202 protein-coding genes and 3 riboswitches are annotated in these 230,686 nt (G+C 58.8%); of the genes, 82 read left to right on the top strand and 120 right to left on the bottom strand.

The window, feature by feature from the left end:
• Nucleotides 1-114 precede the first annotated feature (114 nt).
• The 3 genes from DXT96_RS16010 to acnA all read right to left on the bottom strand — a co-directional run bounded on the left by DXT96_RS16010 (nucleotide 115) and on the right by acnA (nucleotide 4,537).
• Entirely contained in the window at nucleotides 115-507 is a 393-nt protein-coding gene (locus DXT96_RS16010; RefSeq protein WP_149900482.1) for a DUF2794 domain-containing protein, read from the bottom strand.
• Nucleotides 508-906: 399 nt separating this feature from the next.
• Nucleotides 907-1,647: a thioredoxin family protein gene (locus tag DXT96_RS16005; RefSeq protein WP_153515505.1), complete on the bottom strand. Its 741-nt coding sequence runs from the start codon at nucleotides 1,645-1,647 to the stop codon at nucleotides 907-909.
• A 196-nt stretch (nucleotides 1,648-1,843) separates the two neighbouring features.
• Entirely contained in the window at nucleotides 1,844-4,537 is a 2,694-nt protein-coding gene (gene acnA, locus DXT96_RS16000; protein ID WP_371418889.1) for an aconitate hydratase AcnA, read from the bottom strand.
• Between the two features lie 270 nt (nucleotides 4,538-4,807).
• On the opposite strand from acnA, the gene ccmA reads away from it, so the two are divergent.
• From ccmA to DXT96_RS15975, 5 genes are all read left to right on the top strand, one after another.
• Nucleotides 4,808-5,449 (top strand): heme ABC exporter ATP-binding protein CcmA, encoded by a 642-nt coding sequence (gene ccmA, locus DXT96_RS15995; protein WP_149900479.1) that lies wholly within the window; start codon nucleotides 4,808-4,810, stop codon nucleotides 5,447-5,449.
• Between the two features lie 202 nt (nucleotides 5,450-5,651).
• On the top strand, nucleotides 5,652-6,311 hold the full coding sequence (gene ccmB / locus DXT96_RS15990; RefSeq protein ID WP_149900477.1) for a heme exporter protein CcmB: 660 nt from the start codon (nucleotides 5,652-5,654) through the stop codon (nucleotides 6,309-6,311).
• A gap of 74 nt (nucleotides 6,312-6,385) precedes the next feature.
• Nucleotides 6,386-7,147 (top strand): heme ABC transporter permease, encoded by a 762-nt coding sequence (locus tag DXT96_RS15985; RefSeq protein WP_153515504.1) that lies wholly within the window; start codon nucleotides 6,386-6,388, stop codon nucleotides 7,145-7,147.
• 3 nt (nucleotides 7,148-7,150) lie between these two features.
• Nucleotides 7,151-7,324, top strand: coding sequence for a heme exporter protein CcmD (gene ccmD, locus DXT96_RS15980; RefSeq protein WP_153515503.1), 174 nt, complete (start codon nucleotides 7,151-7,153; stop codon nucleotides 7,322-7,324).
• A complete protein-coding gene (locus DXT96_RS15975; protein ID WP_149900474.1) occupies nucleotides 7,321-7,926 on the top strand; it encodes a DsbE family thiol:disulfide interchange protein in 606 nt (201 codons plus the stop codon). Before ccmD ends, DXT96_RS15975 begins: the two co-directional genes overlap by 4 nt.
• A gap of 17 nt (nucleotides 7,927-7,943) precedes the next feature.
• Here DXT96_RS15975 and DXT96_RS15970 read toward each other — a convergent pair whose 3' ends face one another.
• The 7 genes from DXT96_RS15970 to DXT96_RS15940 form a co-directional block, all read right to left on the bottom strand.
• On the bottom strand, nucleotides 7,944-9,125 hold the full coding sequence (locus DXT96_RS15970) for a diguanylate cyclase (protein WP_194287651.1): 1,182 nt from the start codon (nucleotides 9,123-9,125) through the stop codon (nucleotides 7,944-7,946).
• Nucleotides 9,126-9,216: 91 nt separating this feature from the next.
• Entirely contained in the window at nucleotides 9,217-9,813 is a 597-nt protein-coding gene (locus DXT96_RS15965) for a DUF2585 domain-containing protein (RefSeq protein WP_153515502.1), read from the bottom strand.
• Entirely contained in the window at nucleotides 9,810-10,460 is a 651-nt protein-coding gene (locus tag DXT96_RS15960) for a septation protein A (protein ID WP_153515501.1), read from the bottom strand. Before DXT96_RS15960 ends, DXT96_RS15965 begins: the two co-directional genes overlap by 4 nt.
• A gap of 2 nt (nucleotides 10,461-10,462) precedes the next feature.
• Nucleotides 10,463-11,899, bottom strand: coding sequence for a signal recognition particle-docking protein FtsY (gene ftsY, locus DXT96_RS15955; RefSeq protein ID WP_153515500.1), 1,437 nt, complete (start codon nucleotides 11,897-11,899; stop codon nucleotides 10,463-10,465).
• Nucleotides 11,900-11,931: 32 nt separating this feature from the next.
• Nucleotides 11,932-13,206: a tRNA (N(6)-L-threonylcarbamoyladenosine(37)-C(2))-methylthiotransferase MtaB gene (mtaB, locus tag DXT96_RS15950; RefSeq protein WP_153515499.1), complete on the bottom strand. Its 1,275-nt coding sequence runs from the start codon at nucleotides 13,204-13,206 to the stop codon at nucleotides 11,932-11,934.
• Nucleotides 13,203-14,105: a diaminopimelate epimerase gene (gene dapF / locus DXT96_RS15945; protein ID WP_153515498.1), complete on the bottom strand. Its 903-nt coding sequence runs from the start codon at nucleotides 14,103-14,105 to the stop codon at nucleotides 13,203-13,205. Before dapF ends, mtaB begins: the two co-directional genes overlap by 4 nt.
• A 121-nt stretch (nucleotides 14,106-14,226) precedes the next feature.
• Nucleotides 14,227-15,300 (bottom strand): MBL fold metallo-hydrolase, encoded by a 1,074-nt coding sequence (locus tag DXT96_RS15940; RefSeq protein WP_153515497.1) that lies wholly within the window; start codon nucleotides 15,298-15,300, stop codon nucleotides 14,227-14,229.
• Between the two features lie 327 nt (nucleotides 15,301-15,627).
• Here DXT96_RS15940 and ffh point away from each other — a divergent pair, with 327 nt between their 5' ends.
• The 5 genes from ffh to trmD all read left to right on the top strand — a co-directional run bounded on the left by ffh (nucleotide 15,628) and on the right by trmD (nucleotide 19,325).
• On the top strand, nucleotides 15,628-17,196 hold the full coding sequence (gene ffh / locus DXT96_RS15935) for a signal recognition particle protein (protein ID WP_153515496.1): 1,569 nt from the start codon (nucleotides 15,628-15,630) through the stop codon (nucleotides 17,194-17,196).
• A gap of 10 nt (nucleotides 17,197-17,206) precedes the next feature.
• Nucleotides 17,207-17,524, top strand: coding sequence for a chorismate mutase (locus DXT96_RS15930; protein WP_149900466.1), 318 nt, complete (start codon nucleotides 17,207-17,209; stop codon nucleotides 17,522-17,524).
• A 33-nt stretch (nucleotides 17,525-17,557) separates the two neighbouring features.
• The gene (rpsP, locus tag DXT96_RS15925) at nucleotides 17,558-17,935 is read left to right on the top strand and encodes a 30S ribosomal protein S16 (protein ID WP_149900465.1); all 378 of its coding nucleotides are present in this window, start codon (nucleotides 17,558-17,560) and stop codon (nucleotides 17,933-17,935) included.
• A 120-nt stretch (nucleotides 17,936-18,055) separates the two neighbouring features.
• Entirely contained in the window at nucleotides 18,056-18,622 is a 567-nt protein-coding gene (rimM, locus tag DXT96_RS15920) for a ribosome maturation factor RimM (protein WP_153515494.1), read from the top strand.
• Nucleotides 18,623-18,626: 4 nt separating this feature from the next.
• Nucleotides 18,627-19,325: a tRNA (guanosine(37)-N1)-methyltransferase TrmD gene (trmD, locus tag DXT96_RS15915; RefSeq protein ID WP_153515493.1), complete on the top strand. Its 699-nt coding sequence runs from the start codon at nucleotides 18,627-18,629 to the stop codon at nucleotides 19,323-19,325.
• Here the strand turns inward: trmD and DXT96_RS15910 are convergent.
• Nucleotides 19,307-20,053 (bottom strand): sulfite exporter TauE/SafE family protein, encoded by a 747-nt coding sequence (locus DXT96_RS15910; protein WP_149900462.1) that lies wholly within the window; start codon nucleotides 20,051-20,053, stop codon nucleotides 19,307-19,309. The two genes, trmD and DXT96_RS15910, sit on opposite strands and share 19 nt — an antisense overlap.
• Before the next feature lie 267 nt (nucleotides 20,054-20,320).
• Here DXT96_RS15910 and rplS point away from each other — a divergent pair, with 267 nt between their 5' ends.
• The 3 genes from rplS (at nucleotide 20,321) to DXT96_RS15895 (ending at nucleotide 22,612) form a co-directional block, all read left to right on the top strand.
• Nucleotides 20,321-20,860: a 50S ribosomal protein L19 gene (gene rplS, locus DXT96_RS15905; RefSeq protein ID WP_153515492.1), complete on the top strand. Its 540-nt coding sequence runs from the start codon at nucleotides 20,321-20,323 to the stop codon at nucleotides 20,858-20,860.
• A 124-nt stretch (nucleotides 20,861-20,984) separates the two neighbouring features.
• Nucleotides 20,985-21,782, top strand: coding sequence for a transporter substrate-binding domain-containing protein (locus tag DXT96_RS15900; RefSeq protein ID WP_153515491.1), 798 nt, complete (start codon nucleotides 20,985-20,987; stop codon nucleotides 21,780-21,782).
• Nucleotides 21,779-22,612 (top strand): amino acid ABC transporter permease, encoded by an 834-nt coding sequence (locus tag DXT96_RS15895; RefSeq protein WP_371418888.1) that lies wholly within the window; start codon nucleotides 21,779-21,781, stop codon nucleotides 22,610-22,612. Before DXT96_RS15900 ends, DXT96_RS15895 begins: the two co-directional genes overlap by 4 nt.
• A gap of 48 nt (nucleotides 22,613-22,660) precedes the next feature.
• Here DXT96_RS15895 and DXT96_RS15890 read toward each other — a convergent pair whose 3' ends face one another.
• Entirely contained in the window at nucleotides 22,661-23,938 is a 1,278-nt protein-coding gene (locus DXT96_RS15890) for an MFS transporter (RefSeq protein WP_153515490.1), read from the bottom strand.
• Between the two features lie 417 nt (nucleotides 23,939-24,355).
• On the opposite strand from DXT96_RS15890, the gene leuC reads away from it, so the two are divergent.
• Entirely contained in the window at nucleotides 24,356-25,765 is a 1,410-nt protein-coding gene (gene leuC / locus DXT96_RS15880) for a 3-isopropylmalate dehydratase large subunit (protein WP_149900458.1), read from the top strand.
• A 59-nt stretch (nucleotides 25,766-25,824) separates the two neighbouring features.
• Here the strand turns inward: leuC and DXT96_RS15875 are convergent, their stop codons facing one another.
• A complete protein-coding gene (locus DXT96_RS15875) occupies nucleotides 25,825-26,334 on the bottom strand; it encodes a DinB family protein (protein WP_153515489.1) in 510 nt (169 codons plus the stop codon).
• 97 nt (nucleotides 26,335-26,431) lie between these two features.
• Between DXT96_RS15875 and DXT96_RS15870 the strand changes: the two genes are divergently transcribed.
• Nucleotides 26,432-27,028, top strand: a complete 597-nt coding sequence (locus DXT96_RS15870; protein ID WP_153515597.1) for a TetR/AcrR family transcriptional regulator — start codon at nucleotides 26,432-26,434, stop codon at nucleotides 27,026-27,028.
• Between the two features lie 4 nt (nucleotides 27,029-27,032).
• Here the strand turns inward: DXT96_RS15870 and DXT96_RS15865 are convergent, their stop codons facing one another.
• From DXT96_RS15865 to DXT96_RS15830, 7 genes are all read right to left on the bottom strand, one after another.
• Entirely contained in the window at nucleotides 27,033-28,493 is a 1,461-nt protein-coding gene (locus DXT96_RS15865; protein WP_236776626.1) for a M48 family metalloprotease, read from the bottom strand.
• Between the two features lie 307 nt (nucleotides 28,494-28,800).
• Nucleotides 28,801-29,517 carry an ATP-binding cassette domain-containing protein gene (locus tag DXT96_RS15855; RefSeq protein WP_153515487.1) on the bottom strand — a complete coding sequence of 239 codons (717 nt, stop codon included), beginning with the start codon at nucleotides 29,515-29,517 and terminating at the stop codon, nucleotides 28,801-28,803.
• On the bottom strand, nucleotides 29,514-31,133 hold the full coding sequence (gene thiP, locus DXT96_RS15850) for a thiamine/thiamine pyrophosphate ABC transporter permease ThiP (protein WP_153515486.1): 1,620 nt from the start codon (nucleotides 31,131-31,133) through the stop codon (nucleotides 29,514-29,516). The genes DXT96_RS15855 and thiP overlap by 4 nt, the downstream gene beginning before the upstream one ends.
• 19 nt (nucleotides 31,134-31,152) lie before the next feature.
• Nucleotides 31,153-32,166, bottom strand: a complete 1,014-nt coding sequence (thiB, locus tag DXT96_RS15845; protein WP_371418887.1) for a thiamine ABC transporter substrate binding subunit — start codon at nucleotides 32,164-32,166, stop codon at nucleotides 31,153-31,155.
• Between the two features lie 37 nt (nucleotides 32,167-32,203).
• Nucleotides 32,204-32,314, bottom strand: a riboswitch (TPP riboswitch).
• Between the two features lie 45 nt (nucleotides 32,315-32,359).
• On the bottom strand, nucleotides 32,360-32,752 hold the full coding sequence (locus DXT96_RS15840; protein ID WP_153515485.1) for a VOC family protein: 393 nt from the start codon (nucleotides 32,750-32,752) through the stop codon (nucleotides 32,360-32,362).
• A gap of 91 nt (nucleotides 32,753-32,843) precedes the next feature.
• Nucleotides 32,844-34,670, bottom strand: coding sequence for an ABC-F family ATP-binding cassette domain-containing protein (locus tag DXT96_RS15835; RefSeq protein ID WP_153515484.1), 1,827 nt, complete (start codon nucleotides 34,668-34,670; stop codon nucleotides 32,844-32,846).
• 4 nt (nucleotides 34,671-34,674) lie between these two features.
• On the bottom strand, nucleotides 34,675-35,328 hold the full coding sequence (locus DXT96_RS15830; protein ID WP_153515483.1) for a thiamine diphosphokinase: 654 nt from the start codon (nucleotides 35,326-35,328) through the stop codon (nucleotides 34,675-34,677).
• 89 nt (nucleotides 35,329-35,417) lie between these two features.
• Nucleotides 35,418-35,494, top strand: a riboswitch (SAM riboswitch).
• Nucleotides 35,495-35,576: 82 nt separating this feature from the next.
• Between DXT96_RS15830 and metA the strand changes: the two genes are divergently transcribed.
• Nucleotides 35,577-36,503, top strand: a complete 927-nt coding sequence (gene metA / locus DXT96_RS15825; RefSeq protein WP_153515482.1) for a homoserine O-succinyltransferase — start codon at nucleotides 35,577-35,579, stop codon at nucleotides 36,501-36,503.
• A 155-nt stretch (nucleotides 36,504-36,658) separates the two neighbouring features.
• Entirely contained in the window at nucleotides 36,659-37,678 is a 1,020-nt protein-coding gene (locus DXT96_RS15820) for an aldose epimerase family protein (RefSeq protein WP_153515481.1), read from the top strand.
• A 16-nt stretch (nucleotides 37,679-37,694) separates the two neighbouring features.
• On the opposite strand, the gene mtgA is transcribed toward DXT96_RS15820, so the two are convergent.
• Nucleotides 37,695-38,342, bottom strand: coding sequence for a monofunctional biosynthetic peptidoglycan transglycosylase (gene mtgA, locus DXT96_RS15815; protein ID WP_246670580.1), 648 nt, complete (start codon nucleotides 38,340-38,342; stop codon nucleotides 37,695-37,697).
• Nucleotides 38,343-38,576: 234 nt separating this feature from the next.
• Here mtgA and DXT96_RS15810 point away from each other — a divergent pair, with 234 nt between their 5' ends.
• Nucleotides 38,577-39,491, top strand: a complete 915-nt coding sequence (locus tag DXT96_RS15810) for a polyprenyl synthetase family protein (RefSeq protein WP_153515479.1) — start codon at nucleotides 38,577-38,579, stop codon at nucleotides 39,489-39,491.
• Between the two features lie 32 nt (nucleotides 39,492-39,523).
• Here the strand turns inward: DXT96_RS15810 and DXT96_RS15805 are convergent, their stop codons facing one another.
• From DXT96_RS15805 to DXT96_RS15780, 6 genes are all read right to left on the bottom strand, one after another.
• Nucleotides 39,524-40,186 carry an OmpA family protein gene (locus tag DXT96_RS15805; RefSeq protein ID WP_149900444.1) on the bottom strand — a complete coding sequence of 221 codons (663 nt, stop codon included), beginning with the start codon at nucleotides 40,184-40,186 and terminating at the stop codon, nucleotides 39,524-39,526.
• A gap of 66 nt (nucleotides 40,187-40,252) precedes the next feature.
• The gene (gene ispG, locus DXT96_RS15800; protein WP_153515478.1) at nucleotides 40,253-41,503 is read right to left on the bottom strand and encodes a flavodoxin-dependent (E)-4-hydroxy-3-methylbut-2-enyl-diphosphate synthase; all 1,251 of its coding nucleotides are present in this window, start codon (nucleotides 41,501-41,503) and stop codon (nucleotides 40,253-40,255) included.
• Between the two features lie 120 nt (nucleotides 41,504-41,623).
• Nucleotides 41,624-42,814, bottom strand: coding sequence for an MFS transporter (locus DXT96_RS15795; protein ID WP_153515477.1), 1,191 nt, complete (start codon nucleotides 42,812-42,814; stop codon nucleotides 41,624-41,626).
• Between the two features lie 12 nt (nucleotides 42,815-42,826).
• Nucleotides 42,827-43,627, bottom strand: a complete 801-nt coding sequence (locus DXT96_RS15790) for a DeoR/GlpR family DNA-binding transcription regulator (protein ID WP_153515476.1) — start codon at nucleotides 43,625-43,627, stop codon at nucleotides 42,827-42,829.
• A gap of 126 nt (nucleotides 43,628-43,753) precedes the next feature.
• Complete coding sequence (gene pyc / locus DXT96_RS15785) at nucleotides 43,754-47,215, bottom strand: pyruvate carboxylase (RefSeq protein ID WP_153515475.1); 3,462 nt, start codon at nucleotides 47,213-47,215, stop codon at nucleotides 43,754-43,756.
• Between the two features lie 106 nt (nucleotides 47,216-47,321).
• Nucleotides 47,322-48,059 carry a LuxR family transcriptional regulator gene (locus DXT96_RS15780; RefSeq protein WP_153515474.1) on the bottom strand — a complete coding sequence of 246 codons (738 nt, stop codon included), beginning with the start codon at nucleotides 48,057-48,059 and terminating at the stop codon, nucleotides 47,322-47,324.
• 339 nt (nucleotides 48,060-48,398) lie between these two features.
• Between DXT96_RS15780 and DXT96_RS15775 the strand changes: the two genes are divergently transcribed.
• On the top strand, nucleotides 48,399-50,162 hold the full coding sequence (locus DXT96_RS15775) for a glucan ABC transporter ATP-binding protein/ permease (protein WP_153515473.1): 1,764 nt from the start codon (nucleotides 48,399-48,401) through the stop codon (nucleotides 50,160-50,162).
• An 80-nt stretch (nucleotides 50,163-50,242) separates the two neighbouring features.
• Here the strand turns inward: DXT96_RS15775 and DXT96_RS15770 are convergent, their stop codons facing one another.
• Together DXT96_RS15770 and DXT96_RS15765 are read right to left on the bottom strand one after the other, a co-directional pair.
• Nucleotides 50,243-50,488 (bottom strand): hypothetical protein, encoded by a 246-nt coding sequence (locus DXT96_RS15770; RefSeq protein ID WP_153515472.1) that lies wholly within the window; start codon nucleotides 50,486-50,488, stop codon nucleotides 50,243-50,245.
• Nucleotides 50,489-50,861: 373 nt separating this feature from the next.
• Entirely contained in the window at nucleotides 50,862-59,357 is an 8,496-nt protein-coding gene (locus DXT96_RS15765) for a GH36-type glycosyl hydrolase domain-containing protein (RefSeq protein ID WP_153515471.1), read from the bottom strand.
• Between the two features lie 575 nt (nucleotides 59,358-59,932).
• Between DXT96_RS15765 and DXT96_RS15760 the strand changes: the two genes are divergently transcribed.
• On the top strand, nucleotides 59,933-61,111 hold the full coding sequence (locus tag DXT96_RS15760) for a M20 aminoacylase family protein (protein ID WP_194287650.1): 1,179 nt from the start codon (nucleotides 59,933-59,935) through the stop codon (nucleotides 61,109-61,111).
• A 448-nt stretch (nucleotides 61,112-61,559) separates the two neighbouring features.
• Nucleotides 61,560-62,663: an NAD(P)/FAD-dependent oxidoreductase gene (locus DXT96_RS15750; protein WP_153515470.1), complete on the top strand. Its 1,104-nt coding sequence runs from the start codon at nucleotides 61,560-61,562 to the stop codon at nucleotides 62,661-62,663.
• A 15-nt stretch (nucleotides 62,664-62,678) separates the two neighbouring features.
• Here the strand turns inward: DXT96_RS15750 and DXT96_RS15745 are convergent, their stop codons facing one another.
• The 4 genes from DXT96_RS15745 to denD form a co-directional block, all read right to left on the bottom strand.
• On the bottom strand, nucleotides 62,679-63,653 hold the full coding sequence (locus tag DXT96_RS15745; protein WP_153515469.1) for a threonine/serine dehydratase: 975 nt from the start codon (nucleotides 63,651-63,653) through the stop codon (nucleotides 62,679-62,681).
• Nucleotides 63,654-63,777: 124 nt separating this feature from the next.
• On the bottom strand, nucleotides 63,778-65,562 hold the full coding sequence (locus DXT96_RS15740) for an IlvD/Edd family dehydratase (protein ID WP_149900433.1): 1,785 nt from the start codon (nucleotides 65,560-65,562) through the stop codon (nucleotides 63,778-63,780).
• Nucleotides 65,563-65,571: 9 nt separating this feature from the next.
• Nucleotides 65,572-66,474 carry an NAD(P)-dependent oxidoreductase gene (locus tag DXT96_RS15735; protein ID WP_153515468.1) on the bottom strand — a complete coding sequence of 301 codons (903 nt, stop codon included), beginning with the start codon at nucleotides 66,472-66,474 and terminating at the stop codon, nucleotides 65,572-65,574.
• Nucleotides 66,471-67,457 carry a D-erythronate dehydrogenase gene (gene denD / locus DXT96_RS15730; protein WP_153515467.1) on the bottom strand — a complete coding sequence of 329 codons (987 nt, stop codon included), beginning with the start codon at nucleotides 67,455-67,457 and terminating at the stop codon, nucleotides 66,471-66,473. Before denD ends, DXT96_RS15735 begins: the two co-directional genes overlap by 4 nt.
• Before the next feature lie 217 nt (nucleotides 67,458-67,674).
• On the opposite strand from denD, the gene DXT96_RS15725 reads away from it, so the two are divergent.
• The 6 genes from DXT96_RS15725 to DXT96_RS15700 all read left to right on the top strand — a co-directional run bounded on the left by DXT96_RS15725 (nucleotide 67,675) and on the right by DXT96_RS15700 (nucleotide 74,289).
• The gene (locus DXT96_RS15725; RefSeq protein ID WP_153515466.1) at nucleotides 67,675-69,120 is read left to right on the top strand and encodes an FAD-binding oxidoreductase; all 1,446 of its coding nucleotides are present in this window, start codon (nucleotides 67,675-67,677) and stop codon (nucleotides 69,118-69,120) included.
• 118 nt (nucleotides 69,121-69,238) lie between these two features.
• Nucleotides 69,239-69,955: a FadR/GntR family transcriptional regulator gene (locus DXT96_RS15720; RefSeq protein WP_153515465.1), complete on the top strand. Its 717-nt coding sequence runs from the start codon at nucleotides 69,239-69,241 to the stop codon at nucleotides 69,953-69,955.
• 209 nt (nucleotides 69,956-70,164) lie between these two features.
• Nucleotides 70,165-71,325: a fumarylacetoacetate hydrolase family protein gene (locus DXT96_RS15715; protein WP_153515464.1), complete on the top strand. Its 1,161-nt coding sequence runs from the start codon at nucleotides 70,165-70,167 to the stop codon at nucleotides 71,323-71,325.
• Nucleotides 71,326-71,429: 104 nt separating this feature from the next.
• On the top strand, nucleotides 71,430-71,960 hold the full coding sequence (locus tag DXT96_RS15710; RefSeq protein ID WP_149900428.1) for a TRAP transporter small permease: 531 nt from the start codon (nucleotides 71,430-71,432) through the stop codon (nucleotides 71,958-71,960).
• A 4-nt stretch (nucleotides 71,961-71,964) separates the two neighbouring features.
• A complete protein-coding gene (locus DXT96_RS15705) occupies nucleotides 71,965-73,242 on the top strand; it encodes a TRAP transporter large permease (protein WP_149900427.1) in 1,278 nt (425 codons plus the stop codon).
• A gap of 39 nt (nucleotides 73,243-73,281) precedes the next feature.
• Complete coding sequence (locus DXT96_RS15700; protein ID WP_149900426.1) at nucleotides 73,282-74,289, top strand: TRAP transporter substrate-binding protein; 1,008 nt, start codon at nucleotides 73,282-73,284, stop codon at nucleotides 74,287-74,289.
• Between the two features lie 96 nt (nucleotides 74,290-74,385).
• Here the strand turns inward: DXT96_RS15700 and acs are convergent, their stop codons facing one another.
• Entirely contained in the window at nucleotides 74,386-76,341 is a 1,956-nt protein-coding gene (gene acs / locus DXT96_RS15695; protein WP_153515463.1) for an acetate--CoA ligase, read from the bottom strand.
• A 234-nt stretch (nucleotides 76,342-76,575) separates the two neighbouring features.
• Between acs and DXT96_RS15690 the strand changes: the two genes are divergently transcribed.
• Nucleotides 76,576-77,277: a DUF1013 domain-containing protein gene (locus DXT96_RS15690; RefSeq protein ID WP_194287649.1), complete on the top strand. Its 702-nt coding sequence runs from the start codon at nucleotides 76,576-76,578 to the stop codon at nucleotides 77,275-77,277.
• 60 nt (nucleotides 77,278-77,337) lie between these two features.
• Here the strand turns inward: DXT96_RS15690 and DXT96_RS15685 are convergent, their stop codons facing one another.
• A complete protein-coding gene (locus DXT96_RS15685; RefSeq protein ID WP_153515461.1) occupies nucleotides 77,338-77,997 on the bottom strand; it encodes a YggS family pyridoxal phosphate-dependent enzyme in 660 nt (219 codons plus the stop codon).
• Between the two features lie 192 nt (nucleotides 77,998-78,189).
• On the opposite strand from DXT96_RS15685, the gene leuS reads away from it, so the two are divergent.
• Genes leuS through holA form a run of 3 tightly spaced genes read left to right on the top strand, consistent with a single transcriptional unit; the run spans nucleotide 78,190 to nucleotide 82,407 of the window.
• Nucleotides 78,190-80,820 carry a leucine--tRNA ligase gene (gene leuS, locus DXT96_RS15680; RefSeq protein WP_153515460.1) on the top strand — a complete coding sequence of 877 codons (2,631 nt, stop codon included), beginning with the start codon at nucleotides 78,190-78,192 and terminating at the stop codon, nucleotides 80,818-80,820.
• The gene (gene lptE, locus DXT96_RS15675; RefSeq protein WP_052818700.1) at nucleotides 80,813-81,358 is read left to right on the top strand and encodes an LPS assembly lipoprotein LptE; all 546 of its coding nucleotides are present in this window, start codon (nucleotides 80,813-80,815) and stop codon (nucleotides 81,356-81,358) included. The genes leuS and lptE overlap by 8 nt, the downstream gene beginning before the upstream one ends.
• An 11-nt stretch (nucleotides 81,359-81,369) precedes the next feature.
• Entirely contained in the window at nucleotides 81,370-82,407 is a 1,038-nt protein-coding gene (holA, locus tag DXT96_RS15670) for a DNA polymerase III subunit delta (RefSeq protein ID WP_149900422.1), read from the top strand.
• 86 nt (nucleotides 82,408-82,493) lie between these two features.
• Here the strand turns inward: holA and fdxA are convergent, their stop codons facing one another.
• The 4 genes from fdxA to DXT96_RS15650 form a co-directional block, all read right to left on the bottom strand.
• Nucleotides 82,494-82,832 carry a ferredoxin FdxA gene (gene fdxA, locus DXT96_RS15665; protein WP_149900421.1) on the bottom strand — a complete coding sequence of 113 codons (339 nt, stop codon included), beginning with the start codon at nucleotides 82,830-82,832 and terminating at the stop codon, nucleotides 82,494-82,496.
• A 157-nt stretch (nucleotides 82,833-82,989) separates the two neighbouring features.
• Entirely contained in the window at nucleotides 82,990-83,406 is a 417-nt protein-coding gene (locus DXT96_RS15660) for an RNA-binding S4 domain-containing protein (RefSeq protein ID WP_153515458.1), read from the bottom strand.
• 4 nt (nucleotides 83,407-83,410) lie between these two features.
• The gene (locus DXT96_RS15655) at nucleotides 83,411-86,527 is read right to left on the bottom strand and encodes a helicase-related protein (RefSeq protein WP_153515594.1); all 3,117 of its coding nucleotides are present in this window, start codon (nucleotides 86,525-86,527) and stop codon (nucleotides 83,411-83,413) included.
• A gap of 460 nt (nucleotides 86,528-86,987) precedes the next feature.
• The gene (locus tag DXT96_RS15650; protein ID WP_153515593.1) at nucleotides 86,988-88,232 is read right to left on the bottom strand and encodes a ubiquinone biosynthesis hydroxylase; all 1,245 of its coding nucleotides are present in this window, start codon (nucleotides 88,230-88,232) and stop codon (nucleotides 86,988-86,990) included.
• A gap of 56 nt (nucleotides 88,233-88,288) precedes the next feature.
• Here DXT96_RS15650 and tesB point away from each other — a divergent pair, with 56 nt between their 5' ends.
• The 6 genes from tesB (at nucleotide 88,289) to DXT96_RS15620 (ending at nucleotide 95,819) form a co-directional block, all read left to right on the top strand.
• A complete protein-coding gene (gene tesB / locus DXT96_RS15645; protein WP_153515457.1) occupies nucleotides 88,289-89,173 on the top strand; it encodes an acyl-CoA thioesterase II in 885 nt (294 codons plus the stop codon).
• A 213-nt stretch (nucleotides 89,174-89,386) separates the two neighbouring features.
• Complete coding sequence (locus DXT96_RS15640) at nucleotides 89,387-89,737, top strand: P-II family nitrogen regulator (RefSeq protein WP_019565993.1); 351 nt, start codon at nucleotides 89,387-89,389, stop codon at nucleotides 89,735-89,737.
• Between the two features lie 29 nt (nucleotides 89,738-89,766).
• Nucleotides 89,767-91,116, top strand: a complete 1,350-nt coding sequence (locus tag DXT96_RS15635; RefSeq protein ID WP_149900417.1) for an ammonium transporter — start codon at nucleotides 89,767-89,769, stop codon at nucleotides 91,114-91,116.
• 217 nt (nucleotides 91,117-91,333) lie between these two features.
• Nucleotides 91,334-94,009 (top strand): DNA translocase FtsK, encoded by a 2,676-nt coding sequence (locus DXT96_RS15630; RefSeq protein WP_174374316.1) that lies wholly within the window; start codon nucleotides 91,334-91,336, stop codon nucleotides 94,007-94,009.
• Between the two features lie 117 nt (nucleotides 94,010-94,126).
• The gene (locus DXT96_RS15625; RefSeq protein WP_174374317.1) at nucleotides 94,127-94,852 is read left to right on the top strand and encodes an outer membrane lipoprotein carrier protein LolA; all 726 of its coding nucleotides are present in this window, start codon (nucleotides 94,127-94,129) and stop codon (nucleotides 94,850-94,852) included.
• A gap of 163 nt (nucleotides 94,853-95,015) precedes the next feature.
• Nucleotides 95,016-95,819 carry an exodeoxyribonuclease III gene (locus tag DXT96_RS15620; protein ID WP_052818693.1) on the top strand — a complete coding sequence of 268 codons (804 nt, stop codon included), beginning with the start codon at nucleotides 95,016-95,018 and terminating at the stop codon, nucleotides 95,817-95,819.
• A 21-nt stretch (nucleotides 95,820-95,840) separates the two neighbouring features.
• Here DXT96_RS15620 and DXT96_RS15615 read toward each other — a convergent pair whose 3' ends face one another.
• The gene (locus DXT96_RS15615; RefSeq protein WP_046799641.1) at nucleotides 95,841-96,296 is read right to left on the bottom strand and encodes a cyclic nucleotide-binding domain-containing protein; all 456 of its coding nucleotides are present in this window, start codon (nucleotides 96,294-96,296) and stop codon (nucleotides 95,841-95,843) included.
• Between the two features lie 135 nt (nucleotides 96,297-96,431).
• Nucleotides 96,432-97,115: a response regulator transcription factor gene (locus tag DXT96_RS15610; RefSeq protein WP_003492637.1), complete on the bottom strand. Its 684-nt coding sequence runs from the start codon at nucleotides 97,113-97,115 to the stop codon at nucleotides 96,432-96,434.
• 242 nt (nucleotides 97,116-97,357) lie between these two features.
• Here DXT96_RS15610 and DXT96_RS15605 point away from each other — a divergent pair, with 242 nt between their 5' ends.
• Complete coding sequence (locus DXT96_RS15605; RefSeq protein WP_153515455.1) at nucleotides 97,358-97,906, top strand: L,D-transpeptidase; 549 nt, start codon at nucleotides 97,358-97,360, stop codon at nucleotides 97,904-97,906.
• Between the two features lie 73 nt (nucleotides 97,907-97,979).
• On the opposite strand, the gene DXT96_RS15600 is transcribed toward DXT96_RS15605, so the two are convergent.
• On the bottom strand, nucleotides 97,980-98,549 hold the full coding sequence (locus tag DXT96_RS15600) for a CarD family transcriptional regulator (protein ID WP_004444078.1): 570 nt from the start codon (nucleotides 98,547-98,549) through the stop codon (nucleotides 97,980-97,982).
• Between the two features lie 541 nt (nucleotides 98,550-99,090).
• Between DXT96_RS15600 and DXT96_RS15595 the strand changes: the two genes are divergently transcribed.
• Together DXT96_RS15595 and DXT96_RS15590 are read left to right on the top strand one after the other, a co-directional pair.
• A complete protein-coding gene (locus DXT96_RS15595) occupies nucleotides 99,091-103,851 on the top strand; it encodes an NAD-glutamate dehydrogenase (protein WP_153515454.1) in 4,761 nt (1,586 codons plus the stop codon).
• Nucleotides 103,852-103,960: 109 nt separating this feature from the next.
• Nucleotides 103,961-105,337: an MFS transporter gene (locus DXT96_RS15590; RefSeq protein WP_153515453.1), complete on the top strand. Its 1,377-nt coding sequence runs from the start codon at nucleotides 103,961-103,963 to the stop codon at nucleotides 105,335-105,337.
• A 60-nt stretch (nucleotides 105,338-105,397) separates the two neighbouring features.
• On the opposite strand, the gene phaR is transcribed toward DXT96_RS15590, so the two are convergent.
• Nucleotides 105,398-105,973 carry a polyhydroxyalkanoate synthesis repressor PhaR gene (phaR, locus tag DXT96_RS15585; RefSeq protein ID WP_003520279.1) on the bottom strand — a complete coding sequence of 192 codons (576 nt, stop codon included), beginning with the start codon at nucleotides 105,971-105,973 and terminating at the stop codon, nucleotides 105,398-105,400.
• Between the two features lie 241 nt (nucleotides 105,974-106,214).
• Between phaR and DXT96_RS15580 the strand changes: the two genes are divergently transcribed.
• The 4 genes from DXT96_RS15580 to bfr all read left to right on the top strand — a co-directional run bounded on the left by DXT96_RS15580 (nucleotide 106,215) and on the right by bfr (nucleotide 109,278).
• Complete coding sequence (locus DXT96_RS15580; RefSeq protein ID WP_153515452.1) at nucleotides 106,215-107,396, top strand: acetyl-CoA C-acetyltransferase; 1,182 nt, start codon at nucleotides 106,215-106,217, stop codon at nucleotides 107,394-107,396.
• A 127-nt stretch (nucleotides 107,397-107,523) separates the two neighbouring features.
• On the top strand, nucleotides 107,524-108,249 hold the full coding sequence (phbB, locus tag DXT96_RS15575) for an acetoacetyl-CoA reductase (protein ID WP_153515451.1): 726 nt from the start codon (nucleotides 107,524-107,526) through the stop codon (nucleotides 108,247-108,249).
• Nucleotides 108,250-108,515: 266 nt separating this feature from the next.
• A complete protein-coding gene (locus tag DXT96_RS15570) occupies nucleotides 108,516-108,827 on the top strand; it encodes a bacterioferritin-associated ferredoxin (protein WP_080600126.1) in 312 nt (103 codons plus the stop codon).
• The gene (gene bfr / locus DXT96_RS15565) at nucleotides 108,793-109,278 is read left to right on the top strand and encodes a bacterioferritin (RefSeq protein ID WP_046799648.1); all 486 of its coding nucleotides are present in this window, start codon (nucleotides 108,793-108,795) and stop codon (nucleotides 109,276-109,278) included. Before DXT96_RS15570 ends, bfr begins: the two co-directional genes overlap by 35 nt.
• A 48-nt stretch (nucleotides 109,279-109,326) precedes the next feature.
• On the opposite strand, the gene DXT96_RS15560 is transcribed toward bfr, so the two are convergent.
• From DXT96_RS15560 to rplU, 14 genes are all read right to left on the bottom strand, one after another.
• Nucleotides 109,327-109,839: an RNA pyrophosphohydrolase gene (locus DXT96_RS15560; protein WP_153515450.1), complete on the bottom strand. Its 513-nt coding sequence runs from the start codon at nucleotides 109,837-109,839 to the stop codon at nucleotides 109,327-109,329.
• A gap of 56 nt (nucleotides 109,840-109,895) precedes the next feature.
• On the bottom strand, nucleotides 109,896-111,095 hold the full coding sequence (locus DXT96_RS15555) for a divergent polysaccharide deacetylase family protein (RefSeq protein ID WP_153515592.1): 1,200 nt from the start codon (nucleotides 111,093-111,095) through the stop codon (nucleotides 109,896-109,898).
• A gap of 165 nt (nucleotides 111,096-111,260) precedes the next feature.
• Nucleotides 111,261-112,589: a S41 family peptidase gene (locus tag DXT96_RS15550; RefSeq protein ID WP_153515449.1), complete on the bottom strand. Its 1,329-nt coding sequence runs from the start codon at nucleotides 112,587-112,589 to the stop codon at nucleotides 111,261-111,263.
• A complete protein-coding gene (locus tag DXT96_RS15545) occupies nucleotides 112,579-113,976 on the bottom strand; it encodes a murein hydrolase activator EnvC (RefSeq protein ID WP_149900404.1) in 1,398 nt (465 codons plus the stop codon). Before DXT96_RS15545 ends, DXT96_RS15550 begins: the two co-directional genes overlap by 11 nt.
• 159 nt (nucleotides 113,977-114,135) lie before the next feature.
• Entirely contained in the window at nucleotides 114,136-114,618 is a 483-nt protein-coding gene (gene rlmH / locus DXT96_RS15540) for a 23S rRNA (pseudouridine(1915)-N(3))-methyltransferase RlmH (protein WP_149900403.1), read from the bottom strand.
• Between the two features lie 157 nt (nucleotides 114,619-114,775).
• Nucleotides 114,776-115,222 carry a ribosome silencing factor gene (rsfS, locus tag DXT96_RS15535; RefSeq protein ID WP_174374386.1) on the bottom strand — a complete coding sequence of 149 codons (447 nt, stop codon included), beginning with the start codon at nucleotides 115,220-115,222 and terminating at the stop codon, nucleotides 114,776-114,778.
• A 93-nt stretch (nucleotides 115,223-115,315) separates the two neighbouring features.
• Complete coding sequence (locus DXT96_RS15530) at nucleotides 115,316-115,939, bottom strand: nicotinate-nucleotide adenylyltransferase (protein WP_174374324.1); 624 nt, start codon at nucleotides 115,937-115,939, stop codon at nucleotides 115,316-115,318.
• Nucleotides 115,940-115,941: 2 nt separating this feature from the next.
• Nucleotides 115,942-117,228: a glutamate-5-semialdehyde dehydrogenase gene (locus tag DXT96_RS15525; protein ID WP_174374325.1), complete on the bottom strand. Its 1,287-nt coding sequence runs from the start codon at nucleotides 117,226-117,228 to the stop codon at nucleotides 115,942-115,944.
• A complete protein-coding gene (gene proB, locus DXT96_RS15520; RefSeq protein WP_153515447.1) occupies nucleotides 117,221-118,390 on the bottom strand; it encodes a glutamate 5-kinase in 1,170 nt (389 codons plus the stop codon). The genes DXT96_RS15525 and proB overlap by 8 nt, the downstream gene beginning before the upstream one ends.
• Nucleotides 118,387-119,457, bottom strand: coding sequence for a GTPase ObgE (gene obgE / locus DXT96_RS15515; protein WP_149900400.1), 1,071 nt, complete (start codon nucleotides 119,455-119,457; stop codon nucleotides 118,387-118,389). Before obgE ends, proB begins: the two co-directional genes overlap by 4 nt.
• Nucleotides 119,458-119,657: 200 nt before the next feature.
• The gene (locus tag DXT96_RS15510; protein WP_149900399.1) at nucleotides 119,658-120,248 is read right to left on the bottom strand and encodes a GNAT family N-acetyltransferase; all 591 of its coding nucleotides are present in this window, start codon (nucleotides 120,246-120,248) and stop codon (nucleotides 119,658-119,660) included.
• A complete protein-coding gene (locus DXT96_RS15505) occupies nucleotides 120,245-120,877 on the bottom strand; it encodes a GNAT family N-acetyltransferase (RefSeq protein WP_153515446.1) in 633 nt (210 codons plus the stop codon). Before DXT96_RS15505 ends, DXT96_RS15510 begins: the two co-directional genes overlap by 4 nt.
• 131 nt (nucleotides 120,878-121,008) lie before the next feature.
• Nucleotides 121,009-121,278: a 50S ribosomal protein L27 gene (gene rpmA, locus DXT96_RS15500; RefSeq protein ID WP_149900397.1), complete on the bottom strand. Its 270-nt coding sequence runs from the start codon at nucleotides 121,276-121,278 to the stop codon at nucleotides 121,009-121,011.
• A gap of 40 nt (nucleotides 121,279-121,318) precedes the next feature.
• Nucleotides 121,319-121,633: a 50S ribosomal protein L21 gene (gene rplU, locus DXT96_RS15495; RefSeq protein ID WP_149900396.1), complete on the bottom strand. Its 315-nt coding sequence runs from the start codon at nucleotides 121,631-121,633 to the stop codon at nucleotides 121,319-121,321.
• A 331-nt stretch (nucleotides 121,634-121,964) separates the two neighbouring features.
• Here rplU and DXT96_RS15490 point away from each other — a divergent pair, with 331 nt between their 5' ends.
• Nucleotides 121,965-122,405: a metallopeptidase family protein gene (locus DXT96_RS15490; RefSeq protein WP_046799659.1), complete on the top strand. Its 441-nt coding sequence runs from the start codon at nucleotides 121,965-121,967 to the stop codon at nucleotides 122,403-122,405.
• Nucleotides 122,406-122,435: 30 nt separating this feature from the next.
• Here DXT96_RS15490 and DXT96_RS15485 read toward each other — a convergent pair whose 3' ends face one another.
• The gene (locus DXT96_RS15485) at nucleotides 122,436-122,642 is read right to left on the bottom strand and encodes a DUF1737 domain-containing protein (protein WP_149900395.1); all 207 of its coding nucleotides are present in this window, start codon (nucleotides 122,640-122,642) and stop codon (nucleotides 122,436-122,438) included.
• Complete coding sequence (locus DXT96_RS15480) at nucleotides 122,639-123,550, bottom strand: CoA ester lyase (protein WP_153515445.1); 912 nt, start codon at nucleotides 123,548-123,550, stop codon at nucleotides 122,639-122,641. Before DXT96_RS15480 ends, DXT96_RS15485 begins: the two co-directional genes overlap by 4 nt.
• Before the next feature lie 109 nt (nucleotides 123,551-123,659).
• Between DXT96_RS15480 and DXT96_RS15475 the strand changes: the two genes are divergently transcribed.
• The 3 genes from DXT96_RS15475 (at nucleotide 123,660) to leuB (ending at nucleotide 125,990) form a co-directional block, all read left to right on the top strand.
• Nucleotides 123,660-123,890 (top strand): hypothetical protein, encoded by a 231-nt coding sequence (locus tag DXT96_RS15475; protein ID WP_065114389.1) that lies wholly within the window; start codon nucleotides 123,660-123,662, stop codon nucleotides 123,888-123,890.
• 163 nt (nucleotides 123,891-124,053) lie between these two features.
• Nucleotides 124,054-124,659: a 3-isopropylmalate dehydratase small subunit gene (leuD, locus tag DXT96_RS15470; protein ID WP_149900394.1), complete on the top strand. Its 606-nt coding sequence runs from the start codon at nucleotides 124,054-124,056 to the stop codon at nucleotides 124,657-124,659.
• A gap of 218 nt (nucleotides 124,660-124,877) precedes the next feature.
• A complete protein-coding gene (leuB, locus tag DXT96_RS15465; RefSeq protein WP_153515444.1) occupies nucleotides 124,878-125,990 on the top strand; it encodes a 3-isopropylmalate dehydrogenase in 1,113 nt (370 codons plus the stop codon).
• On the opposite strand, the gene DXT96_RS15460 is transcribed toward leuB, so the two are convergent.
• The 3 genes from DXT96_RS15460 to cobA all read right to left on the bottom strand — a co-directional run bounded on the left by DXT96_RS15460 (nucleotide 125,971) and on the right by cobA (nucleotide 129,538).
• Nucleotides 125,971-127,221, bottom strand: coding sequence for a cytochrome-c peroxidase (locus DXT96_RS15460; protein WP_153515443.1), 1,251 nt, complete (start codon nucleotides 127,219-127,221; stop codon nucleotides 125,971-125,973). The genes leuB and DXT96_RS15460 overlap by 20 nt on opposite strands.
• Nucleotides 127,222-127,436: 215 nt before the next feature.
• Nucleotides 127,437-128,753: a cobyrinate a,c-diamide synthase gene (locus DXT96_RS15455; protein WP_153515442.1), complete on the bottom strand. Its 1,317-nt coding sequence runs from the start codon at nucleotides 128,751-128,753 to the stop codon at nucleotides 127,437-127,439.
• Nucleotides 128,750-129,538 (bottom strand): uroporphyrinogen-III C-methyltransferase, encoded by a 789-nt coding sequence (gene cobA / locus DXT96_RS15450; protein ID WP_153515441.1) that lies wholly within the window; start codon nucleotides 129,536-129,538, stop codon nucleotides 128,750-128,752. The genes DXT96_RS15455 and cobA overlap by 4 nt, the downstream gene beginning before the upstream one ends.
• A 57-nt stretch (nucleotides 129,539-129,595) precedes the next feature.
• Between cobA and DXT96_RS15445 the strand changes: the two genes are divergently transcribed.
• A complete protein-coding gene (locus DXT96_RS15445) occupies nucleotides 129,596-130,726 on the top strand; it encodes a cobalt-precorrin-5B (C(1))-methyltransferase (protein WP_153515440.1) in 1,131 nt (376 codons plus the stop codon).
• Here the strand turns inward: DXT96_RS15445 and cobM are convergent.
• The 3 genes from cobM to cbiE are packed head-to-tail and all read right to left on the bottom strand — an operon-like array spanning nucleotide 130,681 to nucleotide 133,141.
• The gene (cobM, locus tag DXT96_RS15440; protein WP_153515439.1) at nucleotides 130,681-131,454 is read right to left on the bottom strand and encodes a precorrin-4 C(11)-methyltransferase; all 774 of its coding nucleotides are present in this window, start codon (nucleotides 131,452-131,454) and stop codon (nucleotides 130,681-130,683) included. The two genes, DXT96_RS15445 and cobM, sit on opposite strands and share 46 nt — an antisense overlap.
• Nucleotides 131,451-131,870 carry a cobalamin biosynthesis protein gene (locus tag DXT96_RS15435; RefSeq protein ID WP_194287656.1) on the bottom strand — a complete coding sequence of 140 codons (420 nt, stop codon included), beginning with the start codon at nucleotides 131,868-131,870 and terminating at the stop codon, nucleotides 131,451-131,453. Before DXT96_RS15435 ends, cobM begins: the two co-directional genes overlap by 4 nt.
• Nucleotides 131,864-133,141, bottom strand: coding sequence for a precorrin-6y C5,15-methyltransferase (decarboxylating) subunit CbiE (gene cbiE / locus DXT96_RS15430; protein WP_153515437.1), 1,278 nt, complete (start codon nucleotides 133,139-133,141; stop codon nucleotides 131,864-131,866). The genes DXT96_RS15435 and cbiE overlap by 7 nt, the downstream gene beginning before the upstream one ends.
• Here cbiE and DXT96_RS15425 point away from each other — a divergent pair.
• Nucleotides 133,140-133,922, top strand: a complete 783-nt coding sequence (locus DXT96_RS15425) for a cobalt-precorrin-6A reductase (protein ID WP_153515436.1) — start codon at nucleotides 133,140-133,142, stop codon at nucleotides 133,920-133,922. The genes cbiE and DXT96_RS15425 overlap by 2 nt on opposite strands.
• Here the strand turns inward: DXT96_RS15425 and DXT96_RS15420 are convergent.
• The 7 genes from DXT96_RS15420 to DXT96_RS15390 are packed head-to-tail and all read right to left on the bottom strand — an operon-like array spanning nucleotide 133,889 to nucleotide 142,240.
• A complete protein-coding gene (locus DXT96_RS15420) occupies nucleotides 133,889-134,650 on the bottom strand; it encodes a precorrin-3B C(17)-methyltransferase (protein ID WP_153515435.1) in 762 nt (253 codons plus the stop codon). The two genes, DXT96_RS15425 and DXT96_RS15420, sit on opposite strands and share 34 nt — an antisense overlap.
• The gene (locus tag DXT96_RS15415; RefSeq protein WP_371418885.1) at nucleotides 134,647-135,414 is read right to left on the bottom strand and encodes a precorrin-2 C(20)-methyltransferase; all 768 of its coding nucleotides are present in this window, start codon (nucleotides 135,412-135,414) and stop codon (nucleotides 134,647-134,649) included. Before DXT96_RS15415 ends, DXT96_RS15420 begins: the two co-directional genes overlap by 4 nt.
• Entirely contained in the window at nucleotides 135,411-136,043 is a 633-nt protein-coding gene (locus tag DXT96_RS15410; RefSeq protein ID WP_153515434.1) for a precorrin-8X methylmutase, read from the bottom strand. Before DXT96_RS15410 ends, DXT96_RS15415 begins: the two co-directional genes overlap by 4 nt.
• A complete protein-coding gene (gene cobG, locus DXT96_RS15405; protein ID WP_153515589.1) occupies nucleotides 136,040-137,398 on the bottom strand; it encodes a precorrin-3B synthase in 1,359 nt (452 codons plus the stop codon). Before cobG ends, DXT96_RS15410 begins: the two co-directional genes overlap by 4 nt.
• Nucleotides 137,398-140,748, bottom strand: coding sequence for a cobaltochelatase subunit CobN (gene cobN / locus DXT96_RS15400; protein WP_153515433.1), 3,351 nt, complete (start codon nucleotides 140,746-140,748; stop codon nucleotides 137,398-137,400). Before cobN ends, cobG begins: the two co-directional genes overlap by 1 nt.
• A gap of 32 nt (nucleotides 140,749-140,780) precedes the next feature.
• Nucleotides 140,781-141,818, bottom strand: a complete 1,038-nt coding sequence (cobW, locus tag DXT96_RS15395) for a cobalamin biosynthesis protein CobW (RefSeq protein ID WP_153515432.1) — start codon at nucleotides 141,816-141,818, stop codon at nucleotides 140,781-140,783.
• Nucleotides 141,815-142,240 carry a DUF1636 family protein gene (locus DXT96_RS15390; protein ID WP_149900380.1) on the bottom strand — a complete coding sequence of 142 codons (426 nt, stop codon included), beginning with the start codon at nucleotides 142,238-142,240 and terminating at the stop codon, nucleotides 141,815-141,817. The genes cobW and DXT96_RS15390 overlap by 4 nt, the downstream gene beginning before the upstream one ends.
• A 119-nt stretch (nucleotides 142,241-142,359) precedes the next feature.
• A riboswitch (cobalamin riboswitch) is annotated at nucleotides 142,360-142,578 on the bottom strand.
• A 130-nt stretch (nucleotides 142,579-142,708) separates the two neighbouring features.
• Between DXT96_RS15390 and cobO the strand changes: the two genes are divergently transcribed.
• Nucleotides 142,709-143,326, top strand: coding sequence for a cob(I)yrinic acid a,c-diamide adenosyltransferase (gene cobO / locus DXT96_RS15385; RefSeq protein ID WP_153515431.1), 618 nt, complete (start codon nucleotides 142,709-142,711; stop codon nucleotides 143,324-143,326).
• Nucleotide 143,327: 1 nt separating this feature from the next.
• Nucleotides 143,328-144,785, top strand: a complete 1,458-nt coding sequence (locus DXT96_RS15380; protein WP_153515430.1) for a cobyric acid synthase — start codon at nucleotides 143,328-143,330, stop codon at nucleotides 144,783-144,785.
• Here the strand turns inward: DXT96_RS15380 and cbiB are convergent.
• A complete protein-coding gene (gene cbiB / locus DXT96_RS15375; protein ID WP_153515429.1) occupies nucleotides 144,772-145,737 on the bottom strand; it encodes an adenosylcobinamide-phosphate synthase CbiB in 966 nt (321 codons plus the stop codon). The two genes, DXT96_RS15380 and cbiB, sit on opposite strands and share 14 nt — an antisense overlap.
• Here cbiB and cobD point away from each other — a divergent pair.
• Nucleotides 145,736-146,782, top strand: a complete 1,047-nt coding sequence (gene cobD, locus DXT96_RS15370; protein ID WP_153515428.1) for a threonine-phosphate decarboxylase CobD — start codon at nucleotides 145,736-145,738, stop codon at nucleotides 146,780-146,782. The genes cbiB and cobD overlap by 2 nt on opposite strands.
• On the opposite strand, the gene DXT96_RS15365 is transcribed toward cobD, so the two are convergent.
• The 9 genes from DXT96_RS15365 to DXT96_RS15325 form a co-directional block, all read right to left on the bottom strand.
• Nucleotides 146,764-148,041: an L-fuconate dehydratase gene (locus DXT96_RS15365; RefSeq protein WP_153515427.1), complete on the bottom strand. Its 1,278-nt coding sequence runs from the start codon at nucleotides 148,039-148,041 to the stop codon at nucleotides 146,764-146,766. The two genes, cobD and DXT96_RS15365, sit on opposite strands and share 19 nt — an antisense overlap.
• Nucleotides 148,042-148,077: 36 nt before the next feature.
• Nucleotides 148,078-148,407, bottom strand: coding sequence for an L-rhamnose mutarotase (locus tag DXT96_RS15360; protein ID WP_153515426.1), 330 nt, complete (start codon nucleotides 148,405-148,407; stop codon nucleotides 148,078-148,080).
• A gap of 11 nt (nucleotides 148,408-148,418) precedes the next feature.
• A complete protein-coding gene (locus tag DXT96_RS15355; RefSeq protein ID WP_153515425.1) occupies nucleotides 148,419-149,552 on the bottom strand; it encodes a mannitol dehydrogenase family protein in 1,134 nt (377 codons plus the stop codon).
• Nucleotides 149,549-150,559 (bottom strand): zinc-binding alcohol dehydrogenase family protein, encoded by a 1,011-nt coding sequence (locus tag DXT96_RS15350; RefSeq protein WP_153515424.1) that lies wholly within the window; start codon nucleotides 150,557-150,559, stop codon nucleotides 149,549-149,551. Before DXT96_RS15350 ends, DXT96_RS15355 begins: the two co-directional genes overlap by 4 nt.
• Nucleotides 150,560-150,562: 3 nt before the next feature.
• The gene (locus DXT96_RS15345) at nucleotides 150,563-151,384 is read right to left on the bottom strand and encodes an amidohydrolase (RefSeq protein ID WP_153515423.1); all 822 of its coding nucleotides are present in this window, start codon (nucleotides 151,382-151,384) and stop codon (nucleotides 150,563-150,565) included.
• Nucleotides 151,385-151,388: 4 nt separating this feature from the next.
• Nucleotides 151,389-152,402 (bottom strand): aldo/keto reductase, encoded by a 1,014-nt coding sequence (locus DXT96_RS15340; protein ID WP_153515422.1) that lies wholly within the window; start codon nucleotides 152,400-152,402, stop codon nucleotides 151,389-151,391.
• A gap of 65 nt (nucleotides 152,403-152,467) precedes the next feature.
• Nucleotides 152,468-153,409, bottom strand: a complete 942-nt coding sequence (locus tag DXT96_RS15335) for an ABC transporter substrate-binding protein (protein ID WP_153515421.1) — start codon at nucleotides 153,407-153,409, stop codon at nucleotides 152,468-152,470.
• A gap of 76 nt (nucleotides 153,410-153,485) precedes the next feature.
• Nucleotides 153,486-154,508 carry an ABC transporter permease gene (locus DXT96_RS15330; RefSeq protein ID WP_149900368.1) on the bottom strand — a complete coding sequence of 341 codons (1,023 nt, stop codon included), beginning with the start codon at nucleotides 154,506-154,508 and terminating at the stop codon, nucleotides 153,486-153,488.
• Between the two features lie 8 nt (nucleotides 154,509-154,516).
• Complete coding sequence (locus tag DXT96_RS15325) at nucleotides 154,517-156,079, bottom strand: sugar ABC transporter ATP-binding protein (RefSeq protein ID WP_153515420.1); 1,563 nt, start codon at nucleotides 156,077-156,079, stop codon at nucleotides 154,517-154,519.
• 257 nt (nucleotides 156,080-156,336) lie between these two features.
• On the opposite strand from DXT96_RS15325, the gene DXT96_RS15320 reads away from it, so the two are divergent.
• Nucleotides 156,337-157,029, top strand: a complete 693-nt coding sequence (locus DXT96_RS15320) for a FadR/GntR family transcriptional regulator (RefSeq protein ID WP_153515419.1) — start codon at nucleotides 156,337-156,339, stop codon at nucleotides 157,027-157,029.
• Between the two features lie 42 nt (nucleotides 157,030-157,071).
• Nucleotides 157,072-158,604: an altronate dehydratase family protein gene (locus DXT96_RS15315; protein ID WP_174374349.1), complete on the top strand. Its 1,533-nt coding sequence runs from the start codon at nucleotides 157,072-157,074 to the stop codon at nucleotides 158,602-158,604.
• Between the two features lie 87 nt (nucleotides 158,605-158,691).
• On the opposite strand, the gene purH is transcribed toward DXT96_RS15315, so the two are convergent.
• The 4 genes from purH to htpX form a co-directional block, all read right to left on the bottom strand.
• Nucleotides 158,692-160,308: a bifunctional phosphoribosylaminoimidazolecarboxamide formyltransferase/IMP cyclohydrolase gene (gene purH, locus DXT96_RS15310; protein WP_153515418.1), complete on the bottom strand. Its 1,617-nt coding sequence runs from the start codon at nucleotides 160,306-160,308 to the stop codon at nucleotides 158,692-158,694.
• A 167-nt stretch (nucleotides 160,309-160,475) separates the two neighbouring features.
• The gene (locus DXT96_RS15305) at nucleotides 160,476-162,143 is read right to left on the bottom strand and encodes a heparinase II/III family protein (RefSeq protein WP_174374389.1); all 1,668 of its coding nucleotides are present in this window, start codon (nucleotides 162,141-162,143) and stop codon (nucleotides 160,476-160,478) included.
• Between the two features lie 124 nt (nucleotides 162,144-162,267).
• On the bottom strand, nucleotides 162,268-163,653 hold the full coding sequence (locus tag DXT96_RS15300; RefSeq protein WP_153515417.1) for an RsmB/NOP family class I SAM-dependent RNA methyltransferase: 1,386 nt from the start codon (nucleotides 163,651-163,653) through the stop codon (nucleotides 162,268-162,270).
• The gene (htpX, locus tag DXT96_RS15295; RefSeq protein WP_153515416.1) at nucleotides 163,650-164,609 is read right to left on the bottom strand and encodes a zinc metalloprotease HtpX; all 960 of its coding nucleotides are present in this window, start codon (nucleotides 164,607-164,609) and stop codon (nucleotides 163,650-163,652) included. Before htpX ends, DXT96_RS15300 begins: the two co-directional genes overlap by 4 nt.
• Nucleotides 164,610-164,727: 118 nt before the next feature.
• Between htpX and DXT96_RS15290 the strand changes: the two genes are divergently transcribed.
• Nucleotides 164,728-164,928 carry a DUF1674 domain-containing protein gene (locus tag DXT96_RS15290; protein WP_153515415.1) on the top strand — a complete coding sequence of 67 codons (201 nt, stop codon included), beginning with the start codon at nucleotides 164,728-164,730 and terminating at the stop codon, nucleotides 164,926-164,928.
• Nucleotides 164,929-164,990: 62 nt separating this feature from the next.
• Here DXT96_RS15290 and DXT96_RS15285 read toward each other — a convergent pair whose 3' ends face one another.
• The 8 genes from DXT96_RS15285 to hemE all read right to left on the bottom strand — a co-directional run bounded on the left by DXT96_RS15285 (nucleotide 164,991) and on the right by hemE (nucleotide 173,731).
• Nucleotides 164,991-165,872, bottom strand: a complete 882-nt coding sequence (locus DXT96_RS15285) for a ParB/RepB/Spo0J family partition protein (protein WP_149900361.1) — start codon at nucleotides 165,870-165,872, stop codon at nucleotides 164,991-164,993.
• Between the two features lie 30 nt (nucleotides 165,873-165,902).
• A complete protein-coding gene (locus tag DXT96_RS15280; protein ID WP_153515414.1) occupies nucleotides 165,903-166,694 on the bottom strand; it encodes a ParA family protein in 792 nt (263 codons plus the stop codon).
• 19 nt (nucleotides 166,695-166,713) lie between these two features.
• Nucleotides 166,714-167,331 carry a 16S rRNA (guanine(527)-N(7))-methyltransferase RsmG gene (rsmG, locus tag DXT96_RS15275; RefSeq protein WP_153515413.1) on the bottom strand — a complete coding sequence of 206 codons (618 nt, stop codon included), beginning with the start codon at nucleotides 167,329-167,331 and terminating at the stop codon, nucleotides 166,714-166,716.
• A gap of 11 nt (nucleotides 167,332-167,342) precedes the next feature.
• Nucleotides 167,343-169,226, bottom strand: a complete 1,884-nt coding sequence (gene mnmG, locus DXT96_RS15270) for a tRNA uridine-5-carboxymethylaminomethyl(34) synthesis enzyme MnmG (RefSeq protein ID WP_153515412.1) — start codon at nucleotides 169,224-169,226, stop codon at nucleotides 167,343-167,345.
• Nucleotides 169,227-169,288: 62 nt separating this feature from the next.
• A complete protein-coding gene (mnmE, locus tag DXT96_RS15265; RefSeq protein WP_153515411.1) occupies nucleotides 169,289-170,614 on the bottom strand; it encodes a tRNA uridine-5-carboxymethylaminomethyl(34) synthesis GTPase MnmE in 1,326 nt (441 codons plus the stop codon).
• Nucleotides 170,615-170,702: 88 nt separating this feature from the next.
• Nucleotides 170,703-171,968: a transcription termination factor Rho gene (gene rho, locus DXT96_RS15260; protein WP_149900356.1), complete on the bottom strand. Its 1,266-nt coding sequence runs from the start codon at nucleotides 171,966-171,968 to the stop codon at nucleotides 170,703-170,705.
• A gap of 186 nt (nucleotides 171,969-172,154) precedes the next feature.
• Nucleotides 172,155-172,700: a protoporphyrinogen oxidase HemJ gene (gene hemJ / locus DXT96_RS15255; protein WP_194287648.1), complete on the bottom strand. Its 546-nt coding sequence runs from the start codon at nucleotides 172,698-172,700 to the stop codon at nucleotides 172,155-172,157.
• Nucleotides 172,697-173,731 carry a uroporphyrinogen decarboxylase gene (hemE, locus tag DXT96_RS15250; protein WP_149900355.1) on the bottom strand — a complete coding sequence of 345 codons (1,035 nt, stop codon included), beginning with the start codon at nucleotides 173,729-173,731 and terminating at the stop codon, nucleotides 172,697-172,699. The genes hemJ and hemE overlap by 4 nt, the downstream gene beginning before the upstream one ends.
• 408 nt (nucleotides 173,732-174,139) lie before the next feature.
• On the opposite strand from hemE, the gene DXT96_RS15245 reads away from it, so the two are divergent.
• The 5 genes from DXT96_RS15245 to dnaQ are packed head-to-tail and all read left to right on the top strand — an operon-like array spanning nucleotide 174,140 to nucleotide 177,741.
• Entirely contained in the window at nucleotides 174,140-174,961 is an 822-nt protein-coding gene (locus DXT96_RS15245; protein ID WP_149900354.1) for a pyruvate, water dikinase regulatory protein, read from the top strand.
• Nucleotides 174,962-174,992: 31 nt separating this feature from the next.
• A complete protein-coding gene (locus DXT96_RS15240; protein ID WP_153515409.1) occupies nucleotides 174,993-175,592 on the top strand; it encodes a Maf-like protein in 600 nt (199 codons plus the stop codon).
• On the top strand, nucleotides 175,585-176,445 hold the full coding sequence (locus DXT96_RS15235) for a shikimate dehydrogenase (protein WP_153515408.1): 861 nt from the start codon (nucleotides 175,585-175,587) through the stop codon (nucleotides 176,443-176,445). The genes DXT96_RS15240 and DXT96_RS15235 overlap by 8 nt, the downstream gene beginning before the upstream one ends.
• Nucleotides 176,445-177,050, top strand: coding sequence for a dephospho-CoA kinase (coaE, locus tag DXT96_RS15230; protein ID WP_153515407.1), 606 nt, complete (start codon nucleotides 176,445-176,447; stop codon nucleotides 177,048-177,050). The genes DXT96_RS15235 and coaE overlap by 1 nt, the downstream gene beginning before the upstream one ends.
• Nucleotides 177,043-177,741 (top strand): DNA polymerase III subunit epsilon, encoded by a 699-nt coding sequence (dnaQ, locus tag DXT96_RS15225; RefSeq protein WP_153515406.1) that lies wholly within the window; start codon nucleotides 177,043-177,045, stop codon nucleotides 177,739-177,741. The genes coaE and dnaQ overlap by 8 nt, the downstream gene beginning before the upstream one ends.
• 107 nt (nucleotides 177,742-177,848) lie before the next feature.
• On the opposite strand, the gene secB is transcribed toward dnaQ, so the two are convergent.
• Together secB and DXT96_RS15215 are read right to left on the bottom strand one after the other, a co-directional pair.
• Complete coding sequence (gene secB / locus DXT96_RS15220) at nucleotides 177,849-178,331, bottom strand: protein-export chaperone SecB (RefSeq protein WP_149900350.1); 483 nt, start codon at nucleotides 178,329-178,331, stop codon at nucleotides 177,849-177,851.
• Nucleotides 178,332-178,433: 102 nt separating this feature from the next.
• Entirely contained in the window at nucleotides 178,434-178,994 is a 561-nt protein-coding gene (locus tag DXT96_RS15215) for an FxsA family protein (protein WP_153515405.1), read from the bottom strand.
• Between the two features lie 151 nt (nucleotides 178,995-179,145).
• On the opposite strand from DXT96_RS15215, the gene DXT96_RS15210 reads away from it, so the two are divergent.
• The 5 genes from DXT96_RS15210 (at nucleotide 179,146) to gyrB (ending at nucleotide 184,474) form a co-directional block, all read left to right on the top strand.
• Nucleotides 179,146-179,844: a Tim44/TimA family putative adaptor protein gene (locus DXT96_RS15210; RefSeq protein ID WP_149900348.1), complete on the top strand. Its 699-nt coding sequence runs from the start codon at nucleotides 179,146-179,148 to the stop codon at nucleotides 179,842-179,844.
• Nucleotides 179,841-180,953, top strand: coding sequence for a murein transglycosylase A (locus DXT96_RS15205; RefSeq protein WP_153515404.1), 1,113 nt, complete (start codon nucleotides 179,841-179,843; stop codon nucleotides 180,951-180,953). The genes DXT96_RS15210 and DXT96_RS15205 overlap by 4 nt, the downstream gene beginning before the upstream one ends.
• On the top strand, nucleotides 180,950-181,519 hold the full coding sequence (locus DXT96_RS15200) for a Smr/MutS family protein (RefSeq protein WP_153515403.1): 570 nt from the start codon (nucleotides 180,950-180,952) through the stop codon (nucleotides 181,517-181,519). The genes DXT96_RS15205 and DXT96_RS15200 overlap by 4 nt, the downstream gene beginning before the upstream one ends.
• Nucleotides 181,516-181,881, top strand: coding sequence for a helix-turn-helix domain-containing protein (locus tag DXT96_RS15195; protein ID WP_149900345.1), 366 nt, complete (start codon nucleotides 181,516-181,518; stop codon nucleotides 181,879-181,881). Before DXT96_RS15200 ends, DXT96_RS15195 begins: the two co-directional genes overlap by 4 nt.
• Before the next feature lie 157 nt (nucleotides 181,882-182,038).
• Nucleotides 182,039-184,474 (top strand): DNA topoisomerase (ATP-hydrolyzing) subunit B, encoded by a 2,436-nt coding sequence (gene gyrB / locus DXT96_RS15190; RefSeq protein WP_149900344.1) that lies wholly within the window; start codon nucleotides 182,039-182,041, stop codon nucleotides 184,472-184,474.
• A 102-nt stretch (nucleotides 184,475-184,576) separates the two neighbouring features.
• On the opposite strand, the gene DXT96_RS15185 is transcribed toward gyrB, so the two are convergent.
• Nucleotides 184,577-185,179: a nitroreductase family protein gene (locus DXT96_RS15185; RefSeq protein WP_149900343.1), complete on the bottom strand. Its 603-nt coding sequence runs from the start codon at nucleotides 185,177-185,179 to the stop codon at nucleotides 184,577-184,579.
• Nucleotides 185,180-185,307: 128 nt separating this feature from the next.
• Between DXT96_RS15185 and DXT96_RS15180 the strand changes: the two genes are divergently transcribed.
• The 8 genes from DXT96_RS15180 to DXT96_RS15145 all read left to right on the top strand — a co-directional run bounded on the left by DXT96_RS15180 (nucleotide 185,308) and on the right by DXT96_RS15145 (nucleotide 193,563).
• Complete coding sequence (locus tag DXT96_RS15180) at nucleotides 185,308-186,150, top strand: fumarylacetoacetate hydrolase family protein (protein WP_149900342.1); 843 nt, start codon at nucleotides 185,308-185,310, stop codon at nucleotides 186,148-186,150.
• Nucleotides 186,151-186,276: 126 nt separating this feature from the next.
• Nucleotides 186,277-187,509: a polyhydroxyalkanoate depolymerase gene (locus tag DXT96_RS15175; protein WP_371418883.1), complete on the top strand. Its 1,233-nt coding sequence runs from the start codon at nucleotides 186,277-186,279 to the stop codon at nucleotides 187,507-187,509.
• A gap of 68 nt (nucleotides 187,510-187,577) precedes the next feature.
• On the top strand, nucleotides 187,578-188,345 hold the full coding sequence (locus DXT96_RS15170) for a M48 family metallopeptidase (RefSeq protein ID WP_153515400.1): 768 nt from the start codon (nucleotides 187,578-187,580) through the stop codon (nucleotides 188,343-188,345).
• Between the two features lie 99 nt (nucleotides 188,346-188,444).
• A complete protein-coding gene (locus DXT96_RS15165; RefSeq protein WP_153515399.1) occupies nucleotides 188,445-189,107 on the top strand; it encodes a phosphoribosylanthranilate isomerase in 663 nt (220 codons plus the stop codon).
• 1 nt (nucleotide 189,108) lies between these two features.
• Nucleotides 189,109-190,329 (top strand): tryptophan synthase subunit beta, encoded by a 1,221-nt coding sequence (gene trpB, locus DXT96_RS15160; RefSeq protein ID WP_174374366.1) that lies wholly within the window; start codon nucleotides 189,109-189,111, stop codon nucleotides 190,327-190,329.
• Between the two features lie 4 nt (nucleotides 190,330-190,333).
• Nucleotides 190,334-191,173 carry a tryptophan synthase subunit alpha gene (trpA, locus tag DXT96_RS15155; RefSeq protein WP_153515397.1) on the top strand — a complete coding sequence of 280 codons (840 nt, stop codon included), beginning with the start codon at nucleotides 190,334-190,336 and terminating at the stop codon, nucleotides 191,171-191,173.
• A gap of 27 nt (nucleotides 191,174-191,200) precedes the next feature.
• The gene (accD, locus tag DXT96_RS15150; protein ID WP_153515396.1) at nucleotides 191,201-192,094 is read left to right on the top strand and encodes an acetyl-CoA carboxylase, carboxyltransferase subunit beta; all 894 of its coding nucleotides are present in this window, start codon (nucleotides 191,201-191,203) and stop codon (nucleotides 192,092-192,094) included.
• Nucleotides 192,095-192,183: 89 nt separating this feature from the next.
• Entirely contained in the window at nucleotides 192,184-193,563 is a 1,380-nt protein-coding gene (locus DXT96_RS15145; protein ID WP_174374368.1) for a folylpolyglutamate synthase/dihydrofolate synthase family protein, read from the top strand.
• Between the two features lie 48 nt (nucleotides 193,564-193,611).
• Here the strand turns inward: DXT96_RS15145 and trxA are convergent, their stop codons facing one another.
• From trxA to chvI, 12 genes are all read right to left on the bottom strand, one after another.
• On the bottom strand, nucleotides 193,612-193,932 hold the full coding sequence (gene trxA, locus DXT96_RS15140; protein ID WP_045019255.1) for a thioredoxin: 321 nt from the start codon (nucleotides 193,930-193,932) through the stop codon (nucleotides 193,612-193,614).
• A 76-nt stretch (nucleotides 193,933-194,008) separates the two neighbouring features.
• The gene (gene addA, locus DXT96_RS15135; RefSeq protein ID WP_153515395.1) at nucleotides 194,009-197,566 is read right to left on the bottom strand and encodes a double-strand break repair helicase AddA; all 3,558 of its coding nucleotides are present in this window, start codon (nucleotides 197,564-197,566) and stop codon (nucleotides 194,009-194,011) included.
• On the bottom strand, nucleotides 197,556-200,741 hold the full coding sequence (gene addB / locus DXT96_RS15130) for a double-strand break repair protein AddB (RefSeq protein WP_153515394.1): 3,186 nt from the start codon (nucleotides 200,739-200,741) through the stop codon (nucleotides 197,556-197,558). The genes addA and addB overlap by 11 nt, the downstream gene beginning before the upstream one ends.
• Nucleotides 200,738-201,475 (bottom strand): nucleotidyltransferase family protein, encoded by a 738-nt coding sequence (locus DXT96_RS15125; protein WP_153515393.1) that lies wholly within the window; start codon nucleotides 201,473-201,475, stop codon nucleotides 200,738-200,740. The genes addB and DXT96_RS15125 overlap by 4 nt, the downstream gene beginning before the upstream one ends.
• 16 nt (nucleotides 201,476-201,491) lie before the next feature.
• The gene (gene tsaE / locus DXT96_RS15120; protein WP_153515392.1) at nucleotides 201,492-203,003 is read right to left on the bottom strand and encodes a tRNA (adenosine(37)-N6)-threonylcarbamoyltransferase complex ATPase subunit type 1 TsaE; all 1,512 of its coding nucleotides are present in this window, start codon (nucleotides 203,001-203,003) and stop codon (nucleotides 201,492-201,494) included.
• On the bottom strand, nucleotides 203,000-205,585 hold the full coding sequence (locus DXT96_RS15115) for a PAS domain-containing sensor histidine kinase (RefSeq protein ID WP_153515391.1): 2,586 nt from the start codon (nucleotides 205,583-205,585) through the stop codon (nucleotides 203,000-203,002). Before DXT96_RS15115 ends, tsaE begins: the two co-directional genes overlap by 4 nt.
• A 208-nt stretch (nucleotides 205,586-205,793) precedes the next feature.
• Nucleotides 205,794-207,194, bottom strand: coding sequence for an adenosylhomocysteinase (gene ahcY / locus DXT96_RS15105; protein ID WP_149900329.1), 1,401 nt, complete (start codon nucleotides 207,192-207,194; stop codon nucleotides 205,794-205,796).
• 128 nt (nucleotides 207,195-207,322) lie between these two features.
• The gene (locus DXT96_RS15100) at nucleotides 207,323-207,598 is read right to left on the bottom strand and encodes an HPr family phosphocarrier protein (RefSeq protein ID WP_149900328.1); all 276 of its coding nucleotides are present in this window, start codon (nucleotides 207,596-207,598) and stop codon (nucleotides 207,323-207,325) included.
• 11 nt (nucleotides 207,599-207,609) lie between these two features.
• The gene (locus DXT96_RS15095; RefSeq protein ID WP_003505374.1) at nucleotides 207,610-208,011 is read right to left on the bottom strand and encodes a PTS sugar transporter subunit IIA; all 402 of its coding nucleotides are present in this window, start codon (nucleotides 208,009-208,011) and stop codon (nucleotides 207,610-207,612) included.
• Nucleotides 208,012-208,136: 125 nt separating this feature from the next.
• Nucleotides 208,137-208,601 (bottom strand): HPr kinase/phosphorylase, encoded by a 465-nt coding sequence (locus DXT96_RS15090; protein ID WP_149900327.1) that lies wholly within the window; start codon nucleotides 208,599-208,601, stop codon nucleotides 208,137-208,139.
• Nucleotides 208,591-210,381 (bottom strand): two-component system sensor histidine kinase ChvG, encoded by a 1,791-nt coding sequence (gene chvG / locus DXT96_RS15085; RefSeq protein WP_371418882.1) that lies wholly within the window; start codon nucleotides 210,379-210,381, stop codon nucleotides 208,591-208,593. The genes DXT96_RS15090 and chvG overlap by 11 nt, the downstream gene beginning before the upstream one ends.
• Nucleotides 210,382-210,437: 56 nt before the next feature.
• Complete coding sequence (gene chvI / locus DXT96_RS15080; RefSeq protein ID WP_149900603.1) at nucleotides 210,438-211,163, bottom strand: two-component system response regulator ChvI; 726 nt, start codon at nucleotides 211,161-211,163, stop codon at nucleotides 210,438-210,440.
• 339 nt (nucleotides 211,164-211,502) lie between these two features.
• Here chvI and DXT96_RS15075 point away from each other — a divergent pair, with 339 nt between their 5' ends.
• The 3 genes from DXT96_RS15075 (at nucleotide 211,503) to lysM (ending at nucleotide 214,196) form a co-directional block, all read left to right on the top strand.
• The gene (locus DXT96_RS15075) at nucleotides 211,503-213,113 is read left to right on the top strand and encodes a phosphoenolpyruvate carboxykinase (protein ID WP_153515389.1); all 1,611 of its coding nucleotides are present in this window, start codon (nucleotides 211,503-211,505) and stop codon (nucleotides 213,111-213,113) included.
• A gap of 112 nt (nucleotides 213,114-213,225) precedes the next feature.
• On the top strand, nucleotides 213,226-213,660 hold the full coding sequence (arfB, locus tag DXT96_RS15070; RefSeq protein WP_153515388.1) for an alternative ribosome rescue aminoacyl-tRNA hydrolase ArfB: 435 nt from the start codon (nucleotides 213,226-213,228) through the stop codon (nucleotides 213,658-213,660).
• Nucleotides 213,661-213,746: 86 nt separating this feature from the next.
• Entirely contained in the window at nucleotides 213,747-214,196 is a 450-nt protein-coding gene (lysM, locus tag DXT96_RS15065) for a peptidoglycan-binding protein LysM (protein WP_153515387.1), read from the top strand.
• Between the two features lie 44 nt (nucleotides 214,197-214,240).
• Here the strand turns inward: lysM and coaA are convergent, their stop codons facing one another.
• The 7 genes from coaA to hisB are packed head-to-tail and all read right to left on the bottom strand — an operon-like array spanning nucleotide 214,241 to nucleotide 218,861.
• Nucleotides 214,241-215,242: a type I pantothenate kinase gene (coaA, locus tag DXT96_RS15060; protein ID WP_194287647.1), complete on the bottom strand. Its 1,002-nt coding sequence runs from the start codon at nucleotides 215,240-215,242 to the stop codon at nucleotides 214,241-214,243.
• Nucleotides 215,239-215,562: a phosphoribosyl-ATP diphosphatase gene (locus tag DXT96_RS15055; protein ID WP_149900322.1), complete on the bottom strand. Its 324-nt coding sequence runs from the start codon at nucleotides 215,560-215,562 to the stop codon at nucleotides 215,239-215,241. Before DXT96_RS15055 ends, coaA begins: the two co-directional genes overlap by 4 nt.
• Before the next feature lie 15 nt (nucleotides 215,563-215,577).
• Complete coding sequence (gene hisF / locus DXT96_RS15050; RefSeq protein ID WP_149900321.1) at nucleotides 215,578-216,354, bottom strand: imidazole glycerol phosphate synthase subunit HisF; 777 nt, start codon at nucleotides 216,352-216,354, stop codon at nucleotides 215,578-215,580.
• Entirely contained in the window at nucleotides 216,351-217,094 is a 744-nt protein-coding gene (hisA, locus tag DXT96_RS15045; RefSeq protein WP_153515385.1) for a 1-(5-phosphoribosyl)-5-[(5-phosphoribosylamino)methylideneamino]imidazole-4-carboxamide isomerase, read from the bottom strand. The genes hisF and hisA overlap by 4 nt, the downstream gene beginning before the upstream one ends.
• A 1-nt stretch (nucleotide 217,095) precedes the next feature.
• Nucleotides 217,096-217,746 carry an imidazole glycerol phosphate synthase subunit HisH gene (hisH, locus tag DXT96_RS15040; RefSeq protein ID WP_153515384.1) on the bottom strand — a complete coding sequence of 217 codons (651 nt, stop codon included), beginning with the start codon at nucleotides 217,744-217,746 and terminating at the stop codon, nucleotides 217,096-217,098.
• 1 nt (nucleotide 217,747) lies between these two features.
• Nucleotides 217,748-218,242, bottom strand: a complete 495-nt coding sequence (locus DXT96_RS15035) for a DUF2628 domain-containing protein (RefSeq protein ID WP_153515383.1) — start codon at nucleotides 218,240-218,242, stop codon at nucleotides 217,748-217,750.
• A 22-nt stretch (nucleotides 218,243-218,264) separates the two neighbouring features.
• Nucleotides 218,265-218,861, bottom strand: coding sequence for an imidazoleglycerol-phosphate dehydratase HisB (hisB, locus tag DXT96_RS15030; RefSeq protein WP_153515382.1), 597 nt, complete (start codon nucleotides 218,859-218,861; stop codon nucleotides 218,265-218,267).
• Between the two features lie 200 nt (nucleotides 218,862-219,061).
• Between hisB and hslV the strand changes: the two genes are divergently transcribed.
• From hslV to DXT96_RS15010, 4 genes are all read left to right on the top strand, one after another.
• The gene (hslV, locus tag DXT96_RS15025; protein ID WP_003521197.1) at nucleotides 219,062-219,586 is read left to right on the top strand and encodes an ATP-dependent protease subunit HslV; all 525 of its coding nucleotides are present in this window, start codon (nucleotides 219,062-219,064) and stop codon (nucleotides 219,584-219,586) included.
• A gap of 87 nt (nucleotides 219,587-219,673) precedes the next feature.
• Complete coding sequence (gene hslU / locus DXT96_RS15020) at nucleotides 219,674-220,981, top strand: ATP-dependent protease ATPase subunit HslU (RefSeq protein ID WP_149900316.1); 1,308 nt, start codon at nucleotides 219,674-219,676, stop codon at nucleotides 220,979-220,981.
• 198 nt (nucleotides 220,982-221,179) lie between these two features.
• Nucleotides 221,180-222,145 (top strand): DUF1402 family protein, encoded by a 966-nt coding sequence (locus DXT96_RS15015; protein WP_371418881.1) that lies wholly within the window; start codon nucleotides 221,180-221,182, stop codon nucleotides 222,143-222,145.
• 120 nt (nucleotides 222,146-222,265) lie between these two features.
• On the top strand, nucleotides 222,266-224,434 hold the full coding sequence (locus tag DXT96_RS15010) for a malate synthase G (RefSeq protein WP_371418880.1): 2,169 nt from the start codon (nucleotides 222,266-222,268) through the stop codon (nucleotides 224,432-224,434).
• Nucleotides 224,435-224,513: 79 nt separating this feature from the next.
• Here the strand turns inward: DXT96_RS15010 and DXT96_RS15005 are convergent, their stop codons facing one another.
• A complete protein-coding gene (locus DXT96_RS15005; RefSeq protein WP_149900313.1) occupies nucleotides 224,514-225,215 on the bottom strand; it encodes a L,D-transpeptidase in 702 nt (233 codons plus the stop codon).
• A 183-nt stretch (nucleotides 225,216-225,398) separates the two neighbouring features.
• Between DXT96_RS15005 and DXT96_RS15000 the strand changes: the two genes are divergently transcribed.
• Nucleotides 225,399-225,884, top strand: coding sequence for an MmcB family DNA repair protein (locus tag DXT96_RS15000; protein ID WP_004444350.1), 486 nt, complete (start codon nucleotides 225,399-225,401; stop codon nucleotides 225,882-225,884).
• 5 nt (nucleotides 225,885-225,889) lie between these two features.
• On the opposite strand, the gene DXT96_RS14995 is transcribed toward DXT96_RS15000, so the two are convergent.
• The 3 genes from DXT96_RS14995 to hrpB all read right to left on the bottom strand — a co-directional run bounded on the left by DXT96_RS14995 (nucleotide 225,890) and on the right by hrpB (nucleotide 230,374).
• Nucleotides 225,890-226,477 (bottom strand): ActR/PrrA/RegA family redox response regulator transcription factor, encoded by a 588-nt coding sequence (locus tag DXT96_RS14995; protein WP_153515380.1) that lies wholly within the window; start codon nucleotides 226,475-226,477, stop codon nucleotides 225,890-225,892.
• A 73-nt stretch (nucleotides 226,478-226,550) separates the two neighbouring features.
• A complete protein-coding gene (gene actS / locus DXT96_RS14990) occupies nucleotides 226,551-227,858 on the bottom strand; it encodes a two-component system sensor histidine kinase ActS (RefSeq protein ID WP_207134935.1) in 1,308 nt (435 codons plus the stop codon).
• Nucleotides 227,859-227,887: 29 nt separating this feature from the next.
• On the bottom strand, nucleotides 227,888-230,374 hold the full coding sequence (gene hrpB, locus DXT96_RS14985) for an ATP-dependent helicase HrpB (protein WP_153515378.1): 2,487 nt from the start codon (nucleotides 230,372-230,374) through the stop codon (nucleotides 227,888-227,890).
• Nucleotides 230,375-230,686 lie beyond the last annotated feature (312 nt).

The raw sequence follows: 230,686 nt of genomic DNA, 5'->3' as shown, positions 1-230,686 counted from the left end.
ACAAATGAAAGGCGGCCCATCGGCCGCCTTTTTATTTATGAAGATTCGAAATCTGCCAGCCTGTCGACCCGCTTATCCGCATCGAGTGACAACAGGTAGCCGTCCGTCCGAAACTCACTCGATAAGCTTCAGAACCTTGTCGAAAACCTTGAGAACCTGCGGCAGCTCGTGCCCACGCTTGAGAATGCGGCCATCCGAATTCACCACACAATAAGCGCCCTGCTTCGCCGCCAGCCTGGGGTTCTTTTCAATCCGGTAAAGTGGCATTTCACCTGAGCGTTTGAAGACGGAAAACACCGCCTTTTCCTTCAGGTGGTCAATGGCGTAATCGCGCCACTCTCCCTCTCCCACCATGCGGCCATAGATGCGCAGGATCGCATCCAGCTCGCGCCGGTGAAAGGTGACCGGCAAAGGGTCTTTGTCTTTTCTGTATTCGCGGAGATCGACAACGGTGGAATTATCGCGTGAAGCGGTCTGCACCTGCTGCACATCCGGTTGATCGGTCATCCAATACCTCCGATTCCACCCAAGTCTTCCCACCAATGTGAGCCTGAGAAAACAAAATTGCAAGCCTTGCGAGACGCTTGCGCACCGGCGCAGAAATCGCGGCAGGGGCCAGAACGGCTTTCAGACGGCTATAAAACCGGGAGAAGGTGACATCAAAAACTGCCGCCAAACAACCCCAAAGACGCCGCCCGCAACAAAAGCAGGGGTAAAAAATGGTAACCATTTAGGCAGCCATTTTGGCATGGCCTGCCGTATTTCGGTCAAACCATGGCCCGAATTGGATGGAATAGTCCTATTGTCAATTGATGCCTAGGCACCAAGATGACCCGGTCCGGTGCATTGACCCTTTACCCCCAGCCCCCAATGCCCGGACCGGATCTTCAATCGCCTGACAGGCGATCAGGGGGTTTCATTTCCAAGCAAGATACTTGCGCCGACGATTGCCGCCGGATCACCGCTGGCATTGGCCGTCTGTAACAGTACGGCGCAGCCGCCCTTTTTCACTTTTGCCACGACGCTTGCCGGAAGCTTCACCGTCATCGGCGAACCATCCCACATGCCGACCGTCTGCACATCATAGACGCTGTGCCAGTAGGACATTTTTTTCCCCTGGTTCTCGCCCTTCTGCACATCCACCGTCTGTTCGCGGGTGAAATAGGCAACGACGACATCGGCCTTGCCATTACCGGCGCCAATATCGATCTCCACCTCATCGCCAGCGAATTTTGACGAGACCGGCACGCTCAGCCCCTGGCCTTCGCGCTTGAAAGCATCGAGCCTGTCATAGATGCCGCGAACATCCGCGCCCTTCACGTGGTCACGGCCGTTGAGAATGGCTTGGGGCGTATAGACCCCGTTGCGGCCGAGCGCCCGCATATATCCATATTGCCGTTCGGTATTTTCCTTGGACGCCAGCGAATCCGTCCAGCCGAGATAATTCCAGTAGTCGACGTGGTAGGAAAGACCGACGACATCACCCTTCTGGATCATCTTGCGCAGCGCTTCGTCCGCCGGCGGGCAGGATGAGCATCCCTGCGATGTGAACAATTCGACAACGCCCTTCACTGCCTCCTGCGCCTGCGCGGAGGTGACAAGGAACGTGCCGAGAAGACATATCGACAGGGGAAATTTCAGTGGCATTACAAAAACCTTTGTCCGGCAAGATATCCAGACGAATTGATGCGATCAATCCTGCCGGGATGCAAACCGGAAAATAACGTCTAATGCCCCTCAATAGAAAGTCACGAAGGGGTGAGCGGCAATCACAAAAAAAGAGATCAAGAAACGAAAGAGACGCCGGGATTTTTCCCGGCGTCTTTTGTTGGTTTAAGCTTTATCAGCCAGCCAGATCACGAAGAACGGTCTGCAGAATGCCGCCATTGTTCATGTAAATCACTTCGTCCAGCGTATCGATGCGGCAAAGAAGCGGAACTTCCTTCACCGAACCGTCGCTGTAAGTGATCTTGGCGACTTTCTTTTCGCGTGGCTTGATGTCGCCCTCGAGGCCGTCGATCTCGACGACTTCGTCACCCTTGAGGTCGAGGCTCGCCCAGGTCGTGCCCTCCTCGAAGACGAAAGGCACGACGCCCATGCCGACGAGGTTCGAACGGTGGATACGCTCGAAGGACTGCGCGATGACCGCCTTCACGCCAAGCAGGTTGGTGCCCTTTGCCGCCCAGTCGCGGGAAGAACCGTTGCCATATTCGACACCGGCGAAGATGACGAGCGGAACGCCCTCCGCCTTGTATTTCATGGCGGCGTCATAGATCGACATCTCTTCCTTGGACGGATAATGGATGGTGTAGCCCCCTTCCTTGCCGTTCGGGCCGAGCATGTGGTTGCGAATGCGGATATTGGCGAAGGTGCCACGCATCATCACCTCATGATTGCCGCGCCGCGTGCCATACTGGTTGAAGTCGATAACAGCAACGCCGTTTTCCGTCAGATAGGCGCCGGCTGGCGAGGCAGCCTTGATCGAACCGGCCGGGGAAATATGGTCGGTGGTGATCTTGTCGCCGAACAGGCCGAGGACGCGCGCGCCCTTGATGTTCTTGAGACCAGTGCCCTTCTTGCCCATGCCGACGAAATAAGGCGGGTTCTGCACATAGGTCGACTTGTCGTCCCAGGCATAGGTCTGGCCCGGCGGAACCTGAACGGCCTGCCAGTTTTCATCGCCCTTGAACACATCGGCATATTTCGATTCGTAGAGTTCGCGGGTGACGTATTTCAGGATGAATTCCTGGATTTCCTTAGAGGTCGGCCAGATATCCTTGAGATAGACCGGGTTGCCGTTCTGGTCGTCGCCGATCGGCTCCTTCGTCAGGTCTTTCTGGACCGTGCCGGCAAGGGCGTAGGCCACGACGAGCGGCGGTGAAGCGAGGTAGTTCGCCTGAACGTCTGGCGAAATACGGCCTTCGAAGTTACGGTTGCCCGAGAGAACACCGGCGGTGATGAGACCCTTGTCGTTGATCGTCTTGGAGATCGGCGCCGGCAGCGGGCCGGAATTGCCGATGCAGGTCGTGCAACCAAAGCCGACGAGATTGAAGCCGATCGCGTCCAGATCCTTCTGCAGGCCCGACTTGTCGAGATATTCGGCAACCACTTGGCTTCCCGGCGCCAGCGAGGTTTTCACCCACGGCTGGGACTTCAGCCCCCTGGCAACCGCATTACGGGCGAGAAGCCCGGCGGCGATGAGAACCGAAGGGTTGGAGGTGTTGGTGCAGGAGGTGATGGCCGCAATCGCCACATCACCGTGGCCGAGATCGAAGTCTTCGCCGTCAACCGCATAGCGGTTGGTGAGCTGGCCGGGCTTCTTGTAGTCGTTTTCGAGAGCCGTTGCGAAATTCGGCGCAATGGTTTCGAGCGGCAGGCGGCCTTCCGGACGCTTTGGACCAGCCATGGACGGCACCACGTCGCCGAGGTCGAGTTCCAGCGTGTCGGTGAAGACGAGGTCGGAACCGTCGCCGGTGCGCCACATGTCCTGCGCCTTCGAATAGGCTTCAACGAGCGCGATGCGGTCCTTGGCGCGGCCGGACATGGTCAGGTAATTGATGGTCTCGCCGTCAACCGGGAAGAAACCACAGGTCGCACCATATTCCGGACCCATATTGCCGATGGTCGCGCGGTCGGCAAGCGTCATCGAATCAAGGCCCGGGCCGAAGAATTCGACAAATTTGGAGACGACACCCTTCTTGCGCAGCATCTGCACGACGGTCAAAACGAGGTCGGTCGCGGTCACGCCTTCCTTCACCTTGCCGGTCAGTTTGAAGCCGATGACCTCAGGCAAAAGCATGGAAACCGGCTGGCCGAGCATCGCCGCTTCAGCCTCGATACCACCAACGCCCCAGCCGAGAACGCCAAGACCATTGATCATCGTCGTGTGCGAATCGGTGCCGACGCAGGTATCCGGGTACGCAACCGTCTCGCCATCCTCTTCCTTCGTCCAGACGGTCTGGCCGAGATATTCGAGGTTGACCTGGTGACAGATGCCGGTGCCAGGCGGAACCACACGGAAATTCTTGAACGCCTGCTGGCCCCACTTCAGGAAGCGGTAACGCTCGCCATTGCGCTCATATTCCAACTCGACGTTGCGGGCAAACGCGGTCGGCGTGCCGAATTCATCGACGATGACCGAGTGGTCGATGACGAGATCGACGGGAACGAGCGGATTGATCTTTTCCGGATCGCCACCGAGCGACACCATGGCGTCACGCATGGCGGCAAGATCGACCACGGCGGGAACGCCTGTAAAGTCCTGCATGAGAACGCGGGCTGGACGATAGGCGATTTCCGTTTCGGTGAGGCCCTTATTATCAAGCCATTCGGCGACGGCCAGAATGTGCTCCTTTGTGACGGACTGGCCGTCCTCGAAACGAAGCAGGTTCTCCAGAAGAACCTTCATGGAATAAGGCAGCTTGGAAACGCCTTTGAGACCGTTTGCCTCAGCCTTGGGAAGGCTGAAATAAACATAGTCCTTACCATCCACGGTAAGGACGGAACGACATTGGAAACTGTCGAGAGATTTGGCCACGGTTTAAAACCCCGCATAATCTGATTAGCCAACACGCGCGTGCGGACCCCTGTGCTCGCAAGCACATCAGGATGCGGGTACGACCATTTCCGCTGTCCGCACGTGAAAGTTACTCCTCGTAACATTCAGGTCCGGCGCAAGATGATGTTCACGCCGGCCGCTGGCGTGGTTGACACTCATATAGATAATTTCGGAGAAACGTGCCAGACCATTCAACGAAGCTAATCGATTTTTTTATCGAGACGACGAAATCTGAAACGGAACCGCAGCATGGATTTGACGGCGGAAAATCTTGGCGTGCGACGCGGCGAAGATTTCATATTCATGAATATTTCCTTCAAGTTAAGCGACGGCGAGGCACTGGTGCTGACCGGCCGAAACGGCTCGGGAAAATCCACTCTCCTGCGCACCTTGGCCGGCCTGCTACGCCCCGAACAGGGGTGGATAAAGATAGCCGGCGAAGAGATAGAAAAGGACATGCGTCCATCAGAAGCCTGTCATTATCTCGGCCATCGCAACGCGATGAAAATGGAACTGACCGTTTCGGAAAATCTGGGTTTCTGGAAAAATTTCCTCGGTGATTTTTCCGGTGGTACTGGCATCACAATCGATGAGGCGGCTGAGATCGTCGGTCTCGCAGGCATTACTCATCTGCCCTTCGGTTATCTCTCCGCTGGCCAGCAACGGCGTTTTGCCATGGCGAAACTTCTGATCGCCTGGCGGCCGGTATGGATTCTCGATGAGCCGACGGCAGCGCTTGATAAAGCTGCGGATGGCATGTTTACCGATCTCGTCAAAGGCCATTTATCGAAGGGCGGTATCGTCATTGCAGCAACTCATCAGCCGCTTGGGCTGGCGAATGCCCGGGAATTGCAGATGACGGGTTTTGCGGGTGTGGAGGCTTGGGCATGATCGGCGGAGCTTGTGGTTTCACCCCCCTCTCCCCTGCCGGGCATCTCCCCCACAAGGAGGGAGATCGACTCGCGGCTAGGCCTCGACAACCTCAACGCTCGAGAATGGAGTGGTGGAAGGGCATCCTGCTGATCTCCCCCCTTGAGGGGGAGATGCCCGGCAGGGCAGAGGGGGGTAAACCACACCCGCAGAGGCCTTTCCAATGACCGCCCTCCTCCTCCGCGACATCAAACTCTCCATCCGCGCCGGCGGCGGTGCCCTGATCGGCGTACTCTTCTTCATGACGGTCGTTGCCGTCATCCCCTTCGGTGTCGGCCCCGATCTCAACCTGCTCGCCCGCATCGGCCCCGCCATCGTCTGGATCGGCGCACTTCTGTCCGCCCTTCTCGGCCTCGACCGGCTGTTTCAGGCAGAGCGGGATGACGGGTCGCTGGACCTCATTCTCATGCAGGAAAACCCGCTGGTGCTCACCGTGCTCGTCAAATGCCTGGCGCATTGGGTCGGAACGGGCCTGCCGCTGGTGCTCGCCTCGCCGCTGCTCGGCCTGTTCATGAATATGGACGAAGTGGCGATCGGCGCTGTGATGCTCACGCTTTTCGTCGGCTCACCGGCCATCACCTTCATCGGCGCGGTAGGAGCAGCCGTCGCGGTCGCCCTGCCGCGAGGCGGGCTTCTGGTCTCCATCCTCGTGCTACCGCTCGCCATTCCGGTGCTGATTTTTGGCGTCAGCGCTTCTTATGCAGCGGTGCAGGATCCAGCGCCCTTTATGCCGCCATTCCTCATTCTCTGCGCGATCACGTTATTTTCAGCCGTGACCGGCCCTTTCTTTGCCGCTTTGGCCCTGCGCAATGTTATGGATTGATGAAGCCGCGATTGACGATCCCCTGTTGACAGGGATCAATTGCGGGGCGGCCATTCTCGGGTTACACAAGCGGCATGAACGAGCAGACCTTCACCATCACCAAATTCAGTGATCTCGCCAATCCCACGCGGTTTCTGGCGCTGGCAGCACGCATTCTGCCCTGGCTCGCTACACTTACCGCGCTGGTGCTGGCAGCTGGTCTTTATCTCTCCTTCACCACCGACGGCGATTACCAGCAGGGCTACACCGTGCGCATCATGTATGTGCATGTGCCCTCCGCCTGGCTTTCGATGATGTGCTATACTGTCATGGCGGTCTCGGCGATCGGCACGCTGGTCTGGCGTCACCCAATCGCAGATGTCAGCCACAAGGCCGCCGCCCCCATCGGTGCCGCCTTCACGCTCATCGCCCTCATTACCGGCTCGCTCTGGGGCAAACCCATGTGGGGAACCTGGTGGGTGTGGGATGCGCGACTGACTTCCGTATTCGTGCTTTTCCTGATGTATCTCGGCCTTATCGCGCTCAACCGTGCCATGGATGACCCCTCCAGAGCCGCCCGTGTCAGCGCCGTGCTGATCCTCGTTGGTTTCGTAAATATTCCGATCATCAAATTTTCGGTAGAATGGTGGAACACGCTGCACCAGCCGGCCAGCGTCATCCGCATGGGTGGTTCCGCCATCGATGCGGAATTTCTCTGGCCGCTTCTGACCATGGCGATCGGCTTCACACTGCTGTTCTTCACCTTGCACATTGCCGCCATGCGCAACGAAATCTGGCGCCGGCGCGTGGCCGCGCAGCGGCGGCTTGCCGCCCGCATGGCCAACCGGGAGGGCTGAGGCATGACGCACGCCTTTTATATCGGCATGTCTTACGCGGCCACCGGCCTTGTCGTTCTCTGTCTCATCGCCTGGGTCGTTGTGGACGGTCAGGCACGCAAACGGGAACTGAAGCAGCTGGAGGCATCCGGTGTGCGCCGCAGGGCAAGAGCCGGTTCCACAGGTGACGCGCAATGACGCAGGCCAGCCAGGATCAGGACACCAAAACCAAAACCACCGGCCGCGCACGTTACGGGCTGGCGCTGCTGCCACTGCTGCTCTTCGGCGGTTTTGCCTTCATCGCCGGCAAGATGCTCTATGATCAGGATGTCAACGGGCTGGATATCAGCGCCATTCCCTCCGCACTCATCGGCACCAAGGCGCCTTCCCTGTCGCTGCCGCCGCTGGAAGGCTCGAACCTGCCGGCGCTCACCGATGCCGCCATCAAAGGCAAACTGACACTGGTCAACGTCTTTGCCTCCTGGTGCATTCCCTGCCGGCAGGAGCATCCGCTATTGCAGGAACTGGCGAAAGACAGCCGCATCACCGTCGTCGGCATTAATTACAAGGATAAGCAGGACAATGCACTCCGCTTCCTTGGCGAACTTGGCAACCCCTTTGCCGCAATAGGCGTCGATCCGAACGGCAAAGCCGCGATCGACTGGGGCGTTTACGGCATTCCCGAAAGTTACCTTGTCGGCGCAGACGGCACGATCCTTTATAAAAAGGTTGGCCCCTTCGATGCTCGCAGCGTCGAGCGCGACCTGCTGCCGGCCATCACGGCCGCAGCCGGAAAATAGCTCCCGGGCGGGAAGGTTCAATTCTTCGAAATAACCCGGAGCGACGGGCCTTCGGCCGGCATACGTATACCTTCCAGCACGACCTGATCGCGACCGCCGCGCTTTGCAGCATAAAGGCTGTCATCGGCCCGCTTGATGGCATCATGGATGGAATGGTCTCCCCTCGCGACAGCCGAAACGCCAAAGCTTGCCGTAATTTGGGTGGTCACACCCCGGTTACGCCAATCGAGCGACAGGAGGTTTGAACGCATGCCATTGGCAAGCTGACCGGCAGCAGCAGCCGTGTGGCCGGGCAGGAAGACCACGAATTCCTCACCACCGAAACGCGCCACCAGCGCGTCTTCGGGCGCATTTCGCCTGAGAAGATCGGAAAGACCGATAAGCACGATATCTCCGGCAGCATGGCCGTAAACATCATTGATGCGCTTGAAATGGTCTATATCGCAGGTAATGACCGCACCATCAGGCGTGTCGTTGCGGAAATCGGGAACGCGACGGTCGAACCCGCGGCGGTTCAGCACATCCGTCAACGGATCCTGTTCCGCGGCATGCAGGTGCCGGTCGACGGTGACGGAAATCTGGCTCGCGAGCACGGAAAGCGCCAGCAGGAAGCCGAATATGCTCGCGGCAAGCTGCATATAGAAGGCATAATCCGACTCGAAAAATTCGCTGAGCTCGATCATCGAGCCGTTCGGCGTCATTACCAGCAGCATGCCGATACGCATCAGCGTTTCCAGCACCACAAGCGAAGCGATCGCCACCATCAGCCGATCGGCAAGGGCGACAGGCCGCTTTCGCACAAGCCAGACCGGAAAAGCGAGCAGCAGGGCGCAAACAAGATCGCCGATAACGAGTTCGCGCTTCAGATCGGGCGTGATGAAAACGTGAAATGAAACCAGCAAAACAGCGGCAAGCACGAGCGACAGGCGCGCCATCGTATGGCGCGGCCGCCCGAAATGGGTAAGCAGCGCATGGCCGTAGAGAAAAAATGCGGAGAAGAACAGCAGGTTCGAGACAATCGCCTGCACTTCGAAGGGCAGGCCACCGAGCACCAGAGGGGCGGCAAAACCAAAAGCCGCCGCAAGATAGCCGATACCCCAATACCGCGCCGAAACGTGACCTATCCTTTGCAGGAACAGGAACACGACGCCAAATGTCAGCATGATGAAGGGGAGAAGATAGGCGAAATTATCTTGCAATGTGTTCTGCCGGAACGAGAGACAAGCCTTTAAGCACCGAACATTACCGCAATGCCATTAAGAAACTGGCTTATATCGTCCGCCGGCTCGTTCACATTTGCGGGAGCGCGTTTTGCCATTCCTTGATCGCATCGAGCGGCCAGACCAGCATGACCACATTCAGCGTCAGATTATCGCGGATCAGCCAGCCCGTGAAAATTTCGAAGAAGATGGCGATTATCACCGTCAGCCACACCGGCACGCGGGCGGCAAAAAGGAAACCCAGCGCCATGAAAACCGTGTCCATGGCCGAGTTCAGGATGCTGTCGCCGGTGTAACCCAGCGCCATGGTCGCCGTGCGATAGCGATCGATAATGATAGGCGAGTTTTCGAGAAGCTCCCACGCCGCCTCGATCAGAACCGCGAAAGAAAGCCGCATGGAAAAAGGTTTGTCGCGGAACAGCAGCCAGGCGAACCAGTAGAATAGAAAGCCGTGAATAATATGCGACGGCGTATACCAATCAGCCAGATGCTGGGAATTGCCCGGCGTGTTCACGCCCGGCTCGAACAGCTTCACATAACCGCATTCGCAGATGGGAAGCCGGCCCATGGCGTAGAGAATGACGATCTGCAGGAGAAGCAGCCCGGCAGCCACGCCGAACCATTTGAGCGAACGCGAACGGGAAGCCGACATCTCCGCAACTGTCATTTTTCGTCCTTGCCGAGCGGTTCTACAGAATGGCGCATCACAAGCGGCATTTGCGCCATGGTGAAAATGATGGTGATCGGCATGGTGCCCCACACCTTGAAGGCCACCCATTGATCCGTCGTGAAACCACGCCAGACAACCTCGTTCAGCACCGCGAGAAACAGGAAAAACAAACCCCAGCGCAACGTCAGCTTACGCCAGCCTTCATCCGTCAGCTTGAAGGCGGAATTGAACACGTAACCCAGCAAAGACTGGCCGAAGAACAGGCCGCCCAGCAGGATGACGCCGAACAGCGTGTTGACGATGGTCGGCTTCATCTTGATGAATGTATCGTTCTGCAGCCACAGCGTCAGCGCGCCGAACACAAAAACCACGATGCCTGATATCAGCGGCATGATCGGAAGTTTGCGCGTCAAAATCCACGACACGGTCAGGGCGGCGGCGGTCGCGATCATGAACAGGCCGGTGGCGATGAAGATCGGCCCGCCGAACTCCGTCAAGACCGGAAAAGTGGATGCCAGCCATTCGCCGCGGGAATTGGCGAAGAAGAACACCATGAGCGGGCCAAGCTCGAGCACGAATTTCAGCAGCGGGCTGATTTCCGCCACCATTTTTTCGCTTTCCTTGGAATTGCTTTCAATATCCATACTCAAACTCCCGCAATGGCCTTGGCGAAATCTTCCGCCTCGAAGGGCTCCAGATCATCAACACCTTCACCCACGCCGATGAAATAGACCGGCAGCTTGTGTTTGGCAGCGATGGCGACGAGGATACCGCCCCGCGCCGTGCCATCCAATTTTGTCATAATCAGGCCCGAAACACCCGCAACGTTGCGGAATATCTCCACCTGGTTCAGGGCGTTCTGGCCGGTCGTTGCATCCAGTGTCTGCAGCACGGTGTGCGGCGCATCCGGATCGAGCTTGCCGAGCACCCGCACGATCTTTTCCAGTTCCGCCATCAGTTCCGTCTTGTTCTGCAGACGGCCGGCCGTATCGATGATGAGCACATCGCTTTTTTCCGCCCGCGCCTGCTCATAGGCATCGTAAGCCAGACCGGAGGCATCCGCGCCGAGCTTGGTGCCGATGAATTGCGAACCGGTGCGGTCGGCCCAGATCTTCAGCTGCTCGATGGCCGCCGCGCGGAAAGTATCACCGGCTGCAAGCATCACCTTGAGGCCTGAGCCGGAAAGCTTGGCAGCCAACTTGCCGATGGTCGTCGTCTTGCCGGTACCGTTCACACCCACGACAAGAATGACATGCGGCTTGTGCGAAAGATCGAGTTCCAGCGGCTTCGCCACAGGTTTCAGGACCTTGGTGATCTCGCCCGCCATAATGCGCGCCACATCCTCACCACTCACATCCTTGCCGTACCGCTCTGAAGACAAAGCGCCGGTGATACGCATGGCGGTCTCGACGCCCAGATCCGACTGGATGAGAAGGTCTTCCAGCTCGTCAAGCGTGTCCTCGTCCAGCTTGCGCTTGGTGAACAGCGCCGAAATCTGTGTGGTCAGCTGCGACGACGTGCGCGCAAGCCCGGCCCGCAGGCGCTGAAACCAGCTGAGCTTCGGCTCAGGCGCAGCGACAACAGGCTCTTCACGCTCGCTTGCCGATGAAAAGCCCTTCGGCAAAGCTTGCGGCACGACAGGGAGGTCGACGGCATCTACGGACTCCGCCTCATCGAGCAGCGCATCCATCGCATCCGCGTCGAGCACGGCATCAACAACCTCCGGCGAAGGTTCGGCCTGCTCTTCGGCAGCGGCTTCCGCCTGCAGCAGCGACAACGGCACCAACCCCATATCGCCGGAAAGCTCGGCACCGGGCAGAAGCGGAGCTTCTTCTTCGTCTTCTTCTTCCGAAGGTGTGGCATCCGCTGTCTCGTCCGGAGCGGGACCGCCGGCCGTCTCCATCTCCAGCTCGGAAACGGGATCCTCATCGACCGGGTTATGCGCTTCGGCCTCGCTCAGCGCCGCTTCGAAAGAGGCATTTTCGTTGCCGTGTTCAGACACAGCATCCTCTTGCGGCCGCTCATTCGTTTCGGCTTTGTCCTTGCCGAACGAAAAGACTTTTTTGATGAAGCCGAGGGCCATGGTCGTTCCCGTGTCTTTTCTCTTGAGCCGCTTCAGGCAGCGTTCGCCGCCAGAAGCTGCATGTTCAGATGTTTGCCGTTGTGGCCGGTAATCGCAACCTGCGCAAGAGTGCGCGGGGCAAGATCAGGCGCCGCCACCAGCGTGAAATTATCGGTATGGGCAAAACCGGTGTTTTCCACCAGGATCGTTTGCACCGAACCGACCATATCCTGCAACTGCACCACCTTAAGCGCTTCGCCGCGTTCGCGAAGCCTCCCCGCCCGGTCCTTCACCAGCGCGCGGTCCAGCTGTGGCATGCGGGCCGCCGGCGTACCGGCACGCGGGCTGTAGGGAAACACGTGCAGGCTGGAAATGCCGCATTCTTCCGCCAGCGTGGCGGCATTTTCGAACATCTCTTCCGTCTCGGTCGGGAACCCGGCGATCATATCAGCGCCGAAGGCGATGTCGGGCCTCAGCGACCGCACATCACGACAGAAGCGGATGGCATCGGCCCGTGAATGGCGGCGTTTCATGCGTTTCAGAATCATGTCATCGCCATGCTGGAGGGACAGGTGCAGATGCGGCATGAAACGCGGCTCACCACCAATCAGATCCATCAGATGGTGGTCCGCCTCGATACTGTCGATGGAGGAAAGGCGTAGGCGCAGAATGTCCGGCACCTGCTTCAGCAAAGTCTTGGCGAGGTAACCGAGGGAAGGCTCACCCGGCAGATCAGCCCCATAGCTGGTCGCATCCACTCCGGTCAGCACGATCTCGCAATAACCGCTCTCCGTCAGTCTGCGCGCCTGATCCACCACCGCACCCATTGGCACGGAGCGGGAATTGCCGCGCCCATAGGGAATGATGCAGAAGGTGCAGCGATGATCGCAGCCGTTCTGTACCTGAATGAAAGCGCGCACATGCCCGTCAATATGCTTGACCATCTGCGGCGCGGTCGCCTTGATGCTCATGATGTCGTTGACGCGCAGCTTCTCTTCCGCCGAGACGCCAAAATCCGGCAGCGCGCGGTAGGAGGCGCTTTTCAGCTTTTCCTCATTGCCCAGCACCGCATCCACCTCGGGCATTTCGGCAAAAGTCTGTTTTTCCGTCTGGGCAGCGCAACCGGTGACGATGATGCGCGCATGCGGATTGTCGCGCCGCGCCCGGCGGATGGCCTGGCGCGCCTGGCGCACCGCCTCGCCCGTCACGGCGCAGGTATTGACCAGTACGGCATTGTTCAGCCCGGCCTTTTCGGCCTCCGCCCGCATCACTTCCGATTCATAGGTGTTCAGACGACAGCCGAAGGTTATGACCTCGACGCCGCTCATACGGCCCCCTGCTCGGCCGCCGCATCCCGTGACCAGACACCCGTGACGGGATCGACGATGCCGGACCATTCCCATTCGGCCGGGCCTGTCATGATGACGTGGTTGTCCTCGCGCCACTCGATTGTCAGCGGCACCCGAATGGGGCTGGAAGCCACATCAATGGTGACCCTCTTAGCCGTGCGGCCGGTGCGGGCGGCGGAAACGGCGGCGGCGCAGGCGGCGGAACCACAGGCGAGCGTCAGCCCCGCGCCGCGCTCCCAGGTGCGGGTGCGAAGCGCGCTGTCGGAAATCACCTGTGCGAGCGTAATATTGGCCTTTTCCGGAAACATCGGATGGTTTTCGAGCAGCGGCCCGAACCGCTCAAGATCGAAATCCATCGGATCGCGATCCACCCAGAAAATCGCATGCGGGTTGCCCATCGACATGACGGCGGGCGAATGCAGGACCGGCGCATCGATCGGCCCGATCTGCAATTCGATGCGGCTGGTATCGTGGAATTCTTCCGAAAGCGGAATATCGCTCCAGCGGAAACGCGGCAGGCCCATATCGACTGATATCATGCCGTCTTCATGCTCGACGGCATTCAAAATGCCGGCCACCGTCTGGAAGGTGAAGCTGGTCTTGCCGGTTTCGGAAGACAGAGCCTGCACCACGCAGCGCGTACCATTGCCGCAGGCTTGCGCCTTCGTGCCATCGCAATTGAGAATATCGATAAAGGCATCCGTGCCACTGACACGCGGATCGTGGATGGCCATGATCTGGTCGAACTGGGTCGCGGGATCGGCATTGAGGGCGATGGCCGCCGCAGGCGTGACCATATCCTTGCGGCCGCGCATGTCGACAACGAGAATCTTGTTGCCAAGCCCGTTCATCTTCGCAAATTCAACCGTATCCGCCATCGCCTTGAACCTGAAAACTATCTGAAATCGGATTGCATACGGGATTTACCCCGCGCTTTCGCCCTATATGGCGGAAAGACCGGCAAATTACCAGACTGTTGCGGCGCAAACCGGGCAGCGCTCAGGCGGAGGGTACGTCGAAAACCTCACCAGGGCGCATGGGCCGAAAACGGCTTTCTTCCACACCCTGTCCCACAAGCGCTGTTTTCAGCGCCGCAAGTGGTGCATCGACGGCCTCGTCGGTGAGTTGCACCGTACCCCAATGGTGGCCGCAGACATGCGCGGCACCGCAAAGCTTCATGCCCTCAACGGCTTCCGCCGGGTTCTGGTGCTGGCCTTTCATGAACCAGCGCGGCTCGTAAGCGCCGAAGGGCAGGTTGGCAAGACGAAACTCGCCATGTTTCTTGCGCGCAGCGTGATAATTGACGCCTTCGTGAAAGCCGGTATCGCCGATGTGGTAGATTTTCCCACCCGGCCCCTCGATGACGAAGGCGGCCCACAATGCCATGCTGCGGTCGTTGAGCCCGCGGGCTGACCAATGGTGGCACGGTTCGAAATGAATTTTAACCGACGAACCGACCTCAACCACATCGCCCCAGTCGCCCACCTTGATGCGCGCTGCCTCCACGCCGGTGCGGATGATCGCGTCATTGCCGAGCGGCGTGATGAAAAGCGGCTTGTGCGCCACATGCAGCCGCTTCAGCGTTTCCATGTCCAGATGGTCGTAGTGATTATGCGTCACCAGCACCAGATCGATGGGAGGCAAATCCTCAAAACGGATGCCGGGCGGATTGACCCGTTTTGGACCGGCGAAGCTGAACGGGCTGGTGCGCTGCGACCAGACCGGATCGATAAGAATATTCAGCCCTGCCGTCTGAATGAGGAACGAGGCGTGGCCGACAAAGGTGACCCGGATGTCCTTGCCGCCGATCCGCATTTCCGGCTTTGCGAAAGGAAAAGGGCTCGGATAGTTTTCCGGCCATGTGGCGCGCTCGCCGTTGAAACGCCATTTCAACAGGCCCATGAAATTGCCGGGCGGCGAGCCGCCGGGATTAAAGAAGCGCACCCCGTCGAAATGATCGGAGATCGGGCCGCTATAATAGGCGCTGGCGTTCGAACGGCGGGCAAACAGCGCCCCACCCGCGACAGCGAGCAATCCAAGGGTTGAAAAACGAAAGAAGTTTCGACGGTTCATGCTAAAGGTATAGGGAGCGGAATGGTGCCGTTCAAGCCGCACCAATCGCGGCTTGCAGCCGATCACGCAAAGATGAAATGCATGGCCGCGCAGCTGAAAACTGCCGCCGCCTTGACTTTCCCGCCACTTTCCTGTTTATCCCCGCCAATCAGCTGGCAGTTTCACGACTCCAAGCCGCCGACCGGGACCCGCACAGGTATAAAGAGATCCCGGAGGTCAACACCCGACAGCGCGATGCGCCCTCGGGTGCTTTTTGGCTTTGCGTCTTGTTTTTGCCAGCGAAAGCACCGACGTTTCGGGAACCCCGGAACGAAGAAGGAAGAAACGATGTTTGAAAACCTCCAGGACCGCCTTGGTTCCATTCTGAATGGACTGACCGGCCGTGGCGCGCTGACGGAAGCCGATGTTGCCGCCGCCCTGCGCGAGGTTCGCCGTGCGCTTCTGGAAGCGGACGTGGCGCTGGAAGTCGTGCGCTCCTTCACCGACAGGGTGCGTGAAAAGGCTGTTGGTGCAGCCGTTCTCAAATCCATCAAGCCCGGCCAGATGGTCGTCAAGATCGTCCATGACGAGCTTGTCGAAATGCTCGGCACCGAAGGCGTCTCCATCGACCTGCATGCGGCCGCCCCCGTCGTCATCATGATGGTCGGCCTTCAGGGTTCGGGCAAGACAACCACGACCGGCAAGATCGCCAAGCGCCTGACCGACCGCGAGAAGAAGAAGGTGCTGATGGCATCTCTCGACACGCGTCGTCCGGCAGCACAGGAACAGCTTCGCCAGCTGGGCGTCCAGACCGGTGTCGACACGCTGCCGGTCATCGCCGGCCAGTCGCCGACAGATATCGCCGCGCGCGCCGTGCAGGCCGCAAAGCTCGGCGGCCATGACGTCGTCATCCTCGACACCGCCGGCCGCACCCATATCGATGAACCCTTGATGCTGGAAATGGCCGACATCAAGAAGAAGTCCAACCCGCACGAAATCCTGCTGGTCGCGGATTCGCTGACCGGTCAGGACGCCGTCAATCTGGCGCGCAACTTCGATGAGCGCGTCGGCATTACCGGCCTCGTGCTGACCCGCATGGATGGCGATGGTCGCGGTGGTGCGGCCCTCTCCATGCGCGCCGTCACCGGCAAGCCGATCAAGCTGATCGGTATCGGCGAGCGCATGAACGAACTCGACGAGTTCCATCCGCGCCGTATCGCCGACCGTATTCTCGGCATGGGCGACATTGTTTCGCTGGTCGAAAAGGCCGCCGAAAACATCGATGCGGAAAAAGCCCGCGCCATGGCCGAGAAGATGGCCAAGGGCAAGTTCGACCTCAACGATCTCGCCGATCAGCTTGGCCAGATGAAGAAGATGGGCGGCATGGGCGGCATCATGGGGCTGATGCCCGGCATGGCCGGCATGAAGGACAAGATGGCTTCGGCCGGCATGAACGACAAGATGTTCGACCGCCAGATAGCCATCATCTCCTCCATGACCAGAGCGGAACGCGCCAATCCGGATATTCTGAAGCACAGCCGCAAGAAGCGCATCGCCGCCGGTTCCGGCACCGATGCCGCCGAAATCAACAAGCTCCTGAAGATGCACCGCGGTATGGCTGACATGATGAAAGCCATGGGCGGCAAGGGCAAAGGCGGCATCATGAAGCAGATGATGGGCGGCCTTGCCGGCAAGATGGGTCTCGGTGGCCTCGGCGGCGGTATGCCTGATCTGTCGAACATCGATCCGAAGCAGCTCGAAGCACTCCAGAAGCAGGCTGAAGCTGCCGGTCTCGGCAAGCCGGGCGCAATGCCGGGTCTTGGTGGGATGCCGGGTGGATTGCCTGGTCTTGGTGGCGCAAAGCTGCCGGGTCTTGGCGGTATGCCGGGCCTGCCCGGCTTCCCGAAGAAGAAGTGAGGGGACGCCAGTGAGCAACATAGAAGTGAAAGCCCAGCTTTCCGAATATCGCCAGTCGATCGACAATATCGATGCCGCACTGGTTCACATTCTTGCCGAACGTTTCCGCTGTACCAAGGCGGTGGGCGTGCTGAAGGCAAAATACAATTTGCCGCCGGCAGACCCGGCGCGCGAGGAATACCAGATCGAACGCCTTCGCCATCTGGCCAAGGACGCCAATCTGGACCCGGATTTCGCTGAGAAGTTCTTGAACTTCATCATCAAGGAAGTCATCCGGCATCATGAAGCAATCGCCGCCGAACATGGCGGTAACGAAAAGACCGCCTGAACGGCGGACAAGCCATCCTAAGGAGTATATCACATGGCACTTAAAATTCGTCTCGCACGCGGTGGTTCCAAGAAGCGCCCGTATTACCAGATCGTTGTTGCAGACGCCCGTTCGCCCCGCGACGGCCGCTTCCTCGAAAAGGTCGGTTCCTGGAACCCGATGCTCGCCAAGGACAACCCGCAGCGCATCGAGCTGAAGGCTGACCTCATCAAGGAATGGATCGCCAAGGGCGCACAGCCGACCGACCGCGTTCTGCGCTTCCTCGCTGAAGCCGGCATCACCGAGCGCGAAGCTCGCAACAACCCGGAAAAGGCAAAGCCGGGCAAGCGCGCCCTGGAGCGCGTTGCTGAAAAGAAGCAGAAGGCTGAAGATGCAGCAGCTGCTGCAGCAGAAGCCACTGCCGCAGAATAATCTGCGCTGGATTTTCTAAAGAACGGGTGGCGTGGTTTTCCATGCCGCCCGTTTTTTGTTTATTTTGGCGTCAACAAACCTTAAAGCTGACGCAACCAACACCAGAAGACGGACGGCCCGATGGCAAAGCTGGAAAACCCGATACTCATGGCAAAAATCGGCGGCGCGCAGGGCCTGCGCGGCGAAGTTCGTGTCAGCACCTATACGGACGACCCGATGGCGCTCGGCGATTACGGCAATCTGGTCACAGCCGATGGCCGCGTCTTTGAAATTCTGGAGGTTCGCGAGGGCAAAAATGTCGTCGTCGTGCGTTTCCGGGGCATCAACGACCGCAATGCGGCCGAAACGCTGAACGGGCTGGAACTGTTCATCGAACGCGACAATCTTCCGGATGACGAGCTTGATGACGATGAGTTTTATTATGCCGATCTCGAAGGCCTGGAGGCCGTCGATGCTGAAGGCAAAAGTTATGGCGCGGTCAGCGCCGTTTACGATTTCGGCGCGGGCGATCTGCTGGAGTTGAAGGGCGCCGGCCGACGCCCTGCCCTCATTCCGTTTTCGGAGGCGGCCGTGCTCGAGATCGATCTCGAGGCCGGGCGTATTCTCATCGATCCGATGGCTGCCGGCCTGATCGACAATCCCGACGACAAGGACGAAACCGGCGTACCGCCTTTCGGCAAGAAATAAAGCCATGACTTTCAAGGCTACCGTTCTGACGCTCTACCCGGAAATGTTTCCGGGGCACTTGGGATATTCGCTGGCAGGCAAGGCGCTGGAGCGCGAGCAATGGTCGCTCGAGGCCGTACAAATCCGCGAATTCGCCACCGACAGACACAGAAGCGTCGACGACACGCCCGCGGGCGGCGGCGCCGGCATGGTGCTGAAACCCGACATTCTGGCCGCAGCCATCGACCATGTTTCGGATGGCGATACGCGGCCGCGCCTGCTGATGAGTCCGCGCGGCAAACCGCTATCGCAGAACCGCGTGCGCGAACTGGCGGCGGGTGAAGGCGCGATCATCGTCTGCGGTCGTTTCGAAGGTGTCGATCAGCGGGTGATCGAGGCCCGTGGGCTGGAGGAGGTGTCGATCGGCGATTACATCCTCTCCGGTGGCGAACCGGCCGCGTTGACGCTTCTGGACGCCATCGTCCGCATACTTCCTGGTGTCATGGGCAACGATCTGTCCGGCGTGCATGAAAGCTTCGAGGGCGGGCTGCTGGAACATCCGCATTACACCCGCCCGCAGGTTTGGGAAGGCAGGGAAATTCCCGCCGTTCTCACCTCCGGCAACCATGCCGCCATCGAAAAATGGCGGCGCGAACAGGCGCTGGCGTTGACCCACGGAAGACGCCCCGACCTTCTCAAAAAAGCTCAGGCCGAGACGAAATAATAAGCTGTCAGCACCAGCCCGACCGCAATCACCAGCCAGCGGATGATCCATTGCGGCACCCGCCTCGCGGTGTGAACGCCGACATAGCCGCCCAGTGCGGCTGCCGGAAACATGATGAGCGCAGCCCACCAGGACACGACCCCGCCGCTGACGAAGATGGTGATCGCAATGATGGCGATCACCACCGACAGCAGGTTTTTCAGCGCGTTCAGATGATGATAGCTGCCGCCCGAAGTTATGCCGAGGATGGCCAGCATCATGATGCCCATACCTGCTCCGAAAAAGCCGCCATAGATGGAGGCGAGCCCCTGAAAGACGAGGCTCGGCAGGTTGCCGGGTGAACGTTCCACACTCGTCTTGGGTCGGAGCCACGGGCCGGCCGCAAAAACGGCGGTGGCGGCCAGAAGCAGCCATGGCACCAGCTGGCGGAAAGAGGGGTTGTCGAGCGACAGCAGCAGTAGAGACCCGGCCAGCCCGCCGACGACGGACACGGCTGACAGCAGGATCGCCTCGCGCCAATGCGCGCGGATTTCCGGTCCGTAGGCGATAACGGAGGTAATATAGCCCGGAAACTGCACGATAGCCGATGTGGCATTGGCGACGATGGGCGGCAGGCCGGCAAGCGTCATCGCCCCGAAGGTCAGGAAGGTGCCGCCACCGGCAATCGCATTGACGACGCCAGACAGAAAACCGGTGGCAAACAGCATGATAATGATAAAGATGGACATGGCCCCTCCCAAGGTTCTCATGCCATATCCGGCAAGACGCCGCTTCGCAACTGCTGCAACGCGACGCAGAATTGATAAAATTTTGTCATGAAAGGGATGACAAATGGCGCCTGCTAGTATATGTGCGCGCTTGGAATTGGGGTTTCCCCCTTTAACCGCAAGCAAAGAATGGTGAACCCGCTCCTGCCGCAAGGCATGATCCCAAGGCTTTGACCGAAGGATGAACGTTGAGCGCTCTGGCTGTTTCAGAAGAAATCAGAGGTTAATATGACCAATATCATTCAGCAGCTGGAAGCCGAACAGGCTGCCAAGATCGAAGCAAAGCGTACTCTGCCTGACTTTTCTCCGGGCGACACCCTGCGCGTCAACGTTCGCGTGACGGAAGGTACCCGTACCCGTGTTCAGGCTTACGAAGGCGTTTGCATTGCCCGTTCCGGCGGTGGCCTTTCCGAGAGCTTCACCGTTCGCAAAATCTCCTACGGCGAAGGCGTCGAGCGCGTATTCCCGATCTACTCCCCGCTGGTCGAAGGCGTTGAAATCGTTCGCCGCGGTAAGGTTCGCCGTGCGAAGCTTTACTACCTGCGCGATCGTCGCGGCAAGGCTGCCCGTATCGTTGAAAACACCGGTACGCGCGCCCGCAAGCTGAACGAATCCGAACGCCAGGCAGCAGCCGAAGAAAAGGCACGTCTGGAAGCCGAAAAGGTAGCAGCAGCACAGGCTCTCGCCGCCGAAAAGGCAGCAGCCGAGGCAGCGGAAGCCAAGGCAGCGGAAGAAGCAGCAAAGGCTGCGGAAACTGCAGCGGAATAAGATTTCCATTTAGATGGATTTACGGGAAAGGCGGTCTTCGGATCGCCTTTTTTGTTGCGTCGACGTGACTTGCGCGCGTTACGGCAAGCGTGCATTTTCAAAAAAATCGTTGCCGGAGCCTCCCATGATCGCCAGACGCCCATTTATTGCCGCCCTTGCCGCGCTTGCCATCATACCCACCCTCGCCGCCGCCGCCGATCTGCCGGATCTGAAGGGACGCGCCGTCGTCGTGGTCACGGAAAACGCCTATCCCCCGCTGCAATTCGTTGATCCGAAATCCGGCGAGGCCATCGGCTGGGAATATGACGCGATGAAGGAAATCGCCAAAAGGCTGAATTTCAAGCTGGAATATCAGAACACCTCCTGGGATGCGATGATACAGGCCGTTTCCGCCGGGCAATACGACACCGGCATGACCGGTATCAGCATCAAGGAAGACCGCATGCAAAAGGTGGATTTCTCAGCACCCTATATGCGCTCGGAAATGTTCATGCTCGTGCGGGCCGACGAGACCCGCTTCACCGATGCGAAGAGTTTCGCCGCCTTCGAAAAAGGTCTCGTCGGCGCACAGGCCGGCACGACGCCCTTCTATACCGCCGTTTATGACGTTCTCGATGGTAACGAACAGAACCCGCGTCTGCGGCTGATGGAAACCTTCGGCGCCAGCGTTCAGGCTCTGAAGACCGGCGATGTCGATCTGGTGCTCACCGACGGCGTCGCCGGCAAGGGGTATGTCGATGCTTCCAACGGCGCTCTGAAGCTGGTTGGCGAGCCATTGGGAGGAGACGATTTCGGCTTCATCTTCAAGAAGGGCTCCGATCTCGTCGCCCCTGTCAACGCCGCTATTGCAGCCCTGAAGGCGGACGGCACCTTTGCCGCGCTCGATAAGAAATGGTTCCTCGACTACAAGCTCGGTGAATGATGCTCCACGACGCTCCCGCACGACGGACTGCGCCACACGGCAAGAGCGAAGATTTTCCCTGGTGGCTGGTGGCGATCGTTTTGATCGGCATAGCCCTTGCCGTGGTGATCGCCATCAACGGCATTTACGCTCAGGTTTTCAGCACCGTCGCCAAGGGTATCGGCATCACGGTCTCCGTCACTCTCGCCGCTTTCACGCTGGCGGCACTGTTCGGCCTTGCTCTCGCGCTGGTCGGCATGGCCGACAATATCGTGCTGCGGCAGGTTGCACGATTTTACATCGAGGTCGTTCGTGGCATCCCGATCATCGTCCTGCTATTCTACATCGCCTTCGTTGGCACGCCGGGGCTGGTGGCACTCTACAATTGGCTGACCTTGCCACTCGTCACCCATGGCTGGCTGGAGCCGTTGATGGTGCGGGACGTGTCTCTGACCTGGCGGGCGATCATCGCGCTGACGATCGGTTATGCCGCCTTCATCGCGGAAATTTTTCGCGCCGGCATACAGGCCGTTCCGGAAGGGCAGATCGAGGCGGCGAAGGCCTTGGGTTTTAGCCGTTACCGACGTTTCAGGCTGATTATCCTGCCACAGGCGATCCGGACGATCTTTCCGCCGCTTTCGAACGATTTCGTTTCGATGGTGAAAGACAGCTCGCTCGTCTCGGTGCTTGGCGTCACCGATATTACTCAAATGGGAAAAGTCTATGCGGCGGGTTCTTTCCGGTTTTTCGAGACCTATTCGATCGTCGCCTACATCTACCTGATCCTGACCATCGGCCTGTCGCTGATGTTGCGGCGGATCGAAAAGGCGATGCGCTCCAAACGCGGATAAGAAAAAGACGACAGCCGGCGGAACCGGCTGTCGTATTGATAAAGGAAATCAGGCCGCCTTGGCCTGATCACCCATTTTACGCGCGGCGATAATGACCAGCACACCAGCAAGCGCAAGGCAGAAGGCAAGGAAGAACATCGGCGCAATCGTGCTGCCGGTCTGATCCTTGATCCACGGCACCACATTCTGCGCCACGAAACCACCCAAATTACCGACCGAGTTGATGGCGGCAATGCCAGCAGCCGCACCAGCACCCTTGAGGAAGCGGCCTGGCAGGCTCCAGAACACCGGCTGGCCGGCAAAAATGCCGGCGGCGGCGATGCAGAGGAAGCTGAACTGCAACACCGGATCGCTGAGCAGCGCCGACATCAGCAGGCAAAACGCGCCGACGAAAGCAGGGCCGACGATGTAGGGCGTCTTGTTCTTCGCCTTGTCGGCAGCATTAGGCACGACAAACAGGGCGACGGCTACGATCACCCACGGGATGATGTTGATGAAACCGTTGGCGGTGTTGGAAACGCCGAAGCTCTTCACGATCGTTGGCAGCCAATAGCTGAGACCATAGGCCGCCAGCGGAAAACCGACATAACAAAGGGCCATGAACAGCACACGCGGATTGATCAGCGCCTTGAAGCCATCCTCCGCATGTTCTTCCATGCCCTTGTTTTCTTCAGCCAGCCGGTTCTTCAGCCAGTCTTTTTCGTCCTGCGTCAGAAACTTCGCCTTTTCCGGCGTATCATCCAGATAAAAGAAGGTAACGACGCCGGCAATGACGGCGGGAACGCCCGTCGCCAGGAACACCCATTCCCAGCCGGCATAACCGAGGAAACCATCGAGATCGAGCAGCATGCCGCCAAGCGGCGCGCCAATCGCATTGGCAAGCGCGCTGAAAATCATGAACAGGCCGATCATGCGGCCGCGATAATCACGCGGGAACCACAGCGTCATCAAAAACAGCACGCCGGGAAAGAAGCCAGCCTCGCAAAGCCCGAGCAGGAAGCGCAGGATGTAGAACATCGTCGCGTTCTGCGTATAGGCAAGCGCAATGGTGACTGCACCCCAGGAAACCAGAATGCGGGCAAACCATTTGCTGGCGCCGAAACGGTTGAGGAACAGGTTGCTCGGAACCTCAAAGAGAAAATAACCGATGAAAAACAGCGACGCACCAAGACCATAGGCATATTCGCTGAGGCTGAGCGCATCCACCATCTGCAGCTTGGCATAGCTGACATTCTGCCGGTCGATATAGGCGATGAGATAAAGAAGGCCTAGAAACGGCATCAGCCGCCAGGTGATCTTCGAGATAAGGGCTTTTTCGGATACCATATGCTTTTCCCTCCCTTCGATTGCTCGTCGAAATGCAAATGATAAGGGGACCCATCTATATGTGCAGCGCAAAATACGCAAGTTGCACCGCACCATAACCAGTGGGACATGCTTTAAGACAGGCTATCTACTCTTGACGCAGTGCATATGAATAACGCTGGCCAGATCCTCTGAACGGCAGCGCGCATTCATATTGCCGTAAAACCGTCGATCTGCTATTAAAGTTGCCATGGGATCTAAATTCGGATGTCTCGCTCAGAATGTTTATGTGCTGCAGGACCACAAGCGTCTGCCGGCACGTTTCTTTGCGCGCGTTTCCGGGGCGCTCACCAGCCGACTTAGGCTCGCCTGACAGCACCTGCTGTCCATCGCCTTATTGAACCCTGATTACCCTTTTCCATGACAAGGCATAGAGCCATGAGCGCACCCCGCACTTTGTATGATAAAATCTGGGACGACCACGTCGTCAATCGTGACCCGGACGGAACCTGTCTTCTCTATATCGATCGTCACCTGGTCCATGAGGTGACGAGCCCGCAGGCCTTCGAGGGGCTGCGCATCGCCGGTCGTCCGGTCCATTCTCCCACCCGCACGCTCGCCGTGGTCGACCATAACGTTCCCACCACCGCCGATCGGCTGGAAGGCATCAAGAACGAGGAAAGCCGTATTCAGGTGGAAACACTGGCGCAAAACGCCAGTGATTTCGGCGTTGAATATTATTCCGAGCGCGACAAACGTCAGGGCATCGTCCATATCGTTGGCCCCGAACAGGGATTCACCCTGCCGGGCATGACGATCGTCTGCGGCGATAGCCACACCTCCACCCACGGCGCTTTCGGCGCGCTCGCCCACGGCATCGGCACGTCGGAAGTGGAACATGTTCTGGCCACCCAGACACTGATCCAGAAAAAGGCCAAGAACATGCTGGTGCGTGTTGACGGCAAGGTTCCGGAGGGCGTGACTGCCAAGGATATCATCCTCGCCATCATCGGCGAGATCGGCACGGCCGGCGGCACCGGCCACGTTATCGAATTTGCCGGCGAGGCGATCCGGTCGCTTTCCATGGAAGGCCGCATGACGGTTTGCAACATGACGATCGAAGGCGGCGCCCGCGCCGGTCTGGTCGCACCTGATGAGACCACCTTCGATTACATCAAGGACAAGCCGCGTGCACCCAAGGGCGAGACGCTGGAACAGGCAATCGCCTATTGGAAGACGCTGAAATCCGACGAAGGCGCCCATTACGACAAGGTCGTGGTGCTGGACGCAGCCAATCTGCCGCCCATCGTCTCCTGGGGCTCATCACCTGAGGACGTGACCTCCGTTGAAGGCATTGTTCCCAATCCGGATGATATCGAGGAAGAAAACAAGCGCACGTCCAAGTGGCGTGCGCTGGAATATATGGGCCTGCAACCCGGCACCCGCATCACCGATATCGCCATCGACCGCGTCTTCATCGGCTCCTGCACCAATGGCCGCATCGAGGATTTGCGCGCAGCAGCAAAGATCGTCGATGGTCGCAAGGTAGCTTCGACCGTCTCTGCCATGATCGTGCCGGGCTCCGGTCTGGTCAAGGAACAGGCGGAACAGGAAGGTCTGGACAAGATTTTCCTCGACGCCGGTTTCGAATGGCGCGAACCGGGTTGTTCCATGTGCCTTGCCATGAACGACGACCGCCTGAAGCCCGGCGAACGCTGTGCCTCCACCTCGAACCGCAATTTCGAGGGCCGTCAGGGTTACAAGAGCCGCACCCACCTCGTCTCCCCCGCCATGGCGGCGGCGGCGGCCATCGCCGGTCATTTCGTTGATGTGCGCGAGTGGCAATAAGAGCCTGAAGCCACTCATCAGACAAGCCATCCGCCCCCCAAACCGGGGCGGGTGGCTTTTTATTGTGTGCCCTGCAAACGCCGTTGTGGCTGCGTTCCGTGCACGAACACGGCAAACGTATCCCACGGCGGCGTAATGGAGAGCTGGCTCAGGATGCGCGCGACCTCGCCTCGGTGAATGCCGGCATGCAGGACCACATGTGAGATCATTTCGGCACGGGACATGTAACCTCTGTCGCCATCGGTGAAGGTGAAGGCGACAAATTCGCCAAGCGATGCAGGCGATGTTTTCTCGATATAGTCGAGATACCAGCCGTCCAGAGCTGCGACATCCCTTGCAAGATCATTCAATTCTGGAGTTGCCTCGGTATTGTCAGAGACACAGCCATGCGCCGTTCCGGTGAGGTGGCCCGCAAAAATTCTCGCGACGACATGGTAGTGATTGATCAACCGAATTGCCGTGTGCTGTTCGGATATATTTTGCTCGGGGTCGAGCTGTTGCAGCTTCTCGAACAAATCCCTGTTCGCCCATGCGTGATAGCCGAGCAAACTCCTGAGCAGATCCCTCATGACAATATCCTTTACATCCTGAAAATGTGAGCACTATGTTTATATTTTCGTCATGGAGGATGACTTGTCTACTCGCATTGCAAAACGGAAGACCGCGATGCGCAAAGAGCCGCGCCAGGAGCGTTCAAAAGCCACCGTTGATGCCGTGGTCCACGCGGCTGCTCGCATTTTAAGCGATCATGGTTGGGCGGGTTTCACCACCAACAGGGTGGCGGAAACCGCGGGTGTCAGCATTGGCTCGCTGTATCAATATTTCCCGGACAAGATTTCGATTGTCGAAGCGGTGCGCCATCGCCACCTTGAAGATTGCCTCGCAGTCATGAAGAGCGTCACTCAGCAACGACAGCCGCTCCTCAAATTCGTTGAAGATCTGGTGGCCGGCATGATTGCTGTCCACAGCCTCCATCCCGGCCTTCATAAAGTCCTGCTGGATGACGCGCCGAGCCACGCGGGAACGAACGATCCCAACAGCGCTTTCGAAAAGGAATATCTCGGTCTTTATTCGGCAGCGATAACGGCCTACATGCCAGCCGGTTCAACGGCGGACTGCCGGACTGCCGCTCTGATCGTGTCCGACGCCATTGACGGCATCATTCACAATGCCGCCCGGCGCGGGGAATTGCAGTCACCCAGGATCAGGCGGGAAATGATCTCACTCGTTCACGCCTACCTGTGTGAGGTAACGGCCAGGTGAGACCTCATTCCGAAATGATCTTCACCCGCTGGCCTGGCTGAAGCGTGGCGGTGGCGCTCATCGCATTGATCATGCGGAACATGTCAAGCTTGCGCTCGGTTCCCATCATTCGCGCAGCGATCGTCGCCACGGTTTCGCCGGGCTTCACCGTCACCACCCGCACCCGCAGCGGCTTCAGTGCCGCGATCTCCGGCGGCGTCATCTTGCGGAAGCTCGTGCGCAGCACGTTTGCGATGGAATCAAGCTGGGCATTGCCCTTCGGCACCGCCGTCAGGAACCGGAATATCTGCTGGCCGACACGAATGACGGTCACGTCGAAATCCCATTTGTCGGCCGTCGCCCGGGCTGTGGCAGCCTCCAGACCGTTGATCTGCGTTTCCTTGACGGTTTCCGGCAGCAGACCGGCAACCCAGCCGCTGGTCAGGTAGTTCGCAAGGGTGGTCTGTTTCGGATCGGCTACACCGTCGAAACGGATCGCCACATCGCCTGGTCCCGTCGCCAGAACGGCTTCCACCTTGTTGTCGATGACAAAACCTTCCGGCACGTCGAAACGGATACCGAGCGTTCCATGCAGGAACGTCTGGCCCCGAACATATCCCTCCTGCGGGCTGTCGCCATAAAGCAGGCCGTCTATGCCATCCAGAAACCAGTCACGGCCACGATCTCCAACCTGACCATCCTGGCCGAAGGCGCGGGCGTGCCGGCGCGCAAGCTCGATGCGCTGCGGCGTGTTGGGATGGCTGGAAAGGAAGTCGAGGCTCTGGTCGTTTTCAGGGTCGGCCGAGGAAAACCGTGCATAGGCCGCCATGGAATCCAGAAAACGCGGCGATGCGAATGGGTCGTAACCGGCCTCGCCCAACATGCGCACTCCGATGACATCCGCCTGCAATTCCTGCTGGCGCGAGAAGGCGGCGAGCCGCAGCTTGCCGCGTGCCAGCGCCTGCTTGCCGGCCAGATCGCTCGATAGAACCTCGGCGACCACACGACTGGCGATAACCTCCGCCTCTTCGCGGCGCTGGCGCTCGATGCCGTGATTGGCGGTAACGTGGCCCATCTCATGCGAAAGCACGGCAGCCACTTCAGAGGCGTCATTGGCGAGCGCCAGAAGCCCGCGCGTCACGTAAAGATACCCGCCCGGCAACGCAAAGGCGTTGATGGCAGGCGAGTTCAAGATGGTGATGCGATAGGACTGCTGCGGATTTTCCGACACGGCCGTTAGTGCACCGGCGATGCGGGCAACAAGCCGTTCGGTCTTGGCATCGCGATATTCGCCGCCATAACTCGCCACGATGCGCGGATGTTCGCGCGCGCCCATCTGCGCACGGGGATCGTTCTTCTGCACCTCTTCCACGGTCTGCGGATTGTCTGATGGGCGCAATGTGGACTGGTAAGCCGGGCTGAACAGGGATTGGCACGACGACAGGAACACGGCGGACGCCGTCAGCAAGGACCAGGCAGCAGCCATCCTGCCCGAACGGCGAAGGCCTGAACGGGAGAAGAGCCTCCACTGTGCAGTCATGCTATTTCTCATTCTCTATGCCTGCCCCTAACGTTCCTGATCATCCGTTAATTGCAGACCAGAATAACAGATTCGCCCCAACGAGCCATGAATGCCGATACGGTAAAAACGATCCATCAAGTCCGGAATATTCCTGAAGAATGCAATAATTCCCGTCTTTTCTCGGGCAACAACTTGAAACTGGCAAGTGCAAATTAGCGCCATTGAAGTCATCTAAAGCGATTGCCAGCGGCACGCGTCGAAAATAAGGCGATCAGCCCTTCAGGAAACTGTCCACCGCCTTCACATTTTGTGTGGCAAAGAAATCCGTGGTCGGGCCGGTGTAGACAACGTGGCCGCGATCAAGAAAAACCACAAGCTGCGCCAGTTTTTTTATGTCGTCGGGATGGTGCGAGACAATAATCACCGTATTTTTTGTTTCAGCATGCAAGTCGAGAAGCAGGGAGGTCATGCCCGACCGCAGTCCCGGATCGAGCGCGGCGAAGGGCTCATCCAATAGCATGACCGTTTTTTTCCTCACCAGCGCACGCGCCAGCGCCGCCCTTTGTCTTTCTCCGCCGGAAAGCGTGCCCGGCAGGCGCTTGTCAAAACCCGCAAGACCAACACGCGCCAGCGCCATCTCGATGTTTTGCCGGTCTTCCGCTTGCAATTTCAGCCCCGGACTGACGCCGAGCGCGACGTTGGTAAAAATATCGAGATGGGCGAAAAGATTATTGTCCTGAAAGATCGATGAGACCGGTCTTTCGGAAGGATCGAGCGCCGTCATGTCCCGCCCGCCGATCACCACGCGGCCGGAATCCGGCATCTCGAAACCGGCGACCAGATTGAGAAGCGTCGACTTGCCCGAACCGGATGCGCCGACAACGGCGGTCACCTGGCCCTGCGGAAAGGTGCAATCCAGATCGAAATCCTGCGTTCCGAGCCGCAGCCTGACCTTGTCCAGTTGAACTGCGAAATCATCGCCAGTCATGTGCTTGCCTTTGCTGATTGCCGTGAAACGCCGCCCGCAGCAAGCAGCAGGCAGACGACACCGAGGATGAATGCATATCCGGCGGCGTCATTGGTGCGGTAACTGCCCATATTGCTGTAAACCAGCCATGGCAAGGTGATGAAATTTTCCGACCCGAACAGGGCAACCGCCCCGAGATCACCAAGCGACAGCGCCATGGCAAAGGAAAACGCCATAACCAAAGGCCGCCACAGAACCGGCAGATCGGCAAATCGTAGCCGCGTCAACCCCTGAAGCCCGAGACTGGCGGAGAGCCGGCCGGTGCGCAGAAAATGGCTGGTAAAGGCCGGCTCCAATACCCGCATGGCAAGCGGCAGCGCCATCAGCATATTGATGATCGCCACGAGAACCGGCGCATAAAAGCTGACGTCACCGAAGGGCCGCAACAACAGAAACCATCCGCTTCCGAGCACAACAGGCGGCACCAGCAGTACAAGCGAAGACCCCGCGCCGAGCGTGGAGGACAGAAAGCGCAAGGGCCGAGCCGCGTGCCGTCTTGAACCCACGGCCTGACGCGCACTGATGATCGCAAAACAGCAAAGCACGACGAGAGTTGCGGAGAGCGCGGCGATGGCAAGGCTGGTCGCCGCCGCGCGCAGGAAGATCGGCGCAGACAAAAGGCGCGGTAGATCGGCCCCAAAGCCTGAGACGGTTGTCGCGACCAACGGCAGTCCAATCAGCAAAACCGCAAGAATGATTGCCGCCCCATCCCAAATGCGTGCGCCAACCCCTCTGCCATCGAAGCGGTGAAGGGGCCGCCCAAGCGAGGCGATTTCCGCTTCCGGCGATGGCAGAAAGGCCATGAAGCCGAGCAAAACTCCGGTGAGAACAATCTGCAGGACCGAAAGCGCAATCGCCCGCTGCGGATCGAAATCGAACCGCAGCGCCTGATAGATCGCCACCTCCAGTGTCGTGGCCGCTGGGCCGCCACCAAGCAGCAGCACCAGCGTAAAGCTGGTGGCGCACAGCATGAAGACAAGTCCGGCAATACCGGGAGCAAGCCGTGAAATCGCCGGCCATTCGATGAAGCGGAAAGTCGAAATCGGTCCCATGCCAAGGCTCGCCGCCATGCGCCAATATTCGCCCGGAATACGTTCCAGCCCGGCCAGCATCAACCGCACGCAAAGCGGCAGATTGAAGAACACATGGGCAATAAGAATCCCGGAAAGGCCGTAAATGCTGAAGGGTTGTTCCGCGCCGGCAAAAACGAGAGCCGTATTCAAAACACCCTGCCTGCCCCAGATGGCAATGATGCCGAAGGCGCCGACAATCACCGGCAGCCCCATCGGCACCGCCATCAGCCGGATGATCCAAGTCCGCCCCGGAAAGTCGCGTCGCCGCGCAAGCGCCAGCGCTACCGGTATACCAAGAACAATAGAAAGAAGAGTGGAAAGCGTTGCCTGATAAAGCGTGAAACGCAGGATGCGCAGCGTATAGGCATCCATGATGCCCGCAACCGATGCACCGGCATCGAAAGACAAAAGAGCCGCAACGCCGAGCGCCATGAACAGGAAAACGGCGGCAAAGGCCGCCGTCCCGAAAATAATCGACCGTCGGTAATCGCGACGCAGCATCATGCGCGGGTGCGCCTCTTCCTCAATTCATGCTCATGGCCGCAAGCCATTCGTCGATCCACGCCTTGCGGTTCTTCGCCACCTCTTCCGGGTCCATCAGGAAGGTTTTGGCAGGCACGACGAGTTTGGAAAACGCCTCGGGCAACGGCTTGGACGTTGCCGCAACCGGCATCATCCAGTTGTTTTCCGGAATGGCGTCCTGAAAACCTGATGTGAGCGTGAAAGCAAGAAACTGCTTCGCCAACTCCTTGTGCGGCGCGTTTTTGAGCAGGCCGGACACTTCGATCTGGATGTAATGCCCCTCCGAGAAGGAGGCTGCCTGATAACGATCCGTCTTTTCCGCAACCATGTGATAAGCGGGCGAGGTGGTGTAGGAAAGCACCATCGGCACCTCACCCTTGGTGAAGAGACCATAGGATTCCGACCAGCCCGGCGTTACGGTGAGAATGCGTTTCCGGAGCTTAGCCCAAGCCTCCGGGGCCTTGTCGCCGTAAACGGATTTTACCCACAACAGCAGACCAAGGCCCGGCGTGGAGGTTCGCGGGTCCTGAATGGCGATCTTCTGCGAAGGGTCGCCTTCCACCAGTTCCTTCAGGCTCGTCGGCGGGTTTTTCACCGTCTGCGTGTCATAGATGACCGCGAAATGCCCGTAATCGTAAGGGACGAAAACATCATCCTTGTAACCGCCCGGCACCTTGGCCGCCGATGCATCGATGCCACTGACATCGAAAAGGCCGGTCTGCTTCGCTTCCGCGACAAGGTTGGTATCGAGACCAAGCACCACATCCGCCTTGGACCCCGCACCTTCCAGCCTCAGGCGGTTCAGCAGTGCCACGCCATCCGCCACACCGACGAAATTGACCGTGCAGTTGCAAACCTTCTCGAAGGCTTCTTTCACTTTGGGACCGGGACCCCATTCGGAAACGAAGCTTTCATAGGTATAGACGGTGAGTTCCTGTCGATCCTGCGCGGTGGCAAGAGCGGGCAGAAACAGCGAAACGGCAACGATGGAATTCAGGAAAAGACGACGGCGCACGGGTATCTCCTCAAAACAAAAAGGGAAATAGCCGCCTGCCTTGAAGCCGTCTAATCCCTCCGCCGGTATGAACCGGATCAGGTTCTTCGGGTTGGCAAGCCTCTCAGCCTTTTGCGCGCAAGCACAAAAGACACCCCGTTAGATCATGATGATGATGTAGTCCCGCCGTCAGCGATTGGCAAGATGGCTACGGTCAACCCTGCGCCGTCATATGCACCAGTTCCCAGACGTGACCGTCCGGATCCTGAAAACTGCCGGCATACATGAAGCCGTGATCCTGAACGGGTTTCCAGCTGCTGCCGCCGGAGGCGAGCGCGGTTGCGATCATCCGGTCGATTTCCTCGCGGCTTCCGGCGGAAAGACAGGTCAGCACTTCCGTACTCTGCTTCGCATCGGCAATGTCGCCATTGATGAAATCGCGAAAACGCTCTTCCTGAAGCAGCATCACGAAGATGTTTTCCTCCACGATCATGCAGAGCGTGCGATCGTCAGAATATTCCGGATTGAAGCTGAAACCGAGCGCCGTGAAGAAGTTTTTCGATGTCTCGATATTCTTGACGGGCAGGTTGACGAAGATCATGCGCATTTTTTGAACTCCTCCGAACCGACACAGGAAACGGCAATTTTGCCGTCCTGTCAAAGGCGGATGACGCCTCGTTCAAGAAACCCCGTCGCAATCAGCCTTCCATTTCCTCGCGCAGCATCTCCAGCTCCAGCCATTCCTCTTCCATGGTCTCCAGCTTTTCGCGCAGCTTGGTCATTTCCTGCGCCAGCGTGTTGAAAACGGCCGGGTCCTTGGCGAAGAGGTTGGGGTCGGCCATACGCTGCTCGCGTTTTGCGATTTCGCCCTGCGTCTTTTCCATCTCCTTCGGCAGATTTTCGAGCGCGAATTTCTGCTTGAAGGAGAGCTTGCCCTTGGCCTTCGACGTATCCTGCGTAGAGGAAGTGGAAGGTGTGGCCTTCGCCTTTTCCTGCCTCTCAGCCTTGCGTTTTTCTTCTGCAGCACCCTTGCGCTGCGCCATCATGTCCGAATAACCGCCGGCATATTCGATCCAGCGTCCGTCCGGCTGGTCCGGATTGGCGGGTGCGATGGTGGAGGTGACGGTGCGGTCGAGGAAATCGCGGTCATGGCTGACGAGGATGACAGTGCCGGAAAAACCCGCAACGATTTCCTGCAACAGATCGAGCGTTTCGATATCGAGATCGTTGGTCGGCTCGTCGAGGATCAGAAGGTTGGTCGGTCGCGCCAGAATGCGCGCCAGAATAAGCCGGGCGCGCTCGCCGCCGGAAAGGTTGCGGATCGGCGTGCGGGCCTGTTCCGGCTGGAACAGGAAATCCTTCATGTAGCCCGTCACATGCTTCACTTCGCCATTGACCAGCAGGTTGTCACCCCGGCCATCGGTCAGGTAATGCGCAAGCGTTTCGGTTGGATTGAGATCCTCGCGCTTCTGGTCAAGCGTCGCGATCTCCAGATTGGTACCGAGCTTCACCGTGCCGCTATCGGGCTGAAGCTCGCCGGTCAGCATCTTCAAAAGCGTGGTTTTTCCGGCGCCATTCGGGCCGACAAGGCCAATGCAATCGCCGCGATGCACCCGCAGAGAAAACGGCGCGATGATGACCCGCTCGCCATAAGACTTGGTGATGGCCTCCGCCTCGATGACCAGCTTGCCCGACTCGCGCCCTTCGGTGACGGTCGCCTGCACCGAGCCCTGCGGCCCCTTGTGGCCGCGATAATCCGCACGCATGGCCTGAAGCTCGCCGACGCGGCGCATATTGCGCTTGCGCCTTGCGGTCACGCCATAACGCATCCAATGCTCTTCGCGCTCGATAGCCTTGCCGAGCTTGTGCTGCTCCAGCTCTTCCTCTTCCAGAACCTTGTCGCGCCATTCCTCGAAATGCGCAAAACCGCGATTGAGGCGGCGGGACTGGCCGCGATCGAGCCACACGGTGGAGGTCGATACCTTCTCCAGAAAACGCCGGTCGTGCGAAATCAGCACCAGCGCACTACGCGTCTGCTGCAATTCGCTTTCGAGCCATTCGATGGTCGGCAGGTCCAGATGGTTGGTCGGTTCGTCCAGCATCAGAATATCGGGTTCCGGCGCCATGACGCGCGCGAGCGCCACACGTCGCGCTTCGCCGCCGGAAAGACTTGCCGGATTTTCCTGTCCCGTCAGCCCCAGATGCTCAAGCAGATAAGTCACACGATAGGGATCATCGCCGGGGCCAAGCCCCGCTTCGGCATAGGCCTGAACGGTATCGTAACCGGCAAAATCAGGCGACTGCTCCAGATAACGGATGGTAGCGGAAGGATGGCGGAAAACCTCGCCCGACTGCGCCTCGACCAGACCGGCAGCGATCTTCATCAGGGTCGACTTGCCCGAACCGTTGCGCCCGACAAGGCAGATACGGTCGCCCGGCTCCACCTGAAAATTCGCGCCGTCGAGCAGCGGGGTTACGCCGAAAGTCAGCTTGATGTCGTCGAGTTTCAAAATAGGGGGTGCCAAGGTGTCAGGCTCCGGTCAGATCATAAGGGCGGGCGAGCACGATGGCTTTGCCGCTTTTCAGCGAAAAATGCACAGGGCCGCCATTTGCGACATTGGAAATAGTGCGGGAGGAACCGAAAGCAAGCGCAAAATCCACGAGCGGATATCGCACATTGCCGATATCGAGCCCCGCAAGGGCAGTAAAACCGGCCACCGAAAACAGTGAAGCGGGTGGCAGATCGACATCCAGTGAACCGGGAAGCAGCGGCAGGGCCTCCTCTTCACCGGAGGTCAGCGTGACGTCGATACCCTGCTCAGAAAGCGCCAGAGCGTAAAGAAGGTGCTGAAGCGCGTGGTCGCTTCTTTCTCCCCCAAGTGCGCCAACCAGCAGCAGCGAACGGGCGCCGCGAGCTAAGGCCTCGGAGACCGCGATCTCGCCATCGGTCACGGCCTTTGCGGCCGGGTAAGGCTGTCGCTCTACATCGGGCCATGCGTCCAGCAGATCGTTGCTGGCGGAATCGAAATCCCCCACCCATAGTTCCGGCGTAAGGCCAAGCGGTTCTGCATGGCGCATGCCGCCGTCAGCCGCGATCACGCGGCTATCCGCAACCGCCAGCTTCAGGCGGTCGGTCACCGTGACATCGCCGCCAAGCAGAATGGTGAAGCGCTCTTTATCCATGCCCTGCCTTATCGCACCTCGGCCAAAAAGGGAAAGCCGAAACCCGATGAAATCAGCCTATATTGATTTTCGCCGGCTTCGGGATTATGAAACGCCTTAGTGGTGATTTGCCGACCGGCTTGCAGCCACTTTAAAGAAGTCGCTAAAGGGTCGAGGAAAAGGGCAATTTCCTGGGACCGGCCGCGATTTCGCTGCCGGTTTTTTTGTTTTCGCAACGTTCTTTACGTCATCCGAAAAGAGAGTTCGACATGCCGATCAAGATTCCCGATACGCTTCCCGCCTTTGAGACCCTCGTTCATGAGGGCGTGCGGGTCATGACTGAAACGGCGGCCATCCGGCAGGATATCCGCCCGCTCCAGATCGGGCTCCTCAATCTCATGCCGAACAAGATCAAAACGGAAGTGCAGATGGCCCGCCTCGTCGGCGCTTCGCCGTTGCAGGTGGAGTTTTCGCTGATACGCATCGGCGGCCATCGCGCCAAGAACACGCCGGAAGAACATCTTTTGTCCTTCTATGAGACGTGGGAAGAAGTGCGCCACCGCAAGTTCGACGGTTTCATCATCACCGGCGCGCCCATCGAAATGCTGGACTACGAAGATGTGACCTACTGGGCAGAGATGCAGAAGATTTTCGAATGGACGCAAACCAACGTCCATTCGACGCTGAATGTCTGCTGGGGCGCGATGGCTGCCATCTACCATTTCCACGGCGTGCCGAAATATGAGTTGAAGGAAAAGGCGTTCGGCGTCTACCGCCATCGCAATCTTTCCCCCTCATCGATCTATCTGAACGGGTTTTCGGATGATTTTCAGGTGCCCGTCTCGCGCTGGACGGAAGTGCGTCGTGCCGACATCGAAAAACATCCGCAACTCGAAATCCTGATGGAGTCAGAGGAAATGGGCGTGTGTCTGGTGCATGAGAAAGCCGGCAACCGGCTCTACATGTTCAACCATGTCGAATATGACTCGACCTCGCTTTCAGATGAATATTTCCGCGATGCGAATGCCGGCGTGCCCATCAAGCTGCCGCATGATTATTTTCCGCACAACGACCCGGAACTTGCCCCGCTCAACCGCTGGCGCAGCCATGCCCATCTGTTTTTCGGCAACTGGATCAATGAGATATACCAGACGACGCCTTATGATCCGCAAGCCATCGGCGAACTAGCCGCGTAAAGCGCTTCGCGCTTTCTTTTTTTGTTTTACGCATGTCTTTATCCCAAAACCGCGGCACACTTTTGGGAGACATGCTTTGAATTGCGGGATTGCGAATTGCCGGAAAATGACGCAACGTCCGCCCGGCAATTCATGGCAATCGGGAGAATGATGCAATGAGCGACGGTGCGGCACGGGAGAATTTCGGTTTCACGGCAACCGGCGAAAAGGTCGAACGCGTCACCATCTCGAAGGGCGGGTTGACGGCCAAGGTCATCACCTGGGGCGCAGTCATTCAGGATCTGCGCCTTGAGGGCCACCAGCCGCCGCTCGTTCTCGGCTTCGATAAATTCGAGGACTACAAATATTCCTCCTATTTCGGCGCCACCCCCGGCCGCAATGCCAACCGCATCGGTGACGGTAAATTCTCCATCGACGGGCATGAATACCAGCTTGAGCTGAACGAAAAGGGCGTAAGCCACCTGCATGGCGGCAGCGACGGCATGGGCAAACGCAACTGGATGTTGATGGAACACGGCGAAAGCCACGTCGTGCTGGAAATCGTCGATCCTGACGGCCGCGCCGGTTATCCCGGCAATTGCACGGTCACAGCCACCTATACCATCCTCGACGGCGGCGTGCTTTCGGTGGTCTATGAAACCGTGACCGACAAGCCGACCATCGCCAATATCTGCCAGCATTCCTATTTCAATCTCGATGGCGCGGATACCGCACTTGGGCATGAGATCAGCATCGCCGCCGACTTCTACCTGCCGACCAACGACAAACAGATACCGACCGGCGAAATCCGCTCCGTTGAAGGCACAGTCTTCGACCTGCGCCAACCGACGCCGATGCGGCGCAAGGAGGATGGTGAGCAGGTCCTCTACGACCACAATTTCTGCCTCTCGCCCGAGCGCCGCGCCAAGCGCAAGGTCGCCCGCGCCTATTCGCCTGCCTCCGATATTGCCCTTGAGGTTCACACCACCGAACCCGGTGTGCAGTTCTATTCGGCCTTCAAGCTGAACGTTCCGGTTCCCGGCCTCGATGGCCGCCACTATGGTCCCTTTGCCGGTTTCTGCCTGGAAACGCAGATTTGGCCTGATGCTGTCAATCACCCGGATTTTCCGCACGCGATCCTGCGGCCGGGCGAAACCCTGCGTCAGGAAACGGACTATATTTTCACGAAAGGCTGAGAGTGGGCAGGCTGGATCAGTCCAGCACGCAGCCGACATAGGCGCCCGAGCCACGGGCACGCCGCTCAATAAGGCCTGCCAGCCGTTGCAGGCCGCGGCCCGGTTTGCTGGCGACCCGATCAATCGGATTGGGCAGGGAAACGGCGAGCAGCGCCGCCTGACGGGAACTGAGCTTTGCCGCCGGCACCTTGAAATGATGCTGCGCGGCAGCCTCGATGCCATAAATACCCGGCCCCCATTCGGCAACGTTGAGATAAATCTCCATCATCCGCTTTTTGGACCAGACAAAATCCGCCGCGATTGCCAGCGGCAGTTCCAGCCCCTTGCGCAGGAACGAGCGGCCGTTCCATAAGAACAGGTTCTTGGCTGTCTGCATTGGAATGGTGCTGGCACCGCGGGTGGAGGCGCCATCGAGTGCATTGCTGACCACGGATTGCATCTGGTTCCAGTCCACGCCGCCATGGAAACAGAATTGCCCATCCTCAGACATCATCACTGATTGCACAAGACGCGGCGAAATATCCTCAAGCGGCACCCAGCGCCGGTCATAGCCCTGCAGGGTCACCAGATCGGCAAGCATCAAGGTCGAAACAGGCCGCATGAACGGCAGTGCGTAGACGGGAATCAGCAGATAGGGCAGGATCAGCAAAGCCAGCAAGGTCATGATAATGCGCTTTGCCAACGTGCGAAAATCCACCTTCGGACTGCTCCGGTCTTCCGCCAGCACGGCGTAATCTGCGTCGCTTTCAGGCGTACTGCTCAATATCCGTCTCAGCCCCGCGCCAATCGAAGCCTTTCATAGTCCATTGCCGTCTTCAAGGCGAGTCTGGTCAAACAGTTACGCCCGGGAATCACGAAAAGGTTGCCTGGCCCCGCGCGGCATGTCAAAGAGCGCGGCATGGACGCTCAGATGACGAATTTCGAAACGAGGCTGCGCGAAAACGCGGCAAAAACCGACGCCTTGCTTGGCCGCCTGCTTTCCGGTGAAGCGCGCGCAGACGAGATCACGCGTCCGCAAAACCTGCTCGACGCCATGCGCCATGGTGTGCTGAACGGCGGCAAACGCCTACGACCCTTCCTCGTCATCGAAAGTGCTGCCCTTCTGGGCGGAGATGCCGAAGCTGCCCATTATGTCGGCGCGGCGCTGGAATGCCTGCATTGTTATTCGCTAGTGCATGACGACCTGCCAGCCATGGACGACGACGATCTGCGCCGTGGCCAGCCGACGGTACACCGCAAATTCGATGAGGCGACCGCCATTCTCGCCGGCGACAGCCTGCTGACGCTCGCCTTCGACATTATCGCCTCGGATGAAAACCCGCTCGCGGCCGAGCGCAAGGCCGCGCTCGTACTTTCGCTTGCCCGCGCAGCCGGCATAGGCGGCATGGCCGGCGGACAGGCATTTGATCTTGCTGCGGAAAAAAACGCTCCGGATGAAGCCGGCATAGTTACATTGCAGGCTATGAAAACCGGCGCTTTGCTGCGTTTCGCCTGCGAGGCCGGCGCGATCATTTCCGGAAGCGACGTCTCCGAACGGCAAAGGCTACGCCTCTTCGGCGAAAAAATCGGCCTCGCCTTCCAGCTCGCCGATGATCTTCTGGATTTGACCGCCGATGCCGCCACCATGGGCAAGGCAACCGGCAAGGATGCCGCACGCGGTAAGGGAACATTGGTCGCCTTGCGCGGTGAAGACTGGGCGCGCGCCAAGCTCAAGGAACAGGTGGCGGAAGCCAGTGACCTCCTGGCTCCCTATGGCGAAAAAGCCGCGATTCTCATCGCGGCCGCAAGGTTCATTGCCGACCGGAAGAGCTGAGCCGGTTTCCCCGCTCAGCCCCCTATACCCAATCAGCCCTTGAGGGGCGAAATCAGCACTTCAACGCGACGGTTCTGAGCGCGACCGTCAGGCGTTGCATTCGATGCGATCGGCTGTGAAGCACCGAAGCCAAGCGTCGAAATACGGCGCTGATCAACGCCGCGCGCACCGAGATAATTGGCAACCGACGCCGCACGACGTTCCGAAAGGCCCTGATTGTAACCGGGGCTACCGGTGGAATCGGTGTGACCGTTGATGTCGATCAGCGTGCGGTTGAACTTGTTCAGCACGATGCCGACAGAATCGAGCGTCTGATAGAAGGGCGGAATGACCTGATCCTGATCCGTGGCGAAAGTGATGTTCGACGGCATGTTGAGAACAATGCTGTCGCCGCGGCGGGAGACCGAAACGCCGGTGCCCTGAAGCTGAGCGCGAAGCTCGGATTCCTGACCATCCATATAATTGCCGATAGCGCCGCCGGCGAGCGCACCGATGCCCGCACCGATAAGCGCGGCATTGCGGCGACCGACCGGCGAACCGCCGACAGCCAGACCGCCAAGCGCGCCAACGACAGCACCGATGCCGGCACCGCCTGCCGTGTTCGACATCTTCTGCTCACCCGTATACGGGTCGGTGGTGGTGCAGGCGGAAAGGTACGTTCCGCAAAGGGCAACGATCGCGATTTTTTTGATCATGTTTTTTGATGCTCCGAGAGGTTCAGGAGATATGACAGTGGAATGTCGGGTTTCTCACGCTACGCATTATTCAGCCGCATCTTTCTGGCCGAAACGCTTTTCGATGTAATCGGCCACAAGCGCTTCGAAATCACCGGCAATGTTGGGACCACGCAAAGTGAGCGCCTTTTCTCCATCGATGAAGACAGGTGCGGCGGGGCTTTCGCCGGTTCCGGGCAGGGAAATGCCGATATCGGCATGTTTGCTTTCGCCGGGACCGTTAACGATGCAGCCCATGACGGCGACGTTCAATGCCTCGACGCCGGGATATTTTTCACGCCATACCGGCATGTTCTTGCGAATGTCGTTCTGGATGTTCTGCGCCAGTTCCTGAAAGACCGTGGACGTGGTGCGCCCGCAGCCGGGACATGCCGCAACGACCGGAATGAACTGCCTGAAGCCCATGACCTGCAGCAATTCCTGCGCCACCTGCACTTCGCGGGTGCGGTCGCCATTCGGCTCCGGCGTCAGGGAGACGCGGATCGTATCACCAATGCCATGTTGCAGAACGTAACCCATGGCGGCAGACGAGGCGACGATGCCCTTGGAACCCATGCCGGCTTCCGTCAGGCCCAGATGCAGGGCGTGGTTGGAGCGCTCCGACAACATCGAATAAACGGCGATCAGGTCCTGCACCTGGCTGACCTTGGCCGACAGGATGATGCGGTTGCGCGGCAGGCCGATCTCTTCGGCAAGCTCGGCGGAAATCAGTGCCGACTGCACGATGGCTTCACGCGTCACCTGACGGGCGGAAAGCGGGAACCCCTGCTCCTTGTTCCTGTCCATCAGCGTGGTCAGCAATTCCTGATCGAGTGACCCCCAATTCACGCCGATACGAACCGGCTTGTCATAACGGATCGCCATTTCGACGATCTCGCCGAACTGCTTGTCCTTCTTGTCCTTGAAACCGACATTGCCCGGATTGATGCGGTATTTCGCCAGCGCCTCGGCACAGGCCGGATGATCGGCGAGAAGCTTGTGGCCGATATAATGGAAATCGCCGATCAGCGGCACATCCATGCCAAGACGCAGCAGTCGCTCGCGGATTTTTGGCACGGCGGCGGCGCTCTCGTCACGATCGACGGTGATACGGACCATTTCCGAACCGGCCTGAAAAAGCGCTGCCACCTGTTGCACAGTGGCGTCGATGTCAGCCGTGTCGGTATTGGTCATCGACTGCACGACAACGGGCGCACCGCCACCGACGATGACGCCACCCACGTCGACGGCGACGGATGCGCGGCGGGGCTTTGGATCGTAATCAGCGTGTGACGTCATGGCGGTCTCTGGAGCTTGCGGCAAGGTCTGGCAATTGAGGTGAAACAAGGGGGCCGGCTTGTCAACACCCAACGCATAAGAGCTTCTACTTTACCGCAATCATGGCAAAATTCGAGACGCCTATTCTTTGCCAGCTCCATCCGCATGCCGGGCGAGCCGCGAAAGCAGCAAAACCACCACATGCAGCAACGGCAATGCAAGGAAGACACTGGCGAGACCCGTATGTTCGGCAATGAAACCGATGGCGGACGGCGCCACCAGAATACCGGAATAACCCATGGTGGTCACGACGGAGAGCCCGATTCCCGGTGCCAGCCCCGGCATGTTGCCCGCCGCCGAAAAGGCGATGGGTACCATGTTGGAAATGCCGATGCCGGCAATGGCAAAGCCGATAATCACGAAAGTGGAGCTTCCCGCAAGGCCGGCAATCAGAAGGCCCATGATCGACATGACCGAGCAGAACCGCAGGGTGTTGACCGCGCCGAACCGGTCGCGCACCAGATCACCGGCAAAACGCATGGCCGCCATGGTCAGGGAGAAGGCCGCAAAAGCGAAACCGGACTGCGAAACGGAAGCCCCCAGTTCATTGCGCAGATAAAGCGCACCCCAATCAAGGATCGCACCCTCCGGCACCATGGAAAACAGCGCCATCAGGCCGATGATCCACGGCAGCGGCGTCAGCGGCAAGCCGCCTCTCGGACGCTCGGTCTCGGCATGCGGACGATCCGCGAGAACCCGCGGCCAGGCAATGACCAGCAAAACAAGCGCGATGACCGTCAACGCAATGGCATGGCCCTGCACACCGATTGCCGTGATGAGATAACCACCAAGACCGGCCCCGATCAGGCCGCCAAGGCTCCAGAAGGCGTGGCAGGACGACATGATCGCCCGGCGCATATCCCGCTCCACTGCCACGGCATTGGCGTTCATGGCGACATCCATCGCCCCCGTGAGACCGCCAAACAGGAAGACCGCAATCACACCCGCCCAGATCGTGCCAGCCCAGGAGATGAAAAGCAGTGTCGGCAAGAAGATCGCTGCAGTGACCAGGCTGACGGTGCGCGAGCCGAAACGGGCGATCTGCGAACCGGCAATCGGCATGAAAACCAGCGAGCCGATGCCGAAAACGAGAATGATCAGGCCAAGCGCGCTTTCACTGAGCGACAGGCGCGCCGCAAATTCCGGAATCTTGGGCGCCCAGGACCCCATCATGAAACCATTCATCAGGAACAGCAGGGAAACGCCCAGCCTGTGCCGCGTCAGATAGGACGAGCGCGCAGCCGTCGGCGAAAATGTCGTGGGGCCATTCATCGGTAATATCCTTCAGACTTGACCGTGGGAAAATCGAACGGCGTCTTCGTCGCCGCAATGAACGTCTACGCCTTTTGCCGACAGTGCCTCGACCAATGCGCGGTCGGCATCCTGCTCCAGCACGAGGCAAAGCGGTGGGGAGAAATCATGCACGTGAAAAGCTGCCTTATGGCCGAGCTTTTCCGTCGTGATTGCGGCGACGATCCGCTGGCTGGCGCTGCAGGCAAGCCGCTTGAACACCGCATCCTCGAAAACATCTGCCGACAGCCCGGTCTCGGCCGCGACACCGCAGACGCCGAGAATACAGAGATCGGGCCGCATCAACTCAAGCTGCCTGAGCGCCATGGCGTCGATTGCAGCGCCGACAGCCGAATCGACCTTGCCGCCGATCAGCACCAGATCGATATCGGCCCGCCCCGTCAGTTCGGCGGCTATGGCGGGTGTATTGGTCACTACCGTCAACTTGAGACCGGCGGGAATGGCCCTTGCGACAGCGAGGTTAGTGGAGCCGGCGTCGATGAAGACGACCATACCCGGCTCCAGAAGCGGGATGACGGCACGCGCCAGCAGGGCCTTGCGATCGGCATCTTCGGCAATCCGCGTCTTCAGCGGGACCGTCGTGCTATCGGAGAGCAGCGCTCCGCCATAAACCCGCAGGCATTCCCCGCGCGCCGCCATCTCGCGCAGGTCGCGGCGCACCGTGTCTTCGGAAACACCGAAATTCTGGGCAAGATCCTGCGCAAGCACGCGTCCGCTTTGCCGCAACTGCGCTAGGATGAGCGCCTGCCGCTCACTGACAAAATGATCGCTCATCGAGACTCATGCATAAACAGGAATAAACGTGCACGAACATGCATATTCGAGTTTTTGCAGCAGCGCAATAAAAAACGCCCGCCGAAAGGCGGGCGTCTATGATCTTATTACCGATGTAATGCGACGTTATTCAGCGTAGGAGATCAACAGATCCTTCGCGTCGATCTGGTCGCCGGGGCGCACCAGAACCTCAGTGATCTTGCCGTCGCGTTCGGCGTGAAGTGCCGTTTCCATCTTCATAGCCTCGATGGACAGCAGAACATCGCCAGCCTTCACATCCTGACCCTGATTGATGAAGACGCGGCTGATGACACCAGGCATCGGCGCACCGATATGTGTCGCGTTGCCGAGTTCCGCCTTGCGGCGCACGGCGGAACCGGAAGCACCATGGGTGCGATCCGGCACCTTGATGCGGCGCGGCTGACCGTTGATCTCGAAGAACACCGTCACCATGCCCTTATCATCAGTACCGGACGAGGCCTGATTGACGATGACAAGCGTCTTGCCGCGTTCGATATCGGCAAACAGCTCCTCGCCATCCTCCATGCCGTAGAAATAGGCATGGGTGGGCAGCACGGAAACCGGACCATAAGTTTCGGCGGTCAGCGCAAAGTCAGTGAACACCTTCGGATACATCAGATAGGAGGCAAACTCGAAGTCGTCGACTTTGCGCTCCAGCTTGGTTTCGATGACATTGCGCTCCGCATCGAGGTCAGCATCCGCCAGCAACGAACCCGGACGAACCGTGTACGGCGCATCACCCTTCAGCGCCTTTTTCTGCAGGACTTCCGGCCAGCCGCCCGGCGATTGTCCAAGATCGCCCTTCAGCATCGAAACCACCGAATCCGGGAAGGACACTTCACGATCAGGGTTTTCAACATCGGCAACAGTCAGATCCTGGCTGACCATCATCAGCGCCATGTCACCGACGACCTTCGAGGACGGCGTTACCTTGACGATATCGCCGAACATCCGGTTGGCGTCGGCATAGGCCTGCGCCACCTCGTGCCAGCGACTCTCGAGACCGAGCGAACGCGCCTGTTCCTTGAGATTGGTGAACTGGCCGCCCGGCATTTCATGCAGATAGACTTCCGAGGCAGGTCCCTTCAGATCGCTTTCGAAAGCCGCATACTGGTTGCGCACGGCCTCCCAATAGAAGGAAATACGGCGGATCCATTCGGTATCGAGACCCGTATCACGCTCCGACCCCGCCAGCGCCTCCACAATCGAGCCGAGGCATGGCTGCGACGTATTGCCGGAAAAGGCATCCATTGCGGCATCGACGGCGTCGACACCGGCATCCACAGCTGCAAGAACGGTCGCAGCGGAAATACCCGATGTATCATGGGTGTGGAAGTGGATCGGCAGACCGGTCGCCTCGCGCAGCGCCTTGAACAGAACCTTGGCGGCGGCCGGCTTTAACAGGCCCGCCATGTCCTTGACGGCGATGATATGCGCGCCTGCCTTTTCAAGCTCGGCGGCAAGGCTGGTATAATATTTGAGATCGTATTTCGGACGCGCCGAATTCAGCAGATCGCCGGTATAGCAGATGGTCGCCTCGCAGAGCTTGTTCTCCTCGGCAATCGCATCCATCGAGACCCGCATATTCTCCACCCAGTTCAGGCAGTCGAAGACACGGAAAAGATCGACGCCACCCTTTGCGGCCTGACGGACGAAATATTTGACGACATTATCAGGGTAATTTTTGTACCCGACGCCGTTTGCGCCACGCAGAAGCATCTGCAGCAGCAGGTTCGGCGCGCCTTCGCGGATGAGCGCCAGACGCTCCCACGGGTCTTCGGTCAGGAAGCGCATGGAGACGTCAAACGTCGCACCACCCCAGCATTCCAGCGACAGAAGCTGCGGCAGCCCCTTGCCGTAAACGCTGGCAACGCGGGCGATATCATGTGTGCGAACGCGGGTGGCCAGAAGCGACTGGTGTCCGTCACGCATGGTCGTATCGGTGACCAGCACGCGCTTTTCGTTGCGCATCCAGTCCGCAAAGCCCTTCGGTCCAAGCTTGTCCAACAGCTGCTTGGTACCGTCAGGCGTCGGCGCATCGATGTAAGGCACGATGGGCTTTGCCGCCTTTTCGGACGGTCTGGCGCGTCCCTTGGTTTCCGGGTGGCCATTGACGGTCACGTCGGCAAGATAGGTCAAAAGCTTGGTGGCGCGGTCCTGACGCTTGACCTGCGCGAACAGCTCCGGCGTCGAATCAATGAAGCGTGTCGTGTAGGTATTGTTGCGGAAACTGTCGTGACCGATGATGGCTTCAAGGAAAGTGAGGTTGGTCGCAACGCCGCGAATACGGAATTCGCGCAGCGCACGGTCCATGCGGCTGATCGCTTCATCCGGCTGCGGCGCCCACGCGGTGACCTTTACCAGCAGCGGATCGTAATAGCGGGTGATAACAGCGCCCGTATAGGACGTGCCGCCATCCAGACGAATACCGAAGCCCGAAGCGGAGCGGTAGGCGGTGATGCGTCCATAGTCCGGAATGAAGTTGTGTTCCGGGTCTTCCGTGGTGATGCGGCACTGCAGCGCATGGCCGTTGAGGCGGATATCCTCCTGGCGCGGAACACCAGATTCCGCCGTACCGATCGCGGCCCCTTCGAGAATATGGATCTGCGCCTTGACGATATCGATACCGGTCACGACTTCGGTGACGGTATGCTCCACCTGAATACGCGGATTGACTTCGATAAAGTAGAATTTGCCGGTATCGGCATCCATCAGATATTCGACCGTGCCGGCACCGATATAATTGGTCGCGGCGGCGATCTTCAGCGAATAGGCGGCCAGCTCCTGACGCTGGGCTTCGGACAAATATGGTGCCGGTGCGCGCTCGACGACCTTTTGATTACGACGCTGGATCGAACAATCGCGCTCGAACAGATGCACGACATTGCCATGCGTATCGCCCAGCACCTGGCTTTCCACGTGGCGGGCGCGCTCAAGCAGCTTTTCAAGATAGACCTCGTCCTTGCCGAAAGCGGCCTTCGCCTCGCGCTTGGCTTCGGTCACCTCACGGGCCAGATCTTCTTTTTTGCGAATGGCGCGCATGCCGCGACCGCCGCCGCCCCAAGAGGCTTTGAGCATGACCGGATAGCCGATTGCCTCGGCCATGCGCTCCACTTCGGCGATATCGTCCGGCAGCGGATCGGTGGCAGGAACGACGGGTACATCAACCGAAATCGCCAGATTGCGGGCGGCGACCTTGTTGCCGAGCTGGCGCATTGTATCCGCCGTCGGTCCGATGAAGGTGATGCCGGCCGCATTGCAGGCCTCCACGAATTCCGGGCTTTCAGACAGAAGGCCGTAACCGGGATGGATAGCATCCGCTCCGGAGAGCCTGGCCACGCGGATGACCTCCTCGATCGAAAGATAACTCTCGATCGGCCCCATATCCTTGGAAAGATGCGGACCCCTGCCGACCTGATAACTTTCATCCGCCTTGAAGCGGTGCAAAGACAGCTTGTCCTCTTCCGCCCAAATCGCAACGGTTTTTATCCCAAGCTCGTTGGCTGCCCGGAAAACGCGGATCGCTATTTCGGATCGGTTGGCAACAAGTATTTTCGATATTTTCAAGACGGTCTCCCCACACGCCAAAACAAAATTTCTGCTGCACTGCGGAATTAAGCAGCAAAACCCTGTCTTGGAAAGGGCAATTCCGGCGAGAACTGTCTTGTTTGCGCTAGCTCAGCAAACCGTGACGAAAAGCAAGTGCGACAGTATGCTGCCGGTTCTTGGCGGTGAACCGGCGCTGGATCCCGTTGATATACCAGTCTACCGTATGGTTGGAGATCGATAGCTGACGTCCGATTTCCGTAGAGGTCATGCCGTCCGCCATCAGCGTCAGCACCTCCATTTCGCGCCTCGTGAGATCGAGCGCGGAAACCTCCGGAGTATTGCTGAGGCCGTGGGCCTGACCTGAAAGATCAAGCAGACGCCAGAACACCGCGCGCGTCGCCGCGTCGAGCAACTCGACCTGCAGTGATGGCAATTGCCGGTCCTGGCCGCCGATGAACACCGCGCCGATAAATCCGGCACGGCCATGGACGGGAAAGGCATAACCGCCCTGCAGCCCGTAACGGCCGGCATCGTTGAAAAAGACGCTCGCCCTTTTTCGATGCATCGCGCGGGGCAAGCCCTCAAGCGCTTCTTTCCACTGAAACGGCTTGTGCACCATGCCGATCACCTTGCGGACAGGATCGACGAGATTATATTTTTTAGCCCTGTAGACCTCGAGCCAGCCGTCAGGCAGATGCTGTGCGAGAACCTGGCCGGTGGAGGCGATCTCCCCGGTCATCCGCCTGCTGATGAGGAAATATTCGAAACCATATTCGCGAATGAGCGTGGCAAATTCGGCGCGAACGCGATCGGCGTTTCCCGCCTGGTAACACGCAGAGATAAAATGAAGAATATCGTGCATAAAGACACAGGGTCCGGAGCTTGACTTGAAAGGAATGGCACGAAGGACATGGTCCCGCGATGACGTCATGTTACTCGGGCGCCGGTCGGTTCAGATTGAACATATCGTCGTTAGCAATCCCTGAAACGAAGATGCGAAATCTTGTGACGGCGTCCCCAGAAACATCGGGTTCGGTTTTTTTTCGGTTCGTACGCGCGGTCAATTTGTTAAGCCGCCATTCAGACAGAAAGAGCGATAATTACACAAATTTCGCCGTCTCATGCAACCTTGCTAAAGTAGCATGGCGTTGAGGCCGAACAATTAACCGCTCGAAAAAGACGCTCGGACTGGATTGAAAATTTGACCTTGTTTCAGGTTTACACACGCGCTCTGCGCTATCTGACCGTTCATAAATGGCGGGTGACTGTAGTCGTCATCGCCAACGTCATTCTTGCAGCGATCACCATTGCCGAACCCGTACTGTTCGGCCGGATCATCGACGCTATTTCCTCCGGCACCAATGTCACGCCGATCCTCATTCTTTGGGCGGGCTTCGGTGTCTTCAACACCGTCGCTTACGTCGCAGTCGCCCGCGAGGCCGACCGGCTGGCGCATGGCCGACGCGCGACATTGCTGACGGAAGCCTTCGGCCGCATCATTTCGATGCCGCTGTCCTGGCACCATCTGCGCGGCACGTCCAACGCCCTGCACACCCTGCTGCGCGCCAGCGAGACGCTGTTCGGCCTCTGGCTGGAATTCATGCGCACCCATCTGGCCACCTTCGTGGCGCTGTTGCTGCTCATCCCAACGGCCATGGCCATGGACCTGCGTCTCAGCTTCGTTCTGATCGGCCTCGGTATTGTCTACTGGTTCATCGGCAAGTGGGTAATGGGCCGCACCAAGGACGGGCAGGCTTCGGTCGAGGAGCATTATCACAGTGTTTTTGCCCATGTCAGCGATTCCATCAGCAACGTATCGGTGCTGCACAGCTACAACCGCATCGAAGCTGAAACGAAGGCGCTGAAATCCTTCACCGAAAAGCTGCTGAGCGCCCAATACCCGGTGCTCGACTGGTGGGCCTTCGCCAGCGCTCTGAACCGCACTGCCTCCACCGTTTCGATGATGATCATCCTCGTCATCGGCACCGTGCTGGTGAAAAACGGTGAACTGCGCGTCGGTGACGTCATCGCCTTCATCGGTTTCGCCAACCTCCTGATCGGCAGGCTGGACCAGATGCGCCAGTTCGTGACGCAGATTTTCGAAGCACGCGCCAAGCTTGAAGACTTCTTCGTGCTGGAGGATTCCGTCAAGGAACGGGAAGAGCCGGGCGACGCCCGCGAATTGTCGAATGTCTCCGGCACCGTGGAGTTCCGCAACATCAATTTCGGTTTTGCCAACACCAAGCAGGGCGTTCACGACGTCTCGTTTACGGCCAAAGCCGGAGAGACCATCGCCATCGTTGGACCAACGGGCGCCGGCAAGACCACGCTCATCAACCTGTTGCAGCGCGTCTATGACCCGGATTCCGGCCAGATCCTGATCGATGGAACCGATATTTCGACGGTGACGAAGAACTCGCTCCGCAACTCCATCGCCACAGTGTTTCAGGATGCCGGCCTGCTCAACCGTTCCATCCGCGAAAATATCCGCCTCGGCCGCGAATCAGCCACCGATGCCGAAGTGGTGGAAGCGGCAGCGGCAGCGGCGGCTACCGATTTCATCGACAGCCGCATCACGGGCTACCTGACGCAGGTCGGCGAGCGCGGTAACCGCCTGTCCGGCGGTGAACGCCAGCGCATCGCCATCGCCCGCGCCATCCTCAAGAACGCCCCCATTCTGGTTCTCGACGAGGCGACCAGCGCGCTGGACGTGGAAACGGAAGCCCGCGTGAAGGCAGCGGTGGACGCGCTGAGAAAGAACCGCACGACCTTCATCATCGCCCACCGCCTTTCCACGGTTCGCGACGCCGATCTCGTGCTGTTCCTCGATCAGGGTCGGGTCATCGAAAAGGGTACTTTCGATGAGCTGAGCCAACGCGGCGGACGCTTCACCTCGCTGCTGCGCACCAGCGGCCTGCTGACGGAAGACGAAGGCCAGCCCCGGACGAAGGCCATCGCGTCCTGACGCTGAGGCGAACGGAATACAGAAAGGGCGGACAACATATTGTCCGCCCTTTTTCTTTGCCTGCTTCACCCACAGGTGGCCTATCGGAGAATGTCAGCCAAAGAACTTGCCAGCCAAAAATCTATCTGTCCGAATGGGAGGGCATTTCCCAGAAAGGCAACGAGGCCCGCCGTGGCATTGATTAAGAAAACACCGAGAAGCACGCCGAGCGTCACTCCGACGCTCGTTTTCGAGGGGTATCGCGCCAGCCAACACGACAATGACAAGGACAGGACCACGAAGAATGCCAGCAGCGCGGTTTCTGTGAAAGAGACGTTGAACTGCAAAATAACCTCCCTTTCGGCCTAACGAAATTATCGCGACACGCGCGAAGAACACTTCAAATCACAACGGGTACATTCTGAAACCGGCCATCCATGACAGCTTTCCTGCCATTCGCAAATAAAATGCCAGCAAGCACTGCTTCTGCCCGAAAGCAGTTAACGTCACCAGAGCCGACAAATCCGTCCGATCGAACGAGGATTTCCTAGATGAAGACCTCTCGGCGCCGCTGGCTTTCAGCCGGCAACTTCGAGAGCAGTAGAGCTTCACGGCCATGACACCGCCAACACGCTGAATCGGATGCAAAGGTAGCCCATAAAAATTCAGGCCCCCGCGTCACCGCGGGAGCCTGATCTTAAGTAAAAAGAGCTGGGTGCCTCAATCGAACGGTATCACCCGATCGCCCGCCGCCAGATCCTTGCCGTCAACGGAGACTGAAACCTCCGCCGTATCTGCCTTGCGGCTGACGGCGATGTTCCTTGCCTTGCCATCCAACGTGATCTTGACCGAGAAACCATCCCAATCATCCGGCAGCGACGGCGATATATGAAGTTTGCCGTTGGTGCGGGTGATGCCGAGAATACCCTCGATCGCGGCACGGTAGAGCCAGCCGGCCGAACCCGTGTACCAGCTCCAGCCGCCGCGGCCCGCATAGGCGCCCTCACCGTAAACATCCGCAGTCACCACATAGGGCTCGACCCTATAGGTTTCCGATGCGGCCGCATCGAGTGCATGATTGACCGGGTTGAGCAGCTTGAAGCAGTTCCACGCCTCCTGGGCTCGGCCCTGTTTGGCAAGGGCTAGAACGACCCAGGTCGCCGCATGGGTATATTGTCCGCCGTTTTCGCGCACACCTGGTGGATATCCCTTGATGTAGCCCGGATCATGCGGCGCACGCGAGAAGGGCGGCGTGAACAGCCGGATGATGCCGGTCTTTTCATCGACCAAATGCTCCATGACGGCATCCATTGCCTGGCGCGACCGACCTTCTTCACCCTCACCGGAGAGAACGCTCCAGCTCTGGCCGAGCGAATCGATCCGGCATTCCTCGCTTTCGGCGGAACCGAGCGGTGTGCCGTCATCGAAGTAACCGCGCCGATAATAGCTGCCGTCCCAGCCAGCGGTTTCGAGAACACTGCGTAGTTTTTCGCGATGCGACGCCCACTTGCCAACACGGTCGGTATCACCACGCTTTTCGGCGATCTCAATGAAATCGCGCAAAGCGCCAGCCAGGAACCAGCCGAGCCAGACGCTGGTGCCCTTGCCGCCAACACCGACGCGGTTCATGCCGTCGTTCCAGTCACCACCGAGGATCAGCGGCAGACCGTTTTCACCGGTGCGATGAATGGCGAGATCAAGCGCAAGCGCCGCATGTTCGTAAAGCGTGACGGACCTGTCGCTTGTCTCCGGCTGGAAGAAAGCGTCATGCTGACCGGGCATCAATGCCGGCCCCTTCAGGAAGGGGATGCTTTCATCGAGGATGGCGGCATCACCCGTGGCCGAGACATACTGGTTGATCGCATAAGCAAGCCAGACGACGTCGTCCGAGATGGTCGTGCGGACACCGGCACCCGTTAGCGGCAACCACCAATGCTGTACGTCGCCTTCCGGGAACTGGCGGCCTGCCGCACGCAGGATTTGCTTGCGGGCAAGATCCGGCTGATAGAGCAGGAAGGCCAGCGTATCCTGAAGCTGGTCGCGGAAGCCGAAAGCGCCGCTCGACTGGTAGAATGCCGTGCGCGCCAGAATACGGCAGGCAAGCGCCTGATAGGGCAGCCAGTTATTGACCATATGGTTGAAGCCGGCATCCGGCGTGGAAACCTGCAGCTGGCCGGTAAAGCCCGTCCAGAATGCCTTGCTCTCGTCTAGCACCGACTGGAAGTCTGCCTGGCGTGCGTCTTTGACCAGCGCTTCGGCTTCTTCCGCATTGTCGGCATCGCCGAGAATGAAGGTCATGTGGCGTTCTTCGCCGGGCTTCAAGTGGATTTCCTGCATCAGCGCAGCACAGGGATCGCCATCCACCTCGGTGCTGCCGCTGAGTGCGGCACCCGATACGATGCCCTGCGGTGCCTGTGCCGAACCAAAGCGGCCGATGAATTCCCGGCGGCTGGTGGTGAAACCGCTCGCCTCGCTGTCAAGCGTCAGGAAGGACGTGCGGGCGCTATAGTCGATGCTGTAAGGGTTCGACGCAAAAATCGCGTTGCTGGCGGCATCGTGCCTGCTCAGAATGAACGGCGCGGACTTCTGGCCGTTATTGCCAAGTACCCATTCCACATAGGCATAGACCTTCAGGCGGCGGCTTTTCGAGCCCTTGTTGCGAACGATGACCTGCGAGAACTTGACTGGTTTTTCGCGGTCCACAGTCTGTGTTACCTCGACTTCGAGCGTATCCGCCACGCCAGTCAATACGGAGTAACCGAGACCATGGCGGGTTTCAAACAAAGCTTCGGGATCACGCGAGAGTGCGGCACAGGGCGTATAGAGCTTTCCTGTTTCCACGTCGGCGACATAGAAGGCCTCACCCGGTCGGTTGATGACGGGATCGTTGCTCCATGGCGTCAGCTGATAGTCGCGCGAATTGCGGCTCCAGCTGAAACCTGCGCCTTCGGCCGAAATATGGAAACCGAAATTCTCGTTCGAGACGACGTTGATCCACGGATGCGGCGTGGACTGCCCGCCATTGAGGCGCACGACATATTCCTGTCCGCCCTTGGCGAAGCCGCCAAAACCGTTCCAGAAATCGAGATCGCCCGCATCCTCGACCGGCTCCGCGATGGGGAAGGCCGGAACAGGCAAACGTGCCTGCGCAGCATCGGTCGTGCCATCTGGACCGCGATGGGCCGCAAACAGCGATACCGCACGGTTGATCTGGTCGACGATCTTGCCGTTGCGCACATGCAGGACGACGCGGGAAGCCGCCAGAAGCGCACTCCAGGTCTCTTCGTCTGTCAGGTCCCGACGCACGGAGAACACATGGGGTCGGCCGCCATCGGCAGGGTTGATGCGGCGCTGCGCCTCGGAAATATGATCCAGCGCATGCTGCATGTCCTGCGCATAGGACGCGGCCCGTTCGTTGACGATGACGAGATCGAAGATCACGCCGCGTGAACGCAGATATTCGTGAGCGCTCAGCGCCTCACGGGCGATATCCATGTCCATATCGTCGTTGATGCGCAAGCTGAAGATCGGGAAATCACCCGAAATGGCAAGCGGCCAAAGGGCGCGCTGCGAGGCGAGACCCGTTTTCAGCGTTTCCGAATCCGCACGCAGATGCATATCCGGATAGGTCAGATAACGGCCGAGATGCTGGAAGGCGGCCGCCTGCTGCGACGTGACGCCGACATGGCGCATCTGCACCTGCGTGCGTGTCCAGGCATGCACGAGTTCATGGGCGAACGCGTCCGGATGACGGTAACGGTCGATCGCCTTATCGACTTCCTCGCGGCTCGGCGCGGCAATCGTCCAGAAGATCACACTCACCTTCTTGCCCGCCGGCACGCGCACGGTGCGGCGCAGCGACAGGATCGGATCGAGCGTGAAGCCGTCAGCGCTGGAAAGCGTCGCACCGGCATCAAAGGCTGCGGCTTCGCGCAGTGACCGGCCGCGACCGATGAACTTGGCGCGATCCGTCTCGAATTCCGTCGGACGCGACGGGCCGGCATTGTCGGCGGCCAGATGCGCGATGACGGTGCCCGGCTCGTTCGGGCTGCGACGGTTGCGCCAGGCGCGGATGACATCGCCACGCCGGCCGATTTCCGTCTGCACGAACATGCGCGAGAACAGCGGATGGGCGTTGTCGTCATCCTCGGAAGCAATGACCGGCTCCATATAGGAGGTCACTTCGATGTAGCGATCCTCGGAACCGACATTCAGCAGGGTGATACGACGGCCTTCGGCATCGTGCTCGGTGGCGACGATGCATTCGACCACGCTCTGCAGATCGCCGATGGTCTTGTGGAACTCGGCCTTGTCGTCGGTGAAGATGGTTTTGGTCTTTTCACCTTCGGCAACGCGCGGCTCGGCCGTGGCACTCCACCATTGTCCATTGGTGGTATCGCGCAGGAAGATGAAGGTGCCCCAGCGATCTTCGGTCGGGTCGGCCTTCCAGCGGGAAATCGCCTGCCCGTTCCACTTCGAATAACCCGCACCTGTAGAAGTGAGCATCGTCGAATAGTGGCCGTTCGAAAGGAACACCACTTCGCGGTCGCGCACGGCCGGGTCGGCGATGGAGCGCACTTCCGCACGCAAGAGATCCGCCTGTTCCTTGCCGGGGGTTTCCGGCTCGTATTTGGCGCTCATGACAGGCACTTCGCGTGGCGCCTTCTCCTGCAGCAGAAGCTCGGCGGCCTCGATCACCGGATCGGAGTGGAACAGTTCACGCAACACGCCGTCAAAGGCAACGTTGGCGACAGCCGCAATCGACATGCCATGGTGGTGAGCATAATAATTGTAGACAATCGCGCAGACCTTGCCATCCGGCACACGCGTCGGCGTGAAGTCCACCGCATCGTGGAAGCCATATTGGCCAAGCGCGCCAAGCTTGCGCAGCTTCTCGAGGTTCTCCAGCGCACCGTCAGGATCATATTGGCTGGCGAGGATCGAGGCATAAGGCGCGATCACCGCATTCTGACCAAGGCCACGCTTGAGACCCAGCGTCGGCACACCGAAGTTGGTGTACTGGTAGTTCATGTTGTGATCGCGGGCATTGAACGCCGCTTCGGAAATGCCCCATGGCGTGCCGAGACGGCGGCCGTGGTTCATCTGTTCTTTGACGATCAGATTGTTGGTCTGGTTGAGGATGCCACCCTGACGCTCCTGCATGACGAGCGGCGGCATCAGATATTCGAACATCGAACCCGACCACGACACCAGCGCGCCCTGCGCGCCGATCGGCACCACCTGGCGGCCGAGGCGGTACCAATGCTCGGTCGGCAGATCGCCCTTGGCGATGGCGAACAGGCTGGTCAGGCGGCATTCGGAGGCCAGAAGGTCGTAGCAGGCCTCATCCAGCTCTTTGCTTTCGACGCGATAGCCGATCGACAGAAGACGGCGATCCTTGCGGTAAAGGAAGGTGAAATCCATCGAGAAGGCGAGGTTGCGGCTGCGGTCGCGCAGCGAGGCAAGACGCTGGCGCAGCGGCTCCATATTGGTGAGATCGATGGCGCTGTCGGAAATATGCGCCTCGCAGGATTCGACGAGTAATTGCGCCCAGCGGGTCACTTCCGCACTCTGCGCGGACTTCACCTCGTGGTCGACATTGGTGGCGAGCTTCTGGATGTCGCGCGCAAGCACCGCCAGATTGATAACGCGGATCGAGGCGAATTCATGCTCACGCTTAACGGAGGCAAGCGCGTTCGAGAAGCCGATGATGCGCTCCTCGAGGCGGCGATGCAGCGGGCGCAGGTTCTTGCGGTTGTCGGGCAGGGCCTTCAGCGTTTCGCGCAGGATGCCGGCAACATCGCCGATACCATCCAGATTGCCCTGAAGATGGGCGGATGGCGCTTCCGCCCAGTCGCGGCAGGCGGACGAAACCGCAATCAGGTGACCGGCGAGATTGCCGCTGTCCACCGCAGAAACATAACGTGGTCCAAGCGTCTGCAACGTGTCCGTATGGTACCAGTTGTAGAGATGGCCGCGATGCTTCTCCATCTTCTCGACGGTCTGGATCGTATTCTCGATCCGCTCCAGCGTGTCGGCAAAGCTGATCCAGCCGAACTGGCGCGCCGAAATGACGGACAACAGATAGACGCCGATATTGGTGGGCGAGGTACGCGAAGCGACGATCGGCTCCGGCGTCTCCTGGAAGTTGTCCGGCGGCAGGTGGTTTTCCTGCGGCGTCACGAAGGCCTCATAATAACGCCATGTGCGACGCGCGATCTTGCGAAGCTCGAAGGAGACATGTTCCGAAACGAACAGGCGATCCTCTGTTTCGGCAGACTGGCTGACATACCAGGCGACGGCAGGAGACAGAACCCAGAGCAGCGTGAAGGGAATGCCGATCAGGAAGGCATTATCACCGGGCAACGCTGCAAACAGCAGGCCGAGCATGGCCACGACGGGCGCATGCCACATCTGGCGGAAATAATAGCTGATGCCACCCTGCGCGCTCGATTGCATGCTGGCGGCGGTGCGCCATTCCAGCATCAGCTTGTGACTGACGAGCAGACGGTAGAGCGAACGAACGATCGCATCCGTCATCATGCAGGCGGAATCGGCAATGAAGACGATGCGCAGCGCAACCTGCGCATTGGTGGCGCGGATTTCCGACCAGATAGTGTGGAAATGCGCCTGTGGCACGATGTCGGTCGAACGCGGCACGAGGCCGGATAACAGCGAAAGCGTGGGCGCGACGAACAACGAGAAGATCAGCAGGATCTGCCAGATCAGCGCACCGAGCGGATCCATGAAATACCAGCCGAGGATCGAGGCGAAAAACCAGGCGATCGGCGTCAGCGAACGGCGCAGATTGTCGACCATCTTCCAGCGGCCGATGGCGGTAACGCCACGGGCGCGGTCGAGAATATAGGGAAGCAGCTGCCAGTCGCCACGCGCCCAGCGATGCTGTCGCGACACTTCCACCTCGTAGCGGGTCGGGAAGTCCTCGACCAGTTCCACATCGGTCACCAGCGCGCAACGCGCGAAGGAGCCCTCGAGCAGATCGTGACTGAGGATGGAGTTTTCTTCGATCCGGCCCTTCAGCGCCGCCTCGAAGGCATCCACATCGTAAAGGCCCTTGCCGGTGAATGTGCCTTCGGAGGTCAGATCCTGATAAACGTCGGAAACGGTGAAGACGTAAGGATCGATACCGCGGTTGATCGAGAAGACACGCTGGAAGACGGAAGCGTCCTTGCCGGTCGTGAGCGAGGGCGTTACGCGCGGCTGCAGCAGCCCGTAACCTTCGACAACACGGCCGGAAACAGGATCGATCACCGGACGGTTGATCGGGTGATGCATCTTGCCGACGAGCTTGGTCACCGCATCGCGCATCAGGCGCGTATCGGCATCCAGCGTCATGACGTATTTGACATCCTCCGGCACGACATTGGCGCCGCCAAGGAACGTCGTGTCCTTGTCGCCGCGCAGCAGCATGTTCAGTTCATGCAGCTTGCCGCGCTTGCGCTCCCAGCCCATCCAGCAGCCTTCGGCCGGATTGTAGATACGGCGACGATGCAGCAGGTAAAAGCGCGTCTTTCCGTCAAAGGCATAACGGCTGTTCAGCGCCGCAAGCTCGCGCTTGGCATAGTCGAGAATCTCAAGGTCCTCATCGGACTGCTCGTATTGCGCGTCACGCCAGTCGCTGACGAGCGAGAAATAAATCTCGCCATGCGGATTGGCGAGATAATGCACCTCGATATTGCGCATCATCTCGTCGACGCTGTCGCGACTGGTGAGCATGCAGGGCACGGCAACCAGCGTGCGCGCATCCTGCGGGATGCCGTTCTTGAACTCGTATCCAACCAGCCGGAACGGCTTTACGAAGAAGGTGACAAGCGTGTTAAAGAGACCTGTCGCCCCTTCCGAGGCGGGAAGTGCAAACATCAGCAGGAAGGCAGTGACGACATACCACGGCATGCCCGCTTCCGCGAGGAACCAACCAACCGCCAGCATGGCAAGCGCAGTGATCAGAAATACCGGCGCGGCGATTGCCAGCCAGTTGAACTTGCGCATCGATCGGACGATGTGCTGCGACACCAGCGGCCGGTAACCCAGTGCCTTTTCAAGCTCGAAGCGGCGTTGGCCGACAAGCACGGAGCCGACATTGACGCGATGGTTTTCGTCAGCACCGGCAGGCATATCGGCCCGTGCCATTTCGACGGCGGCGCGCGCAACCTCTACTTCAGTCTTGGGAGAGCGGCGGGCCAAAAGCTCGATCGTGTTGCGATAAGTGTTGCGCGAACCGAAATCGAGAACTTCGTAATCGGTTTCCTCGCGCAGAACCTTGTCGATATGGCTGACTTCCTCGAACCACACCGACCACTCGGTATCGTCGATTTCCCGCAGGCTCTTGACGATGTTGCCCATCGTCACATTGCCGGACGCCAGACGATTATGTTCCGACATCATGACGTTTTCGGCATCCGTGCCGGCGGCAAGCAGACGTTCTTCGAGCCAGGCGACGGCAAAGCCCGATGTCTGTGAGCCGTTACGGAGGCGATAGAGGAACTGCGTCGCGAAAGTCGGATCGTCGACCAGCGAATCGACCTGCTTCAGAAGTGCTGCCGAGGCTTCGGCATCGTTCAACCGGATGATCTCATCGACCACCTCATTCGCCTTCTGGCGCATGCGGCGCGAGCGTTCCACACGAATGGAGATGCGGCGCAGATTTTCGATGAGGACAAAGCGGATGATCGAGGGCAGCGCCCACAATTCGCCGATCTGCAGCGTCTTCGACGTCTGGTAGCCATCCACCAGCGCCGTCATGTTCTCGCGCGAAACCGTGCTGTGGGTATAGGCGACATAAAGCCAGCCAAGCGCCATGACCCGCGGAATGGTCACGCCGCCAACCGTCATCGTCGGCAACTGGCGATAGAACTTGCGCGGAAAATCGCGCCGCACTTCCTGGATCGCCTCTTCGATGACGTAGTGATTGTCGAGCAGCCATTCCGCCGCCGGCGTTATGGTCGCGCCATTTTCCGAGTCGACAGCCGTCGTGCGATAGACCCGCAGGATTTCCTTCTCGTTCTCACGGTGACGCTCGAAGAAATCGAATTCCATGAAGCCGGGAAGACTATCGGCGCCATCGCGGGAAAGCGCGGCACCGGCATCATGCAATTCCTCAATCGTCATATAGGACGCACGGATCGAATCATTATGGTCGATCTGCTTCGTCTCGGAATCACGGGCGGCGGCGGTCGGGGTGATATGAAATGACATCGGGCTCGTATTCTGAACTTTAAGGGATACTTGTTCGACTTGACCGTCATTTCGTCCGCGGCGGGAACACACACGAAATCGGGCCACGCTATATTTATGACTTATCCTGAACCTTCGGTGAACCGGACCAGGCACCGGGCGGATCGGATTATCCGATGACGGATATCCGTGGGCGCGACATCGGGCGGCACAATCTTTCCGAAAAATTTGCAAGGCGGAAGATCGGTGCGAACAGGGGATTTCCGGCGACAGGAAAATTTCCTCCCGCGGCCCGGCAAAGCCGTTCCGATCGGATTTCGCACACTCCGCAAGGGCGAAAATTGTTCGCGCAACGCCCGATAGTCCCCCGTTGACAACCTGAAAGGCAACACAAAGCCGAGAAGGCCCGCGCCACATCCGAAAGGAGCTAATGCCCCAGGACGTCAATAGTTCCATGCCACCTGTCGCAGCACGATGCAAGCGCTGAATTTCAGGGCATTTCGGGCGCCGGAACGCCTCTTCCGCGCAGAGACATATGCTGCTAAGTCCTTGCTAAAATACGTCGGAAAAAAGCGGCGTAAACCGGGACTTCGAAAATGACCAGACAGACCGCCAACGTCACCTCCTTTGCCAACCATATGCCGGATGTGGTGGCGATCCGCCACCACCTGCACCGCCATCCCGAAATCGGCCTTTCCGAATTCAGGACCTCGGATTTCATCGCCGAAAAACTGGTGGAAATGGGCTATGAGGTGACGCGCGGGCTTGCCGGCACCGGCATTGTCGCAACGCTGCGTAATGGCGACAGCGAGCGCACGCTCGGCATTCGCGCCGATATCGACGCCCTGCCGATCCACGAGGAAACTGGTGCGGAATATGCCAGCGCCAATCAGGGTGTGATGCATGCCTGCGGCCATGACGGCCACACCGCCATGCTCTTGGGTGCGGCAAAGATCATTGCCGAACGCCGGAATTTCGATGGAACGCTGCATCTTATCTTCCAGCCGGCGGAAGAGAATTTTGGCGGCGCCCGCATCATGATCGAGGACGGCCTGTTTGACCGCTTCCCATGCGATGCGGTTTTTGCCCTGCATAACGATCCCGGCGTGCCCTTCGGGCAATTCGTGTTGCGCGACGGACCGATCCTTGCCGCCGTCGATGAGTGCAGGATCACCGTCAACGGTTATGGCGGCCACGGCGCCGAACCACAGGATGCGGCAGACCCCATCGTGGCCGGCGCAAGCATCATCATGGCGCTACAGACCGTGGTGTCCCGCAACATCCATCCGCAATTGTCGGCCGTCGTCACCGTGGGCGCATTCCATGCCGGTGTTGCCAGCAACGTCATTCCCGAAACGGCGGAGATGCTGCTCACCATCCGCTCCTTTGATGCCGGCGTGCGCGACGAACTGGAAAAGCGCATTCGGGCGATAGCCGAAGGTCAGGCCGCAAGCTACGGCATGAGTGTGACGCTCGATTACGAGCGCGGTTATAACGCAACGGTCAACCACAAGGCGGAGACGGACTATGTTGCCGATCTCGCCCGCCGCTTTGCTGGTGCTGAAAAGGTGGTCGAGATGCAGCGCCCGTCGATGGGCGCGGAAGACTTCGCTTATATGCTGGAAAAACGGCCCGGCTGTTATTTCTTCCTCGGCACGGCGCGCACTGACAACGACCCGCCGCTGCACCATCCGAAATTCGACTTCAACGACGACATCCTGCCAATTGGAACGGCTTTCTGGGTGGATCTCGCCGAGGACTACCTGAAGGCGTGAGTGGGCGTGAAAAAGGCCGGTCGGAGGAGCGACCGGCCTTTAGTTCTCAAGCACCCTGATGGAAAAGACGGGAGGATCAGGGAACGAGACCGAATATGACGGCGGCGACAAACGCCACGCAGACACCGACAAGAGCCGCATGAACCGAATCTCTCCAGCTTCGCGGCGACTGGGGCTGCGAGACAAAGTCTTTTACTTTTCCTGCTTTGGAATAAGACATCGTGCGCTCCCTTCCCTGTCTGGCCCTTCAAACGGGCAATGGTTAATCTCACCCAGAGAATAGCGTCATCCCCTACCGTTCCAGTAGAGATAAAATTCCATAAGAAGCGCCAATTGGGAAAAATAGGGGTCGCCACTTGCCTCCCGACAAGCATCAATCTACCCATCGCTGAATATTAGCGCAGCGCGGCGGCGTTCGTTCAAATGAACTATCTGCGGACAGGGAGACATGATGGATATCGACGCCATCATCATCGGGGCAGGAGTAATCGGGCTGGCGGCGGCCCGTGAACTGTCGATGCGCGGCCTCTCTGTCATCATCCTCGAGAGCGAAAAGGAATTTGGCGCCGCGACCTCTTCCCGCAACAGCGAGGTCATTCACGCCGGCCTTTATTATCCGGCCGGAAGCCTCAAGGCCCGCCTCTGCGTCGAGGGAAAAAAGAAGCTCTATGCCTTCTGTCAAAGCCACGGTGTTGCACACCGCCGCTGCGGCAAACTCATCGCGGCGGCAGATGAAGCTGAAACGGCCCTGCTGGCCGGGCTCAAGGACAAGGGCGAGGCCAATGGCTGTGAAGACCTGGAGCTGATCGATGAACGACAGGCGCTTTCGCTTGAACCCGCTCTCGCCTGCAGGGCGGCCCTGCTTTCGCCCTCGACCGGCATCATCGACAGCCATGGTTATATGCTGGCGTTGCTCGGTGAGGCGGAAGACCATGGCGCCGCTCTTGCCTTGAACGCCCCTTTCGAAGGGGCGCAGGCAATCAGCGGGGGTTTCCGGGTTCATGTCGGCGGCAAAGAGCCGATGAGCCTGACATGCCGCCTGCTCATCAATTCCGCCGGCCTCATCGCGCCGATGGTGGCAAAAAAGATCGAGGGACTGTCGGCACAAGCGATCCCTCAGGCGCGTTTTGCCAAGGGCAGCTATTTTTCGCTGGCAGGCAAGTCGCCGTTTTCACGGCTCATCTATCCCGCACCGCATACCCACGGCCTTGGCGTGCACCTCACGCTCGATCTCGCCGGTCAGGCCCGGTTCGGCCCTGACGTGGAATGGGTCGAAACCATCGATTATGCCGTCAATCCCCGCCGCATGGAGGGTTTCGGCGACGCGATACGACGTTATTGGCCGGGCCTTCCCGAGGATGCCTTGACCCCCGCCTATTCCGGCATCCGGCCAAAGATTTCCGGACCGGACGAATCCGCCATGGATTTCCGCATCGACGGACCGGAAACCCACGGACTTGCCGGCCTCATCAATCTTTTTGGCATAGAAAGCCCCGGCCTGACCGCCTCACTGGCGATTGCCGCAGACATTGCGGCACGGCTCAGGGACTGATCTCAGCCCACCGCCTCAACCAAAGCGAGCCAGCGCATCCGCCATGATCCCGGGATCGACATTGCCGCCGGATGCAACTGCAATCACCGTTTCACTCTCCAGTTCACCACCGTGGAAAAGCGCCGCGGCAAGAGCCACCGCACCGCCGGGTTCAACAACGATCTTCAGCCGGTTGAAGGCGAGGACCGCAGCCCGCAGCGCTTCCTCATCAGTCACGGCAATGCCTTTTCCGCAAAGCCCGGCCATGATCGGGAAAGTGATGTTACCGGGTTGCGGAGTAACGATCGCGTCGCAGATCGAACCAGAAGTCGTGGCGTTACGCTCTATCTTACCCGCAGCAAGGGAGCGCGCCACATCGTCGAACCGCTCCGGTTCTGAAGTCCTGACCCTGTAGTTCGGTGCTTTCGCGGCAAGCGAGAGCGAGATGCCGGATGTGAGGCCACCGCCGCCGCAGGGCACTAGAACCTCTGCCGCACCGATCCCCAACTCCGCGCCCTGTTCAGCAATCTCCAGTCCCACCGTGCCCTGCCCGGCAATAACCAAGGGTTCGTCGTAGGGCCTGATCAGCGTCAGCCCACGCTCGCGCGACAGCCGGTCGCCAATGGCGTCTCGATCCTCGTTGGCCCGGTCATAAAGCACCACCTCCGCACCATAGGCGCGGGTATTGTCGATTTTGATCTTCGGCGCGTCGGAGGGCATGATGATGACGGCGGGAACGCCATGCAGGCGGGCGGCAAGCGCCACACCCTGCGCGTGGTTACCGGAAGAAAAGGCGAGCACGCCCTTGGCACGCACTTCGGCAGGCAGGCCGGAGACGGCTGACCAGCCGCCGCGAAACTTGAAGGAACCCGTCCTTTGCAGGCACTCGGCCTTTACGAAGACCTTTCGCCCGGCAATCTCATCCAGAAACGGTGACGACAGCAGCGGTGTCCGCACCGCCTGGTTGCCGATGCGCTGACGCGCCGCCTCGATCATGGAAATATCTGTCATGCCCTGCTCCTGTGATGCGGATTTGCAGGTACATTAGGAGGTCGCAATCAAATGCGAAACCGTCCGGAAAAGAAAAATCCCCGGCCATAGCCGGGGATTTTCATCATGTCTGATCATTGCCCAATCAGTGATTGTGCCGGGGCATCTTCTCGGCAATCCTTCGGAAATCCGCAGCCCCATCCAGAACCGCGCCGTCCGAAAGCTGCGTCACCGATTGACGGTAGATGCGCTGCCACGGCGTCGCATCCGCCGGCACCGCCGGGATGCCATCAGCCTTGCGCGCTTCAAGTTCTGCCTCCGGCACCAGCGCGTTGCATGCACCCTCATTAAAGTCGATGCGGATCACGTCGCCGGTGCGAAGCCAGGCCAGCCCACCACCGGCTGCACTTTCCGGCGAGGCATTGAGGATCGACGGGCTGTCCGCCGTTCCCGATTGCCGGCCATCGCCGATTGTTGGCAGGCTGGTGATGCCTTTTTTCAACAAGGCATCCGGCGGCTGCATGTTGACGACCTCAGCCGAACCCGGCCAGCCGAGCGGCCCCGCGCCACGAATGACAAGGATGGTGCGCTCATCAATACCGAGGGATGGATCATTGATGCGGGCGTGATAGTCTTCCGAACCATCGAACACCACACATTTGCCCTCGAAAATGCCTTCGCGGCCCGGCTCGCTCAGATAACGCTGCCGGAACTCCGCCGAGATCACACTCGTCTTCATGATGGCGAAATCGAACAGATTGCCCTTGAGCACGAGGAAACCGGCCCGTTCCTTCAGCGGCTTGTCGTAGGGAAGGATCACGTCGCGATCGGTCGATTCCCGCCCGTCCAGATTTTCCGCCATGGTCTTGCCGGTCACGGTCGGACAGTTTCCGTCGAGCTTGCCGGCCTGCAGAAGCTCCCACATGATCGCCGGCGTGCCGCCGGCGCGGTGATATTTCTCACCCAGCCATTTTCCGGCCGGCTGGACATTGGCCAGCAGCGGAATATCGTAACCGTGGACCTGCCAATCCTCTTCGAAAAGCTCGACGCCCGCATGTTTCGCCATCGCCGCGAGATGCGGCTGAGCATTGGTCGAGCCACCGATTGCCGAATTGACGCGGATCGCGTTCAAAAACGCCTCGCGCGTCATGATGTCGGAAGGCTTGATATTTTCGACAACCAGTTCAACGGCGCGTCGGCCGGTGCGATAGGCCATCTGGCCGCGCTCGCGATAAGCGGCCGGGATCGCGCCGCAGCCGGTGAGCGACATACCGAGCGCTTCCGCCATGGCATTCATGGTGGACGCCGTGCCCATGGTATTGCAATGGCCGACGGAAGGAGCAGATTCGAGCGCCGCCTGCAAGAATTCCTCGCGGGTGATTTCGCCCGCACCATATTTGCGGCGCATGCGCCAGATCACCGTGCCGGAACCGACCAGATCGCCGTCATGATAACCGTCGAGCATCGGACCCCCGGAAAGCACAATAGCCGGAATATCGACCGTGCTTGCCGCCATCAGCGCCGAAGGCGTGGTCTTGTCACAGCCCGTCGTCAGAACGACACCGTCGAGCGGATAACCGTAAAGCACTTCCACGAGGCTGAGATAGGCAAGATTGCGGTCAAGCGCCGCGGTCGGGCGCTTGCAGTTTTCGAACATCGGATGGGTCGGAAACTCGATGGGAATACCGCCCGCATCGCGGATACCGTCACGCACCCGCTTGACCAGTTCCACATGGACGCGGTTGCAGGGCGTGAGATCGCTGCCGCTCTGCGCGATACCAATGACAGGTTTACCGGAACGCAGCTCTTCCGGCGTCACACCGTAATTCATGAAGCGCTCCAGATAGAGAGCTGTCATGTCGAGATGGTCAGGATTGTCGAACCAGTCCTGGGACCGGAGGCGGCGCATGGGTGTCTTGTCGTCGCTCATCAGATCGCCTCAGCCCTGTTCCCGATTGTTGAGTTTTTCGAGGTAAAGCAGGATGCCGCTATGGTCGATATCTGCGCCGCCGTCGCCGACGAAGTCATCGAATTCGCGCGTTACCTGCTGAGTCAAAGGCAGCGTCAACGACAGATCCTGCGCCGTCGCCAGCACGCCGTTCAGATCCTTGAGCTGGAACTTCGACGGGCCGCCCGGCACGAAATTACGCTTCACCATGCGCTCGCCATGCAGTTCCAGAATCCGGCTTTCGGCAAAACCGCCGCGTATGGCATTGCGGAAACCTTCGCGGGATGCGCCGCCCGCTTCCACAAGCATCATCGCCTCGGCAACCGCGCCGATGGTGATGGCGACGATCTGCTGGTTGGCAAGTTTGCAGAGCTGGCCCGCGCCTGAGGGACCGACATAGGTCAGCCGGCCCATCGGCGCAAAGACATCGGCAAGATCCGCAATCAGAGCCTCGTCACCGCCGGCCATGATGGCGAGCGTACCGGCAGTCGCACCCGGAACGCCGCCGGAAACCGGCGCATCGACGTGATGAATGCCCAGCGCCTCAAGCCGGGAGGAGTGGTCGCGCGCAATCGGCGGCGCAATCGAGCTGCTGTCGATCACGACAGCACCTTTTTTAAGCGCTTCGGCCACGCCCGCCTCGAACAGCACTTCGCCCACGGCCTTGCCATCGCTCAGCATGGTGATGACGATATCGGCACCTTTGGCGGCGTCCGCCGGCGATGCCGCCAGAACTGCGCCATCAGCAACAAGAGCTTCAGCCTTATCCACGCTACGGTTCCAAACGGAAACCGCAAAGCCCGCGCCTAGCAGACGCCGGGCCATCGGCCCGCCCATCAGGCCCGTGCCGATAAAGGCAACCGACCGCTTCTTCTCCTCCCCACCGACACTCATTTCAGTGAACCTCCCAGTTCGTCTTCGATATGCACCTGAATGATCTCTTCGAAAGAGCTTTCAGCCGTGAAGCCCAGTTCGCGAGCGCGCTTGGCTTCGAAACCGGGCGCCCAGCCTTCGCACATGCGCATGATCATCTCGTTCGGCTCGCGGCGAATGAGGGCGACGGCCTTTTCACCGGCGACCTTGCGCAGCGCTTCGATCTGTTCGCCAACCGTGGCGCTGAGACCCGGCATCGACAGGTTGCGGCGCGGACCGACCTTTTCGACGTCGATCGTCGCACCATGAATGAGGAAACCGACGGCGGAACGCGGCGAGGCGTGCCAGTGGCGAATGCTTTCCGGCACCGGCAGAACCGCTTCCTGGCCGACCAGCGGCTCTCGCAGGATATTGGAGAAGAAGCCGGAGGCGGCGGCATTCGGCTTGCCGGGACGAATGCAGATGGTCGGCAGACGAATGCCGATACCGTCGAAGAAACCGCGGCGGCTGTAATCGGACAGCAGCAGCTCGCAAATCGCCTTCTGTGTGCCGTAGCTTGTCAGCGGCGTGGTGTGGAATTCATCCGAGATCGGATAGGGAAGCGGTGCGCCAAACACGGCGATCGACGAGGTGAAGACCACGCGCGGCTTGTAACCATCCTTGCCGTTGGCAATGCGGATGGCGTCGAAGAGATAACGGGTGCCGTCGAGATTGATGCGGTAGCCCTTGTCAAAATCGAGTTCAGCTTCGCCGGACACGATGGCGGCGAGATGGAAGATGGCATCCGGACGGGCGTCCACCAGTTTTTCAGCTTCACCCGGAGCGGAGAGATCAGCTGCGCGCGCATCGACAGCACCGGAAAAACCGGCGGGTGCCTCGGGCTGGAACACGTCGATAAGCGTGAATTTCTCGATCGGCTTGCCACCGAGCGATCCATCTTTCACGAGACGCTGCGTCAGCTTGCGGCCAACCATGCCTGCGGCGCCGATGATTGCGATATGCATGTCTTCCTCCTCTGTGTCCCGGTCATTCTCCCGAGACCGAAAAAACATCATCGGCCGATGGACCGATAAATTAGCTTGTAAGGTTGTCTGATAACCTTATATGATCCGATTGAAAATAGTATTTTTTCACAAACTAACAAAAGCAGGGGCGCCGGCAAAAGCAAGGCCACAAACCCTTGCCCTCATACTTTAGGGCGGATTGGACGGAGAGGGTGGAATGACGATCGTGAGTGAACACGATATCGAGGAATTGCGGTTCTCGCTGAAGAACAGGCTTGGCGAAGCTCTGCTACTGACATCGCAGGAAGACATGCTGCGCTATTGCCGCGACTGGCACGGGGATGTCACCAGTTCGGCCGTGGCCGTCATCCGCCCCCGCTCAACGCAGGAAGTGTCCGACACGGTGCGCGCCTGCGCCGAACTCGGCCTCGCCATCATCCCCCAGGGCGGCAATACCGGACTGGTGCTCGGCGGCATTCCCGATGCTCCCAAACATCAGGTCGTGCTGAGCCTCGAGCGCATGAACGCCATCCGCACCATCGACAGTGACGATTTTTCGGCCGTCGTCGAAGCCGGCTGCATTCTGTCGGAATTCAAGGATGCGGTTCAGGACAAGGGAATGTTCTTCCCGCTGTCGCTTGGCGCGCAGGGAAGCTGCCGCATCGGCGGTAACGTCTCCACCAATGCCGGCGGCATCAATGTCCTGCGCTATGGCATGACCCGCGAGCTGGTGCTGGGTCTCGAAGTGGTGTTGCCGGAGGGCACCATCTGGAACGGTCTGTCGACGCTGCGCAAGGACAATCGCGGTATCGACCTGAAGCAGCTTTTCATCGGCGCGGAAGGAACGCTCGGCATCATCACGGCCGTCGCCGTCAAGCTTTACCCCAATCCCGAACATGTCGAAACGGCGCTGCTCGGCCTCAATTCGCTTGACGACGCCATCAAGCTTTACCGCCGCGCCCGCCGCGAATGCTGCGACCTGATGTCCGCCTTCGAATTCATGCCGCCCGTCGCCTTCACGCTGGCGATCGAAGCCATACCCGATCTCAAAATGCCGATCGCCGGCGATTATCCGGCCTATGTGCTGATGGAAATTTCCGGCTCCGGTCTGGTGGATACCGCCGATCTAATGGGCCGCTTCCTTGAGGGCGTCATGGAAGACGGTCTGGTGCTGGATGGCGTCATTGCCTCCTCGCGTGCGCAGGCGCAGTCGCTGTGGCTTTTCCGTGAGGGCATGAACGAGGGTCAGGCGCTGCGCGGCAGCCATATGCGTACCGACATTTCGGTGCCGCTTTCGAAACTCTCGGCTTTCGTGGCCGAGGCCGAGGCCGAACTTGCGGAAAAACTGCCGGAATGCCTTGCCGTTTCCTATGGCCATGTCGGCGACGGCAACGTCCATCTCAACGTCTTGCCGCCCAACGGTGCGACACCGCAGGAGCGTGAGGCGTTCATCTACAAGTCCAAGACACTCGTTAACGAGGTCCTCGACCGTTACGTCGGCAGCATCAGCGCCGAACACGGCATCGGCCGCCTGAAACGCTCGGATTTCGAAAGCCGGCTATCGGATGTGCAGCGCCGGATGATCACGGGTTTGAAAAATGCCTTCGACCCCGATTTGCGGATGAATCCCGGTTGCCAGATAAGCCTGCAACCGGATAGCTAATCGAAGAACGGCACGGGGCGGCTGAATACGCCGCCCTTTAAAACCCGCTGACGGTGAAGGAGGAAGTCGCCTGCAGCGGGTAAAATGAACCAATCGTTTCTGCGGAACGGGAGCAATCATGACGCTGGAGTTCAATCAGATACATCGCAACGACCATCTGCCCGGCCGGATCGCCGCGGAGATCGCACGCGAGATCAATGATTCGAAACTCGGGCCGGGCGACAGGCTGCCGACGGAACATGTTCTGGCAAAAACCTTCGGTGTCAGCCGCTCGGTCATTCGCGAAGCGATCGCGCAATTGCGCAATGAAGGTTTCGTCGAAACCCGCCAGGGCGTGGGTGCATTCGTCACCGATCCCCGGCAGAGGCTGTCCATCCGCATCGAGCGATCCCGGCTGAACGACCCTGAAAATTTTCGCGATCTCTTCCAGCTTCGCATGCCGCTGGAAATCGAGGCAGCGGGGCTCGCAGCACTGCACCGCAGTCCGCAGCAGCTGGCGCGGCTGGCGGCGGCGCTGGAAAAGATGAAGACCGCTGACGACTGGTCGACGGAAGGTGTGGCGGCCGATCTCGACTTTCACCGCATTCTGGCCGAAGCGACGCAGAACGAATATTTCCTGATGTTCCTCGGATTCATCGCGGAACGCATCAGCTCCGCCATCAACATCGCCTTCTCCCGCGCGGTTTTTGGTGAAATTCTCGAGGTGACGATCGCCGAACATGTGGCAATCTATGAGGCCATCGAGAAGGCCGATGCCACCGCCGCCAAGAACGCCATGCGCAAGCACCTGATCGGCGCCGCAAGCCGGGTCAATCTCGAACTGGATATCTTCTGAAAAGAAAAATAAACGCGTGAACCGTAAAGCTATAGGACAGGTTTCCGGGCTTTGCGGATAACCAGCGATAAAAGACGATAATTTTGTCGGTGAGACCGCTAGACTCGCTTCAAAAGTCATACTAAGAAGAATAAGATTAGGTTGTCAGACATCCAGACAATAAGACCGCAGGAGGCGGCCTGTCGGAAGGCTGAAAGGGGAGGACATATATGACCGGCACAAGGTCCATCGACGCTACCGCAATTCTGCCTGAGGATTATGAAAACGCTTTGCTCGTCGGCCGCGTCTGGTCGAAAAGCGAAGGCGGCCCCTGCCCCGTCCTGCTCAAGGATGGCGTGCTTTATGACCTCACCTCTATCTCGCCCACCATGTCCGAACTTCTGGAAAAGACGGATCTGGTGGAGCGGCTTGCCGATACCGGAACATTCGTCGCACTCGGCACGCTCGACGCCTTTCTCGACGGCTCGGCCGGCGAACTCCTCGCTCCCAACGATATTCAGGCCGTCAAGGCCGCAGGCGTCACCTTCGCCGACAGCATGCTGGAACGGGTGATCGAAGAGCAGGCCAAGGGCGACCCTCTTCGTGCGCAGGAAATTCGCGGACGGCTGGCTCCGGTTCTCGGCGACAACCTCAAAGGACTTGAGGCCGGTTCAGAAAAAGCAGCGGAAGTGAAGAAGCTGCTCCAGGAAATGGGCCTCTGGTCGCAATATCTGGAAGTCGGCATCGGTCCGGATGCGGAAATATTCTCCAAGGCGCAGGCCATGGCTTCGGTCGGCTGCGGCGCGCTGATCGGCGTTCACCCCAAATCGCAATGGAACAACCCGGAACCGGAAGTGGTGCTCGCCATTGCCTCCGACGGCCGCATTGTCGGTGCAACCCTCGGCAACGACGTCAACCTGCGCGATTTCGAAGGCCGCTCCGCCCTCCTGCTCAGCAAGGCGAAGGATAACAACGCATCCTGCGCGATCGGCCCCTTTATCCGCCTGTTTGACGGACGCTTCACCATTGAAGACGTGAAGAAGTCGCAGATTTCGCTTCTGGTCGAAGGCGAAGACGGTTTCACCATGACGGGTGTAAGCCCCATGGAGGCGATCAGCCGCACGCCGGAAAACCTTGCATCCCAGCTTCTGAACCGCAATCATCAATATCCTGACGGAGCCGTCTTTTTCCTTGGCACGATGTTCGCGCCGGTGAAGGATCGTCATGGGCCGGGTCTCGGTTTCACCCACGCCAAGGGCGACCGTGTCGAAATCTCCTCGCCCAAGCTCGGCAAGTTGATCAATTGGGTCGCGACAACAGACGAATGCCCGGAATGGATATTCGGCACCGCGGCCCTGATGCGCAATCTGGCGAAACGCGGGCTACTCTGAGCGATCAGCAGAGGTGCGTGCAGTTTTTGCGAAAAACCCATAGGTGGAGCATTCGCGGCGATCCTTAGCCGAAAATGCTTCAGATATTTCTTCGGGAGGGGAAAATGCAAAAGACCATCAATCTCTTTTACCGGATTCTCGAAATCATTCTCGTCCTGCTGCTTGCCGGCATGTCGATCATGGTCTTCGTCAACGTCGTCATGCGTTACACGATGAATTCCGGCATCAACATCTCTGAAGAACTGTCGCGCTATTTCTTCGTGTGGCTGACTTTCATAGGTGCCGTGCTGACCTTTCGCGAAAACAGCCACATGGGCATTGAAACGCTCGTGATGTTCCTGTCGCGTCGCGCCCGCGTCTTTTGCATGATCGTATCGAATATCATCATCCTGGCCTGTTCCGCCATCTTCTTCTGGGGAACCTGGAAGCAGTCCGCCATCAATGCCAGCATGCATGCCCCTGTCACCAAGCTTTCGATGATCTGGGTATATGGCATCGGCATGTTCACCGGCGGCCTGATGTTCATCATCGCGCTGGAGCGCCTGTACCGTTATCTGACGGGTCGCGTCACAGAAGACGAAATCGCCCAGTTCGCGGGCGAGAACCTGACGATCGAACAGCTTTCGGAGCGCTGATACCATGACACTTTTCGTTTTTGTCGGCTCTCTGCTGGGGGCCATGGCGATCGGCGTTCCCGTCGCCTTCTCCCTGATGTTCTGCGGCGTCGTGCTCATGTGGTACATGGGCATGTTCAACACCGCGATCATCGCCCAGAACATGATCTCGGGCGCCGATACCTTCACGCTGCTCGCCATCCCCTTCTTCATTCTGGCTGGCGAACTGATGAATTCCGGTGGTCTCTCCCGCCGCATCATCGACTTCGCGATCGCACTCGTCGGCCATATCCGTGGCGGCCTCGGCATCGTGGCCATCGTCGCAGCCATCATCATGGCCAGCATCTCCGGTTCGGCCGCAGCCGATACCGCAGCCCTTGCCGCGATCCTCATTCCGATGATGGCGAAGGCCGGTTACAACATCCCGCGCTCCGGCGGCCTGATTGCCGCAGGTGGCATCATCGCGCCGGTCATTCCGCCGTCCATGGCCTTCATCGTCTTCGGTGTCGCCGCCAACGTCTCGATCACCCAGCTTTTCCTCGCCGGCATCGTTCCGGGTATTCTGATGGGCACATCGCTCATCATCGCCTGGCTGATCGTGGTGCGTAAGGACAACGTAAAGCCCCTGCCGAAGACTTCGGGCAAGGAACGTCTGCTCGTGACCGCTCGCGCCGGCTGGGCGCTCGGCATGCCTGTCATCATTCTCGGCGGCATCAAGGCCGGCATCATGACACCGACGGAAGCTGCCGTCGTTGCCGCCGCCTATGCGCTCTTTGTCGGCATGGTGATCTATCGCGAATTGAAGCCGGCGGACCTGTTTCATGTCCTCCTGCGTGCTGCCAAGAGCACCTCGATCATCATGTTCCTCGTCTGCGCAGCGCTCGTCTCCGCGTGGCTCATCACGGCTGCGAATATTCCGAACGAAGTGGCAGGCTATATCGAGCCGCTGATCGATCGCCCGATGCTGCTGATGGCCGCGATGATGGTACTGGTTTTCATCGTCGGCACGGCGCTCGACCTGACGCCGACCATCCTCATCCTGACGCCCGTTCTGATGCCTATCGTCAAGCAGGCGGGCATCGATCCGATCTATTTCGGTGTGCTCTTCATCATCAACAACGCCATCGGCCTGATTACCCCTCCGGTTGGCGTCGTACTGAACGTCGTCAGCGGCGTCGGGCGCATCCCGCTCGGCAAGGTCACGGTCGGCGTCTGGCCGTTCCTCGTTGCCGAAACCATCGTCCTGGCGCTGCTGGTGATTTTCCCGGACATCGTCCTGGTGCCTCTGCAGTACCTTCGTTAATCGATACTTTTTCTCGACCACAATCCAAGGGAGGATATTATGAGAAAGCTTCTTCTGACCACCACCGCCATCGCTTTCGCCGTTGGCGCGGCAGCCCCGGCAATGGCTGAATTCAACAGCCGCAACATCCGCGTCTCGAACGGCATCAACCAGGACCACCCGGTTGGCAACGGCATCAAGGCCATGCAGGCCTGCCTCGACGACAAGTCGGGCGGCAAGCTGAAGCTGACGGCATTCTGGGGCGGCGCTCTCGGCGGCGACCTTCAGGCAACACAGGCCCTGCGCTCCGGCGTTCAGGAAGCCGTCGTGACGTCGTCGTCGCCGCTCGTCGGCCTCATCCCGTCGCTCGGCGTCTTCGACCTGCCGTTCCTTTTCGCCAACGACAAGGAAGCCGATGCCGTCATGGACGGCGCCTTCGGCGACATGATGAACAAGAAGCTGGAAGAACAGGGCCTCGTCAACCTGGCCTACTGGGAAAACGGTTTCCGCAACCTGTCGAACTCCAAGCACGCCGTGAACAAGTGGGAAGATTTCTCGGGCCTCAAGGTCCGCGTAATGCAGAACAACATCTTCCTCGACACCTTCCAGAACCTCGGCGCCAATGCGACGCCGATGGCTTTCGGCGAAGTCTTCTCGGCGCTTGAAACCAACGCGATCGACGCACAGGAAAACCCCTATGTGACGATCGACACCTCCAAGTTCTACGAGGTGCAGAAGTACATCACCGAGACAAACCACGCCTATACGCCGTTCCTCTTCCTCTTCTCCAAGCCGATCTTCGACAGCTATACGGCGGAAGAACAGACGGCCCTGCGCGAATGTGCAGTCGTCGGCCGCGACGAAGAGCGCAAGGTCATCCGCGAACTGAACCAGAAGTCGCTGGAAAAGATCAAGGCTGCCGGTCTCGAGGTCAACTCGCTGTCTCCGGAAGAACAGACCCGTATCCGCGAGAAGTCGATGGTCGTTTACGAAAAGCACAAGGCTGAAATCGGCGCCGATGTCGTTGACGCCGTTCTGGCGGACCTGAAGAAGATCCGCGGCCAGTAAGCCTGTCTGTATTGAATAAGAAACACCCGGAAGTTCGCTTCCGGGTGTTTTCGTTTGCAGAAAGAAAAAGGCTGCCGAAGCAGCCTTTCCAGAAAATCAGGACGCCGTGCGGTTCTGGCGGTTGGCGATAAGATCTTCCACCACTGCCGGATCGGCAAGCGTCGACGTATCCCCCAGCGTGCCAAAATCATCCTCGGCGATCTTGCGCAGGATACGCCGCATGATCTTGCCGGAGCGCGTCTTGGGCAGGCCCGGCGCGAACTGGATCTTGTCCGGCGTCGCAACCGGCCCGATCTCGTTGCGGACGTGCTTCACCAACTCCTCGCGCAGCGCATAATCGCCATTCTGCCCCGCCATCAGCGTGACATAACAATAAATGCCCTGTCCCTTGATAGGGTGCGGATAACCGACCACGGCCGCTTCCGAAACGAGATGATGCGACACCAGCGCGGATTCGACTTCGGCGGTACCGAGGCGGTGGCCGGAGACGTTCAGCACGTCATCGACACGACCGGTGATCCAGTAATAACCGTCCTCGTCACGCCGGCAGCCATCGCCCGTGAAATACTTGCCCTTGTAGGTCGAGAAATACGTATCGACAAAGCGCTGGTGATCGCCATAAACCGACCGCGACTGGCCCGGCCAGCTGTCGGTGATGCAGAGATTGCCGTCGGCCGGCCCTTCCAGCACATTGCCTTCAGCATCGACAAGCTGCGGCTGCACGCCGAAGAATGGCCGTGTCGCCGAACCCGGCTTCAGATCGGTCGCGCCGGGCAACGGCGATATCAGAATGCCACCGGTTTCCGTCTGCCACCAGGTATCGACAATGGGGCTCTTGTCCTCGCCGACCACATGGTAATACCATTCCCATGCTTCCGGATTGATCGGCTCGCCGACCGTGCCCAGAAGCCGGATGCTGGAGCGCGAGGAACGCGTGACGAACTGGTCGCCAGCCCCCATCAGCGATCGAAGCGCTGTCGGCGCGGTGTAGAAGATATTGACCTTGTGCTTATCGATGACTTCCCAGAAACGACCCTGATCCGGGAAGTTGGGAACGCCTTCGAACATCAACGTCGTCGCACAATTCGCAAGTGGCCCGTAGACGATGTAGGAATGGCCTGTGACCCAGCCGACATCGGCCGTACACCAGAAGACCTCGCCATCCTTGTAGTCGAACACATATTCATGCGTCATCGACGTATAGACGAGATAACCACCCGTCGTGTGCAGAACGCCCTTCGGCTTGCCGGTGGAGCCCGACGTATAAAGGATGAACAACGGATCTTCCGCCCGCATCTTCGCCGGCGGGCAATCCGGCTTCACCGTGGCGATTTCCTGATGGTACCAGATATCGCGGCCTGGCGCCCAGCCGGTCTTGCCGCCGGTGCGGCGCACGACCAGAACCTTGTTGACGATGACATATTGCTTGGCGGCGATATCGATCGCCTTATCGGTATTTTCCTTGAGCGGGATCGGCTTGCCGCCGCGCACGCCTTCATCGCAGGTGATGACGAAGGTTGATTCGCAGTCAACGATGCGGCCCGCCAGCGCTTCCGGCGAGAAGCCGCCAAAGACGACGGAATGCACCGCACCGATACGCGCGCAGGCGAGCATGGCATAGGCCGCTTCTGGTATCATCGGCATGTAGATGGTGACGCGGTCGCCCTTCTTGACGCCATGCTTCTTCAGCACATTCGCCAGACGGCAGACATAGTCATAAAGCTGGTTATAGGTGATCTTCTTGTCGATATAGGGATTGTCGCCTTCCCAGATGATCGCCGTGCGCTCGCCATGCGTCTTCAGATGCCGGTCGATACAGTTGTAGGAGACGTTGGTCAGGCCGTCCTCGAACCACTTGATCGGCACTCTTCCCTTGAAGGAAGTGTTCTTGACCTTGGTATAGGGCTTGAACCAGTCGATCCGCCGGCCGTGCTTGTCCCAGAATTTTTCCGGATCCTCGACGCTCTCCTGATACCATTTCTGGTAACGCTCATTATCGATGAGCGTGCGGGCTTTCGCCGATTTGAGCACCGGGTAGATTTTGGCAGACATGAACTCCTCCTGAAACCAAGTATGTCTTGTTTTAGCGCGCGCCCAGAGACTCCCACCTCGGGCATGTGGTGAATTCATAGCAGGTCAATGACTGACGGCAATTAGACAAAGGCATTTGTTTTGCAAAGAATTGCAATTATGATGCAATCCGGTTATAGAGCGCCAATATCCCGGAAATCAGTGGTTGATACCACGCCCGCGACCCCGGCGCGGACGGACAGAAGGACTGTATCTATGGCTCAACAATTGCTCATGCCAAAAGCTACGGCTGTATGGCTGGTTGACAACACCGCGCTGTCGTTCGATCAGATCGCCACGTTCTGCAAACTGCATCCGCTTGAAGTCAAGGCGATTGCCGACGGTGAAGCCGCGCAGGGCATCAAGGGTCTGGATCCGATCGCGACCGGACAGCTTTCCCGTGACGAGATTGCCCGTGCCGAAGGCAACCCCAACCACAAGCTCAAGCTTTCCGAGCCGAAGGTTCGCGTGCCGGAATCCAAGCGCCGCGGCCCGCGCTACACGCCGGTTTCCAAGCGTCAGGACCGTCCGAACGCCATTCTCTGGCTCGTTCGTAACCACCCGGAATTGAAGGATGCGCAGATTTCGCGCCTCGTCGGCACCACCAAATCCACCATCGAACAGATTCGCGACCGCACCCATTGGAATTCGGCCAACCTGACGCCGATGGACCCGGTAACGCTCGGCCTCTGCAGCCAGATCGATCTTGACCTTGAAGTCGAACGCGCGTCGCGCGGCCGCCCGCTGCCAACCGCCGAAGAACTCGGCAACACGCTGCAGCCAGCAACGGCGACGGAAGGTCTGGATTACAACTTCCAGCGCGAGGAAGAAGAGCAGATCGACGCCGATGCCGTCTTCAAGAAGCTCTCTTCGCTGAAGTCTGCATCGAAGGATGAAGACGAAGACGATCACTACTGATCGCAGTCTTTCCGACATTTGAAACCCGGCCGCAGTGCCGGGTTTTTTGTTTTCAGGATTTTACCGGGTGCCGAAGATCGCCGAGCCGACCCGGACGCTGGTGGCACCGAACTCGACGGCAGTTTCGAAATCGCCGGACATGCCCATGGAAAGCTTCTCAAGGCCACATTGCCTGGCAAGCTTGGCCAAAAGCGCAAAATGCGGCCCCGGATTTTCCTCTGCCGGCGGAATGCACATCAACCCCTCGACCGGCAGTTTCAAGTCGTCCCGGCAAAAAGCCACGAAGGCGACCGTTTCACGCGGATCGATGCCGGCCTTCTGCGGTTCAAGGCCGATGTTGACCTGTACATAAAACCGCAGGCTGCGGCCCTGTTTGGCGCATTCTTCGGAAAGCGCGCGGGCGATCTTTTCCCGGTCCACGCTCTCGACGACATCAAACAAAGCCACCGCATCCGCAGCCTTGTTGGATTGCAGCGGTCCGATCAGACGCAGTTCGATATCCGATGTCTTTTCTTTCAGGGCCGGCCACTTGCCCTGCGCCTCCTGCACACGGTTTTCACCAAACACGCGCTGGCCGGCATCGATGACGGGCTGAATTGCCTCCGCGTCGAATGTCTTCGAGACCGCGACGAGCGCAACATCCGTTGCCTTGCGGCCAGATTTTTCCGCAACATCCGCAATGCGCTGCCTGACATCCTCAAGACGTGCTTCGATTTCCATCACAAGACCTTTTTTAAACCGTTCGAACCGCTAACTAGACGCCGATTGCCTTGATGCCAAGCGGGTTTAGCACCATTTGAAGCACGCTGGCCAAGATTGAACGCCCGAACGCCCCGCCAAACTTGACGCCCCGGTCGTTTCATGGTGAAGGTCAGCGCAAATTTTTCCCCTCGATACCCGGAATTCTACACAATGGCCATCGAACGTTACAATCCTCGCGACGCCGAGCCGCGCTGGCAGCAGAAATGGAACGAAGACAACGTCTTCGTCACCGACAACAGCGACCCGCGCGAGAAATATTACGTTCTGGAGATGTTTCCGTATCCATCGGGACGCATCCACATGGGCCATGTCCGCAACTACGCCATGGGCGACGTCGTTGCGCGTTACAAGCGCGCGCGCGGCTTCAACGTTCTGCACCCGATGGGCTGGGACGCCTTCGGCATGCCTGCCGAAAACGCGGCAATGCAGAACAAGGTTCACCCCAAGGACTGGACTTACCAGAACATCGCCACCATGCGCGGCCAGCTGAAATCCATGGGCCTGTCCTTGGACTGGACCCGCGAATTCGCCACCTGCGATGTGGAATATTACCATCGCCAGCAGGCGCTGTTTATCGATTTCATGGAAAAGGGTCTGGTCTACCGCAAGCAGTCCAAGGTCAACTGGGATCCGGTCGACCACACGGTTCTGGCCAATGAGCAGGTGATCGACGGTCGCGGCTGGCGCTCCGGCGCGCTGGTCGAACAGCGTGAACTGACGCAATGGTTCTTCCGCATCACCGATTTCAGCCAGGACCTGCTGGACGAGTTGGACGAACTGGATCAATGGCCGGAAAAAGTGCGCCTGATGCAGAAGAACTGGATCGGCCGTTCCGAAGGCCTGTCGCTGCGCTGGCAGACCGTCGCTGACACGGCGCCGCAAGGTTTTTCCGATATCACCGTCTATACAACGCGCCCCGACACCCTGTTCGGCGCCTCCTTCCTGGCGATCGCCGCTGACCATCCGCTGGCAAGGGAACTGTCGGCGAACAATTCTGATATTGCCGAGTTCTGCGACGAATGCCGCCGCCATGGCACCTCTTTGGCAGCACTGGAAACCGCCGAAAAGAAGGGCATCGATACCGGCGTCAAGGTCGTGCACCCGCTGGACCCCAGCTGGGAACTGCCCGTCTATGTCGCAAACTTCGTATTGATGGATTACGGCACCGGCGCAATCTTCGGCTGCCCTTCGGGTGACCAGCGCGATCTGGATTTCGCCCGTAAATACGGCCTGCCGGTCGTGGCCGTCGTCGCACCCGAAGGTCCCGACGCCGCAAGCTTCACCGTTGAGGACACCGCCTTCACCGATGATGGCGTGATGATCAATTCTGGCTTCCTGAACGGCATGAAGACGGCTGACGCCTTCGAAGCCGTCGTGCAGAAGGTGTCCGCTGAGATGCTGGGCAACGCACCGCAGGCCGAGCGCAAGGTCAATTTCCGCCTGCGCGACTGGGGCATTTCCCGTCAGCGTTACTGGGGTTGCCCCATCCCGGTCATTCACTGCGAAGTCTGTGGCGTGGTGCCGGTTCCGAAAAAGGACCTGCCGGTCAAGCTGCCCGACGACGTGACTTTCGACGTGCCCGGCAACCCGCTGGATCGCCACCCCACATGGCGTCACGTTTCCTGCCCGCAATGCGGCCATGACGCGCGTCGCGAAACCGACACGATGGACACCTTCGTCGATTCCAGCTGGTATTACACCCGCTTTACAGCACCGTGGGAAGACCAGCCGACCGACCCTAAGGTCGCCAATCACTGGCTGCCGGTCGATCAATATATCGGCGGCATCGAGCACGCGATCCTGCATCTGCTCTATTCGCGTTTCTTCACCCGCGCCATGCGCGAAACCGGGCATGTCGGCGTCAAGGAGCCCTTCAAGGGCCTGTTCACGCAGGGTATGGTGGTTCACGAGACCTATAGCCACGGCGAAGGCATGAGCCGCGAATGGATAGCCCCCGCTGACCTGCGCATCGAAGAGACCGACGGCGCACGCCGGGCATTCCTGTTGTCTTCCGGCGCAGAAGTGAAGATCGGCTCCATCGAGAAGATGTCGAAGTCGAAGAAGAACGTGGTCGACCCTGACGATATCATCGCATCCTATGGGGCCGATACCGCACGTTTCTTCGTTCTGTCTGATTCGCCCCCTGATCGTGACGTCATCTGGTCCGAAGCGGGTGTGGAGGGCTCGAACCGCTTCGTCCAGCGCGTCTGGCGCATTGTCGGCGAAGTCGCGAGTGAGCTGAAGAGCGTCAAGCCGAAGCCGGCGACCGAGGGCGAAGGGCTGGTAGCCTCCAAGGCGGCACACAAGACGCTGAAGGCCGTTCAGGACGATCTGGACAAGCTCGCCTTCAACAAGGCGATCGCCCGCATCTATGAGCTGGTCAACGCGCTCGCCGGGCCACTTGCGGACGTCGCAGCAGGCGGAAAGTCTGACGACGTCAGGGCAGCTGCTCGCGATGCCGTCGAAATCCTCATCCGCATCATCGCCCCCATGACGCCGCATCTGGCGGAAGAATGCTGGTCGGCGCTGGGTAATGAGGGTCTCGTTGCACAGACACCGTGGCCGGTCTTCGTCGCCTCGCTGGTTGAGGAAAACGACGTGGTCATGCCCGTGCAGGTCAACGGCAAGAAGCGCGGCGAATTGACAATCGCGCGCGATGCGGATCAAGATGCGGTCCGTGCGGCTGCCCTTGCTCTGGATGCCGTCAAATCTATTCTTGCCGGTGGCGAGCCCAAGAAAGTCATCGTGGTTCCGCAGAGGATTGTGAACATTGTTGTCTGACGTTTTTTCGAGATGGAGCCGCGTCGCGGCAGCAATTTCCGTCGTGATGATGGCCGGTCTTCTGGCGGGCTGCCAGGTGCGCCCGCTTTATGGCGAGGCTTCCGGAACCAAGGAGAGGCTGGCGGCTGTCAGCGTCTCCGAAGTCGGTGGCAGGGTTGGGCAGGAAGTCCGCAACCAGCTGATCTTCCTGATGGCTGGCGGCGCGGGTGAACCGGCCACGGCCCAGTATAATGTCAAGATTTCCGTAAGCTCGAGCGCCACCTCCACGGAAGTCGAGAATTACGACCTGACGACCCGCACCAACAACAACTATGACGGCCCTTATCCCGGCCGCGTGGTGATGAGCGGTCAATATGTCCTGACGCGTATTTCCGACGGCCAGATCCTGCGCTCCGCACGCCGCAGCGTGACGGCGCAGGTGGACCTGCCGCAGCAGGAATTCGCCAAGATCAGGGCAACCCGCGACGCCGAAAACCGTGCGGCCCGGGAACTGGCTGAAATCATCCGCACTGATATCGCCGCCACCCTCGGCCGCTGAGAGCCAAGGCCGTGGCGGAGATAAAATCGCATGAATTTGAGCGCTTCGCCGAAAATCCGGCGGAGCGCTTTCGCGTTTTCGTGCTCTATGGTCCGGACCGCGGCCTTGTGTCGGAACGGGCAACCCTCATCGCCAAAAAGACTGGCATCGACCCGGATGACGCTTTCGCATCTTTGAAGCTGACCGCATCCGATCTGCAGGGCGATCCCGGTCGCCTTCTCGACGAGGTGAACGCCATCGGCCTTTTCGGCGGCGAAAAACTCGTCTGGATCAAAAGTGCGGCGGCGGAAAAGGCACTGGTGGACGCGCTCCAGATTCTGGCCGAGACACCGCCAGAGGCGAGCTTCCTGATTATAGAGGCTGGCGACATCAAGAAGGGCACGGGGCTGCGCAAGATCGCGGAACCCGCGCGCTCCATCGCCGCGATCCCCTGTTATGCGGACGATGCGCGATCTTTGAACGCATTGATCGATCAGGAGCTTTCCAACGACAATCTGCGCATCGCGCCCGCCGCACGACAAAGGCTGATCGAATCCCTGGGTGGCGATCGCATCGCATCGCGCAACGAAATCCGCAAGCTGGCACTTTATTGCCGTGGCGCGGAAGTGATTGAAGAAGAAGACGTGCTGGCCATCATCGGCGATGCCAGTACGGTTTCCGCTGACGATGCCGTTGACGCCATCCTGAAAGGCGACAGAAACGCCTTTTTCCACGCCACCCAGAAGATCGTCTCGTCGAAGACGCCGATCTTCCTCGTGCTTCAGGGATGCCTCAAGCAATTCCAGCTGCTCGACCAGATGCGCGCCGAGATGGACGAGAAAAAGCAGCAGGCCGGTCAGGTCATGCAGACACTCGGACGCCATATCCATTTTCGCCGAAAGCCGATCATCGAAAGGGCGCTGCGGACGTGGCAGCCGGCTGCGATCGCCCGCGAGATGAACCGCCTGCAAGCAGCCATATTGCAAAGTCGCCAGCGGCAAAGCCTGGAAGACAGCGTGGCTCTTTTGACGTTGCTATCGACCACCCTGCAATCCGGCCGCGGCGGATGACCTGCTGAAATTCAGCAAAAAGCCCTCGCGCCTGTGCTGCGAGGGCTTTAAAAATGACGGCGCAAAAGACGCGCATCGTCGAAAAATCAGTCGCCCTGACCGGGCTCGGCGGAAAAATAAAGCTCCAGCTTGCCCTCAACGCCATCCATTTCCTTGGCCTCGGGCATGGGATCACGCTTGATGGTGATATTCGGCCAGATCGCCGCATATTCCGTATTGAGCTTCAGCCACTTGTCGAGACCCGGCTCCGTATCGGGCTTGATCGCCTCGGCGGGACATTCCGGTTCGCACACACCGCAATCGATACATTCGTCGGGGTTGATCGCGAGAAAATTTTCACCCTCGTAGAAGCAGTCAACGGGGCAGACTTCAACGCAATCGGTATATTTGCAGCGAATGCAGTTGTCGGTCACGACATATGTCATGATGAACTCCAGAATATGCAGACCGGGTCTTTGAGCTTCGGAACACAAGCCGACGCCCGGAATTCAGACAGGGCAATTTCGCAAAGGAGGTAATGCCTTTGACTTCAGATAGCAAGGATAAACAATTCTGAAAACGGGGCCGACCTGGAGGTTTATTCTAATCTTTGCTTCCGTCACTATCGGACAAAAACCTGTCGAGCGCCCGACGCTCTTTTTTTGTCGGACGGCCGCTGCCCGGCTCGCGCATCGCCTGCTCCAGCGGGCTCAACCTGTCGGAAGGCTCCCGTGGCGGCGTCAGATCGTCGTAGAGAAGTCTGGCTTCCTCGTAGGGTCCGCGTCGCTCCCCTCCGGATTTGATGACAAGCACCTTGTCCATCCGCTCGAAACCGATATCGAGCCGGTCAGCGGTCTTCACCAGATGGCTGGGCTGGCGGATAGTGACACCGTTGACCTTGACCTTACCCGACTGAATATAGCTTTGAGCAAGCGAGCGGGATTTGGCCATGCGGGCAAAGAACAGCCACTTGTCCAGACGCTGACGCGTGCTCTCCAGTGGCTGTTCGTTGCTCCCCATGGGCTTATTTCTTCAACTGCTCCTTGAGAGCAGCGAGCTTTGCGAAAGGCGAATCCGGATCGATCGGCTTCTCCTTGCGTGGCGGCTTGGCTTCGAAACGCTGCTGACCCTGCGGCTTTCCGCCACGGTCATTACGGTCCGGCCTGTCCTTGCGCTCACCACGGTCTTGACGATCGTTGCGATTGCCACGGTCAGGACGTCCGCCATCACGCTTGCGCTCGCCCTCGCCACCACGATTGGCAGCTTCGCGATTTGCGCCGTCACGGTTGTCACGACGGCCTTCGCCGCGACGTTCGCCCTGCTCGCGGGGAGCCTGTTCACGGTTTTGACCGCGATTGCCGGGACGACGGTTTTCGCTGCGCTGATTTTCGTTGCGGCCACCCGGACGCCACAAAAGAACAGGCTTCGGCTCTGCAGCCTCCGTGCTTTCTGCGGACACGGCCTCGCTTGCACCAGCCTCTTCGGCAACGGCTTCCGCGACAGGCGTCTCCGCAGCGGTTTCGCTGACGGCTTCCACGATCGACGTCTCATCAACAGCTTCGCTCTCCGCGACAGCCGCCGTCTCTGACGCCTGCTCTTCGGAGGCCGGCTCATCCTGCTCGGTCTCGGCGCTTTCCTCTTCCGCCACCGCCTCAGCGGCAGCCGGAGCGGCAGCACCGGTCTGGCTGGCGAGGAAGACCTGCGCCTCCTCCGCTGTCACCTGATCGGCGCGGTAACCAAGACCCTTGAGAATCTCTTCCATATCGTCGAGCGTTGCGCCGAGAATGGAAAGCATCGCAGTCGTCGTCGTGAAACGGCGGCCGTCATATGCACCTTCCGGACGCGGCTGCTGGCCGGGCTTCCACTGCAACAGCGGACGGATGAGATCGGCCAGGCGCTCGAGAATGTCGATACGCACGGCGCGCTTTCCGAGGAAGCGGAAACCGGCAAGCTTGTAGAACATCCGCTCGAATGCGGGGTCCGTCACCACCGAGGTACGGCCGGCGGCCAGAACCGGAATGAGATCGCCATAACCCGGCTTGCCGAGGCCGTCATTCTTCAGCGCCCAGAGCAGCGTGACAAGCTCCGCCGGAGCGGGCTTGAGAAGCGCAGGCAGGAAAACATGATAGGCGCCGAAACGCACACCGTAACGGCGCATGGAGGCACGCGCATCCTGATCCAGCGACTTCACGTCTTCGGTGACGTCGCGGCGGAACAGAACGCCAAGATTTTCTACCAGCTGGAACGCCAGCCCCTTCGCCAGACCCTGAAGGTCTTCGGCGCGCGAAATATCGTCCAGCGGCTTCAGCACGGTCGCAATCTGGTGATTGACGAAACGTTCGACACGCGCCAGCGCATGATCACGGGCATTGCCGCTCAACTGCTCGTCGGCGACGAGGATCACCCGCGGCTTCATAATGTTATCACCTGCCGAAAGGCGGGCCACCGGTTCGCCCAACCAGCGAACCAGACCATCGGAGCTCAAAGCGAGATCGCCGTTGCCACTGGCATGCAGACGCGCCGCACGCGCCTCGTATTCGAGAGCGAGCGCCTTCTGGGCCGCACCTTGAACGGCCTTCTGATCCGGCCCTTCCATTCCCGGCACCGGCGTGAACCGGAACCCGGCCAATTGGCCGACGTGATGTCCTTCTACGAAGACATCACCATTTACACTGATTTCAGCTTCAAGCATCGCATTCTCTCTCAGGCGCCTCATGAGCACAGATGTCCTGCGATCAACAAAGCGTTTCGTCAACCTTTCATGTAGAGCATCGGACAATCGATCTTCGATTTCCCGCGTCTTTTCTTGCCAGTGTGTCGGATCGGCAAGCCATCCTGGGCGGTTCGATACATAAGTCCATGTTCTGATCTGCGCAATCCTTGCAGACAAGGTATCGATTTCTCCATCGGTACGATCGGCGCGGCGCACCTGTTCGCTTAAGAAATCTTCGTTCACCGTGCCACGTTTTACCAGATCGAAATAGAGCGTCGAGATCAGATCCGCATGCTGAGCGGGTGCGATGCGGCGATAGTCCGGAAGCGCACAAGCCTCCCAGAGTTTTTCCACCCGCGCATCGGTCGTCGTCACGTCGTTGATCTCCGGATAACGTGACAAATATTCGAGCGCCTGCTGGTCGATTGCCGGCAAGGCGCGGGAAAGACCCTGGATCGCAGGCGCGGCATCCAGACTGAGACGCAGATTGGCAATGGAGGAAAAATCGAAATTTTTCGTCCGCCACTGCAGCACCTTCACCGCATCGAACTGATGGGTTTCGATGCGTTCCACCAACTCATCATCGAACGGATCGACACGGCCGGTCACACCAAAGGTGCCATCGCGAAGATGGCGGCCGGCGCGGCCGGCGATCTGGCCGATCTCACCTGGATTGAGATTGCGGAACTGGTAACCGTCGAACTTGCGGTCCTGCGCAAACGCGACATGATCGACATCGAGGTTGAGGCCCATGCCGATAGCGTCCGTCGCCACGAGATATTCGACGTCGCCAGACTGGTAGAGCCCAACCTGGGCATTGCGCGTGCGCGGCGAGAGCGCGCCCATCACCACAGCCGCGCCGCCGCGCTGGCGGCGAACGAGTTCCGCGATGGCATAGACCTCTTCTGCCGAAAACGCGACGATCGCCGTGCGTTGCGGCAGGCGGGTGATTTTCTTCTGGCCCGCATAAAAAAGCTGCGACAGGCGCGGCCGCTCCACCACCGTAATGCCCGGCAAGAGCTTTTGCAGGATCGGGCGCATCGTGCCGGCACCCAGAAGCAGCGTTTCCTCCCGCCCGCGTAAATGCAGCACGCGGTCGGTGAAGATATGGCCGCGCTCCAGATCGCCGGCCAACTGCACCTCATCGATCGCGACGAAGGCGGCGGTCGTCTCGCGCGGCATGGCTTCCACCGTGCAGACGGAATATTTGGCTTTGGGAGGCGATATTTTTTCTTCGCCGGTGATCAGCGCCACATTCGGCGCACCCACCTTTTCAACAAGGCGGGTATAGACCTCACGCGCCAGAAGACGCAGCGGCAGGCCGATGACACCGCTGCCATGGGCCACCATCCGCTCGATCGCGTAGTGGGTCTTGCCGGTATTTGTGGGGCCGAGAACGGCCGTGACACCGCGGCCGCTCAGGATCATGGGGCGAAAATTCAACGTACTATCCGCGAATCGACTTCATCTGCTTGGCCGCGCCGCCCGCCATCGCTAAGGCGGGCCGCACGCACCACACATGGCAATGCCCGTCGGCAAAGGCAATAGGCCCTGCCCGCAAAGTGGCACGTGGTGCTCTCTTCACGTAATTTTCCATTCAGATTCAGCCAGTTAAAGGAACAAAAAGAATCCGGCAAAAAACAGAATCGATTGAGGTTTGGAACAGTTTGCGAACGAATCGAATACGAATCGCTGACTCAGCGGGATTCAGCTTTTGTTCTCCGCAATATCTGGTTGGTGAAAGTGTGGCCCATACCAGATTATGAATCCGGATAAGTCCTTGGCCGGATTCAGCTTTATGGCAAAGCGTTACGGCAGAAAATACCGGAATCGGCTGTCAAGCGGCAATCGCTGAAAAGCCGATCCGAAGCAAGCGGGAAAGGCCCGATCAGAGCGCCTCGCCGACAAGCAGACGCGGTGCATTCGAATCCGTCGTGCCGGCGGCCTGACCGATGAAATAGGATTTCAGACCCGGCAAACGATCGACCACACCCAGACCGAAATCGCGCATGATGCGGATGGGACCGACATCATTGGAGAAAAGCCGGTTCAGCACATCCGTCGTCACGCCCATCCGCAAGGTGTCGAAACGCCGCCAGGACTGGTAACGCTCCAGAACGTTGAGTGAGCCTATATCGAGGCCAAGCCGGTCGGCCTCGACCACGGTTTCGGCCAGCGCCGCAACGTCCTTGAAGCCGAGATTGAGGCCTTGGCCCGAGATCGGATGAATTCCGTGCGCAGCATCACCGGCAAGTGCCACACGCGGCGCAACGAAGGAGCGTGCCAGTGTCAGGCCAAGCGGAAAGGCGCGGCGGGGACCGATGGGACGGACAGGGCCGAGCTTGTGGCCAAACCGGCGCTCCAGCTCCTCCTCGAACACCAGATCATCGGCGGCCACCAGCCTGTCGGCATCCGCCTTGCGTTCTGTCCAGACGAGGGAGGAACGATTTCCCTTCAGCGGCAGGATGGCGAAGGGACCGGACGGCAGGAAATGTTCCTCCGCGCAGCCCTCATGCGACCGCTCATGTTCGACGGTGGTGACGATACCGGCCTGATCATAGTCCCATTGCACAGTCTTGATACCGGCCATATCTCTCAGCGCTGAGCGAACCCCGTCGCAGGCAATCAACAATCGCGCTTCGAGCGATGAGCCGTCGGAAAGGCTGATCGCCGTCGATTGCGCACCTGCGGTAAAGCCGGAAACACTGAGGCCGTGGCGAATTTCGATGCCAAGACGCTCGCAAAGCCCCCTGAGCGCCCCGACCATCGCGACGTTCGGAACCATATGGGCAAACGGCCTGCCCTCTTCCACGGCTCCATCGAAGGTCAGAAACACCGGACGAACAGGATCGGCGGTCTTCGAATCGGTGACGATCATCCTGTTGATCGGCTGGGCCTCAGGTTCGATCTCGTTCCATATGCCGAAAACATCGAGCATGCGCGTGGCCGCCGCGATAATCGCGGAAGCGCGGACATCCTTCTTCCAGACATCCTCCGGAGCAGCCTCGACCACCTGCACATTGAGGTGTGGGGCCGCCTGCTTGATTGCGACAGCAACCGAAAGGCCGACATATCCGCCGCCTGCCACCACCACGTCCAGCATCGCGCTTCTCCTCAAATCTTGTGCACCCATCATCGGCGCACTATAGACCATATGACATCTTCCTACAGCCGGAGCAGGTCGAAAAAATGTCGCATCCCTCGCAAACGTCCGACCCGATGGCCAACCTCATCGCCACACTCGATCTCGAGAAGCTGGAAGAGAACCTGTTCCGGGGCGAAAGCCCACAAATCGGCTGGCAGCGGGTTTTCGGCGGCCAGGTCATCGCGCAGGCCCTGATTGCGGCGCAAAGAACGGTGGATGATAACCGCCAAGTGCATTCGCTGCATTCCTATTTCATGCGCCCCGGCGATCCGCTGGTGCCTATCGTCTACCAGGTGGAGCGTATCCGCGACGGCGCAAGCTTCTGCACCCGCCGCGTGGTTGCCATCCAGCATGGCAAGGCGATTTTTTCCATGTCGGCGTCGTTTCAGATCTTCGAGGACGGTTTTACCCATCAGATAAAAATGCCTGATGTGACGCCACCCGAAAAACTGATGAGCGAAGAACAGATGCAGGCAGCCTTTCTGGCCAAGGCGCCGGCTTCGATCCGGAACTACTGGAGCAACAAGCGACCGATCGAGATACGTCCGGTTTCACTGACCCATTATATCTCGAAGGAAAAGCTGGAACCGCAGCAGGACATCTGGGTCCGCGCCGTTGGCGATGTGCCTGATAACCCGCGCCTGCAATCGGCCATTCTCGCCTATCTCTCGGATATGACCCTGCTCGACACCTCGCTCTATGCCCACGGAACGACGATTTTCGATCCTTCCATTCAGGTGGCAAGCCTCGATCATGCCATGTGGTTCCACCGCCCCTGCCGACTGGACGACTGGCTGCTTTACATGCAGGACAGCCCAAGCGCCTCAGGCGCCCGCGGCCTGACCCGTGGCAATATTTTCACCAGACAGGGTGAACTGGTCGCCTCCGTGGCACAGGAAGGTCTGATCCGCAAAAGGGCAATTGATTAAATAATGCGCTTTTCTCAAAAACCGCACATTTAATAGACGAAAATTACGCGACTTCCTGCCCGTTTTTCAGACGTCCGTCATATAAATTTTATATTTCAATAAGTTAGACACGCTATCCGAAACTGGCACGCCCTTTGAATGTATGTCCGCAGTCGCTGTTACTGATCTGCCAGCGGCAAGGAGAGTCGGCTCCGTGCCGAGGACAAACAAAGGATGGGAAACCAGATGAAAATTGTGATGGCCATTATCAAGCCGTTCAAGCTGGATGAGGTGCGCGAAGCGCTCACCGGCGTCGGCATCCAGGGCCTGACCGTGACCGAAGTGAAGGGTTACGGACGCCAGAAGGGGCATACCGAAATTTATCGCGGCACGGAATATGCGGTGAGCTTCCTTCCCAAGCTGAAGATCGAGATCGCGGTCGCATCCGACGTTGTCGACAAGGCTGTCGAGGCGATCGCATCCGCGGCAAAGACCGGGCAGATCGGTGACGGCAAGATCTTTGTCTACTCTATCGAACAGGCCGTGCGCATTCGTACCGGCGAAACCAACACAGAAGCGCTTTGAAGCACGGCTGACAGGGGAGTTTTCTCGCTATGCAATTCAACAAGTTTTCAACACTCGGCAAGCTGGGCGCCGGTGCGGCAGCCCTGATGGCCCCGGCCATCGCCTTTGCCCAGGATGCCGCGCCGGCAGTGGCAGCAGCAGCGCCCGTTCCGGATAAAGCCGACACCGCTTTCATGTATGTCGCGACAATCCTCGTGCTGTTCATGATCATTCCCGGTCTGGCGCTGTTTTACGGCGGCCTCGTCCGCACCAAGAACATGCTCTCCGTTCTCATGCAGTGCACGGTCGTCGGCGCGGTCATGATGCTCGTCTGGGTGATCTACGGATACTCCTTCGCCTTCGGCGGCGGCACCGGTCCCTATTTCGGCGGCTTCGGCAAGCTGTTCCTGTCGGGCGTTTCGCTTGACAGCACGTCGGCAACCTTCTCCGAAGGCGTGGTGATCTACGAATACACCTTCATCGCCTTCCAGATGACCTTTGCGGCCATCACGCCGGCCCTGATCGTCGGTGCTTTCGCCGAACGCGTGAAGTTCTCTGCCGTCATCCTCTTCACCATCCTGTGGGCCACTTTCGTCTACTTCCCGATTGCACACATGGTCTGGGATGCGAACGGCCTGATCTTCGGCATGGGCGCTCTCGACTTCGCCGGCGGTACGGTCGTTCACATCAATGCCGGTGTGGCAGGCCTGATCGGCGCGATCATGGTCGGGAAGCGTACCGGCTTCGGCAAGGACATGATGGCACCCCACTCCATGACGCTGACGCTGGTTGGCGCAGCCATGCTGTGGTTCGGCTGGTTCGGCTTCAACGCCGGCTCAAACCTCGAAGCATCCGGTGGTGCGGTTCTTGCAACCATGAACACCTTCCTCGCAACGGCCGCCGCCATCGTTTCCTGGTCGCTGGTTGAAAGCTTCACCCGCGGCAAGGCCTCCATGCTGGGCGCTGCCTCGGGCATGATTGCCGGCCTCGTTGCCGTCACGCCTGCCGCCGGCTCCGTTGGCCCGATGGGTGCGATCGTTCTCGGCCTCATCGTCTCGCCGATCTGCTACTTCTTCGTCTCCGTGGTGAAGAACAAGTTCGGTTATGACGACACGGCCGACGTCTTCGGCGTTCACGGTATCGGTGGCATCATCGGCGCTCTCGGCACCGGCATCTTCACGTCGCCGCTGCTCGGCGGCACCGGCAAGGCTGATTTCTCGATTACCTCGCAGCTCTGGACGCAGTTCGTCGCCGTCGCCATCACCATCGTCTGGTGTGCGGTCGTCTCGGTGATCCTCTACAAGATCGTTGACGTGATCGTCGGTCTGCGGGTTCCGGTGGAAGCGGAACGTGAAGGTCTCGACCTCGCAACCCACGGCGAAGCCGCTTACCACTCGTAATCTAGGGACAAGGGGTTCTCCATCCCCTTTCCCAAAAGAAAGGCCCGTTTCGACGGGCCTTTTTCTTTGCCGCAAATCTGCTGAAAACAGCAAAAAACTGCATGGTTAACACGACATTAACCAGCAAGCGGTTAGTTTTCCCTGTCAATCCGGGATCAGGTCAACGGCCGGATCTTGCCGAAACCACAAAAATGACGGGTTCAGGGACATGGGCAGAATGCATTCTCCGACATTCGATGGTCGTCACACGCGCTTCGTGCTGACGGCGTTTTTCGTGCGTCAGATCATGGCTCTGGCCGGTTTCGCTCTGCTCGCGACGATCGCGCTGGGCATTGCCGCTCTCGCCACATGGAATGTGGCGGATCCAAGCCTGTCCTATGCCACGGGGAACCAGCCCACCAATCTCTTGGGTTACAGCGGCGCCATCTTCGCCGATATCGTCATGCAGTTCCTCGGGCTTTCCGCAATCATTTCCCTTCTCCCGGTCATCGCCTGGGCAATCACCCTGATCGCCGGCCGCAAATTCAGCCGGATACCCGTCCGCCTCGTCGCCTGGGTCGCAGGTACCATCGTCTGCGCCGCCTCGCTCGGCTGTTTTCCCGCCCCCGTCACCTGGCCGCTGCCGAACGGCATCGGCGGTGTCATCGGTGACATGATTCTCCGCTTTCCCGCCCTTTTCATTGGCGCTTACCCGACCGGCACCGTTGCCACCGTGCTGGGTGCCATATTTGCAGCACCCGCCGCCTGGCTGATGCTGTTTGCCGCAGGCGTTGTCGGCGGCTCGGACGATGAACTCGAGCGGGAAGAACCGGCGCCGGTTGCGAACAAGGCTCGCGCCGCGCGTGAGGTCGAAGAGGATGACGAAGACGACGGTGAGGGCTTCTTCGCCAACATTCTCGCCTTCGGCGCGCTCACACATTACTGGTATACCACCCAGGCGCGCTTGCGCCGCCTGTTCGGCCTGAAGTCGAAGTCCCTGCACGATGAATTCGAACACCCTTACGATTTCAACGAATATGAATTCGGCACCCTGAACGAACCCTCCCGCCTGAAGACCGCAATCAACCGCCTCGACCAGCGCGCCGAACCATCTTTCGAGGAACGCGCCGCATCGCGTCGGCAGATGTCGCCTCCTTCCATCGCTCTCGATCATGACGGCGACATGGATGACGAGCCGTCTTTCGATGCGGACGGACGCCGTCTGCCGAGCGGCATCCTCTCGGACGACGACAATGCCGACGAAGCCGATCAGAAATTCACTCCCAGACAGGCGCCGGGACGCGGGCAGCCCAGAATAGCCGCCGCCTCCGCACGCCCCAAACCCAGCGAACGCGTGGCAAGGGAGGCGCAGGCCTCCTTTATCGCCGCCGACGGTTTCCAGCTGCCAACCGTCCATCTTCTGGCCGAACCCAAGAATGTCGTGCGCGATAATACGCTCAGCGCGGAAGTGCTGGAGCAGAATGCCCGCCTTCTGGAAGGCGTTCTCGAAGATTTCGGCGTCAAGGGCGAGATCATTCATGTCCGCCCCGGTCCGGTCGTCACGCTCTATGAACTGGAACCCGCACCGGGCATCAAATCCTCGCGCGTCATCGGTCTTGCCGATGACATCGCCCGCTCCATGAGCGCGATTGCCGCGCGTGTCGCCGTTGTTCCAGGCCGCAACGCCATCGGCATCGAGCTTCCCAACCAGACGCGCGAAACGGTGTTTCTGCGTGAGTTGGTCGGCAGCCGCGATTTCGAAAACAGCAAGGCCAAGCTCGCCATGGCGCTCGGCAAGACGATCGGCGGCGAGCCCGTCATCGCCGATCTCGCCAAGATGCCGCATCTGCTGGTCGCCGGCACCACCGGTTCAGGCAAGTCCGTCGCCATCAACACCATGATCCTGTCACTGCTTTACCGCCTGTCGCCGGAACAGTGCCGCCTGATCATGATCGACCCGAAAATGCTCGAACTGTCGATCTATGACGGCATTCCGCATTTGCTTTCCCCCGTTGTCACCGATCCGAAAAAGGCCGTCGTGGCCCTGAAATGGACGGTGCGCGAGATGGAAGAACGCTACAAGAAGATGTCGAAGATCGGCGTGCGCAATATCGACGGCTTCAACAGCCGCGTGCAGCAGGCGCTCGACAAGGGCGAAATCCTCACCCGCACCGTGCAGACCGGCTTCGACCGCCAGACCGGCGAGGCGATGTACGAGACGGAAGAGTTCGATCTGAAGCCCCTGCCCTATATCGTCGTCATCATCGACGAAATGGCTGACCTGATGATGGTCGCCGGCAAGGACATCGAAGGCGCGGTGCAGCGTCTGGCGCAGATGGCGCGTGCCGCCGGCATCCACGTCATCATGGCCACCCAGCGTCCGTCCGTCGATGTCATCACCGGCACGATCAAGGCGAACTTCCCGACCCGCATCTCCTTCCAGGTGACGTCGAAGATCGACAGCCGCACCATTCTTGGAGAGCAGGGCGCCGAACAGCTGCTCGGCATGGGCGACATGCTCTATATGGCGGGCGGCGGACGCATCCAGCGCGTACACGGCCCCTTCGTCTCCGACAACGAGGTGGAGGAAATCGTCGCCTATCTGAAGACACAAGGCTCGCCGGAATATCTTGAGGCGATCACCGAGGAAGACGACGAGGAAGGCAATGGCGGCGGCCCTGCTGGCGCTGGAAACTTCTCCGATTCCGAAGACCCCTATGATCAGGCCGTGGCCGTCGTGCTGAGGGACGGAAAAGCCTCTACCTCCTATGTGCAGCGCCGTCTTGGCATCGGTTATAACCGCGCCGCTTCGCTGATCGAGCGCATGGAGCAGGAGGGCATTATCGGCCCCGCCAACCATGCTGGAAAACGCGAAATCCTCGTACCAACGGAAGCAGACATCATCGAGCGGTAATGACATGTCGCCCGAAAGTGCTTAGCGGTTTCGGGGTAACGACATGCACAAAGCAAAGGCCCGACGCGTCGGGCAACCAAGCGGGGCTGAGAAGCGTTATTACACGCGTCCAACGTCATGAAGCCGCCGCCTTTTATGCGGACAATCGCTGCGATGAAGGAGAACAGAATGAACGACCTCACTACCGGCGAAACGGCCACCGCAAGCGCACCTGAAAAAGGGATGACGCGGCGTGGCGTGCTGACGGCATTTTCCATGGCTGCGGTCATGGCGGGCCTGTCGCCGCTTGACGCCTTTGCCCAGGCAGCCGGCAATGGCGCAACCGCACAGAAAATTGCCAATCATTTCTCGTCGGTCAAAACGATGATGGGCGAATTTGTGCAGTTTGGCCCGCGCGGCGAACAGACCGGCGGTAAATTCTACATCGAACGGCCGGGCAAGCTTCGCTTCAATTATGAAGACCCCTCACCCATGCGGGTCATTGCCGATGGCAAGAATGTGGTTATCGGCAACATGAAGCTGAAGACCTGGGATCTCTATCCGCTGTCCAAGACCCCTCTCAGCCTGCTTCTGTCCGACAAGATCGATCTCGGCAACCAGAAGGTCCGGAACGTGAAGGAAGAGTCAGACCTGACCACCATCGTTTTGGGTGACAAGAGCATCTTCGGCGATTCGACCATCACCCTGATGTTCGACCCGAAAACCTTCGATCTGAGGCAATGGACAACGACCGACGCCCAGAACAAGGACACCACCGTCATGATCTTCAACGTCCAGACGGGCGTGAACCTCGATGAGCGCGTCTTCAACATCAACTATGAGGAAGTGCGCAAGCGCGGCTGAGCACCGTCTATTTTGGAAAAACGGTTCGAAGGCGGCCTCGCGGTCGCCTTTTTCATTTTGCCGCTAAAATACATTCCCGTTTTCATCACGATGTTATAAGCCTGCGCCCCGGAAACATGTCTCGAAACAACGGGGTTCGGGGCAGCAAACGCGGAGCACATGCATGTCGTTTTCGATAACCACCTGGAACATCAACTCTGTCAGGCTGAGAATGCCGATCGTTGAGCAGTTTCTGGTGCGTTACAAACCCGACATTCTCTGCCTGCAGGAAACGAAATGCCCGAATGGCGAGTTTCCGATGAAGCCGCTGAAGGCACTGGGTTACGAGCACGTCATCATCCACGGCCAGAAGGGCTATCACGGTGTGGCGATCGCTTCGAAAATCCCGCTGACCGAAGACCACCGGCAGGACTATTGCGGTATCGGCGATGCGCGTCACATCTCGGCGATTTTTCAGGTCGGGTCGCGCCGCGTGCGGCTGCATAATTTCTACGTTCCGGCCGGTGGCGACGAGCCGGATCGGTCGATCAATCCGAAATTCGGCCACAAGCTCGATTTCATCGAGGAAATGAAGGCGCTGCGCGCCGATGGTGTGCCCGGCACTTCCTCCATCCTCGTCGGCGATCTCAACATCGCGCCGTTTGAAAATGACGTCTGGTCACACAAACAACTTCTAAAGATCGTCAGCCACACGCCTGTCGAAACCGACGGCATGCTTGATATCATGAAGCAGGGCAACTGGCTTGATCTGATGCGCCTGAACGTGCCGGAGACGGAAAAGATCTATACGTGGTGGAGCTACCGCGCCAAGGATTGGGAAGCGGCCAATCGTGGCCGCCGTCTCGACCATATCTGGTCGTCGCAGGATCTCGGCGCCTCGCTCGAAAAAATCGACATATTGCAGGAGGCGCGCGGCTGGAACCGACCATCGGACCACGTTCCGGTTACAGCCCATTTCCGGTTCTGAACCGGCATTTTCCGGACGATCTCAGACGAAGCGGTTCTGTAAACGGGCCGCACCCGCCGCGAGCGCGGCGATATTGTCACGGATGCGCGCCGACACGATATCGGCGACCTCCGGAAACTCCTCCACCAGCCGGTGAAAGAGGATGCGCGTTATCCGTATGACTTCGGAATCCTCCGCCGCAACGGCAGTGAATTTCCGTTCGCAGAGGGTGAAAAGGGCAAGCTCCGAAAGCAGCGCTCCCTTGCCCGGTGTCGCCTGCAGTTCGGGTTTGCCGTCTCGCCCCGCCGTAAAAAGCTCGAAATGGCCCGATGTCACCGCAAAGGCGCATTCCGCCGGCGAATGCTCCCGGAACAATGTCTGGCCCGCCGATACGCGGCGGCGCTCCGCACCGAAGGCGATGAGCCGCAACTGGTCGTCGCTGAAGCCAGCGAACAACGGCACTTGCCCCAGCAGCATGATATCGTCCGTCAAGGCCATGTCGTTCGTTACTCCGGAAAACCGCCTGCATCACTATAGCGGTTTTCCAATATCAGCCTTCAAAATACAAGACGTTAGAGCGCCGCGCGGTTTTTTCAGATGCGCCCGGCAGGCTCTAAGCCATCAGGTCCCTGTTCAGGGAACGATCTTGTAGCCGCCATTCTCGGTGACCAGAATTTCGGCATTGGAAGGATCCCGCTCGATTTTCTGACGCAGACGATACACATGCGTTTCGAGCGTGTGCGTCGTCACACCGGAATTGTAACCCCAGACCTCTTCCAGCAGGACGTCGCGGGTAACGACGGCGCTGCCAGCGCGGTAGAGATAACGGATGATCGCCGCCTCCTTTTCCGTCAACCGGATTTTCTTGCCGTCTTCGGTCGTCAGCAGCTTCTGGCTGGGCTTGAACTGATAGGGACCAACGGTGAAAACCGCATCTTCACTCTGTTCATATTGGCGAAGCTGCGCCCGGATGCGCGCCAGAAGCACGGCGAAGCGGAACGGCTTCGTCACATAATCATTGGCACCCGCTTCAAGCCCGAGGATCGTGTCGGAATCGGTGTCATGGCCGGTCAGCATGATGATCGGCGCTTTGAAGCCGCCCTTGCGCAACAGCTTCACGGCCTCGCGGCCGTCCATGTCCGGAAGGCCTACATCCATGATGAGGAGGTCAACCTGGGCGGTCTTGGCGGTCTGCATCGCCTGCGCGGCATTTGCACCGCTCAGAAGCGAGAATTCCTCATAGGGAGACAATTGCTCGGTCAGCGTCTCCCGAAGATCGTCGTCATCGTCCACCAGAAGGATTGTGCGAGCCGTCATTCGGATTCTCAGCCTTTCTTACTTTAGCGCCTCGGTTCAAAAAATCGGGCTCGATTTTAGGAAGGCACGAGGCGTAGTTTAAAAGAGTTAGAGCGCTCGCTGTGCATCGATAGTGACGCACGGCGCTCTAATTATCAGCCAATTCAGCGGTTTGCCGGTAAAAGGTCAACCCATTGCCATGATATAACGAAGTGCTATGACTTCACGTTAAATAACCTGCAAAGCAAAATCTCGTGAAAAACATGAGCAAACCCTCGCCAAGACAACGTAAACGCGCATCAACGCTCGTGGTTCGGCCGGCTCCCTCAAAAACCAGCCGTGCCATCGTCCAGCTCGGGCACCTCACCTTTCCCGCCGCGATCGGGCGCAATGGCCGCACCGCGATGAAACGCGAGGGAGACGGCAAATCACCCATTTCCCTCACCCGCCTGCTGTATGGATTTTATCGCGGCGACCGTAATACCGGCATCGCTACGGCATTGCCGATGCAGCGGACGCGCAGATCCATGCTATGGTGTGACGAACCCCGTAGCGCCAATTACAACAGGCTGGTCAAGACGCCCTTTGCGCCAAGCCATGAAGAAATGATGCGCAAGGACGGTCTCTACGACGTCTGCCTGGTGCTTGACTGGAACATCACCTCAAGAAGCCGCAACCGGGGCTCGGCGATCTTCATGCATTTGATCCGTCCGGGATATGAGCCGACCGCCGGCTGCGTCGCCCTCCACCCTAAAGACATGCGGCGTATTCTGCCCCACATGCGCAAAGGCACGAGAATCCGCATTCTTTGAAGCGCATCGTGCAATCGGGCAACAAAAAACCCGCCATTCGTGGCGGGTTTTTTTAGAAGGAAGAGGCCGGTTATTAAGCGGCTTCGTCCTGAGAATCGTCCTCTTCAACAGCCTTGCCACGCTTGGGGCCTTTGGCAAGGTTGACTTCCACCAGGCGAACAGCCTCGGTTTCGGACATCTTGTTGACGGCGGCAATTTCGCGCGCCATGCGATCGAGAGCAGCTTCATAAAGCTGACGCTCGGAATAGGACTGCTCCGGCTGATTTTCGGCACGGTAAAGATCGCGCACCACTTCCGCGATCGCGATAAGATCGCCGGAATTGATTTTCGCATCATATTCCTGGGCGCGGCGCGACCACATGGTACGCTTCACACGTGCCTTGCCCTGCACCACTTTCAGCGCCCGCTCGACAAAATCGCCTTCGGAAAGCTTGCGCATGCCGATGCTCACGGCTTTAGCGACGGGAACCTTAAGACGCATCTTGTCTTTTTCGAAATCGATGACAAAAAGCTCAAGCTTCATGCCGGCGACTTCTTGTTCCTCGATTGCAGAAATGGTACCGACACCATGAGCGGGATACACAATCGCTTCACCGGTCTTGAAACCGTGATGTGCTGGAGATTTCTTCTGCTGGGTCGTCATTCGTTCTAAAAACTCCCTGTTACATACCCGGCAATGCCGGGGTTGGGTCGGTCAGGCCCTGATGAGACGGGGGAACCGTCAAGTGACTCCGCACTGGTCCAGCCGTGTACGCAAAAAAACACCTTCCCGCATTGCGGGGTTCGATAACGTAAACGCTCGATATGTCACGGAAACCGCGTGCAAAAGAGGTGTTGCTTTCGTGGTGTTTTTGGGCACACAAATGCCACGCTGTGGATCAGTGTCGTTGGTGTACCACAAAAATAGGCGCAAATCAATAATTTGCTTCGACCGTGGCCGCAACATCACATGGCGGCTCAATAACCGCCTAAAAATTAGTCGCTAAAATACTGTCAAATGCTTCGCGACAGACCCTCATGGCAAAAGAAGCAAAAAAATTTCACTTACCAACCAAAGAAATACGAAAGCCTCTTAAACTCTTCGTAATTCCACGCCAATATCCGATTCGACTGAAAAGGCAAAATCCGTAAATTGACGGTGCTTTTTTACATTAAAGTGTGATTTTTGGAGGAATCCACGTCAAATGGGCTACAGAAATAATCCAAAACGCGAAAAACAGATCGAAAAAGCGCGCCAGCAGGCAATTGCCGAAAATGTCCAATTTCTTGATCCAGGTATTCTTTATGGAAGGGCAAGTGCCGACGATATAGAATATTATTCCGCCGAGATGCTGGCGGCGAGCGCGGCTCACAGTTTCCAGGCGCTTTCGCACTGGACCAGAGAGACGCCCCACATCAGCATCACCCAGGTGGAAGGCGTTTCACCGCGCGATATCCCGGTAACCGTCCTGACCATTATCGGCCGCAACATGCCTTTCCTTTATGATTCGGTTATGGGTGAGGTCACCAGCAGCTATCGCGGCCTTTATCTGGCAGTCCACCCCATCCTCGTGCATGATGACGACGCGCAGGCTGGCTACCGCCTTGCGGAACCCGAGGATGATCCCGCCGAGAATATCAGCCTCATCCAGCTGCATATCGCGCCGCTGACACAGCAGGCCGCCGCAGCGCTGGAAGAACGGCTGCGCTTTGTCCTCACACAGGTGCAATCCGCCTATCGTGACTGGCGGCCCATGCTGGCGAAGCTTGACGAGGCGCTGGACGAATTGTCGAAGCGCGGCTCCTCGCGGCGCAAGACCGAGCGTACCGAAGCGGTCGAATTCCTCAACTGGCTTCGCAATGACAATTTCACCTTCCTCGGCATGCGGGATTACACCTATTCCGGCAAGGGGAAGAACGCCAGGATCGAACGCGGTGACGGCGTCGGCCTCGGCAGCCTGAGCGATCCGGATGTGCGCGTGCTGCGCCTCGGCAAGAACGCCGTAACGACGACGCCTGAAATTCTCGCCTTCCTGGATGGCCCGGATTTCCTCATCGTCACCAAGGCCAATGTAAAATCCATCGTGCATCGCCGCGCCTATATGGATTATATCGGCATCAAGCGCTTTGATGAGGACGGCAACGTCATCGGCGAATTGCGCATCGTCGGCCTTTTCACCGCCACCGCCTATACGCGTTCAGTCAAGCAGATCCCGTTGCTGCGCGCCAAGGTCGCGGATGTCGAGCGGCATTTCGGCTTCGATCCGAACAGCCACTCCGGCCGCATCCTGCAAAACACGCTGGAAGCCTATCCACGTGACGACCTCTTCCAGATCGAGACGGACCTTCTGATCCGCTTCATCGAGCAGATCATGGAACTGAGCGACCGGCCACGCGTGCGCGTGCTTGCCCGTATCGACCGTTTCGACCGCTTCGTATCGGCCATCATCTTCGTGCCGCGCGAAGAGTATAATTCCTATGTGCGCGAGAAGATCGGCGATTATCTGAGCAGGGTCTATGACGGGCATATTTCCGCCTATTACCCCGCCTTCCCCGAAGGTGCAGTCGCCCGCGTCCACTTCATCGTCGGCCGCACGGAAGGCAAGACACCGCGCATCGCGCAGGACAGGCTGGAAGACGCCGTCAGCGATATTGCGGCACGCTGGATAGACCACCTCGTCACCCTGTCCGAACCGGGCGCGCCGGTGCTGGAGGTCGATCAGGCCTATCAGGAAGCCTTCACGCCTGAAGAGGCGATCGGCGACATGCCGGACATTCTGGCTGCCGCCAATGGTGAGCCGGTCCGCATTGAATTCTACCAGCAGGAAGGCCAGTCGGCCGACACGCTGTCGCTGAAGATTTTCCACCGCGACGGCCATCTGCCGCTTTCGCGCCGTGTGCCGCTGCTCGAAAATCTCGGCTTCAACGTCATCAGCGAACGTACCTTCGATATCGGTGTCGTTTCAGATGACGGTAAGCGCGACATCGTGCTGCACGACATGGAGCTATCCGTCGCGGCGGGCACGACACTCGACCTGCCGCATGACGGACAGAAACTCGAGGAAGCCTTCCTTGCCGCCTTTTCGGCCAAGGTTGATAATGACAACTTCAATCGGCTGATCCTCGCCTGCGGCCTGTCCGTGCGCGAAGTCTCTGTTTTGCGCGCCTATGCACGCTACCTTCGTCAGACCGGCATTGTTTATTCGCAGGAGCATATTTCCGAAACGCTCTTCAAATATCCGGCCATTTCCCGCAATATTTTCGCGCTGTTCAAGGCTGGCTTCGACCCGTCTATCGACGAAAAGAAGCGTCTGAAGAAACTCGCCGAAATACACAAGGCGATCGAAGCGGCATTGAGCGGCGTTCCCAATCTCGATGAAGACCGCACGCTGAGGCGTTACGTCAACGCCATCGACGCGACGCTTCGCACCAACTACTTCCAGAAAAATGGCGACGGTACGCCAAGAGACCTCCTGGCGTTCAAGTTCGATCCGAAACATCTGGACGGCCTGCCTGATCCGCGTCCCTTCCGCGAAATCTTCGTCTACGGAACCGAGGTCGAAGGCGTGCATCTGCGCTTCGGCAAGGTCGCACGCGGCGGTCTGCGCTGGTCGGATCGTGGCCAGGATTACCGCACCGAAGTGCTCGGCCTCGTCAAGGCGCAGCAGGTCAAGAACGCGGTGATCGTGCCCGTTGGCGCAAAGGGCGGTTTCTTCCCGAAGAACCTTCCCGCCGGCGGCTCCCGCGATGAGGTCTTTAATGCCGGACGCGAGGCCTACAAGACCTATATCCGCACCCTGCTCTCGATCACCGACAATATCGTCGATGACGCCATCATACCGCCTGCCGATACGCTGCGGCTCGATGGTGACGACCCCTATTTCGTCGTTGCCGCCGACAAGGGGACGGCGACGTTCTCCGACACGGCAAACGGCCTTGCCCGCGACGCCGGCTTCTGGCTGGACGATGCCTTCGCATCGGGTGGTTCGGCCGGTTATGACCACAAGAAGATGGGCATCACCGCCCGCGGCGCATGGGAAACGGTGAAGCGCCATTTCCGTGAAATGGACACCGACATCCAGACCACGCCCTTCACCGTGGCGGGTGTGGGCGACATGTCCGGCGACGTTTTCGGCAACGGCATGCTGCTGTCGGAAAAGATCAGGCTCATCGCCGCCTTCGATCACCGCGATATCTTCATCGATCCGGATCCCGATACCGACAAGTCCTTCACTGAGCGCAAACGGCTTTTCGAACTGCCGCGCTCCAGCTGGCAGGACTATGACCGCTCGGCCCTCTCCGGCGGCGCGATGATCATCTCACGTTCCGAAAAATCGGTAACACTGACGCCGGAAGCCGTGGCCGCCATCGGTCTCGACAAGTCCGTCGCCACGCCCTTCGAGATCATGACCGCCATTCTGAAGGCGCCGACCGATCTCCTCTGGTTTGGCGGCATCGGCACCTATATCAAGGCGGCGGTGGAAACCAATGCCGAGGTGGGTGACAGGGCAAACGACCCCATCCGCGTCAACGCCACCGAACTGCGCGCCAAGGTCATCGGTGAAGGTGCCAATCTGGGCATCACCCAGAAGGGCCGCATTGCCTATGCGCTTTCGGGCGGACGTTGCAACTCCGATGCCATCGACAACTCGGCCGGGGTGAATTCCTCCGACGTCGAGGTCAACATCAAGATCGCGCTCGCCTCCGCCGTCAATACCGGTCGCTTGACGATGCCGAAGCGCAATCAGCTTCTTGCCTCCATGACGCCGGAAGTGGCGCAGCTGGTGCTGCGCAACAACTACTTGCAATCGCTGGCGATCTCGCTGACGGAACGGCTGGGGCTCGCAAACCGCGAAGAACTTGGCCGCCTGATGGGCGCGCTGGAGGCAACCGGTCAGCTGAACCGCAAGGTCGAAACCCTGCCTGACAATGCCGAGTTCAGCGAAAGATATGCCTCTGGCAAGCCGCTGACCCGACCGGAAATCGGTGTGCTTCTGTCTTATGCCAAGCTGACGCTGTTCGACGCACTGGTGGCAAGCCCGCTGCCGGATGAGCCTTATCTCCAGCATCTGCTCGTCGACTATTTCCCGGCCAAGATGCAGAAGAACTATGCGGACGATATCAAGGCACATCGCCTGCACCGTGAAATCGTTGCAACCGCGCTCGCCAACGCCGTGGTCAACCGCGGTGGTCCGGGCTTCGTGCAGAAACTTGGCGATGCAAGCGGTCTTTTGGCGGCTGACGTCGTCAAGGCGGCCGTCATCGTCGAAGATGGTTTCGGTCTCAAACGTCTGTGGAGTGAGGTCGACGCGCTTGATGGCAAGATCGGGGGACAAGTCCAGAACGGGCTTTATGCCACCATTGCCCGCATCTTCTCCGATGCAAGCAGGCTTCACCTGCAGACCCGAAGCGCAGGCGCTGCAACAGGCGACATGGCGACCGAGATCGAGCGCCTGAAAACCGCCATCAAGACGCTGTCGCCTGCAGCGGCGAAATATCGCCGCGAGCTTGGCGTCACGGAAATCGACGGCGTTCCTTCCACCCTTCTGGAAGAGCTGGATACGCTTTCCCTGCTGGTCTATGTGCCAGAGATCATGCGGATCGCCGAAAGTGCGGGCACGACGCTTGCCCGCGCCGCCGAAAGCTATGCCACCGTTTCCTCGACCTTCCGTGTGGCGCGCCTGCTGGACGCCAGCCAGCGCATCGCACCGGCCGATCATTACGAGAGCCTGGCTCTTCTGCGCAGTCAGGACCAGATCTCCTCCTCCCGACGCCGGATCGTCATCTCTGCGCTGACGGAATATGCAAAGGAGAAAGATCCGGTTCAGGCCTGGTATGCCGCCGACCGCGTGCGGGTGAACCGCATCGTTTCCGAGCTGGGTGCACTCAGCGAAAGTGGCGATACCAACCTCGCTCGCCTGACGGTGGCGGCGGGGCTGCTTGGCGATATCGTTCAGGCGCGCTGATCGGCAGTCTTAAAAACGCCATCCGGGTTACCGACCCGGATGGCAAAAAACGAAGCGGATGACCGGCATCCCGCACTCTATTCTCCCCGATTATCCGATAGGACGATGAATGACTGTCCCCTCCCCAAACGCGGAAACAGTGGTTGCCAAACGCGGCATCTGGGGCTGGGTCATGTTCGACTGGGCGGCGCAGCCGTTTTTCACGGTCGTCACCACGTTCGTTTTCGGGCCTTATTTCGTCGCCCGTCTCACCGATGATCCGATTTCAGCACAGGCGACATGGAGCAATATGGCGACGGTCTCCTCGATCATCATCGCCCTCTTCTCCCCCATCCTCGGCTCCATCGCCGATCAGTCCGGCGCACGCAAACCGTGGATCGCCTTTTTTGCCGTCATCAAGATCGTCAGCCTCTTTTTCCTCTGGTTTGCAGCGCCAGGCTCACCGCTTATCCTGCCGATCATCTGCATGATCCTCGCCTCCATCGCGGCAGAATTTTCTATCGTCTTCAACGACTCCATGATGCCGCGACTGACCAACCCGCAAAATGTCGGGCGCATTTCCAATCTCGCTTGGGGGCTCGGTTATCTGGGCGGCATGGTGGTGCTGATTGCGGTGGTGACGCTTCTGGCCGCCAACCCGCAGACCGGGCTGACCATCGCCGGCATCAAACCACTTTTCGGTCTCGACCCGGCAACCGGCGAGGACGCCAGAATAACCGGTCCGCTCGCTGCGCTCTGGTATCTCATCTTCATTCTGCCGATGTTTCTGTTAACCCCGGACGCCGAAAAGGGCCTGCCCTTTGCAGCGGCGATCCGCTCGGGCCTTTCAGAACTCAAGATGACACTCCGCGAACTGCGTTACCGCCCGACGCTGTTGCGGTTTCTGATCGCGCGCATGCTCTATCAGGATGGCGTGAACGGCGTGCTCATTCTGGGCGGAGCGTTCGCCGCTGGCATGTTCGGCTGGGCGACGATGGAAATCGGCCTCTTCGGCATTCTCCTCAACGTCGTCGCCATCGCAGGCTGCTTTGCCGCCGGGCGGCTCGATCAGAAACTCGGATCGCGCATCACCATCCTCATCAGTCTGGTGCTGCTACTGCTCGCCACGCTCGGCATCGTCTCCACGGAAAAGGGCTCGACCCTGTTTGGCTGGATACAATTATCGACGGCGGACAATGGCGGCATCTTCGCGACAGGCGCGGAAAAGGCCTATCTGCTGTATGGCGTCCTGATCGGCCTCGCCTTCGGCCCCGTCCAAGCCTCGTCCCGCTCTTATCTCGCGCGCAATATCACCGTGGCAGAAGCGGGCCGTTATTTCGGCATTTACGCGCTTTCCGGGCGTGCCACGAGTTTCATGGCGACGCTGTCGTTTTCCATAGCAACCTATATAAGCGGCTCCGCCCATATCGGCATGGCCACGCTCATCGTATTTCTGGGGGCTGGATTTCTACTGTTGCTGCGCGTGCCGGAAAGAACGGCAGGTTGAAAGTTCGAAGCAGCAGCCGATGCGGTTGATCAAACCCGACATCGGCCCGCACAAGACAGATCAGAGCTGATCCAGTTTTTGCTGCAATGCGCGCAGCTGTGCCTTCAGCTCATCGATTTCGGACGCGTTCGGCTTGCGGGTCTCCTTTGGCGCCTGCGGCATTGCGAAAGGCGTGAATCCCTGCATCGCCTGCCGGAACAGTTCCGTATTACGGCGGATCTGTTCTTCCATCATCTGCAGCGGCGCCTGAAAATTCCGGGCAAGCGAACCGTCGCCGAACGCCTTAGCCATATGCTCCTGCATCTGGCTCTGCTGATCCGAGAATGTCTTCATCGAATGTTCGAGAAATGTCGGCACGACCATCTGCATCTGATCACCGTAGTAGGAGATCAATTGCCGCAGAAACGCCGTCGGCAGTAACGTATTGCCGGTTTTGGCTTCCTGTTCGACGATGATCTGCGTCAGAACCGCATGGGTGATGTCTTCGGACGACTTGGCATCCTGAACCTTGAAGTCCTCGCCGCGCTTGACCATCTGCGCCAGATCATCGAGCGTCACATAGGTGCTGGTGCCGGTATTATAGAGCCGCCGGTTGGCGTATTTTTTAATGATTGTTTCGCCGTCGTGTTTCGCCATGCCCGCCTCCTCGCGATGATGGTATTTTCTTTTTTTTGTCTTAGTGCTCTTCCCGGCGCAAAGTGTATGCGCAAAACGAGCCCTCTGACAAATGTTTTGTGCATCGCAACAGTTTGTTTTTTGCGCAGCAATTTTCCGCAAGATTCCCGGGTGATTTAGCAACATCTTTTAAAGCAACTTTCGGCATTTGACTTGTATTGAAAGCTTTGCCAGTCTCCGCCCGCATGTGAGGAGAATAGAGATGACCCTGCCTTCAATCGTGATTGCCAGCGCCGCGCGCACCGCTGTCGGTTCCTTCAATGGCCACTTCGCTAACACACCCGCCCACGAGCTGGGGGCAACCGTCATCAATGCCGTGCTGGAACGCGCGGGTGTTGCGGCAAACGAAGTCGATGAAGTCATTCTTGGTCAGGTGCTGACGGCTGGCGAAGGGCAGAACCCGGCCCGGCAGGCGGCCATGAAAGCCGGCATTCCGCAGGAGGCGACCGCCTTCGGCCTCAACCAGCTCTGCGGCTCCGGCCTGCGCGCCGTCGCCCTCGGCATGCAGCAGATCGTTACCGGCGATGCGGCCATTATCATCGCCGGCGGTCAGGAATCCATGTCCATGGCGCCCCATTGCGCACATTTGCGCGGCGGCGTGAAAATGGGTGATTTCAAGATGATCGACACCATGCTGAAGGACGGCCTGACCGACGCATTCTATGGCTATCACATGGGTATCACCGCCGAAAACATCGCCCGCCAATGGCAGCTTTCCCGCGATGAACAGGACCAGTTCGCCGTTGCTTCGCAAAACAAGGCTGAGGCCGCGCAGAGTGCCGGCCGTTTCACGGACGAGATCGTGGCCTTCACGGTCAAGGGCCGCAAGGCGGATATCGTCATCGATGCGGACGAACATATCCGCGCCGGCGCCACTCTGGAAACGATGGCCAAGCTGCGCCCCGCCTTCGATAAGGAAGGCACGGTGACAGCAGGCAATGCCTCCGGCCTGAATGATGGCGCAGCCGCCACACTTTTGATGTCGGAACAGGAAGCGGCAAGGCGCGGCATCAAGCCGCTGGCGCGCATCGCCTCCTGGGCAACGGCAGGCGTTGATCCGCAGATCATGGGCACCGGCCCTATTCCCGCCTCCCGAAAGGCGCTGGCCAAGGCCGGCTGGTCGATCAACGATATTGGTCTTGTCGAAGCCAACGAAGCCTTTGCCGCCCAATCCTGTGCGGTCGTGCGCGAGCTGGGCCTTGATCCTGATATCGTCAACGTCAATGGTGGTGCAATCGCCATCGGCCACCCGATCGGCGCTTCCGGCGCACGCGTCCTGAATACGCTGATTTTCGAGATGCGACGCCGCAACGTGTCCAAGGGCCTCGCAACACTCTGCATCGGCGGAGGCATGGGCGTCGCCATGTGCATTGAGGCGCTCTGAAACGGCTGCGTGGCTTTCCAAAAATCAATTCCTGTTCGGCGAACAATAGGGTAGAAGCAGCCTCCCATTGGCCGTATTTCTGTGGCCGTTGAGCACGGCAAAAGCAGTTCAGGACATGGAGGCCGATATGAGCCGGGTTGCGTTGATTTCCGGCGGGACAAGCGGCATAGGCGCCGCAATTGCCCGCGCCTTGCAGGCAGCCGGCTACCGGGTAGCCGTCAACTACGCTTTCACGACTGACAGGGCTGAAGCCTTTCAGAAAGAAACCGGCATCCCCGCCTTTCAGTGGGACGTTCGCGACTATGACGCCTGCGTCGACGGCATTGCAAAGGTGGAAGAGGCCTTCGGTCCCGTCGAGGTTCTCGTCAACAATGCCGGCATCACCCGTGATGCGATGTTTCACAAGATGTCGCCGGAGCAATGGCGCGAGGTGATCGACACCAACCTCACCGGCGTCTTCAACATGACGCACCCCGTCTGGCCGGGCATGCGGGATCGCGGTTTCGGCCGCATCGTCAATATTTCCTCGATCAATGGCCAGAAGGGACAGGCGGGGCAGGCCAACTATTCCGCCTCCAAGGCGGGCGATATCGGCTTCACCAAGGCGCTCGCCCAGGAAGGCGCCAGCCGCAACATCACCGTCAACGCCATCTGCCCCGGCTATATCGGCACGGAGATGGTGAGAGCGATACCGGAAAAAGTGCTTGCCGAACGGATCGTCCCGCAAATTCCGGTCGGGCGGCTGGGTGAACCGGAAGAAATCGCCCGTTGTGTCCTGTTTCTCGTTTCCGACGAGGCCGGTTTCATCACAGGCTCCACCATGACGGCTAATGGCGGGCAATATTTCGCCTGAGATCGGCTGCTCCTGAGTTTGGCGGCAGCTAAATCAGTAAACTTTTCGTGATAATTACTCTGGTAATTTTGCCGCGCACAAAAACTTGAGCACGAAACACTGGAAAGTATGGCGCGCTAAACCAATGAAAATACGATAGTTTTTGTATAGTTTAGAATGAATCTAGAAATTCCGCTCCGATTCAAAAGGAGGTTTTTCTTGACATTTGGTGTCCTGTTTTGGTTTAAGAATGAAAACAACGTGTTGCGTCATACAGGCAGTCCATCATGCTGGTTTGCAGCTGCAATTACATCACCGATCACGATATCCGGGACGTCATCAACGAACTCCTCGACGAGGACTGTTGGCAGCTGATCGTTCCTGCGAAAGTGTATCACGCCATGGAAAAACGTGGTCGCTGTTGCGGCTGTTTTCCGACCGTTGTCGACCTGATCATCAAAACCACAGAAGAATATCACGCCCGTCGCCACTCGACTGAGGCCGATGTTTTTGATTTTATGTCCCGCTTGAAGCGATTCCATGAAGAGAACAGGAGAGCGGACATTGAAAGGCGACAAAAAAGTCATCGAGCGGCTTAACGAGGCCCTTTTTCTCGAACTCGGTGCGGTGAACCAATATTGGCTTCATTACCGGCTGCTGAACGACTGGGGCTATACAAAGCTCGCAAAGAAGGAGCGCGCTGAATCCATCGAAGAGATGCAGCACGCCGACAAGATCATTGATCGTATCATCTTCCTCGAAGGTCATCCCAACCTTCAGACGCTGGCGCCGCTGCGCATCGGCCAGAATGTCAAGGAAGTGCTGGAAGCTGATCTCGCGGGCGAATACGACGCCCGGACCTCTTACAAGAAGTCGCGTGACATCTGTTCCGAGGCCGGAGACTACGTCTCCATGAAGCTGTTTGAAGCCCTGCTGATCGACGAAGAAGGCCATATCGACTTCCTCGAAACCCAGCTCGATCTGCTCGGCAAGATCGGCGTGGAAAAATATGGTCAGCTCAACGCCGATTCCGCCAACGAAGCGGAATAAGCTTTCGACATTGGATAAAGAAAAGGCGGCCCATGGCCGCCTTTTTATTTACTTGCCGGAGAGGTGCCGGAACTCTGCGACCACCTGCTCGTAGACCGCGCGCTTGAATGGCACGATCAAATCCGGAAGGCTTTCCATCGGCTTCCAGCCCCAGGCATCAAATTCAGCCGTGTGGCCCGTTGGCGGTGGGTCGATCTGGATTTCACTTTCATCGCCTTCGAAGCGGAAAGCGAACCAGCGCTGCGCCTGCCCGCGATATTTTCCCCTTAGACCGATGCCGATCAGTTCGGGCGGCAGATCGTAGTTGATCCAGTCACTCGCTTCCGCAAGCAAAGTCACCGTCTTCATTCCAGTTTCTTCGTAAAGCTCACGAATGGCGGCCGTCAAAGGCCGCTCGCCATCATCGATACCGCCCTGCGGCATCTGCCACAATTGCGGTGAGCCGTCATATTCGGAATTACCTTCGCTGATGCGTCGACCGGCCCAGACAAGGCCTTCGGCGTTGAGAACCATTATTCCCGCACAGGGGCGATAAGGCAAATCTTCTGCTTTGATTGTCATGGGAAACCCGCATTGCTGAGCGCCGCAAAGGCGCATGAAATAGCCGTGCAGAAGGTTTACTGCCCCGCCTGCTGCGAAACAAGCGCAGAAACGCCAACGATCTCGATACCGCGCCCACCGGCTTCCCGCGACCATTTGGAAATCGCGGCGATGCTTTCGTCGAAAGCCGAAGCCACACCAATCGCCTGACCGTTGCGGCGTGCAATTCGCTCCAGCTCATCCAGCTTGCGCAGGATGGCGCTTTCAGTCACTTCACCATCGAGCAGAACATCCGCAAAACCCTGCGGCGCGGAGATCGCCTTGGCAATCCCACCGCTCAACGACTGTGCCGATGAAGCATCATCCAGAAACAGCAACCCGCGCTTGCCGATATCGCGCATCACCGGCTCCAGCGCCGCCTGTTCAGCGAGGAAACGCCCGCCAAGATAGTTCATGATGCCGGTATAATTGGTGATTTTCGCCATGGAGCGATGCAGCCGGTCGATGTTGACCTTTGCAGGATCGCCGGCCAGCAGCGTGTCCGCTCCGGGATTGGTGCCGGGATAACCGAAAGGCTCCAGCGGTATCTGCAGAAGGATTTCATGGCCCTCGCGACGCCCTTCCTGCATCCAGCGCTGCAGGCTATTGCCGCTCGCGGCAAAACCAAGCGTCACCTCCGGCGGCAGATCCCGGATCGCCTTTTGCGAACCCGTCTGGCTGAGGCCGAGGCCGCCGACGACGATCGCCACCCGGGTGCCACGCGCACCCGACCAGGGCCTCGCATATTGCTCCATTGGCCGCAGGCCATCGGTGCCAACGACCGGCAGCCTTCCGAAAGCGGACTCTTCCAGCAACTCTTCATTGGGACGAGTGGCCATGCGCGGGTCCTGACCATAGGTCTGGCCACTCATCAGCACCGGCCCGTTGGCATCGCGGGGCCTCGGAGAATAGACCGATACGACATTGCCGTCCGGCATGGTTTCCCGGTTGATATTGGCGCCGGAGCGGCCGCTTTCCGGTTTCAGGCCGGCCGTCCCAGCAAAACCGACCCCATCGACAGCCGCCGTTTCAGGCGTGCTTTGGGGCCGCTGTAGCTGAAGATCTGGCCCCAACGCCGTCTTCTGCAGGTTGCCTGGCGAAAGCGCCGTATAGACGGAGAGCCCGCCGATTGAGAAAACCGCAAGCACGGACAAAACCATAATGACGGAAAAGCGCCGGTTGATGCCGACGCTTTTTTTCTGACGACCCAGAAGCGGTTTTCGCAGGTCCGAAGGCAATGAACGGTCCGTCCAAACGGTCAAGGCATGTCACGCAAAACTATGCGGCGGTTTGCGATAACGACATGCAAAAAAACAGGGACTTAAAGCAAAAGCAGCGAATCTGGAAATCGCGACCCGCTTTAAGCAATCGAAAAAATGCGCCGGCTGGCCGGCGCATCTATCTTACTGCTTGTTGACCACAGCCTTGTCCGGATTCGGCGGGAAAGACGGATCGGTCTTGCTGCCGCGCAGCAAATCCAGCGCATAGTTGAGCTGGATATCGTCCTTGGCTTCCGGCGGAACATAGGCGGAGGAACCCGATCCTTCGTCGGTTTCGCTCTGGCCCTTGATGTGGCCGGAAAGACCGGATTCGCCTTCGGTGGTCACCTTACCCTGCAATTCCGGCGGCAACGGCTGTTCCACCTTGATGTCAGGCGCGATGCCCGTGCCCTGGATCGATTTGCCCGACGGCGTGTAATAAAGCGCCGTGGTCAGACGCAACGCACCGGCCTCGCCGAGCGGAATGATCGTCTGGACGGAACCCTTGCCAAAGGAACGCGTGCCGACAACGGTGGCACGACGCAGATCCTGCAGCGCACCTGCGACGATTTCCGAGGCCGAGGCCGAACCGCCATTAACGAGCACGATCACCGGCTTGCCGTCGGTCAGATCTCCCGCCGTCGCGTTGAAGCGGCGGGTCTCATCCGGATTGCGGCCGCGGGTCGAAACGACTTCGCCACGTTCAAGGAAGGCATCGGAGACATTGATCGCCTGATCGAGCAGACCGCCGGGGTTGAGGCGCAGATCGAGAACGTACCCCTTCAGCTTGTCTGCCGGTACGTCCGCCTTGATCTTCTTGATCGCCTTTTCGAGATCGTCATAGGTCTTCTCGGTAAAGGAGATGACGCGCAGATAACCGACATTGTCGCCCTCGACGCGGGACTTGACCGCGCGAACGGCAATGACATCACGCACAACGGTGATGTCGAGCGGCTTGTCGGCACCCTGACGAATAACCGTCAGCTTGATAGGCGTCTTGACCGCACCGCGCATCTTTTCGACAGCCTGCTCCAGCTTGAGGCCGCGAACCGGTGTACCGTCAATTTCCGAAATGAAGTCGCCAGCAAGAATACCCGCGCGGGAAGCCGGCGTATCATCCATCGGCGAGATGACCTTGACCAGTTCGTTTTCCATGGTCACTTCGATGCCGAGACCGCCGAACTCACCCTTGGTCTGGGTGCGCATGTCGGTGGCATCCTTGGCATTCATGAAGCTGGAATGCGGATCGAGCGAGCTGAGCATGCCGTTAATGGCATTTTCCACCAGCTTTTCGTCATCCGGCGGCGTCACATATTGCGCGCGCACGCGCTCGAACACGTCGCCGAATATCGACAACTCCTTATAGGTCGAAGGCCCGGCCGCCTGTGCCGGCATGCTCGCCGAATAAATCACGCTCATCGCCGTGGCGCCCATAAGCCCACCGATAAGGAGAAGCGAAACCTTACGAATCATTGTGCGCCCTTCCGGTATTTTTTGCGGTCCACCAAGGTTGGGAATCAACCGGCACACCATCTTTCCTGAACTCAATGTAGAGCGTTGGCCGGTCGGTTTCCAGCGCCAATGCTGCTGCACTCGCTACTCTTTTTGCACCCATGGAGGCGATAGGCTCTCCGGAGAACACAAACATTCCCTGCCGTGTCCTCACATTGTCCATGCCCGTCATCACCACGTGATATCCATCACCCGTATTGAGGATGATCATCCGGCCGTAACTGCGAAAATCTCCGGCAAACACCACAAAGCCGTCTGCAGGCGCCGTCACGATGGCTTCCGGTCCGCTCGCGACGACAATTCCCTTGGAAAAGTGGCCAGTACCGTCAGCATCGCCAAAGCGCCGAAGCACCTCGCCCGCAACCGGAACCTCCAGCTTACCCTTCAAACTCGCGAAGGGATATGCGGGCGCAATGCGGTTTTTATCGGGCATTCCAGCCGCCGCTGCGGCACGCTCCTTTTCACGTTCTGCTTCCGAAAGACGGGCCACGCGCTGCTCTTCCGCCCGCGCCCTTTCCATTGCTTCCCGCACTGAGGTGATCTCGCCTTCGAGCGAGCTGACCAGACCTTCAAGACTGGTTGCCTTGCCCGCAAGCTCCTCGGATCGCTTGCGTTCCGCCTCCAGCTCAGCCGCAGTCTGTGTATTTCTACGGTCATTTTCGGCAAGCAGCAGGTCGAGGCGTTTTTCCTCTTCCAGACTTGCCGTCATCATACCCGTAAGATCGTCCTTTTCGCGAGCGATTGCCTGCCTCAGATCAGTCAATTCTTTGAGAGCGGAAACCAGCTTGTCGGTTTCACCGCGAATACCCGGAACGACGGCACCAAGAAGAATGGCGCTGCGCACGGAGGCAAGTGCATCCTCCGGCGAAACGAGAAGGGCAGGTGGCGGGTTTCTACCCATGCGCTGCAATGCGGCCAGAACCTCCGCCAGCACCCCGCGCCTTTCACGTAACGACGCTTTGACGCCGTCCTCTCGAACGGAAAGTTTGGCGAGGCGATCCTCACCGTCGCTGATCTTGGTTTCCAATGCCTTGCGCCGGGCAGCAGATGCGATCAGCTCTTCCCGGATACGGGCGCTGTCCTGATTGAGGGAAGCAATGCTTTCCTCAAGATTGCGGGTCTTGTCCTCCGAAAGGCCGATACTGTCGACCAATTCCTCCAGATCCTGGCGGTTCTGGTCACGACGGTTTTCCAGTGTCTGCAGTTCGTCCGGCGATGAATCGCCGTTCTCGGCCGGAGCCGCGCCCGCATCGTCTCGCGAATAGCCTGGACCGGCCCCAATGACGAAAGCAGCAATAACCGCACCCGCAAGGGCAGCGCGCTGTTTTCGTTGAGACCTCTTGTCCATTTGAACTTTCTTTGATGCCGAAGCAGAAGCACTGATATTAGGGATTTTGCTGCGATCTTCCAAGAGGCCTGAAAGAGGACAACGGCAAAGGCGTCTGCGCCTTTTCGTGTCGCGGAGCTTCATGTTGAAATTGAGACGATTTTTACACCAAAAACCCGCTCAAACCCGATGATACGGGTGACCGGAAAGAATGGTGACGGCGCGGTAAAGCTGTTCGGCGATCAGGATGCGAACGATCTGATGCGGCCATGTAAGCTTGCCAAGATTGAGAACGGCCGCCGCCCTGTCGTAAAGAGCGGGATCGAGACCGTCAGCCCCGCCAATGGCAATGATGAGGTCGCGCTTGCCGCTGTCGCGCAGGTCGCCAAAAAACGTGGCGAAAGCCGGACTGTCCAGCGCCTTGCCGCGCTCGTCGAGAAGCACCAGCACCGCACCGTCGGCCAGATGCTTTTCCAGCATCGCCGCTTCTTCGCGCTTGCGTGTCTCCGCATTCGACGCCCGACTTTCAGCAACCTCGATCACCCGCGAAAACTCCAGCCCGATTGCCGGGCCGGTCTTGGCAAGACGCTCGATATAACGGGTCGCAAGATCCTTTTCAGGGCCGGATTTAAGCCGTCCCACCGCAAAAATCGAAATCCGCATCGCAAACCTGTGACTGTCGTGACAAACAGGGTCACGCTCTTAACAGCATAGCTTGCGGATTCCTATGCGGCCGGTTCGATTTCCGGCCAGAGACATCGTACCGAAGTCAGATATGACCTTCGGCAAACACGATGCACTCGATCAAAGGCTCACCGCATCAATGCAGCGTTTCTTCCGGCATATCCGGCGTCGCCCACATTTTTTCAATGTTGTAGAAGGCGCGGATTTCCGGACGGAACACATGAACGATGACATCGCCGGCATCGATCAGCACCCAGTCGCCGGTCTCCAGACCTTCGACGCGGGCGTTGCCGAACCCCTCATCCTTCATATCCTTGAGAAGATGCTCGCAGATCGCCGAGACATGCCTGTTCGATCGCCCGGAGACTACAACCATATAGTCCGCAAGCGCCGATTTTCCGGCAATGTTGAGAGATACGATATCTTCAGCCTTGGAGTCCTCGAGGCTCGCGAGGACGGTTTCGAGGGAATGATCGGCGGCATCGTCGCCACTGTCCTGGCCCTTCGGGATAGCAACAAATGCTTTTCCCTTGCTGTGTACTGTTGTCAGAGGTTTTCCCTTTCCAAGAATGACAAAACAGATACTGGGCGACGCGATTCTCTGCGTCGCTTTATAAAGGTGGCATCAAAGCATTAACTTTTCAAGATATGGACCCTTCAACGACCGCCGCATACATCATTTGTGATTATTGCGCAGTGCCGTGGAGCTGAGCGTCGAACGCGGACCGTGGATGAAGACCCAGGCGGGAGCCCGTTTTTTCCATAAAACCCCCGCATCGTCCTCGTCTATCCGCGCCTGGCTGAAAGCCTGCGCCATGGTGGAAGAAAGATAGGACAGGGTGGAACCCGGCCGGTCGATCACCGCAATCGGAAAGGTCTCGGCAATCTCTCGCCATTTCTGCCAGCGGTGGAAGCTTTTCAGATTGTCGGCCCCCATGATCCAGATGAAGCGAACATGCGGATTTTTCGCCTTCACCTTGGCAAGCGTATTGGCCGTATAGCTGATGCCCAGTGATTTTTCGAAGGCCGTTACCTTAATGCGCGGATCGCTGACAAGCTTTTCGCAGGCAGCGATGCGGTCCTCCAGAGATGCCAGTTCTGAGCGGCTTTTCAGCGGATTGCCGGGCGTGACCATCCACCAGAGCTGGTCGAGACCCAAGCGGCGCAGCGCGATCTCGGCCACCAGCGCATGGCCGGCATGCGGCGGATTGAAAGAGCCGCCGAACAGGCCGACGACCATGCCGCGCTCCGCATGCGGCATGGTGAGATAACGTCGGTCAAGGCGCTTCTCAATCGGCAAGATCAGGTCCGTGTCTGGCCGGTGCCATGCACACGGTATTTGAACGAAGTGAGCTGCTCGACGCCAACCGGGCCGCGCGCATGCATCTTGCCGGTGGCGATGCCGATTTCCGCACCCATGCCGAATTCACCGCCATCGGCAAATTGCGTCGAGGCATTATGCAGCAGAATGGCCGAATCGAGTTCGTTGAAGAAACGCTCGACCACTTGAGGGTCTTCGGCGATCACCGCCTCGGTATGGTTGGAGGAATAGGTGCCGATATGATCGATCGCACCTGAAATACCGTCCACCACGGCAACCGAAATGATCGCATCGAGATATTCGGTGCGCCAGTCCTCTTCCGTCGCGGCCTTCAGGCCCTCAACCATATTACAAACCGCCTGCGAACCGCGCACCTCGCAACCGGCTGCGATCAAGTCATTGACGAGCGGCGCGAGATGCGTGGAAATAGCAGCGGCATCGACCAACAGGGTTTCGGCCGCGCCACAAATGCCGGTGCGGCGCATCTTGGCATTGACGACGATACGCTTTGCCATATCGAGATCGGCCGAGGCATCGACATATATATGGCAGATGCCTTCCAGATGCGCAAAGACCGGCACGCGCGCTTCCGATTGCACCCGGGCAACCAGGCTTTTGCCGCCGCGCGGTACAATCACATCGACAGTGCCGTTCAATCCACCCAAAAGCGCGCCGACGGCGGCGCGGTCCGTCACCGGCACCAGCTGGACGGCATGTTCGGGCAGACCGGCAATCTTCAAACCTTCCACGAGGCAGGCATGGATAGCGCGCGATGAATGTTGTGAATCCGAACCGCCGCGCAGGATAACGGCATTACCCGCCTTCAAGCAGAGCGCGCCGGCATCCGCCGTCACATTCGGGCGGCTTTCGTAGATAACACCGATCACGCCGAGCGGCGTGCGCACGCGCTCGATCTTCAGCCCATTCGGACGATCCCAGGCGGCGATAACTTCGCCAACCGGATCGGCCAGCGCCGCAACCGAGCGGATGCCTTCGGCAATGCCGGCAATCCGCGCCTCGTTGAGTGTGAGCCTGTCGACGAAAGACGCTGCAAGCCCGGCAGTATCCGCCGCCGCCAGATCTTTCTTATTGGCGGCAAGGATCACATCCCTCGATGCCTCGATAGCGGAGGCCATGGCAAGAAGCGCGCGGTTCTTCTGGTCCGTCCCTGCAATGGACAACGGTCGCGAAGCAGCTTTTGCCTGAGCGCCGATGGTCATCATCAGCGCGTCAATATCATGGCTCTGCTTCACGGCCTGTTCAGGCATGGACCTCATCCTTTTTTGCATGTTTCACTTTGACGGCAGCGCCGGTCATGACGAGATCGTCACGATGGATCATCGCCGCACGGCCGACATAACCGAGGATAGCCTCGATCTCATTGGACTTGTGGCCGATAATGAGACGCGCCTCTTCCGCATCGTAGCCCGCAAGACCGCGCGCGACCTCCCGCCCTTCGACACCGATAATGGCGATTGCATCGCCGCGCCCAAAATTGCCCTTCACCACCTTTACGCCGGCGGGAAGCAGGCTTTTTCCGGCATAAAGAGCTTTTTCCGCACCCGCATCCACATGGATTTCGCCGGCCGGCTGCAATTGCCCGGCAATCCAGGTCTTGCGCGCCGTCACCGGCGTGCCCGATGGCGCAAACCATGAGGAACGAGCGCCGTTTTCGATCGCCTTCAGCGGATTGAGCGTCTTGCCGGAGGCGATGATCATGCCGCAGCCGGCAGCCGTCGCGATCTTGCCCGCATCGATCTTGGTTCGCATGCCGCCGCGCGAAAGCTCGGAAGCCGCACCGCCTGCCATGGCTTCGATATCGGGGGTGATGTGGGTAATCGTCTCGAGAAATTTCGCATCCGGATCGAGATGCGGCGGAGCGGTATAAAGCCCGTCAATGTCCGACAGCAGCACCAGTAGATCCGCACCCGTCATGGTCGCCACGCGTGCAGCCAGACGGTCATTGTCGCCATAACGGATTTCGGTGGTCGCCACGGTATCATTTTCATTGATGATCGGAATGGCGCCGATCTTCAGCAACTGGTTGATGGTGGCGCGCGCATTGAGATAACGGCGGCGCTCTTCGGTATCGGAGAGCGTCAGCAGAATCTGGCCGGCGACGATCTCATGCCGCGACAGGCTTTCAGACCATGCCCGTGCCAGAGCAATCTGGCCGACAGCCGCAGCCGCTTGGCTCTCTTCCAGCTTCAACGCACCGGAGGGCAGGCCAAGCACGGTGCGGCCAAGCGCGATAGCGCCCGAAGACACGACCTGGACATCCGCGCCGTTTTTCTTAAGCGCAGCGATATCCTCACAGATGGCATCCAGCCAGTCTTTCTTCAGACCGGTTTTCCGATCCACCAGCAGCGCCGACCCGATCTTGATGACGACCCGGTGGTGGCTTGCCAGCGGCTTGCGCGTCAGGCTCATAGGCGGTCGTCCTCTTCCTCGGCCTCGCTATCCTCATGCAACATCGACCGGTCGGGAAGGGCGGTTTCGCCGCCATTGCTTGCCGAAACGATGATGTCGCGAAGCGCACGCAGGGCTTCCGTCATGCCAATATGAGCGGCAGCGGATAACAGCAGCGGCGGACGGCCACAGGCCTTTTCCAGTTCCTTGGCCTTTTTCTTCAACTCTTTTTCATCGAGCACGTCGATCTGCGACAGCGCTACGATTTCCGGCTTCTCGGTCAACCCGCCGCCATAGGCGTCAAGTTCGGCCTTGACCGTCTTATAGGCCTTACCGACCTTTTCTTCCTGTGCGGAGACGAGATGCAGCAACACACGGGTGCGCTCCACATGGCCGAGGAACCGGTCGCCGATGCCGACGCCCTCATGCGCACCTTCGATCAGGCCGGGAATGTCGGCCAGCACGTATTCTCGGTCATCGATGGTGGCGACGCCGAGGTTCGGATGCAGGGTGGTGAAGGGATAGTTGGCGATCTTCGGCCGCGCACGGGTGACCGTCGCGAGGAACGTGGATTTACCCGCATTCGGCAGACCGACAAGACCGGCATCCGCAATCAGCTTCAGCCGCAACCAGAGGGTCTTTTCTTCACCGGCAAGGCCCGGATTGGCATGGGTTGGCGCCTGATTGGTGGACGACTTGAAATAGGCATTGCCGAAACCGCCATTGCCGCCGGCGGCAAGACGAAAGCGCTGACCTTCCTTGGTCAGGTCCATGATCAGCGTTTCATTGTCTTCCTCGAAAATCTGGGTACCGACAGGCACTTTCAGCACCACATCGGAACCCTTGGCACCGGTGCGGGTCTTGCCCATGCCGTGCTGCCCTATCGAGGCCTTGAAATGCTGCTGGAAACGAAAGTCGATCAGGGTGTTAAGGCCGTTGACGACCTCCACCCAGACATCGCCGCCGCGGCCGCCATCGCCACCGTCAGGTCCGCCGAATTCGATGAATTTTTCACGCCTGAAGGACACGGCGCCCGCGCCGCCGTCACCGGACTTGATATAGATTTTTGCTTCATCGAGAAATTTCATCGGATTGCCGTTCTGTCAGCTTGTGGCGCAACCTGAAGCGATGCCGGCCAAAGTGCCTTGCGATATCGCGTTACGCATTGCGGTAAAAAGTTCTGTCGTTTCGAATACAAGCGCTTTCCCACAACGTCAAAGACTATCGTGAAGCAAGCACCAAAGCGGGACAAGGCCGGTTTACGATGAAACCGGCCTTGTATTGATTGTCAGCGGCGCGGCGGAATGAAATCTTCTGCCGTGATCACCGTATCGATATGCGCCACCATGGCGGCGCGCGCCGTGGCGTAGATCTGGTGGCAGCCGGTCACCCGGAAGCCGAGTTTCTCCTGCACACGCAGCGAAGCGGGATTATCCGCAAACACGCCGGAATGAACAACCACTCCGGGCATGCGGCGGAAAAACCGTTCGACCACGGCGGCCACCGCCTCGGTCATGTAACCCTTGCCCCAGTAAAAGCGGTTCAGCCAGTAGCCGAGATGCCACTCGCCGTGCCGCAATTCGACGGAGACGACGCCGATGAGCGTATCGTCACCACTGGTGATGGCGAAATCCCAATCGGGCAGGGTGCCTGATGTGCGCAACACCAGCCATTCCAGCGCGTCCTGCCTGTGATAGGGCGCAGGAACACGGGCCAGCATCCTGGTCACGGCAAAATCGCCAAGCGATTCCGCAATGCTGCCGGCATCGGAAAGCCGCTGCGGACGCAGCACCAGACGTGAGGTCTCGATGGTCGGGCAGGGGCCGGGCGGCGCGGCCGTCGCGCCAGTCCGGCGGCGGGTAAGGTCGAGCGTGCTCATCCCATGTCCCCCCAGCTCTTCAGCGAAACCCAGGTCTTGCGATCCAGCCTGTACCATTCGACCGGCACCATGCCGCCCAGCGCCAGCGAGCCGATCATGCCGGAACCCTGAAACTGGAAGCCGCACTTCTGGATGACGCGCCGCGACGGGATGTTGGTAACCCGGCAGCGGGCATCGATATGGTCGATTTCGCGCGTGCGGAAGGCCATGTCGATCAGCGCATGCGCAGCTTCCGTCATATAGCCCCGGTTCCAGTAGGGTTCCCCTAGCCAGTAACCGATCTCCAGCGTCTTTTCGTCTTCCTGCGGTTCAAGCGCGCAGCAGCCCAGGAACTCGCCATTGTCCATGCGGGTAATTGCATAGACGCACTTGCCAATCTCGCCAGCTTTGGAGCGTCGCACAAAATCCGCGGCGTCTTTGGCCGTGTAAGGGTGCGGCATACGCGACACCATGGTCGCGATATTGGCATTGTTGGCAAGATGGGCAAGGGCGTCGATGTCTTCTTCGTGAGGCGTGCGTAAAACCAGCCTCTGCGACAGTAAAACGGGGCAATCGCTCCTCGACCGATCGGGCCTCGGCCGCTCTTCGGGTGACCGTGATTGGTCGACCCTTAACAATTCAGCTTGCATGGTTCAGTCCCTCCATGAGGTAAAAGAAAAAGGGGAGTTGGGTGGTGCCCCATCTCCCCTGTTTTCTTGACTGAACCTGATACGTCTCAGCCGGGTCGATGGGACACCGGCTGCATATGACGCTTACCGGCTTATTCTGCGGCTTCCGCTTTCGGAGCCACGGATACGAACACGCGGCCATTGGCCTTCGCGCGGAAGTTCACGTTACCTGCGGTCAGCGCAAAAATCGTGTGGTCCTTGCCGATGCCGACATTGGCGCCCGGATGCCACTGCGTGCCGCGCTGACGCAGAATAATATTGCCTGGAATGACGGCTTCGCCGCCGAACTTCTTCACGCCAAGGCGCTTGGATTCGGAATCGCGACCGTTACGCGAGGAACCGCCAGCTTTTTTGTGTGCCATTGGAGTTCTCCTTTAAACCTTGTTTCCCGTGTCGCGCCGATCAGGCAGCAACGATGTCCGTGATGCGGACGACAGTGTGATGCTGACGATGGCCGCGCGAACGCTTGGAGTTCTGGCGACGACGCTTCTTGAAGGCGATGACCTTCTTGCCGCGATTGTGCTCGACAACTTCAGCCTTGACGATAGCGCCCTTAACGAAGGGAGCACCGAACGCGGCGTCGGCACCTTCGCCGATCACGAGAACTTCGGTGAATTCTACAGTTGCGCCTGCTTCTGCTTCCAGCTTTTCGATGGTCAGCACGGAGTCGGCCGCTACGCGGTACTGCTTACCGCCGGTCTTGATGACTGCGAACATTTTTTATCCTTTCATGTTCGTTCCGGCTCTGCCCGCCAAAGCAAGCTCGCCGTCTTTTTATCAGTCGGAATTTGGTAGAAACCCGTCGGGACAGAATGTCCCTTTGAATGTCTGCCGGTGAAGCCGCCTTTGAGGGGCGGAATAAATCGAAGGCGGACTACGCCATCAATTTGGGTGCCGATTACGCGAGACGCCAGTTTATGTCAAGATGACGACGGCTTGAAAAGTAACTGTAACGCCAAGAATTTCATGCTTTTTTGGCGGGTGCAGCAGTCAGGTCTCGAAATTTGCGCAGCAAGTGTTTATATGGGCCTACCAACAAGGAGCAGAAATGGCCCGCATAGACCAGACCGACGATTGGCGGGACCGCCATGCGCCGACAATTTCCGCCTTCGAGTCGCTTGCGATCGAGGCATATGGCCACCTGCCAGAAGAATTCCGCGCCTTAACGAAGGATCTCATCATCGAGATCGCGGATTTTCCGACCGACGAAGTATTCGAGGACATGGCGCTCGAAACCCCGTTCGATCTTCTCGGATTGTTCGAGGGGCGCGGCATCTCCGAGCGTTTCACCATGGAAACCGGCGAGATGGTAAACCGCATCACGCTTTATCGCCGCCCCATTCTCGATTATTGGGCCGAGAACGAGGAAACGCTTGGCGACATCATCACCCATGTTCTCATCCACGAAATCGGCCATCATTTCGGCCTGTCGGATGACGACATGGAGCGGATCGAGGAAAGCGCCGACGAGGCCGCTGCGGAGCGATAGCCCCGCAGACTCTGCCTGGCGGCAACGCTCTTATTGCTCGCCGAGCTTCATATCCGGATGGTACTCCTTGCCCTCGACCGACTTGGTCACGGCCTGGCCGCAATGCATGACGCCACTTGCGGCGTTAAAGGCATAGCTCGGAGAGCCGGCAAGTTCCCAGCCCTTGTTCAGCGCCTCGGTAACCCGGTGACAGAATTTCGAGTCATCAGGACCGGTTATGAAACGATAGACCTTCACGTCTTTTCTGCCTTTCTTTGGGCGATGATATCGGCCATGGCGACCAGCCTTTCGGCCTCAACCACATGCAGCCGTTCGATCATCCGCCCGTTCATGTTGATGACGTTCAATTCCACAGATTCCGGTTTTGCGAAAGCGGCAATAATCTCGCGAGCTTCCGCAACCGCCGCCTCATCCGGGCCGAAATGCCGGTTGGCCGGCTCGATCTGGGCCGGGTGGATCAGCATCTTGCCGTCAAAACCCATGGCGCGACCCTGTTCGCATTCGACCTGAAAAGCCGCAATATCGCGAAAATCATTGGAGACGCTGTCAATGACATCGAGGCCATAAGCCCGGGCGGCGAGCACCACCTGCATCATCCAGGGCACGAGATAGGCGCGCCCGGGCAAAGCCGGAACACGGGTTTCCTTGCGGAGATCGTTGAGGCCGATGACGAAAGCGGCAAGCCGGGCATCCGGTGTGTGGGCGGCATCGGCAATCGACGCAGCATTGAGGACACCGAGCGGCGTTTCGATCATAGCCCAGATTTTCATAGCCTGCGGCGCGTCCGCCTCCGCCAGAAGGTCGGCCACGTCATTGATATCGGCGGGCTGCTCCACCTTCGGCAGAAGAACCGCATCCGGCCGGCAGGACAGCACGAGCTGCAAATCTGCCTTCCCGTCCGGAGTGGAGAGCGGGTTGATGCGGATAATCACCTCGCGCCCGGCAAAGGGTGCCTCTAAAAACAGTTTTTCGAGATTTTCCCGCGCCTTGCCCTTCATGTCGGGCGCGACTGAATCCTCAAGATCAAGGATCACGCCGTCGCAATCGAGATCGCGGATTTTTTCAAGCGCCCTGACATTGATGGCCGGAACCGACAGCAGCGAACGGCGCGGTCTCACAAGAATATTTTCGGAAAAATTGACCATGCCGCACTTGTGTCAAGCTTTTGTGACATCTGCAAGCTGACAATCCACTGAATCCTCTTGCAAGCCGGAAGAAGAAGGCCCACATTCGTCTGGAAAGAAAGGTTGAATCATGCAAGGCATCCGTTCATTTTTCATCGCCGCATCCGGCATCGCAATTCTGGCGATGGCCGCTCTTTTCACGGCGTCGCTCACAGTCGCTTTTATCGGCGTGCTCGCCGTTCTCAGTGCTGCCCGTATGCTTTCCGCGCGCCTGAAACCGGCTCCCATTCCGGTCAAGCCCCGCAACCAGCGCGACATGCGCGTCTGGAACGATGGCAAAGGCACGATTATCGATCTCTGAGGTCGTTTAATCCGGTCAAAATGCCATTGCGACACACGCAGCGTACCGAAGAACGCGGGTTTGCGCTTCTAAAGCGCTAAGTTTTGCAGTATTTCCCGAGAAAGAACATCCGGCAGGCTCTGCCCGCGCCGGATTTGTTCAAGGGAAACACGGGAAGCGACAGATGGAAAAATTCACCAAGCTGACGGGCGTTGCAGCGCCCATGCCGGTGGTCAATATCGACACCGATATGATCATTCCGAAAGACTATCTGAAAACCATCAAGCGCACGGGCCTTGGCAAGGGCCTTTTCGCCGAGTCGCGTTATCTTGAGGACGGCTCGCCCAACCCCGATTTTGTGCTGAACAAGCCCGCTTACCAGAACGCCCAGATTCTGGTCGCCGGCGACAATTTCGGCTGCGGCTCCTCGCGCGAACACGCGCCATGGGCGCTTCTCGATTTCGGCATCCGCTGCGTGATCTCCACCAGCTTCGCCGACATTTTCTACAATAACTGTTTCAAGAACGGCATCCTGCCTGTTGTCGTCAGCCCCGAGAACCTCGAAAAGCTGCTTGATGACGCCTCGCGCGGATCGAATGCCGTTCTGTCCATCGATCTGGAACGCCAGGAAATCAGCGGCCCCGATGGCGGCACGATCACCTTCGAGATCGATGAATTCAAACGCCATTGCATGCTGAACGGCCTCGACGACATTGGCCTAACCATGGAGCATGCCGGCGCCATCGACACGTTCGAGAAGGCAAACGCCTCGGTTCGCCCCTGGGCCTGACCACATTTCCGCCCTTCAAAAAAGCCGATCCCGTACAAAACCGTACCGGATCGGCTTTTGCTTTGCTTGAAAAGCCCTTGAGGCGGAGATAAGAAGCCCTCGATCCTGTCCAGCTGGCGATACGACCTGACTGGGACGGAAACGAGTTTGACGCCGCGCTCGCCGCAATCGAAAACCCTTCATGATGTTTTCCGGCGCGCCGCCCAAGGAGGGTTCTCATGACAGTCCGTTCGCTTTTCCTGCTGCCCGGTGACGGTATCGGCCCTGAAGCCATGACTGAGGTCCGCAAGCTGATCGATTATATGAACAGCGCGCAAAATGCCGGCTTCACCGTTTCGGAAGGCCTTGTCGGCGGTTCGGCTTACGACGCCCATGGCGTAGCGATTTCCGACGCGGATATGGAAAAGGCGCTTGCCGCGGATGCGATCCTGTTCGGCGCCGTCGGCGGCCCGAAGTGGGATGGCGTTCCCTACGAACATCGCCCGGAAGCCGGCCTCTTACGCCTGCGCAAGGACCTCGAACTCTTCGCGAACCTGCGCCCCGCCATCTGCTACCCCGCGCTCGCCGCCGCTTCCTCGCTGAAGCCGGAGCTGGTTGAAGGCCTCGATATCCTCATCGTTCGCGAACTGACCGGCGGCGTCTATTTCGGCGAACCGAAGCAGATCATCGATCTCGGCAACGGCCAGAAGCGCGGCATCGACACGCAGATTTATGACACTTTCGAGATCGAACGCATCGCCGGCGTCGCTTTCGAACTGGCCCGCACCCGCGACAACCGCGTCTGCTCGATGGAAAAGCGCAACGTCATGAAATCAGGCGTTTTGTGGAACCAGGTCGTCACCGAAACCCACGCCGCCAAATACAGGGACGTTCAGCTGGAACACATGCTGGCGGACGCCGGCGGCATGCAGCTGGTGCGCAAACCCAAGCAGTTCGACGTGATCGTGACCGACAACCTCTTTGGCGACATGCTCTCCGACGTTGCTGCGATGCTCACCGGCTCGCTCGGCATGCTGCCTTCGGCCTCGCTTGGCGCACCGGACGCCAAGACCGGCAAGCGCAAGGCCATGTATGAGCCGGTTCACGGCTCGGCCCCTGATATCGCCGGCAAGGGCATCGCCAACCCCATCGCCATGATCGCCTCCTTCGCCATGTGCCTGCGCTATTCGTTCAACATGGTGGATGAGGCGACGAAGCTCGAAACGGCAATCGCCAACGTGCTGGACAAGGGCATCCGCACCGCCGACATCATGGCCGATGGTAGCCGCCAGGTCAGCACCTCTGAAATGGGTGACGCGGTTCTCGCTGAATTCAAGGCGCTTTCGGCGTAACGCTCACCGAAACCGGCTGGGCAGGCGGCACCGCCGTCTGCCCTTCTTCCTTCGGGAGAAGATGCTCGTAGCGCCTGTCGGTCAGCGTCTTCAGAAATGCGACGATGGCATCCACCCGCTTGTCATCCAGCGCCGGCGCAGATGTCAGTTCCGTCATGGCGATATTCTCAGGCACCTCCGGCACATCCCATGTCTTGCCAGTTTCCGGGTTGATCTGACGGCTGGGCTTCTTGCTCTTATATTTCACGTAAAACAGCACCACCGTGCGTAAATCCCGAAACACGCCATTGTGCATATAAGGACCGGTAACCGCGACGTTGCGCAACGTCGGCACCTTGAATTTTCCACGCTGAGCCGGATCACCGGCCACTTCAGGATTTTGCGCCAAACCCAGATCGACCGCATCCGGCCTCGAACCATTTACGGCCCTGACCGCCATATTGGCGGGAACACCGATATTGAAATATTTGTGGTTGGTGAAGAGGCCGTCTTCTAGACCCTTGGCACCACGGATTTCATGGCAGGTATTGCAATTGGTGAATTGCGTCGAGGAGATCAGAACTCGGCCCAGCTCCTCCTGATCGGTCAGCTGTTCCTCGCCCCGCAGAAAGCGGTCGTACTTGGAATCGAAGGTTGAGAATTCATCCGAGCGCTCGAAGCTCGCCAGCGCCTTGGTCATCGCGGCATAGGCGGTCTCATCGCTCTGGAAGACATCATTGCCGAACTGTGTGCCGAATGCTGCGACATAATCCGGGTTTTCCCTGAGCCGTTTTACGACAGAGGCTTTGTCCGGCATGCCCATTTCAAGCGGATTGAGCGGCGGGCCGCCCGCCTGATCTTCCAGCAGCGAGGCCCGGCCATCCCAGAACTGCCCGCCGACATACTCACCCGCCGCATTTTTGCCGAAAGGCGGCGTGAACCGGGCATAGGCTGCCGTCGGCGCATTGCGGTCACCCAGCGAGATGCCGTCATCACCCAGCGACACATCCCGCCCAACCTTCTCGCTCTCGCGTGCATCGGAAAAACCGGAAGCCTGCATATGGCAGGTGGAGCAGGCCATGGTGCGGTTCATCGAAAGATTGGGATCATCAAATAGCGCTGCGCCCAGCTTTTCCAGCGTCGCATAGTCTTCGCCGCCATGGGCGGACATGCCGTTGATCCCCCCATCGAAGGGAGCCAGCAGAATGGATGCAGCAAGAGCGGCAGAGAGAAAAATTCGGGGCTTTATCATCGGTAGGCACGCTCGGGACAAAATGCGCGATAGCAGGCTCGGGCCGGAAAATATGAAGCAGCTTTCAAGCCGACCACACTTCCCGGAACATGGATCGCAGGAGCTATTTCCGCTTTTCCGTGTTCCCTGACGCGATCTATAGCACTTTCCCATGGCGAGAGCCTACAAACTTTCGCAGCTTGCTCCACTTTGCCGCACCACTGCGAAAACCCCGGTCAACCGCCTCTCGCGATGGCATGGAAGAAGGTGCCAGAGACGAAACCCCTTCTACCACCCGATGGCCCGAGCAGACGGCCCTGCCCATCGGCGATCTGGGCAAAAGGCTCATCACGGCCGGGATCGGTGACCCGCGCATAATGAAACTCATGGCCACGCAGAACATCGCCCGCCGCACCCAGCGGCCCGCTCGCTGCAATCATCGCCTGCCGGTAACCTAGGTTCATCTTACGCGTTGCAAAACTGGTGGCATGCGACAGAAGCCCGGTCATGGCGTGGGTTACCCCATCAGCATCTTCAAGCGCCTCGCCGAGCACCATGTAACCGCCACACTCACCATGCACCGGCTTCGTCGCGGCAAAACGGGTAAGACCGGCCTTGAAATCACCCGCATCGGCAAGTTTTCCGGCAAAAAGCTCGGGATACCCGCCCGGCAACCAGCAAATATCACAGCTCTCGTCAGGCGCCTGATCAGCCAGCGGCGAAAATGGCACGATTTCGGCCCCGGCCGCATGCCAATGGTTCTTGAGATGCGGATAAAGGAAGGTGAAAGCCGCATCCTCAGCCAGCGCGATGCGCTGGCCGGGTGGTGCAATCGCCGCCGAAACCGAACCCGAAGGCACATTCACCGGCGCGGCGAGTGAAAGCAAGGCGTCGAGATCTATGGATTTTTCCATTGCATCCGCCAGCCGTTCTATATGGGCATCGATTTCCGGATGTTCGCTGGCCTGAACCAGCCCCAGATGCCGCTCCGGCAAGATGAGCGACGGATCGCGCAGGACACAGCCGGCAACGGGAAGGCCGATTTTTTCGATGGCTTCCGTGCACAGGGTCCGGTGCCTTTCGCTACCGGCCCGGTTCAGCACCACTGCCGCCATGGTGACATCAGGATCGTAATGGGCAAAACCATGGGCGACAGCGGCCGCCGTCTGCGACTGGCCCGACACATCCAGCACCAGCAGCACGGGAATGCCAAACAGCCGCGCCAGATCCGCCGCCGAACCCGTGCGGTTTTCCGCCACCGGAATGCCGTCGAACAGGCCCATGGCGCTTTCGATCAGAATGAGTTCCGCATCCTCGGTTTGCTGTGAAAACAGATGACGCAGCAAATCCGGCTGCATGGCCCAGCTATCCAGATTGAGACCGGGCGTGCCGGTGGCGAAGGCGTGGAAACCGGGGTCGATATAATCCGGCCCGGTCTTGATCCCCCGCACCTTGATGCCACGCCGGGCAAAGGCCCTGAGCAGGCCGATGGTCACGCTGGTCTTGCCCGACCCCGAACGCGGCGCACCGATGATGATCGCCCGAGCCGTCATGAACCGACCCCACCGAGACGGCTTCGCATCGAAACGATCTCGCCGATGACGATCAAAGCCGGCGCTTCGAAATTTTCCCGCTTTGCATCGTCAGCTATGCTTTCCAGCGTTCCAATAAAGATGCGCTCCTGCTCCGTCGTCGCCGACATGATGACCGCAACTGGCGTCGTGCCCGAACGTCCGCCCTGCATCAGAAGTGCAGCAATCGACCCTATATTCTTCAACCCCATGTAAACGACAATGGGTTCCTGTGTTTTCGCCAGCGCCAGCCAGTCGAGATCCTCTTCGGTGCCCGCCGCATGGCCGGTGGCAAGCGTCACGGCGCGGCTGATGCCGCGCATGGTGGCGGGAATGCGCGCCGAAGCAAGCGCGGCGAGCGACGAGGTCATGCCCGGCAGGATCCGGAAGGGAATGCCGGCTCCGACAAGCGCCTCCGCCTCTTCGCCACCGCGCCCGAAAATGAAGGGATCGCCACCTTTCAGCCGCAGCACCTTCTTACCCTGCCGTGCAAAATCGATCAGGGAGGCGGTAATGTCGTCCTGCGTCGCCGAGGGCTTGCCGCCCCGCTTGCCGGCAAAGACGATTTCGGCCTGTGGACCAAGAGACACAACGTCATCGCTTACCAGTGCATCGCGCACGATAATATCGGCCTGAGAAAGCGCCAGCGCCACTTCCAGCGTCAGATAACGTACATCGCCCGGCCCTGCGCCCGCGAGCCAGACGTGACCGGCCTCAAAGACCGGGCCTTTTGCGGCAATGCTGTTCAAAATCTGCGGTATCGACATTCTCTTGGCTGCTTTTTAACGATGACGGAAAAAGCCGTCCCGGCTATAGGAATTGATATGGAAACGGATGGAAAGACCCTTCGCCGCGGCTGGACCACGGGCACCTGCGCGGCAGCCGCCACGAAGGCGGCCTGCGCCGCCCTTCTGACCGGCGAATTTCCTTACCCCGTCGAGGTCGAACTTCCAAGCGGGGCGAGGCCGGCATTTTCCCTTGCAACAGAAGAAAAAGGTGAAAACTTCGCCCGCGCCGGCGTCGTCAAGGATGCCGGCGACGATCCTGACGTCACCCATGGCGCGCTGATCGAAAGCACGGTCAGACGGGGTGAGCCAGGAAGCGGCATCACTTTCAAGGCCGGCAAGGGCGTCGGCACCGTTACCCGGCCGGGCCTGCCACTGCCACCAGGAGAACCCGCCATCAACCCCGTGCCGCGCAAGATGATCGAGACCGCCATTCGCGAAGTGGCGGGAGCGAATGCCGATTTCGAAGTGGAAATCTCGGTTCGAGACGGCGAGAAACTGGCCGAAAAAACCCTGAATGGCAGGCTCGGCATTCTTGGCGGCATTTCCATTCTCGGCACCACCGGCGTCGTCATTCCCTTTTCCTGCTCGGCCTGGATTCACTCCATCTGGCGCGGCATCGATGTGGCGCGGGCAACCGGCTGCACACACGTGCTTGGCGCGACCGGAAACACCTCCGAAAAGGCCGGGCAGGCGCTGTATGAGTTGCCGGAAACTGCCCTGATCGACATGGGTGATTTCATCGGCGGCATGCTGAAATATCTGCGCAGCCACCCCGTCGAGCGTGTGACGATCGCCGGCGGCGTCGCCAAAATGACCAAGCTCGCCCAGGGCATGCTCGACGTGCATTCCAAAAAGGGCCTTGCCGATCTTGAAGCATTGGCGGCTCTGGCCACGGAGGCGGGAGGCGATGATGATCTCGCCATTGCCATCCGTCAGGCCAACATGGTCGCGCACGCCTTTCAGCTGGCCGAAGACGCGGGGATAGACCTCGGAGCAATCGTTGCGGAAAAAGCCTGGGTAACCGCAGCGGCGGCGCTGAACACGCCGGCCATCGCGCTCGATATTGTTGTTTTCGATCGTCAGGGCGCGCTCAAGGGGCGCACCGCCTCCACGCCGTCGCATCAACCCGCCGCATCTTCTTTCGGAGAACGGAACCGGCGTACATAGTCGGTACTGTAAAGCGCGCTCTCGCGAAAATCCGTGGAGGCAAGCCCGCGACCGACGAAGATCAGCGCCGTGCGCTCCACCGGTTCCGCCGTAAGCTTGGCCTCAATATCGAACAGCGTGCCGCGAATGACCCGCTCATCCGGCCAGGAGGCGCGCACCACGATGGCAACGGGGCAATCGGACCCATAAAGCGGCGTCAGCTCCTCCACCACCTTGCCGATGGCATGAATGGCGAGGTGAATGGCGAGTGTCGTGCCAGTCGCGCCGAAAGCCTTCAGCGTCTCACCGTCAGGCATCTTCGATGCACGACCGGAAATGCGGGTCAGCACAAGGCTCTGCGCCACTTCCGGCACCGTCAGCTCCCGCTGCAAGGTGGCGGCAGCGGCCGCGAAGGAGGGCACGCCAGGCGTGACGGTATAATCTAGACCCAGCCGCTCCAGCCGGCGGATCTGTTCGCCCATGGCGCTCCAGACGGAAAGATCGCCGGAGTGCAGCCGCGCGACATCCTTGCCTGCCTTCGCCGCCGCCGCGAATTCCGCCTCGATCTCATCCAGCGAAAGTGCCGCCGTATCGATGATGCGCGCCGCCGTCGGGCAATAATCGATCAGCGCCTTCGGAACCAGCGAACCGGCATAGAGGCAAACCGGGCAGGCAGCGATGAGATCGCGCCCGCGCACCGTAATGAGATCTGCGGCACCCGGACCGGCGCCGATGAAATGAACCGTCATTCTTCTTCTCCGTATTCAATGGCGCAGTCGTTACCACGTGGCACGTTGCCCGTCGTTGCGATAGCCACAGTTACATCACCGACGACGAGGCGTGGCGAAACCAACCGTGCACCTACTCCAGCTGCCGCCAGCGCCGAGGCTTCGCTGACGCTTGGCGTGCCGGCGTGATCGAGGCTCGCCTGTGAAAATGTCATTGTCTCAGCGGCAACCGCTTCGAGCCGCTGCTGCGTTACGATTTCAAGCGGCAGCGACAGGGCTTTTGCCGCTTCCGCGAGGCCAGCTTCCCCGGCCTTGAGCGACGCAGTCGCCAGAGAGTCAACCGTCATGCCAAGGGTCCGCTCGGCGGTGCGTATGGCCGTGATGATCGCATCCGAAGCAGCACCTTTACGGCAGCCTATACCGGCCACGGTCACCATGGCTTGACCCAGCTCCATTGCATCACCGGCATGGCCGGCCGCCAGCCTGACATGGAGCCGACAGCCGCTACGCGAGAAACCTCCAGCCGGATCATCGAACCGCCAAGCTGCGCACAGGCGGCAAGCAAAACCGCTTCCATTTCCAGCGTCACCGCATTGGCGACCAGCCGCCCGCCGGGTTTCAAAACCTCCATGGCAGCCTCGAGCACACCTGCTTCACTGCCGCCACCGCCAATGAAAATAGCATCCGGCGTGGGCAAGCCTTCAAAAGCTGCCGGGGCCACACCGATCATGACCTCCAGCCCCGGAACGCCAAAAGCATCGGCATTGCGGGTGATCCGCTCCGCCCTTTCCGGATGCTGCTCTATGGCAATGGCGCGCAGCGAGGGATGCGACAGCATCCATTCGATACCGATCGAGCCGGAGCCCGCGCCAATGTCCCACAGCAGTTCTCCACGCCGGGGCGCCAGTGAGGAGAGCGTCACAGCCCGGATTTCCCGTTTGGTTATCTGCCCGTCATGTTCGAACAGGCTGTCATCGAGCCCCTGCGTAAACGGCAGGACACGCGCATCCTCATCCGCCACGACATCAATCGCCACCACATTCAGCGGGTCAATATCTTCAAAGGCAAAATCAGCCGCCCTGGCTTGCCGCCGCCTTTCACGCGCTCCCCCCAACGCTTCAAGCAGGATGAATTCCGACCGACCAAAACCGGACTCAGACAGCAACCCCGCAATCAAAGCCGGGTCACGCTCATCCGAGGTAAGCGCAATGATCCGCGAGCCGGGATGCAGATGCGGCCGCAAAAGATCGATGGAGCGCCCATGCAGCGAAACGCATCCGGGCGATTGCAACGCCCAGCCAAGGCGTGCCGCGGCCAGAGAAAAGGCGGAAGGCGAGGGATAGCAGACAGTCTCCCCGGAGGGGATCCGCCGCAGAAGCGTAACACCGACGCCGTAGAAAAACGGATCGCCGGAGGCCAGCACACAAACCCGCCTGCCGCGCAACGCCAGAACATCGCTCATGCCCACATCAAAGGGCACTGGCCACGGGCGTGCCTCCCCCTGAATGGCTGCTTCCGCCAGTTCCAGATGACGTTTGCCGCCGAAAACCACCTCGGCCACCTCTATTGCCGCAACCGCGTTGCGGCCCAGCCCCTCAAGCCCGTCTTCGCCGATACCGACGATCGAGAGCCATGGCTTTTCTTTCTTTTCGGTGGAAGCACTCTTTTCAGTAGAAGCCTTACCCGTTCCGGAATATTCAGACGTCATGACACGCTCCATACTCATCCTTGGCGGCACGGCGGATGCCCGCATTCTGGCCGGCAGGCTGGCAGAGGACTCCAGCTACCGAATTCTGCTGTCCATGGCGGGCCGCACGCTCTCGCCGGTCGAACAGCCGGTACCGATGCGCAGCGGCGGGTTTGGCGGCGCAGCAGGGCTGGCGGATTTCATTCGCACCAAGGGTTTCGATATTCTGGTCGATGCCACCCATCCCTATGCGGCAAAAATTTCCGCCAATGCGGTTGAAGCAGCAAGACTGGCCGACGTTCCACTTGTGGCGCTTTCGCGTCCCGCCTGGCAGCGACAGCCAGGTGACCGATGGCAGAGCGCCGACACTGCCGAACAGGCTGTTGCCGCGCTTGGAGATGAAAGCAGGCGTGTATTTCTGGCTCTCGGCCGCCAGGAGCTTCTTCCCTTCGAAGCCGCGCCCCGGCACAGCTATCTCATCCGCAGCGTCGACCCCGTGGAGCCGCCACTGAACGTACCGCATGCGCGCTACATCACCGCACGCGGCCCCTTTGCGCTGGACGACGAAATCCGCATGCTGGAGGAAAACCGCATCGAGACTGTGGTTTCCAAAAATTCCGGCGGCAGCGCCAGTTACGGCAAAATCGAAGCGGCGAGACGGCTTGGCCTGCCGGTCATCATGATCGAGCGGCCGCGATCTCTCGGCGACGCGCCCCTGAAGGGCACGACGGTGCCGGACATAGCGTCTGCGCTCACCGCCATCCGCCATCAGCTCTCCCTTTTCGAAAACCGCGGCGAATAAACGATCGGTTCCTTGCCGGAACGCTCGATCAGACGGGTTTCCACCGAACCGACGATGATGCAGGTGGCCATGTCAGCCATGTCGCTCGATGCTTCCGAGAGCGGCACGACCCGAATGCACTCATCCGCCCGGCCTGCGGCGCGACCGAAGATCACCGGCACCGAGCCGGGTAGATGCGCGCGCAAAAGATCAAAAGCAGTGCCGAGTTGGTGCGGCCGCGCCTTGCTGACGGGGTTATAAAAAGCCATCACGAATCCGGCTTGCGCCGCCGCGATCAGCCGCTTTTCGATGATGCCCCAGGGCTTGAGATTGTCAGACAGCGAAATGGCGCAGAAATCATGACCTAGCGGAGCGCCCGCCTTTGCGGCAACGGCCAGCATGGCGGTCACACCAGGCACGACGGAAAAATCGATGTCGCGCCATTCGGACGGACCATTTTCAATCGCCTCGCAGATGGCCGCCGCCATGGCGAAAACGCCGGGATCGCCGCCGGAAACCACGCAGACCTTGCCGCCTTCGGCCGCAAGCCGCAGCGCCTGTTCGGCGCGGGAAATTTCCTCGCGATTGTCGGAGGCGTGGCGGCGCTGGCGGGGAGCAAGCGACAGGCGGTCGAGATAAGGAATATAACCGAAGAAATCTTCCGAAGCCTCGACGGCAGCCAGCGCTTCCGGCGTTACCTGCGCCATACTGCCGGGGCCGAGGCCGACGACGACGAGCCTGCCAGTCATGGATTTTCACCTGCAGAGGGTCTGGTTTTCCAGCCGGGCACCAGAACCAGCGAAAAATAGGGTGCCGGCGATGCGTCACGCTCGATAAGCGGCACCGCATGGCTGTTTGCCATGGTGCCGCGCTCCACATAGAGCGCCTCGCTGAGCTTACCGGCCTTTTCCAGCGCCCGGCGGATTTTCGGCAGGTTGCGCCCAACCTTCATGATCACGGCTCCATCGGTACCGGAAAGTCGTTCCGCGAGAATATCTTCCGCAAGCGTTCCGGGGAGCACGCTCAATATATCGTCACCCTGTACCAACGGCAGCCCGGCCATGGACCAGCAGCCGGACATGGCCGTGATACCCGCAACCACCTCTGCATCGTAGGACGGAGACAGCCGCAGATGAAGGTGCATATAGGAGCCGTAAAACAGCGGATCGCCTTCCGAAAGCACGGCCACATTGCGCCCGGCCTCAAGATGGGCGGCAATGTCCTTCGCCGACTGGTCGAAGAATGCGGCAATCGCGCCGCGATAATCCTCGCCGTTCTTGTCGCTTTCGACGGTCACCGGATAGACCAGCGGCATTTCCAGCGTACCGGGGCGGATGAAGGCTTCAACGATGCCGCGACCATTACCGCTACCGCCCTTCTTGCAGAAAAAAGCAAGCACATCGGCATTTTCGATGGCGCGCACCGCTTTCAGTGTCAGAAGCTCGGGATCGCCCGGGCCGGTGCCGACACCAACCAGTTTACCCTTGGCTTGTTCAAAAAGAGCCGCACTCACAGGCCTGCCCTCGCAACCGCATTGATGGCAGCGGCCGTCATGGCCGAACCGCCCATACGTCCCTTGACGATGGCATAGGGAATGCCGAGCGCGCTTGCCTCCAGCGCATCCTTCGATTCCGCCGCGCCGACGAAGCCGACGGGCATGCCGATGATGGCGGCGGGACGCGGCGCACCCTTTTCCAGCATCTCGAGAAGATAGAACAGCGCCGTCGGCGCATTGCCGATGGCAACAAGAGCGCCGTCCAGTTTTTCCGCCCAGAGATCGAGTGCGGCGGCCGAACGCGTATTGCCGATCTTTTTCGCAAGCTCTGGTGTGCGTGGATCACGCAATGTGCAGATGACGGCATTGTCATTCGGAAGCCGGGCATGGGTTACGCCATGGGCAACCATTTGCGCATCACAGAGGATGGGCTTTCCGGCCAGCAACGCACCCCGCGCAGCGGCAACGAAATCGGGCGAGAAACGGAAATGGCTGGCCGCCTCCACCTGCCCGCAGGCATGGATCATGCGAATGGCGATATCCGCCTGCTCTTGGGTAAAGCCGGATAAATCCGCTTCTTCACGGATAATGGCGAAGGAGCGCTCGTAGATCGCGTTGCCGTCGCGAATATAGTCATAGTCGGTCATCGGTCATCCTGTCGAAGCGCCACACCAATCGCTTGCCTGCCAAGACGGGCAAGCAGGGTGGCGCCGTTTTCCCCGGGCTTATGTTCTTTTTCGTAAAGACGGGCAAGCCGCGAAAGCGCCGTCCTCTGCTGTGCGAAAGGTAAAATCCCGTCGGGCGGGTCGCCGGCGCGGCCGGAAACGGAAAAGGCCAGCCCATCGGCCGTGCCGCAAAAGGCCAGAAGCGACGGGGCAGGGTGCGCGCAGCCTTTGCCACAGCCGGAAATATGCAACGTGAAAGAACCGTCGAGCAATGAGGCGCATTCCCGGGAAGCAAAAGCGGCCAGTTCATGCGTTGGAAGAAAAGCCGATGCACAGCCCGGCGCGCCGGGACAGACAGCGATGGAAGAGCGCGCATCACCGGCCTCGGTAACGAAACCACATGCCCCTGCAGCCTCAAGCAATGCATCGCAAGCGGATTTCGATCCGAAAAATAGCATGCTATGGTTTGGTGATGGCCGCAAAGCCTTGATGCCGAGCATATCGGCGCCCTGGCAGAGACGCGATAAATCAGAGCCTCGAACCTGCCCGAAGGCAGGCGCGGTACCGGCAGCAAAAAGGCCCGTGCCCGCTGCCATCAATCCAAGCGGCGAAGAAGGTGCCCGAACGGCCTCGCTCTTTAGCAGCCGATCCAGCAGCCGGTCGCCACAAACCGCTTGGATGGCCGATCGGTCCAGATCGCGGCCACGTGCAAATACCCCCTTGCCGACGAGATAAAGGAGAAGCGAAAGGACCACATCCGCCACCGCAGCCGTTTCGACCAACCCCGCGTTCAGTGCTTTGCTTTCCGGCCCGCCGACAAGCAGTTGCCAGAAAGTCTGGCTGTCCAGCCGGATCGCTTTGAGGCGAATATCTGCCAGCAATTCCCCCATGGAGAGATATCCGCCACCATCAATGACGACAGAAATCTTGGCGGCGAGCTTTTCATGAAGAGCGAGCCGGTCGGCCTCTTTCCTTATCTGTTCGGCGAGAAAACGCCCGTCGGCGATTTCCGTGTCATCCCGGCCGGCAAGAGGCGAAGTCTCGACTGCCAGCCCTTCGCGCAGCGGCAGACCAAGTGCCAGAACATCCTTTTCCAGGGCGCATGCGCTTTCCGGCGTCAGGCCGCGGAACTGGAGGCTGCCGCGTGCGGTGATGTCGAGCAGCCCATTGCCGTGCCGCTCGGCAAGGTCGCAAAGTGCCACCATCGCACGGGGCGAGATATCCGCCCCGAAAGCTACTCGGGACAGAAAACCGTCGCCGGTCCGCATAGGTGCTGAGAGCGCCGGGCAAAGACCGCGGCGACCGAATGGCTGAACGATATCGGCAGCAGCAGCCATCATGCGCCAATCCTTTCGGAACGGGGCAGGATCAGCATTTCCAGCTCCGCATCCACCGCATTTCGCCGGCTGTGCCACAGGCCGCGACGGCGGGCGGACAGGAAGCGCTCGGCCATCACCTGTCCTGCCTTCGGATTTTCCCGCAGGATGAAATCGCGCACCGCCTCGTTGCCGAAATAGGCGTCATAAAGCGCCTCGATCAGCGAAGAGGAAACCACATGAGTGGTTTCGGCAAAACCGACCAGCCGGTCCACCGTTTCGGCAAATTCCGCCGCTCCGCGTGGGCCATGCCGCATCTGGCCGGCAATGAAGCGCGGGTTGACGGCGCGTGCCCGCACCACCCGCGTCAGCGCTTGCGCCATCGACCTTGCACGCGGACGTGCCGGGTCGGTCGTATCCAGCGCCACGATATCGGCTACACCACCCAATGCTGCCTTCGCCGCGGAGAAGCCGCCGATGAAGGCGACATCAGAAGAGCCGTCAAGAAGATCGCGGCCGGGATCGTCGCCAGTATGAACCAGAAGATCGGCCCGGCGCACCAGTTCCACAAAACCGGCATTCTCGAACATCTCCAGCCCATCGGCACCGCCGAAAGCATGGCTTGCAGCATCAAGATAGGCCTGTCCCAACTCCTCGCGTTCGTCCCATTTTCCGCTGGCGAGTTTTTCTTCGATACCCGCGCCATAGGTTCCGGGCGCGGAACCGAAGATACGCGCCGGAATATGCCCGAGCGCTGCCGCCTCTTCCGCCAGCGGATTGTCTCCCGGCGCCTCATCCCGCCGCGCCACGGCCTTGGCGGCAGCATCAAGCAGCGCAATCAGCGCCGGAAACATGTCGCGGAACAGGCCGGAAATGCGAAAGGTGACATCAACCCGCGGCCGCCCAAGGCTCGCCGGTGGCATAACTTCGATGCCGGTGACGCGGCCGGTGGTCAGGTCATGGATCGGTCTCGCCCCCATCAGATGCAGCGCCTGCGCCACATCCTCACCGCCATTGCGCAGGCTCGCACTTCCCCAGAGATCGAAAACCAGATGTTTCGGCCAGTCGCCATGACTTTGCAGGTGGTGCCGAAGCACTTCTTCCCCCGCCATGCGGCCTAGCTCGAACGCCGTCGGCGTCGGCATGGTGCGCGGGTCGGCTGCATAAAGATTACGGCCGGTGGGCAGCACGTCGAGCCGTCCGCGAGCGGGTGCCCCGGAAGGGCCGGGAACCACATGTCGTCCATCAAGCGCGGCGAGTAATGCCGCTTTTTCCGCCCTGGCGCTTTCAAGCCTCAGCGGATCGGTTTCCCCTTCCGGGTAGCGGCCGAAGACATGCTGGCCGTCCTTGATGGCGAAATCTTTCAGGTCGCAGAGAAAGGCGTCGATACGCGACAGGGCCGCGTCGGCGTCATCCTTCGCGCCCACGCCCGCCTCCGCCGCAAGCCCGGTTTCCAGCGCCTTTTCAACGATCAGTTTCGCCAGCCGGTCACGGCGGCGGCGATCCAGCCCATCCGCCTGCGCATATTCATCGACCAGCTGTTCCAGCGCCGATTGGCCCTGTGATAGCCCGGCGTTGACCAGCACCGGCGGAATATGGCCGATGGTCACGGCAGCAATCCGCCGTTTGGCCACCGCCGCCTCGCCGGGATTGGAAACGATGAAAGGATAGACCACCGGCAGTGGGCCGGTGACGATTTCCGGAAAACAATTGCGCGAAAGCGCGACCGTCTTGCCCGGCAGCCACTCGAGCGTGCCGTGAGCACCGACATGTACGATGGCATGTGCCGCCGCGACCCGTTGCATCCACGCACCGAAAGCAACAAGTGCGTGACGCGGCGGCAGGGCAGGGTCGTGGTAATCCACCCGCTTATCCTCGTTTCGCCCCCGGTCCGGTGCGAGCGCCACGAACACATTGCCAAAACGGGCCACGCGAAAGCGGAATGCGCCATCGGCAAGCGCATCGTCACTTTCCGCAGTTCCCCACGTGGCATTCACGGATACGGCCGCCGTTTCCGGCAAAACCTCAAGAAAATCTAGATAGGCGGAAAGATCAATCGCCGCTTCCTGATGCTCGACACAATCCAGTAAAGCCCGAGCGGTTTCAGGAATATTCGACACCGCATATCCCGCATCGGCAAGATCGCGCAACATTTCAAGCACGCTTTGCGGCACATCCAGACCAACGGCGTAACCCGTGCGCCCCGGCGCGGCACCGGGATAATTGGGCATCAGAATAACGATACGGCGATCCTGTTTCGATGCCTGTTTCAATCGCAGAAAGGCCGCGATGCGGTTCGCCACCTGCTCGACGCGATCCGCCTCCGGCACATTTAGGAGGCTGACACCACCATCCGCCCGCGCCTGTTTGAACGAAATCGCACCGGCGAGAATCCGGCCATCCAGTTCCGGCAGAACCACATGCATGGCAAGATCGGACGGGTTGAGGCCGCGGGCATTTTCCGCCCAGCCATCCCGCCGGGTCGTCGCCATGACCACCTGAAACACTGGCACGCCAAGGCGGTCGAACAGTGTTTTCCCGACTTCATCCGTCTGGCTGGCAAAAGCCGTGGCGGCGATGATGGCGACAGGCTGAAGATCGGGCAGCACGGTTTCGAGAAAACGGATCGCCTCCCCATCCTTCAGGCCGCTGACGAAAATCGGCAAGGGTGCAAAACCACGCTCGCAAAGCGCGTGGAAAAGCGCATCCACGGGCGCCACATCCTCCGCAAGCAGCATGGAGCGGTAAAAGAGAATGGGCAGGATGGCTGCATCGGCTGGAAAGGCGGCACGGGCTTCCGCCTGACTGACGACGCCCTGCCCGGGCCGGTAGAATCCGGCCTTCGGCAATGGTTCGGCCTCGATATCCGGCCAGATGCCATCCTTTGCCAGAACCGCCAGACCAGCTGCAAGGCTGCCCATATTTTCCCCTCCGCCTTCACGGAAAAAGGAAAGGACGGAGGCCAACATCTGCCGATCCACGGTCGAAGCCGCTTCGAGCTTTTCGTCCCTTTCGCTGCATTCTCCCGGCAAAAGCAGAAGCTTGATGCCGTGCCTGGGCGCCAAAATCGCCAGCTGGTCGACGCCGTAACGCCAGCGCTCCGCGCCGCCGAGAATCCGGATAAGAATAACGCGGGCATGTTCCGCCGTCTTTTCGATCCACAGATCAACCGACATCGGATGCCGAAGCTCGGACAGGTTGGCGACGGACAGGGATGGCATAGCGCGCCCCGCCTGCCGCCAGGCCTGCTCAAGCCCGGCAAGATCGCTTGCCGAAAAAGACAACATCACCACATCTGAACGGGGCTGGTTGAGATCAACCGGCTCGATCAGGTCGTCCAGAGACGAGGATGTGGTGGCGAGAATATGCATCTAAAGCATTTCCAGTAAAAGTCCGTGGCCGGTCAGGCGGCCAGCATCTGTTCTATCTTTTCGCGGTTGATGCCCTTTTCACCGATGATAACGAGCCGGCTGCGGCGCTCCTCACCCGCCGCCCATGGGCGATCGTAATAGCGGTTGACCCGGCTGCCCACGGCCTGCACCTGCAGGCGCATCGGCTTGGCGGAAACCTCAATGAAGCCCTTTATGCGCAAAACATTTTCCGCAGCCGCCGTCTCTGCAATGCGGATCGCCAGCGCTTCCGGATCGCTCACGGCAGGCAGATCGATGACGAAGCTGTCGAAATCGTCGTGTTCATGATCCAGTTCACCATCATGGTGGGTACGGCGGTTTTCGATGTCCTCTTCCACTGCAAGACCGAGACCGATCAGCACCGCAGGATCGATTGCGCCATTGGATGCCACGACGATCTTCGCGGCCTTTGGCAGGTGCTCAAGAATGTGGGCCTTTGCCTTGTCGAGACCAGCGCTATCGAGAAGATCAGCCTTGGTCATCACGATAAGGTCGGCGCAGGCAATCTGATCCTCGAAAACCTCTTCAACCGGGTCATCGTGATCAAGCGCCTCGTCATTCGCCCGCTGGGCGGCGAGTGCTTCCATGTCGTGGGCAACCTGTCCCTCGGCAAGGGCGGCACCATCCACTACGGCCACCACGGCATCCACCGTCACGCGGCTCTTGATCGCCGGCCATTGGAAGGCCTGCACCAGCGGCTTCGGCAGGGCGAGGCCGGACGTTTCGATGAGGATATGCTCCACCTTCGGCTGGCGGCTCAAAATCTGCTCGATGGCGGGCTGGAAATCATCCGCCACCGTGCAGCAGATGCAGCCATTGGCCAGTTCGACGATGTTTTCTTCCGGGCAGCTTTCAATGCCGCAGCCTTTCAGAATTTCGCCATCGATGCCGATATCGCCGAATTCATTGACGATGATGGCGAGCCGCTTGCCATCCAGCTTTTCCAGAAGACCGCGCAGCAGCGTGGTTTTTCCGGCCCCCAGAAAGCCGGTGACGATGGTGCAGGGAACGCGGTCCAGAAGGGTGCTCATGATCTCTCCTCGGTAAAATCGAATGGGGGAATGCGCGCCACCATGCCGCGCTTTAATGTGTCGGGCCGGCCACGCCAGGGCATCAGGCCATCTGCGGAGGCGGCCAGCATATGCGCGCCCGTCAACAGGTCACCTGCATCATCCGGCGTCAGTCCGCCAAATACATAGGACCAGCCGTCGCCGCCACGCAGCACGGCGCTGAGGCCGCGCTTGCAATTGGCAAGGCAATTGACGGAACGAACGACGACGCCAGATTCTTCCGCCTTTGCGATGACGGCATCGGCGAGGCGCGAACCGGCGCGCGGTTCAGCATTGGGATCGGCTTCATCGCGACAGCTTCGGCAAACGAAGACGACCACACCGGACGCCGTGTCAGCCTGCGTGTTTCCGCCTGCACATGAAGATGTCGCTGAAATATCCAAACCGTTTCGCTTCCCGCGCCTTCAAAAAAATCGTCGGGGTGCGGATATCGAAAACGGCATGCGCAGATGCGCAACCCCAATGTTCGATCTGACCGACTGACCGGAGCACCCCGCCCGGCAGACGTTTTTTCTGAAACGGCAGGTCTCCTGGCTTGCGGCTTCAAAACACCCGGGCACCGCCTTCCCGAACCCATATTGAAGGCCCAGTGGCTTTACGGTGCGGGCTTACCGCTTACAGTTGCGGGGGCAGCCACGGAATGACCCATTGTCCGGGTGGAACCGTGTTCCCTCTTAGCTTTTCCCGTTGCCGGGAAAAGACCGTCAGTCCGCTACCATTAGGCTGAACGGGGGTGAGGGTCAATGCCGCGGCCTGTCCCTCACACATTGCCGGGTGCGGCAAATTGGGTATAGTCGCCGCTCCGAATGGCGGGGGCATGGCCCGCACAGCAGGATGAGAAGGAAAACGTGATGACGCGCGACATCAGCGACAACGAAGCCGAACGCCACCGGCAGAAAATGGTCAACCGCAAGACGGTTCAGGATGCCGAAGTTGCGGCAAAGACCATCGAAAAAGGTCTGCTGATGATCAATACCGGCCCCGGCAAAGGCAAGTCCACGGCGGCCTTCGGCCTTGCTTTGCGCATGATCGGCACTGGGCGGCGGGTCGGCGTGGTGCAGTTCATCAAGGGCGCATGGTCAACGGGCGAACAACAGGCTCTGACGCTTTTCGGTGACAAGGTTGTCTGGCGCACCATGGGCGAGGGTTTCACGTGGGACACACAGGATCTGAAACGCGATGTTGCCGCAGCCACAAAGGCCTGGGAAGAAGCCAAGGTCCTGATGGCCGATGAAACGATCGGCCTCCTGATCCTCGATGAACTGAACATCGCGCTGCGTTACGACTATCTGCCGCTGGAAGAGGTCGTTGAAACGCTGTCCAGTCGCAGGCCTGATCTGCACGTTATCGTCACCGGCCGCAATGCCAAGCAACCGCTGATCGACGCCGCCGACATGGTGACGGAAATGACGCTGGTGAAACACCACTTCAAGGCGGGCGTGAAGGCGCAGGCCGGGATAGAATTCTGACATGACTGCGCGGGTGCTGATGTTTCAGGGAACCGGCTCGGACGTCGGCAAATCGCTGATGGTGGCCGGCCTTGCCCGGGCATTCACCCGGCGCGGCCTGTCGGTCATGCCGTTCAAACCGCAGAACATGTCGAATAATGCGGCGGTGACCGCCGACGGCGGCGAGATCGGCCGTGCGCAGGCGCTGCAGGCGCGGGCGGCGGGGGTGCCGCTCTCCGTTCACATGAACCCGGTACTCCTGAAACCACAGAGCGAGACCGGCGCACAGGTGGTGGTGCAGGGCAAGATCGTCGGTAATGCCAGAGCGGCCGATTATCAGCACATGAAGGCCGGGCTGATGCCGCTTGTGCTGGAAAGCTTTGAGCACCTGAAACTACGGGCCGATCTGGTGCTGGTGGAAGGGGCGGGCAGCGCGTCTGAAATCAACCTACGCGCCAATGACATCGCCAATATGGGTTTTGCCCGTGCGGCAAATGCGCCCGTAATCCTGATCGGCGATATCGATCGGGGCGGCGTCATCGCCAGCCTCGTCGGCACCAAGGCAGTGCTTGAGCCGGGCGATGCGGCAATGATCGAAGGTTTCATCGTCAACCGCTTTCGCGGCGATCCGGCGCTGTTTTCAGATGGCATGCGGATGATTGCGGAAAAGACCGATTGGGCCTCCATCGGCCTTCTGCCACATTTTTCCGATGCCACGAAACTGCCGGCGGAAGATGCTCTCGGTCTTTCCGGCCCTGCCCAGCAGAAACCGGGTGCGAATATCCGCATCGCGGTGCCAATCCTGCCGCATATTTCCAATTTCGACGATCTGGATCCGCTGGACATGGAACCGGATGTGGAACTGATCCGCGTGCGGCCGGGCGAAACCATTCCTGCCGATTGCCGGCTGGTGCTGCTTTGCGGTTCGAAATCCACCATCGCCGATTTGGCCGTGTTGAAAAATGCGGGTCTCGATATCGATATCAAGGCCCACGCCCGGCGTGGTGGCTATGTTCTTGGCCTCTGCGGCGGATACCAGATGCTGGGGAAAACCGTCGCTGATCCTGCCGGCATAGAAGGGCCGCTGGCGAAGATTGACGGGCTTGGCTTGCTGGATGTCGATACGGTTTTGACCGGCGACAAACGGCTGGTTTCCGTGCGGGGCAGGAGTTTCGACGGAATTGATTTATCCGGCTATGAAATGCATGTCGGCGAAACGAAGGGTGCTGCGGATAACCAGCCGTTCTCGATGATCGACGGACATGCCGATGGCGCCATCTCGCCCGACGGCCGCATCTTCGGCACCTATATTCACGGGCTTTTTGCGGATAACGGCCAGCGCAGCGCATGGCTGGAGCGACTTGGCGGTGAGGGCACCCATCTGAATTACGATGCGCAAGTGGACGCGGTTCTTGACCGTCTGGCGGCGCATATGGAAGAGCACCTCGATCTCGACAGACTGCTGTCTATAGCGCGATAAGGATCGCCAGCAGCCCAAACAAGCCGATCAGCAAGACATCTGCGATCCGCGCCAGCCGTAGCGCGGTGCGAATATCGCCGGCAACCAGCGTCGCTCTTCCGCCTTCACCCATGAAACCCGCATCAATCATCTGCCCGCCATAGGAGCGAGGGCCGGCAAGTGCAAAGCCAAGAGCACCAGCCAGCGCCGCCTCCGGCCAGCCGGCATTGGGGGAACGATGGTGGTGCGCATCACGACGGATCGCAGCGATGGCACCCTTGGGCGACGCGCCCTTCACAAAAAAAGCTGCCACTACGAAAAGAACGCCGCTCAACCTCGACGCCGGCAAATTGACCAGATCGTCCAGCCGGGCCGAGGCCCAACCAAAGGCTTCATGGCGTGGTGAACGATGGCCGATCATGCTGTCGGCCGTATTGATCGCCTTATAGGCCGCGCCGCCCGGCAGGCCCAACAGGCCGAGCCAAAGGGCAGGGGCAACGATACCGTCGGAAAAATTCTCGGCCAGACTTTCAATCGCCGCCCGGCAGATCGCCGCCTCATCCAGCTTTTGCGGATCACGACCAACGATCATCGATACAGCCTTGCGGCCACCTTCCACCCCCTCGCGCTCCAGAGCGGTGGCAACAGCTTCCACATGCTGTTCCAGACTTTTCTGCGCCGGAAGCGAAGCACCGAGGATCGCCACAGCCAACAGGCCGAAGGGCAGGAGAAGCAGAAGCGATTGAGCAGACCATGCAAGAATGACGGTGAGACCGGCAAAAACCACCAACGCCGCCACGCCCGCCGCCTTACGCTGCGAAAATGACGCGCTCTCCCGGTTCCATTTTTTGTCCAGCAGCGCGATAAGCGAACCGATCCAGGTGACGGGGTGGCCGATGCGATTGAACAGCCAGTCCGGATAGCCGGTCAGGCGTTCGATCACGAGCGACAGGAAAGCGAGAGCAAAGAACATGGGCGAGACAGTACCAGAAAAGGCTCAAGGAGCGATCCGTCACGGCGGCGATCTCGGCAAGGCGCGCCTGATGTTTCCTGACGCGCCTGAACCGTGGATCGACCTTTCGACCGGGATCAATCCGCACTCCTATCCGCATTCGCCCATTCCCGCCAGCGCCTTCGCCCGCCTGCCGGAACCGGATGCTGCCGACGCGTTGAAGCAGCTGGCAGCGGCCCATTTTGGCGCACCTTCTGCCCGGCATGTCACACTTTCTCCCGGCACGCAGATGCTGATGCCTTTACTGGCTCAAATCGCTCTTTCCCGTGGGGCAAAAAATGGCAGCGTCCTTTCGCCCGCCTATGCGGAACATTCCCGCACCGCGCGCATGGCCGGACTGACCGTTACCGAAGTGGAAAACCTTGGCGACCTGTCAGCATCCGGCTATGCGGTGGTGGTCAATCCCAACAATCCCGATGGCCGCGCCACTGATAGACAGGCTCTGCTGTCTCTAGCCGATTCGATGCGCCCTAATGGCGGCCTGCTCGTCGTGGATGAAGCTTTTATCGAAACGGGAGGTGCGGAAAGCCTTGCAGATGTCGCAGATCACGATGCGCTGGTGGTACTGCGATCCTTCGGTAAATTTTATGGCATGGCAGGCGTGCGGCTCGGTTTCGCAATTGCGCATCCTGATATCGCCGCTACACTCGAGGCAAGGCTCGGACCCTGGGCAGTTTCCGGCCCGGCACTACATATTGCGACCGAAGCTTTGGCAGACGAGGATTGGCGATCATCCATGCGCCTTCAGCTCGCGAAAGAAGCCCGGCGCATGAATGACCTGCTGAAAAAAGCGCGACTGGAAATCGCCGGCGGCACGTCCCTGTTCACGCTTATCCGGCATAAGCGCGCCACAGCACTGTTCGACCATCTCGGTCGGCGCGGCATTCTGGTCCGCATTTTCGATGAAAGGCCGAGCGACATGCGTTTCGGCCTTCCCGGCAGCAAAGCGGAGTGGCAGCGCCTCGAGGCGGCGCTACTGTCCTTTGATCATCCCTCGAAGGTGTAGGTCTCGATCGAATCCGGCTTCATTTCGATGGAGAAGCCCGGCAGTTTCGGCGGCATGTAAGCGGCGTTGCGGATATCGCAAGGCTCAATGAAGTGCTCGTGCAAGTGATCCACATATTCGATAACGCGACCTTCCTTGGTGCCCGATACCACCAGGTAGTCGATCATCGACAGGTGCTGTACATATTCGCAAAGGCCGACACCACCGGCATGCGGCCAAACCGGCAGGTTGTATTTGGCGGCAATCAGCAGCACCGCCAGCACCTCGTTCAGACCACCCATGCGGCAGCTGTCGATCTGCACCACATCGATGGCGCCTTCGGCGATGAACTGCTTGAACATGATGCGGTTCTGGCACATTTCGCCGGTCGCCACCTTCACGGAACCGATGGCTGCGCGAATCTTGCGATGGCCGGCGATATCGTCCGGGCTGGTCGGCTCTTCGATGAAGAAGGGCTTGGAAAAGGCGAGCTTGTTCACCCACTCGATTGCCTGATCCACTTCCCACACCTGATTGGCATCGATCATCAGATAACGGTCGGGGCCAATCACCTCGCGGGCGATGGTGAGACGGCGGATGTCATCCTCCAGATCACGGCCGACCTTCATCTTCACATGGTTGAATCCGGCATCGATGGCTTCCTGGCAAAGACGGCGCAGCTTGGCATCGTCATAACCGAGCCAGCCGGCTGATGTCGTGTAGCAGGCATAACCCTCGTTCTTCAGCGTCTCGATACGCTCCTTTTTGCCGCTCTCGGCTTGTCTCAGGATCGCAAGCGCATCGTCACGGGTCAGCACATCGGTCAGATAGCGATAATCGACGATGTCGGCGATTTCTTCAGCGCTCATATCGGCAACAAGCTGCCACACCGGCTTGCCCGCCTTCTTCGCCAGCAAATCCCAGACCGCATTGACGACGGCACCGGTGGCGAGATGCATCGCGCCCTTATCCGGGCCGATCCAGCGCAGCTGGCTGTCGCTCGTCAGATGCCGCCAATATTTGCCGGGGTTTTCGGTGACGGTGGCGAGATCGGTGCCGACCACCAGATGGCGCATCGCCTCGATGGCCATGCAGCAGATGTCATTGCCCCGGCCAATGGTGAAGGTCAGACCATGGCCCTTCAGGCCCGGCTCGTCGGTGTCGAGAATGACGTAAGCCGCCGAATAATCCGGGTCGGGATTCATCGCATCCGAACCGTCGAGGCTCTGGGAGGTCGGGAAACGCAGGTCGAAAACACGCAGATCTGTAATTTTGGTCATGGCCGGTTACTCGCGGTCAGTGTCAAAGGAAATCGTTCAATCGTGGTGGAAGGTTTCTTCCATCATCGCCCACCACTCGTCTTGCCTGCGGCTTTCGAGCGGTTGCTGGCAGGGAATGGTGAAAGACCACCATTCCTGGTTCTTGGGGCTTGCGGCTATCTTCGCCATGTCAGCGCTGAAATCCGTGCCGTGATATTCCCAATAACCGAACAGCAGATTTTCCGGTTCACGCAGGAAGATCGTATAGTTACGGATGTTGCTGTCGCTGATGAGCGCCAGAACTTCCGGCCAGACGGCAGCGTGCAGCCTTTTATACTCCGCGATCATGTCCGGTTTGACGCCTATGACCATGCCCATACGCTGCATGAAAAACTCCGTTATTGCTTGATGGTGGCAAGCGCCGCGCGCAGCCCGTGTTGCGGCAGGTTCAATCCCAGCCGTTCTGCAGCAGCGATGATCGGGATGAATCGACGACGCTTCTTTTCATCGTGGTTACCGGCGATATCGGCCAGCCGATGCGCGAGAAAAGGATTGCGCAAACGTTCGCGCAACACGCCGATATAGACCGCAGCCTCATCTCCCATGCCTTCGGCAGCAAAGACCGGCAGAACCTCGTCCCGCCACAGCGTTTCCAGATCCGTAACGAGAGCGTCGTCGGCCATTGCCTGCCGCACCGTCTCGTCCTTGGCCCGGGCATCCTGCATCCAGCGCTCGGCCAGATAGGAATGGCCGAGATTGAGCAGAAAGAGCTTCAGCTTTTCATAGTGGTCGAGATCATCCGTCAACACGATCGCAGGGTGAGCGCATGGCAAAACGAGCCCTTCATGCCTCTCGATTGCCCAGAGCGCATAGGGCTCCGCCACCGCACCAACTGGATCGATAGGCTCGGAGACGATGCGATCCACCAGACTATTGGCGAAACGGCATTTCTCATTGAGATAAAAAGCAAACCCCGCCGGCAATTGCCATTCGTCGGCAAGCTGGCGAATGACTTGCTGCAGCCTTTCGCCATTGCGCGGCACAAGTTCGCAGGGGAAGATCGACAAAGGCGCTTCCGGATTGCTCTGAAAACGCTCCAGCAGCAACATGCAGAGCTTCGCCGGAAAGCTTTTCGGCACCATCGTAAAATCGGCCGCAAGGCCAGGACCGTCAGCGGAATCCAGCTCATAACCGCGATCGCCCGTATTGGAGAGGATAACCTCGGCCACGCAGGCAAGACGCCGCACTTCGGCCCAGTCGGTCGCGGCGGTCAGCGCGCGTGCGACAGCCTTACCCGGAATTTCCTCGTCCACTTCCTGCCCATCGCTGATACCGCGAATGCGCACAGGGTAGGGCGCGCCGCTATTCAGCGCCGCAACACGCTTCAGGCTTTCCGCATTGCCGGTCGTCTGGACAATAGCGATATGTCCAAGAGCCTCACCTTTATCCAGCGCCTGCGAAACGAACAGATCCGCATGCGCCAGAAGAAAGCGGCTGGTGCCAAATTGCAGAATGGGGGTGCCAACTGTCATGCGACCTCCACCATGCCCTTGATGACTCCGGCTTTCGGATCGGTCAGACCGGCGAATTTGGAAGGCACATCGGCAAGCGTCATACGGTGCGTAATCAGCGCTTCCGGCACCTTGCCTTCACGCAGCGCCTGCAAAACGCGTTCGAAATCCTCAGGCGTTGCATTGCGGCTGCCGAGCAGCGTCGTCTCGCGCTTGTGAAACTCCGGATCATTGAAGCTGATATCGCTGGCGACGATGGATACCAGCACATAGGAGCCGCCATGCCCGACGAAGGAAAACCCGCGCTCCATGGCCTTCGGATTGCCCGTCGCATCAAAAACCGCATCGAAGAAATCACCGCCGGTAATATCGGAAAGGCGGTCTTTGTCGCCTTCACCAAGCGTTACCGTGTGGGCAACACCGAGATGCTGCTTGCAGAAATCCAGCCGGTCGGTGCGCCCGTCGATCATGGTCACCTCGCCGCCATCGAGAACCGCAAAAACCGCAACCGCCATGCCGATAGGACCGGCGCCGACGATCAGGACCTTCTGCCCTTTCTCGACCGCGCCACGGCGCACGGCATGCGCGCCAATCGCCAGAAATTCAGTCATGGCCGCCTGATCGAGGCTCAGCCCCTCCGCCTTCAGCACGAATTGCTGCGGCACGCTCAGATATTCAACCATGCCGCCATCGCGATGAACGCCGAGCACGCCGATATTGCGGCAGCAATTGCTCTTGCCCTTCAGGCAGGCACTGCATTTTCCGCAGGAGATATAGGGGATGACGGTGACCACGTCGCCAGCGGAAAGAGGACTGCCATCAGGCGCTTCTTCCACCGTGCCGGAAAGCTCGTGACCCATGATGCGCGGGTAGGAAAGATAAGGCTGGTTGCCGGTGAAAATATGCAGATCCGTACCGCAGACGCCGATGCGGCGAATGCGCACCAGCACTTCACCTTCACCACGGCGAGGCTTCGGCAGATCCTTGGCGGTAAGTTGACCGGGAGTGTCACAGAAAATCGCCAGCATGCATCACCTGTCAGAAAGGGAATAAAAACGAATGGCGTTGCCGCCAAAAACTGACGCATGGTCTTCTGCCGGCACGATATCGCGGCAGAGATCCAGCCAGACCTGGTAATCGCCAGCCAGTCGCAACACCGGCCAGTCGCTGCCGAAGATCACGCGGTTTGCGCCGAAGAGTTCCAGAATGGTTTCGGCATAAGGCCGCACCGCTTCCGGCCGCTGCTCGCCACGCTCGGTCAGCAGACCGGAAAGCTTGCAATGAACATTGGCAAGAGCGGCCAGAGCCACAATGTCGCTCCGCCAGTCGCTATAATGACCGGTGGCGATCAATGGCTTCGCACCATGATCGATGACAACAGGCAATTGCGGATAACGGCGGGCAAAGGAAAGGAGATGCGGCAGATTGGGCGGCAACACCAGCGCATCAAAGACCAGCCCGTGTTTCACCAACGCTTCCACGGCGGCATCCAGCGCCTGATCGTCGATCCAGGCAATATCTTCCATGCCCTGCAGCATGGGGCGAACGCCCTTGAAGGCCGGATGTTTTGCCCGGCGGGCAATTTCCGTCACCGCATCGGGAGACTTCATGTCCACCCAGCCGACCACGCCCTTGATGAAGTCGGTCTTTTCCGCCAGCTCCAGCATGAAATCCGTGTCGGCCGCAGTCTCCATCGTCTGCACCAGCACCGTGCCGGAGACACCGGCTTCGGCCAATAACGGCGACAGATCGGCCGGAAGAAAATCCCGGTAGATGGCGGCGAGCGACGGCGGCGGCCATTGCCCGGCGCGGTCCTTCATCAACCAGAAATGCTGGTGGGCGTCGATGAACATGGCCTCAGGCCTTTCCGCCGGGTACGGGCGAACCTTCGGCAATCAGGCCGCGCCTGTGCAGCTCAGACCAGAATTCATCCGGGATAGGCTGTTCGAACCATTCGATATTGGAGGCAAGCTGTTGCGCATTGCGCGCGCCTGACACGACCGTGACCGAAGCCGGATGGGAGAGCGGAAATTGCAGCGCGGCCGCCTGCAACGACACGCCCAGTTCCTCGCACACGCCCTGCAGCGCATCGACGCGCGTGAGGATATCGGCAGGCGCATCGGCGTAGTTGAACTTGCGGTTGCCGGCCAGAATGCCCGAATTGAACGCACCGGCGACGACGATGCCCACGCCGCTTTCAGCACAGCGGTTCATGAAGGCAAGGCTCTGCTGTTCCAGGAGCGTATAACGACCGGCAAGCATGGCGACGTCGATATCGAAGACATCCATGGCGTCGCTGACGATCTGCCATTCGTTGACGCCAAGGCCAACAGCTCCGGTCGACCCTTCTTCACGCAGTTTGCCAAGCGCCCGGAAGCCGCCGCCAGTGGTCAGCTGCTCCCAGTAATGCTGGTGCTTTTCGCCATGGGTGAAGGAGCCGATATCATGCACATAAAGAATATCCGGCTTCAGAACACCCAGCCGCTGCTGGCTAGCCTCGAAGGAACGCAGGATACCGTCATAGGAATAATCATAAGTCGGGCGGAACGGCAACGGCGCGATATAGGCGTCCTCTTCCGGGCCGACGGTTTCATCCGGAACCATCACACGACCGACCTTGGTGCTGAGTGTATAATCGCTCCGCTCATGCTCCGTTACCATGGTGCCGAGACGACGCTCCGATCGCGTGTAACCGTAAAAGGGCGCGGTATCGAAATAACGCATGCCGCTTTCCCATGCCGTATCGAACGCACCTTTGGACTCTTCATAGGGCGTAACGCGGTAGAGATTGCCCATCTGGGCGCAGCCGAGGCCCATGACCGTGACGTCAACGGCGCGGCGCGGCAATTTGCGTGTATCGGAGACTTTCATCGCAGGGACTTTCCGGGTTTTTCTTTGAAAAGGCGCGCCGCCGTAAAGCGGCGCGCCGTCATGCATTAGTACAGAACGTTCTTGGCTTCCGGCTTTTCAACGTTGTCCTTAGTGACGACAACGACGCCAGTGTCGACGAACTTCTCAACCTTTTCCTTGTTGATGAGCTTGGTGATGGTTTCCACACCCTTTTCACCCATCTGGTAGGAACCCTGAACGACGATGCCGGCCAGCGTGCCGTCCTTGACGAAGCCCTGAAGGTCCTGATTGCCGTCGAAGCCGATGCCGATGACCTTGCCGGCCTTACCGGTCTGGGCGAGCGCACGGCCAACGCCGATTGCCGTCGGCTCATTGGCGCCGAAGATGCCCTTCAGATCGGAATTCGCGGCCAGAACGTCGGTGGTCTGGTTCAGCGCGGTCGCCATCTGCGACTGCGAATAGAAAGGACCGACAATCTTAAGGTTGGAATTCATCTGGATGTAATCGGTGAAACCGCCAACGCGGCCAATTTCCGAACCGGCGCCGGCGACGTATGACATGACGGCAATCTTGCCTTCCTTGCCCACTTTGTCGATCAGCGCCTGCGCTGCCAGTTCGCCGGCTTTCTTGTTATCGGTCGCGAGGAACGACTGGTAATATTGCTCCGAGCCGCTGGCCAGCTGCGAGTCGATCAGAACCACGGGAATACGGGCTTCCCAGGCCTTCTTGACGGCCGGAACCAGTGCATCCGGATCGGAAGGGGCAAGAACAATGCCTGCGACCTTACGGTTGATGGCGTTTTCAACCATGTTGACCTGGTCGGCGATCGCGGATTCGGCAGCCGGACCCTGGAAAGTCATGGTGTTGCCGGAAGAGTTCTTCATCGCCGCATCGGCGCCCTTCTGGACGTTCTGCCAGAAAGTGGAGTTGACGGTCTTGACAATGACGGCGATTTCGCCGGCCTGCACGGTGGAAACGCTCCACAGCGCGATTGCGGATGTCAGAAGGGCGGTCGCAAGTTTGTTCATTTCTTCCTCCGTGATGTCGGCATACCGGGCCTCCCCTTGCCGATCTTTTTTGCGGAAAGGGTCCGCAGGCCCTTGATCAGCGGCGGTTGCGCAACTGGTCGATCCAGACGGTGACCAGAATGACGAGGCCGATGATGATCTGTTGCGTGAAGGCGGAGACGCCGTTCATATTGAGACCGTTGCGCAGGATACCGATGACGAAGGCGCCGATGGCTGTGCCGGAAATGGTACCAACGCCCCCGATCAGCGATGTGCCGCCAATGACGGCACTGGCAATCGCATCCAGCTCATACATCACGCCTTCATTCGGCTGGGCGGTGACGAGGCGCGACATCAGCACGCAGCCCGTCAGTCCAGCGAGCGTGCCGGACAGAATGTAGGTGAAATTGGTAACGCGGGCGACGTTCACGCCAGACAGGCGCGCCGCATCCGCATTGGAACCGACGGCATAGATATGACGGCCGAGGATCGAGCGGTTGAGCATGAAGGAAACCGCAAGCGCAATCACCACCATCAGGATGACAGGGTAGGGGATGCCCGGAAACACCACGTTCGGGAAGCCGTCGTCACCGATATTGACGATGCGGAAGAGAGCGCCATTGCCGAGTTCGCCGAAGGATTCGCCGAGGCCAGAAACAGCACGCGCACCGGTGATCTGCAGGGCCACGCCGCGGGCGATCAGCATCATGCCAAGTGTGGCGATAAAGGGCGGCAGCTTAAAGCGTGTGACAAGCAGGCCGTTGATGAAGCCGCAAAGCGACCCCGTCAGAATGCCGAGAAACATGCCGATCGGCACCGGCATGCCAAGTTCTTTCACCGCAAGGGCTGCAACGACGCCGGCGAGCGCAAGCACTGAGCCAACGGAAAGATCGATACCGCCGGTGATGATGACGCAGGTTGCGCCGATACCCAGCAGCGCGATGGACGTGACCTGCAATGCGATCGTCATGCCATTATTAACGGTGAAGAAAGCGCTGCTGGTTGCGGAGAAGACCGCTACAAGCGCAACGAGGCTGCCAAGCGCCGCAAATTTCTGGATGATGTCCTTTTGGCGGTCGCTGAAAGCGAAGCTCTTCTTTGGTTCTGCAATATTGGCCATGTCGTTCCTCACTGCGCGGCCCGGCCGTAACCGGACGCATACCGCATGATTTCTTCCTGATTGGTCTTGGCGGTCTCAAGCACGCCCGTGATCCGGCCCTGGTGGAAAACGGCGATGCGATCCGTCAGCCCGAGAATTTCCGGCAGCTCTGAACTGATGAGAACAACGCCGATGCCCTTCGCAGCCAGTTCGTCCATGATCTTGTAGATCGCGAATTTCGCGCCGACATCGATGCCGCGCGTCGGCTCATCGAAGAAGAGCACACGCGACTGCCGGAACAGCCATTTGCCGATGATGATTTTCTGCTGATTACCACCAGAGAGCAGCCGCACCGTCTGCTGGATGGAAGGCGTGCGAATATTCAGAAGGTCGACGTAACGTCTGGCGACATCGTCGTGCTTCTTGAAATCGATCAGTCCGAAACGGTTGGAAACCTCGCCGATATTGGCAAGAGTTGTGTTTGCAGCAACGGACATCTTGATGGCCAGACCATCGCTCTTTCTATCTTCCGACAGATAGGCAATGCCTTCCCTGATGGCGTCCTGCGGTGAGCGAATGGAAAGCTCGCGGCTCTCAAAAACGATTTTTCCACTATCGAGGGCATCGGCTCCGAAGATCGCACGCGCCACCTCGGTGCGCCCAGCCCCCATCAGCCCGGCAAAACCGAGAATTTCGCCGCGCCGCAGTGAGAAGGAGACATTCTGAAACACGCCCGCGCGCGTCAATCCCTCGGCAGAGAAGATGATATCTTCGGAGGGATTCGATGTGCGCTCCGGGAACTTGTCTTCCAGTGAGCGCCCGACCATGCGCGTGACGATATCGTCAACGGTGATCGAAGCGAAATCGTCGGTAGAAATATAACGCCCGTCGCGCAGAACCGTCACGCGATCGACGATCTCGGCCATTTCATCAAGACGATGAGAAATATAGACAATGCCGACACCGGATGCCTTGAGATCGCGAATGACCTTAAACAGCAGCCGCGTTTCCTGCTCGGTCAGCGAGGAGGTTGGCTCGTCCATGATGAGCACTTCAGCGTCAAGAGAGAGCGCCTTGGCGATCTCCACCATCTGACATTGGGCGACGGAGAGGCCACGCACAATCTGATCGGGGTCGATATCGACTCCCAGCCGATCGAGACAGCGTTTGGCATCGAGGCGCAGCTTTTTGCGGTCGACGAGAAAGCCACGGCGCGGCTCGCGGGCAAGATAGATGTTTTCGGCAACGGAGAGATGAGGAACGAGGTTGAGTTCCTGATGGATAATAGCGATGCCTGCAGCTTCGGACTCCAGCGGCGATGCATATTGCACCTTCACGCCCTTGTGCAGGATCGTGCCGTCGCTCGGCTGGTAAACGCCGCTGATGATTTTCATCAGTGTCGATTTTCCAGCGCCATTCTCGCCGCAGACAGCGTGCACTTCGCCGCTGCGCAGATCGAAATGCACATTCGACAGCGCCTTGACGCCCGGAAATTCCTTGCTGATGTTTTCAAGACGCAGGAGGGCCGAACGCTCCGCGCCCGTCTCCTCAGGCGAAAAATCGCCCCGAATTGTCGATGCGCCCTGCGGCATCTGGAAACCTCCCACCCGTGTTCCCCGCTCCACCGGGGTGCCTTCAACAGGCCAAATGGTTAGGCCGGTTTTTTTGAATGGTCAAGCCAATTAGGCCAAAATTTGAAATACGGTTTTGAAAGGAACGGAATGCCCACCTATAGAAAACAGATATAATTCTGTAAATTCTTATATTTAAGTAATTTCTTGCGTATTGATACGCTTGGCGTTACGGTAAGGCCAAATAGAGATTGCAGACAGGGCTTATCGAAAAACACATGAATGGTCAGGCCAAAATAGCGGAACCACGCCGGCTCTATCAGCAGATAGCGGACCAGATACGTGAACTCATTGATCTCGGTGAATTTCTGCCCGGAACACGGCTTCCGGCCGAACGGGAGCTGGCGCAGAAGCTCGGTGTATCGAGACCCTCGTTGCGAGAGGCGCTGATTGCGCTTGAAATCGACAACACTGTCGAAATTCGTATGGGTTCCGGTGTCTATGTATCGACAGAGGCTCTCCAGACTACCCATCACACCAAATCGCTGGGCGACAGCCCCTCTGAACTGATGCAGGCGCGCGCCGCCCTGGAAGGCGCAACCATCGTGCTGGCGGCAAGCCGCATGACAGATGAAACGATCTCAAGCCTTCGCCAGATCCTGAATACCATGCAGAAGGAAATCGAGGCCGGACGCAAACCGCTGGATCAGGATCGGCTGTTTCACGTCACCATTGCCGAACAATCCGGCAACAGCGTCCTCACACGGCTGGTGGCAAATCTTTTCGACGAACGACACAGCCCCATTTCAGCCCAGTTGCGGGTCAAATTCGAGGATCGGGATACCTGGACCCATGCGCTTCAGGAGCACGAAGCCATTCTGGCAGCTCTCGAACTCAAGGATCCGCTATTGGCGCAGGCGGCCATTCATATCCATCTGGAAGGCTCCAAGCGGCGCTGGGTCGAAAGCTGAGTTAAAAACATAGCAGGCAATATACCGGGAGGAGGAAAACCCGTGAGTGAGAATTCCGAGGCAACCATTTTGCTGAACGCCAACGACAATGTTGCGGTGGCGCGCCGGTCAATTCCGGCCGGTGGTGCGACGGGGAGGGGCGATCTGACGGCTCGTGAGTTGATCGGGCGCGGGCACAAAGTGGCCCTGAAATACATCAAATCCGGAGACGAGGTACTGAAATACGGCCAGGTGATCGGTATCGCCACTCAGGATATCGAACCGGGCCGACACGTGCATCTGCACAATCTCGCAATGGTGCCCTCCGAGCATACACATCAGTTCAGCGTCGATATCGAAGAAAAGGGCATGGTGCCGGAAACCGAGCGCCGCACCTTCATGGGTTATGATCGCGGGCTCGGCGGCGTGGGCACACGCAACTATATCGGCGTCATCGCATCGGTGAACTGTTCCGCCACGGTGTCGCGTTATATCGCCGACTACTTCAACAAGCAGGGTGGACTTGACGGTTTCGACAATGTCGATGGCGTCGTAGCGCTGACGCACGGCGGGGGCTGCGCGCTGAATACCAAATCGGAAGGCTATCGCCTTCTGATCCGCACCATCCAGGGTTATGCTCGCCATCCCAATTTCGGCGGTATTCTGCTGATCGGCCTCGGCTGCGAAACCAACCAGATCGCCCCTATCCTCGAACATTACAAGATGGAAGAGGGCGAGCGGCTGCGCACCATGACGATCCAGCAGCACGGCGGCACGCGCAAGACAATCGATGCGGCGATTACCGAGATCAAGGCCATGCTGCCGATGGTCAATGCCGCCCGCCGTACCGAACAACCGCTTTCGAAGCTGAAGGTGGCGCTGGAATGCGGCGGTTCGGATGGCTACTCCGGCATCTCCGCGAACCCGGCCTTGGGTTATGCATCCGACCTCATCGTCCGCAATGGCGGCACGACGGTTCTTTCCGAAACACCGGAGATTTACGGCGCGGAGCACCTGCTGACAAAGCGCGCCGTCACCCCGGCGGTCGCCGAAAAGCTGTTGCAGCGCATCGACTGGTGGCGGGATTATACCGCGCGCAATGGCGATGAACTCAACAACAACCCCTCCCATGGCAACAAGCTCGGTGGGCTGACCACCATTCTGGAGAAATCGCTGGGTGCAGTCGCCAAGGGCGGTTCCATGCCGTTGAAGGCCGTTTACGAATTCGCCGAGACCGTCACCGAGCAAGGTTTCGTTTTCATGGATACACCCGGCTACGATCCCGTTGCCGTTACTGGCCAGGTCGCCGGCGGCTGCAACGTCATCTGTTTCACCACCGGCCGCGGCTCGGTGTCCGGTTTCAAGCCGTCACCCTGCATCAAGATCGCCACCAATTCCGAAATGTATGAACACATGAAGGAAGACATGGATATCAACTGCGGTGAGATTGTTACCGGTACAGAAACTATCGAAGAATCCGGCAAACGAATTTTCGAACATATTCTGGCCGTGGCTTCCGGCGACAAGACGGTGAGCGAAATTTACGACTACGGCGACAACGAATTCGTGCCGTGGCAGGTCGGGGCGGTGACCTGAACAAAGGTCAAAATTGTCCCACGTGAAACAAAAGGCCCGGAAATCGCTTTTCCGGGCCTTAACTATTCCTGACCATAGGTCCGCGCCTTAATGGCGGAAGTGACGCATGCCCGTGAACACCATCGTCACATTATGCTCGTTTGCAGCGTCGATCACTTCCTGATCACGCATGGAGCCGCCCGGCTGGATGACAGCGGTAGCGCCCGCAGCAATCGCAGCAAGCAAACCATCGGCGAAGGGGTAGAAGGCTTCCGAAGCAACGGCAGAGCCGCGCGTCAGCGGTTCGGCAAGGCCGAGCGCCTCGGCCGCATCTTCCGCCTTCTGGGCGGCGATGCGGGCGGAATCCACCCGGCTCATCTGGCCGGCACCGATACCAACCGTCTGTCCATCCTTGGCATAGATCACGGCATTTGATTTCACATGCTTGGCGATCTTGAAGGCGAACTTCATGTCCTCAAGCTCCTGCGCCGTCGGCGCACGCTTGGTGACAACCTTGAGGTCCAGATCCTCAACCATGCCATTGTCACGGCTCTGCACCAGCAGACCGCCGGAAACAGTCTTCGCGGTAATGCCGGCTGCGCGCGGGTCCGGTAGACCGCCAGCGGTCAGCAGACGCAGGTTCGGCTTGCGGGCAATGATGGACTTGGCTTCTTCGGTGACGTCAGGCGCAATGATGACTTCGGTGAAGAGCTTGACGATCTCTTCCGCCGTCTCCGCATCAAGCGTTTGGTTCAAGGCAATGACGCCGCCAAAAGCCGAAACGGAATCGCATGCCAACGCCCGCCGGTAAGCTTCGGCAAGTGTCGGGCCGGTCGCAACGCCACAGGGGTTGGCATGCTTGATAATGGCGACTGCTGGTGCATTTTCCGGCAGGAATTCCGCCACCAGCTCGTAAGCCGCATCCGTATCATTGATATTATTGTAGGAAAGCTGCTTGCCCTGAAGCAACGTTGCGGTTGCGACGCCGGGACGCTTTTCGCCGGTCAGGTAAAAACCGGCGCTCTGATGCGGGTTCTCGCCATAACGCATCTTTTCCTTCAGCATTCCGCCGATGGCACGGTAATCCGGCGTCTCTATCGAAAGCGCTTCAGCGAACCAGTTGGAAATCACGGCGTCATAGGCGGCCGTGCGGGCATAGGCCTTGGCGGCAAAGCGCTGGCGCAGCCCATAGGAAGTCTGCCCGTCATCCGCCTGCAGGGCTTCGACCAGGGAAGGATAGTCGGAGGGATCGGTAACGACGGTGACATAGGCATGGTTCTTGGCTGAAGCGCGGATCATCGCCGGCCCGCCAATATCGATGTTTTCGACCGTCGTAGGATAATCGCCGCCCTTGGCGCGAACTTCCTCAAAAGGATAAAGATTGATCACCGAGAGATCGATCGCCTCAATGCCATGTGCCTTCATCGCCTCTACATGGTCTGCATCATCCCGGATCGCCAGAAGCCCACCATGCACATTCGGATGCAGGGTCTTGACCCGACCGTCCATGATCTCGGGAAAATTGGTCACGTCGGAAACATCCGTCACCGGCAACCCCGCATCGGCAATGGCCTTCGCCGTTCCACCGGTCGAAAGCAGCCGGACACCAAGCTTGGAGAGGACCGTCGCCAGCTCGATGATGTCAGTCTTGTCGGACACGGAAAGAAGCGCCGTGCGGATTTTGACTTTATCGGGGGCGGGAATTTTTTTGGACACGACGGCCATCGGGCATACTCCGTTTAACGGGGAGGACAGGCTGAAATGGAATTGATCCAGCAATTGCCGCCGCGTTAACACAGCTTACCGGATTAATAAACAGCACGGATGACGGAGGGTGAAAACTATGGGCAGTTTTCGCCCGAAATCACCCGGATTGCGGGGCGAGATGCGGCTCAGGCCTTGCGTTCGATGATCCAGCGGATTTCCCGCGTATTGGCGAGATTGAAAGGCAACTCGATTTGTTGCGAAGGCCGCATGCCGGAGGCATCAGCCATGAACACATCTTCGGTCACGAAAACCTCCAGCCCCGGCGCCGAAAACAGCCAGGTGGTCCCATCCGTCGCTTCCAGATAAACCGATTCCTCATCTCGCCGATGCAGCTGAATATGGGGATGGATGTGGAAGCGTGAAACCGCCGAGATCGATTGCAATGGCGTCTTCGCCACATTCTCGTCAGCTCGCAACAAGTCACGCCCTTTTATCTTCGTGCCGGCCGCATTCAGTTCGATTTCTCGCTCGTGATAGCAGCCGAAGTTCTGCAAATATCCATCATGTGATGCCCAGAGAACATCGCTGCCATTTCCGTCCGTTCCACGCTCACTATCCACTTGGCTGACGCCGGAGATCATGATCGGGCCAAGCAGCCTGGAGCGAGACAATCTGCACGAGGAGGTATCGGCAAGCGTGACGGTGGAATGGGCGGCCGTTGACCGGCTGGCCCGCTGATATTCCGGTGCTGCATTTTTCGGAAAGCCAGAATTGATGATGAACCGGTTCTTGCCGCAGGACATCTCAAAGGACAGGCAACCCGAATGGGCACTACGCGAAAGCTCCGCCGAACCGGGATACCCCGTATCCACAATGATGACGGTCTCATCTGTCGCAAGCCGATGGTAATTCACATCCGGCAGCATTTTCGAAGGCCGACCAGCGGTTTCATCATAACGCAGCACGGAGACAAGCTCGTTGGCAAGCGTCGCCGTCGCGCCGTTGAACAGTGCGAGGTCGCCACCCTGATGCCTGAAAAAGCGGATTGCCGGAAACATCCGATCTATCGCCGGCACGAGCCCGGAGGGCAGATCGTGGCCAAGATTGATATAACTTTGCCGAAGCGGCAGAAGATCGAGCAGCAGATCAAGCATGACCCGCGGGTTGCGGGACACATGCCCGCCATCGGGCAGAATCTGGCGTTCCATTTCCTGAGCCAGCTTCATTCCATGCCGAGTGATACGCGAAAGGCGTGTCGGCATGGCGATGGAGGCCATGGCAAGCGCGATCCTGATTCGCAGCCGCGTCTCGCCATCAGGTGCGTGTTTAACGATCCTGTCGAGATAACGCACATGAAAGGCGAGGCTTTTGAGGAACCGGCGATAAAAACCAGCATCGGCCTCGAATAAAACGACGGGGGAATGGGACAGCCAGGCAATCAGCCGCTGCGCCGCGATCTCCGGAGACCAGCCTATCCCGGTAACGCGTCTGCCGTTCAGGGCAATCCATTCGGCAACAATGCGACGCGCCCGCTTGCAGGCTTCGCTCGACCTGTCGGAACGGATATGCCGCAACCAGCCGAAGGCGTGCAGCCGCTCCTCAAAAACCAGCGAGGGATAATCCACCTGAAAAGGCGACAGGCCGCCGGTTTCCACGACACGACCGGCAAGCGCGATGCGCCCACGCAGCAATTCCTCGGCAAAATAGGGATCGATTGCCCTCAGATCCGTAGGCGCCGCTACCAGACCATCGGGAACACGATTGGCAAACCGCGAGACATGCAGGCGCAAAGGTGTAAGGCCGACACACAGATGACGATACGCCATCCGTGAAAGAAGACCGGCCGCATTCATGCTGCCTGCAAAGGACCCTGACAAGCTGTGTTTCCCGCTTCACATGTTTTGTTTTTATCAGTGAACCGTGATAACCGGAACATTATCGATAAATATCAATGATTCGCGAAAGCTTCGCTTTTTTCTACTTCTTACGCAAGACACTGCTAAAAAACCCATCGACACCGCCGAACATATCCGGCGTCGTGCGCAGATCACCCTCGGGACTGACTGCCGCTTCCATTCCCGGCCAATCTTCCTTGCGAACGGCAATACGCTCCACACCGGGATTTTCCGCCAGAACCTGCGCAATCATCTCTTCGCCTTCCGAAGGATCAAGCGAGCAGTTGGAGAACACCACCACACCGCCAGAACCCACCAATGTCAGCGCATGCCGCAACATCTGGCCCTGAAGAGCCGCAAGTTTGGCAATGTCCATTTCATCCTTGGTCCAGCAGACATCGGGATGTTTGCGCAGCGTACCGGTTGACGAACAGGGCGCATCCAGGAGAACAGCGTCAAAGAGCTGCTCCGGCTGGTACTTCAACATGTTCACCTCCACCATTTCGGCATGGAGGCCAAGCCGGTCGAGATTTTCCCTGAGACGCCGCAGACGATTGCCGGACTGGTCCAGCGCCGTCACTTTTGCACCCGCCAGTGCAAGCTGCGCCGTCTTTCCGCCCGGAGCCGCGCAGAGATCGGCGACACGTTTGCCGGAGATGTCTCCCAGCAGTCGCACCGGCATGCTGGCGGCAAGATCCTGCACCCACCAGGCGCCCTCGGTAAAGCCTTCAAGCGAAGGTATCTGACCTTCGAAGTCTCCAAGACGCACGCTGCCATTCGGCAAAACCGTACCTCCCAGCTTCTCCGCCCACAGGGCCGGATCGGCCTTGACTGTGAGATCGATGGAGGCCGGTGTCAGCTGCGCTTCGGAAATCCGTTTTGCAACTTCATCGCCGTAAGCCGACACGAGACGGGCATAGAACCAGTCCGGCAACACCGGCACAACAGCGATAGCCTGTTCGATTTCTGCTTTCTCCCGGCCAAGTCGTCTGAGAACGGCATTGACCAGTTTCACGAAACGCTTGTTACGTGGGTCACGATGTGCCTGTTCAACAGCCAGATCGACGGCGGAATGATCGGGAACATCGAGATAAAGCATTTGCGCCGCGCCGACGACAAGCACATGGTGCAGAGATCGCGCACCCTGCGGCAACGGCCCGTCAAGCAGCATCGACAATGCCGCTTCGATGCGGGGAAGGTGGCGAAGCGCACTATTGACGATGGCTCTCACCAGCGCCCGGTCCGCAATGGAAAGCGCCCGATAGACAGGATTGCCGTTTTCACTATCCAGCATGCCATCAAGCGAAGTCTTCTTTTCCAGAACGGCAGCGAGAATACGGGTCGCGGCGATGCGCGTGGCAAGACCGGGCTTATCCTCGAAAGAAGAAGGGCCGTCCTCACGGCCCCCGCCTTGTGCGGACCTCGGTTTTTTAGACCGTGCCGGCTTATTCTGAATATCGGATGTCAAGACCACGGTCCCTTGCGCTCGTTTTCGTTGCTTCGTCCCGTATTGGGAACGGAGCCTGATTTGCGCAGAGGTCTATCACCCGATGGCGGCGGCGTCGATGCTCGCGGGGAAAACTCCTGCGCCATTGCATGCAGCGCTGCCACGCGGTTTTCCGTATTCGGATGTGTGGAAAAGAGATTGTCCATACGTTCGCCGGAGAGGGGATTGATGATGAACATATGCGCCGTTGCCGGGTTTCGCTCGGCATCGTCATTGTGAATCTGCTGCGCCATGCCGGAGATTTTCTGCAACGCCGAGGCAAGCCACAGCGGATTGCCGCAGATTTCCGCGCCGCGCCGGTCTGCAGAATATTCCCGCGTTCGGCTGATCGCCATCTGCACCAGCATCGCGGCAAGCGGAGCAACGATCATCGCAACCAGCACGCCGATAAAACCGAGCGGATTATTATTGTTCTCCCGGTTCCCGCCGAAGAAGAAGGCGAAATTACCAAGCATGGAAATAGCACCCGCGATCGTGGCGGTGATTGTCATGGTCAATGTATCGCGGTTTTGCACATGCGCCAGCTCATGCGCCATGACGCCGGCCACCTCTTCCGGGGTAAGACGCTCCAGTAAGCCAGTAGAGGCCGCCACGGCGGCGTTCTCAGGGTTTCTTCCCGTCGCAAAAGCGTTAGGCTGCGGGCTGTCGTAAATATAGACCTTCGGCATCGGCAGGCCGGCATTGTGCGAAAGATCGCGGATCATGTGGAAAAATTCGGGCGCATTCGCCTGATCGATCTCCCGCGCGCGATAGGCGGAGAGGACCATTTTATCCGAATTCCAATAGGAGAAGAGGTTCATACCCGCGGCAATGAGAAGGGCAATCATCATGCCGCCCTTGCCGCCGATCAGAAAACCGACACCCATGAACAATGCCGTCATGAAGGCCAGAAGCATTGCCGTGCGCATCATGTTCATCCGTTATATTCTCCTTGTCGCTCATCAGGACTATTGCGGGGTTTATAAACCCCGCTCGATTATATAATCTGGTAAACGCCAAACATATTTCAATATCCCGTTATAGGGAGGATTTCTGATGCAAGATGCGGATAATGACAACGGCGCGGAAACGCCGAGGCGGCTATCGCCGGCAGCGGAACGTGCCTTGAAAGAGGCGGAAGAGCGACGCAGGCAACAGGCGGCCCTTCAATTGCCGCCGGAAACGGGCGGCCGCGGTGGTGCCGAACCTGTTCGTTTCGGTGATTATGAAATAAAGGGCCGGGCGATCGACTTTTGAACCGTCCCAAAATGAAAATACCCGCCGAAAGCGGGTATTTATCAACAAAAACAAATACTTGATTATTTCTGCTCCAGAAGCCGGCAGACCGCTTCCAGCTGTTCGAGTGTGCGGTATCCGATACGGATTTGCCCCGAACCGCCCTTGTGGTTGATCTTTACGTCAAGGCCCAGAGCATCAGACAGGCTGCGTTCCAACGCGATCGTGTCAGAATCCTTCTCAGCCGCTGGTCGCTTCTCCGCAACGTCACCCTGTGATTTAATATCGTTTTGCGCCAGACGCTCGGCGTCACGCACCGACAATCCCTTGGAAACGATCGTCCGCGCCAGATTTGCCGGATCGGATGTGGAAACAAGCGCCCGCGCATGACCTGCGGAGAGCGAGCCATCCGCGAGCATATCACGCACCGGATCGGGAAGCTTTAAAAGCCGAAGGCTGTTTGCAACATGGCTACGGCTCTTGCCAATAATCTCACCGAGATCATTCTGGGTATAGCCGTGTTCGGCGATCAGCTGTTCATAACCCATCGCCTCTTCAAGCGGGTTAAGGTCTGAACGCTGCACGTTTTCGACGATGGCCAGCTCAAGTGCAGTGCGGTCATCCACATCGCGGACGATAACAGGCACATCGGTAAAGCCAGCCAGCTGCGCCGCGCGCCAACGTCTTTCACCGGCGATAATCTCGTAACGGTTGACACCAACCGTCCGCACGACCACAGGCTGAACAATTCCATGCTGGCGAATGGATGCGGCCAGATCCTGCAGCTCGTTCTCATCGAAATGGCGTCTTGGGTTTCTTTGACTGCGAGCGATGAATTCAATCGGAATGGTACGGTCGGCATTGACGGCGCGCTGCGGCTCGCCCACTGGCATCGGCTGATCCATTTCGCCGATCAATGCAGCAAGACCACGCCCGAGTCGACGCTTGGAAAGATCATCACTCATAAGATATTACTCCATACATTCCGGCAGACGTCAGGCGGCTTTGCGCAGCCGCTCTCTCTGAATCACTTCCGACGCCAGCTGCAGATAGGCCTGGCTGCCGGCGCATTTCAGATCATAAAGAATTGCCGGTTTACCATAAGACGGCGCTTCGGAGACACGAACATTACGCGGAATGAGCGTGTGGTAAACCTTTTCTCCCAAATGGGTACGCACGTCAGTGACAACCTGCTGCGCGAGATTGTTCCGCGCGTCGAACATCGTCAGAACGATACCCTGTATATCAAGCTGCGGATTAACCGAACCGCGGATTTGACTGACGGTATCCAGCAGCTGGCTAAGACCTTCGAGAGCAAAGAACTCGCACTGCAGTGGCACCAGCACGGAGTGGGCGGCCGTCATGGCATTCATGGTCAGAAGATTGAACGAGGGCGGGCAATCGACGAGAATATAGGAATAATCTCTTGCCTCTTGCGTTTCCATGGCCGCGCGCAACAGAAACACCCGGTTGGAAACATTGGCAACCTGCATCTCGAAACCGAGCAAATCCATGGTCGACGGCACGATGTCAAGATTTGGAACTGCCGTCGGAACAGCAACTTCACCGATGGTATGATCGCCCACCAGAAGATCGTAGGAGGAAAGCTTGCGCTCCTTGCGGTCAATCCCAAGTCCTGTGCTGGCATTGCCCTGCGGATCCAGATCAATGATCAATACGCGCTCACCAATAGCCGCCAGTGCCGTTGCGAGATTAATGGCAGTCGTTGTTTTTCCAACGCCACCCTTCTGGTTTGCAACTGCGATAATCCGGTTTTTTTCAGTCATACCGCACCTGGCCAGCTTGTCAGCGCCTCAAAGCGAGGCTGCTGATTTCAAGAACAACAGAATCTGCCTCAATGGCACTCTGATGTTTTACCAGATCAAACTGCCAGCGACCATGCGCTTTCTGCACTTCGGAATCATAATCCCGGCCTTTATTAAAATAGGCCTTGAGATTTGGATTATTCTGCGCCCAGGGATGTATATAATCGAAAAGCAGATCAAGCTCGGCAAGCGCCCGCGCAGAAACCGCATCGCAAGTGTTTATGATTTCAGGCGCTCTTTCGATCCTCACCGGATGAACTGCGCCTCTTGCTCCGGTTTCCTTCAGCGCAATCCGCAAAAACGCGGCTTTTTTATTGTTGCTTTCAACCAGATCAACCCAACCGTCACCGAGTTCGGCCAGAAAAATAGCCGTAATAACGCCGGGAAAGCCGCCGCCGCTGCCTAAATCGACCCATTTCTGTGGGGTGGGAGACATCTGGAATATCTGGGCGCTGTCGGCCACATGCCTACTCCAGAGCTCCGTGAGAGTGGAGGGCGCGACCAGATTTGTGGTTCTATTCCACTTCTTAAAAAGCTCGACAAAGTGCTCGAGCCTCTCATGTGTTTCACGTGAAACACTCTGGCCGTTTATCTTCATAATCCGACTCGCTATTGGTGCATGCGCAATTTTTCGCCTTGCCCCGCAGAATTTTTCCGCAGAAGCGCAAGCAGCAGCGATATCGCAGCCGGTGTCATACCGTCAACACGCGCAGCCTGCGCAATGTTCTCGGGACGGGCCTTTTCCAACTTTTGTTTCAGTTCATTGGAAAGGCCTGAGAGACTTTGGAAATCGAAATCATCCGGAATCTTTCTATCTTCATCGCGCTTGATATCAACAATGTCCGCGCTCTGCCGCTGCATATAAACCGCATAGCTCGCTTCGATTTCCAGAACTTCTGCAACCTTGCCCCGAAGCGATTCCAGTTCCGGCCAATGCGGCGTCAAAACATCCAGTGTTATATCGGGATAGGCGAGTAGTTCATAAACGGAACGGCGCTGCCCATCCTGATTGAGTTTTAATCCCTGCTTAGCCGCCTGCGAAGGGCTTATGGAAAGTGCCTTCATCAGTTCACGAGCCGATTCCAGGTCAGCAATAAATGCTTCAAAGCGCTTTTCGCGCTCAGAACCGATAATGCCAGCCCTTTGGCCAGTTGGCGTAAGCCGCAAATCGGCATTATCTACCCTTAGGGAAAGCCGATATTCGGCCCGCGACGTAAACATGCGATAGGGTTCGCTCACGCCCTTAGACGTCAGATCATCGATCATGACGCCGATATAGGATTCCGTTCGGCTGAAATAGAGTGGATCGGTATTGCTCGCATATAGCGAAGCGTTCAATCCTGCGACGAGACCCTGCGCACCCGCTTCTTCATAACCCGTAGTGCCATTGATCTGTCCGGCCAGGAACAGGCCTGGAATTTTACGGCATTCCAGCGAAGGCTTGAGCTCTCGTGGATCGACATAATCGTATTCGATGGCATAACCGGGTTGAAGAATAGTGACCTGTTCGAGCCCAGGTATGGTACGGATAAATTGCTCCTGCACGAAGGCGGGAAGGGAGGTCGAGATACCATTCGGATAGATGGTGTGGTCGTCGAGACCTTCTGGTTCCAGAAATATCTGGTGGCCGTCCCGCTCCCCAAAACGGGTGATCTTATCCTCGATCGAAGGACAATAACGTGGGCCAACACCTTCAATTTGACCGGAATACATCGCCGACAGATGAATATTGTCCTGGATAATCTTATGCCCGGCCGGCGTCGTGCGGGTTACGCCGCATTCGATCTGCGGGTTGAGAATGTGATCTGTCATAAAGGAGAAGGGGACCGGTTCTTCATCCGCTCCCTGCCGATCTACGGCACCCCAGTCAACGGTACGACCGTCGAGCCGCGCAGGCGTGCCCGTTTTCAACCGCCCCATAACCAGGCCAAGACGAGAAAGTGTCTCGGAAAGACCCAATGACGGCTTTTCGCCGACACGGCCGGCGGGAATCTTTTCGGAACCGATATGAATAAGGCCCCGCAAGAAAGTCCCGCTTGTCAGAACAACGGCCCCACACGGAATCCGGCTACCATTCGCCATAATGACAGCTGCAACCCGATCACCAGCCATTTCGATATCAAAGGCGTCACCCTCAATAATTGTCAGATTTTCAATCGCGTCGATTTCGCGCTGCATCGCCTCGCGATAAAGCCGCCTGTCAGCCTGCGTCCGAGGTCCGCGAACGGCAGGACCCTTTTTGCGATTGAGCATACGGAACTGAATACCGGCAGCATCAGCGACCCTGCCCATCAACCCGTCCAGCGCATCAATCTCACGAACCAGATGCCCTTTGCCAAGTCCGCCGATTGCGGGGTTGCAGGACATCACTCCGATCGTCTCGCGCTTATGAGTGATGAGGGCGGTTTTTGCACCATGTCGCGCGGCGGCAGCGGCGGCTTCGCTGCCGGCGTGCCCGCCTCCGATAATAATGACATCAAATGACTGGTGCATATCCCTACGCCTTATCCTAAATCACCCACATAGCCACCGCAGTAGCCAATGTTTCACGTGAATCATTTTCCTATGCAGAATTCCGAGAAGATTACGCCGAGCAAATCTTCCACATCGACGCGACCGGTAATGCGTCCAAGCGATGTCGCCGCGAGCCGTAAAAATTCTGACCTGATCGCGAGGTCCATGGCTTCGGAGTCCAGCGCATCACTAACATAGTTCAGCGTCTCTTCAAGCCGTTTTTTGTGACGCGCACGGGCGGGAACCAACGTCTGGCCGGCTCCAACCCGGTTATGGATCTCCTGAATGATCATCGATCGCAATTCGTCCAGGCCGTGTCCCTCCTTAGCAGAGATGGAGAGATCAAATAGGGCTTCGGGAGAATCTGACGAAAGAGCTGACTTCGTACGTAGATGGAGATGCCGTGTGTTAGTGAACGAAATCGGGGATCGTTTCGGAAACGAATCATTATCCTGCAGCAACAGAATGAGATCGGCATTTTCGGCTGTCAACTTGGCCCGTCGAACACCCTCTTGTTCGACGACATCCTTAGTATCCCTAATGCCTGCTGTATCGAATATCCGAACAAGATAGCCATCCAGATTTATATCAACGCTCAGAACGTCCCGCGTCGTGCCAGCTATATTGGTGACGATCGCAACATCCCGGCCACTCAGAGCATTAAGAAGAGTGGATTTGCCGGCGTTAGGCTCGCCAACCAGAGCGACCTTAAACCCATCACGGATGACTTCACCGTCGCCGTGGCGAAGATGATCAGAGATCTCCTGCCGCAACTGCGACATTGCCTCCCAGACCTGTGTTGCAACCGAATCCGGTACGTCTTCTTCATCGGCGAAGTCCAGCTCCGCCTCGATCAATGCGCGCGCCCGCGTTAATCTCGCTGCCCAGCCATCATAGAGTACGGACAGCTTACCTGTGCTCTGTTCGACCGCCAGGCGGCGCTGCATTTCCGTTTCCGCCTGCAGCAGGTCGGCCAGCCCCTCAACTTCGAGAAGGTCCATCTTGCCATTTTCAAAAGCACGACGGGAAAATTCACCAGCATCGGCAGGGCGAAACCCCTCCAGATTTTCCAGCTCGGCGAAAATCGAGGCTAGAACTGCCCGGCTGCCATGACTGTGTATCTCGACACAGTTCTCACCCGTAAACGAATTTGGCGTCGGAAAACCGAGGATCAGCGCTTGATCGATAATCTCATTGTTTCGATTCCGAATCGAACGCAGCAAAGCCCGTCTTGGTGGAGGGGGTTCCTGACCTGTCAGCGTCGTTAGCGCCATAAAAGCCTTTGGTCCACTGATCCTGATCACGGCGACACCTGCCGGCAAGGCACCGCTTGAAAGCGCATAGATCGTATCGGCGGAAGCAGGCATCACTCACCTCGGTTTAAAACAGTCAAGCCGCATCCGAATAAACGGACGCGGCTTCAAGGTTTTCAGATGAATCCGGCTAAGGTCCGGATCAGGTATTCATGGATTCGAAGAAGTCCGAATTGGACTTGGTCTGCTTCAGCTTGTCGATCAGGAATTCGATGGCATCCATCGTTCCCATCGGGGCCAGAATTCGACGAAGTACGAAGATCTTCTGCAGATCCTGACGCGGCACCAGCAGGTCTTCCTTGCGCGTGCCGGACTTCAGAATGTCGAGCGACGGGAATATGCGCTTGTCGGCGACCTTGCGGTCGAGCACGATTTCCGAATTGCCCGTACCCTTGAATTCTTCGAAGATCACTTCGTCCATACGGCTGCCCGTATCGATCAACGCCGTCGCGATGATCGTCAGCGAGCCACCCTCTTCGATGTTACGTGCGGCACCGAAGAAACGTTTCGGCCGCTGCAGCGCGTTGGCATCCACACCACCGGTCAGAACCTTACCGGAAGAGGGAACGACCGTGTTATAGGCGCGGCCGAGGCGGGTGATGGAATCCAACAGGATGACGACGTCACGACCGTGTTCGACAAGGCGCTTCGCCTTTTCGATGACGATTTCGGCGACCTGGACGTGGCGAACAGCCGGTTCGTCGAAGGTGGAGGAAACAACCTCACCCTTGACCGAACGCTGCATGTCGGTGACTTCTTCCGGCCGTTCGTCAATCAGAAGAACGATCAGATAACATTCCGGATGGTTCGCCGTGATAGAATGGGCAATATTCTGCAGCAGAACCGTTTTACCCGTGCGCGGCGGCGCAACGATCAATCCACGCTGGCCCTTGCCGAGCGGTGCGACAAGATCAATCACCCGCGACGACAAATCCTTCGACGTCGGAATTTCCAGCTCCATCTTGAACCGCTCGTTCGGATAAAGGGGCGTCAGATTGTCGAAGTGAACCTTGTGACGGATTTTTTCTGGGTCGTCGAAGTTGATCGTGTTGACCTTCAGAAGCGCAAAATAACGTTCGCCTTCCTTGGGACCACGGATCGGGCCTTCGACGGTATCGCCTGTCTTTAACGAGAAGCGGCGGATCTGCGAGGGCGAAATATAAATATCGTCCGGACCCGGCAGATAGTTTGCGTTTGCAGACCGCAGAAAACCGAAACCGTCCTGAAGGACTTCCACGACGCCTTCGCCGAGAATTTCTATATCCTGGCTCGCGAGAACCTTAAGGATTGCGAACATAAGCTCCTGCTTGCGCATGGTGCTCGCATTTTCAACTTCCAGGGATTCGGCAAAAGTCAGCAAGTCGGTAGGCGATTTGCTCTTAAGTTCCTGAAGCTTCATTTCAGCCATGAAGGGAAGACCGTCTAATAATGTAATGTCGGGGGAGGGCGTGTTCGCGAATCAGATGCTGTGGGAAATGCCGCAGATGACTGAATAATTCACATGCCACGAAGATGAGTGGCCTGAAAATAGCGACTGAATACGGTCGCTGCAAGAGGAAAGCACGAATTCCGCGAAATTTATCGTCAAAGCCCCTTAACCAAAGGGTTTCACAACCACAAGTATGACAATGAGGATCATCAGAACCGTTGGAACCTCGTTCATCAACCGCCAGTGACGGGCAGGCCTGGTATTTTCATCCTTGGCGAAACGCTTGGCGCTGCGGGTGAAATAGACATGGGCGGCTGTTAGAAGCACGACCAGCGCGATCTTCGCATGCAGCCAGCCACCGGAAAAACCGTAAACCGACCATGCCAGATAAAGCCCCAATATCCAGCTTATCATCATTGCCGGGTTCATGATCACCTTGATCAATCGCTGCTCCATCACCTTGAAGGTTTCGGATTGCTGCGAACCGGCAGTCGCATCGGTATGATAGATGAAGAGCCGCGGCAGATAAAAAATCGCCGCCATCCATGAGATCACCGCGATGATATGCAGCGCCTTGATCCAGAGATAGAGATCGGCCGGGTCGGCGTAAAACAACAGGGCAACGAAAACCGCAAAGACACCGAGTGCGATACCGGCCCGCAAGGCTGCCCTGTTTCCGGAACGGGCAGAGGTCTGTTTCTCCTCGCTCATGCCCCGGCTCCGCCAGCACGCACCCGCTGCACCAGTCTGGTAACGTTTTCCGGATCGGCCTGAGGGGTAATGCCATGGCCTAGATTGAAGATCAGCGGACCCTGTCCAAGCGCCTGCAGCACCGCATCGATACCATCCTGCAAAGCCCTGCCGCCCGCCACCATCAGCATCGGGTCCAGATTGCCCTGCACAGGGCCCTCCTTCTGCAAGTCCCGTGCGAAGGTCAACGGCACCGACCAGTCGAGCCCGATGGCGTCTGCACCCGTTTTACGGCGATAATCCTTGAGCAGATAACCCGCACCCTTGGCGAAAGCGATGATCTTTGCTGAGGGGCGACGAGCGCGCACCGATGCGATAATGCGGGCAACCGGTTTTACCGCATATTCCTCGAATTCCTTTTCACCGAGCACACCGGCCCAGGAATCGAAAATCTGCACCGCATCAGCACCGGCATCAATCTGCGCCACCAGATAGTCGGCGGAGATATCGGCGAGAAAAGCCAGCAGCTTTTCCATGGCGGCCGGTTCCTGATAACCAAACAGCCGCGCCGGCGCCTGATCCGGCGTTCCGTGGCCAGCAATCATATAGGTCGCAACCGTCCAGGGGGCGCCGCAAAAGCCCAGAAGCGTCGTTTCATTCGGCAACGTCTTGCGCAGACGGGAAACGGTTTCGAAAACAGGCGCAAGATGCGTCATCACATTCGTCGCATTCAGCTTCTCGATGCCGCTTACGTCAATCGGGTCCATGGCCGGACCTTTGCCCTCGCTGAAGGACACGTTGCGATGAAGCGCGTCAGGTATGACAAGAATATCGGAAAAGAGAATGGCGGCATCCAGCCCGAACCGGCGAATGGGCTGAAGGGTAACCTCTGCCGCCAACTCGGGATTATAACAGAGATCAAGGAAACTTCCGGCACTCTTCCGAGTCTCCCTGTACTCCGGAAGATAGCGTCCCGCCTGGCGCATCAGCCATATGGGTGGCGGCGTGACCGTCTGCCCGTTCAACACCGTCATTACCTTACGCTCGTTCATGGCACCCAACTTCTAAAAAATAAAATCAAAGAGATTTAAAAGATTTTCTATTTCTTAGAGTCTGTGGGTAGCAAGGATTAAAATCATTCCAGTCGAAATGCCGCAGCGGCAAGGTTCATTGAGCATCTGTGAATACTGTCCGGCAGAGTGTCGCAAGGTAAATTGGAAAAAGAAAATTTTTCAAATAATTTCAATAATTTAGATTGTACCTTCAGAACGCCCAATCTGTGGATAATTTGGGGACAATTTTGAACAATTTGACGTTCTTCCAATAATTCACAGGCGCGCCGGGGATGATTGCAGCCACTTGCGGATTGTGGAAAAACACCACCTTATTCATGTCGCGGCTCGGCCCTCAGGACAATTTTGAAGTTTGTCCCGGTTTATCAACAGCGGGAGAAAAACAGCGTGGAGAACAAAAAAAGCTTCTTCCATCTGCACCTGATTTCGGACTCAACGGGAGAGACTCTGATGTCGGCGGGTCGCGCGGTCTCGGCCCAGTTCCATGCCTCGATGCCGGTGGAACATGTTTATCCGATGATCAGGAACCAGAAACAGCTCGGCCAGGTCGTGGATCTTATCGACAAGGAACCGGGCATTGTTCTTTATACCATCGTCGACCAGCAACTGGCCGAGTTCCTGGATCTGCGCTGCCATGCGATCGGAGTGCCCTGCGTTAACGTCCTTGAACCGATCATCGGCATCTTTCAGACCTATCTTGGAGCGCCGTCGAGACGGCGAGTGGGCGCGCAGCATGTATTGAATGCCGATTATTTCGCGCGGATCGAAGCGCTCAATTTTGCCATGGACCATGATGACGGGCAAATGCCGGAAACCTATGACGAGGCCGATATTGTCATCATCGGCATCAGCCGCACGTCAAAAACCCCAACCAGCATCTATCTCGCCAACCGGGGAATAAAGACTGCGAACATCCCGGTCGTTCCCAATGTGCCTCTGCCCGATAGCCTCTATGCTGCCACCCGTCCGCTGATCGTCGGTCTTGTCGCAACATCCGACCGAATATCGCAGGTGCGCGAAAACCGGGAACTGGGTGTGACGGGCGGATTTGACAGCGGCCGTTACACGGATCGCGCCACCATCATGGAAGAGCTGAAATATGCCCGCGCGCTCTGCGCCCGCAACAACTGGCCGCTGATCGACGTCACACGCCGCTCCATTGAGGAAACGGCTGCTGCCATCCTTGCCCTTCGTCCGAGGACACGATAATCCGAATCTCATCATTCGGAGCAGACAGTCGATGAAACAAGAGTTGATCCTCGCCTCGTCCAGTGCATCCCGCCAGATGCTGATGCGCAATGCGGGGCTGACATTTTCGGCAATACCAGCGGATATTGATGAGCGTGCGCTCGACGAGCAACTGGAACGAGACGGTGCGAGCCCGGAAGAAGTGGCGCTGGAACTGGCAAAGGCAAAGGCCCTTGCAGTCAGCAAGCTGCATCCGGCGGCGCTGGTTCTTGGATGCGACCAGACCATGGCGCTCGGCACTCGGGTTTATCACAAGCCGAAGACGATGGCCGAGGCTGAAGCGCATCTACTGTCATTGTCCGGCAAGGTTCATCGCCTGAACAGCGCGGCTGTTCTCACCCAAGGCGGTGAGGTGCTATGGCAGACGGTTTCCAGTGCGGAACTTGCAGTGCGGATTTTGAGCGCCGAATTCGTCTCCCGTCATTTGCAGCGGGTGGGTGACAGCGCCCTGACGAGCGTCGGCGCTTATCAGCTCGAAGGGGAGGGAATCCAGCTATTTACCTCGATAGAGGGGGATTATTTCACGATTCTCGGCCTGCCGCTCCTGCCACTTTTATCAAAACTGCGCGACATGGATGTCATCGATGGCTGATTCACGTGAAACATTAACCATAAATGCCTTTGTTGCCGGTTACCCGATCAAGCATTCACGCTCACCCATTATCCATTCCTACTGGTTGAAGAAATTCGACATTGCCGGCTCCTATAAGGCTGTAGAAGTGTCCCCGGAAGATTTCCCGAATTTCATCGCGGCTCTTAAGGAAGCCAAACCGGGTACGGCGGTTGGCGGCAACATCACCATTCCCCATAAGGAAGCGGCCTATAGTTTAGCCGACAGCCCCGATGCTCTGGCGGAAGAACTAGGCGCCGCCAACACCATATGGGTGGAAGAGGGTAGGCTCCATGCCACCAATACGGATGGTTATGGTTTCGTCTCCAATCTCGATGAGCGCCATCCCGGCTGGGACAAGACTGACCGGGCGGTCGTTTTCGGCGCTGGTGGCGCAAGTCGGGCGGTCATTCAGTCCCTGCGCGATCGAGGTATTGCCGAAATCCACGTTCTGAACCGTACGGTCGAACGTGCCCGGGAGCTGGCCGACCGTTTTGGTCCTCGGGTTTTTTCCCATCCCCAGGCGGCACTTCATGAGGTTCTGCAGGATGCCGGGCTTTTTGTGAACACCACATCGCTCGGCATGGACGGCACCGAAGCACCTGAACTCGATTTTTCGCCGCTTGCCGCCAACGCCGTTGTGACTGATATCGTCTATGTGCCGTTAAAAACGCCGATCCTGAAGATGGCGGAAGAGCAGGGCATGTCAACGGTGGATGGCCTTGGCATGTTGCTTCATCAGGCAAAACCCGGTTTCCAGCGATGGTTCGGCGAAATGCCAGAGGTTGACGAAACTCTCCGCTCCCTGATCATCGCGGACATGGAGAAACATTGATGATCGTCATCGGTCTTACCGGCTCTATTGGAATGGGGAAAACGACGACGGCGAAGCTGTTTGCCGAAGAAGGCGTTCCTGTTCTCGATTCGGACGAGGTCGTGCATGCGCTTTATCGTGGAGAAGCCGTTCCGCTGATCGAAGCTGCGTTTCCCGGCACCACCATTTCCGGCGCGGTGGATCGGCAGAGGCTTGCCGAAGTCCTGCGAGAGAATCCGGCTAATTTCAGCAGACTGGAGGCCATTGTCCATCCGCTGGTTCGACAAAGGCAGGAAGCCTTTCTGGTGGAGGCGAGGAAAGAGGCTCGGCAATTCGCCCTTCTCGATATTCCCCTGCTGTTTGAAACCGGGGCGGAGAAGCGTGTCGATAAAATAGTGGTGGTGAGTTGCGCGCCGGACATACAGCGGCAGCGGGTTTTGTCTCGGCCCGGCATGACGCAAGAGAAATTTGAAATGATCTTGGCCCGGCAAATGCCCGACGCCGAAAAACGTCAGCGCGCCGATTTCGTCATCGATAGCGGAAATGGTGTCGAAGCGGCACGGGATCAGGTAAGAGAAATATTGCAGCGATTAGCCGAGACGGGCGACGGAGAGAATAATGCGTGAGATCATTTTCGATACGGAAACCACGGGCCTCGAATCGAAACTGGATCGTGTGATCGAAATCGGCGGCATTGAGCTGATCAACCATTTTCCGACCGGTCGCACGCTGCATCTCTATATCAGCCCGGAAGACCGCAAGGTTCACCCGGACGCGCTTGCGGTTCACGGGATTACCGACGACTTTCTGAAAGACAAGCCGAAATTCGGCGAGGTCGTCGATCAGATTCGTGATTTTTTCGAGGGTGCCCGTTGGGTGGCGCATAATGCGACATTCGATATGGGTTTCATCAATGCCGAATTTGCCCGTCTCGGCATTGAGCCTGTGGCAGCCGATCTGGTGACGGACACGCTTTCGCTTGCCCGTCGCAAGAACCCGATGGGACCCAATTCCCTTGATGCGCTTTGCCGGCGTTATGGCATCGACAATTCCCACCGCACCAAGCACGGCGCGCTTCTCGACTCCGAATTGCTTGCCGAAGTCTATATCGAGATGATTGGCGGGCGTCAGACGGCGCTCGGTTTCGGTTCCGCCGCCAGGCAGGAAGCGGTCATCATCGAGGATGATGTGTCGCTTGAGCCGCTTCAAAGGCCGAGGGCATTGGCGTCAAGGCTGGATACGGAGACGGTTGCGGCCCATGGCAAGCTCGTTCTTGGCATGGGCGACAAGGCGATCTGGAACCGTTACCAAAATTAAGGTTCGCTCAGACCTGAAAACATCAAATGCCGGAAAAGAAAAATGAAGGCAAAGAAAAACCCGGGCGAAGAACCCGGGTTTTGTTTTGTCAGAAATTCTGAAGTGCTTCAGTTCGGTACGGCCTGAACCTTGGCTCTGGCCTGCTCTTCGGCAACGCGCTGCGAAAACATCTGCGCGAAATCGATCGGGTCAATCATCAGCGGCGGGAATCCGCCGTTGCGGGTAACGTCCGCGATGATCTGGCGGGCGAAGGGGAACAGCAGGCGCGGGCACTCGATGAACAGCACCGGCAGCATATGTTCCTGCGGGAAACCGGCAATGCGGAACACGCCGCCATAAACCAGTTCGGCCGCGAACAGCACTTTGTCGCCATCCTTGGCTTCCGCGTTCAGCGCCAGAACAACATCGAAATCCGAACCGGAGATCGGGTTTGCGTTGACGTTGACATTGATGTTGATCGCCGGCGCATTGTCACGAGCCTGAAGCGAACGAGGTGCGCCCGGATTTTCAAAGGAAAGGTCTTTGATGTACTGGGTAAGAATGTTGAGGGAAGGACTAACTGCGCCCTGTGCACCATTTTCAGCGGTCATTACGTTTCCTCGCGGCGTGAATTCGTGGATGGCGGTCTATCATTTCGACCGGGGCCTTACAACCCTTCGTGATTGGGCCTCTATATCGGTTTTGAGGGTCGGTCAGGGTTTGGGCAGATCGCGATCATCCGGCTTGCGCGACCATGGGGAGCCCTTCTCCTCTTCGCGGTGAAACTCCTCCTCGTCCAGATCGACCACCTTCGAATTGCCCGCACGTCCCGGACCATTGCGGAACTCGGAATAGTCTCCCTGTTGGGGACCGGTCTGATGGCCAGATTGCCGGCCAGATTGGCGGAACGAACCCGCCACGACGACACGCGGTCCGAAAGCCTTCCAGAAAAAGCGTCGCACCGTGGTCGACAGAAGTAGAAGGCCGAGGACGTCAGTGATGAAACCGGGGATGATAAGCAGGATCCCGGCAACGACCCGCATGGCGCCATTGACCAGCTCGTCTGCCGGCTGGGCGCCGGTGCGTCCCGCATCCTGAAGATTTCTCACCATGCCGATACCGCCGAGACGCAGGATGAGTAATCCGAGAAACGACGTGAAGAGAACGAGCGCCAGGGTCAGCCAGAGGCCGATCGCTTTGCCGACGATGATGAAGCCGGCAATTTCGAGAATGGGCATCATCAGGATGACAATGGGGAGAAAGGAAAAACGCATCTTCTAGCCTTGCGTGTGCATCTCTGGCAGATTGCTGGTTCTTGGGGCACCCCCGGAACACCGATGATTGAATCTGCACATTTGAATGATGATAAGATGCAGACTATATGATGGTGTGGTTTTCGAATTTAAATGGCGGTTTTGGTAAAAGATGGGCTTTAGCGACTTTATCACATTGTTTTTTCTCGTTGCGGCGGTGCTGATATTCCTTCAGTTGCGCAGTGTTCTCGGTCGCCGAACGGGCAATGAGAAACCGCCATTTGATCCCTATAGCCCGCGCGATGTTGCGAAAGGCCCTGTCACGGACGATAACAAGGTCGTGACTCTGCCGAAACGCGGTGAGACCGAGGATGAAAATCCCTTTGCCGAGGCGGATGCTCTGGCGCCTGTGGATTCTTCCCTGAATGCGTCCCTGCGCGAGGTGATGACCAAGGATCCGACGTTCCGGCCGAAGGAATTTCTGAACGGTGCTCGCATGGCCTATGAAATGATCGTCATGGGTTTTGCCGATGGCGACCGAAATACCCTCAAGAATCTCTTGTCGAAAGAGGTGTTTGAAGGCTTCGAGGCTGCGATCTCCGAACGCGAAAGTCGCGGCGAAGTCGTGAAATCCACTTTCGTGGGTATCGAGAAGGCCGATATCACCCAGGCAGGAATTCGCGATTCCGAGGTGCAGATCACGTTGAGGATCGTCAGCCAGCTGATTTCGGCAACCTATGACAAGGACGGCAAACTGGTGGATGGCGACCCGGATACGGTTGCGGAAGTGGACGATATCTGGACCTTCTCGCGTGACATGCGCTCGCGCGATCCGAACTGGAAGCTGATCGCCACCGAATCCGAGCAATGACCGCGCCCTTTTCGATTGAGGAAGTTGCTTTCCAAGACCTGCCCGGTTGGCGGGAAGACGATCCGGGCAAGCTTTTTCCGGCGATGCGGACGGTTCTGTCGCATCTCCGGAATGCAAAGCCTTACAGGAGCGGTGCGCTGGGGCTGACCGCGGCTGAGCTGGTTTCTCTTTTGGAAACGGTCGATGATGAGGATGGAGGCAGTCCGGAACAGGCCCGCCGCTTCTTCGAGACGAATTGTGTACCCTTTAAAATTTCTCCGCCTGGAGGAAAAAGTGGTTTTGTAACAGCCTTCTATGAACCGGAACTGGAAGTGTCATCCGTTCGTGATGATGTCTGGCGTTATCCGATCTACCGCCGGCCGCCGGAGCTGGTGGATATCGGCGACGACAATCGTCCCGCCAGTTTCGATCCGTCCTACGCTTTCGGAAAAGCGGACGAGCGCGGTATTTCCTATTTTCCCGATCGCCGGGCGATCGATGAGGGATATCTCGAGGGCAGGGGTCTTGAGATCGCCTGGGCGAAATCGAAGGTCGACCTGTTTTTCGTCCACGTACAGGGTGCGGCCCGTCTGGTATTTCCGGATGGCACAGTAAAACGCATGACCTATGCGGCCAAGGCCGGGCATCCGTTTTCACCGATAGGCCGGCTGCTTCTGGATCGCGGTGTGCTGGATCCGAAGACGGTTTCGATGCAGACGATCCGCAAGTGGCTTGCTGACCACCCGGATGAGGTGGATGAGGTGCTGTGGCACAACCGCTCCTTCATTTTTTTCCGCGAGGCGGATGTCGCCGATCTGGATATGGGACCGATTGCGGCCGCCAAGGTGCCGCTGGTTTCCGGGCGTTCGCTCGCCGTGGACAGGCTTATTCACACCTTCGGTTTCCCCTTTTTCATCCATGCGCCGTCCCTGACGCATCTGGATGGTGGAAAACCTTTTGCCCGGTTGATGCTGGCGCTCGACACCGGCTCGGCCATCGTCGGCCCGGCGCGCGGCGATATTTTCACCGGCTCCGGTTTCGAAGCGGGAGAGCTTGCCGGTACGGTGCGCAATGACGCCGATTTTTATATACTGTTGCCGCACATTGCTGCGGAAAGGTATCGGCGATGAAAGGCAGTCGCAAGCTCGGCAAGGAAGAACGCATTCTGTGGGGCAAGGTCGCAAGAACCGCGCGGCCTATCTCCGGCAGGCTGGAAGATTTGCTGGCTTTCGATGACATGGAAGAGGCCCCGTTGGAGCCCGTTATCCCGCAACCCGGCAACAGCCTTTTTCCGCGCATGCTTGCCGAGCCGGTCGATGTGCCACCGGCAACGTCGGACAAGAAGCCGAAAATTCATCAGCCGATGGAAAAGCCCGTCAAACGCAAGCTGACCCGGGGCCGATTGCCGCTGGAGGGCCGGATCGATCTGCATGGCATGTTTCAGAGCGAAGCCCATGCGGTGTTGCTGGATTTTCTGTTGCGCGCGCATGAACGGGGTCTCAGGCACGTGCTCGTCATCACCGGCAAGGGGCGCTCGATCGGCAGCGACGGCGCGCTGAAAAGAGCGGTGCCCATGTGGTTTTCCAAACCGGAATATCGCCACCTGATTTCGTCCTACGAGGACGCATCCGCCAATCATGGCGGCGACGGCGCACTTTATGTGCGGCTGGCGCGCCGGCGGGGTGAAAAATCATGACACCGTTTGCGCAGGCCGTGCGGCAACTCCGCGAACGCAAGGGCGTGACGCAGAAGCAGATGGCGGAGGCAATAGGCGTGTCGCCAGCCTATCTCTCGGCGCTTGAGCACGGCAAACGCGGCAAGCCGAGTTTTGATCGACTCCAGCGCATTGCCGGATATTTCAATATCATCTGGGATGAAGCTGAGGAATTGTTCTTTCTCGCCGGTTCATCCGACCCTAAAGTGGTGATCGATACGGTGGGCCTGCCACCGGAATATACGGCTTTCGCCAACCGGCTGGCACGTGATATTCGCAAGCTGTCGCCGAGTATGATAGAGGAACTGTCAGCGGTGCTGCAAAAAAGCCGTTCTTGCGATTGAAACCCCCTCTATCCCCTGCTTTATGCAGCATCCTGAAGCATGCGGCCTTTGGGATTGGGTGTAGAATTTCTATAGTCGTATGTCGGATTTGAGTGATTCGCTGGCTTCAGGCCTTCTCACTGGAAAACCTGGCCAGGAAACTTTGGAAAGAGTACTTATGACCGAAACATCGTCAAGCGAAGTCGGCGTGGACACTGAATACGGAGCCGATTCGATCAAGGTCCTCAAGGGTCTTGATGCCGTGCGCAAGCGGCCCGGCATGTATATCGGCGATACCGATGACGGTTCCGGCCTGCACCACATGGTCTATGAAGTGGTTGACAACGCCATCGACGAGGCGCTTGCCGGACATGCCGATCTGGTGACGGTGACGCTGAACGCCGATGGATCGGTGACGGTGACGGATAACGGCCGCGGCATTCCGACCGCCATTCACTCTTCCGAAGGTGTTTCCGCTGCCGAAGTCATCATGACCCAGCTGCATGCGGGCGGAAAATTCGACCAGAATTCCTACAAGGTGTCCGGCGGTCTGCATGGCGTGGGCGTCTCGGTGGTCAACGCGCTTTCCGTCTGGCTGAAGCTCAGAATCCGCCGTAACGGCAAGCTGCACGAAATCGGCTTCACCCATGGTGTCGCCGATGCACCGCTCTCGGTGATTGGCGAATATGAAGGCCGCTCCGGCACGGAAGTCACCTTCCTTGCAAGCCCTGAAACCTTCACCATGACGGAGTATGATTACGGTACGCTGGAACACCGTCTGCGCGAACTTGCGTTCTTGAACTCCGGCGTTCGCATCCTGCTCACCGACAAACGCCACTCGGATGTCAAGCAGCAGGAATTGCTGTATGACGGCGGGCTTGAGGCCTTCGTCCGTTATCTGGACCGCGCCAAGAAGCCGCTGGTGGACAAACCCATCACCATTCACAGCGAGAAGGATGGTATCACCGTCGAAGTCGCGCTGTGGTGGAATGACAGCTACCACGAGAATGTGCTCTGCTTCACCAACAACATTCCCCAGCGCGATGGCGGCACCCATATGGCTGGTTTCCGTGCAGCACTCACCCGTCAGGTCACCTCCTATGCCGATACGTCAGGCATTATGAAAAGGGAAAAGGTTAGCTTGCAGGGCGAGGACTGCCGCGAAGGCTTGACGGCCATTCTCTCGGTCAAGGTTCCCGACCCCAAGTTCTCTTCGCAGACGAAGGACAAGCTCGTTTCGTCCGAAGTGCGCCCGGTCGTGGAAAGCCTCGTCAACGAAGCCCTGTCCACCTGGCTGGAGGAGCACCCTTCGGAAGCGAAAATCCTCGTCGGCAAGGTGGTGGAAGCGGCAGTCGCCCGCGAAGCCGCCCGCAAGGCGCGCGAACTGACGCGTCGTAAGGGTGCGCTCGATATTGCTTCTTTGCCCGGAAAGCTGGCCGACTGCTCCGAGCGCGATCCGGCGAAATCCGAACTCTTTCTCGTCGAGGGCGACTCCGCCGGCGGTTCCGCCAAGCAGGGCCGCTCGCGTGAAACGCAGGCCATCCTGCCGTTGCGTGGCAAGATCCTGAACGTCGAGCGCGCCCGTTTCGACAAGATGTTGTCCAGCCAGGAAATCGGTACGCTGATTACCGCGCTCGGTACCTCGATCGGCAAGGACGAGTTCAACGCCGACAAGCTGCGTTACCACAAGATCATCATCATGACGGATGCTGACGTCGACGGCGCCCATATCCGTACCCTGCTGTTGACCTTCTTCTTCCGTCAGATGCCGGAATTGATCGAGCGTGGCCATCTCTATATCGCCCAGCCGCCGCTTTATAAGGTGACGCGCGGTAAATCCGTGCAGTACCTCAAGGATGAGAAGGCGCTGGAAGAATACCTCATCTCCATGGGCCTCGAGGAAGCGTCACTGACGCTGGGTTCCGGAGAAGTCCGGGTCGGCGCCGATCTTCGCGAAGCCATTCTGGATGCGCTGCGCTTGCGCATGCTGATCGATGGCCTGCATTCTCGCTACAACCGCTCGGTCGTGGAGCAGGCCGCCATTGCCGGTGCGTTGAACCCGGAGCTTTCGGCCAATGCCGCCCGCGCAGAAGAAACCGTGACCGAGGTGGCCCGCCGCCTCGACATGATCGCTGAAGAAACCGAACGTGGTTGGTCCGGCGCCGTGCTGGAAGATGGCGGTTTGCGCTTCGAGCGTATGGTGCGTGGCGTCAAGGAAGTCTCGACGCTGGATATGGGCCTGCTCGGTTCGGCCGATGCCCGTCATATCGATCAGCTTGCCGTGCGCATGCGCGACGTCTACGTGACGCCGCCGGTTCTGCAACGTAAGGACGGCAGCATGGAACTGGCCGGCCCCCGCGCGCTTCTGGATGCTATTTTCGCCGCCGGCCGCAAGGGCCTTTCGATGCAGCGTTATAAGGGTCTCGGTGAAATGAATGCCGAACAGCTGTGGGAAACGACGCTCGACGCCAATGTCCGCTCGCTGCTGCAGGTCAGGGTCAACGATGCAACCGATGCCGACGGCCTGTTTTCTCGCTTGATGGGTGACGAAGTGGAGCCGCGCCGCGACTTCATTCAGGAAAACGCTCTGAACGTTGCCAATCTCGACATCTAATCCTGTGGAGCGTCTCGCGTGACGATTCACGTGAAACGAAACTTTAACAAAAGGCCCGGCGATCGATAATCGCCGGGCCTTTTGTTTCTGAATTGCCTGCTATCAATCGATCTTGCCGGTGAACCGCCCTTCGAAAGCTACCTCCGATAGGGGGATGCGCTTGCTCGGCACTTCCCTTTCCGCCAGATCGTCCGGGAGGACGGAGCTGTCAGTCAGCGTACCGATGGCGATCCCGGCTTCCACCTTGTATCCTTCAGGAATATCCAGCGCCTCAACGATCCTGTCCTTCAGGATGCCGCCCATGCCGTGTGCATGATAACCAAGCAGATGCGCCTGCATGGCGAGTGAAAACCATGCAGCACCGGCATCGAAGGAATGGGTTGCGGACGGTTTTTTCTCGCCTTCGCGGGAGACGTTGTAGCTCCGGGAAACGACGAACAGCAGCACCGAGGCATTTTTTGCCCAGCGCTGGTTTCCTTCCATGAGGAGCTCCACGAAGAGCGGCCAGTCTTCACTGTCCTTATGGGCATAGACAAATCGCCATGGCTGCAGGTTGGATGCCGAGGGCGCCCAGTGGGCCGCATCCAGAATGGTCAGCAGATGTTCCTGTGATATGGCGCTGCCATCGAAGGCGCGCGGAGACCAGCGATCGAGGAAGAGGGGATCGACGGGATATTCGGATTGCCGGGAATTGCTGTTCGTCACGGGCCATGTCCTTTTGGTTGCCGGGAAGGAAAAGGTATTTTTCGAAAGTGGGAGCAGTCAAGGGGTGACAAGGATGAATGCATCGTTCATATATGCATCATCTTGTCTGACAACCGGGAGAGAGTTCCATGAAATTGATGCGCGTTGGCCAGCCCGGCCAGGAAAAGCCTGCCATTCTCGACGCGGAAGGAAAAGTCCGCGATCTGTCCGCCCACGTGAAAGACATTGGCGGCGACGCCATCTCTCCCGAAGGCCTCAAGAAGATTGCGGCGATCGACCTCGCCACCTTGCCCGTTCTGAACGAAGAGCGTATCGGCGCCTGCGTTGCGGGAACCGGAAAATTCATCTGCATCGGCCTCAATTTCTCCGACCATGCTGCCGAAACAGGTGCGACCGTACCGCCGGAGCCTGTCATTTTCATGAAGGCGACCTCGGCCATCGTCGGTCCGAACGATGACGTCACCATTCCGCGCGGCTCTGAAAAGACCGACTGGGAAGTCGAGCTTGGCGTCGTCATCGGCAAGACCGCCAAATATGTCTCCGAAGCGGATGCCCTTGACTATGTCGCCGGTTATTGCGTTTCCCACGACGTTTCCGAACGCGCCTTCCAGACGGAGCGTGCCGGACAATGGACCAAGGGCAAGTCCTGCGACACCTTTGGACCGATCGGCCCATGGCTGGTGACCAAGGACGAAGTCGCGAATCCGCAGAACCTCGGCATGTGGCTGAAGGTGAACGGCCAGACCATGCAGGACGGCTCCAGCAATACCATGGTTTACGGCGTCGCCCATGTGGTTTCCTATCTCAGCCAGTTCATGTCTCTGCATCCCGGCGACGTCATTTCTACGGGCACACCTCCGGGAGTCGGTATGGGTCAGAAGCCGCCGCGTTATCTGAAGGCTGGTGATGTCGTGGAGCTCGGCATTGAAGCCCTCGGCACCCAGAAGCAGACTTTCGTCGCCGACATCTGATCATCGGCAGGCATTCAACTGAAATTGAGGCGCCGGTGGGAAACTGCCGGCGTCTTCGATTTTGTGCACTTGCGAAAAGCTGCTATGCTCCAAAAAAAGAGCTTGATCCGCAGGGAGGCGTCATCAGTGTTCTACCATCTTTATGAAATGAACCATGCGGCCATGATGCCGCTGCGCGCCGGTGCCGATATGATGCGCCAAGCCTGCAACAATCCACTCAATCCGCTTTCCAGCACTGCCTTTGGCCGTAGCCTCGATGCCGGTTTTGAGGTGTTCGAGCGCCTGACCCGCCGATATGTCAAACCGGAATTCGGTCTTGGCAACACGACTGTTGACGGTCAGACCGTCACTGTTACCGAAGAGATCGTCTGGTCGCGTCCGTTCTGCAATCTCGTTCATTTCAGAAGAGAACTCGATGCGGCCCGCCAGTCCGATCCCAAGGTGCTGCTGGTGGCGCCGATGTCCGGTCACTACGCCACCCTGCTGCGTGGAACGGTAGAGGCCCTGTTGCCTTCAGCGGATATCTACATCACCGATTGGACCGATGCCCGCACAGTGCCGGTGAGTGAGGGGACTTTCGATCTCGACGATTACATCAGCTATGTCATTGAGATGTTGCGGCAGATTGGCCCGGGCGCGCATGTAGTCGCTGTGTGTCAGCCGTCCGTGCCGGTTCTGGCCGCCGTTTCGCTGATGGAAGCGGATGGAGATCGTTTTGCGCCGTCATCCATGACGCTGATGGGCGGGCCGATCGATACGCGCATCAATCCCACCGCCGTCAATAATCTTGCCAAGGCCAAGCCCATCGAATGGTTCCGCGACAATGTCGTCATGCAGGTGCCGTGGCCGCAGCCTGCTTTCGGCAGGAATGTCTATCCCGGCTTCCTGCAACTGTCCGGTTTCATGTCCATGAACCTCGACAAGCACATGACGGCGCATAAGGATTTTTACCTCAACCTCGTCAAGAATGACGGCGATTCCGCCGAGAAACATCGGGAATTTTACGATGAATACCTGGCCGTCATGGATTTGACGGCGGAGTTCTATCTGCAGACGGTGGAAACCGTCTTCATCGAACATGCGCTTCCGAAGGGAACAATGGTGCATAGGGGCAGGGCGGTCGATCCCGCCGCTATTCGCAATGTCGCATTGTTCACTGTGGAAGGTGAGAATGACGATATTTCCGGCGTCGGTCAGACAAAGGCCGCCCATGATCTCTGCTGCAACATCCCCGATGAAAAACGCGCGCACTATATGCAACCCGATGTCGGCCATTATGGTGTCTTCAACGGTTCGCGGTTCCGCAAGGAAATCGTGCCGCGCATGCTGGATTTCATCCGCAAACACCAGACCGCATAGGGTGAGACAGCAGACGGTGCTGCGCATTTGCATGGCCAAACCGCGGGCGAATCGGCTATGAACAGCGCATGTTTTCGCTCTTCGGAAAATCCGTGAAATCGCCGGCGGCCAAAAAGGCCGCACCCAGCCAGCGCACTGTCGCCGTGGCGGGCAGACAGGTGCCGATTACGGTAAGGGAAAACCCGCGCGCCACCCGCATTACCCTGCGTATTGAACCCGGTGGCCGGGCACTGAAGCTGACGATCCCGATGGGACTTCACCACGGCCAGGTTGATGATTTTCTCGAGAGGCATCAGGGTTGGCTTGAAAATAAGCTTTTGAATGTCAGCCCCGATGAGGGCTTGCGCGGTGGTTCGAGCATCGATATTCGCGGCATATCCCACCGCATAGACCACACCGGCAGCTTGCGCGGCATGACCCATATTTCCAAAGATGCCAATGGGGCTGCCGTTTTGAGAGTTAGCGGCGCACCCGAAAATCTGCGCAGACGGGTGGCGACTTTTCTAAAGAAAGAAGCCAAGGCCGATCTGGAGAGACTGGTTGCGGTTCACGCAACCGCTGCCGGCCGGCCGGTGCGATCCATCAGCATGAAGGACACCCGCAGCCGTTGGGGTTCCTGTTCTCACGATGGAAATCTGAGTTTCTCCTGGCGCATCGTCATGGCCCCGGAAAAGGTCATCGATTATCTAGCCGCCCACGAGGTCGCGCATCTCAGGGAAATGAACCATGGCCCGAAATTCTGGGCTCTGTGTGAAAAGCTCTGCCCGCACACAGAAGAAGCCAAGGGCTGGCTGAAACGCCATGGATCTAAACTCCACGCCATCGATTTCGATTGAAACCGGAGGCATTGATCGCCATCTGGATTCACGTGAAACATTCCATAGACGAATGCGATTTGGCTCGACTCTCATCGCATTTCATGTCAGGTCGCGGGTATGAAACCGGATATCAAGATTTGCGGATTGAAGACACCGGAGACGCTGGAACGCGCTGTCAGGCGCGGTGCGTCCCATGTCGGTTTTATCTTCTTTGAAAAAAGCCCGCGCAACATCGAGCCGGATATCGCCGGCAGGCTGGCGGAGGCCGCTCGCGGGGCTGCCAAGGTCGTTGCCGTCACCGTCAATGCTGACAATGATTATCTCGATGAAATCGTCGATCTCGTAAAACCGGATATCCTGCAACTGCACGGCAGTGAAAGCCCGGAACGGTTGTTGAACATCAAGGCGTTGTATGGTCTGCCGGTGATGAAGGCTCTTTCCATTCGCGATGCCGCTGATCTTGCCAAAATCGATCCCTATATTGGCATAGCCGACCGTTTCCTGCTGGATGCCAAGGCGCCCGCCGGTTCCGATCTGCCCGGCGGTAACGGCGTTTCCTTCGACTGGACTATCCTGCGCTCTCTTGACGGAAGTATTGATTACATGCTTTCCGGAGGGCTGAATAAGGACAACGTCGCCGAGGCTCTGGCGGAAACCAGGGCAAGCGGCATAGATTTGTCGTCCGGTGTCGAAAGCGCGCCGGGCGTCAAGGATTTGGCCATGATCGACGCATTTTTCGATGTGGTGAATGATTGGTCGAAAGGCCCAAAGGGAGCTTGAAGTGAACGACGCGCCAACACCCAATTCTTTCCGCGCTGGTCCCGATGAGGACGGCCGTTTCGGCATTTACGGAGGCCGCTTCGTTGCCGAGACGCTGATGCCGCTCATTCTGGATTTGCAGGCGGAATGGGACAAGGCCAAGACCGATCCAGAATTTCAGGCGCAACTGAAATATCTCGGCGCGCACTATACCGGCCGTCCGAGCCCGCTTTATTTCGCGGAGCGTCTGACGGCGGAACTGGGCGGCGCGAAGATCTATTTCAAGCGCGAAGAGCTGAACCATACCGGTTCGCACAAGATCAATAATTGCCTCGGCCAGATTCTGCTTGCCAAGCGCATGGGCAAGACCCGCATCATCGCCGAAACCGGTGCCGGCCAGCACGGGGTTGCCTCGGCCACGGTTGCCGCACGCTTCGGCCTGCCTTGTGTCGTTTACATGGGTGCGACGGATGTGGCCCGTCAGGCTCCGAATGTTTTCCGCATGAAGCTTCTGGGCGCTGAAGTGAAGCCCGTGACGGCCGGTCATGGCACCCTGAAGGACGCGATGAACGAGGCCCTGCGTGACTGGGTCACCAATGTCGATGATACCTATTATCTGATCGGCACGGCCGCCGGCCCGCATCCCTATCCGGAAATGGTTCGCGATTTCCAGGCCGTCATCGGCGAGGAAGCCAAGGCGCAGATGCAGGAGGCGGAAGGCCGTCTTCCCGATATGGTTATCGCAGCTGTCGGCGGCGGCTCGAACGCCATCGGCATCTTCCATCCTTTCCTCGACGACAAGAGCGTTCGCATCGTCGGCGTCGAGGCAGGCGGCAAGGGCCTTTCGGGCGATGAGCATTGCGCTTCGATCACCGCCGGCTCGCCGGGTGTTCTGCACGGCAACCGCACCTATCTGCTGCAGGATGAGGACGGCCAGATCAAGGAAGGCCACTCCATTTCCGCCGGTCTCGATTATCCCGGTATCGGGCCTGAACATTCCTGGTTGAACGATATCGGCCGCGTCGAATATGTGCCGATCATGGACCATGAGGCGCTGGACGCTTTCCAGATGCTGACCCGTCTCGAGGGCATCATTCCGGCGCTGGAGCCGAGCCACGCACTGGCTGAGGTCATCAAGCGTGCGCCGAAGATGGGCAAGGATGAGATCATCTTGATGAACCTCTCTGGTCGCGGCGACAAGGATGTCCACACCGTCAGCAAGTTCCTTGGAATGGATGTATAAGACCATGACTGCACGTATGGACAAGCGCTTCGCCGATCTGCGCGCTGAAAATCGCCCGGCCCTGATCACCTATTTCATGGGCGGTGACCCGGATTTCGAAACCTCGCTCGGCATCATGAAGGCGCTGCCGGAAGCGGGCGCCGATATTATCGAACTCGGCATGCCGTTTTCCGATCCGATGGCCGATGGCCCGGCTATCCAGCTGGCCGGACAGCGCGCGCTGAAAGGCGGCCAGACACTGAAAACCACGCTCGATCTCGCCCGTGAATTCCGCAGGCAAGACGATGCGACCCCGATCGTGATGATGGGTTATTACAACCCGATCTATATTTACGGCGTCGACAGGTTTCTGGAAGATGCGCTGGAAGCTGGCGTCGACGGCCTGATCGTCGTCGATCTGCCGCCGGAAATGGATGACGAGCTTTGCGTTCCGGCTCTTGAGCGGGGTGTGAATTTCATCCGTCTCGCCACCCCGACGACGGATGGCAAGCGTCTGCCTGCGGTTCTTAAAAATACCTCAGGTTTCGTCTATTATGTCTCGATGAACGGTATTACCGGTTCCGCACTTCCTGATCCATCGTTGATCTCGGGCGCGGTCAGTCGTATCAAGGCGCATACGGAACTGCCGGTTTGTGTCGGTTTTGGTGTCAAGACGGCCGATCATGCGAAAGCGATCGGTGCCGTGGCGGATGGTGTGGTGGTCGGTTCGGCCATCGTCAACCAGATCGCCGGCAGCCTGACCAAGGACGGACAGGCGACCGCCGATACCGTGCCGTCGGTCACGACGCTGGTAAAGGGACTTTCAACAGGCGTGCGTGCGTCGCGCCTTGCCGCTGCGGAATAACGCGCGGCTCAGTCAAGGAGTAGTTGATTGAACTGGATCACCAATTACGTTCGGCCCCGGATCAATTCCATGCTTGGCCGCCGTCCGGACGTTCCGGAGAACCTGTGGATCAAGTGCCCGGAAACGGGTGAGATGGTCTTCCATAAGGATCTCGAGGATAACAAGTGGGTTATCCCGGCCTCGGGTTATCACATGAAGATGCCGGCGAAAGCTCGGCTTACCGACCTCTTTGATGGCGGCGTCTATGAGGCCCTGGCTCAGCCAAAGGTGGCGCAGGACCCATTGAAGTTCCGCGATTCCAAGAAATACACCGATCGCCTGCGTGATAGCCGCACGAAGACCGAGCAGGAAGACACCATCCTTGCCGGCGTCGGTCTCCTGAAAGGCCTGAAGATCGTTGCCGTCGTGCATGAATTCCAGTTCATGGGCGGCTCTCTCGGCATTGCCGCCGGCGAAGCCATCGTCAAGGCCTTCGAGCGCGCCATATCCGAGCGTTGCCCGCTCGTGATGTTCCCGGCGTCTGGCGGTGCCCGCATGCAGGAAGGTATTCTCTCGCTGATGCAGTTGCCGCGCACCACGGTTGCGGTGAACATGCTGAAAGAGGCGGGCATGCCCTATATCGTGGTTCTGACGAACCCGACGACCGGCGGCGTCACGGCCTCTTACGCCATGCTGGGCGATGTCCATATTGCCGAGCCGGGTGCGGAAATCTGCTTCGCCGGCAAACGCGTGATCGAACAGACCATCCGTGAAAAACTCCCCGAAGGCTTCCAGACATCGGAATATCTGTTCGAGCACGGCATGGTGGACATGGTCATCGACCGCCGCGAAATCCCCGATACGCTGGCAAGCCTTCTCAAGATCATGACGAAGGCTCCGGCGGAAGCAAACGCAGTCATTCCGCTCGCCGCTTCGGCCTGATTGAAAAATATGTCGCCCGGAGGCGGGAAAACGCCTTCGGGGTGACGTTATACGTTGCATGATTTCATCATTTTGGGTGCGGCGGACAAATGGCCAAGACAACGCCTGAAAGGCGAACAGAAGACATGACGAAGCCCGCGATCAGTGAGGCAGAGAAGATCATTGAGGAGCTAATGCAGCTCCACCCCAAGGGGTTCGATCTTTCACTCGACAGAATTTCCCGTCTTCTCGAAAAACTCGGCAATCCCCAGAATAGGATGCCGCCCGTTATTCATGTGGCAGGCACCAACGGCAAAGGTTCGGTCACGGCCTTTTGTCGTGCTCTACTGGAGGCCGCAGGTCTTTCCGTCCACGTTCATACCTCTCCGCATCTCGTCAACTGGCATGAACGGTATCGCATCGGCGTTGCCGGCGATAAGGGCCGTTATGTCGAGGACGAGGTCTTTGCGGATGCGCTGCGCCGTATTGAAGCTGCCAATGGCGGGCAGATGATAACGGTATTCGAAATTCTGACCGCCGCAATGTTCGTGCTCTTTGCGGAACAGCCCGCCGATGCCGCCGTCGTCGAGGTTGGTCTGGGCGGCCGCTTCGATGCGACCAATGTAATCAATAATCCTGCCGTGTCTGTCATCATGCCGATCTCGCTGGACCACCAGGCCTATCTCGGCGACCGCGTAGAGCTGATCGCCGCCGAAAAGGCCGGCATCATGAAGTCGGGTTCTCCCGTCGTCATCGGCCATCAGGAATATGATGCGGCGCTGGAAACGCTTGTTGCGACGGCTGAGCGGCTCGGTTGCCCCGTGTCGGTCTACGGGCAGGATTTTTCCGCCCATGAAGAATTTGGCCGCATGGTCTATCAGGATGAGTTCGGCTTGACCGATGCACCGCTGCCGCGGCTTCCAGGCCGCCACCAGCTTGCCAATGCCGCCGCCGCCATCCGCGCCGTCAAGGCTGCGGGTTTCGAAGTGACGGAGCGGATGATCGAAAAGGCCATGACGTCAGTGGAATGGCCCGGCCGTCTGCAGCGTATCCAGACCGGCAGGATTGCCGAAATGGCCCCGAAGGATGCGGAAATCTGGATCGATGGCGGTCATAACCCCGGCGCTGGCGAAGTCATTGCCGAGGCCATGGCAGGGTTTGAGGAAAAGACGCCCCGGCCGCTGTTCATTATCGCCGGCATGATCAATACCAAGGACCCGGTAGGCTATTTCAAGGCTTTCGCCGATATTGCCGAATATGTCTTCACCGTGCCGATCGGCGGCACTGATGCGGCGATTGATCCCGTCGTGCTCGCCCATGCGGCCTTCGATGCCGGGCTGGTTGCGGCACCGACCTCGTCTCTCACCGAGGCGCTGGATGAGCTTTCCCGCCGTTTCGATCCGGAAGGGCCGCCGCCGCGCATTCTTATCGGCGGATCGCTTTATCTTGCCGGCAACGCTCTTTCTTTGAACGGTACGGTTCCCCAATAAAAAAGCCCTGCAGTGATGCCGGGCTTTTTTCATTCCCTGAAAAACTGCTTATGCGGCGCCGGAAATCCAGGCGGAAAGCGCTGTCTTGGGTGCAGCGCCAACCTTGATGTCAGCCACTTCGCCGCCCTTGAAAATAGCAAGGGTTGGGATCGAGCGCACGCCGAACTGAGCGGCCAACTCCGGATTTTCGTCGATATTGAGCTTTGCGACCTTGACCTTGCCTGCAAGCTCGGACGAAATTTCTTCCAGGCTCGGCGCGATCATCTTGCACGGGCCGCACCATTCGGCCCAGAAATCCACCACAACGGGTTCGGAGGATTCGAGGACTTCGGACTGGAAGTTGGCGGCGTCGACTTTTACGGTAGCCATATCTGGCTCTCCTTTCAGCTAAACTTTTTCTTTATCGATGTGATACGGGCGCATCGAAATTTCAATGCCCGGTATCTCACTTTGTCTTTATTGCGACAAGAGCCTGCATCATGGCATCGTCGTCAACGCGGATAAAGCTAGCATTTTCCGTATAGATCAGCGCGCAGACAAATTCTTTGCCAGGATAAAGCGGTGCGAGAATTTCACGATAGATGGCAAGCTGTGCTGTGTGAGAAAAGGGTATCTCGCGCACGTCGCGCGGTGGAACGCGGTTGGTCTTGTAATCCACCAGAATGACGCGATCACTATCCACCGCCAGCCGGTCGATACGGCCGGAAACGGCATATTGCTGCCGGCCGATCGCCATCGTGCCCATGATGGATACTTCAGCACGGCTATTGTCTGAAAAAGCCGATTGTACTGCCGGTTCGGAGATGACCCGCAAAACCGCCTGTATCAGATGTTTCCGCTCGGCAGCCGGCCAGAAACGGGCCGCGCGTTCCGCATAACGGTGGGCTGCGTCTTCCCGTTCAATCTCGGCGAAATCCGGCAGGGCCTGCAGCATGCGATGCACCAGCCGGCCCCGTTGCAGCGCCAGAGAGGAGACATCGGCCTTTTCACCGAACAGTGGTGAACGCACGGCAAGATCGTCCGCCCCATCATCGATGATCGTGCCCGCGCCCGAAGGGCTGAGCGGCCTCGGCAGGGAGGGCAGGGCCGGCAAGGGGGTGAGAAGTCCCGCCGGAAGAGCGTATTCTTCCTGCCTCTGCGGTTCTGGCAACCTTTGCGGGGCAGATGTCGGGCGAGCCTTGGACTTGCGCCAGACAAGCCCCTGCCATTCCTCGCCGTCGGCCACGAACTGCTGTGGCTGGCAGTGATCCTGATTATCTGCAAGCGCCGCCTTGACGATCGCATGCCAGCATTCGGGGTTTTCTTTCTGGCCGCGATAACCGCAGACGACCAGATGATCGGCTGCGCGGGTCATGGCCACATAAAGCAGCCGGCGATATTCGTCTTCCGCGGCTATCTTCAGGCGTTCTTCATCCGAACGAATGAGATGATTGGAAAAGCCGCTGCCGGGCAGCCAGACAGGGACGGCGTCCCCATCCGCCTCGACGAAGCGCAGTTTCGGCACATGGCTGTGGTTGAAGGCTTTCGAACCGCCATCAACGACAAAAACGACCGGCGCTTCAAGGCCCTTGGAGGCATGCACGGTCATGATCCGCACTTCGCCGCGATCCTTGTCCTGCTCGCGCTTCACTTCCGGCGAATCGGTCTCCAGAACGGAGAGAAAGGCCTGCAGGCCGGGCAGGCCGGTTCTTTCATGGTCGAGAGCAAAGGACAGGAATTCGTCGAGAACGTCGCTGGCCTCGTTGCCAAGTCGCCCGAGGAATTTTTTGCGCCCATCATGCAAGGTCAGAACAGCCGCGAAGAAGTCATGCACCGTTGCCGTTTTTGAAAGCGCGATGAAGTTTTCCAGCTTGCTGACAACCGGTACGAAGTGGCTGTTTTCTTCCTGCGAAAGCACGTGCAGCCGCAGCCAGACACTCTCCGTTTCCGATCGCGTTGCCGCGACGTTGAACACGTCATCTTCCGTCAGGTTGAAGAGTGGGCTCTTCAGCAGCGCCGCCAGTGAAAGATCGTCCTCCGGCAAGACAACGAATCGGCCGAGTGCCAGAAGATCCTGCACGGCAATGTGGTCGGTCAGGCGAAGTCGGTCCGCACCGGCAACGGGAATGTTCTTGCGTCGTTTCAGCTCCCGAGTCAGCGCATTAACGAAGGCGTGGCGTTTTCTGACCAGCACCAGAATGTCGCCCGCTTCGACGGCGCGTTCCACGCCTTTTTCGATAATAGTTTCGCTTCCGATCATGTCGGCGATACGCGCGGCGATCCGGCGGGCGACGATGGTGGCAGGTGCGCTTTCCCTCAAGGCGTCGAAAGGCGCGGTCCAGTCCTCTTCGTCATCGGCGGTTTCCGGCGCCACCATGTCCCACACTTCCACGGTGCCGGGATGCCCGGCGCGGTTGGAGCGATGTTCGACAGGCTCGTTATCGGCGCTGAGGCCACTGGCGTTTTTCGGGTCCGAGAACACTTGATCGACAGCGGCCAGCACATCTTCCGTCGAACGGAAGGAGAGCGGCAGGCGGATACGGTGAAACGCCTGCTCCACCTGATCGACGCGCCTCTTGGTTTCGTCGCGCTCCTGTGAAAACCGTTCCGGTCGCGCGCCCTGAAACGAATAGATCGACTGTTTTTCATCACCCACGGCAAATAGCGTGCGCCGGCCCATGCGTGCACTCTCGCCGGTGAAGAAATCCGCCGCCAGCGACTGGATGATCGACCATTGTACCGGGCTGGTATCCTGCGCCTCGTCGACGAGAATATGGTCTATGCCCTGATCAAGCTTGTAGTGCACCCAGGCACCAGCCGTATCGCGGTTGAGGAGGTTGGCGGCGCGTTCGATCAGATCTTCGAAATCGAGCTGGCTTCGCTGCTTTTTCAGATCCTCGAAATCGCCGATCAGCCTTTCGGCCAGAACAAGCGCGCATTTCGTCGCGCCAAGCATCCGCACCAGACGGTAACGGTTGCGGCAGGCAACGACATGATCGCGCGCCAGCGTCAGCGCATCGACAAGATCGGGGGCGGATTTCTGCATGCCCTTGTTGATGACATAGGCATCCGATTTCTTCTCGCCCTTGGCCGTTAATAGCGCAGCTTCGATGAATTCCATCCGCCGCACGGGGTCCGACTGCCGCTTGGCTTCCCGCAGGGCATAAGCGACGTCGATGACGCGCGATCCGCCCACCTCATCGGCAAGCGTCAGATAGGTGTCGAGCGCCAGCCCGGAAAGGCCGGGCAGGGGCCAGAAGGCTGCTGCGACCGTTTCCTCGGTTTCCCCATCGGCGATCTGCATCGCCTGTCGCAAACGGGCATCGATGCCGCCGGATTGTTTTGCCTCCAGCAGAAAGGCGCGAAGGGCGCTGCGATTGGTGATGATGGCTGAGAGAAGAGACTCCAACCCGCTCTCGTCGGCAAGATCAAGCACATAGGCAAGCGCCTGTGCCAGTGCCGTGTCGCCTTCCGTTGAAACAGCTGTCAAAAGCGACCGGCGCGCTTCGGCCAAGAGGGTAGTTGCTGCACGATCATCGAGAACGGAAAAGTGACCGGCGACATTGGCTTCCAGCGGAAACTGATGCAGCAATGCCTCGCAGAAAGCGTGGATCGTCTGGATTTTCAGCCCGCCCGGCGTTTCCAGCGCCTTGGCGAACAGTCGTCGCGCTTCTGCAAGCTTGAGACGATCCGGTGTTTTGCCTTCGATGGCCGTGATACGATCCCCAAGATCGGTATCCGGCAAAGTTGCCCACTCCGCCAGCCGGTCGAAGACACGGCTCGACATTTCAGACGCGGCCGCCTTGGTATAGGTAAGGCATAAGATCGCCGAAGGACGGCAGCCGGCCAGAAGCAGGCGGATAACGCGCTGGGTCAACACATGCGTCTTGCCGGAACCAGCATTGGCCGAAACCCAGGCGGAACTTGCGGGGTCAGAGGCAAGCCGCTGCCGGGCGCTCGTCCAGTCGATCCAGCTTTGAGGGGTGTCAGCGGCCGGGCCGTGATCGATGGCATCAATCGTCATCGCCGTCTCCCGGTTCTGCCGTTGACCATTCCGAAACGCGGGCGAGATGGTCATATTCCCCGCCATAGGATTGTTGCTCCTCTGGCACCAGCCGCGAGGCGAAACCGTTTTCACCGTCCCGCAACGAACGCACGAATTTGGCTAGCTGGTCGATCGATTCCGTCGCCAGTTCGATGGCCGATTTAGGCGCTTTTTTGCTGCTCCGGGTGGAGTGCTCGTTATTCACCTGATCGGCAAAAAAACGATCACCCGGCCGCAAACGCACATAGATGAGGTTGTCAGGTGTTTGCGCACCCGTCTCCCGGAACGCGCCGCGCATCAGCGCCGCTGCTTCCAAGGCAAGCTGCGGGTCGAGCAGCGCGCGGGCCTGATTGACCGAAGGCGCAAGTCCGGTCTTGTAATCGATAATATCCGCCTGGCCGCCGGTCTTGATGTCGATGCGGTCGGCAATGCCCGTCAACCTTATTCCCGCCTCGGCGATTTCCTGTCCGGCGCGCGCTTCGAAGAAGCTTTGGCGGATGGATGGATGACGTTCTTTCTCCCAGTCGACGAAGGCGCGTGCCACGGCCTCGAAACGCGGACGCCAGATGACATCGACATGGGAGGGAAGGTCTTCCGCGTCGAAACTTTCATCCAGAATGCGCTGCATGGCGTCGAGCGAGGCCGGCGTGCCGGGAATGTGCCCCTCGCGCGAATAACGCTCGATGATAGCGTGGTAGAGCGTGCCGCGATCGGCCGCATTCGGGTCACGGTTGAACGGATCGAGTGGGTCCAGCTTCAGAATACGCCGCGCATAGATCGAATAGGGATCGCGGCGCAGCCGTCCTACTTCGCTGAAAGAATAGCTCTTCGGTTGCAGATCGGCAGGCGGCTTCGGGGCAGGGCGTTTTGCTGGCTCCTGCTCGATGCTTTCATCCATCAGGCCGGCCCAATGACGATAGGTCTCGCCGCGGTTCTTCAGCTTTCCGGCAAAATCCTCGCCGCCCAGCGCCAGAAGGCGTTGCAGCCAGCGCGAGGCGACGGCGGGCGTGGAGCCTTGCCGGAGCGCTCGGGTGTAGAAAATGTGCCGGGTGCCGTTCGCCATCTCGAAATCATGCGCAAGCTGGCCGATGCGCCGTTCCGGCGGCTCCAGCCCGATCGCGGTCTTCATGCTGCGGGACAGGAAGGGATTGTTTGCGGTTTGACCGGGCCAAAGTCCTTCATTCAGGCCGCCGATGACGACGGTGTCGACACTTTGCAACCGCGCCTCGAGGGCACCGAAGATAAAAATGCGCGGATGGCGCATGGAGCGTGGTTTGATCGATTCGCCGGCCACCAGCGCTGCGAAAATATCGGCCCATTGCGGTCCGTCTGCGTCGAGGATTTCGCCACTTTCCATCAGTTCACCAAACAGCTCGGAAAGCTTGTCGCCCGCTTCACCGGACCACAAGGCGGCCAGATCGTTGTTTTCATCCGCACAGACCGCTTCGATTACCCGGCCGGTGCGTTTAGCCCAGTCGGAAAGCGGCAATTTATCGGTGAAAGATCGGCCCGACCGGTCGCGGCGCACAAATGCGCTGCTGAGCGGCTCTGTCGAAACGGCGATGCGGCGGGCCAGATCGCGCGCGGCTTCGACGCTTCCCTCCGGCAGCGCCAGCCGCCATGCGGGTGGATGCCGGTCATCGCGCTGTGCCACCAGCTGCGCATCCAGAACCGCTTCCAGATTGCCGATTTCGGTTTCGACCCGGCCGCCGCGCAGCGCGATCAGCTCCAGTGCCTTTGATGCTCTCGCAAAAGCTTCCAGAGATAGCCCAAAACGGGCGAGCGGATGTTTCAGAAGCGAAATGATCGGCACCGGGTCTCCGGGTCTCAAAATTGCTTCCAGTGCCAATTGTGTCAGCCCCGCCTGCGGCGTGGCGGACAGTGGCGTGCCGGCCGAATCGTCGGCTTCGATGCCAAAGCGTTGCAGTTCCGTTGCAACGCGTCGCGCCAGACCGCGATCGGGGGTGATCAGCGCTGCTTGCGAAGGACGTCCATCGCCCGGCGCTTCAAGCGCCAGTCTGAGCGCCACCGCGATGGCGGTCGCTTCTTCGCGCTCGTTGGCGGCTTCTATCAGGGTTGCTGCCGCAAAAGCATCGTCGAAAAATCCGGGATGCCTGTCCTCGCGCCAGCGGTTCCAGTCGCTGGTGGATTTGGCCGGTGCGAGTGCTGCCGAAAAAACGGCCGCGCGCTTTTCGAGATCGCCATCGATGACGCCAATCTGAACCACATCGTCCCGCAGCATGCCAAGCTTTTGCAGCAGCATGTAAAGCCCGTATTGCGAATGGGTGCGGCTCGAAGGGTCGGTTGGGTCTTCGGCAATTGCCTCCCATTGCTCTTCCGGCATGGCAACATCAAGCCCCGGAAGCACAACGACGCCCTGCGGCAAGGCGGCAACGGCGGCGATGAGGTCGGCTGCGGCCGGAATGGAGCCGGTAGAACCGGCCACGATGATCGGTCCCGTATCCGGCAAATTGGTAAGTCGGTTTGCTTCCGCCCGTAGAATGCCGTTGCGATGCCGACCGGCGGAGGAGCGGTTGAGTTCGGCAAGACGCGCGGGCCAGAAGACGCTGGCGATCTTCAGGAAATCCGCCGTCAGCTGCCACCATTGGGCGTGTTCGCCGGTGTCGAGATTGGCGAGCGCTTCCCAGTCCTTTTCTTCCGTATCCATGGCATCGATCACCTCGCCAAGCGCGCGCGCCAACCATATGGCATCGGCGGGGCTGGCGGGGGCAACGAGCGGTGAGTCCAAATGGATCGCCCGGATTGCGTCTGGCAGGCTGTTGCGCCAGGCTAGAATGAGACGCGCCAGTTCGATCAGCCGGCCGGTGCCGGAAATCGGCGGTGCCAGATCCATAATTTCAGGATTTTCGATATCGAAGAAGCCGCTATCGTCATCCGTTTCGCCGAGCGGCCGGATCAGCGGCAGAATGGCGGACCGCCCGCCCAGAAGATCGACGAATTCCGAGCGCAGCACACGGGCGGAGCGTCGCGTCGGTACATAGATCGTCACCTTGGCGAGCGAAAGCGGATCCGCAGCGTCATATCTATAGCCGGCTGTCAGTGTCCCGTCACACAGCGTTTCAGCGAGCGTTTTGAGGAACGGTGTTCCCGCGGCGATCGTCAGGACGCGCTTTTCGTGGCGGGACGTGGTCATGCAGAGCGTTTTTCCCTGAATTGCCGGATGATGATTTCAGCGTCGTCTATGGCATCGGGCGTGCCGACGGTGATCCAGTGGCCGTCAAGCGAAAGCCCGAAAAGCCGGTCATTTTTAATGGCGCGGTCGAAATAGATATTGAGGTTGAAGGCATCGGCCGGCGCATCGTTCAGCAGGCTTGAATCCATGGCGATGGCGCCGGCATAAACCACCGGGTTCGGGTCGCCGTCGCGATACCTCACCAGTTTCCCCTGATCGGAGAGGTTGAAATCCCTCTTGCCGTTATGGCCGGTGGTGTGATCCATGTCGACGCAGAGCAGCGCCATATCCATGCGCGCAGAATCGAAGAAATACGCAAGCTTGCGCAGATTGCTGACCGCATTCAACTGCTCGCCTATCCAGAAAAGATCGGCATTCATGACAAAGACCGGGCCGGGTTCCAGCAGTTTCAGGCCCTTGGCAAGCCCGCCACCGGAATTCATCAGTTGCGACCGCTCATCGGAAATCAGGATTTCCGCGTCGATGCGGCTTTCGAGATGGGCGACCATCTGGTCGGCATGGTGATGCACGTTGACGACGATCTTCTCCGCTCCGGCCTCGATAAGGGCATCGAGCGCATAGTCGATCATCGGCTTGCCGGCGATCTTGACGAGCGGCTTCGGGATCGTATCGGTGATCGGGCGCATCCGCGTGCCAAGCCCGGCGGCCAGCACCATCGCGTTTTTGATCGTCATCGTCGGCAACCGTCTTTCAGTCGTTGAATTCCATGCCCATACGGACACACCAGTCTCGAAGAGGCGCAAGTTCCGGATGCGAAAGCGCTGCGGCAAGATAGCGGAACGTCCTCGGCATATGTTTCATATAATCGGGTTTTTTATCCCGTTCCAACAGTCTCACCCAGATACCGGCAAGCTTGCAATTGCGCTGCGCCGACATGATGGCGAAAGCTTTGAGGAACGCGGTCTCATCGAAAGAAGACTTTACTCTTCTGCACTCAAGATAGTGCGAAAACAGACGCGCCTGCAGTTCGGGCTCAATGGTAACCCGGGCATCCTGCACGATGGAGGCGAGATCATAAGCGGTCGGGCCGATCATCGCGTCCTGAAAATCGATCAGACCGACCTGCCGAATGCCACTATTCCGCGCCTGCCAGAGAAGGTTGGGCGAGTGGAAATCGCGCAGCAGGAGCCCTGTTTCACAATCAGCGAGCGAGTCGATCAGACTATCCCACAGGGCGTCATAGTCGCTCTTCTCGCTATCGTTGAGCGGCTTGCCGCGTTTGTGGGGAAGATACCAATCCGCCAGCAGCGAGACTTCGATCTTCATCGCCTTCCGGTCGAAGGGGGGAACCTCATAGGTGCTGCCGTCACTCACCGGCAGCAGGTCGGGTCGCGGGGTCCGATGAAGGGCTGCGAGGCAGGCGACGCTCTGCAGATAACGTTCTTCTATCGGCGTTCCGTCCGGCGCAAGCACCCCGTCGCGGCCCAAATCCTCCAGCAGGAGAATACCCTGATCGATATCCGCTGCCAGAAGCTCCGGCGCGCAAAAGCCGCTGTTTCGCAGATACTCGCCGATCGCCACGAACGAGCGCGCATCCTGGGCCAGATGGGCTATTTCCGCATAGGTTTTGCCATCGGCAATGATCGCGCCTCTCAAGGGGCGTCGCCAGTCCATCAGGATAAGGTCCGGACCAGTCGTGGAAACGGTCTCGTAAGCGCGTGTGGAAGCGTCACCGCTCAGAAAACGGCGGGTCACATCGCCCCTGCCATTTTTTGCGAGGAATTCGCGAATGGCGAAAACACGCTCAAGCCGCGTTTTCAGTTGTGCCGGAGCCTCGATGGAGGCCAGCCGCCCCTCGCCGGAATGCGTCAGCCGGAGCGAGACGGTCTGGTCCGGTGGCAGAATCTCGGCGGCGATGTCCGGCCACTCGATCAGGCAGATGCCGTCTTCCAGCATCTCGTCAATGCCGAGCTCGTCCAGTTCGGAAACGTCTGAAAGACGGTAAAGATCGAGATGGGCGACAGGAATGCGGGCGGCATAGGTCTGGATGATCGTGAAGGTGGGGCTTGGAACCTCGAGATCGGGTTCATCCGCCATCGCCCGGATGAAGGCGCGGGCAAGCGTCGATTTGCCGGCGCCGAGATCGCCGACAAGCGCCAGACAATCGCCGGGTTTCAATGCCAGCGCGAGGTCTTCACCGAGCCTGATGGTATCTTTTTCTCCCTCAAGGGAAATAGTGATCGGCAAGGCGTCTTCGCTCATTCTGCGGCGATGGAATGCGGGCGCGCGCCGGAAGGAATGCGGCAGGTGACGATGGTGCCGTTGCCGGGCCGGCTGTCGATGCTGACCGTGCCATGATGGAGGCTGACAAAGCTTTCGACGATGGAAAGGCCAAGCCCCGCGCCGGTTTGCCGCCCGCCATTGCCACGTGTCTCGAAGCGGTCGAAGACGGTTTTCAGCATATCTTCGGGAATGCCAGGCCCTTTATCCGCCACCGAGAACAGGAAATCGCCTTCACTACGCTGGCACGACAGTTCAACGGCAGAGCCTTCAGGTGCGAAATTGATCGCATTGGTCAGGAGCTTGATGAGGATCTGCTTCAGGCGCTGGTGATCTGCCACCAGGCTACCGAGATGGGCCGGCGCGATGATTTCAAGCGAAATGCCGCTTTCCTGCAGCCGGTCGGCGATCTGCATCGAAACGTCTTCGAGCAATTCGTTCAGATCATTGTCCGAATAATTCAGCTGCATGATGCCGGCATCGACGGTCGCAAGATCGAGAATATCGTTGACGATGGTCAAAAGCACCGAGGACGAGGTGGAAATATGGTCGAGATATTCCGCCTGCCGGTCCGTCAATTGTCCAATGCCGGGTGTCTTCAGGAGATCGGTGAAACCGATAATATTCGTCAGCGGCGAGCGCAATTCGTAGGAAACATGCTGCACGAAATCGTTCTTCAGCTCGTCGGCCTTCAGAAGTGCGTCGTTCTTTTCCTTGAGTGCCCGTTCCGCCCGCACGCTGTCGGTCATGTTGACGAAGGTCAGCATGGTCTGCGCATCCGGCAGCGGAATGATGGCGAAATCGAGTACGAGACCGGAGAGCAGTTCGAGCGTGCCCTGTTTGGACGGGCGCTCATCATCGAAGCTGGTAATGAACTGGCTGAAGGCGCGCCAGCCATCCGGCCTGTCATAGGATTGTGTGCAGGCGGTTTCGATGGCGCGGATGTGGGTGCCTGTTTCCGCCTGCTCGGAGGTTACACCCCAGAGCGCCCGGAATGCCGGGTTGGACAGGCGAATGCGGCCATCCGCACCGAACACGGCGACACCTTCGGCCAGATGGTCGATGGTTTCGCCCTGTACCTTCACCAGCGTGTTGTAGCGCATCTGCAGGTCGACCTGTTCGGTCAGGTTTTCAAAAACCCAGGTCGCGCCACCCTGCGGATGGGCGGTCGCGATCACGCGCAGGGTCTGGCCGTTCGGCAGATGCCAGAGATCGGTCTTGGTATCGAGCGAACGGTAAACGGCGAGCGCCGTTTCCTTCCAGTTCTTCCAGTTCAGCTGCTCGGGCAATTTGCCGGCGGTGCGCAGTCTGTCGAGAAGCTCGGAATTATCCGGACGGGATTCGAGGAAAACCAGATCGAAACCCCAAAGGGTCGCAAAAGCCTGATTGTAGAATTGCAGCCGCTGCCGACCGTCGAAAATGGCGACGGGCGTCGCCAGATGATCCAGCGTTTCGGCATGACTCTTGAGAACCCGCTTGAGTTCCTCGCTGATGGTTTCCGTCTCGGTGGCATCGATGGCCATGCCGGCCGAACCAGCCGCTGTCTTGATATCCACGACGTCGAAGAAGGTGCGGTTGCCGGAAACCACAGTCGAAATGCGGTCATGATAGGGTGATTCCGGCGTCGCGGCCGCGCGTATCTTCTGCCGGGTAACGGTGTTCAGCAGCTCGCGTTTTTCATGAACGGCCTGTTCGGCATCGCGGGCATCCACGGCCTGCGCATAGGCATGGTTGACCCAAGTCAGCTCACCTTCGCCATTGCGGCGCCAGACCGGCTGCTCGATGGAATCCAGAAGGTCCTGAAACGTTGAGACCGAGGCGATCAGGCGCTCCCGCTCCACCTGCAATTCGGCAAGTTCCGCCCGCAGATTGTTGAGGGCGACGAAACGCGCAAATGCATTGCCGCCGGAAACCCGGCCTTGAACTTCAATGACTTCTCCGCGCTGCGTCTCGATGGTCAGATCGAAACTCTGCGCATGGCTGCGAAGTTTTTCGAGGGATTTTTCCAGCTGGCTCGCGGAGGACGGTTTCAGCCAGCGCCCGAAGGCCAGAAAATCATGATCCGCCTGCGGCGCACCGGTCTCCACGGGCAATTGTCCCAGAAATTCGGGCCGCTTGTCGGCGCCGTCCCAGATAACGATGCGTCGGCCCTTGTCGGAAATCAGCGCCTCGTATTTGGCGATCTTGTGGTGGGTTTCGGCAAGCGCCTTGCGGAATTCGCTGCTTTCAGATTCGATGTTACCCCGCTGGCGCACCAGCCACACGACGGAAAACAGCGTTGCCGAAAGCATGCCGACAAAGAGCGAATAGGTGATTGTTTCACCGGAGGAGAACAGCCGCGCACCGGTTTTTGCCACAAGGCCGTCCTGCGCCAGCGCAACACTTGCCGAGCCGGCAAGGATCGTCCCCGACATCAGCACGGGAAGTCGCGAAAAGCCTGTCCGGACCGCGCTGATCGCCAGCCGGCAATGCGCCAGAACCTGCGCGCTCAATGCCACGCCAGCTTGCGTGTTTTCAACGCGTTGAACTGTCTGCTCGCGCAGATCCGAATTGTGAACCGTCATCCCCGGTCTGTCTCCGTCCTATGTGCCGCATCTTCGACAAGACATCCCATTTCGTCCCCGCCGCCATTTGGCGTGTCCGAATCAAGTCTGACGACAATACCGCCTTCATAAATCTGCGGAAAGGGAGTGCGCAAAAAAGATGCCGCACGCTTTGTCAAGCGCGCGGCATCTAGATATTGTGTAATTTCAGTGGATATTAACTATGATATTAATATCTGTAGTGTTCAGGCTTGAACGGACCCTGCTTGGAGATGCCGATATAATCCGACTGCATGTCGGAAAGTTCTGTTAGCCGAACACCGAGCTTCTCGAGATGAAGGCGCGCAACCTTCTCGTCGAGGTGCTTCGGCAGCACGTAAACTTCGTTCTTGTATTCGCCCTGCTTGGTGAAGAGCTCGATTTGGCCAAGCACCTGATTGGTGAAGGACGCAGACATGACGAAGGACGGGTGGCCGGTAGCATTGCCGAGGTTCAGCAGGCGGCCTTCGGACAGAAGAATGATGCGGTTGCCCTTCGGGAACTCGATCATGTCGACCTGCGGCTTGATGTTCGTCCACTTCAGGTTACGCAGCGAGGCGACCTGAATTTCATTGTCGAAATGGCCGATATTGCCAACAATGGCCATGTCCTTCATCTCGCGCATATGCTCGATGCGGATGACGTCCTTGTTGCCTGTCGTGGTGATGAAGATGTCGGCGGAAGAGATGACGTCTTCGAGACGAACGACTTCAAAACCGTCCATGGCAGCCTGAAGCGCGCAGATCGGGTCGATTTCGGTAACCTTCACACGGGCGCCGGCGCCCTGCAGCGAGGCGGCAGAGCCCTTGCCAACATCGCCGTAACCGCAGACCACGGCGACCTTGCCGGCCATCATCACGTCGGTCGCACGGCGAATGCCGTCCACCAGCGATTCCTTGCAGCCGTATTTGTTGTCGAACTTCGACTTGGTCACGCTGTCATTGACGTTGATCGCCGGGAAGGGCAGCAGGCCCTTCTTGCTGAGATCGTAAAGACGGTGAACGCCGGTGGTGGTTTCTTCCGTGACACCCTTCAGCGCGTCGCGCTGCTTGGTGAACCAGCCGGGAGAAGCCTTTAGACGCTTGTTGATCTGCGCGAAGAGGATTTCTTCTTCTTCAGAGCCGGGGTTGGACAAAACGTCCTCACCGGCTTCGGCGCGTGCGCCGAGCAGGATGTACATGGTGGCATCGCCGCCATCGTCAAGGATCATGTTCGAGAGGCCGCCATCGGTCCACTGGAAAATCTTGTCGGTATATTCCCAATATTCCGTCAGTGTTTCGCCCTTGACGGCGAAGACCGGAATGCCGGCTGCTGCAATGGCCGCTGCCGCATGATCCTGCGTCGAGAAGATGTTGCAGGAGGCCCAGCGAACGTCCGCGCCGAGTTCCTTCAGCGTTTCGATGAGAACGCCGGTCTGGATCGTCATGTGAAGGGAGCCGGTGATACGTGCGCCCTTGAGCGGCTTGCTTTCGCCGAACTCCTTGCGGCAGGACATCAGGCCGGGCATTTCGGTTTCGGCGATGTCCAGCTCCTTGCGGCCGAATGCGGCAAGGTTGATATCGGCGACGATGTAGTCCTTCTCAAGGCTCATGAAGTTCTCCAGATCAGAAATGCCGCGCCTGTTGGCCCGGCTTTTAAACGTAGCAGCGGTTTAGCAGGCCACAAACGATCTGGCAATGATGATATAAAGAGGTCTTTATGTCTTTATATGTCGCCGGCTCAGGCTTCTTCGCCGAAGCGGTCGGCCACCAGAGCTTCCAGTGCGGCCAGCGCCTCCACGGCCTGGTTGCCGCTTGCTTCGACATAAACGCTGCAGCCGGGGCTGGCCGCCAGCATCATCAGCCCCATGATGGAGGTGCCGCCGACGGTCATGCCGTCCTTGGAAACCGTGATCGTGGCGTCGAACCCCTCGACCATCTGCACGAATTTCGCAGATGCCCGAGCGTGGAGACCGCGCTTGTTGATGATCGGCAATTCCCGGGAGAGAGGCGACATAGGCTGATTTCTCACTTGCCGCTTAAAACGCGGCTGGCGACGTTGATATATTTGCGGCCGGCATCGGATGCATCCTGCAGGGCTTTGTCCATGTTGTCCTCGCTGCGAACGCCGGCAAGCTTGATCAGCATGGGAAGATTGACCCCGGCGATGACTTCGACATTGCCGTTATTCATGACGGAGATTGCAAGATTGGACGGTGTGCCGCCGAACATGTCCGTCAGGATGATGACACCATTGCCATCATTGGCGCGCGCAACGGCGTCGATGATATCCTGCCGGCGCTGATCCATGTCGTCTTCGGGACCGATACAAACCGTCTCGATCAATTTCTGGGGACCAACGACATGCTCCAACGCATGGCGAAATTCCTCAGCCAGCTTGCCATGGGTGACAAGCACTAGTCCGATCATGAAATGCTCCCTTGCACACGCACTCTCATTGCCGACTATCGCAACGCGGCAATCCTGTCCATCGGTGGGATTTCATCTTGATGAGGAAAATGCGAATCGCAAGCCTAAAATCGCCCGAATCATCGTCACTTCACATTCGTTTTAAAAAGATTTTGAGCAAGTGCAGCAAATTTTCCGTAAGGGGTAAGACTTGCAAGCGGAATGCGCAGAAGCGGAAGATGTCCTCCGCAGGGCGGCAGAAACGCTTCGTCATCTTCGGGAAGTCTCGGATTTTCCGGTGAAAGAACTGTCGTCACCGCAAAATGTAGTGTGGCGCTTGCGATGCTGTTGATGGAGATAATGCCGCTACCGCGCAATTCCAGCAATCCGGCGATCGCCGCCGGCCGCTCGGCGATGATGTTTTCGCCGTCGCGATACACGAAAATCTGATCGTCCGCGATCAGCGCCGCCGGCAATCCGCAGCGTTCAGCCTCGGTCAGAAAGCTGAAGGCAAGCTCGCTTTTGCCGCTGCCGGACGGCCCCGTGAAAAGAATGCCCGTATTTTGAACGACAATGGCGGTGGCGTGCAGGTTGAAGCGTTCAGCGTTCATGGGCTTCCGCCGCCGGCAGCGACAGGGTGAAGCGCGCGCCTGATATCACGCCATATTTGTCGACGACATTTTCTGCCCTGAGGCTGCCGCCATGGGCTTCGGCGATCTGGCGGCTGATGGAAAGGCCGAGGCCCGAGTTCTGGCCGAAACCTTCGCTTGCCGGTCGGTCGGTATAGAACCGCTCGAAAATCCGGTCGATATCTTCGGCCTGAATGCCAGGCCCGTTGTCTTCCACCTGCACGAGGCAGCGATCCTTGTGGCGGGAAAGGCGCACGGTGATGCGACCGCTATCCTCTGACACGAAAGAACGGGCATTCTCGATCAGATTGGTGACGATCTGGCTGAGGCGAAGGTCGTGGCCATTCACCACGAAAGAGGTTTTGCTTCCGGCCTTGCGGTCGGCCACATAGTCGATTGCCACGCTTTTTTTCTTGGTGCTGATCTGGCGGGATATGTCCACCAGCCCCTTCATCAGCACATCGAGGTCGAGCGGCTCGGCATCGGCGCGCGCCAGTTCGGCGTCGAGCCGCGACGCATCCGAAATGTCGCTGATCAGACGGTCGAGGCGGCGCACATCGTGGAAGATGATCTCGGTCAGCCGCTGCTTCGACTCTTCAGTTTTCGCGCGCGGCAGGGTTTCCACGGCGCTGCGCAGCGAAGTCAGCGGGTTCTTGAGTTCATGACTGACGTCGGCGGCGAAGCTTTCGATCGCATCGATACGGTCGTAAAGCGCCGTCGTCATTTCACGCAGGGCAATCGAGAGATTGCCGATTTCATCCTGACGTGCTGAAAAATCCGGTATCTCCTCGCGGGTTCGCGCCCCGCGGCGCACGCGGATCGCAGCGGCCGAAAGCCGCCGCAGCGGCGTGGCGATGGTCGAGGACAGAAGCAGCGACAACACGATATTGACCAGCGTGGCGATGCCGAAAACGCGCATGATGGCCAGGCGCTCCGCATGCACGATCTTGTCGATATCGCCTGCCTGTGTGGAGAGCAGCAATACGCCGAGCACGGCCCGGAAACGTTGCACCGGCACGGCAACCGAAACGATCAGCTCACCCTTTTCAGTGACGCGCACGACCGCGCCGCGCACGCCGGTCAGCGCATTCATCACTTCCGGATAGATCGAGCCGTCGCCGCCGGGCGCTTCCTTGTATTGCGGCAGGCTGCTTGGCTGCAGCATGCGGTTGAACATGCTGGTGAACCAATCACCCCAGGTCTGGGTTTCCGGCGTCACCGGCGGCAGATCGAAGCGCAGGACCTGCCCGCGCGAATAAAGATGGCGTGAATCGAGCAGCAGGTTGGCGTCGGCATCAAACAGCCGCGCGCGCGTGCGTGTGGGCGAAATCAGCCGCCGCAGCACGGGAGCCACCCGTTCCGGGTTGATAGGGAAACTCAGGTCCTCGTCATTGGGGGCGGGCGTGATGCTTTGCCCCGCTTGCAATTCGAGAAGCTTTTCCGGATTGATGGTGATCGAGTTGGTATCGACCGAAGCGGAAGCCGAAATCGCGCCGGCGATGATTTCGCCCTGCGTCAGAAGGCTTTCGACCCGCGCGTCGATCAGCCCCTCACGGAACTGGTTGAGATAGAGAATACCGCCGACCAGAACGACCGTCGCAGCGACATTGAAGAAAAGAATGCGGCGCGTGAGGCTGGAAAACACCGCATTGCCGAAAATGCGCCGGATAATCGTCAGCGGATGGATACGATGGCGGCGTTCGCTGCCGCGTTCTTCGGCATCGTCACTATCCGAGACGGTTTCCGGCGTTTTCTTCAGCACGTATTTAAGTCCTCGCCACCACTCTTCGGGTGGTTTCTTCCGATTTGCGTGCCGATTCAGGCCGCTTCGCGGAAGCGATATCCTACGCCATAAAGCGTTTCAATCATATCGAAGTCGCCATCGACCAGTTTGAACTTCTTGCGAAGGCGCTTGATGTGGCTGTCGATGGTGCGGTCGTCCACATAGACCTGCTCGTCATAGGCGGCATCCATCAGCGCGTCGCGGCTTTTCACCACGCCCGGCCGCTGCGCCAGCGAATGCAGGATGAGGAATTCGGTGACGGTGAGCGTCACCGGCTCACCCTTCCAGGTGCAGGTGTGGCGTTCCTGATCCATGGCCAGCTGCCCGCGTTCCAGCGTGCGGGCCTGCTGGTCCGCAGTCGGCTTCAGCGTGCCGCCAGCAGCGGGGGCAGCGTCGCGGCTGCTGGCGCGGCGCAGGATGGCCTTGACGCGTTCCACGAGAAGGCGCTGCGAGAAGGGTTTTGTAATGAAGTCGTCGGCGCCCATTTTGAGGCCGAACAATTCGTCGATCTCTTCATCCTTGGAGGTCAGGAAGATAACGGGAATATCCGATTTCTGGCGAAGACGCCGCAACAGCTCCATGCCGTCCATGCGCGGCATCTTGATGTCGAAAATGGCGAGCTGCGGCGGACGGGCGATCAACCCGTCAAGCGCGGAAGCGCCGTCCGTATACGTTTCGACCCGGTAGCCTTCGGCTTCGAGCGCGATCGATACCGAAGTCAGAATATTCCGGTCATCGTCGACAAGCGCGATCGTCTGCATGTAGTTGGTCTCCATCGACATTTTCTTGTAACTCCCGACATCCACCCAGCCAAGGTTGCGCGCCGTGAGCCACTCTCTTGAGTATAAAGGTGGAACAAATTGTGGCAAAGGAAAACTCGACGGCTTCATGCGGGGCCGGACAAGGGGATTTCAGCGAAAATGCGGCGACCGAATTTAAATGCGCCTTAAACCGATTTAAAAAGAAATAAAATCTTTTAAATCGATTAATATATTGAAATCACTAAGTTTTTTAAGGTTCGGCTCTTGCGTTTCCAAAAGCTGCCACGTATTTTCCGTGAAAATTTCAACAGCCTTATCGTCATTAACAAGGAACGCGTCATGAACGAGCTTGGGGTTCATAATCCTGCCAATGGAGTTGCGGAACTCGGACTGGGCGAGGCGTCCCGCGTCTTTTATAACCTCAACGAGAGCGAATTATACGAAGAGGCGATCCGCAACGGCGAGGCCGAACTGACCATCGATGGCGCGTTGCGCGCCGTCACCGGTCAGCACACGGGCCGTTCGCCGAAGGACAAATTCGTTGTGCGCGATGCTTCCACCGAGAACACCATCTGGTGGGACAACAACAAGCCGCTGTCGCCGGAAAACTTCGAACTGCTGCGCCAGGACATGCTGGCCCATGCCGCCGGCAAGACGCTTTACGTGCAGGACTTGATCGGCGGTGCCGACGAAGAAAATGCGCTGCCGACACGCGTCGTCACCGAGCTTGCCTGGCATTCACTGTTCATCCGCAATCTACTGATCCGTCCGAAGCGGGAGAAACTGGCGGGCTTCAAGCAGAAGCTGACCATCATCAATCTGCCGAGCTTCAAGGCCGATCCGGCGCGTCACGGCGTTCGTACAGAAACCGTCATCGCCTGCGATCTCACCAATGGTCTCGTCCTGATCGGCGGCACCTCCTATGCCGGTGAAAACAAGAAGTCGGTCTTCACTGTGCTGAACTACCTTCTGCCGGCCAAGGGCGTCATGCCGATGCATTGCTCGGCCAATGTTGGTCCTGAGGGTGATTCGGCCGTGTTCTTCGGTCTCTCCGGCACCGGCAAGACCACGCTTTCGGCCGATCCTTCGCGTACGCTGATCGGTGATGACGAACATGGCTGGGGCGAACACGGCATCTTTAATTTTGAAGGCGGCTGCTATGCCAAGGCGATTAAGCTTTCGGCCGAAGCCGAGCCGGAAATCTACGCCGCGACCCGTCGCTTCGGCACGGTCCTCGAAAACGTCGTGCTGGACGAAAACCGCGTTCCGGACTTCAACGACACTTCGCTGACGGAAAACACCCGCAGCGCCTATCCGCTGCACTTCATTCCGAATGCATCGGAAACCGGCATTGCTGGCCATCCGAAGACGATCATCATGCTGACGGCGGACGCCTTCGGTGTACTGCCGCCGATTGCCCGGCTGACGCCGGAGCAGGCCATGTACCACTTCCTGTCCGGTTACACGGCAAAGGTCGCTGGCACGGAAAAGGGCGTGACGGAACCGGAAGCGACCTTCTCCACCTGCTTCGGCGCGCCCTTCATGCCGCGCCACCCGGCGGAATATGGCAACCTGCTGCGTGAGCTGATCGGCAAGCACGGCGTGGACTGCTGGCTGGTCAACACCGGCTGGACCGGCGGTGCTTACGGCATCGGCAAACGTATGCCCATCAAGGCGACGCGCGCGCTTCTGACGGCTGCGCTCACCGGCGAGCTGAAGGATGCACAATTCCGCACCGACGCGAATTTCGGTTTCGCGGTGCCGCTGTCGCTTGATGGCGTTGACGGTGCAATTCTCGATCCGCGTTCAACCTGGGCCGATGGCGCAGCTTACGATGCGCAGGCGACGAAGCTGGTCTCCATGTTCGTCACGAACTTCACCAAGTTCGAAGATCATGTCGACAGCAAGGTTCGCGATGCCGCACCGGGCCTTTTGCTCGCGGCTGAATGAATAAAGCCTCATTCGTGAGGAGGAGGGAACCCGGCTTCACGCCGGGTTCTTTCGTTTTCTCCGCTGTTTTCATTCCGGTCGATCTGTGGCATCACCGGCGCGGAGAAAGATCATGGCCAGCGACCCGCTTTACATCAGCAACCGTATCACTATCGCCGGCTGGGAGCTGACGGAGCAATTCGTGCTGGCCGGCGGGCCGGGCGGCCAGAACGTCAATAAGGTCTCGACGGCGGTTCAGCTGTTTTTCGATATTGCCAATTCCCCATCTCTGACGGATCGGGTGAAAACCAATGCTATCCGCCTTGGCGGCAGGCGTGTTTCGAAAGACGGCGTACTGATGATCGAAGCGAGCCGGTTTCGCAGCCAGGAGCGCAATCGAGAGGATGCGCGCGAGCGGCTGAAGGAGCTGATCCTCGAAGCCGCCGCCCCGCCGCCACCGGTCCGCAAAACCACCAAACCGACCAAGGGTTCAGTCGAACGCCGCCTCAAGGCGAAGTCCGGTCGCTCGGACGTGAAGAAAATGCGCGGTAAGCCCTCGGGGGATTAGGCGGCAATCTGGTGCGAAATCTTTCGCCCTTGTCATAGAGCTTCAAATATCGTCTGGTATGCCTCCTTACAACCAAGGAGGGTGCTATGGGTCTGTTCAGTTTCATCAAGGAAGCGGGAAAGAAGCTCGGTATCGGCGGCGATGATGCCCCGGATGTCGAAGCGGTCAAAAAAGAACTCGCTTCCCACGATCTCGGCACGGACAAGGTTCAGGTCGAGGTGGTGGACGACAAGGTCGTTCTGAAGGGCAACGTGGCCGATCAGTCGGTTTTCGAAAAGGCGGTCATCGCGGTCGGAAATACGCTCGGCATTTCCAAGGTCGAGGCCGGCGAGTTGAAGGTGGCCGAAGCGCCGGCGAAAGAACCCGTCTTCTACACCGTCAAGAAGGGCGACAATCTCTGGAAGATCGCCGAAGCGCAATATGGCAAGGCAAATGGCGCGAAGAACAACATCATCTTCGAAGCCAACAAGCCGATGCTGACCCATCCCGATAAAATCTATCCCGGACAGGTTCTGCGTATTCCCGACCTCGCGTAATAACGGGCTTAGTCATTGGAGATGCCGCCCACACGCGGCATCTTTTATAATTTGCGAAGCGCCACCATGTCGATCAGGTGGTTTTTCCCCTTGCGCAAGATAAGGTCCGCGCGCGGGCGCGTCGGAACGATGTTCTGGCGCAGGTTCTTCAGATTGATGTTCTGCCAGAGGCCCTCGGCAATGCTGAGCGCTGCTTCTTCGCTGATCGACGCATAGCGATTGAAGAATGAATTCGGGTCACGGAAGGCAGTTTGTCGCAGGTTCATGAACCGGTTCACATACCAGTTGTGAATGAAATCCTCATCTGCATCAATATAGATCGAAAAATCGAAGAAGTCGGAAACGATCGGCACGATCCGCCCGCCCGCCGGCAGGTCACGCGATTGCAGCACGTTGATGCCTTCGAAAATAAGGATATCCGGCTGATCGATGACAGTGAATTCGTTCGGCAACACGTCATAGGTCAGATGCGAATAACGTGGCGCCTTCACATTCGGCTGGCCTGCCTTGATGGCTGACAGGAAACGTAAGAGCGCGCCGATATCGTAGCTTTCCGGAAAGCCCTTGCGCTCCATCAGGTTTTCACGCCGCAGCACCTCGTTCGGATAGAGAAATCCGTCAGTGGTGATGAGATCGACCTTCGGGCTGGAGGGCCAGCGCGCCAGAAGCTCTTTCAGGATACGCGCCGTCGTTGATTTTCCAACCGCCACCGAACCGGCGATGCCGATGACGAAAGGCGTCTTGTTTACATCCCCCATATTGAGGAAGCGGTTGCGCTGCTCGAACAAAAGCTGTGACGCCTCCACATGCGAAGACAGCAGGCGAGACAGCGACAGGTAGATGCGCCGCACCTCGTCCAGATCGATCGGGTCGTCCAGCGAGCGCAGCCGTTTTACCTCATCGGCCGACAAGGTAAGTGGCGTATCGGCACGGAATTTCGCCCATTCTTCGGAGCTGTAGAAGTGATAGGGCGAATATTCGTCCGGCCGGAAATGATCGAGTGTACCCGGCATACCTCTCTCCCCGCTGCCTGCCTCGACATTCATGATGTTGGCCTCGCCGCCTTTTCCGCAAGGCCGGTTTGTCCGGTCCGGCGCTGCAACTCGGTAAAAACGTCGTCCAGGGGTATGTCGGCAATCTTCAGCACGACCAGCAGATGATAGAGCAGATCGGCGGCTTCATTTTTCAGCCCGTCGCGGTCTTTCGCGATGGCGGCGATGACGGCTTCCACCGCTTCTTCGCCGAGTTTTTTCGCCGCACGCTCCTGGCCCGCCGCAACCAGTTTGGCAGTCCAGGATTCTTCAGGAGATGCGGCGGCGCGGGTCGCGACGATACGTTCCAGATCGGAAAGGGAAAATGCGCTCATGAGATGTTCCTGCAATCAGTCGAGGCGCATGGCGATGCCATGCTCGGCCATATAGCTTTTGGCTTGCCCGATCGAATAGGTGCCGAAGTGGAAGATGGAAGCGGCGAGTACTGCGGTCGCATGACCGTCCCGCACACCTGCCACCAGATCATCCAATGTGCCTACGCCGCCAGAAGCGATGACGGGTACACGAACCTGATCGGCAATGCTGCGCGTCAGGCCGATATCATAGCCGCTCTTGGTGCCGTCGCGATCCATCGAGGTAACAAGCAATTCACCTGCCCCACGCTCCACCATCTTGATGGCGAACTCCACAGCGTCAATCCCGGTTGGCTGGCGTCCGCCGTGGGTGAAGATTTCCCAACGCTCGGCTTCCCCGTCCTTGGAAACCCGCTTGGCGTCGATGGAAACGACGATGCACTGGTTGCCAAACTTATCGGCCGCCTGCGCCACGAAATCCGGATCCTTGACGGCTGCGGAATTGATCGAGACCTTGTCGGCGCCGCACAGAAGCAGCTTGCGAATATCGGCGACGCTGCGAACCCCACCGCCAACCGTTACCGGCATGAAACAATGATCTGCGGTGCGCGAGACGACATCGAAGATTGTGTCGCGGTTATCCGAGGAAGCGGTGATGTCGAGAAAGCAGAGTTCATCGGCTCCCGCCGCATCATAGGCTTTCGCCGCTTCAACCGGATCACCCGCGTCGATCAGGTCGACAAAGTTCACGCCCTTGACGACGCGGCCGTCTTTCACATCGAGGCAGGGAATAATACGGGCTTTGAGGGTCATGCGCGTACCTCCTTCGTGGCCTTGATGAGGGCAAGCGCCTCGGCGGGGTCGATACGCCCATCATAAAGCGCGCGACCAGAAATCGCACCCTCGAGCTTTGCAGCATCCGGCTGCAACATGCGCTTGATGTCATCGATGGAGGCAAGGCCGCCGGAGGCGATGACCGGTATGGAGACGGCGTCGGCCAGTTCCAGTGTCGAAGCCCAGTTGATGCCGGCGAGAATGCCGTCGCGATCGATATCGGTGTAGATAATCGCGGCGACGCCGGCACCTTCGAAACGTTTGGCCAGTTCGATGACGCCGAGTTTGGAGGCTTCGGCCCAGCCTTCAACGGCAACCTTGCCGCCCTTGGCATCAATGCCGACGGCGACCTGGCCGGGGAAACGCTTGCAGGCTTCAATAACCAGAACCGGATCGCGCACCGCCACGGTGCCGAGAATGACGCGGGCAAGCCCACGGCTCAGCCATGCCTCAATGTGGTCAAGGGTACGGATACCGCCACCGAGTTGAACCGGGTTTGTCGTGGCTTTCAAAATGGCGTCGACCGCCTCGCCATTGACTGTTTCACCAGCGAAAGCGCCGTTGAGATCAACGACATGCAGCCACTCGAAACCCTGATCCTCAAAGGCTTTCGCCTGCGCGCCGGGGTCGGTGTTGTAAACGGTGGCCTGGTCCATATCGCCGAGTTTCAGGCGAACGCACTCACCGTCTTTGAGATCGATTGCGGGAAAAAGAATCATGTCAGGGCTTCCAGCGCAGAAAATTGGAAATCAGGGCAAGGCCGAGCGTCTGGCTTTTTTCCGGGTGGAACTGCGCGCCCGCCATATTGTCGCGGCCAACGAAAGCCGTCATTGCACCACCATAATTGGTGGTGGCGATAACATCCGTCGAATGCCTGGCCGCCAGATGATAGGAATGCACGAAATAGGCGTGCAAGCCGTCTGCGCCGGTCTTGATGCCGTCAAACAGGGGGTGAGGGTGGCGGATTTCCAGCGTGTTCCAGCCGATCTGCGGAATTTTGAGGCTGGGATCGGACGGTGTCATTTCCACGACGTCACCCTCGATCCAGCCAAGGCCCGAGCTGACAGTCTTTTCCAGCCCGCGCGAGGACATCAGCTGCATGCCGACGCAGATACCGAGGAAGGGATGGGCTTTCTTCTCGACGGCTTCAACAAGCGCCTCATGCATGCCGGGAACGGCATCAAGACCGGCGCGGCAATCCGCATAGGCGCCGACACCCGGCAGGACGATGCGGTCCGCTGTAGCGACGTGATCCGGCCTGTCGGTCAGATCGATGGTTGCGTCGATGCCGGCCTCGCGGGCGGCACGCTCAAAAGCTTTGGTGGCCGAACGCAAATTGCCCGAACCGTAGTCGATGATCGCGACGCGCATGTCAGCGCCTTCCATTCAAGTCGAAAAGAAACGATCCGGCGGGATCGTTGATGAAGTTTTTGTCACCGCTCCTTTGCGGCGAAGGGGTCCAGACCGGCTGCGAAAGCTGTTCCGTCGTTTCGGTGTTTTTTGAGAGTTTCGAGAAATATATGTCTTCCGCGCTCGAAAGATCAGGGGCGGAGATGATCGATGCCATCTTCCAGCCTTTTCGGATCAAGTGCTGCACGAGAAAATCGCGTCCTTCCAGTGCGGTGATGAGGGAAATGGCAAAGCCGCACAGAATGCCGACCGGTTCGAATCCGGGTAACATTGATGCCTGACCGGCCAGAACGAGGGCGATAAAAACGACCACCGCCGCCAGCCACGCGCGGTTGATCGCGAGCCACAACCACGGCGCAATCAGAGCCAGCCAGACGAAACGGTCTGCAATAAAGCGGGTCGTCTTGTGGTCCCTGTCCGGCCCGTTGGGGGCTTCCAGAACGAGATAGCTTGTCATGGGCTTCCTGACAGCTTTGGCGTCAGGCCAGCATACCCTTGGTCGAGGGAACGCGGCCTGCCTGCCGGGGGTCGATCTCGGTTGCCGTGCGAAGAACGCGGGCAACGGCCTTGAAGCATGTTTCGGCGATATGATGGTTGTTGGCGCCGTAATGGTTCAGGATATGCAGCGTGACACCGGCATTCTGGGCCAGCGCCTGAAAGAACTCGCGCACCAGCTCCGTGTCGAAAGTGCCGATCTTCGGCGCGGAAAAATTGACGTTCCACACAAGGAAGGGGCGGCCGGAAATATCGACGGCCGCCTTGGTCATCGTCTCATCCATGGCAAGATCGAGCGAGGCGTAACGCGTAATGCCGCGCCGGTCACCCAGCGCCTTGGCAATGGCCTGGCCGATGGCGATGCCGGTATCTTCCACGGTGTGATGGTCATCGATATGCAGGTCGCCCTTGACCTCGATATCCATGTCGATCAGCGAATGGCGGCTCAGCTGGTCCAGCATATGGTCGAAAAATCCCACGCCGGTGGAAATTGTCGACTTGCCGGTGCCGTCGATATCCACACGCACCGAAACCGAAGTTTCGTTGGTGATGCGGATAATCTCGCCTTTACGTTCTGCCATTTTGGCCGCTCCGTGAAAATGTTGCCGTTCCTTATCAGCACGGGACACAAATATCCAGTTGTTCCATCGTCTTGCCTGACGCGCTGAAAACGGTGGGTTGCCCCGAAGATTGCAATCGTGAAAAGCAAACTTACATAGAACTCCAGAAGGCCGTGTCCCGGCCCGTTAACCCCAGGCCCGTAAGGGCAGACAGGTGTTTGATGACAACAATTATTACAGTCAGGAAGGGCGGCAAGGTCGTCATGGCTGGCGACGGGCAGGTAAGCCTTGGCCAGACGGTCATGAAAGGCAATGCCCGCAAGGTTCGCCGCATCGGCAAGGGTGAGGTGATTGCCGGTTTCGCCGGTGCGACGGCAGATGCCTTCACGCTGCTCGACCGTCTCGAAAAGAAGCTTGAGCAATATCCCGGCCAGTTGATGCGCGCAGCCGTCGAGCTTGCGAAGGACTGGCGCACGGACAAATATCTGCGCAATCTCGAAGCGATGATGCTGGTGGCCGATAAATCGACCACGCTTGCCATTACCGGTAATGGGGATGTGCTGGAACCGGAACATGGCGCAATCGCCATCGGCTCCGGCGGCAACTATGCCTTCGCCGCCGCCCGCGCCATGATGGACACGGACAAGTCGGCCGAAGAGGTAGCGCGCCAGTCGCTCGATATCGCCGCCGATATCTGCGTTTATACCAACCATAATCTCGTCGTCGAAACGCTCGACGCCGAATAAGCGAATTTTTCACCCCCATTTCTCACCCAAGGGTCCTGTGGGCCGGGCCGGAATGGCCGGCCGGAACAGGAAAGCCGAGAGGATAGAATGACCACTTTTTCTCCCCGGGAAATTGTCTCGGAATTAGACCGCCACATCATCGGCCAGCATGATGCGAAACGTGCGGTCGCGATCGCACTGCGCAACCGCTGGCGTCGCCAGCAGCTCGATGAGAGCCTGCGCGACGAGGTCATGCCCAAAAACATTCTGATGATCGGGCCGACCGGTGTCGGCAAGACGGAGATTTCCCGTCGTCTGGCAAAGTTGGCCGGCGCCCCCTTCATCAAGGTCGAGGCGACCAAGTTTACCGAAGTCGGTTATGTCGGCCGCGATGTCGAGCAGATCATCCGCGATCTCGTGGAAATCGGCATCGGGCTCGTGCGTGAAAAGAAACGTGCCGAGGTGCAGGCCAAGGCCCATGCCAGCGCCGAAGAACGGGTGCTAGATGCGCTGGTCGGCACGACGGCGTCGCCCGGCACCCGCGAAAGCTTCCGCAAGAAGCTCCGTGATGGCGAGTTGGACGACAAGGAAATCGATATCGAGGTGGCCGATAGCGGCTCGGGCATGCCCGGTTTCGAAATTCCCGGCATGCCGGGCGCCAATATCGGCGTCCTCAACCTGTCGGAAATGTTCGGCAAGGCCATGGGGGGGCGCACGAAGAAGGTGCGCACCACGGTATCGAAATCTTATGCCGATCTCGTCCGCGATGAATCCGACAAGTTGCTCGACAATGAAATGATCCAGCGCGAAGCGGTAAAGTCGGTGGAAAATGACGGCATCGTCTTCCTCGACGAAATCGACAAGATCGCCGCGCGTGATGGCGGCATGGGCGCCGGCGTTTCGCGTGAAGGCGTGCAGCGCGACCTGCTTCCGCTTGTCGAAGGCACGACGGTTTCGACGAAATACGGTCCGGTGAAAACCGACCACGTCCTGTTTATCGCGTCAGGCGCGTTCCATGTGGCAAAGCCGTCCGATCTTCTGCCGGAGCTTCAGGGTCGCCTGCCGATCCGCGTCGAGCTGAAGCCGCTGACCAAAGAGGATTTCCGCCGTATCCTGACCGAAACGGAAGCAAGCCTCATCCGCCAGTACAAGGCGCTGATGGCGACGGAAGAACTCGATCTCGACTTCACTGATGATGCGATTGACGCTCTGGCCGATGTGGCCGTTCATCTCAACTCGTCGGTTGAGAATATCGGTGCGCGCCGCCTGCAGACGGTGATGGAGCGGGTTCTGGACGAGATTTCCTATAACGCGCCGGATCGCGGCGGCTCTGCCGTCAAGATCGATCAGGAATACGTCAAAAAACATGTCGGCGATCTTGCCGCCGATACGGATCTGTCACGCTATATTCTCTGAAGACTTCAGGGACAAACGAAAGAAGAGTGCGGCCATATTTGCCGCACTCTTTTATTTTATCTGCCTCATCTCGCATTCAGCCCGCATTTTGTTTATGGGAAGGGCTGCATTCCGGTTGGAACCGCTTTCGTGGAATGGTCCGGTTTTCCCTCGTTTATTTCGCCGGGAAGCCGCGGACTTGAGAAAAGGCATTTGCTCGTGCGCAAAACTCTTCTGGCATTTGCCGCTGCTCTGGCGTTCACCGTCGTCTCGTCTTCTTATGCCGAGGCCGCAACGGTCGTTCCACCGGGCAATCGCAATGCCGAACAGCCCGGTGTTCCCGGCGCTTCCACCCGCAGAACCAAGGCGTCCAACAGCTCTTTCGAACGCAAGTACCAGAAGGTGATCGACCTCTTGTCCTCCGACAAGGCGCTGATTGCCAAGATCAAGTCGACGGCCGGGCGCTACGGCATCGATCCGATCCATATGGTTGGTGCGATCGTCGGCGAGCATACTTATAATGTCGATGCCTATGATCGACTGCAATCCTACTATGTTAAAGCCGCCTCCTATGCCGGCAGCAGCTTCCGTTTCGGCTACAAGGATGAAACCATCGCGCAGTTTCTGACGCGTTCGCAATTTGCCAAATGTCAGTCGAAAAAGGATTCCTACGGTCTTTGGAACTGTCGGGAAGATGTCTGGGACGACAGTTTCCGCGGCAAGACCGTGGATGGCGTCGCCTATCCGAACAACCGTTTCAGTGCCGTGTTTTTCCAGCCCTTCTACGCCGGGCAGACCTTCGGCCTCGGCCAGATCAACCCGCTGACGGCGCTGATGTTGTCCGACATGGTTTCGAAAACCTCTGGCTATGACAGGCTGGATGAGAACGACGCTACCGCCGTTTATACCGCGATCATGGACCCGGACCGCTCGCTGGCCTTCATGGCCGCCTCCATTCGCAAATCGATCGATGACTACAGATCGATTGCCGACATGGATATTTCGAAAAATCCAGGCGTGACCTCCACGCTTTATAATGTCGGCGGCTCGCAGCAACGGGCGGCCGCTCTCGCCCAGAAAAACCGCCAGCGCGCCGCAGGTGGGGAACAGCCCCTTTTGCCGGAAGAAAACTATTACGGTTGGCTCGTGAATGACCGTATCAAGGACTTGCAGGCGCTTTTGTAGAAAAAGACGACTATCGGCTTCATTGTTTCCAAAATGGAAATAATATTTGGCTACCTGCCGCAATTGACGAGCACCCTCTTCAACGTCCAATCTGGACCTCTAGAATAAGAGGAGGCGCATGTGAACCGCACGAATAAATTCGGTCTTTCCATCGATGACAAGCTTTATGCTTTTTTGACGGATGAGGTGCTGCCGGGCACGGGTCTGGACAGTGAGGTTTTCTTCGAAGGCTTCTCGGCCATCGTCCATGAGCTTTCTCCGAAGAACGATGAACTGCTGGCAAAGCGCGACACATTGCAGGAAAAACTGGATGGATGGTACCGGCAGAACGGCGCTCCGGTGGATTTTGCGATCTATGAGGGCTTTCTGAAGGATATCGGTTACCTGCTGCCGGAAGGCCCCGGCTTCAAGGTGGAAACTGGCAATGTCGATCCGGAAATTGCTGCCGTCGCCGGCCCGCAACTCGTTGTTCCGGTCATGAATGCGCGTTATGCGCTGAATGCCGCCAATGCCCGCTGGGGTTCGCTTTACGACGCGCTTTACGGCACCGATGCCATCTCCGATGCCGATGGTGCGGAAAAGGGCAAGGGTTACAATCCGAAGCGCGGCGAAAAGGTCATCACCTGGGCGCGCAACTTCCTTGATGAATCGGCACCGCTAGAAACGGCAAGCTGGTCGGATGTGTCAGGTTTCAAGATCGTTGACGGCCTGTTGCAGCTTGCAATCGGCGACGCCACGACGGGGCTCAAGGACGCCGCACAATTCAAGGGCTTTACCGGTGAGGCGGAGAAACCGGCAACGATCCTGCTCGGCAAGAACGGTTTGCACACCGAGATCGTCATCGATCCGTCGACGGAAATCGGCAAGGGCGACAAGGCGGGCATCTCCGATGTCATTCTCGAATCCGCGCTGACGACCATCATGGATTGCGAGGATTCGGTCGCTGCCGTCGATGCCGAAGACAAGGTGCTGGTTTATGGCAACTGGCTTGGCCTGATGCGTGGTGACCTGACGGAAGACGTATCCAAGGGTGGCAAGACCTTCACCCGCAGGCTGAACCCGGATCGTTATTATACCGCGCCCAATGGTTCGGCGCTCACTTTGCCGGGCCGCTCGCTGATGCTGGTGCGCAATGTCGGTCATCTCATGACCAATCCGGCAATCCTGGACAGGAATGGCCGCGAGGTTCCCGAAGGCATCATGGATGCCGTCGTCACCGCACTGATCGCGCTTTACGACGTCGGCCCGTCCGGGCGGCGGCAGAATTCCCGCGCCGGCTCCATGTATGTCGTCAAGCCGAAAATGCACGGGCCGGAAGAGGTCGCTTTCGCCAACGAGATATTCTCTCGCGTCGAAAACCTCATCGGTATGGCGCCGAATACCATGAAAATGGGCATCATGGATGAGGAGCGTCGCACCACGGTCAACCTCAAGGAGAGCATCCGTGCTGCGAAGGATCGCGTTGTCTTCATCAACACTGGCTTCCTCGACCGCACGGGCGACGAAATCCATACCTCGATGGAAGCAGGCCCGATGATCCGCAAGGGCGATATGAAGCAGGCCGCCTGGATAACCGCTTACGAGAACTGGAACGTCGATATTGGTCTGGAATGCGGCCTTTCCGGCCACGCGCAGATCGGCAAGGGCATGTGGGCCATGCCGGACCTGATGGCGGCGATGCTGGAGCAGAAGATTGCGCATCCGAAGGCCGGCGCCAACACCGCCTGGGTGCCGTCGCCGACGGCGGCGACGCTGCATGCCACACATTATCACAAGGTCGATGTAGCGGCCGTTCAGGACGGCTTGAAAAGCCGAGGCCGCGCGAAGCTTTCCGATATTCTGTCGGTGCCGGTCGCGCCGCGTCCCAATTGGACGCCGGAGGAAATCCAGCGCGAACTCGACAATAATGCGCAAGGCATTCTGGGATATGTCGTGCGCTGGGTCGATCAGGGTGTCGGTTGCTCCAAGGTGCCTGACATCAACAATGTCGGGCTGATGGAAGATCGCGCGACGCTGCGTATTTCCGCACAGCACATGGCGAACTGGCTGCGCCATGGCGTGGTGACAGAAGGGCAGATCGTTGAGACCATGAAGCGCATGGCTGCCGTGGTCGACGGGCAGAATGCCGGCGACGCGGCCTATCTGCCGATGGCGTCCGACTTTGAAGGGTCGATCGCGTTTCAGGCAGCCGTTGAGCTGGTGCTGAAGGGCCGTGAACAGCCGAACGGCTATACCGAACCGGTTCTGCACCGCCGCCGTCTGGAACTGAAGGCGAAGCAGTCAGCCTGAAGCTGCGCCTAGGCGTTTAGACAAATAAAAAAGCCGCCGGGAATTCCACGGCGGCTTTTTCTTTGTCTTGTATCTGATCTTACTGGATCACGACCACCTTGGAGCTGCGGCCTGGACGGACGCGGCTGTAAAGATCCATGACATCCTGGTTGATCATGCGGATGCAGCCGGAAGAGGCGGCGGTGCCGATCGAAGCCCATTCAGGCGAACCATGGATACGGAACAGCGTGTCCTGTCCCTTTTCGTTGAAGAGATACATGGCGCGTGCGCCGAGCGGGTTGGAAAGGCCCGGACCCATGCCCGCCTCAACATACTTGGCGACTTCCGGCTTGCGGTCCGCCATTTCCTTCGGGGGATGCCACATCGGCCATTCCTGCTTCCAGGCAACATAGGCTTCACCGGCCCAGGCGAAACCCGCCTTGCCGACGCCAATGCCGTAACGAACCGCGCGGTTGCCGGACATGATATAATAAAGGTAACGCTCGCGCGTATTGACGATGATCGTGCCCGGACGCTCGTTTGTCTGGAACTCGACGATCTGGCGACGGAACTTCTCGTTCACGCGATTGATCGGAATAGCCGGCAGCGCATACCCTGCGTCGGTCACCGGACCATAGACGTCATTGAAGATCTGGACGGTTTCGACTTTTGCCGGAACGGGGTCGGCAACCGGCACCGATGCCGCTATTTTACCGGAAGATGGGGAGGTGGTTTCGGCGCAGCCGGCCAGAGCCAGTGCTGCCGTCAGACCGAGTACGGCCAATGGGGTGCGGATGCGCATATCGTTCTCGCGGAAAATTCGCCAAATTGTGCGAAGGAGTAGGCTTAATTGGATAAATCGGTTATTTTCCATTAAACCGCTCTTGGCAAGCCGTTGTGCACTCACAAGTCGGTTGTGCATTTAAAATTGCCGGTTGATTGCCTTTTTGCAACAATAGGCCAAACGCTTCAGCAGCCTTTATCCATGACTATTCTTTCCGTTACCAACAATAATCCGTTAATAGATGGCCGCCAGTCGGACAAGGCGATGCTGGTGCGTCGCGGCGTTCAGGTGCTTCTGCACGAGATGCGTCATTCGGTACTGCCGGAACTGCCGCTTGCGAGCGGGCGAAGGGCAGATCTCATCAGCCTGTCGGTTAAGGGTGAAATCTGGATCATCGAAATCAAATCCTCGATCGAGGATTTCCGCGTCGATCGCAAATGGCCAGAATACCGCCTGCATTGCGACCGGCTGTTTTTCGCCACCCATCCGGAAGTCCCGACCGATATTTTCCCGGAAGAATGCGGATTGATCCTGTCGGACGGATATGGCGCCCATATGCTGCGCGATGCGCCGGAGCATAAATTGCCGCCGGCGACCCGCAAATCTGTGATGCTGGATTTCTCGAGAACCGCTGCAACCCGGTTGATGCTGGCGGAGTGGACGACCGGGCGCAGCTTCGGAGAGTGACGCCGTTACTTTGGTGCGCGCTTTGCCAGAATGCGCTGCAAGGTGCGCCGGTGCATGTTGAGACGGCGGGCGGTCTCTGAAACATTGCGTTCGCACATTTCATAAACGCGCTGAATATGCTCCCACCGCACCCGGTCGGCAGACATGGGATTTTCCGGAACCTCGGTCTTTTCACCCTTGCGCTGCGTCAGAGCATTAAAGACATCGTCCGCATCGGCAGGTTTGGCCAGATAATCCAGCGCCCCGAGTTTCACAGCGGTAACGGCGGTTGCGATGTTGCCATAACCGGTCAGAACGACGATCTGCGTATCATCCCGGTACTGCCGGATGGCTTCGATCACCTCCAGCCCGTTGCCATCGGCAAGCCTCAAATCGACCACAGCATATTTGGGCGGCGCTGCCTTGGAGCGCGTAATACCTTCGCTCACCGTCTCGGCGGTATCGACGGTAAAGCCACGTGTTTCCATCGCCCGGGCCAGCCGGCGCAGAAACGGGCCGTCATCATCGACGATCAGCAGAGATTTGTCGGGGCCGATCGGATCAATGTCATCCGTCGGTGCGCTGGTGGGTGGGGTCTGGTCTTCTGTCTTCATGTTTCCGGCCTTCCGGCAACTTCGTCGGCTTTGTTTTCTTGTTCTTATCGCCGCTTCAACGTGGATGGTAAAGTCAATGACTTCTTTTATCGTCCATAAGCGCCCGAGGCCAGATGATTGTGACCCGCGCGCCGGTTTTGCTTGACCCCCGATTTTCGAAGATGACGCTGGCGCCGGATCGCTCCAGCAGCGTCTTGGCGATGAAAAGGCCAAGCCCCAGCCCACCCGCCCGCGTGTCGTTGTGACGTTCGGTCACATAGGGCTCGCCAATGCGGGCAAGCACGTCATGGGCATAACCCGGCCCATCATCCTCGATGAGGACTGCGACGTTCTGCGAGTCATGCTCCACCGTCACCGTCACCTTCTCCCGCGCATAATCCACGCCGTTTTCGATGAGGTTGCCCAGCCCATAGATGATACCGGCATTGCGAATGCCGACCGGTTCATCGGCCCGGTTGCTCTTTTCCACGAGTTCGAGGCGAATGCCGAATTCCCGATGCGGCGCCATCACCTCCTCGATCAGCGAAGAGAGCGGCAGGCGACGCATATGTTCCTCATTGTCGGCTGAAAGCGATGTGAGGCGGCGCAGAATATCGCGGCACCTTTCACTCTGGCTGCGCAGCAGCGCTATGTCTTCGCCGTATTTTTCATCATTTCCGAGTTCGCGCTCCATCTCCTTGGCGACAACACTGATGGTTGCAAGCGGCGTGCCGAGTTCATGCGCTGCGGCGGCCGCAAGCCCATCCAGCTGCGAGAGGTGTTTTTCCCGCTCCAGCACCAGTTCGGTTGCAGCCAGCGCGTCGGCCAGCTGATTGGCCTCATGCGAAACGCGATAGGCATAAAAGGCCGCAAAGGATGTGGTGGCGATGATCGCGACCCAGGTACCGACATGCAGCAGAAGCTGGATCGGCAAAACCTCGCCGGGATACCACGGAACCGGAAACGGCGAAAAGGCGATCGCAGTCGAGCAGATGACGGCAAAGCTGAGAAGAATGAGCGAATGCCGCAGCGGCTGCGAGGCAAACGCGATAATGACCTGCACGCAGATCAGCGGCGCGAAAGGATTGGAAAGGCCGCCGGTGATATAGATCAGCGCCGTCAACTGCAGCAGGTCGAAGGCCAGCAGCAATGTCGCTTCCCACGGTTCCAGACGATAAGTGGAGGGAAAGCGGGCGGTGAGAAACAGATTGGCAAGCGCCAGCGCCGCAATCAAAAGGCCGCAGGCCAGAAGCGGCAAGGGGAAGTTAAGCCCGAAAGCAACGAAAAGGATCGTCGCCGTCTGTCCCGCAACGGCGAGCCATCGCAGCCAGACAATGGTCTGCAGTCTTATCCTGCGGCTTGCACGGCCAAGCCTTGTGGTTTCGATAGGATGGCCAGCCACCTTCGTCTCCTTTACCCTATTCATCGTCGTCACGTTCCGCGCGGTTTCGCACGGCTGGTCGGCAGAGCCGCTGCCGGGTCCTCCGGCCATGGATGGCGCGGATAACGCCCGCGCATATCCGCCCGCACATCCTTCCAGGATCCAGCCCAGAAACCGGGAAGATCGCGTGTCGTCTGTATCGGCCTGTGCGCCGGCGAGGTCAATTCCAGCAGCAGCGGCAAGCGCCCCTGCGCGATGGCGGGATGGGCCTTTAGTCCGAAAAGTTCCTGCACACGAATGGAAAGGGTCGGTTCGCTGGCATCGTAGCGGATGGCGTGCCGCTGGCCCGTCGGTGCCTCGAAATGCGTCGGCGCTAGTCTCCCGAGGTCACGCGCCACCTCATGCGGCACCAGAGATATAATCCCCTCAGAAAGGCTACCCGGCCGGATATCCTGCAAGCTACGCGCGCCGTGCTGGAAAGGGACGAACCAATCATCAAGTCGCGATAGCAATGCTGCATCGCTGACATCCGGCCAGGGCTCACCGATGCTGGCGTTCAGAAAACCGATCCTGTCGCGCAGCTGCAAAGTTTCTTTCGAGAAGGGCAGGATGGCGATGCCGAATTCCCGAATGCCATTCGCAAGCGCCTGTGCCGCCTGCTCGCCTTCCGGGCGGGGCAGGGGCGTTTCGTCAAGAATGATGGCGCCCAGCCGCGTGACCCGGCGCGCGCGCGCCTGGCCGCTTGCCTTGTCAAAGAGCAACTGGTCCTGCTGAACGATAACGTGCGGCATCCGCTCTTCTATATCGGCCCTGTTGATGCTTGCCGCTGCAAGGATGCGCGGCTGCGCTGCCCGTCCGGTAATATCGGCCACGACAAGCATTCTGCTCGCCGCCAGTCGCTCAGTTTCTGCAAGTTCAGCACCCCGCCCATTCGCCATCACATAACGGCCGCGCGCGCCGCGCTGAAGCGCGATCCTGTCCGGATAGGCGTGCAGCAGCAAGGGGCCGGCCTCACTCGGTAATTCGGCTGTCGTTTTTGTATCGCCAACCGCATCGAACAGTCTCGACGCCAGCTTGCGCGCCGCTTGCGCTCTCTCGCCTTTCTCGGAAACAAAGCGCCGTAGTCGTTCATCGAGATCGATGTCGTTTCCGCCCAGCCCCTGTTCCGTCAACATGACGGCGAGCATCGCCGCCTTTTTCCCTGCACCCTCACTTGCCGCTGCAATCACCATCGCCGCCAGCCGCGGTGGCAGTGAAAGGCCGCGCATCAGGCGGCCACGTGGCGTGAGCGCGCCGCTTTCATCGAGAGCGCCGAGATTTTTGAGAAGCGCCACCGATTCCTTAAGCGCTGCTTCAGGCGGTGTGTCCAGAAAGGCGAGCATGGAAGGATCGTGAACACCCCAATGAGCGAGATCCAGCGCAAGGCCGGAAAGATCACTCGCCAGAATTTGCGGTGGCGTAAAGGCATTTAGCGCCGCCGTCTGTCCCGAATGCCACAGACGGATCGCAACGCCGGGTTCCGTTCGTCCCGCGCGGCCCGCCCGCTGATCCGCGGACGCCCGCGACACCCGCACGGTCTCCAGCCTCGTTATTCCCGTTGCCGGTTCGAACACCGGTAGTCGCTGCAACCCGCTGTCAATCACCACGCGCACACCGTCGATGGTGATCGAGGTTTCCGCGATGGAGGTGGCAAGCACGATCTTGCGTCGCCCGGCCGCCGCCGGCTTGATCGCTGCATCCTGCTCCTTTTGCGACAGGTTACCGTAAAGCGGGATGATGTCCGTATCATCGGAAAAGCGTCCCTCCAACCGTGCGGCCGTGCGGGTGATTTCCGCCTGCCCTGGCAGGAACGCAAGGATGGAACCTGTTTCCGCCGCATGGGCTTCGATAATCGCCTTGGCGACTTTCTCTTCAACCGGCGCGCCCTGCCAGCGATCCTCGTAGCGAACATCGATTGGAAATGTCCGGCCGAGGCTCTGAACAACCGGCGCATCGCCCATTAGCGCGCTGATGCGTTCCACATCAAGAGTGGCGGACATAACGAGGATGCGAAGATCGTCTCGCAATCCAGCCTGCACGTCGAGCGCCAGCGCCAGTCCGAAATCGCCGTCGAGTGAGCGTTCATGAAACTCGTCGAAAATAACTGTCGAAACGCCGGTAAGCTCCGGATCATCAAGCACCATCCGGGCGAATACCCCCTCGGTCACCACTTCTATCCGGGTTCTGGAGGAAATGCGGTTGTCGAGCCGCATGCGATAGCCGACGGTTTCGCCCACACTCTCGTGCGCCAGATCAGCCATGCGCCCGGCCGCGGCCCGAGCGGCAAGCCGGCGTGGTTCAAGAAGAATGATCTTGCCGTTGCCGCGCCATTCCTGCTGCAAGAGGTGAAGCGGGACCAGTGTCGTTTTGCCCGCGCCGGGAGGAGCCGAAAGAACCGCACGTTTCGCGCCGGCCAGCGCATCGGCAATATCGCCCAGAACAGCGCTAACGGGAAGTTCGGGCAAATAGGTCTTTATAGGAGCTGCTGTTCTGGTCATGCAAAGAGGCCTGCGGCATTGGGGTGGTATATGAGCGTCTCTCTACCGTTCTAAAGCACGATCAGGCGGTTTGACAGCGGCTGGTGAGGGGTTCGCAGATGCTCCTCCGGCAATATCGCTGCTGCTTGCGAGCTATTGGCAATGATGCGTGCAAAGGAGACTTCGCGTGCGTGGTGAAAACGCCCGAAGATTCAGCCCTTTACGGCTCCCTGTCTCTATTCTTCGGAAACTTTCATGTAAAATCAGCCACTTACCAAAAATGTCAGTTTTTTGACGGCGGGTGTGTTGACTTGTTTGCGGGTGATCTCTTAT

It is taken from the genome of Agrobacterium sp. ICMP 6402 (assembly GCF_009498615.1).
GTDB classification, from domain to species: domain Bacteria; phylum Pseudomonadota; class Alphaproteobacteria; order Rhizobiales; family Rhizobiaceae; genus Agrobacterium; species Agrobacterium burrii.
The sequence above is the reverse complement of the archived record's forward strand: the minus strand, read 5'-3'. Positions and strand labels throughout refer to the sequence as shown.

Coding starts and splice junctions, on each gene's coding strand:
- DXT96_RS16010 (WP_149900482.1), bottom strand. CDS start 507: ATGACCGATCAACCGGATGTGCAGCAGGTGCAGACCGCTTCACGCGAT.
- DXT96_RS16005 (WP_153515505.1), bottom strand. CDS start 1,647: ATGCCACTGAAATTTCCCCTGTCGATATGTCTTCTCGGCACGTTCCTT.
- ccmA (WP_149900479.1), top strand. CDS start 4,808: ATGGATTTGACGGCGGAAAATCTTGGCGTGCGACGCGGCGAAGATTTC.
- ccmB (WP_149900477.1), top strand. CDS start 5,652: ATGACCGCCCTCCTCCTCCGCGACATCAAACTCTCCATCCGCGCCGGC.
- DXT96_RS15985 (WP_153515504.1), top strand. CDS start 6,386: ATGAACGAGCAGACCTTCACCATCACCAAATTCAGTGATCTCGCCAAT.
- ccmD (WP_153515503.1), top strand. CDS start 7,151: ATGACGCACGCCTTTTATATCGGCATGTCTTACGCGGCCACCGGCCTT.
- DXT96_RS15975 (WP_149900474.1), top strand. CDS start 7,321: ATGACGCAGGCCAGCCAGGATCAGGACACCAAAACCAAAACCACCGGC.
- DXT96_RS15965 (WP_153515502.1), bottom strand. CDS start 9,813: ATGACAGTTGCGGAGATGTCGGCTTCCCGTTCGCGTTCGCTCAAATGG.
- DXT96_RS15960 (WP_153515501.1), bottom strand. CDS start 10,460: ATGGATATTGAAAGCAATTCCAAGGAAAGCGAAAAAATGGTGGCGGAA.
- ftsY (WP_153515500.1), bottom strand. CDS start 11,899: ATGGCCCTCGGCTTCATCAAAAAAGTCTTTTCGTTCGGCAAGGACAAA.
- mtaB (WP_153515499.1), bottom strand. CDS start 13,206: ATGAGCGGCGTCGAGGTCATAACCTTCGGCTGTCGTCTGAACACCTAT.
- dapF (WP_153515498.1), bottom strand. CDS start 14,105: ATGGCGGATACGGTTGAATTTGCGAAGATGAACGGGCTTGGCAACAAG.
- DXT96_RS15940 (WP_153515497.1), bottom strand. CDS start 15,300: ATGAACCGTCGAAACTTCTTTCGTTTTTCAACCCTTGGATTGCTCGCT.
- ffh (WP_153515496.1), top strand. CDS start 15,628: ATGTTTGAAAACCTCCAGGACCGCCTTGGTTCCATTCTGAATGGACTG.
- rpsP (WP_149900465.1), top strand. CDS start 17,558: ATGGCACTTAAAATTCGTCTCGCACGCGGTGGTTCCAAGAAGCGCCCG.
- rimM (WP_153515494.1), top strand. CDS start 18,056: ATGGCAAAGCTGGAAAACCCGATACTCATGGCAAAAATCGGCGGCGCG.
- trmD (WP_153515493.1), top strand. CDS start 18,627: ATGACTTTCAAGGCTACCGTTCTGACGCTCTACCCGGAAATGTTTCCG.
- DXT96_RS15910 (WP_149900462.1), bottom strand. CDS start 20,053: ATGTCCATCTTTATCATTATCATGCTGTTTGCCACCGGTTTTCTGTCT.
- rplS (WP_153515492.1), top strand. CDS start 20,321: ATGACCAATATCATTCAGCAGCTGGAAGCCGAACAGGCTGCCAAGATC.
- DXT96_RS15900 (WP_153515491.1), top strand. CDS start 20,985: ATGATCGCCAGACGCCCATTTATTGCCGCCCTTGCCGCGCTTGCCATC.
- DXT96_RS15895 (WP_371418888.1), top strand. CDS start 21,779: ATGATGCTCCACGACGCTCCCGCACGACGGACTGCGCCACACGGCAAG.
- DXT96_RS15890 (WP_153515490.1), bottom strand. CDS start 23,938: ATGGTATCCGAAAAAGCCCTTATCTCGAAGATCACCTGGCGGCTGATG.
- leuC (WP_149900458.1), top strand. CDS start 24,356: ATGAGCGCACCCCGCACTTTGTATGATAAAATCTGGGACGACCACGTC.
- DXT96_RS15875 (WP_153515489.1), bottom strand. CDS start 26,334: ATGAGGGATCTGCTCAGGAGTTTGCTCGGCTATCACGCATGGGCGAAC.
- DXT96_RS15870 (WP_153515597.1), top strand. CDS start 26,432: ATGCGCAAAGAGCCGCGCCAGGAGCGTTCAAAAGCCACCGTTGATGCC.
- DXT96_RS15865 (WP_236776626.1), bottom strand. CDS start 28,493: ATGGCTGCTGCCTGGTCCTTGCTGACGGCGTCCGCCGTGTTCCTGTCG.
- DXT96_RS15855 (WP_153515487.1), bottom strand. CDS start 29,517: ATGACTGGCGATGATTTCGCAGTTCAACTGGACAAGGTCAGGCTGCGG.
- thiP (WP_153515486.1), bottom strand. CDS start 31,133: ATGATGCTGCGTCGCGATTACCGACGGTCGATTATTTTCGGGACGGCG.
- DXT96_RS15840 (WP_153515485.1), bottom strand. CDS start 32,752: ATGCGCATGATCTTCGTCAACCTGCCCGTCAAGAATATCGAGACATCG.
- DXT96_RS15830 (WP_153515483.1), bottom strand. CDS start 35,328: ATGGATAAAGAGCGCTTCACCATTCTGCTTGGCGGCGATGTCACGGTG.
- metA (WP_153515482.1), top strand. CDS start 35,577: ATGCCGATCAAGATTCCCGATACGCTTCCCGCCTTTGAGACCCTCGTT.
- DXT96_RS15820 (WP_153515481.1), top strand. CDS start 36,659: ATGAGCGACGGTGCGGCACGGGAGAATTTCGGTTTCACGGCAACCGGC.
- mtgA (WP_246670580.1), bottom strand. CDS start 38,342: ATGACCTTGCTGGCTTTGCTGATCCTGCCCTATCTGCTGATTCCCGTC.
- DXT96_RS15810 (WP_153515479.1), top strand. CDS start 38,577: ATGGACGCTCAGATGACGAATTTCGAAACGAGGCTGCGCGAAAACGCG.
- DXT96_RS15805 (WP_149900444.1), bottom strand. CDS start 40,186: ATGATCAAAAAAATCGCGATCGTTGCCCTTTGCGGAACGTACCTTTCC.
- ispG (WP_153515478.1), bottom strand. CDS start 41,503: ATGACGTCACACGCTGATTACGATCCAAAGCCCCGCCGCGCATCCGTC.
- DXT96_RS15795 (WP_153515477.1), bottom strand. CDS start 42,814: ATGAATGGCCCCACGACATTTTCGCCGACGGCTGCGCGCTCGTCCTAT.
- DXT96_RS15790 (WP_153515476.1), bottom strand. CDS start 43,627: ATGAGCGATCATTTTGTCAGTGAGCGGCAGGCGCTCATCCTAGCGCAG.
- DXT96_RS15780 (WP_153515474.1), bottom strand. CDS start 48,059: ATGCACGATATTCTTCATTTTATCTCTGCGTGTTACCAGGCGGGAAAC.
- DXT96_RS15765 (WP_153515471.1), bottom strand. CDS start 59,357: ATGTCATTTCATATCACCCCGACCGCCGCCGCCCGTGATTCCGAGACG.
- DXT96_RS15760 (WP_194287650.1), top strand. CDS start 59,933: ATGACCAGACAGACCGCCAACGTCACCTCCTTTGCCAACCATATGCCG.
- DXT96_RS15750 (WP_153515470.1), top strand. CDS start 61,560: ATGATGGATATCGACGCCATCATCATCGGGGCAGGAGTAATCGGGCTG.
- DXT96_RS15745 (WP_153515469.1), bottom strand. CDS start 63,653: ATGACAGATATTTCCATGATCGAGGCGGCGCGTCAGCGCATCGGCAAC.
- DXT96_RS15740 (WP_149900433.1), bottom strand. CDS start 65,562: ATGAGCGACGACAAGACACCCATGCGCCGCCTCCGGTCCCAGGACTGG.
- DXT96_RS15735 (WP_153515468.1), bottom strand. CDS start 66,474: ATGAGTGTCGGTGGGGAGGAGAAGAAGCGGTCGGTTGCCTTTATCGGC.
- denD (WP_153515467.1), bottom strand. CDS start 67,457: ATGCATATCGCAATCATCGGCGCCGCAGGCATGGTTGGCCGCAAGCTG.
- DXT96_RS15725 (WP_153515466.1), top strand. CDS start 67,675: ATGACGATCGTGAGTGAACACGATATCGAGGAATTGCGGTTCTCGCTG.
- DXT96_RS15720 (WP_153515465.1), top strand. CDS start 69,239: ATGACGCTGGAGTTCAATCAGATACATCGCAACGACCATCTGCCCGGC.
- DXT96_RS15715 (WP_153515464.1), top strand. CDS start 70,165: ATGACCGGCACAAGGTCCATCGACGCTACCGCAATTCTGCCTGAGGAT.
- DXT96_RS15710 (WP_149900428.1), top strand. CDS start 71,430: ATGCAAAAGACCATCAATCTCTTTTACCGGATTCTCGAAATCATTCTC.
- DXT96_RS15705 (WP_149900427.1), top strand. CDS start 71,965: ATGACACTTTTCGTTTTTGTCGGCTCTCTGCTGGGGGCCATGGCGATC.
- DXT96_RS15700 (WP_149900426.1), top strand. CDS start 73,282: ATGAGAAAGCTTCTTCTGACCACCACCGCCATCGCTTTCGCCGTTGGC.
- acs (WP_153515463.1), bottom strand. CDS start 76,341: ATGTCTGCCAAAATCTACCCGGTGCTCAAATCGGCGAAAGCCCGCACG.
- DXT96_RS15690 (WP_194287649.1), top strand. CDS start 76,576: ATGGCTCAACAATTGCTCATGCCAAAAGCTACGGCTGTATGGCTGGTT.
- DXT96_RS15685 (WP_153515461.1), bottom strand. CDS start 77,997: ATGGAAATCGAAGCACGTCTTGAGGATGTCAGGCAGCGCATTGCGGAT.
- leuS (WP_153515460.1), top strand. CDS start 78,190: ATGGCCATCGAACGTTACAATCCTCGCGACGCCGAGCCGCGCTGGCAG.
- fdxA (WP_149900421.1), bottom strand. CDS start 82,832: ATGACATATGTCGTGACCGACAACTGCATTCGCTGCAAATATACCGAT.
- DXT96_RS15660 (WP_153515458.1), bottom strand. CDS start 83,406: ATGGGGAGCAACGAACAGCCACTGGAGAGCACGCGTCAGCGTCTGGAC.
- DXT96_RS15655 (WP_153515594.1), bottom strand. CDS start 86,527: ATGATCCTGAGCGGCCGCGGTGTCACGGCCGTTCTCGGCCCCACAAAT.
- DXT96_RS15650 (WP_153515593.1), bottom strand. CDS start 88,232: ATGGGTGCACAAGATTTGAGGAGAAGCGCGATGCTGGACGTGGTGGTG.
- tesB (WP_153515457.1), top strand. CDS start 88,289: ATGTCGCATCCCTCGCAAACGTCCGACCCGATGGCCAACCTCATCGCC.
- DXT96_RS15640 (WP_019565993.1), top strand. CDS start 89,387: ATGGGAAACCAGATGAAAATTGTGATGGCCATTATCAAGCCGTTCAAG.
- DXT96_RS15635 (WP_149900417.1), top strand. CDS start 89,767: ATGCAATTCAACAAGTTTTCAACACTCGGCAAGCTGGGCGCCGGTGCG.
- DXT96_RS15630 (WP_174374316.1), top strand. CDS start 91,334: ATGCATTCTCCGACATTCGATGGTCGTCACACGCGCTTCGTGCTGACG.
- DXT96_RS15625 (WP_174374317.1), top strand. CDS start 94,127: ATGAAGCCGCCGCCTTTTATGCGGACAATCGCTGCGATGAAGGAGAAC.
- DXT96_RS15620 (WP_052818693.1), top strand. CDS start 95,016: ATGTCGTTTTCGATAACCACCTGGAACATCAACTCTGTCAGGCTGAGA.
- DXT96_RS15615 (WP_046799641.1), bottom strand. CDS start 96,296: ATGGCCTTGACGGACGATATCATGCTGCTGGGGCAAGTGCCGTTGTTC.
- DXT96_RS15610 (WP_003492637.1), bottom strand. CDS start 97,115: ATGACGGCTCGCACAATCCTTCTGGTGGACGATGACGACGATCTTCGG.
- DXT96_RS15605 (WP_153515455.1), top strand. CDS start 97,358: ATGAGCAAACCCTCGCCAAGACAACGTAAACGCGCATCAACGCTCGTG.
- DXT96_RS15600 (WP_004444078.1), bottom strand. CDS start 98,549: ATGACGACCCAGCAGAAGAAATCTCCAGCACATCACGGTTTCAAGACC.
- DXT96_RS15595 (WP_153515454.1), top strand. CDS start 99,091: ATGGGCTACAGAAATAATCCAAAACGCGAAAAACAGATCGAAAAAGCG.
- DXT96_RS15590 (WP_153515453.1), top strand. CDS start 103,961: ATGACTGTCCCCTCCCCAAACGCGGAAACAGTGGTTGCCAAACGCGGC.
- phaR (WP_003520279.1), bottom strand. CDS start 105,973: ATGGCGAAACACGACGGCGAAACAATCATTAAAAAATACGCCAACCGG.
- DXT96_RS15580 (WP_153515452.1), top strand. CDS start 106,215: ATGACCCTGCCTTCAATCGTGATTGCCAGCGCCGCGCGCACCGCTGTC.
- phbB (WP_153515451.1), top strand. CDS start 107,524: ATGAGCCGGGTTGCGTTGATTTCCGGCGGGACAAGCGGCATAGGCGCC.
- DXT96_RS15570 (WP_080600126.1), top strand. CDS start 108,516: ATGCTGGTTTGCAGCTGCAATTACATCACCGATCACGATATCCGGGAC.
- DXT96_RS15560 (WP_153515450.1), bottom strand. CDS start 109,839: ATGACAATCAAAGCAGAAGATTTGCCTTATCGCCCCTGTGCGGGAATA.
- DXT96_RS15550 (WP_153515449.1), bottom strand. CDS start 112,589: ATGATTCGTAAGGTTTCGCTTCTCCTTATCGGTGGGCTTATGGGCGCC.
- DXT96_RS15545 (WP_149900404.1), bottom strand. CDS start 113,976: ATGGACAAGAGGTCTCAACGAAAACAGCGCGCTGCCCTTGCGGGTGCG.
- rlmH (WP_149900403.1), bottom strand. CDS start 114,618: ATGCGGATTTCGATTTTTGCGGTGGGACGGCTTAAATCCGGCCCTGAA.
- DXT96_RS15525 (WP_174374325.1), bottom strand. CDS start 117,228: ATGCCTGAACAGGCCGTGAAGCAGAGCCATGATATTGACGCGCTGATG.
- proB (WP_153515447.1), bottom strand. CDS start 118,390: ATGAGCCTGACGCGCAAGCCGCTGGCAAGCCACCACCGGGTCGTCATC.
- obgE (WP_149900400.1), bottom strand. CDS start 119,457: ATGAAATTTCTCGATGAAGCAAAAATCTATATCAAGTCCGGTGACGGC.
- DXT96_RS15510 (WP_149900399.1), bottom strand. CDS start 120,248: ATGAGCACGCTCGACCTTACCCGCCGCCGGACTGGCGCGACGGCCGCG.
- DXT96_RS15505 (WP_153515446.1), bottom strand. CDS start 120,877: ATGCAAGCTGAATTGTTAAGGGTCGACCAATCACGGTCACCCGAAGAG.
- rpmA (WP_149900397.1), bottom strand. CDS start 121,278: ATGGCACACAAAAAAGCTGGCGGTTCCTCGCGTAACGGTCGCGATTCC.
- rplU (WP_149900396.1), bottom strand. CDS start 121,633: ATGTTCGCAGTCATCAAGACCGGCGGTAAGCAGTACCGCGTAGCGGCC.
- DXT96_RS15490 (WP_046799659.1), top strand. CDS start 121,965: ATGGCCCGCATAGACCAGACCGACGATTGGCGGGACCGCCATGCGCCG.
- DXT96_RS15480 (WP_153515445.1), bottom strand. CDS start 123,550: ATGGTCAATTTTTCCGAAAATATTCTTGTGAGACCGCGCCGTTCGCTG.
- DXT96_RS15475 (WP_065114389.1), top strand. CDS start 123,660: ATGCAAGGCATCCGTTCATTTTTCATCGCCGCATCCGGCATCGCAATT.
- leuD (WP_149900394.1), top strand. CDS start 124,054: ATGGAAAAATTCACCAAGCTGACGGGCGTTGCAGCGCCCATGCCGGTG.
- leuB (WP_153515444.1), top strand. CDS start 124,878: ATGACAGTCCGTTCGCTTTTCCTGCTGCCCGGTGACGGTATCGGCCCT.
- DXT96_RS15460 (WP_153515443.1), bottom strand. CDS start 127,221: ATGATAAAGCCCCGAATTTTTCTCTCTGCCGCTCTTGCTGCATCCATT.
- DXT96_RS15455 (WP_153515442.1), bottom strand. CDS start 128,753: ATGACGGCTCGGGCGATCATCATCGGTGCGCCGCGTTCGGGGTCGGGC.
- cobA (WP_153515441.1), bottom strand. CDS start 129,538: ATGTCGATACCGCAGATTTTGAACAGCATTGCCGCAAAAGGCCCGGTC.
- DXT96_RS15445 (WP_153515440.1), top strand. CDS start 129,596: ATGGAAACGGATGGAAAGACCCTTCGCCGCGGCTGGACCACGGGCACC.
- cobM (WP_153515439.1), bottom strand. CDS start 131,454: ATGACGGTTCATTTCATCGGCGCCGGTCCGGGTGCCGCAGATCTCATT.
- DXT96_RS15435 (WP_194287656.1), bottom strand. CDS start 131,870: ATGGTGACCGTGGCCGGTATAGGCTGCCGTAAAGGTGCTGCTTCGGAT.
- DXT96_RS15425 (WP_153515436.1), top strand. CDS start 133,140: ATGACACGCTCCATACTCATCCTTGGCGGCACGGCGGATGCCCGCATT.
- cbiE (WP_153515437.1), bottom strand. CDS start 133,141: ATGACGTCTGAATATTCCGGAACGGGTAAGGCTTCTACTGAAAAGAGT.
- DXT96_RS15420 (WP_153515435.1), bottom strand. CDS start 134,650: ATGACTGGCAGGCTCGTCGTCGTCGGCCTCGGCCCCGGCAGTATGGCG.
- DXT96_RS15410 (WP_153515434.1), bottom strand. CDS start 136,043: ATGACCGACTATGACTATATTCGCGACGGCAACGCGATCTACGAGCGC.
- cobG (WP_153515589.1), bottom strand. CDS start 137,398: ATGGCTGCTGCTGCCGATATCGTTCAGCCATTCGGTCGCCGCGGTCTT.
- cobN (WP_153515433.1), bottom strand. CDS start 140,748: ATGCATATTCTCGCCACCACATCCTCGTCTCTGGACGACCTGATCGAG.
- cobW (WP_153515432.1), bottom strand. CDS start 141,818: ATGAGCACCCTTCTGGACCGCGTTCCCTGCACCATCGTCACCGGCTTT.
- cobO (WP_153515431.1), top strand. CDS start 142,709: ATGACGCGCGACATCAGCGACAACGAAGCCGAACGCCACCGGCAGAAA.
- DXT96_RS15380 (WP_153515430.1), top strand. CDS start 143,328: ATGACTGCGCGGGTGCTGATGTTTCAGGGAACCGGCTCGGACGTCGGC.
- cobD (WP_153515428.1), top strand. CDS start 145,736: ATGGGCGAGACAGTACCAGAAAAGGCTCAAGGAGCGATCCGTCACGGC.
- cbiB (WP_153515429.1), bottom strand. CDS start 145,737: ATGTTCTTTGCTCTCGCTTTCCTGTCGCTCGTGATCGAACGCCTGACC.
- DXT96_RS15365 (WP_153515427.1), bottom strand. CDS start 148,041: ATGACCAAAATTACAGATCTGCGTGTTTTCGACCTGCGTTTCCCGACC.
- DXT96_RS15360 (WP_153515426.1), bottom strand. CDS start 148,407: ATGCAGCGTATGGGCATGGTCATAGGCGTCAAACCGGACATGATCGCG.
- DXT96_RS15355 (WP_153515425.1), bottom strand. CDS start 149,552: ATGACAGTTGGCACCCCCATTCTGCAATTTGGCACCAGCCGCTTTCTT.
- DXT96_RS15350 (WP_153515424.1), bottom strand. CDS start 150,559: ATGCTGGCGATTTTCTGTGACACTCCCGGTCAACTTACCGCCAAGGAT.
- DXT96_RS15345 (WP_153515423.1), bottom strand. CDS start 151,384: ATGTTCATCGACGCCCACCAGCATTTCTGGTTGATGAAGGACCGCGCC.
- DXT96_RS15340 (WP_153515422.1), bottom strand. CDS start 152,402: ATGAAAGTCTCCGATACACGCAAATTGCCGCGCCGCGCCGTTGACGTC.
- DXT96_RS15335 (WP_153515421.1), bottom strand. CDS start 153,409: ATGAACAAACTTGCGACCGCCCTTCTGACATCCGCAATCGCGCTGTGG.
- DXT96_RS15330 (WP_149900368.1), bottom strand. CDS start 154,508: ATGGCCAATATTGCAGAACCAAAGAAGAGCTTCGCTTTCAGCGACCGC.
- DXT96_RS15325 (WP_153515420.1), bottom strand. CDS start 156,079: ATGCCGCAGGGCGCATCGACAATTCGGGGCGATTTTTCGCCTGAGGAG.
- DXT96_RS15320 (WP_153515419.1), top strand. CDS start 156,337: ATGAATGGTCAGGCCAAAATAGCGGAACCACGCCGGCTCTATCAGCAG.
- purH (WP_153515418.1), bottom strand. CDS start 160,308: ATGGCCGTCGTGTCCAAAAAAATTCCCGCCCCCGATAAAGTCAAAATC.
- DXT96_RS15305 (WP_174374389.1), bottom strand. CDS start 162,143: ATGAATGCGGCCGGTCTTCTTTCACGGATGGCGTATCGTCATCTGTGT.
- htpX (WP_153515416.1), bottom strand. CDS start 164,609: ATGAACATGATGCGCACGGCAATGCTTCTGGCCTTCATGACGGCATTG.
- DXT96_RS15290 (WP_153515415.1), top strand. CDS start 164,728: ATGCAAGATGCGGATAATGACAACGGCGCGGAAACGCCGAGGCGGCTA.
- DXT96_RS15285 (WP_149900361.1), bottom strand. CDS start 165,872: ATGAGTGATGATCTTTCCAAGCGTCGACTCGGGCGTGGTCTTGCTGCA.
- DXT96_RS15280 (WP_153515414.1), bottom strand. CDS start 166,694: ATGACTGAAAAAAACCGGATTATCGCAGTTGCAAACCAGAAGGGTGGC.
- rsmG (WP_153515413.1), bottom strand. CDS start 167,331: ATGAAGATAAACGGCCAGAGTGTTTCACGTGAAACACATGAGAGGCTC.
- mnmG (WP_153515412.1), bottom strand. CDS start 169,226: ATGCACCAGTCATTTGATGTCATTATTATCGGAGGCGGGCACGCCGGC.
- mnmE (WP_153515411.1), bottom strand. CDS start 170,614: ATGCCTGCTTCCGCCGATACGATCTATGCGCTTTCAAGCGGTGCCTTG.
- rho (WP_149900356.1), bottom strand. CDS start 171,968: ATGGCTGAAATGAAGCTTCAGGAACTTAAGAGCAAATCGCCTACCGAC.
- hemJ (WP_194287648.1), bottom strand. CDS start 172,700: ATGAGCGAGGAGAAACAGACCTCTGCCCGTTCCGGAAACAGGGCAGCC.
- hemE (WP_149900355.1), bottom strand. CDS start 173,731: ATGAACGAGCGTAAGGTAATGACGGTGTTGAACGGGCAGACGGTCACG.
- DXT96_RS15240 (WP_153515409.1), top strand. CDS start 174,993: ATGAAACAAGAGTTGATCCTCGCCTCGTCCAGTGCATCCCGCCAGATG.
- DXT96_RS15235 (WP_153515408.1), top strand. CDS start 175,585: ATGGCTGATTCACGTGAAACATTAACCATAAATGCCTTTGTTGCCGGT.
- coaE (WP_153515407.1), top strand. CDS start 176,445: ATGATCGTCATCGGTCTTACCGGCTCTATTGGAATGGGGAAAACGACG.
- dnaQ (WP_153515406.1), top strand. CDS start 177,043: ATGCGTGAGATCATTTTCGATACGGAAACCACGGGCCTCGAATCGAAA.
- secB (WP_149900350.1), bottom strand. CDS start 178,331: ATGACCGCTGAAAATGGTGCACAGGGCGCAGTTAGTCCTTCCCTCAAC.
- DXT96_RS15215 (WP_153515405.1), bottom strand. CDS start 178,994: ATGCGTTTTTCCTTTCTCCCCATTGTCATCCTGATGATGCCCATTCTC.
- DXT96_RS15210 (WP_149900348.1), top strand. CDS start 179,146: ATGGGCTTTAGCGACTTTATCACATTGTTTTTTCTCGTTGCGGCGGTG.
- DXT96_RS15205 (WP_153515404.1), top strand. CDS start 179,841: ATGACCGCGCCCTTTTCGATTGAGGAAGTTGCTTTCCAAGACCTGCCC.
- DXT96_RS15200 (WP_153515403.1), top strand. CDS start 180,950: ATGAAAGGCAGTCGCAAGCTCGGCAAGGAAGAACGCATTCTGTGGGGC.
- DXT96_RS15195 (WP_149900345.1), top strand. CDS start 181,516: ATGACACCGTTTGCGCAGGCCGTGCGGCAACTCCGCGAACGCAAGGGC.
- gyrB (WP_149900344.1), top strand. CDS start 182,039: ATGACCGAAACATCGTCAAGCGAAGTCGGCGTGGACACTGAATACGGA.
- DXT96_RS15180 (WP_149900342.1), top strand. CDS start 185,308: ATGAAATTGATGCGCGTTGGCCAGCCCGGCCAGGAAAAGCCTGCCATT.
- DXT96_RS15170 (WP_153515400.1), top strand. CDS start 187,578: ATGTTTTCGCTCTTCGGAAAATCCGTGAAATCGCCGGCGGCCAAAAAG.
- DXT96_RS15165 (WP_153515399.1), top strand. CDS start 188,445: ATGAAACCGGATATCAAGATTTGCGGATTGAAGACACCGGAGACGCTG.
- trpA (WP_153515397.1), top strand. CDS start 190,334: ATGACTGCACGTATGGACAAGCGCTTCGCCGATCTGCGCGCTGAAAAT.
- DXT96_RS15145 (WP_174374368.1), top strand. CDS start 192,184: ATGGCCAAGACAACGCCTGAAAGGCGAACAGAAGACATGACGAAGCCC.
- trxA (WP_045019255.1), bottom strand. CDS start 193,932: ATGGCTACCGTAAAAGTCGACGCCGCCAACTTCCAGTCCGAAGTCCTC.
- addA (WP_153515395.1), bottom strand. CDS start 197,566: ATGACGATTGATGCCATCGATCACGGCCCGGCCGCTGACACCCCTCAA.
- addB (WP_153515394.1), bottom strand. CDS start 200,741: ATGACCACGTCCCGCCACGAAAAGCGCGTCCTGACGATCGCCGCGGGA.
- DXT96_RS15125 (WP_153515393.1), bottom strand. CDS start 201,475: ATGACGATCAAAAACGCGATGGTGCTGGCCGCCGGGCTTGGCACGCGG.
- tsaE (WP_153515392.1), bottom strand. CDS start 203,003: ATGAGCGAAGACGCCTTGCCGATCACTATTTCCCTTGAGGGAGAAAAA.
- DXT96_RS15115 (WP_153515391.1), bottom strand. CDS start 205,585: ATGACGGTTCACAATTCGGATCTGCGCGAGCAGACAGTTCAACGCGTT.
- ahcY (WP_149900329.1), bottom strand. CDS start 207,194: ATGAGCCTTGAGAAGGACTACATCGTCGCCGATATCAACCTTGCCGCA.
- DXT96_RS15100 (WP_149900328.1), bottom strand. CDS start 207,598: ATGTCGCCTCTCTCCCGGGAATTGCCGATCATCAACAAGCGCGGTCTC.
- DXT96_RS15095 (WP_003505374.1), bottom strand. CDS start 208,011: ATGATCGGACTAGTGCTTGTCACCCATGGCAAGCTGGCTGAGGAATTT.
- DXT96_RS15090 (WP_149900327.1), bottom strand. CDS start 208,601: ATGAACGCTGAACGCTTCAACCTGCACGCCACCGCCATTGTCGTTCAA.
- chvI (WP_149900603.1), bottom strand. CDS start 211,163: ATGCAGACGATCGCGCTTGTCGACGATGACCGGAATATTCTGACTTCG.
- DXT96_RS15075 (WP_153515389.1), top strand. CDS start 211,503: ATGAACGAGCTTGGGGTTCATAATCCTGCCAATGGAGTTGCGGAACTC.
- arfB (WP_153515388.1), top strand. CDS start 213,226: ATGGCCAGCGACCCGCTTTACATCAGCAACCGTATCACTATCGCCGGC.
- lysM (WP_153515387.1), top strand. CDS start 213,747: ATGGGTCTGTTCAGTTTCATCAAGGAAGCGGGAAAGAAGCTCGGTATC.
- coaA (WP_194287647.1), bottom strand. CDS start 215,242: ATGAATGTCGAGGCAGGCAGCGGGGAGAGAGGTATGCCGGGTACACTC.
- DXT96_RS15055 (WP_149900322.1), bottom strand. CDS start 215,562: ATGAGCGCATTTTCCCTTTCCGATCTGGAACGTATCGTCGCGACCCGC.
- hisF (WP_149900321.1), bottom strand. CDS start 216,354: ATGACCCTCAAAGCCCGTATTATTCCCTGCCTCGATGTGAAAGACGGC.
- hisA (WP_153515385.1), bottom strand. CDS start 217,094: ATGATTCTTTTTCCCGCAATCGATCTCAAAGACGGTGAGTGCGTTCGC.
- hisH (WP_153515384.1), bottom strand. CDS start 217,746: ATGCGCGTCGCGATCATCGACTACGGTTCGGGCAATTTGCGTTCGGCC.
- DXT96_RS15035 (WP_153515383.1), bottom strand. CDS start 218,242: ATGACAAGCTATCTCGTTCTGGAAGCCCCCAACGGGCCGGACAGGGAC.
- hisB (WP_153515382.1), bottom strand. CDS start 218,861: ATGGCAGAACGTAAAGGCGAGATTATCCGCATCACCAACGAAACTTCG.
- hslV (WP_003521197.1), top strand. CDS start 219,062: ATGACAACAATTATTACAGTCAGGAAGGGCGGCAAGGTCGTCATGGCT.
- hslU (WP_149900316.1), top strand. CDS start 219,674: ATGACCACTTTTTCTCCCCGGGAAATTGTCTCGGAATTAGACCGCCAC.
- DXT96_RS15005 (WP_149900313.1), bottom strand. CDS start 225,215: ATGCGCATCCGCACCCCATTGGCCGTACTCGGTCTGACGGCAGCACTG.
- DXT96_RS15000 (WP_004444350.1), top strand. CDS start 225,399: ATGACTATTCTTTCCGTTACCAACAATAATCCGTTAATAGATGGCCGC.
- DXT96_RS14995 (WP_153515380.1), bottom strand. CDS start 226,477: ATGAAGACAGAAGACCAGACCCCACCCACCAGCGCACCGACGGATGAC.
- hrpB (WP_153515378.1), bottom strand. CDS start 230,374: ATGACCAGAACAGCAGCTCCTATAAAGACCTATTTGCCCGAACTTCCC.